The 184,240-nt window shown below is 67.5% G+C and carries 155 protein-coding genes, 3 tRNA genes, 1 pseudogene and 1 riboswitch; of the genes and pseudogenes, 80 read left to right on the top strand and 79 right to left on the bottom strand.

The window, feature by feature from the left end:
- Positions 1-438: 438 nt before the first annotated feature.
- Positions 439-3,714 (bottom strand): beta strand repeat-containing protein, encoded by a 3,276-nt coding sequence (locus tag HF203_RS05900; protein WP_168667592.1) that lies wholly within the window; start codon positions 3,712-3,714, stop codon positions 439-441.
- A gap of 1,071 nt (positions 3,715-4,785) precedes the next feature.
- On the opposite strand from HF203_RS05900, the gene purK reads away from it, so the two are divergent.
- The 6 genes from purK (at position 4,786) to HF203_RS05870 (ending at position 12,942) form a co-directional block, all read left to right on the top strand.
- Positions 4,786-5,940 carry a 5-(carboxyamino)imidazole ribonucleotide synthase gene (purK, locus tag HF203_RS05895; protein ID WP_168667590.1) on the top strand — a complete coding sequence of 385 codons (1,155 nt, stop codon included), beginning with the start codon at positions 4,786-4,788 and terminating at the stop codon, positions 5,938-5,940.
- On the top strand, positions 5,937-6,452 hold the full coding sequence (gene purE / locus HF203_RS05890) for a 5-(carboxyamino)imidazole ribonucleotide mutase (RefSeq protein ID WP_168667588.1): 516 nt from the start codon (positions 5,937-5,939) through the stop codon (positions 6,450-6,452). Before purK ends, purE begins: the two co-directional genes overlap by 4 nt.
- Before the next feature lie 104 nt (positions 6,453-6,556).
- Positions 6,557-8,497, top strand: coding sequence for an acyltransferase family protein (locus HF203_RS05885; protein ID WP_168667586.1), 1,941 nt, complete (start codon positions 6,557-6,559; stop codon positions 8,495-8,497).
- A gap of 312 nt (positions 8,498-8,809) precedes the next feature.
- Entirely contained in the window at positions 8,810-9,628 is an 819-nt protein-coding gene (locus HF203_RS05880) for an ABC transporter permease (protein ID WP_168667584.1), read from the top strand.
- Positions 9,618-11,012, top strand: a complete 1,395-nt coding sequence (locus HF203_RS05875; RefSeq protein WP_168667582.1) for an ABC transporter ATP-binding protein — start codon at positions 9,618-9,620, stop codon at positions 11,010-11,012. Before HF203_RS05880 ends, HF203_RS05875 begins: the two co-directional genes overlap by 11 nt.
- A gap of 19 nt (positions 11,013-11,031) precedes the next feature.
- Positions 11,032-12,942 carry a rhamnan synthesis F family protein gene (locus HF203_RS05870; RefSeq protein ID WP_168667580.1) on the top strand — a complete coding sequence of 637 codons (1,911 nt, stop codon included), beginning with the start codon at positions 11,032-11,034 and terminating at the stop codon, positions 12,940-12,942.
- A gap of 128 nt (positions 12,943-13,070) precedes the next feature.
- Here the strand turns inward: HF203_RS05870 and rsfS are convergent, their stop codons facing one another.
- The 7 genes from rsfS to leuS form a co-directional block, all read right to left on the bottom strand.
- Positions 13,071-13,430 carry a ribosome silencing factor gene (rsfS, locus tag HF203_RS05865; RefSeq protein WP_168667578.1) on the bottom strand — a complete coding sequence of 120 codons (360 nt, stop codon included), beginning with the start codon at positions 13,428-13,430 and terminating at the stop codon, positions 13,071-13,073.
- Between the two features lie 189 nt (positions 13,431-13,619).
- Positions 13,620-14,276: a nicotinate-nucleotide adenylyltransferase gene (nadD, locus tag HF203_RS05860; RefSeq protein WP_168667568.1), complete on the bottom strand. Its 657-nt coding sequence runs from the start codon at positions 14,274-14,276 to the stop codon at positions 13,620-13,622.
- A 297-nt stretch (positions 14,277-14,573) separates the two neighbouring features.
- Complete coding sequence (locus HF203_RS05855; RefSeq protein WP_210424649.1) at positions 14,574-16,637, bottom strand: glycosyltransferase family 2 protein; 2,064 nt, start codon at positions 16,635-16,637, stop codon at positions 14,574-14,576.
- Positions 16,638-16,964: 327 nt separating this feature from the next.
- On the bottom strand, positions 16,965-18,239 hold the full coding sequence (locus HF203_RS05850) for a glutamate-5-semialdehyde dehydrogenase (RefSeq protein WP_168667566.1): 1,275 nt from the start codon (positions 18,237-18,239) through the stop codon (positions 16,965-16,967).
- Positions 18,240-18,270: 31 nt separating this feature from the next.
- Positions 18,271-19,284 (bottom strand): DNA polymerase III subunit delta, encoded by a 1,014-nt coding sequence (gene holA / locus HF203_RS05845; protein WP_168667564.1) that lies wholly within the window; start codon positions 19,282-19,284, stop codon positions 18,271-18,273.
- 115 nt (positions 19,285-19,399) lie between these two features.
- The gene (locus tag HF203_RS05840) at positions 19,400-19,900 is read right to left on the bottom strand and encodes an LPS-assembly lipoprotein LptE (RefSeq protein WP_246221662.1); all 501 of its coding nucleotides are present in this window, start codon (positions 19,898-19,900) and stop codon (positions 19,400-19,402) included.
- Between the two features lie 80 nt (positions 19,901-19,980).
- Positions 19,981-22,533, bottom strand: coding sequence for a leucine--tRNA ligase (leuS, locus tag HF203_RS05835; RefSeq protein WP_168667560.1), 2,553 nt, complete (start codon positions 22,531-22,533; stop codon positions 19,981-19,983).
- A gap of 708 nt (positions 22,534-23,241) precedes the next feature.
- Here leuS and HF203_RS05830 point away from each other — a divergent pair.
- The 9 genes from HF203_RS05830 to moaD all read left to right on the top strand — a co-directional run bounded on the left by HF203_RS05830 (position 23,242) and on the right by moaD (position 31,960).
- Entirely contained in the window at positions 23,242-23,784 is a 543-nt protein-coding gene (locus HF203_RS05830; protein ID WP_168667558.1) for a zinc ribbon-containing protein, read from the top strand.
- 79 nt (positions 23,785-23,863) lie between these two features.
- A riboswitch (glycine riboswitch) is annotated at positions 23,864-23,954 on the top strand.
- A 188-nt stretch (positions 23,955-24,142) separates the two neighbouring features.
- The gene (gene gcvT / locus HF203_RS05825) at positions 24,143-25,237 is read left to right on the top strand and encodes a glycine cleavage system aminomethyltransferase GcvT (RefSeq protein ID WP_168667556.1); all 1,095 of its coding nucleotides are present in this window, start codon (positions 24,143-24,145) and stop codon (positions 25,235-25,237) included.
- Positions 25,238-25,327: 90 nt separating this feature from the next.
- Positions 25,328-25,720 (top strand): glycine cleavage system protein GcvH, encoded by a 393-nt coding sequence (gene gcvH / locus HF203_RS05820; RefSeq protein WP_168667554.1) that lies wholly within the window; start codon positions 25,328-25,330, stop codon positions 25,718-25,720.
- Positions 25,721-25,829: 109 nt separating this feature from the next.
- Positions 25,830-27,200, top strand: coding sequence for an aminomethyl-transferring glycine dehydrogenase subunit GcvPA (gene gcvPA / locus HF203_RS05815; RefSeq protein WP_168667552.1), 1,371 nt, complete (start codon positions 25,830-25,832; stop codon positions 27,198-27,200).
- A 105-nt stretch (positions 27,201-27,305) separates the two neighbouring features.
- A complete protein-coding gene (gene gcvPB, locus HF203_RS05810; RefSeq protein ID WP_168667550.1) occupies positions 27,306-28,781 on the top strand; it encodes an aminomethyl-transferring glycine dehydrogenase subunit GcvPB in 1,476 nt (491 codons plus the stop codon).
- Positions 28,771-29,142, top strand: coding sequence for a diacylglycerol kinase (locus tag HF203_RS05805; protein WP_168667548.1), 372 nt, complete (start codon positions 28,771-28,773; stop codon positions 29,140-29,142). The genes gcvPB and HF203_RS05805 overlap by 11 nt, the downstream gene beginning before the upstream one ends.
- Positions 29,143-29,920: 778 nt before the next feature.
- Positions 29,921-30,451, top strand: coding sequence for a molybdenum cofactor biosynthesis protein B (moaB, locus tag HF203_RS05800; RefSeq protein ID WP_168667546.1), 531 nt, complete (start codon positions 29,921-29,923; stop codon positions 30,449-30,451).
- Positions 30,452-30,459: 8 nt separating this feature from the next.
- Positions 30,460-31,698 (top strand): molybdopterin molybdotransferase MoeA, encoded by a 1,239-nt coding sequence (locus tag HF203_RS05795; protein ID WP_168667544.1) that lies wholly within the window; start codon positions 30,460-30,462, stop codon positions 31,696-31,698.
- A 7-nt stretch (positions 31,699-31,705) separates the two neighbouring features.
- The gene (moaD, locus tag HF203_RS05790; protein WP_168667542.1) at positions 31,706-31,960 is read left to right on the top strand and encodes a molybdopterin converting factor subunit 1; all 255 of its coding nucleotides are present in this window, start codon (positions 31,706-31,708) and stop codon (positions 31,958-31,960) included.
- A 401-nt stretch (positions 31,961-32,361) separates the two neighbouring features.
- Here moaD and HF203_RS05785 read toward each other — a convergent pair whose 3' ends face one another.
- Together HF203_RS05785 and HF203_RS05780 are read right to left on the bottom strand one after the other, a co-directional pair.
- Positions 32,362-35,619 (bottom strand): efflux RND transporter permease subunit, encoded by a 3,258-nt coding sequence (locus HF203_RS05785; RefSeq protein ID WP_168667540.1) that lies wholly within the window; start codon positions 35,617-35,619, stop codon positions 32,362-32,364.
- Positions 35,612-36,676, bottom strand: a complete 1,065-nt coding sequence (locus tag HF203_RS05780) for an efflux RND transporter periplasmic adaptor subunit (protein ID WP_168667538.1) — start codon at positions 36,674-36,676, stop codon at positions 35,612-35,614. Before HF203_RS05780 ends, HF203_RS05785 begins: the two co-directional genes overlap by 8 nt.
- 334 nt (positions 36,677-37,010) lie before the next feature.
- On the opposite strand from HF203_RS05780, the gene HF203_RS05775 reads away from it, so the two are divergent.
- The 6 genes from HF203_RS05775 (at position 37,011) to HF203_RS05750 (ending at position 40,855) form a co-directional block, all read left to right on the top strand.
- On the top strand, positions 37,011-38,834 hold the full coding sequence (locus HF203_RS05775; RefSeq protein ID WP_168667536.1) for an AMP-binding protein: 1,824 nt from the start codon (positions 37,011-37,013) through the stop codon (positions 38,832-38,834).
- A gap of 32 nt (positions 38,835-38,866) precedes the next feature.
- Positions 38,867-38,940 (top strand) — tRNA-Gly (locus HF203_RS05770).
- 14 nt (positions 38,941-38,954) lie between these two features.
- The gene (locus HF203_RS05765; RefSeq protein ID WP_168667534.1) at positions 38,955-39,272 is read left to right on the top strand and encodes a putative signal transducing protein; all 318 of its coding nucleotides are present in this window, start codon (positions 38,955-38,957) and stop codon (positions 39,270-39,272) included.
- Positions 39,269-40,351 (top strand): A/G-specific adenine glycosylase, encoded by a 1,083-nt coding sequence (gene mutY, locus HF203_RS05760; protein ID WP_168667532.1) that lies wholly within the window; start codon positions 39,269-39,271, stop codon positions 40,349-40,351. Before HF203_RS05765 ends, mutY begins: the two co-directional genes overlap by 4 nt.
- Positions 40,352-40,397: 46 nt before the next feature.
- Positions 40,398-40,670 carry an oxidative damage protection protein gene (locus HF203_RS05755; RefSeq protein WP_168667530.1) on the top strand — a complete coding sequence of 91 codons (273 nt, stop codon included), beginning with the start codon at positions 40,398-40,400 and terminating at the stop codon, positions 40,668-40,670.
- A gap of 109 nt (positions 40,671-40,779) precedes the next feature.
- Positions 40,780-40,855: transfer RNA gene (locus HF203_RS05750), tRNA-Phe, on the top strand.
- A 120-nt stretch (positions 40,856-40,975) separates the two neighbouring features.
- On the opposite strand, the gene rpoH is transcribed toward HF203_RS05750, so the two are convergent.
- Positions 40,976-41,815, bottom strand: a complete 840-nt coding sequence (gene rpoH, locus HF203_RS05745) for an RNA polymerase sigma factor RpoH (protein WP_168667527.1) — start codon at positions 41,813-41,815, stop codon at positions 40,976-40,978.
- An 800-nt stretch (positions 41,816-42,615) separates the two neighbouring features.
- Between rpoH and HF203_RS05740 the strand changes: the two genes are divergently transcribed.
- The 5 genes from HF203_RS05740 (at position 42,616) to HF203_RS05720 (ending at position 50,545) form a co-directional block, all read left to right on the top strand.
- Positions 42,616-43,623, top strand: coding sequence for an amino acid ABC transporter substrate-binding protein (locus HF203_RS05740; protein WP_168667525.1), 1,008 nt, complete (start codon positions 42,616-42,618; stop codon positions 43,621-43,623).
- A 60-nt stretch (positions 43,624-43,683) separates the two neighbouring features.
- The gene (locus HF203_RS05735; protein ID WP_168667523.1) at positions 43,684-44,919 is read left to right on the top strand and encodes a DUF1015 domain-containing protein; all 1,236 of its coding nucleotides are present in this window, start codon (positions 43,684-43,686) and stop codon (positions 44,917-44,919) included.
- 35 nt (positions 44,920-44,954) lie between these two features.
- Complete coding sequence (locus HF203_RS05730; protein WP_168667521.1) at positions 44,955-47,171, top strand: RelA/SpoT family protein; 2,217 nt, start codon at positions 44,955-44,957, stop codon at positions 47,169-47,171.
- Entirely contained in the window at positions 47,161-48,243 is a 1,083-nt protein-coding gene (locus HF203_RS05725) for a phosphotransferase (protein WP_168667519.1), read from the top strand. Before HF203_RS05730 ends, HF203_RS05725 begins: the two co-directional genes overlap by 11 nt.
- Before the next feature lie 124 nt (positions 48,244-48,367).
- Complete coding sequence (locus HF203_RS05720) at positions 48,368-50,545, top strand: diguanylate cyclase (protein ID WP_168667517.1); 2,178 nt, start codon at positions 48,368-48,370, stop codon at positions 50,543-50,545.
- A 1-nt stretch (position 50,546) separates the two neighbouring features.
- Here the strand turns inward: HF203_RS05720 and HF203_RS05715 are convergent, their stop codons facing one another.
- Entirely contained in the window at positions 50,547-51,617 is a 1,071-nt protein-coding gene (locus tag HF203_RS05715; protein ID WP_246221661.1) for an endonuclease, read from the bottom strand.
- A gap of 152 nt (positions 51,618-51,769) precedes the next feature.
- Between HF203_RS05715 and HF203_RS16245 the strand changes: the two genes are divergently transcribed.
- From HF203_RS16245 to sdhB, 4 genes are all read left to right on the top strand, one after another.
- Positions 51,770-51,901 (top strand): hypothetical protein, encoded by a 132-nt coding sequence (locus HF203_RS16245; protein ID WP_281349790.1) that lies wholly within the window; start codon positions 51,770-51,772, stop codon positions 51,899-51,901.
- Between the two features lie 114 nt (positions 51,902-52,015).
- The gene (locus HF203_RS05710; RefSeq protein ID WP_168667509.1) at positions 52,016-52,648 is read left to right on the top strand and encodes a succinate dehydrogenase/fumarate reductase transmembrane subunit; all 633 of its coding nucleotides are present in this window, start codon (positions 52,016-52,018) and stop codon (positions 52,646-52,648) included.
- On the top strand, positions 52,645-54,528 hold the full coding sequence (gene sdhA / locus HF203_RS05705) for a succinate dehydrogenase (quinone) flavoprotein subunit (protein ID WP_168667507.1): 1,884 nt from the start codon (positions 52,645-52,647) through the stop codon (positions 54,526-54,528). Before HF203_RS05710 ends, sdhA begins: the two co-directional genes overlap by 4 nt.
- A 10-nt stretch (positions 54,529-54,538) precedes the next feature.
- On the top strand, positions 54,539-55,300 hold the full coding sequence (gene sdhB / locus HF203_RS05700; protein ID WP_168667505.1) for a succinate dehydrogenase iron-sulfur subunit: 762 nt from the start codon (positions 54,539-54,541) through the stop codon (positions 55,298-55,300).
- A gap of 27 nt (positions 55,301-55,327) precedes the next feature.
- On the opposite strand, the gene HF203_RS05695 is transcribed toward sdhB, so the two are convergent.
- On the bottom strand, positions 55,328-55,804 hold the full coding sequence (locus tag HF203_RS05695) for a bacteriohemerythrin (RefSeq protein ID WP_168667503.1): 477 nt from the start codon (positions 55,802-55,804) through the stop codon (positions 55,328-55,330).
- Between the two features lie 433 nt (positions 55,805-56,237).
- Positions 56,238-56,540 (bottom strand): hypothetical protein, encoded by a 303-nt coding sequence (locus HF203_RS05690; RefSeq protein ID WP_168667501.1) that lies wholly within the window; start codon positions 56,538-56,540, stop codon positions 56,238-56,240.
- Positions 56,541-57,012: 472 nt separating this feature from the next.
- On the opposite strand from HF203_RS05690, the gene HF203_RS05685 reads away from it, so the two are divergent.
- The 3 genes from HF203_RS05685 to HF203_RS05675 all read left to right on the top strand — a co-directional run bounded on the left by HF203_RS05685 (position 57,013) and on the right by HF203_RS05675 (position 59,388).
- Complete coding sequence (locus HF203_RS05685) at positions 57,013-57,612, top strand: histidine phosphatase family protein (protein WP_168667499.1); 600 nt, start codon at positions 57,013-57,015, stop codon at positions 57,610-57,612.
- A 170-nt stretch (positions 57,613-57,782) separates the two neighbouring features.
- Positions 57,783-58,853 carry a 3-deoxy-7-phosphoheptulonate synthase gene (locus HF203_RS05680; protein WP_168667616.1) on the top strand — a complete coding sequence of 357 codons (1,071 nt, stop codon included), beginning with the start codon at positions 57,783-57,785 and terminating at the stop codon, positions 58,851-58,853.
- 97 nt (positions 58,854-58,950) lie between these two features.
- On the top strand, positions 58,951-59,388 hold the full coding sequence (locus HF203_RS05675) for a DUF4124 domain-containing protein (protein WP_168667497.1): 438 nt from the start codon (positions 58,951-58,953) through the stop codon (positions 59,386-59,388).
- 775 nt (positions 59,389-60,163) lie between these two features.
- Here HF203_RS05675 and mtgA read toward each other — a convergent pair.
- Both mtgA and uvrB read right to left on the bottom strand, forming a co-directional pair.
- Positions 60,164-60,988, bottom strand: coding sequence for a monofunctional biosynthetic peptidoglycan transglycosylase (gene mtgA, locus HF203_RS05670; protein ID WP_168667495.1), 825 nt, complete (start codon positions 60,986-60,988; stop codon positions 60,164-60,166).
- A 28-nt stretch (positions 60,989-61,016) separates the two neighbouring features.
- On the bottom strand, positions 61,017-63,026 hold the full coding sequence (gene uvrB / locus HF203_RS05665) for an excinuclease ABC subunit UvrB (protein WP_168667493.1): 2,010 nt from the start codon (positions 63,024-63,026) through the stop codon (positions 61,017-61,019).
- 151 nt (positions 63,027-63,177) lie between these two features.
- On the opposite strand from uvrB, the gene HF203_RS05660 reads away from it, so the two are divergent.
- Positions 63,178-64,365 carry a pyridoxal phosphate-dependent aminotransferase gene (locus tag HF203_RS05660; protein WP_168667491.1) on the top strand — a complete coding sequence of 396 codons (1,188 nt, stop codon included), beginning with the start codon at positions 63,178-63,180 and terminating at the stop codon, positions 64,363-64,365.
- 141 nt (positions 64,366-64,506) lie between these two features.
- Positions 64,507-64,582, top strand: a tRNA-Asn gene (locus tag HF203_RS05655).
- A 65-nt stretch (positions 64,583-64,647) separates the two neighbouring features.
- Here HF203_RS05655 and HF203_RS05650 read toward each other — a convergent pair.
- The 4 genes from HF203_RS05650 to HF203_RS05635 form a co-directional block, all read right to left on the bottom strand.
- Positions 64,648-65,649: a ligand-gated ion channel gene (locus HF203_RS05650; protein ID WP_168667489.1), complete on the bottom strand. Its 1,002-nt coding sequence runs from the start codon at positions 65,647-65,649 to the stop codon at positions 64,648-64,650.
- A gap of 257 nt (positions 65,650-65,906) precedes the next feature.
- A complete protein-coding gene (locus HF203_RS05645; protein ID WP_168667487.1) occupies positions 65,907-66,638 on the bottom strand; it encodes a 16S rRNA (uracil(1498)-N(3))-methyltransferase in 732 nt (243 codons plus the stop codon).
- A 3-nt stretch (positions 66,639-66,641) separates the two neighbouring features.
- Entirely contained in the window at positions 66,642-67,046 is a 405-nt protein-coding gene (locus tag HF203_RS05640; protein WP_425483201.1) for a DUF423 domain-containing protein, read from the bottom strand.
- Positions 67,047-67,071: 25 nt separating this feature from the next.
- Positions 67,072-68,928: a DEAD/DEAH box helicase gene (locus HF203_RS05635; protein ID WP_168667485.1), complete on the bottom strand. Its 1,857-nt coding sequence runs from the start codon at positions 68,926-68,928 to the stop codon at positions 67,072-67,074.
- Between the two features lie 231 nt (positions 68,929-69,159).
- On the opposite strand from HF203_RS05635, the gene HF203_RS05630 reads away from it, so the two are divergent.
- Positions 69,160-70,518 carry an ABC1 kinase family protein gene (locus HF203_RS05630; protein ID WP_168667483.1) on the top strand — a complete coding sequence of 453 codons (1,359 nt, stop codon included), beginning with the start codon at positions 69,160-69,162 and terminating at the stop codon, positions 70,516-70,518.
- Between the two features lie 11 nt (positions 70,519-70,529).
- Here the strand turns inward: HF203_RS05630 and HF203_RS05625 are convergent, their stop codons facing one another.
- Together HF203_RS05625 and HF203_RS05620 are read right to left on the bottom strand one after the other, a co-directional pair.
- A complete protein-coding gene (locus tag HF203_RS05625; protein ID WP_168667481.1) occupies positions 70,530-70,937 on the bottom strand; it encodes a response regulator in 408 nt (135 codons plus the stop codon).
- 32 nt (positions 70,938-70,969) lie between these two features.
- The gene (locus tag HF203_RS05620) at positions 70,970-72,382 is read right to left on the bottom strand and encodes an NAD(P)H-binding protein (protein ID WP_168667479.1); all 1,413 of its coding nucleotides are present in this window, start codon (positions 72,380-72,382) and stop codon (positions 70,970-70,972) included.
- Between the two features lie 145 nt (positions 72,383-72,527).
- Between HF203_RS05620 and HF203_RS05615 the strand changes: the two genes are divergently transcribed.
- The 11 genes from HF203_RS05615 (at position 72,528) to HF203_RS05565 (ending at position 84,353) form a co-directional block, all read left to right on the top strand.
- Positions 72,528-72,833: a PepSY domain-containing protein gene (locus HF203_RS05615; RefSeq protein ID WP_168667477.1), complete on the top strand. Its 306-nt coding sequence runs from the start codon at positions 72,528-72,530 to the stop codon at positions 72,831-72,833.
- Positions 72,830-73,492, top strand: coding sequence for a response regulator transcription factor (locus HF203_RS05610; RefSeq protein WP_168667475.1), 663 nt, complete (start codon positions 72,830-72,832; stop codon positions 73,490-73,492). The genes HF203_RS05615 and HF203_RS05610 overlap by 4 nt, the downstream gene beginning before the upstream one ends.
- Positions 73,489-74,847, top strand: coding sequence for a sensor histidine kinase (locus tag HF203_RS05605; RefSeq protein WP_168667472.1), 1,359 nt, complete (start codon positions 73,489-73,491; stop codon positions 74,845-74,847). Before HF203_RS05610 ends, HF203_RS05605 begins: the two co-directional genes overlap by 4 nt.
- Positions 74,848-74,875: 28 nt before the next feature.
- Complete coding sequence (locus tag HF203_RS05600) at positions 74,876-76,102, top strand: TolC family protein (protein WP_168667470.1); 1,227 nt, start codon at positions 74,876-74,878, stop codon at positions 76,100-76,102.
- Complete coding sequence (locus HF203_RS05595) at positions 76,099-77,184, top strand: efflux RND transporter periplasmic adaptor subunit (protein ID WP_168667468.1); 1,086 nt, start codon at positions 76,099-76,101, stop codon at positions 77,182-77,184. The genes HF203_RS05600 and HF203_RS05595 overlap by 4 nt, the downstream gene beginning before the upstream one ends.
- Positions 77,184-80,285 (top strand): efflux RND transporter permease subunit, encoded by a 3,102-nt coding sequence (locus tag HF203_RS05590; RefSeq protein WP_168667466.1) that lies wholly within the window; start codon positions 77,184-77,186, stop codon positions 80,283-80,285. Before HF203_RS05595 ends, HF203_RS05590 begins: the two co-directional genes overlap by 1 nt.
- Positions 80,282-80,584 (top strand): DUF3240 family protein, encoded by a 303-nt coding sequence (locus HF203_RS05585; RefSeq protein WP_168667464.1) that lies wholly within the window; start codon positions 80,282-80,284, stop codon positions 80,582-80,584. The genes HF203_RS05590 and HF203_RS05585 overlap by 4 nt, the downstream gene beginning before the upstream one ends.
- 78 nt (positions 80,585-80,662) lie before the next feature.
- Positions 80,663-81,055 carry a hypothetical protein gene (locus tag HF203_RS05580; RefSeq protein ID WP_168667462.1) on the top strand — a complete coding sequence of 131 codons (393 nt, stop codon included), beginning with the start codon at positions 80,663-80,665 and terminating at the stop codon, positions 81,053-81,055.
- Positions 81,056-81,161: 106 nt separating this feature from the next.
- Positions 81,162-82,862 carry a cation:proton antiporter domain-containing protein gene (locus HF203_RS05575; protein WP_168667460.1) on the top strand — a complete coding sequence of 567 codons (1,701 nt, stop codon included), beginning with the start codon at positions 81,162-81,164 and terminating at the stop codon, positions 82,860-82,862.
- 89 nt (positions 82,863-82,951) lie between these two features.
- The gene (locus HF203_RS05570; RefSeq protein ID WP_343043884.1) at positions 82,952-83,617 is read left to right on the top strand and encodes a protein-L-isoaspartate O-methyltransferase family protein; all 666 of its coding nucleotides are present in this window, start codon (positions 82,952-82,954) and stop codon (positions 83,615-83,617) included.
- Positions 83,618-83,771: 154 nt separating this feature from the next.
- The gene (locus HF203_RS05565; RefSeq protein WP_168667458.1) at positions 83,772-84,353 is read left to right on the top strand and encodes an isochorismatase family protein; all 582 of its coding nucleotides are present in this window, start codon (positions 83,772-83,774) and stop codon (positions 84,351-84,353) included.
- A 264-nt stretch (positions 84,354-84,617) separates the two neighbouring features.
- Here HF203_RS05565 and HF203_RS05560 read toward each other — a convergent pair whose 3' ends face one another.
- The 26 genes from HF203_RS05560 to HF203_RS05435 all read right to left on the bottom strand — a co-directional run bounded on the left by HF203_RS05560 (position 84,618) and on the right by HF203_RS05435 (position 120,724).
- Complete coding sequence (locus HF203_RS05560) at positions 84,618-84,884, bottom strand: type II toxin-antitoxin system RelE family toxin (protein ID WP_168667456.1); 267 nt, start codon at positions 84,882-84,884, stop codon at positions 84,618-84,620.
- A 38-nt stretch (positions 84,885-84,922) separates the two neighbouring features.
- Positions 84,923-86,236, bottom strand: a complete 1,314-nt coding sequence (gene waaA, locus HF203_RS05555; RefSeq protein ID WP_210424647.1) for a lipid IV(A) 3-deoxy-D-manno-octulosonic acid transferase — start codon at positions 86,234-86,236, stop codon at positions 84,923-84,925.
- On the bottom strand, positions 86,229-87,659 hold the full coding sequence (hldE, locus tag HF203_RS05550; protein WP_210424646.1) for a bifunctional D-glycero-beta-D-manno-heptose-7-phosphate kinase/D-glycero-beta-D-manno-heptose 1-phosphate adenylyltransferase HldE: 1,431 nt from the start codon (positions 87,657-87,659) through the stop codon (positions 86,229-86,231). Before hldE ends, waaA begins: the two co-directional genes overlap by 8 nt.
- Positions 87,660-87,690: 31 nt before the next feature.
- On the bottom strand, positions 87,691-90,192 hold the full coding sequence (locus tag HF203_RS05545; RefSeq protein ID WP_168667454.1) for an EAL domain-containing protein: 2,502 nt from the start codon (positions 90,190-90,192) through the stop codon (positions 87,691-87,693).
- Positions 90,193-90,210: 18 nt separating this feature from the next.
- Positions 90,211-92,259, bottom strand: a complete 2,049-nt coding sequence (locus HF203_RS05540) for an HDOD domain-containing protein (RefSeq protein ID WP_168667452.1) — start codon at positions 92,257-92,259, stop codon at positions 90,211-90,213.
- A 105-nt stretch (positions 92,260-92,364) separates the two neighbouring features.
- Positions 92,365-93,132 (bottom strand): polysaccharide deacetylase family protein, encoded by a 768-nt coding sequence (locus tag HF203_RS05535; RefSeq protein WP_168667450.1) that lies wholly within the window; start codon positions 93,130-93,132, stop codon positions 92,365-92,367.
- Between the two features lie 55 nt (positions 93,133-93,187).
- A complete protein-coding gene (locus HF203_RS05530; RefSeq protein WP_168667449.1) occupies positions 93,188-93,706 on the bottom strand; it encodes an NADH-quinone oxidoreductase subunit B family protein in 519 nt (172 codons plus the stop codon).
- A 39-nt stretch (positions 93,707-93,745) separates the two neighbouring features.
- Positions 93,746-95,335, bottom strand: a complete 1,590-nt coding sequence (locus tag HF203_RS05525; protein ID WP_168667447.1) for a hydrogenase large subunit — start codon at positions 95,333-95,335, stop codon at positions 93,746-93,748.
- Positions 95,332-96,804 (bottom strand): hydrogenase 4 subunit F, encoded by a 1,473-nt coding sequence (locus HF203_RS05520; RefSeq protein ID WP_168667445.1) that lies wholly within the window; start codon positions 96,802-96,804, stop codon positions 95,332-95,334. The genes HF203_RS05525 and HF203_RS05520 overlap by 4 nt, the downstream gene beginning before the upstream one ends.
- Positions 96,801-97,487: a formate hydrogenlyase gene (locus HF203_RS05515; protein WP_168667443.1), complete on the bottom strand. Its 687-nt coding sequence runs from the start codon at positions 97,485-97,487 to the stop codon at positions 96,801-96,803. Before HF203_RS05515 ends, HF203_RS05520 begins: the two co-directional genes overlap by 4 nt.
- Positions 97,484-98,449, bottom strand: coding sequence for a respiratory chain complex I subunit 1 family protein (locus HF203_RS05510; RefSeq protein ID WP_168667441.1), 966 nt, complete (start codon positions 98,447-98,449; stop codon positions 97,484-97,486). Before HF203_RS05510 ends, HF203_RS05515 begins: the two co-directional genes overlap by 4 nt.
- Before the next feature lie 82 nt (positions 98,450-98,531).
- The gene (gene hyfB, locus HF203_RS05505; RefSeq protein ID WP_168667439.1) at positions 98,532-100,544 is read right to left on the bottom strand and encodes a hydrogenase 4 subunit B; all 2,013 of its coding nucleotides are present in this window, start codon (positions 100,542-100,544) and stop codon (positions 98,532-98,534) included.
- Positions 100,541-100,810, bottom strand: coding sequence for a helix-turn-helix domain-containing protein (locus tag HF203_RS05500; protein WP_168667437.1), 270 nt, complete (start codon positions 100,808-100,810; stop codon positions 100,541-100,543). The genes hyfB and HF203_RS05500 overlap by 4 nt, the downstream gene beginning before the upstream one ends.
- Before the next feature lie 227 nt (positions 100,811-101,037).
- The gene (locus tag HF203_RS05495; RefSeq protein WP_168667435.1) at positions 101,038-102,351 is read right to left on the bottom strand and encodes a histone deacetylase family protein; all 1,314 of its coding nucleotides are present in this window, start codon (positions 102,349-102,351) and stop codon (positions 101,038-101,040) included.
- On the bottom strand, positions 102,345-104,021 hold the full coding sequence (locus tag HF203_RS05490; RefSeq protein WP_168667433.1) for a hydantoinase/oxoprolinase family protein: 1,677 nt from the start codon (positions 104,019-104,021) through the stop codon (positions 102,345-102,347). The genes HF203_RS05495 and HF203_RS05490 overlap by 7 nt, the downstream gene beginning before the upstream one ends.
- 129 nt (positions 104,022-104,150) lie before the next feature.
- Complete coding sequence (locus tag HF203_RS05485) at positions 104,151-105,206, bottom strand: PilT/PilU family type 4a pilus ATPase (RefSeq protein ID WP_168667606.1); 1,056 nt, start codon at positions 105,204-105,206, stop codon at positions 104,151-104,153.
- Positions 105,207-105,455: 249 nt separating this feature from the next.
- A complete protein-coding gene (locus tag HF203_RS05480; RefSeq protein WP_168667430.1) occupies positions 105,456-106,616 on the bottom strand; it encodes a PilT/PilU family type 4a pilus ATPase in 1,161 nt (386 codons plus the stop codon).
- Between the two features lie 166 nt (positions 106,617-106,782).
- Complete coding sequence (locus HF203_RS05475; protein ID WP_168667428.1) at positions 106,783-108,249, bottom strand: glutamate synthase subunit beta; 1,467 nt, start codon at positions 108,247-108,249, stop codon at positions 106,783-106,785.
- Positions 108,242-112,897 carry a glutamate synthase large subunit gene (gltB, locus tag HF203_RS05470; RefSeq protein WP_168667426.1) on the bottom strand — a complete coding sequence of 1,552 codons (4,656 nt, stop codon included), beginning with the start codon at positions 112,895-112,897 and terminating at the stop codon, positions 108,242-108,244. The genes HF203_RS05475 and gltB overlap by 8 nt, the downstream gene beginning before the upstream one ends.
- A gap of 366 nt (positions 112,898-113,263) precedes the next feature.
- A complete protein-coding gene (gene aroB / locus HF203_RS05465) occupies positions 113,264-114,346 on the bottom strand; it encodes a 3-dehydroquinate synthase (protein ID WP_168667424.1) in 1,083 nt (360 codons plus the stop codon).
- A 312-nt stretch (positions 114,347-114,658) separates the two neighbouring features.
- Complete coding sequence (aroK, locus tag HF203_RS05460; RefSeq protein ID WP_168667422.1) at positions 114,659-115,192, bottom strand: shikimate kinase AroK; 534 nt, start codon at positions 115,190-115,192, stop codon at positions 114,659-114,661.
- 478 nt (positions 115,193-115,670) lie between these two features.
- Entirely contained in the window at positions 115,671-117,887 is a 2,217-nt protein-coding gene (locus HF203_RS05455) for a type IV pilus secretin PilQ (protein WP_168667420.1), read from the bottom strand.
- A 19-nt stretch (positions 117,888-117,906) separates the two neighbouring features.
- Entirely contained in the window at positions 117,907-118,425 is a 519-nt protein-coding gene (locus HF203_RS05450; protein ID WP_168667418.1) for a pilus assembly protein PilP, read from the bottom strand.
- Complete coding sequence (locus HF203_RS05445; RefSeq protein WP_168667416.1) at positions 118,422-119,036, bottom strand: type IV pilus inner membrane component PilO; 615 nt, start codon at positions 119,034-119,036, stop codon at positions 118,422-118,424. The genes HF203_RS05450 and HF203_RS05445 overlap by 4 nt, the downstream gene beginning before the upstream one ends.
- A gap of 55 nt (positions 119,037-119,091) precedes the next feature.
- Positions 119,092-119,661 (bottom strand): PilN domain-containing protein, encoded by a 570-nt coding sequence (locus tag HF203_RS05440; protein ID WP_168667414.1) that lies wholly within the window; start codon positions 119,659-119,661, stop codon positions 119,092-119,094.
- 1 nt (position 119,662) lies between these two features.
- A complete protein-coding gene (locus HF203_RS05435; RefSeq protein ID WP_168667412.1) occupies positions 119,663-120,724 on the bottom strand; it encodes a pilus assembly protein PilM in 1,062 nt (353 codons plus the stop codon).
- 311 nt (positions 120,725-121,035) lie between these two features.
- Here HF203_RS05435 and HF203_RS05430 point away from each other — a divergent pair, with 311 nt between their 5' ends.
- Positions 121,036-121,647 carry a hypothetical protein gene (locus HF203_RS05430; protein ID WP_168667410.1) on the top strand — a complete coding sequence of 204 codons (612 nt, stop codon included), beginning with the start codon at positions 121,036-121,038 and terminating at the stop codon, positions 121,645-121,647.
- An 11-nt stretch (positions 121,648-121,658) separates the two neighbouring features.
- On the opposite strand, the gene HF203_RS05425 is transcribed toward HF203_RS05430, so the two are convergent.
- The 12 genes from HF203_RS05425 to HF203_RS05370 form a co-directional block, all read right to left on the bottom strand.
- Positions 121,659-122,498, bottom strand: coding sequence for a type II secretion system minor pseudopilin (locus HF203_RS05425; RefSeq protein ID WP_168667408.1), 840 nt, complete (start codon positions 122,496-122,498; stop codon positions 121,659-121,661).
- Positions 122,495-123,196 carry a prepilin-type N-terminal cleavage/methylation domain-containing protein gene (locus HF203_RS05420; protein ID WP_168667406.1) on the bottom strand — a complete coding sequence of 234 codons (702 nt, stop codon included), beginning with the start codon at positions 123,194-123,196 and terminating at the stop codon, positions 122,495-122,497. Before HF203_RS05420 ends, HF203_RS05425 begins: the two co-directional genes overlap by 4 nt.
- Positions 123,193-123,585, bottom strand: coding sequence for a prepilin-type N-terminal cleavage/methylation domain-containing protein (locus tag HF203_RS05415; RefSeq protein WP_168667404.1), 393 nt, complete (start codon positions 123,583-123,585; stop codon positions 123,193-123,195). The genes HF203_RS05420 and HF203_RS05415 overlap by 4 nt, the downstream gene beginning before the upstream one ends.
- The gene (locus HF203_RS05410) at positions 123,582-124,037 is read right to left on the bottom strand and encodes a GspH/FimT family pseudopilin (protein WP_168667402.1); all 456 of its coding nucleotides are present in this window, start codon (positions 124,035-124,037) and stop codon (positions 123,582-123,584) included. Before HF203_RS05410 ends, HF203_RS05415 begins: the two co-directional genes overlap by 4 nt.
- 4 nt (positions 124,038-124,041) lie before the next feature.
- A complete protein-coding gene (gene gspG, locus HF203_RS05405; protein ID WP_168667400.1) occupies positions 124,042-124,467 on the bottom strand; it encodes a type II secretion system major pseudopilin GspG in 426 nt (141 codons plus the stop codon).
- A 77-nt stretch (positions 124,468-124,544) separates the two neighbouring features.
- Positions 124,545-125,753 carry a type II secretion system F family protein gene (locus tag HF203_RS05400; RefSeq protein ID WP_168667398.1) on the bottom strand — a complete coding sequence of 403 codons (1,209 nt, stop codon included), beginning with the start codon at positions 125,751-125,753 and terminating at the stop codon, positions 124,545-124,547.
- Between the two features lie 5 nt (positions 125,754-125,758).
- Positions 125,759-127,441 carry a type II secretion system ATPase GspE gene (gene gspE / locus HF203_RS05395; RefSeq protein ID WP_168667396.1) on the bottom strand — a complete coding sequence of 561 codons (1,683 nt, stop codon included), beginning with the start codon at positions 127,439-127,441 and terminating at the stop codon, positions 125,759-125,761.
- Positions 127,420-129,294, bottom strand: a complete 1,875-nt coding sequence (locus tag HF203_RS05390) for a polysaccharide biosynthesis protein (protein ID WP_168667394.1) — start codon at positions 129,292-129,294, stop codon at positions 127,420-127,422. The genes gspE and HF203_RS05390 overlap by 22 nt, the downstream gene beginning before the upstream one ends.
- The gene (locus tag HF203_RS05385) at positions 129,291-130,337 is read right to left on the bottom strand and encodes an MraY family glycosyltransferase (protein WP_168667392.1); all 1,047 of its coding nucleotides are present in this window, start codon (positions 130,335-130,337) and stop codon (positions 129,291-129,293) included. The genes HF203_RS05390 and HF203_RS05385 overlap by 4 nt, the downstream gene beginning before the upstream one ends.
- A gap of 56 nt (positions 130,338-130,393) precedes the next feature.
- Positions 130,394-130,948 (bottom strand): DJ-1 family glyoxalase III, encoded by a 555-nt coding sequence (locus tag HF203_RS05380; RefSeq protein WP_168667390.1) that lies wholly within the window; start codon positions 130,946-130,948, stop codon positions 130,394-130,396.
- Positions 130,949-131,000: 52 nt separating this feature from the next.
- A complete protein-coding gene (locus tag HF203_RS05375; RefSeq protein WP_210424645.1) occupies positions 131,001-132,356 on the bottom strand; it encodes a S41 family peptidase in 1,356 nt (451 codons plus the stop codon).
- Positions 132,353-133,744: a murein hydrolase activator EnvC family protein gene (locus HF203_RS05370; protein WP_343043883.1), complete on the bottom strand. Its 1,392-nt coding sequence runs from the start codon at positions 133,742-133,744 to the stop codon at positions 132,353-132,355. The genes HF203_RS05375 and HF203_RS05370 overlap by 4 nt, the downstream gene beginning before the upstream one ends.
- A 175-nt stretch (positions 133,745-133,919) precedes the next feature.
- On the opposite strand from HF203_RS05370, the gene HF203_RS05365 reads away from it, so the two are divergent.
- From HF203_RS05365 to HF203_RS05350, 4 genes are all read left to right on the top strand, one after another.
- Positions 133,920-134,282, top strand: a complete 363-nt coding sequence (locus HF203_RS05365) for an ArsR/SmtB family transcription factor (RefSeq protein ID WP_168667388.1) — start codon at positions 133,920-133,922, stop codon at positions 134,280-134,282.
- A 156-nt stretch (positions 134,283-134,438) separates the two neighbouring features.
- Positions 134,439-134,876, top strand: a complete 438-nt coding sequence (locus tag HF203_RS05360) for a rhodanese-like domain-containing protein (RefSeq protein ID WP_168667386.1) — start codon at positions 134,439-134,441, stop codon at positions 134,874-134,876.
- Between the two features lie 146 nt (positions 134,877-135,022).
- Positions 135,023-135,514, top strand: coding sequence for a protein-export chaperone SecB (secB, locus tag HF203_RS05355; protein ID WP_168667384.1), 492 nt, complete (start codon positions 135,023-135,025; stop codon positions 135,512-135,514).
- On the top strand, positions 135,511-136,521 hold the full coding sequence (locus tag HF203_RS05350) for an NAD(P)H-dependent glycerol-3-phosphate dehydrogenase (protein WP_168667382.1): 1,011 nt from the start codon (positions 135,511-135,513) through the stop codon (positions 136,519-136,521). The genes secB and HF203_RS05350 overlap by 4 nt, the downstream gene beginning before the upstream one ends.
- Positions 136,522-136,562: 41 nt before the next feature.
- Here HF203_RS05350 and HF203_RS05345 read toward each other — a convergent pair whose 3' ends face one another.
- A complete protein-coding gene (locus HF203_RS05345; protein WP_168667380.1) occupies positions 136,563-137,033 on the bottom strand; it encodes a tRNA (cytidine(34)-2'-O)-methyltransferase in 471 nt (156 codons plus the stop codon).
- A 187-nt stretch (positions 137,034-137,220) separates the two neighbouring features.
- On the opposite strand from HF203_RS05345, the gene HF203_RS05340 reads away from it, so the two are divergent.
- Positions 137,221-137,445, top strand: coding sequence for a hypothetical protein (locus tag HF203_RS05340; RefSeq protein ID WP_168667378.1), 225 nt, complete (start codon positions 137,221-137,223; stop codon positions 137,443-137,445).
- Positions 137,446-137,495: 50 nt separating this feature from the next.
- On the opposite strand, the gene HF203_RS05335 is transcribed toward HF203_RS05340, so the two are convergent.
- The 6 genes from HF203_RS05335 to HF203_RS05310 form a co-directional block, all read right to left on the bottom strand.
- The gene (locus HF203_RS05335) at positions 137,496-137,903 is read right to left on the bottom strand and encodes a hypothetical protein (RefSeq protein WP_168667376.1); all 408 of its coding nucleotides are present in this window, start codon (positions 137,901-137,903) and stop codon (positions 137,496-137,498) included.
- Between the two features lie 91 nt (positions 137,904-137,994).
- Positions 137,995-139,434, bottom strand: coding sequence for a nitrogen regulation protein NR(I) (ntrC, locus tag HF203_RS05330; RefSeq protein ID WP_168667374.1), 1,440 nt, complete (start codon positions 139,432-139,434; stop codon positions 137,995-137,997).
- Positions 139,435-139,524: 90 nt separating this feature from the next.
- Positions 139,525-140,607, bottom strand: coding sequence for a nitrogen regulation protein NR(II) (glnL, locus tag HF203_RS05325; protein ID WP_168667372.1), 1,083 nt, complete (start codon positions 140,605-140,607; stop codon positions 139,525-139,527).
- Between the two features lie 118 nt (positions 140,608-140,725).
- Positions 140,726-141,247 (bottom strand): DUF4124 domain-containing protein, encoded by a 522-nt coding sequence (locus HF203_RS05320; protein ID WP_168667370.1) that lies wholly within the window; start codon positions 141,245-141,247, stop codon positions 140,726-140,728.
- 113 nt (positions 141,248-141,360) lie between these two features.
- Positions 141,361-142,767: a glutamate--ammonia ligase gene (gene glnA, locus HF203_RS05315; RefSeq protein WP_168667368.1), complete on the bottom strand. Its 1,407-nt coding sequence runs from the start codon at positions 142,765-142,767 to the stop codon at positions 141,361-141,363.
- Positions 142,768-143,306: 539 nt separating this feature from the next.
- The gene (locus HF203_RS05310) at positions 143,307-144,464 is read right to left on the bottom strand and encodes a cation diffusion facilitator family transporter (protein WP_168667366.1); all 1,158 of its coding nucleotides are present in this window, start codon (positions 144,462-144,464) and stop codon (positions 143,307-143,309) included.
- Positions 144,465-144,904: 440 nt separating this feature from the next.
- Between HF203_RS05310 and glyQ the strand changes: the two genes are divergently transcribed.
- From glyQ to HF203_RS05290, 4 genes and pseudogenes are all read left to right on the top strand, one after another.
- On the top strand, positions 144,905-145,810 hold the full coding sequence (glyQ, locus tag HF203_RS05305; protein ID WP_168667364.1) for a glycine--tRNA ligase subunit alpha: 906 nt from the start codon (positions 144,905-144,907) through the stop codon (positions 145,808-145,810).
- 11 nt (positions 145,811-145,821) lie between these two features.
- Positions 145,822-147,903, top strand: coding sequence for a glycine--tRNA ligase subunit beta (glyS, locus tag HF203_RS05300; protein ID WP_168667362.1), 2,082 nt, complete (start codon positions 145,822-145,824; stop codon positions 147,901-147,903).
- Positions 147,897-148,487, top strand: a pseudogene (gene gmhB, locus HF203_RS05295) (D-glycero-beta-D-manno-heptose 1,7-bisphosphate 7-phosphatase); the annotation flags it as partial. The gene glyS and the pseudogene gmhB, both read left to right, overlap by 7 nt.
- On the top strand, positions 148,484-149,224 hold the full coding sequence (locus tag HF203_RS05290; RefSeq protein WP_168667358.1) for a lysophospholipid acyltransferase family protein: 741 nt from the start codon (positions 148,484-148,486) through the stop codon (positions 149,222-149,224). The pseudogene gmhB and the gene HF203_RS05290, both read left to right, overlap by 4 nt.
- Before the next feature lie 63 nt (positions 149,225-149,287).
- Here HF203_RS05290 and gatA read toward each other — a convergent pair whose 3' ends face one another.
- On the bottom strand, positions 149,288-150,742 hold the full coding sequence (gatA, locus tag HF203_RS05285; protein WP_168667356.1) for an Asp-tRNA(Asn)/Glu-tRNA(Gln) amidotransferase subunit GatA: 1,455 nt from the start codon (positions 150,740-150,742) through the stop codon (positions 149,288-149,290).
- The gene (gene gatC / locus HF203_RS05280; RefSeq protein WP_168667600.1) at positions 150,742-151,029 is read right to left on the bottom strand and encodes an Asp-tRNA(Asn)/Glu-tRNA(Gln) amidotransferase subunit GatC; all 288 of its coding nucleotides are present in this window, start codon (positions 151,027-151,029) and stop codon (positions 150,742-150,744) included. The genes gatA and gatC overlap by 1 nt, the downstream gene beginning before the upstream one ends.
- Positions 151,030-151,463: 434 nt before the next feature.
- On the opposite strand from gatC, the gene HF203_RS05275 reads away from it, so the two are divergent.
- The 11 genes from HF203_RS05275 (at position 151,464) to lipB (ending at position 162,225) form a co-directional block, all read left to right on the top strand.
- Positions 151,464-152,510, top strand: coding sequence for a rod shape-determining protein (locus HF203_RS05275; protein ID WP_168667354.1), 1,047 nt, complete (start codon positions 151,464-151,466; stop codon positions 152,508-152,510).
- A 111-nt stretch (positions 152,511-152,621) separates the two neighbouring features.
- Positions 152,622-153,584 carry a rod shape-determining protein MreC gene (gene mreC, locus HF203_RS05270; protein WP_425483200.1) on the top strand — a complete coding sequence of 321 codons (963 nt, stop codon included), beginning with the start codon at positions 152,622-152,624 and terminating at the stop codon, positions 153,582-153,584.
- On the top strand, positions 153,581-154,069 hold the full coding sequence (mreD, locus tag HF203_RS05265; protein WP_168667353.1) for a rod shape-determining protein MreD: 489 nt from the start codon (positions 153,581-153,583) through the stop codon (positions 154,067-154,069). Before mreC ends, mreD begins: the two co-directional genes overlap by 4 nt.
- A 4-nt stretch (positions 154,070-154,073) precedes the next feature.
- Complete coding sequence (gene mrdA, locus HF203_RS05260; protein WP_168667351.1) at positions 154,074-155,957, top strand: penicillin-binding protein 2; 1,884 nt, start codon at positions 154,074-154,076, stop codon at positions 155,955-155,957.
- A complete protein-coding gene (rodA, locus tag HF203_RS05255; RefSeq protein WP_168667349.1) occupies positions 155,947-157,083 on the top strand; it encodes a rod shape-determining protein RodA in 1,137 nt (378 codons plus the stop codon). The genes mrdA and rodA overlap by 11 nt, the downstream gene beginning before the upstream one ends.
- A 124-nt stretch (positions 157,084-157,207) precedes the next feature.
- A complete protein-coding gene (mltB, locus tag HF203_RS05250) occupies positions 157,208-158,191 on the top strand; it encodes a lytic murein transglycosylase B (protein WP_168667347.1) in 984 nt (327 codons plus the stop codon).
- A 53-nt stretch (positions 158,192-158,244) separates the two neighbouring features.
- Positions 158,245-159,138 carry a septal ring lytic transglycosylase RlpA family protein gene (locus HF203_RS05245; protein ID WP_168667345.1) on the top strand — a complete coding sequence of 298 codons (894 nt, stop codon included), beginning with the start codon at positions 158,245-158,247 and terminating at the stop codon, positions 159,136-159,138.
- A gap of 140 nt (positions 159,139-159,278) precedes the next feature.
- The gene (locus HF203_RS05240; protein ID WP_168667343.1) at positions 159,279-160,418 is read left to right on the top strand and encodes a D-alanyl-D-alanine carboxypeptidase family protein; all 1,140 of its coding nucleotides are present in this window, start codon (positions 159,279-159,281) and stop codon (positions 160,416-160,418) included.
- A gap of 28 nt (positions 160,419-160,446) precedes the next feature.
- Entirely contained in the window at positions 160,447-161,313 is an 867-nt protein-coding gene (locus HF203_RS05235) for a D-amino acid aminotransferase (RefSeq protein WP_168667341.1), read from the top strand.
- A complete protein-coding gene (locus tag HF203_RS05230; protein WP_168667339.1) occupies positions 161,300-161,569 on the top strand; it encodes a YbeD family protein in 270 nt (89 codons plus the stop codon). Before HF203_RS05235 ends, HF203_RS05230 begins: the two co-directional genes overlap by 14 nt.
- Positions 161,557-162,225, top strand: coding sequence for a lipoyl(octanoyl) transferase LipB (gene lipB / locus HF203_RS05225; protein WP_425483202.1), 669 nt, complete (start codon positions 161,557-161,559; stop codon positions 162,223-162,225). The genes HF203_RS05230 and lipB overlap by 13 nt, the downstream gene beginning before the upstream one ends.
- Before the next feature lie 75 nt (positions 162,226-162,300).
- Here the strand turns inward: lipB and HF203_RS05220 are convergent, their stop codons facing one another.
- The 4 genes from HF203_RS05220 to pip form a co-directional block, all read right to left on the bottom strand.
- The gene (locus HF203_RS05220; protein WP_168667335.1) at positions 162,301-163,821 is read right to left on the bottom strand and encodes a hypothetical protein; all 1,521 of its coding nucleotides are present in this window, start codon (positions 163,819-163,821) and stop codon (positions 162,301-162,303) included.
- A 54-nt stretch (positions 163,822-163,875) separates the two neighbouring features.
- A complete protein-coding gene (locus HF203_RS05215; protein ID WP_168667333.1) occupies positions 163,876-165,180 on the bottom strand; it encodes a DUF58 domain-containing protein in 1,305 nt (434 codons plus the stop codon).
- 262 nt (positions 165,181-165,442) lie between these two features.
- Complete coding sequence (gene dtd, locus HF203_RS05210; protein ID WP_168667331.1) at positions 165,443-165,880, bottom strand: D-aminoacyl-tRNA deacylase; 438 nt, start codon at positions 165,878-165,880, stop codon at positions 165,443-165,445.
- Positions 165,877-166,848, bottom strand: coding sequence for a prolyl aminopeptidase (pip, locus tag HF203_RS05205; RefSeq protein ID WP_168667329.1), 972 nt, complete (start codon positions 166,846-166,848; stop codon positions 165,877-165,879). The genes dtd and pip overlap by 4 nt, the downstream gene beginning before the upstream one ends.
- 156 nt (positions 166,849-167,004) lie before the next feature.
- Here pip and HF203_RS05200 point away from each other — a divergent pair, with 156 nt between their 5' ends.
- Positions 167,005-167,565, top strand: coding sequence for a DUF2939 domain-containing protein (locus HF203_RS05200; RefSeq protein WP_168667327.1), 561 nt, complete (start codon positions 167,005-167,007; stop codon positions 167,563-167,565).
- Positions 167,566-167,600: 35 nt separating this feature from the next.
- Here the strand turns inward: HF203_RS05200 and typA are convergent, their stop codons facing one another.
- A complete protein-coding gene (gene typA / locus HF203_RS05195; RefSeq protein WP_210424644.1) occupies positions 167,601-169,427 on the bottom strand; it encodes a translational GTPase TypA in 1,827 nt (608 codons plus the stop codon).
- 743 nt (positions 169,428-170,170) lie between these two features.
- Between typA and nifB the strand changes: the two genes are divergently transcribed.
- From nifB to draG, 4 genes are all read left to right on the top strand, one after another.
- On the top strand, positions 170,171-171,655 hold the full coding sequence (gene nifB / locus HF203_RS05190) for a nitrogenase cofactor biosynthesis protein NifB (protein ID WP_168667325.1): 1,485 nt from the start codon (positions 170,171-170,173) through the stop codon (positions 171,653-171,655).
- An 18-nt stretch (positions 171,656-171,673) separates the two neighbouring features.
- A complete protein-coding gene (locus HF203_RS05185; RefSeq protein ID WP_168667323.1) occupies positions 171,674-171,952 on the top strand; it encodes a 4Fe-4S dicluster domain-containing protein in 279 nt (92 codons plus the stop codon).
- A gap of 75 nt (positions 171,953-172,027) precedes the next feature.
- On the top strand, positions 172,028-172,609 hold the full coding sequence (locus tag HF203_RS05180; protein ID WP_168667321.1) for a nitrogen fixation protein NifQ: 582 nt from the start codon (positions 172,028-172,030) through the stop codon (positions 172,607-172,609).
- The gene (gene draG / locus HF203_RS05175; protein ID WP_168667319.1) at positions 172,584-173,537 is read left to right on the top strand and encodes an ADP-ribosyl-[dinitrogen reductase] hydrolase; all 954 of its coding nucleotides are present in this window, start codon (positions 172,584-172,586) and stop codon (positions 173,535-173,537) included. Before HF203_RS05180 ends, draG begins: the two co-directional genes overlap by 26 nt.
- On the opposite strand, the gene HF203_RS05170 is transcribed toward draG, so the two are convergent.
- From HF203_RS05170 to HF203_RS05160, 3 genes are all read right to left on the bottom strand, one after another.
- Complete coding sequence (locus HF203_RS05170; protein ID WP_168667317.1) at positions 173,525-174,853, bottom strand: SLC13 family permease; 1,329 nt, start codon at positions 174,851-174,853, stop codon at positions 173,525-173,527. The two genes, draG and HF203_RS05170, sit on opposite strands and share 13 nt — an antisense overlap.
- The gene (locus tag HF203_RS05165; RefSeq protein WP_168667315.1) at positions 174,850-175,308 is read right to left on the bottom strand and encodes a CBS domain-containing protein; all 459 of its coding nucleotides are present in this window, start codon (positions 175,306-175,308) and stop codon (positions 174,850-174,852) included. The genes HF203_RS05170 and HF203_RS05165 overlap by 4 nt, the downstream gene beginning before the upstream one ends.
- 297 nt (positions 175,309-175,605) lie before the next feature.
- Positions 175,606-176,484 carry an SIR2 family protein gene (locus HF203_RS05160; protein ID WP_168667313.1) on the bottom strand — a complete coding sequence of 293 codons (879 nt, stop codon included), beginning with the start codon at positions 176,482-176,484 and terminating at the stop codon, positions 175,606-175,608.
- Between the two features lie 257 nt (positions 176,485-176,741).
- Here HF203_RS05160 and HF203_RS05155 point away from each other — a divergent pair, with 257 nt between their 5' ends.
- Entirely contained in the window at positions 176,742-177,356 is a 615-nt protein-coding gene (locus HF203_RS05155; RefSeq protein WP_168667311.1) for a D-sedoheptulose-7-phosphate isomerase, read from the top strand.
- Here HF203_RS05155 and HF203_RS05150 read toward each other — a convergent pair.
- Complete coding sequence (locus HF203_RS05150; protein ID WP_168667594.1) at positions 177,302-178,099, bottom strand: glutaminyl-peptide cyclotransferase; 798 nt, start codon at positions 178,097-178,099, stop codon at positions 177,302-177,304. The genes HF203_RS05155 and HF203_RS05150 overlap by 55 nt on opposite strands.
- Positions 178,100-178,133: 34 nt before the next feature.
- Positions 178,134-178,544, bottom strand: a complete 411-nt coding sequence (locus tag HF203_RS05145) for an antitoxin Xre/MbcA/ParS toxin-binding domain-containing protein (RefSeq protein WP_168667309.1) — start codon at positions 178,542-178,544, stop codon at positions 178,134-178,136.
- Between the two features lie 709 nt (positions 178,545-179,253).
- Between HF203_RS05145 and HF203_RS05140 the strand changes: the two genes are divergently transcribed.
- The 6 genes from HF203_RS05140 to HF203_RS05115 all read left to right on the top strand — a co-directional run.
- Positions 179,254-180,210 carry an AAA family ATPase gene (locus HF203_RS05140; RefSeq protein ID WP_168667308.1) on the top strand — a complete coding sequence of 319 codons (957 nt, stop codon included), beginning with the start codon at positions 179,254-179,256 and terminating at the stop codon, positions 180,208-180,210.
- 8 nt (positions 180,211-180,218) lie between these two features.
- Complete coding sequence (locus HF203_RS05135; RefSeq protein ID WP_168667306.1) at positions 180,219-181,130, top strand: DUF58 domain-containing protein; 912 nt, start codon at positions 180,219-180,221, stop codon at positions 181,128-181,130.
- A complete protein-coding gene (locus HF203_RS05130) occupies positions 181,127-181,645 on the top strand; it encodes a DUF4381 domain-containing protein (protein ID WP_168667304.1) in 519 nt (172 codons plus the stop codon). Before HF203_RS05135 ends, HF203_RS05130 begins: the two co-directional genes overlap by 4 nt.
- Positions 181,638-182,645 carry a VWA domain-containing protein gene (locus HF203_RS05125; protein WP_168667302.1) on the top strand — a complete coding sequence of 336 codons (1,008 nt, stop codon included), beginning with the start codon at positions 181,638-181,640 and terminating at the stop codon, positions 182,643-182,645. Before HF203_RS05130 ends, HF203_RS05125 begins: the two co-directional genes overlap by 8 nt.
- Positions 182,642-183,682: a vWA domain-containing protein gene (locus HF203_RS05120; RefSeq protein ID WP_168667300.1), complete on the top strand. Its 1,041-nt coding sequence runs from the start codon at positions 182,642-182,644 to the stop codon at positions 183,680-183,682. Before HF203_RS05125 ends, HF203_RS05120 begins: the two co-directional genes overlap by 4 nt.
- On the top strand, positions 183,679-184,240 hold a 562-nt coding region (locus tag HF203_RS05115), incomplete at its 3' end, for a tetratricopeptide repeat protein (protein WP_168667298.1). The genes HF203_RS05120 and HF203_RS05115, both read left to right, overlap by 4 nt.

Genomic DNA, 184,240 nt, shown 5'->3' with positions numbered 1-184,240 from the left:
AAGGGGGGATTCATCAAAAACAAAGAAATTCACCCAAAAGAAAAAGCCCCACCTAAAAGGCATTCATTCTTCACCAAAGACGGCATTATCTCAGCCGATTGAATCACCCCCGCCCCTCCGAGCACCCCACATCAAAAAAACCGCCCCCGGTTCCCCGAGAGCGGTTCGTTTCAATCATCAAGCGCTGGCGCAATGTTGGGTTGCCGCTGGCAACCCAACCTACGGCGCTCACATCAAAAAAACCGCCCCGGTTCCCCGAGAGCGGTTCGTTTCAATCAGTGAGCGCTGGCGCGAGTGTTGGGTTGCCGTTGGCAACCCAACCTACGCTGCTCACATCAAAAAACCGCCCCCGGCTCCCCGAGGGCGGCTCGTTTCAATCATCAAGCGCTGGCGCAATGTTGGGTTGCCGTTGGCAACCCAACCTACGGCCGCTGCTGCTTACGCGACTGTCAAATCACCATTGTCGATTACAGCATCTCTCGTCACGACACCAACAAGAGAAAGCTCATCAGCCTGAACAACGTCGGCATTTGTATTGTTGTCCCACTGATACACGTAAGTGGATGTCGACCCCGATGCTGTGTAGTTGATCACATACACGCCAGTGTCACCATCAGTAGTAGAGCTAACGCCAGTGAATTTCTCAGCAAGGAATGCTGCTACATCCGTTAAGGTTGCTGCCGTAAAATCAGCCGCATCAAGTGTTGCAGTACCTGCAGTCGTGACAGATGCCGCACTACCATCAGTATTGATAACCTGGACGAAATCTTTTCGGTCAATCGCAGTATCTGCAGCACCTGCGGATGTTATCTCCGTAGCAGCCGAACCAGTACCAGCTGTCATAGCAACAACATTTAACTTGTCACTATCCACAACAAAATCGGAGATAGAATCTTTCCCGTTATTTCCTGATGTAGAAAAGGTAAAGATATCAGCTCCAGCACCACCAACCAAAGTGTCATCGCCTTTACCACCAGTAATGGTGTCAGCCCCAGACGTCCCCGTAATGGTATCCGCCAGAGCACCACCAGTCACAGTGGTTGTGCCACTAGTTCCGACATCCAACCCTGAAAGGTTGATCGTGACGCCAGTGGTCGTTTCAGCGCCCGCATCGACAATAACCGAGTTCGTACCCAGCCCCAGATCACCGGTCAGGGTGATGGTTGCGGTTTCGTTGGCATCGACAGAGGTGATCTTGAACTGATCATTGCCGAGCCCGCCGGTGAGGCTAGCCGTCAGTGAGGTCCCGGTCGGCGTAATGCTTTTACCAGAGAGGTCGTTCGCATTCAGCGAAGAGCCCTTGAAGGTCAAGGTGTCCGCGACCGAAATAGCACCACCGTAGGTCATGGATCCCAATGCCCCAGAGGCATCAACCGTCACGCTCTTGCCGGTGATGGCGCCCAGTGTCGCGTTACCCCCGGTTCCATTGAGATTGACGGTGACATCACCGGCCGTGGTCGCACCGTTGGCCGCGCTGATCGCACCGAGCGTCACTGCACCGACAACGCCACTGGCATCGACAGTGATGGCGTGACCCTTGGTGTTGATGGTGCCAGTCGTCAGCGACGTGCTACTCGCGGCCTTGTCACTCGACAGCCCCGAGGCCGTCACGGTCAGACCATAATCGAGTGTCGTCGAGCCGAGGTTGTTGAGGTCGGCCGAACCGGTACCGGAGAGGTTGACCGCGGCAACCTTAGCAAGGTTGACGGTACCGAATTCCAGGAGCCCATCGGTATTCGCCGTCAACGATTCGACGGCATCCAACGTCGATCCAGTCAGAGTAAGGGCTGCCGCTGCAGTGATATTGAGGTCTGTCGCCTTCGAGGTGGTGAGCTTCAGCTGCGAGGCGTTGGCGACGGCATCGATCACGACACTGGTCGCCTTGGTCGCCTTGATGTCGGCACCCGTCGAGGTCTCACCGTTGATCGACAACTCCACAGAGGTCGCCGTCGTCGCGGTCACGACCCCCTGGTAGTCCATCTTTTCGGCGACATCCATATTCACCGAAGAGCTGTTCACCGCCGTGACGTTGAGCTTGTTTACCGAGGGCGTTGTCGTCGTCGCGGTCGAGGCCGGCGTATCCACCATCAAGATGGTGGACCCGCTGTGGTCCAGGGAGAGCGTACTGGTATTGGCGTTCGCCCCCTGCAGCTGCACCGTCAAATCGCTACTGCCCAGACTGGCGAAGGTCGTGTTCTGGTTCAGACCATCCTTGGCCAGGATGGTCTCGAGCCCGCTGGCATTGGCCGCAGAGAAGGTCATCACGCCGCTCAGCGCATCGACCGCCACCGTCTCGATCGCACTCATGGCGTACTGCACGGTACCGCTGCCACTGAGGGTCAGGGTGTCGTCGCCGGAGCCGCCCTGGAGGGTGGCGTTTTTGACCGCCTTGGAGGCATCGACGGCGAGGTCGAGGTCGCCGGTGAGGGCGGCGGCGTCGAAGGTGGCGAGGCTGGCGACGGTGTCGTTGACCTTGAGGTTACCGGCGCCGGAGACGGTGTACTTGGTGGCGCTGAGACCGGAGAGGTCGACGACGTTAGCGGTGCCGTTGCTGGTGAGCACGGCCTCTTCGATGCCGGCGGCGGTGATGCTGACGGCCTTCTCGGCGACGCTGTCGGTCTTGACGGTGCCGACGTCGTGGAGGGTGAGGGCCAGGGTGTCGTCGGTACCCTTGGTGACGTCGGTAGCGTACTTGGCCGAGAAGCTGCCGCTGCTCTGCCCGTTGAGGGTGATGGCGCCAACGCTCCCGAGGTCGGTGAGGTTGACGGTGGCGTCCTTGGCGTTAACGACATAGTTGACGTCGCCCTCAACGCCGGTGGCGTCGAAGGTGCGGGTGATCGTCCCGCTGTTGGTCAGCTCGATGGTCTCGACGTTGGTGACGCCACCGGCGGTGGTGAAGCCGCTGAAGTTGCCTTGCATGTCGACCTTGAGCAGGTCGTTACCCTTGGCCCCGTCGATGCTGTCCTCGGGGTTGAGGGTACGGGCCGAGGACAGCGCCGAGGAGACGCCCTCGATCATGTCGTCGCGATCGGTGGTGCGCTTGACCTCTTCTTCGGTGACGCCCTCGGGCAGCTCGGCCCCAGGGGCGAGCAGGATGTCGGTCCCTGCGGTGAGGGTGAAGTCGCCACCGGGGTTGACGGGGGTGTCGGGATCGACCTGCTCATCTTCGGGGACCGGGGTCACGGGTACGCCTTCGTCCTCGCCGAAATCGACATAGTGACCCAGCGGGGTCATGCCGATCGACTCGAAGTAGGCCTTCAGCTCGTCGACGGTCTGGTAGTCGGTGTTGCCTTTGCCCTGCAGCTCAGCGAGCTTGCTAGCGTAGTAGGCGGAGTTGTCGAAGTCGTTGGAGGGGTTGATGTCCTCCGCAGCACCATATTGCAGGTAGTGGTCGTAGACGTTGCCGTTCCAGGCGTCGGTGAAGGCCTTGGCCGCCGCTGCGAGATCCGGGTAGGCACCGGGGTTGGCGGCCATCAGCTGCATGCCCTTGGCCAGCTCGTACTCACGCGGCACGAAGAAGGCGTTGGGGGCCAGGCCCTCGGTATAGCCATATGTGGTGTAGTGCTGCTCGGCGGTGAGGTTGGCGGCCTGGAAGGCGGCCTCGACGTCAGCGGTGGTCTTGTCTGCCCATTCGTCAGCGGTTGGCGGGTTGCTCTGCAGCTGGGCGAGCTTGACGCCGAGGTAGTAGGTCTGGTCAAAGCCTTGAAGTGCCATCGATCTACTCTCCGTTACATATGCATGGGTGAAAACGCCGAATGGCGTTTACGTCGTGGCCAGCACCTCGACCCTAATGATGATCCCTCGCCGAGGTGTCAGGGCAGGACAGGCAATCCATCAGCCAACATGATCCTTGACTACGGCTTGGACAATAGCGTCTGACACGCTGTCAGTTCAATACCGTTCGATCATCAAATCCTTCCGACAATCGGCTGAATTGCCGCCGTAAGCACATAACAATGCCTTTTACAGGTTTTCACAAGTCCTGCATTTTAGCCCATGACTTTGCTGATTTTTCGTGTCGACATGATGACGATCATGAGAGAAATTGGAACCCTGCGCCCCATTAATTTTTTTAGGTATGCATGATTTATTTTTATAGGCACGAATCGTCAGCACCGCCGCAATACTCGTCAATGCGTTCCAGACACTATTGATCAACGCATCGCGGGTTATGCCCGGAGCGACCCCGACCCGGTTGACGGCGCGGTGTCTTGGCGTGGCACGCCTGAGCGCCGAGCAACCCCGACTCAGCACGCCAGCCCCGTCATCGGTACGGCCCCGCCACCTCGCGCCCAGGCGAACGGCGACACGCGCAGATGCCGGACGAGGGAGGTCGGCGACGGACTCGGTGTGTGTCACGCGCACACCTCGAGCGCTGCCAGCGGCGTGTGCGGCGCGGGCAGCTGTAGCAAGAAAAGAACAGTCGAGACTCGTCCCTGAAGGTGGCGCCGACATTTCCGTGATCCGTTTATCAGCAGTCGGGATGACAGGGCTTGATCAGGGATAGGGTTTAGATCAAAGCGTGAAACAATTCAAGATTTTTGCGCGTAACGGTCGGGCGTTTTTCGTGTCAACGCCAAATGTAGCTAAAAAGACACAAATAAGGCCATCACCCGGTTTCGTCACGCCCGAGACTGGAGACTCGGGGGCGCAGCCGATACCATGTCGTCTCAGCGTCCCCGTGACCGTCGCTCGCCCCAGCCGATACGTCTACACGCTGTCCTGACTAATCCCCTGTATTCTTTAGGGCTTTCCAATTTCTTCCACATCCCCGATCATTGCACTATGGATCGATTTTCCTTACCCATTGCCCGTATCGGCATCGTCGGCGGTGGTCAGCTCGGCCGTATGATGGCCAAGGCCGCCAAGCGGATCGGCTGCACCTGCGTGGTGCTCGACCCGCAGCCGAACTCGCCGGCGGCGCAGATCGCCGGTCAGCAGATCGTCGGTCACTACCATGATCCGGCCAAGCTGCGCGAGCTGGCCGAGGCCAGCGACGTGCTCACCTTCGATATCGAGGACATCGGCACCGAGACGCTGATCGAACTCGAGCAAGAGGGTCATGCGATCTATCCGGCGCCGGGGGTACTGGCGCTGATCCAGGACAAGCTCACCCAGAAGCAGGCGCTGGAGGCGGCGGGGATTCCGACCGCGGCCTTCGAGCCGATGCCCGAACCCACCGCCGAGGCCTTCGCCGCATTCGGCTACCCGCTGGTGCAGAAGGCGCGGCGCGGTGGTTACGACGGGCGCGGGGTGTCGATCCTCAAGGGCCCGGAGGACTTCGAGCGTCATCTGCCGGTGCCCTCGCTGGTCGAGCGTTTCGTGCCAGCGAGCAAGGAGGTGGCGGTGCTGGTGGCGCGCGGGCGCGACGGCGAGTGCCGTTGTTATCCACCGGTGGAGATGTGTTTCCGCGCCGGCGAGAACGTGCTCGACCTGCTGTTGGCGCCGGCGGCGATCAGCGAGACCGAGGCCGAGGCGGCACGCGCCCTGGCGGTGCGCACGGTCGAGGCGCTCGGCGGCATCGGGGTGTTCGGCGTGGAGATGTTCCTCACCGAGGACGGCTCGCTGCTGGTCAACGAGGTGGCACCGCGCACCCATAACTCGGGCCACCACACCATCGAGGCCTGCGTGACCGACCAGTTCGAGCAACACCTGCGCGCGGTGGTGGGACTACCGCTGGGCACCACCGATCAACTGGTGCCGGCGGCGATGATCAACCTGCTCGGCGCCCCCGGCTATCGCGGTCGGCCGGTGATCTCCGGGATGGCTGAGGCCCTGGCCATTCCGGGGGTGTGCGTGCACCTCTACGGCAAGGCGCATACCTCGCCGTTTCGCAAGATGGGCCATGTCACCGTGCTCGATACCGACATCGAACAGGCGCGTGAGAAGGCGCTGCGGGTACGCGAGCTGATCGAGATCACCGGGGAGGAACAGGCATGAGCCAGGTTCAGGCGCGTGCGCGCGTACAGGTTGGCATCATCATGGGCAGCGACTCGGACCTGCCGGTGATGCAGGAGGCGGCCAACAGCCTGGCCAGCCTCGGGATTGGTTACGAGATGACCATCGTCTCGGCGCACCGCACCCCGCGCCGTCTCTACGACTACGCCGAGCAGGCCGCCGCGCGCGGGCTGCAGGTGATCATCGCCGGGGCCGGCGGGGCGGCACACCTGCCGGGCATGGCCGCCTCACTGACGCCGCTGCCGGTGATCGGGGTGCCGGTGAAGACCTCGACGCTCTCGGGCGAGGACTCGCTGCTGTCGATCGTGCAGATGCCCGCCGGGGTGCCGGTGGCGACGGTGGCGATCAACGGGGCGAAGAACGCGGGCATCCTCGCGGCACAGATCCTCGGTGCCTCCGACCCCGAGATCCGCGAGCGGGTGGCGCAGTACAAGCGCGACCTGGAACAGCTGGTGATGAACAAGGTGGCGCAGCTCGAGGGGCGACAGGCCTAGGGCGTCCTCACCATCATGGCAGCGCGTGTCGTGACGACGACTCGCGCTCGCTGACGCACACGGCGGCCTTTCGCGTACGCCGAAAAGACCCAGCAGACCCCGTGATGCAGTATCGCCCCGAGATCGATGGACTGAGAGCGGTAGCCGTTATCGCCGTGATGCTCTTCCATGCCGGTTTCCCCGGTTTCAGCGGTGGTTTCGTCGGCGTCGATGTGTTCTTCGTGATCAGCGGTTATCTGATCACCGGCATCATTCTCAACGATCTCGCCAACGAGCGGTTCAGCCTAGCGCGTTTTTACGAGCGCCGGGCACGACGCATCCTGCCAGCGCTATTCGTCGTGCTGACGGTGACGTTGGCTTATGCATGGTGGTGGTTGCCTCCTGACGCCCTGGCGGAACTGGGCCGTGGCCTGGTCTCGACCACGACCTTTTGGTCGAACGTGTTGTTCTGGCTCGACAGCGGCTATTTCGACACCGCCGCTGAACTCAAGCCATTGCTCCACACTTGGAGCCTGGCGGTCGAGGAGCAGTATTACCTGCTATTTCCACTGTTGATGCTGGTGGTGTATCGCGCCGGGACGAGGCTGTGGCTAGTACTCGGCGTGTTATTGGCGCTGAGTCTGGGGTGGGCACAGTGGGCGGCCTATCGGGCACCGGCGGCGGCCTTTTTTCTGTTGCCGTCACGGGTCTGGGAGCTGGCAATCGGGGCACTGACGGCGCTGCTCCTTCACCGCGTGCCGGATTGGCCTGGGCGCACTCGCCTAGCCCCCCTCGCCGGATTGCTCGGACTCGGCCTGATCGTGTTCGCCGTCCACGTCTATGACGCCACCACACCGTTCCCCTCGCTGTATGCACTGGCGCCAACCTTGGGCACGGCGCTGATCATCCTCGCCGGACGCGACAGCAGCCTCGCCTGCCGACTGTTGGCGAGTCGCCCGCTGGTGACGATAGGGCTGGTCAGTTACAGCACGTATCTGTGGCATCAGCCGATCTTCGCACTGTTTCGGCACACGGCCCCGACCCCACCATCCCTGCCGGTCATGGCCGGGCTCTGTGTCCTGGCGATAGCCTTGGGGGGGCTGAGCTGGCGCTATGTCGAGCAGCCGTTTCGTTCGGCGCGACACACCCCCGGCCGCCCCGCCCTACTGCTGGCAGTGGCGGTCGGCAGCACACTCCTCAGCACAGGCCTGGTGATCAACCATCTGCAAGGCGTTCCCGCACGACTGCAAGAGATTGCGTTCGATTACCGTCAGTACGACCCAAACAACGAAGCACTGCAGCTAGAGAGCTGGGAGGTGCTGCGCACGCTGAGCCAGGACCCGGACTACGACGTCGCTGATAACGCCTATGACCAACAACTGTGGTTCGACACAACCGATCCCCGGCGCAAGGTGCTGATCGTTGGCAACTCACACGCCAAAGACTTGTTCAATATTTTCCATTTCAGTAAACGTATTAGCGCCAATTATCAGCTTGCACGTTATGGCGCACAGTTACACATGCTCGCCGACACATCAGATCGATTTTACCATAGCGCAAATTATCAGGCGGCTGATATCGTGGTCCTGGCAACGCGTTATGATCAAGACGATGTCGACACCCTGCCGAAGGTTATCAATAACCTACAGCAAAACGGCAAACGCGTAGTGGTGGTGAAGAATATCTTCGAGTTTCGCTTGTTCGGAACTCGAACCTTGATCGACACCGAAATGCAGCGCATTGCACACGACATCAATCTACGCCTGCTTTCCCCTGAAAAGGTCACCACACACATCAACAAGCGGTATTATCAGGAATTCGTTGAACACCATATTGCACGCACCGAACTGCCATCACTAAATAAGCGCATCACCGCAATCGCCAATGCAACCGGCGCAATTTTACTCGACCGCATGGATTACATTTGCGAAAGAGATAAAAGTCTTTGCCATGCGATCGACAGTGATTATCGCAAGTTCTTCTATGATTATGGCCATCACACCCTAGCCGGTAGCGCCTTTTTTGCTCAGCGCGTTGACGCGATCGACTGGTTCAGAACACCCTGAAACAGACAGCAAACAGAATTGAAAATCACAAGACATCAAGACGCTGAGCACACCATGGCTCCACCTTGAGTCTGACAAACTGTTGCGCTAAAAACGGCTAGGCAGCAACGCTGGTGACATGAGCCGATGGAAAGCAGGCGCCACACCTCACCGTAGACTTTAATTCAGGGCACAGATGAACAGCTATCGATCAACCCAGAGCGCCAGTGACGGCAGCAGGGATCGCGCCGCAACAGAGACTCGCTGCCATTACCGCCGCAATGGCCTGTGCGCAGCAAACAAGACCCGTAGCACTATCAAGGTGGTGAACTGATGCGGCAATTCCCGACACGCGCCACTGAAATGGTGGCAACACTGTGGAGACATCGTGAGCTGGTCACTACCGCTACGAAGCGCGAAATACTTGGGCGCTATCGCGGCTCTATGCTGGGGCTACTGTGGTCGTTCTTCAACCCCCTGCTGATGCTCGGTGTCTATACTTTTGTATTTAGCGAGATATTCAAGGCGCGCTGGGGTAGCGGCACGGGCTCAAAAAGCGAGTTTGCGCTCATTCTTTTTGCCGGATTGATTATCTTCAATCTGTTTACTGAGTGCATCAACCGCGCACCGTCGTTGATCACAGCCAATGTCAACTACGTCAAGAAAGTTGTCTTTCCTCTAGAGATCCTCCCAGCCGTCACGCTGATCTCCGCGCTGTTCCATGGCACGATCAGCCTAGCTGTCTGGCTACTGGCCTATTGGGCGCTATTCGGGACCCCTCACCTCACTGCTCTTTACTTCCCGTTGATCCTGTTTCCGCTGATGATGCTGACCATGGGGCTGAGCTGGCTACTTGCTGCAACCGGTGTATTCCTGCGAGACATCACACATGTCGTGACGATCATCACCAGTGTACTGATGTTCCTCAGCCCTATCTTCTATCCCCTGACTGCACTACCCGAGGCCTATCGTCCGATTCTTTACGCCAACCCGCTGACCATTGTCATCGAGCAGACACGCGCCGTTCTTTTCTTCGGTGAGACACCGGACCCGCTCATCCTCTGCGGTTATTGGTTGATGAGCTTCTTCATTGCCTGGGCCGGCTTTGCCTGGTTCCAAAAGACACGAAAAGGATTCGCGGATGTCCTCTGACAGCACACCAACGGTGATCAGCGCGAGCAACCTCAGCAAGTGCTTTCATATCTACGATAAGCCCCGAGACCGTCTCAAGCAGATGCTAGCGCCCGGAATGGCTCGGCTAGCGAGACGGCAAGCCCCGCAGTACTTCCGGGAGTTCTGGGCATTACGCGATGTCGATTTCGAGATCAAACAGGGCGAGACCGTTGGCATCGTCGGCAGCAATGGCAGTGGCAAGTCGACCCTACTGCAGCTGATCTGCGGCACACTCAGTCCGACGACAGGAACCCTGCAGACGCAGGGGCGCATCGCGGCCCTACTGGAGCTTGGATCCGGCTTCAACCTCGACTTCACCGGGCGCGAGAATGTTTATATGAACGGCATCGTGCTGGGGATGAGCAAGGAGGAGATTGCCGCGCGCTTCGACGATATCGCCGCCTTCGCCGATATCGGCCCATTCATCGACCAGCCGGTCAAGAGTTATTCCAGCGGAATGCTGGTACGGCTGGCCTTCGCCGTCGCGATCAACGTTGATCCACAGATCCTGGTGATCGACGAGGCGCTGTCCGTTGGCGACGAGCTGTTTCAGCGTAAGTGTTTCTCGCGCATCGAGGCTATCCGTGACTCCGGCACCACGATCCTGTTCGTCTCGCACTCGGGACACACCGTGATCGAGTTGTGCGATCGAGCTATTCTGCTCGATGCCGGTGAACGGCTGGCAAGCGGCGAGCCCAAACACATCATCGGCTACTACCAGAAGTTACTCTATGCGCCAGCGGACAAACGCACCCAGATTCGCGCGGCTATCCTCGAACACGACACCAGCAAAAGCGGCCAGCGCGAAGTCACACAAGAAGATGCGCAAACGCAACTAAACGAGCCACCTCCCACCCAAGAAACGACGCTCGAGAGCTACGACCCTGGGATGAAGCCGGACAGTACGATCTCTTATGAATCGCACGGCGCCATCATCAGCGAGGCACGGATCACGACCCCCGCAGGTGAGCGTGTGAACAATTTATGTAGCGGCGGGGTCTACTGCTATCAGTATCGAGTTTATTTCGATCGTCCCATCACGCATGCACGCTTCAGCATGTTGATCAAAACCACCTCCGGAGTGAACGTCGGCGGGAGCATTTCTGCGGCCAATATGCGTGAGGGTATCGATCATATCGCCGCGAACATTTGGGTCGATGTCGAATTCCAATTCGATTGCATGCTCAACCCTGGCACCTATTTTCTCAATGCGGGGGTACTAGGAATCAGTGATGGCGAGGAGACCTTTCTGCACCGTCTAGTCGATGCCGAGATGTTTCGCGTACTCCCGGATACACGGCGTACTGCTACCGGCATCGTGGACTTTTCTTGTCGTCCACGCATCCTGATCAATCATCAATAAAATTTAATCAACAACAGCCATGTCAACCGATGAAGTCAAGAAAATCGTTGTTGTGCTCGGCATGCATCGCAGCGGCACCAGCGCAATTACACGTGGTCTCGAAACCATGCGTGTGGCTTTGGGCGACAATCTGCTGCCGACAGCCGCAGACAACAGCAAAGGATTTTGGGAAGACCTCGATATCATTCAACTGAATGACGAGATGCTGCAAGCCATCGGCCAAGAATGGCACAGTCTCAGGCCACTGCAGACGAGTGACCTCGAACGCTTGCGCGAGCAGGGGTTCGTGACACGCGCTCGCCAGTTACTAATTTCAAAAACAGAGGCTTGCCAATGCTTCGGCTTCAAGGACCCGAGGACGGCCAAGCTACTGCCGATCTGGAGCGAGGTACTGGATACGCCGGCGTTCGAGGCGCGATATATCGTCGCACTACGTAACCCCATCAGTGTGGTGGCCTCACTGGTGCGACGCGACGGTTTCGATGAGGAAAAGAGCTATCTGCTGTGGGTGGTGCATGTATTGACCATCCTCGGCCATGCCAACCGATACCCTGCAATTGCGGTCGACTACGACAGCTTGCTCCAGGAGCCGCGTCAGCAGCTCGCCAGGGTCGCCGACTGGCTCGGTGAACCGATCGACACGCTGGAGTTGGAGCTATATTGCCAAGAGTTCCTCGAGACCGGGCTACGCCACTACCACGTCGATCAGTTCACCCCGCTACCGGAGACCGCATTACCGCTCGCCCAGGAGGTCCATGCCCGACTCAACGCCGTCATCACGGGAGAAGACACCCTCGATGAACTGATGAACTCCGCGGCACTGATGCAGTGGCAGACCAATCTCGACAAGCTCGACGACACCTTGCGACTGCTCGATCGGCTCTATCAGCGCATCCAAGACCAGCACGATGCCTGGCAACAGGCGGAGGCCAGGGCACAACAATTCAGCAAGACCCTGAAGGAGATCACCGACAAGCCCTCGGAACCATGTCGAGTGATACTAAAACGCTGTCTGGTAAAACGAGGACCGCAGCTGGTCAGTCAAGCACTGCTCAGACTCCACCAACTCAGGGCCTGGTGGCAAACACAAAGGACACAGCCAGCGGATAGTCCCGAGTGCGAGGGACACGCACGGAGACAAGAGGCAACGGCCGATCAGCTCGAGATCAGCCCGCATCACATCCCGCCCCGACTCCAAACTCCAGTGCCGGCGGCACAGGCGGGACAGCGCATTGCTTTACATCTACGCCTGTTGCAGGGAACAGGGGGCGACACCTTCATCGATCATGCACGCAACCTATCGGTACCCTTCGATCTCTATGTCGCAGTGAGTCAGGGTTTCGATCAAGAAGCGCTCAGTGAGCAGCTACGCGCAGCATTGCCCCATGCCGATCAGATCATCATCGAGACGGTGCCCGAGCGTGGGCGCGACCTGGCACCACTGATCATTCAGTTCGGGCAGCGGCTTGCCGAATACGACGTCATCGGTCATTTCCACACCGCCGCACCGCAGAAGGCCCTGTCGTTACTGCTCGGCACGCCTGATGCCGGGGGCGATCAGGTCGCTTATCTGCTCGGACTCCTGCAGACAGAGGCCAAGATCCTCTATCCGCAAGACCACGAGGGCACCAACACCGCTGACGACCGCAGGGAAGAAAGCCAGGCGCTTGTCGCCGACCTGCTACAACGCCATACCACACGAGTCGCTGCAACTTTTCCGCGTCTAGAGCATCCACAAGCCGGTATCTTCTGGGCACGCACGGCCTGTCTGCGCGAATGGCTACAGCTACCGCTCAAGTTCACCGACTTTCCCCTAGAACCCTCCCGGAATGCAGACACACTGGACGATGCGCTGCGCCGCATCATCCTGGTGATGGCAAGCGGCCATACCGGCCGTTGTCTGCGGCTGGATTACGAATCAACCGGATAGATAACCGCAGGGCGGTACATGACCCCTGATCGATTGCGCATCACTCAACGCTAGCGGCGGATTGAGGCCCTACCCATGCAAATCTCGCATGGGCGGGCAGACGCGGACGCACACGGGCGCGCACCCGCTCAGGCGTGCTGGGCGGTTGCGGTCTTGGGAACCACGGCGGGGGCCGACCACAGCCGTTCGAGGCTGTAGAAGTCACGGACCTTGGGCAGCATGACGTGGAGCACGATGCCGTTGAGGTCGACCAGGGCCCATTCGCCCTCGGCCAGGCCCTCGGTGCCGAGCGGCGCCTCGCCGGCGTCCTTGGCGCGGAAGGCGACGGTCTCGGCGATGGCCTTGACGTGGCGATCGGAGGTGCCGGAGGCGATGACCATGAAGTCGGTGACGGCGGTCTTGCCACGCACGTCGATGACCTCGATGTCGTTGGCCTTCATGTCGTTCAGGGTCTCTAGGACCAGTTCCCGAAGTTGCTCGAGCTGCATGCGATCTCCTCTGCTTTGAGAATGTTTGGGGTGCCTGTGCACCGGTCACGACAGGTCGCGATCATCGCGACGCCTGCCTTCCTGGCCCTGGCCGGTCGACGACGTTGCAAGCGTGATCGCCGGCGCCGCGCCATCCCTGGCGCGGCTTTGTCGGACGGGGAACGCCCCATCCCGCGGAAAAAGACTGACTCAGGCGGGCAGCTCACCCATGCCGCAGCCCTCGTAGAGCCGGGTGCGCGCGATATAGGCGCGCACCGGCTCGGGCAGCAGGTAGCGCGGACTCTGCCCGGCGGCGAGCAACCGGCGAATGCGGGTCGCCGAGATATCGATCTGGGTGACCTCTTGAAAGAGGATGCGCCCACCCGGCGCGCGCGCCAGCTCCGCACGCGCCTCGCTACCGTGACGTGCGTACAGCGCCTGGAGTTCGGGATCGACCAGCGCCTGATGACCGGGGCGACGCATCACCACCAGGTGCGCCAGCTCCAGGATCTGCCGTGGCCGATGCCAGCGCAGGAATCCGGCGAAGGCATCGGCACCGACGAGCAGACACAGGGGCCGCTGCGCACCGAGTTCGGCGCGCAGCGAGGCCAGGGTGTCGTAGGAATAGGAGCGGCCGGGCCGTTCGAGTTCGCGCGCATCGGCCATGAAGCGCGGCTCTCCGGCGATCGCCGCCTCCAGCATCGCCAGCCGCGCGAGCGGCGAGGCACAGGGTTGAGGGCGATGCACGGGGACCTTGAGCGGGATGAAACGTACCTGCTCCAGATCCAGCCCCTGCAGGCACTCCAACGCGGGGCGCAGATGGCCGAAGTGGATTGGGTCGAAGGTGCCGCCGAAGACGCCGATCATCGCTCGAAACAGCCTACCGCACGGTACGCAGCCAGGTTCTGCAAACGGCTGAATCCTCGCGGCGTGGGCGCCAACAGCAACACATGACGGCGGGCAACGAAGCGGGGTTGTCGCAAGGTCTCCTGTCCAAATCGGTCAACGTTCGAGAGATGTCCGAACGCTAGCAGAAAGCACGCAACTTGTCCCGCAATTCACTCGAGGCAGGGGCTGCAGATTGCAAGTTACCGCCCGCCCCGATCATCATCGACGTCGTGTATGCCATCGATCCACCTTGAGATCGGTCGACAGCCTCGCAGCTTAGCGTTGAGCCAGTTCCTCGACCGAGGTGTTCGAGGGCGCGGTCAACAGCTCGATACGCGGCGGCCAGGCCAAACTGAAGTCATCGTGCCACAGCGTTAGGTTCGGACTGTAAGCCGGGTCGTTTTGAAGCGCCTCTCCCCAACGGGCATGCATGATATCCACCTCCTTTTTGAAGCGCGCCCGCTTCACCGGATTATCATCAAGACCGCGTGAGGCCGACTCATGATGGATCATGTCGGCATAAGGGGTCCACAGGTTACGGTAACCAGCGTCGCGGACACGCAAGCAGAAATCGACATCGTTGAACGCCACAGCCAGCTCCTCGTCAAGACCACCAACCTGCTCGAACACCTGACGCCGAACCACGAGACAGGCAGCGGTCACTGCACTGTAGCTCTGATGCAAGACGGCGCGGCTGAAGTATCCAGCATGCCCCTTGTAATACCCTTTATGGGAATGCGAGGCAACACCACCGATACCGAGTACGACCCCTGCATGCTGAATGGTGCCATCGGGATACCACAGCCTGTTACCAACGCATCCGATCTCCTGACGAGCAGCAAATGCGACCATCTCCTCAAGCCATCCGCCCTCAATCACTTCCATGTCATTGTTCATCAAGCAGATGATTTCACCACGTGCTTCGCGTACCCCCAGGTTGTTGAGCCGGGAAAAATTAAACGGAAGTTCGTCGCGCAGAATCTTGACCTGATCCTTCGGTAATCCTTTTAAAAAATCAATGGTTTCCGACTCAACGCTGCCATTGTCTATGATGATGATTTCGAAATGCGGATAAGTTGATTTCCCAAGTATTGAGTTGACACATTTTGCCAGCAAATCCACGCGATCACGGGTTGGGATGATAATACTGACGATAGGCAATGGATCAGGGAGTGCAAAACGCACGCGATTATGGGATAAAACCTCTGGCGCTGGCATCACCTCAGCCGTCACTCCCTTGCTCTTCAGATACGCAGAAACAGCCTTGCGCCCAGCAACAGAGGCATAGCTTTTCTCACTATTCGCTAGTGCTGTACTGCCAGATATGGCACGCCAATGATAAAGCACTCGAGGAATATGAACGATCTGCTCTGGAGCAACCTTAGAAATCACGCGTAACGCTAAATCGTAATCCTGGGAGCCATTGAATTCCGATCGAAACCCACCAATTTCTTCGATGAGATCACGACGATAAACCCCAAGATGAGAAATCATATTCTGAGCCAAAAATAGCTCAGGATTAAATTCACATTTAAAGTAAGGCTCATAACGCTTACCGGTTTCTGTGATTTTATCTTCATCTGAATAAATCAGCGCAACGTTTGGGTATTTTTGAATTTCTTCAGCAACCCAAAACAGTGCATGTTCGGAAAGCAGATCATCATGATCCAGCAGAGCAACGTACTCGCCTGTCGCCAGGGCCAACGCAGAATTCGACGACTCCGAGATATGGCCATTGACTCGTCGATATTCAACCTTTATACGCTCGTCTTGACTGGCATGCTTTTCTAACAACGCCTTAACTTGCGGGTTTTTCGAAGCATCATCAGCAATGCACAGCTCCCATTCTGGGTAGAGCTGATTACGTACCGACCAGATTGCCTCATCGAGAAGCTCAAGCGGCGGCTCGTAGACCGGCATGATTACGGATATCTTCGGGAGCCGGGCTAATCCTGCGATGCGCTCACGAATACACTCACGCACATCGTCATCAATAGTGTCGTACTGTAAAATCCATTTTTGATAGTCATTTCTAAAAAACCCAGAGGCGCCATCAGACCTCGTCAACGACATAAAGAATGAAAATCGACGCTTAACCCCTGATAACCCAGAAACCCGATAGACATTCCAGACTTTCATCACCACGGATCGCACACCGCCACCAGCCTTCAACGCAGCATTGACAGTGTAAAAAAAATGTTTCACATGTTTCATTATATTGAACGAGAAACCTATTTTTTCGGAATGGGAGCACAAGCCTACCGCAAGAAACACGGACAAGCTGCCGGCCCCGCACTCTCTTTTAAGGTTTTTGATACCGAGACCATCGCTTTTACGCATTGCGAATGCGGCGATGACCGAATCACCACAAGTCGATCAAAACGGATGTCAAGGCCCATGAAAACACAGCACCACAGACCTAAAAACCCGCAGCCTGCTGCCATACGTGACCGCAACAACATTCACCAATGCGAATTCGCCGCAAGCGACATGCAATAGAAAAAACGCTCCGTCCCAGAAGACCACGCAACAGCCAGTCAACCGAGAAAATACGATCGGCTACTTGGCTGAACGCAAACCGACCTTTGCCCGAAAGGGATGTCGCGTATCGCTGTGGAGGGAGGCATCTTTCAGACAATCCCGCAGGCTACGCCAAAAAACACCCATTCAGCCCCGCACCTGACCATCACCGAGCACCACGAACTTGAGCGAGGTCAGCCCCTCGAGGCCGACCGGGCCACGGGCGTGGAACTTGTCGGTACTGATGCCGATCTCGGCGCCGAGTCCGTACTCGAAGCCGTCGGCGAAGCGCGTCGAGGCGTTGACCATCACCGAGCTGGAGTCGACCTCGCGGAGGAAGCGCCGCGCCCGGGCGTAGTCCTCGGTGACGATCGACTCGGTGTGTGCCGAGCTGTGCCGAGCGATGTGATCCATCGCCGCATCGAGACCGTCGACCACCCGGATCGAGAGGATCGGTGCCAGGTACTCGGTATCCCAATCGGCCTCGGCGGCGGGCAGCGCCTCGGGCAGGTGCTCGCGGGTGCGGGCGCAACCGCGCAGCTCCACCCCGCACTCGGCGAAGGCCACCCCGAGGCGCGGCAGGATGTCGCCGGCCACCGCCACGTCGACGAGCAGGGTCTCCATGGTGTTGCAGGTGCCATAGCGCTGGGTCTTGGCGTTGAGCGCGATGGCGAAGGCCTTGTCGAGATCGGCATGGGCGTCGATGTAGACGTGGCAGATGCCGTCGAGGTGCTTGATCACCGGCACCCGGGCCTCGCGACTGATGCGCTCGATCAACCCCCGCCCGCCACGCGGGATGATGACGTCGATCGACTCGGGCATGGTGATCATGGCCCCGACCGCGGCACGGTCGGTGGTGGCGATCACCTGCACCGCCTCGGCCGGCAGCCCGGCCACCTCGAGCCCGGCGTGGATGCAGCTGGCGATCGCCTGGTTGGAGGCGAAGGCCTCGGAGCCGCCGCGCAGCACCGTGGCGTTGCCGGATTTGAGACAGAGCGCGGCGGCATCGGCGGTGACGTTGGGACGCGACTCGTAGATGATGCCGACGACCCCGAGCGGCACCCGCATGCGCCCGACCTGGATGCCGGAGGGACGGTAGTCGAGGTCGCTGATGGCGCCAACCGGATCGGGCAGCGTGGCGATCTGGCGCAGCCCCTCGATCATCGCGTCGATCCGCGAAGGGGTCAGCTCCAGGCGGTCGAGCAAGGCGGCATCGAGCCCCTTGGCCGCACCGGCCTCGAGATCGTGACGGTTGGCGGCGGCGAGCTGATCGCGCGCGGCATCGAGGCGCGCGGCGATGGCGAGCAGGGCACGATTCTTCTCGGCGGTGGTGGCCCGCGCCAGGGCGCGGGCGGCGGCGCGCGCGTGCCGGCCGAGGTCGGTCATGTAGGCGTCGATGTCGGTGATGCTGGATTCGCTCATGTCGATGACCTTCGATGGATTGATAAGGCGTTCAGTGCGCGCCGCCGCGGGCGAGGTCGTCGGCGATCGCAGCCAGCCGTTGCCAGGGATCGCCGGGGGCCAGCCCTTTGATCGCCAGATCGGCCTCGGCGCAGCGGCGCAACAGGCCGTTGAACCGTCGCGGCGGGCGTCCGCGCAAGGCGCGTTCGACCATTGCCACACGCGGTCGCGGCACCCGGTGGGCGGCCAGTACCGGTGCCGGGGAGCGTTGGCGGGCGATGGCCTCGGCGGCCTCGGCGAGCATCCGCAGCTCGCGTGCGAGCACCCACAACACCAGGCTCTCGGCGCTACCCTCGGCGCGCAGTACGGCGAGGATACGCTGCACCCGGGCGCGATCGCCGGCGAGCGCGGCATCGGTGAGGGCGAAGAGGTCGAAGCGGGCGCTATCGGCGAGGGTGCCGAGCAGGTCGTCGAGCCCGAGCGGACCGGGCTCGCCGAGCAGACGCAGCTTCTCGATCTCCTGGGAGGCGGCCAACAGGTTACCCTCGGCGCGCTCGGCCAGCAGTGCCGCGACCCCCGAGCCAGGGGCGAAGCCGGCTGCGCGCAGCCGCTGCTCGACCCACTGCTCCAGCTCACGCCCCTTCAACGGCCACACCTGCAGCACCGCGCCGCACGCCTCGACCGCGCCGACCCAACGTGCCTTGAGTTCCTTGCGTTCGAGTCCGGGGGCGAGGATCAGCAGCAGGTTGTCGGCACAGGGTCGGGCGCAGTACTCACGCACCGCCGCGCCGCCCTCCTTGCCGATACGGGCGCTGTTCAGACGCAGCTCGATGAGCTTGCGCGAGGAGAACAGCGACAGCGCATCAGCGGTGGCACCGAGGCGGTGCCAGTCGAAGCCGCTGTCCTGGTCGAGCACCTCGCGCTCGGCGAAGCCGGCCCGGCGGGCCGCGGCACGGATCAGCCGCGCCGCCTCGTCGAGCTGGAAGGGCTCATCGCCGCCGAGCAGATAGACCGGGGCGAGGCCGCGCTCGAGCTGGGCCTGGAGTTGGTTGAAGCGCAGACGCATGATGTCGCAGGATCCGGAAAGATGGCGGCGCACTCGTTCGAGGCGCCACAGGAAAGCGCGGGCGCGCCGCGCGTGCCAATGGTGACGACGAGCGGCACGACGCGCGTCACGCCACTCAGCGCAGCGCCACCCGCAACCGCGTGAGGATACGATCGGCGGCGTCGGTGGCGAAGTCCTCGTAGATCAGCGCCTCTTCGAGCCGCTTGCCGAGGACCTCGACATCGGGGTTGTCGAAGGTGCGCACCAGATCCAGGCTCTGTGGCGCGACCAACCGCGTACCGGCATCACCGAGGGCATCGAACCGCACCATGTAGTGCAGCTCGTAGGCCAGGGTCTTGCCGTTGATGTCGACGGCGGCGACGCGCGAGGTCCGGGCCTCGGCGAGGATACGCAACACCATCTGCGCCTCGGCGACGTTGTCGGTGACCTCGACGCCACTGCCGGAGAGCAGGTCGAGCAGGGCGCGGCGTACCGGCGAGCCGGCATCGGCCTGGAGATAGACCGGGTTGAGTTCGGCGGGGATCTCGACGCTGCCGCGCAGCTGGAAGCCACAGCCGGCGAGCGCCAACAGCGCTGCTGCCAACAGCGTCCCCCACAGCCCCCGGGACCGGGGCATCGATCGGCTCATGCGTTCCTCACTCCCTCTCGTGCACCGCACGCGACCGTGACGCGCTGCGTCACGGTCGTGACCACGGCTCAGGCGACGATGTTGACCAGTTTCTTCGGCACCACGATCACCTTGCGCACGGCCTTCTCGCCGATGAACTTGCGCGCGTGTTCGTCGGCCAGCGCCGCGGCCTCGATCGCCGCCTTGTCGGCATCGGCCGCGACCTTGATCTTGGCGCGGACCTTGCCGTTGACCTGCACCACGTACTCGATGCTGTCCTGCACCAGCGCCGACTCGTCGACCTCCGGCCAGGGCGCCGAGAGGATGTCCTCGCCCAGCTCCAGCTCACGCCACAGGTGGTGGGTGACGTGCGGCGCGATCGGACCGAGCAGTCGCAGCACGATGCTCACGCCTTCGCGCAGCACCTGCGCGCGCGCCGCCGACTCCAGCCGGTAGAGGGTGTTGACCATGCTCATGCAGCCCGACACCACGGTGTTGAACTGGTTGCGCTGGTAGTCGAACAGGGCCTTCTTGAGCGCGCCGTGGATCTCCAGGCGCGCGGCCTTGGCCGCCTCGTCGAGGTCGGCCGGGGCGGCACCGGCGCGGATCGCCTCGGCCTCAGCGGTGGCCAGCGCCCACAGCCGCTTGATGAAGCGGAAGGCGCCCTCGACGCCCTCGTCGTTCCACTCCAGCGACTGGTCCGGCGGCGAGGTGAACATGGTGTAGAGGCGCACGGTGTCGGCGCCGTAGCGCTCGGTGAGCGCCTGCGGGTCGACACCATTGTTCTTCGACTTCGACATCTTCTCGATGCCGCCATAGGTCACCGGCTCGCCGTCGGCCTTGAGCACCGCCGAGACCACCCGGCCCTTGTCGTCGCGCACCGGTTCGACCTCGGTCGGGTTGAACCACTGCTTGCGCCCGTCGGCGTCCTCGCGATACCAGGTCTCGGCCACCACCATGCCCTGGGTGAGCAGCTTGGTGAAGGGCTCGTCGCAGTCGACCAGGCCCTCGTCGCGCATCAGCTTGTGGAAGAAGCGGGCGTAGAGCAGGTGCAGCACCGCGTGCTCGATGCCGCCGATGTACTGATCGACCGGCAGCCAGTACTTGGCGCGCTCGTCGAGCATGGCGGTATCGCAGTCCGGCGAGCAGTAACGGGCGTAGTACCAGCTCGACTCGAAGAAGGTGTCGAAGGTGTCGGTCTCGCGGGTCTCGCCGTTGCCCAGCTCGGAGAACTCGGGCATGCGCTTGAGCGGGGAGCCGGAGCCGTCGACCACCACGTCCTCGGGCAGACGCACCGGCAGCTCGGTCTCGGCGCGCGCCTCGCCGTCGGCGGTATTGACCACCGGCAGCGGACAGCCCCAGTAGCGCTGGCGCGATACGCCCCAGTCGCGCAGGCGGAAGTTGACGGTGCGCTCGCCCTTGCCCTGCTCGCTGAGCCAGGTGGCGATGGCGTCGAAGGCCTGCTCGGAGGTCAGACCGTCGAACTCGCCGGAGTTGAACAGCACGCCCTTGTCGGTGAAGGCCGCGGCGCTGATGTCGCAGCCCTCGGCATCGGCCGGGCGGATCACCGCGCGCTTGGCGATGCCGTAGCGCTCGGCGAACTCCCAGTCGCGCTGGTCGTGCGCGGGGACGGCCATCACCGCGCCGGTGCCGTAGCCGATGAGCACGAAGTTGGCGGCATAGATCGGCACCGGCTCGCCGGTGATCGGATGGATGGCGTCGATGCCGAGCGGGTGACCCTTCTTCTCCATGGTCTCGATCTCGGCCTCGGAGATCCCGCCCTGGCGGCACTCCTCGATGAAGGCGGCGAGCGCCGGATCGGTCTCGGCAGCACGCCGCGCCAGCGGGTGCTCGGCGGCGACGGCGACATAGGTCACGCCCATCACGGTGTCGGGGCGGGTGGTGTAGATGCCCAGCGTCTCGTCGCTGTCGGCCACACCGAAGGTCATGTGCACGCCCTCGGAGCGGCCGATCCAGTTGCGCTGCATGGTGCGCACCCGCTCCGGCCAGCCGTCGAGCCCGTCGAGCGCGTCGAGCAGCTCCTGGGCATAGTCGGTGATGCGCACGCACCACTGGGTGATCTCGCGCTTCTCGATCGGCGCGCCGGAGCGCCAACCACGCCCGTCGATGACCTGTTCGTTGGCGAGCACGGTCTGGTCGATCGGGTCCCAGTTGACCATCGCCTTGGCGCGATAGGCCAGGCCCTTCTCCATCAGCCGGGTGAACAGCCACTGCTCCCAGCGGTAGTAGTCGGGGTCGCAGGTGGCCAGCTCACGGTCCCAGTCGTAGCCGAAACCGAGCTTCTTGAGCTGGTCCTTCATGTAGGCGATGTTCGAGCGCGTCCACTGCGACGGCGGGATGCCGTGGGTGATCGCGGCGTTCTCCGCCGGCAGGCCGAAGGCGTCCCAGCCCATCGGCTGGAGCACGTTCTTGCCAAGCATGCGCTGATAGCGCGCGATCACGTCGCCGATGGTGTAGTTGCGCACATGCCCCATGTGCAGCCGCCCCGAGGGATAGGGGAACATGGACAGGCAGTAGAACTTCTCGCGCGAGGTGTCCTCGACGGCCTTGAAGGACTGGTGCTCTTCCCAATAGCGTTGGGCCGCGGCCTCGACGGCGCACGGATCGTAATCGGTCTGCATGGGTCTTCGGTCTTGTGACAACTGGGGTTGGAATGATGACGAAAGCATAACCCAGCTCGACGATGCACGGCGACCGGGGGGGAGGCAGCCGTCGGTGGCCGGCGATCGAGAGATTGAACCGCAAAGACACCGGGGTCTTGAACCGCAAAGGCGCCAAGAGCGCGAAGATGAAGAAAGGCTTCCAGCTGCCAGCCTCCAGTGAGGGGGCTGGCTTGTCTCGTCGCGTCGCGGTTGACCGCACACCGATACTGAAGGCTGTTTGCAGAAGGCTGTCGCTCCCTTCGCGTCCTTTGGGTCTTTGCGGCTCCATCCTCATTGAACCTCACAAAGACACCAAGCACACGAAGGGGAAAAGCCTTCATCAGCCAGCAGCCACATCGTCCCCTTTGCCCAACGGAGATCATGCGGGCACGAACCACCGCGCAGGATGGCCGTATCGGCAACCGCCAGGCCACGCTTCGGCAGTGCGGCCTGGAAGACCCTAAACGCAGCGATTGCCTTCAAAATCCTTTGTATTCTTTGTGTCTTTGCGGTTCAAGACCCCGGTGTCTTGGCGGTTCAAGATCCCGCCCGCCGAGTCCCGCTAGCACCCTTTTGCTATGCTGGAGTCGACGCGATCCAACACCGGGTATCGGCCGATGCCCGCTGTCTTCGCCCCGGGCCGATGCCGGCCCAAGATGGTCCGATGGACCACTGGAGAGACAGATCATGAGCGATCAAGACAAGACCCCGAAGGACGACCGGCTGGTACGCGCCTACGAACGCATGCTCGAGGACGCGCACGAGGCGATCGAGCAGGCGCAGAACGAGACGGCGCCGAGATTGCGCGAGGTGCTCGACAAGACCCGCGACAATCTCGTCGAACTCGGTGAACTCAGCCGCGAGGAGGCACAGCGTGTCGCCGACTACATCCGGCGAGATCTCGAAGAGGCCGCCGGCTTCGTCGCCGAGACCGGCCAGGACATCCGTGACTGGTGGCGCTTCGACCTCGAATTGATGGAGCAGCGACTGTTCGAGGCCTTCACCCAGGTCGCCGACCAGACCCGGCTGCAGCTCGCCCAGATCGCCGAGACGGCACGACGGATGAGCCTCTATCAGGCCGGCGAGATCACCGGCCCCGGCACCCTGGTGTGCGACAAGTGCGGCGCCGAGACCCACTTCGTCAAGGCCGGGCGCATCCCGCCCTGCGCCGAGTGCGGCGCCACCGCCTTCCGGCGCAACCCCACCGGACGCGACAAGCAACGGGCTTGAGCCGTTCGACGCGCGCGAGCGCATGCCCGCGCGCGGGGGTGGAAATCGGCTGGGTACACGCTTATAGTGGCCGCTCGTGTCATGTCCCGCGGGAGAGACCGGCAGCTTCGCCGGCGCCGAAGGCGCAACATCGCCCGGAATCGCTCAGGCAAAAGGACTGCGGGAACGAGGACCGACTCTGGAGAGCGGCCGCCACCAGCGCGGCCCACCGACGGGGCAGCGGCGGCGCAACCACCCGGTTACCGTCAGCAAACTCTCAGGTCTGAGACAGAGGGGCGATGCCGCACGGTCGCAACGACCGGCGGCATCGTTTCGTGGTCGCCCATACGGCGGCCCAATCAGCCTAGCGGAGAGTCGGATGGGATCACGTACCCCCCTGTTTGCAGAGCACGTGCGTCTGGGCGCGCGTATCGTTCCCTTCGGCGGCTGGGACATGCCGCTGCACTATGGCTCGCAGCTCGAGGAGCACCATGTGGTGCGCCGCGCCGCGGGCATGTTCGACGTCTCCCACATGCGTCCGGTCGATGTCCAGGGCGCGCAGGCGAGCGATTTCCTCCGTCACCTGCTCGCCAACGACGTCGCCCGCCTTACCCAGCCCGGCAAGGCGCTCTATAGCTGCATGCTCAACCCCGAGGGCGGGGTGATCGACGACCTCATCGTCTATCTGCGCGGCCCCGAGCACTATCGCCTGGTGGTCAATGCCGCCACCGCCGCCAAGGACCTCGACTGGATGGCGCAGCAACGCGCCGGCTTCGCGGTCGACATCCAACCGCGCGAGGACCTGGCGATGATCGCCGTGCAGGGCCCCGAGGCCCGCGCCCAGACCCTCCCGCTGCTCGCCGCGCCGCTGGCCGAACGGGCTGGGGGGCTCGCCCCCTTCTTCGCCACCGAGCACGACGACTGGTTCGTCGGGCGCACCGGCTACACCGGCGAGGACGGCTTCGAGATCATGCTCCCGGCCGTCGAGGCCCCGACGCTGTGGCAGGCGCTGGAGCAGGCCGGGGTGCAACCCTGCGGCCTGGGCGCGCGCGACACCCTGCGCCTCGAGGCCGGGATGAACCTCTACGGCCAGGACATGGACGAGGAGACCGGCCCGCTCGAGGCCGGGCTCGGCTGGACCGTCGCCTGGGAACCGGCCGAGCGCGACTTCATCGGTCGCGCCGCACTCACGGCACAGCGTGAACGCGGCGGGCTGCGCCGCTTCGTCGGCCTGGTGCTGGAGGGACGCGGCGTGCTGCGCGGCCACCAGCCGGTATTGATCGACGGCGAGGTCGCCGGCGAGGTCACCTCCGGCGGCTTCGCCCCTACCCTCGGCGGCTCGATCGCGCTGGCCCGCGTCGCCCCGACGATCGGTGAACACTGCACGGTACTGATCCGCGACAAGGCCGTCCCCGCGCGGGTGGTCAAGCCCCCCTTCGCACGCCACGGCAAGGCGCTGATCGAACTCGCCTGAGCCCCCCGAATCGAACCCGAAACCGCCACGGATCACCGTGGCGGCCATGACATCGAGCGTCTGCGCGCAGACCGCAACGGAGAACCCCCAATGAGCGACATCCCCGCCGATCTGAAATACACCAAGAGCCACGAGTGGGTGCGCGACAACGGTGACGGCAGCGTCACCGTCGGCATCACCGACCACGCCCAGGAGGCGCTGGGCGACATCGTCTTCGTCGAGGCCCCCGAGGTCGGGCGCCAGGTTGCCGCCGCCGAGGCCTGCGCCGTGGTCGAGTCGGTCAAGGCCGCCTCCGACATCTACGCCCCGCTCGCCGGCGAGGTGCTCGAGGCCAACGCGGCGCTCGGCGACGCCCCCGAGCTGATCAACTCCAGCGCGCACGCCGAGGGTTGGATCTTCCGTCTCGCGCCGAGTGATGCCAGCGCACTCGACGCCCTGCTCGACGCCGCGGCCTACACCAAGGTGCTCGAGCAAGAGGACTGAGCCCAGCCGCCGGTCCCGCCCGGGACCGGCACCCTCCTCCGGCGCGCGGCGCGCGCTGGTCCCGTACAACGGCAGACGCGCCCGCGCCGCGGGCCCCGGAATCCTGATCATGCCCTTCATCCCCCACACCGACGACGACATCGCCGCGATGCTCCAGACCATCGGGGCACCCTCGATCGAGGCCCTGTTCGACGAGATCCCCGCCGCGCTGCGCAGCGGCGAGCGCGACGAGATCCCGCCCGCCCTCTCGGAGCAGGCCATCACCCGCCTGATGCGGCTGCGCGCGCAAGGCGACGAGCAACCGAGCTGCTTCATCGGTGCCGGCGCCTACGATCACTACATCCCGGCGGCGGTGTGGCAGATCGCCACCCGTGGCGAGTACTACAGCGCCTATACCCCCTACCAGGCCGAGGCCAGCCAGGGCACGCTGCAGGTGCTCTACGAGTTCCAGTCGATGATGACCGCGCTGACCGCACTGGATGCCTCCAACACCTCGCTCTACGACGGCGCCACGGCACTGGCCGAGGCGCTGCTGATGGCGGTACGCGCCAACCGCCGCTGCAAGTCCAAGCGCGTGCTGATACCGCGTGCGCTGCACCCGTTCTATCGCCGTACCGTACGCACCATCGTCGAGCCCCAGGGGTTGGAGCTGATCGAGGTCGACTTCGACGCCGCCAGCGGCCAGACCCCGGTGGAGCGCTGCGCCGCGCTCGCCGGCGACCAGGGCCTGGCGGCAGTGGTGATCAACCAACCCAACTTCTTCGGCGTGCTCGAGGCGGTCGACGCCCTCACCGACTGGGCCCACGAGCAGGGTGCGCTGGCCGTAGCGGTGGTCAACCCACTGGCGCTGGCACTGCTCACGCCCCCCGGCGAGTGGGGCGCGGCCGGCGCCGACATCGCCTGCGGCGAGGCCCAGCCGTTCGGCATGCCGCTGTCCTCGGGCGGGCCCTACGCCGGCTTCCTCTGCAGCAAGCAGGCGCTGGTGCGGCAGATGCCGGGGCGCATCGTCGGGCGCACCCTCGATGCCGACGGCAAGCCCGGCTTCACCCTCACCCTGCAGGCGCGCGAACAGCACATCCGCCGCAGCAAGGCGACCTCCAACATCTGCACCAACCAGGGACTGATGGTGACCGCCGCGACCATCCACCTGGCGCTGCTCGGGACCGAGGGACTGGAGCAGGTCGCGCGCACCTGTCACGCCAATACCGCACGGCTCTGCGACCAGCTCTGCGCCCTGCCCGGGGTCGAGCGCGCGTTCAGCGGCGCGGTGTTCCACGAACAGGCGTTGCGTCTCCCCCAAGCGCCGAACACGGTGCTCGAGCGGCTGGCCAGCGAGGCCGACCTGCTCGGCGGCTGCGCCCTCGGCGAGCACTATCCCGAACTCGATGACATGCTGCTGGTGTGCGCCACCGAGCAGCGCACCGAGGAGGAGATGCAGCGCTACGCCACCGCGCTCGCCACCATCCTCAACGCTGCCTGAGCAGGCACCACCCGGAGCACATGCGGCGTCCACCGAGCGGGCGACGCATGTCCACAGACACCGGCCCGGCCGCGCCGGGCGCATCACTCGACGGACCCTATCGCCATGCTGATCCACGACCAATCCCGCCCCGGACGCCGCGCCAGCGCCCTGGCCCCGAGCCAAGCCCCCGAGCCGACCGGCATCCCGGCGCAACTGCGCCGGCGCGAACGCCCACGGCTGCCCGAGGTCTCCGAGCTGCAGGTGGTGCGTCACTACACCCGACTGTCGCAGCAGAACTTCTCCATCGACACCCACTTCTACCCGCTCGGCTCCTGCACCATGAAGTACAACCCGCGGGTGTGTAACAGCCTGGCGGCACTGCCCGGCTTCGCCGAGCGCCACCCGCTGGCGCCGGTCGAATACGGCCAGGGGGTGATGGCCTGTCTCCACGACCTGCAGGAGATCCTCAAGGCGGTGACCGGGATGAGCGCGGTGTCGCTGGCGCCCGCTGCCGGCGCCCAGGGCGAGCTGACCGGGGTGGCAATGATCCGCGCCTATCACCTCGCGCGCGGCGACCACGCCCGCACCGAGATGCTGATCCCCGACGCCGCCCACGGCACCAACCCGGCCTCGGCGGTGATGTGCGGCTACCAGGCGCGCGAGATCCCCACCGGGCCCGACGGCGACGTCGACGTCGAGGCGCTGAGGGCGGCGGTGGGCCCGCAGACGGCGGGCATCATGCTCACCAACCCGAGCACCGTCGGGGTGTTCGACCGCAACATCGAGGAGATCGCCGGCATCGTCCACGACGCCGGCGGCCTGCTCTACTACGATGGCGCCAACCTCAACGCCATCCTCGGCAAGGTGCGTCCGGGCGACATGGGCTTCGATGTCATCCACATGAACCTGCACAAGACCTTCTCCACCCCGCACGGCGGCGGTGGTCCGGGTGCCGGTCCGGTGGGCGTCTCGGCGCGGGTCGCGCCCTATCTGCCGGTGCCCATGGTCGAGCGTGAGGGCGAGGGCTATCGCTGGCTGACCGAGGCCGATCGCCCCGAGACCATCGGTCGTATGACCACCTTCGGCGGCAACATGGGCATCCTGCTGCGCGCCTATGTCTATGCGCGGATGCTCGGGCGCGAGGGCATGGCGCGGGCGGCCGACTTCGCTACCCTCAACGCCAACTACCTGATGGCACGGTTGCAACAAGCCGGCTTCGAGCTGGCCTATCCGCAGCGGCGCGCCAGCCATGAGTTCATCATCACCCTCAAGCACGAGGCCAAGGAGTACGGCGTCACCGCCATGGACTTCGCCAAGCGGCTGCTCGACCACGGCTTCCACGCCCCGACCACCTACTTCCCGCTGCTGGTGCCCGAGTGCCTGCTGATCGAACCGACCGAGACCGAGACCAAGGAATCGCTCGACGGCTTCGTCGAGGCGATGATCGCGATCCGTCGCGAGGCCCAGGAGGACCCGCAGCGGGTCAAGGACGCGCCCCACACCATGCCACGGCGGCGTCTCGACGAGGTACGTGCGGCACGTCATCTCGATCTCGCCTGGACCCCGCAGCAGGCCGACGAGGACGGCGATGGCCAATAACGGCAACCAGGGCTGGCGCCGGGTGGTGCGCGCCTTCGGTTATTCGATGAAGGGCTTCAGGGCCTGCTTCGAGCTGGAGGAGGCGTTCCGCCAGGAGCTGCTGTTGCTGATCCCCTTGGTCCCGCTCGGGCTGTGGCTCGGCGAGACCCCGGTCGAGCGCGCGCTGCTCGTCGCCAGCCTGCTGGTGGTGCCGATCGTCGAGCTGCTCAACTCGGCGATCGAGGCCAACGTCGACCGTATCGGCACGGAACGCCACGAACTCTCGGGACGCGCCAAGGACATCGCCTCGGCGGCGGTGTTCTCCAGCATCGCCCTGTGCGTGGTGGTCTGGGCGTTGCTGCTGGTGCCCAAGCTCTTCTGATCTGAGCCAGTCTCGTCGGTTGGGTTAACCGTCCGCCCGCCATGCCATCGACGAAACTGCCACGTTCGGCGACGGTTAACTCCACATCGCGGCGCGGCCGCCAAGCGTCGAGGTCGGCGTTGGGTTGCCGTTGGCAACCCAACCTACAGTCTCGTAGGTTGGGTTAACCGTCCGCCCGCCATGCCATCGACGAAGCTGCGGCGTTCGGCGACGGTTAACCCAACATCGCGGCGCGGCTACCAAGCATCGAGGTCGGCGTTGGGTTGCCGTTGGCAACCCAACCTACAGTCTCGTAGGTTGGGTTAACCGTCCGCCCGCCATGCCATCGACGAAACTGCCACGTTCGGCGACGGTTAACCCAACATCGCGGCGCGGCCGCCAAGCGTCGAGGTCGGCGTTGGGTTGCCGCTGGCAACCCAACCTACAGACTGAGCCAGTCTCGTAGGTCGGGTTAACCGTCCGCCCGCCATGCCATCGACGAAGCTGCGGCATTCGGCGACGGTTAACCCCCGAACATCGTGGCGCGGCCGCCAAGCATCGAGGTCGGCGTTGGGTTGCCGTTGGCAACCCAACCTACAGACTTGCTTCGCGCGCTTGGCGTCTTTGCGGTTCGAATCAGCGTTCAGCAACCAGCAACCAGCGCCCAGCCATCAGCCCCGGCGACTGGCGGCTGGGAGCTGCCCCCTTGCCAGCCCCGCAGCGGGCGGCGATGATGACCAGAACGCACGGCGTGTACACGCCCGTCTCGGATCACGGAGCCAGCAGGGAGTCTTGCCGCATGTCCCAGACGACCGAATCCCCCGAGTTCCTACCACTGCGCATCGCGTTGATGACCGTCTCCGACAGTCGCGACCTCGCCAGCGACACCTCGGGGGCGCTGCTCGAGGAGGCCGCGCGCACGGCCGGGCACCAGGTGGTGACGCGCTGTGTCGTCGCCGACGACATCTACCGACTGCGCGCCCAGGTCTCGCAGTGGATCGCCGACCCCGCCGTCGATGTCGTGATCAGCACCGGCGGCACCGGGGTGACCGGCCGCGACAGCACCCCGGAGGCGCTGCGCCCGCTGCTCGACAAGGAGATCGAGGGCTTCGGCGAGCTGTTCCGTCACTACTCGCTCGCCGAGATCGGCCCCTCGACACTGCAGTCGCGCGCCTTCGCCGGGCTGGCCAACGCCACCTTTCTGTTCTGCCTGCCGGGTTCGACCGGGGCCTGTCGCACCGCCTGGGAGCGCATCCTCGCCCCCCAGCTCGACCGCCGCACCCGCCCCTGCAACTTCGCCCAGCTGCTGCCCCGTCTCCACGAACGTTGAGGTCCGCGATGTCCGCCAGTTGTCCCGCCTCTCCCCGCGCCCTGTCACTCGAGGCCGCGCTCGCGCGGCTGCTCGAACAGGCGCCGACACCCAGCACCAGCGAACCGGTGGCGCTCGCCGCCGCGCTCGGTCGGGTGCTCGCCGCACCGCTGCGCAGCCCGCTGGCGGTCCCGCACTGGGACCACAGCGCGATGGACGGCTATGCACTGCGCCATGCCGACCTCGCCGCCGCCGACGGCTGGCTGCCGATCGGCCAGCGCATCACCGCCGGCACGGTCGGCGCGCCGCTCGCGCCGGGCAGCGCCGCGCGGATCTTCACCGGCGCCCCGGTGCCCGAGGGCGCCGACACCGTGGTGATGCAGGAGCAGTGCGAGCGCGACGGCGAACGGGTGCGCATCCCGCCCGAGAGCAAGGCGGGTGGCAACATCCGCCGCGCCGGCGAGGACTTCACCGCCGGCACCGAGGTGATCGCCGCCGGCACCCGGCTCGGCCCCCAGCACCTCGGGCTCGCCGCCAGCCTGGGGTTGGCCGAACTCATGGTGCGGCCCCGGCTGCGGGTGGCGATCGGCGCCAGCGGCGACGAGCTGGTCGCGCCCGGCGCACCACTCGGCCCCGGCCAGATCTACGACTCCAATCGTCTCACCCTGGGGGCGATGCTCAGCGCGCTCGGCTGCGAGGTGATCGATCTCGGGCGCATCCCCGATGACCTGGAGGCGACCTGCGAGACGCTCGCCCGCGGCGCCGACGCGGCCGATCTGGTGATCGCCAGCGGCGGGGTCTCGGTCGGCGAGGAGGATCATGTACGCCCGGCCGTCGAGCGCATCGGCACGCTCGCGCTGCACCAGGTGGCGATCCGCCCGGGCAAGCCGGTGGCCTTCGGGCGGATCGGCAACACCCCGTTTTTCGGCAGCCCCGGCAACCCGGTCTCGCTGTTCGTCACCTGCGCGCTGCTGGTGCGCCCGCTAGTGCTGCGGATGCAGGGCGTCGGCGGCGACCTCACACCGCGTCGCCGGCGCCTGCCCGCCGCCTTCGCCTGGCCGCGCCCGGACAAGCGCCGCGAGTTCCACCGCGCCCGGCTGGTCGAGGACGACAGCGGACAGCCACGGGTCGAGGTCTTCGCCAGCCGCTCCTCGGCCTCGCTGCGCTCGCTGGTGTGGGCCGACGGGCTGGTCGACCTCGCCCCCGGGGTGGCGATCGCCCTGGGCGACCCGGTCGAGTTCATCCCCTTCACCGAGCTGCTGCACTGAGACCGCGATGATCCACGTCCGCTACTTCGCCAGCCTGCGCGAGCGCATCGGTCGCGACGAGGAGCGCATCGAACTCCCCGTCGGGGTCGACACCCTGGGCGCGCTGGTCGCGCACCTGAGCGCGCGCGGCAGCCCCTGGCGCGAGGCCCTCGAGGCCACCCCACGGCTGATGATGGCGCGCAACCACACCCTCGCCCGCGCCGAGACCGAGATCAGCGACGGCGACGAGATCGGGCTCTTCCCGCCGGTGACGGGGGGCTAGCGTCGGGGAGAAGAACCACAAAGAGGCGAAGAACGCCAAGCACGTAGGTTGGGTTGCCAGCGGCAACCCAACGCCGACCTCGACGCTTGGCGGCGCGCACCGATGTTGGGTTAACCGTCGACGAACGCCGCAGCTTCGTCGATGGCATGGCGGGCGGACGGTTAACCCAACCTACGAGACTGGGAGCTGACAACTCAGGTCCGGACGTAGGTTGGGTTGCCATCGGCAACCCAACACCGGACAGCGATAGAGCAATAGACGCACGGGCAACCCAACCGGCAAAAACTTTGCGCGCTTGGCGCCTTTGCGGTTCAGTCTTTAGCTGTTCGGTCTTCTGCGCCGACGAGGGTTGGGTTGCCGCCCTGGCAACCCAACCGACGTACCGGCGATTGGCGGGACGATCAGCCGGTGGCGCGGCGGATCCACTCGACGCGCTTGTGCATCACGCCGTAGTAGACCACCGGGATCACCACCAGGGTGAGGGCGGTGGAGACGAACAGGCCGAACAGCAGCGACACCCCAAGCCCGGAGAAGATCGGGTCGTCGAGGATGAAGGCCGCGCCAGCCATGGCGGCAACCGCAGTGAGCGCGATCGGTCGGGCGCGGACCACGGCCGCGTCGACCACCGCCGTGGCGAACACCTTGCCCTCGCGCACCTGCTGGTTGATGAAGTCGACCAGCAGGATGGAGTTGCGCACGATGATGCCGGCCAGGGCGATCATGCCGATCATCGAGGTAGCGGTGAACTGGGCGCCGAGCAGGGCGTGCCCGGGCATGATCCCGATGATGGTCAGCGGAATCGGCGCCATGATCACCAGCGGCACCAGGTAGCTGCGGAACTGCGCCACCACCAACAGATAGATCAGGATCAGCCCGACACCATAGGCCGCGCCCATGTCGCGGAAGGTCTCGTAGGTGATCTGCCACTCGCCGTCCCACTTGAGACTGTTCTCATAGGGATTGCCCGGCTGCTGCAGGAACCACTGTTCGAGCCCGATGGTCTCGGCAAGCCGCGCGGAGATCGCGAACATACCGTAGAGCGGGCTGTCGGTGGCACCGGCGACGTCCGAGGTGACATAGACCACGGGCAGCAGATCCTTGTGGTAGATGCTGTACTCGCGCTCGGTCTCGACCACCTCGACGATCTCCGAGAGCGGCACCAGCGCCCCACCCTCGGCACGCACCCGCAGCGCCAACACCTGCTCGACGTCGGCCTTGTCGGCCTCGCTGTACTCGACACGGATCGGCACCGCGTACTTGACCCCGGCGCCGTGCAGATAGCTCATGTCCTCGCCATCGAGCACGCTGGCCAAGGCCTGGGCGATGCTCGACTGCGCCACCCCAAGCCGCGCGGCCTTGGCGCGATCGACCACCACCACCAGCTTGGTGGCCGGGTACTCGACCGAGTCGTCGACGTCGACGATGCCCGGGGTCGACTCGAACAGGGCGCGCACCGCGCGCGCGGTCTCGATCTGACCGGCGTAGTCGATCCCATAGACCTCGGCGACCAGCGGCGAGAGCACCGGCGGACCGGGCGGGATCTCAACGATCTTGGCCACCCCGCCGTGACGCTCGGCGACCTCCTGCAAGGGCGCGCGCAGCGCCAGCGCGATCTCGTGGCTCTGGCGATCGCGGTGGTGCAGATCGACGAGATTGACCTGTAGATCACCGAGATGTGCGCCCTCACGCAGGTAGTACTGACGCACCAGACCATTGAAGTTGATCGGTGCGGCGGTGCCGGCATAGGCCTGGAAGTCGGTGACCTCCTCAACCCCGGCGAGATAGTCGCCCATCTCAGCGAGCACCTGTGCGGTGTGTTCGAGGCTGGTGCCCTCGGGCATGTCGAGCACCACCTGGAACTCGCTCTTGTTGTCGAAGGGCAGCATCTTGAGGATCACGGTGCGGTTGACCGCAAGGCTCACCGAGGCGGCGATCAGCGCGAAGATACCGAACAACAGGAACCAACGATTGCGCCAGCCGCGCCGCCCCTCGAGGAAGGGGGTCATGATCGAGGCGAAGAAGCGCGCCAGTCGGCCGCCGCTCGACCCTTCGCCGTCGTGACCGGCGCTGGCCTGGGGGGCGGCATCGTAATGACGCGCGAGCATGACGTTGGTCATCCACGGGGTGAAGACGAAGGCCACCACCAGCGAGATCAGCATACCCATCGAGGCGTTGATCGGGATCGGGCTCATGTAGGGCCCCATCAGCCCGGTGACGAAGGCCATCGGCAGCAGCGCCGCGATCACCGTGAAGGTGGCGAGGATGGTCGGCCCGCCGACCTCGTCGACCGCGCCCGGGATCAGCTCGAGCAGGCGCCGGCGCGCGCCGCTGGCGTGCAGCGCCATGTGACGATGGATGTTCTCGACCACCACGATGGCGTCGTCGACGAGGATGCCGATCGAGAAGATCAGCGCGAACAGCGACACCCGGTTGAGGGTGAAGCCCCAGGCCAGCGAGGCGAACAAGGTCAACGCCAGGGTGACGATGACCGCCGCGCCGACGATCACCGCCTCGCGCCAACCGATGGTCAGCCACACCAGCAGGATCACCGAGCTGGTGGCGAAGATGAGCTTGGTGATCAGCTTCTTGGCCTTGTAGTCGGCGGTCTGGCCGTAATCACGGGTGATGGTGAACTCGACCCCGTCGGGGATGAAGATGCCGCGCAGTTGTTCGAGCCGCTCGGTCACCCGCGCGGCGACGTCGACGGCGTTGGTGCCGGGGAGCTTGGCCACGGCGATGGTCACCGCCGGGACGGTGCCGGCCAACTCCAGCCCGGTATGGGCCGCGCCGGGACCGGCGCCCATGCGTACCGAGGTGGTCGGCTGCTGCGGCCCGAGTTCGACCCGGGCGACGTCGCGCAGATAGACCGGACGCCCGGCGTGCAGCCCGACCACCAGGTCGGCGATCTCCTGCGGGCTGGTGAGGAAGGTACCGGCCTGCACCAGCAGCTCGCGGTTGTCGGCGGTCAGGGTGAGGTTGTCCTTGGTGGTGTTGCCGGCCTGCAACGAGCGGCGCAGATCGTCGAGATCGATGTCGTAACCGGCCAGCGCCTGGGGGTCGAGCAGTACCCGCACCACCTGATCGGCGGCACCGACGGTGTAGACGTCACGGGTACCGGGGACGCGCTTGATCTCCTGTTCGAGCGCATGGGCGACCTGACCAAGCTCGAAGGCACCGACGGCGGGATCGTCCGACCACAGGGTCGCAGTAAGGATGGGGACGTCGTCGATGCCCTTGGGCTTGACGATGGGGGCGCCGACGCCGAGGTTGCGCGGCAACCAGTCCTGCTTCGACAGCACCTTGCTGAACAGCCGCACCACGGCGTCGGTATTGTCCTCGCCGACCTCGTACTGGACGGTGAGCACCGCCATGCCGGGGCGAGAGACCGAATAGATGTGCTCGATACCCTGGATCTCGGAGAGCACCTGCTCGGCCGGCCCCGAGACTAGGTGCTCGATCTCGCTGGCCGAGGCCCCGGGATAGGGGATGAAGACGTCGGCGAAGGTGACGTCGATTTGCGGCTCCTCCTCGCGCGGGGTGACCAGGACCGCGAACAGCCCCAGCAGCAGCCCGAGCAGCGCCAGCAGCGGGGTGATCTCGCTGTTCTGGAAACGCGCGGCGATGGCGCCGGCGAGTCCCTGTCGCACCGGCTCAGTCATGTTCGGCCTCCACGGCCGCACGCCGCGCCTCGGCCTGGGCCTTGAGTGCGACTCCGGCGGCGATCGGGTCGAGGGCGATGCGCTCGCCGGCACTCAACCCGGCGAGCACCACCACCACCTCGTCGAGTTCGCGACCGAGGCGGATCTGACGCAGGATCAGGTGACCATCGTCACCGACCACATAGACGCCGGTGACCTCGGAGCGATGCACCACCGCCGCGCGCGGCACCACCAACTCGTCCTTGACCCCGACCACGAAGCCGGTCTTGACGAACATACCGGGGAACAGCGACGGCGTGCCCTCGGGCAGCTCGACACGCACCTTGAAGGTGTTGGAGCCGAGGTCGGCGAAGGGGAAGACGGTGATGCGATCGGTCTCGACCACCTCGTCGTCGGGGAGATAAACCCGAACACGCGGCTCGTGGCGCACCGAGGCGATGGCGCTCTGCGGCACGTCGACGATCACCCGCAGCTGGTCGAGCGAGATGCCGGTCATCACCGGCTGTCCCGGCGACAGGGTCTCGCCGATCTCGACATGACGGTGGGTGACGATGCCCGAATAGGGGGCACGGATCTGGGTGTAGTCGAGCTGCTCCTGGGCCTGCTCGAGCCGCGCGGTGGCCGAGTCGAGTTCGGCCTGGGCGGCGGCGAGATCGGCGGTGGCCTTGTCCATGGCCGAATCGGAGACGTTCTTGCGCGCATAGAGTCCCTCGATGCGCTCGAACTCCTCGCGCGCCTGCAGCAGCCGCGCCGAGGCCGACTTGAGGTCGGCGGCGGCCTGGGCGACCCGGGCGCGATGCTCGGTGTCCTTGATGCGGGCGACCACGGCGTTCTGCTCGACGTAGTCATCGACATCGAAGGTGATGACCTCGACCCGTCCCTGGGTCTGGGCCGAGACCGTGGTGCGGTTGATCGCCTCGACGATGCCGTCGAGACGGTACTCGCGCGGCAGGGTGCGGTATTCGGCGACCGCGGTCTCGAGGATGGGGGGCTCGGCGGCCTGGAGCAGGCCTGGGGTGAGAGCGGCGAGCGCCGCAATCAGGGGGATGGTACGCATGGGACTCGGAACCGTCAAAATATTAGAATTTAATTATATTTGCGGCGCCTTTGGCGTTTCAACAACCACCCACACACCCGTACGCCGCATCACCCGCCCCAGTATGGCGCAAACAACCGCTGAGGCGAGCCGCGGAGATGACGCACAAAGATTGCAAATCGGTGACGGCCTTTATACCGTAGCCCGGCTTGAGTCGAGCAGATCCGCCCCAAGGGGCGGGAGATGCCGGCCGCTCGCGCGCACCGATCGGTCCCCGGGCTCGAGCGCACCCAGACGGATGGTCCGCGCCAGATCGTCCGATCCAGACAAGCAACACGGCGGAGAGGGCAGTTTCGTGAGCCGATGGTCCGAGGATTTGATCCCGATCGACCGAGCAAGAACCCTGGACGGGCTCTTCCTGCAACGGGTGGCGCGCTCGCCACAGCGCATCGCCTACACCCATTTCGAGCGCGGCAGCGGTTGGAGGGACCTGACCTGGGCCGAGATCGGTGAGGCGACGGCGCGCTGGCGCCAAGCGCTCGCCGGCGAGCAGCTGGAGCCCGGCGACCGCGTTGCGGTGCTGCTGCGCAACTGCCCCGAGTGGGTGATGTTCGACCAGGCCGCACTCGGGCTCGGGTTGGTGACGGTGCCGCTCTATACCGACGACCGTGCCGACAACGCCGCCTACATCCTCGACGATGCTGCGGTGAAGGTGTTGCTAGTGCAGGATCTCGGGCGCTGGCGCCGTCTGGCCGAGGCCATCGGCGACTCGCCCTGGCCGCTGCGGGTGGTGCTGTTGGAAGCGAGCGAGGCCTCGCGCGCCTGTGCCGCGGCCGACCCCCGCGTAGTGGTCGCCGAGGACTGGCTGCCGGCCACGGCGCCGGCACCGACCCCACGCGACGGCGACCCCGACGCGTTGGCGACCATCGTCTACACCTCGGGCACCACGGGCCGCCCCAAGGGGGTGATGCTCAGCCATCGCAATATCCTCAGCAACGCCCACGGCGCACTGACCCAGATCGACGTCTACGGCGAAGACGTCTTCCTCTCCTTCCTACCGCTCTCGCACATGCTCGAACGCACCGGCAGCTACTACCTGCCGATGATGGCCGGCTCGCGGGTGGCCTATGCACGCTCGATCGGGCAGCTCGCCGAGGACCTGCAACTCATCCGTCCGACGGCGATGATTGCCGTCCCGCGCGTGTTCGAGCGCGTTTATCAGCGTATCGTCGATCAGCTCGACAAGCGCCCCAAGCCAGTGCGCTGGCTGTTCCGAGCGGCAGTGGCCGCCGGTTGGCGAGCCTTCGAGTACGAGCAGGGGCGGGCCGGCTGGCACCCCTGGTTGCTCGCCTGGCCACTGCTGCGACGCAAGGTCGCCGAGCCCATCCAGCAGCGTCTCGGTGGACGGCTGCGCGCCACCGTCAGTGGCGGCGCACCGCTCTCCAGCGACGTCGCCCGCACCTTCATCGGGCTCGGCGTGCCGCTGTTGCAGGGTTATGGACTCACCGAGACCAGCCCGGTGATCAGCTTCAACACCCTGCAGTCGAACATCCCCACGAGCGTCGGCGTGCCCCTGCGCGGACTGCAGGTACGCATCGGTCCGGAGAACGAGCTGCTGGTGCGTGGCGACAACACCATGCTCGGCTACTGGAACAACCACGCCGCCACCGCCAAGATGCTCGCCCAGGACGGTTGGCTGCACACCGGCGACCAGGCACGCATCGAGGACAACCACATCTATATCACCGGGCGCATCAAGGACATCCTGGTGCTCTCCAACGGCGAGAAGGTCCCGCCGGGCGACATGGAGCTGGCCATCGCGCTCGACCCGCTGTTCGATCAGGTGGTGGTGCTCGGCGAGGGGCAGTCCTATCTCAGCGCGCTGCTGGTACTCAACCCCGACCTCTGGCCGGGGCTGGCGCTCGAACTCGGGCTCGATCCTGAGGACCCGGCAAGCCTCGCCAACGCCAAGCTGCACAAGGAGGCGATCAAACGCATCCGCACGGCGCTGCGCGACTTCCCGGGCTACGCCAAGATCCGACGCGTCACCCTCACCCTGGAGCCCTGGACCATCGAGAACGGGTTGCTCACCCCGACCCTCAAGGTCAAGCGCAACAAGGTGATCGAGCGCTACGGCGAGGCCATCGCGCACATGTACAAGGATTCGGAGCTTGCCTGAACTCGGCTGAGCGCATACAATCGGGACCGAATGCGGGTGTAGTTCAATGGTAGAACCTCAGCTTCCCAAGCTGATGACGTGGGTTCGATTCCCATCACCCGCTCCATTCCCCAGCCCCGTATGCGAGCACTCTACCAAGCAGCCGACCGCATCGAGGCACAGCTCCTCCACGATCTGCTCGATCGTCACCTGATCCGTACCGTTATCCTTGGCGACGCCCTCAGTGGTGCCGCAGGCGAGCTGCCGCTCGATCTCTATCCGACCCTCTGGCTCATCGACGACGACGATCGCGAACGCGCCGAGGCCGTGCTCGCGCGCTTTCTGCGCGAGGGACTCGGCGGCCACCCGACCCCGGCCTGGACCTGCCCGCGTTGTGGTGAGCGGGTCGAGGCCGGCTTCGCCCTGTGCTGGAACTGCGCAACCCCTTATCCCGAATGAGCACACCCGACCTCTTCGCCAACGAACCGCCCGCCCCCTGGCCACCCGCCGATTTCGCCACCGCCGTACTCGACTGGTTCGATCATCACGGGCGCAAGGACCTCCCCTGGCAGCACGAGCCCACCCGCTACCGGGTGTGGGTCTCGGAGATCATGCTGCAGCAGACCCAGGTGACGGTGGTGATCCCCTACTTCACGCGCTTCATGGCGCGCTTTCCGGATCTGGCGAGCCTGGCCGCAGCACCGCTCGACGAGGTGCTGTCGCTGTGGTCAGGACTCGGCTATTACGCCCGCGCGCGCAACCTGCACCGCGCCGCGCGCACCATCGTCGAGACCCACGGCGGGCGCTTTCCCGACACCCTGGCGGCGGTCGAGGCGCTCCCCGGCATCGGCCGTTCCACCGCCGGGGCCATCCTCTCGCTCGCCGACGGCCAGCCCCTGCCAATCCTCGACGGCAACGTCAAGCGGGTGCTGGCGCGCTGTTTCGCCGTCGACGGCTGGCCGGGACAGAGCGCAGTGCTCAAGCGGCTGTGGCAGCTCAGCGAACGCTGCACCCCGCACCAGCGCACCGGCGCCTACAACCAGGCGATGATGGATCTCGGCGCCACCCTCTGTACCCGCGCCACCCCGGACTGCGCGCACTGTCCGCTCGCCGCGCGCTGCCAGGCCCTGCACCAGGGACGCCAGCGCGAGCTACCGGCCCCGCGCCCGAGGCGCACCCTGCCTGAGCGGCGCACCCGGATGCTGGTGGTGCGCAACGCCGCAGGCGCCGTACTGCTCCGGCGCCGTCCGGCGAGCGGTATCTGGGGCGGGTTGTGGAGCCTGCCCGAGATCGCCCCCGACAACGACCCGGCCGGCTGGTGCCTGGACCGTTTCAACCGTGCTCCGGATACGGTTGAAACCCTGCCCGGACGCCGTCACACCTTTACCCACTTCGTACTGGAGATCGAGGTCGTAGCGCTCGGGCTGATCGCCCCTGAGACCGACGTGGGCGAGGACGGCTGGCGCTGGAGCCCGCCCGAGGAGCGCACCGCGATCGGCCTGCCGGCGCCGGTGGCAGATATCCTCCAACGGCTCTGACCCCTCGATCCCCGAGACCGCCAGTCCGTCCAACAGGAGTCGGAGCATGAGCCGTACCGTGCACTGCGTGAGACTCGGCCAGGAGGCCGAGGGACTCGATCGCCAACCCTACCCAGGCCCACTGGGCGCACGCATCTTCGAACAGGTCTCGAAACAGGCCTGGCAGGAGTGGCTGCGTCACCAGACCATGCTGATCAATGAGAACCGACTGAGCCCGATGGACCCCAAGGCCCGCCGCTTCCTCGAGACCCAGATGGAAGGTTTTTTCTTCGGCGAGGGCGCCGACCTGCCCGAGGGCTATGTGCCGCCAGGCAGTTGAGCGGCCAGCGGCCAGCGGCTGAGAGCTTGAAGAAAGACTTGACGGACCAAGATTCCATTGGTTTAATACTGCGCTCAAGCCAAGCAGTATGCTTGCACGCGAACTACCTGCCCAGGTAGCTCAGTTGGTAGAGCAGGGGATTGAAAATCCCCGTGTCGGCAGTTCGATTCTGTCCCTGGGCACCATCTTCGAAAGGCCCCGTCGATGTCCGTCGACGGGGCCTTTTTCGTTGTCCCCACCACGAAAAAGGCCCGCACTCGGCGGGCCTCGGTGGCGACGGCGCGCATTCGGCGCGCTGGCGCTCATCATGCGTCCAACTGCAGACGCAGTTTCTTCATCGCATTCTTCTCGATCTGACGGATGCGCTCGGCCGAGACCCCGAACTGCTGGGCGAGTTCGTGCAGGGTCTGCTTGCGCTCGGAGAGCCAACGCTCGCGCAGGATGGTCTTGCTGCGCTCATCGAGCCCCTGCAGCGCGGCATAGAGACGCTCGCGCTGGTTACGATCGGTGTCCTCACGCTCGAGCAGCCGCGCCGGTTCCATGCTGTTGTCGGGCAGGTAGGTCGAGGGTGCCGAGGGCGCGTCATCGTCATCGTCGTCGAGACCGTCGAACGACAGGTCCTGATTGGCCAGGCGCGACTCCATCTGCAACACCGTCTCCGGCTTGACGCCGAGATCGGCGGCAACATCCTCGACCTCCTGACGGGTGAACCAGCCGAGGCGCTTTTTCGAGCTGCGCAGGTTGAAGAACAGCTTGCGCTGGGCCTTGGTGGTCGCCACCTTGACGATGCGCCAGTTACGCAGGATGTACTCATGGATCTCGGCACGAATCCAGTGCACCGCGAAGGAGACCAGCCGCACCCCCATGTCGGGCTCGAAGCGACGCACCGCCTTCATCAGGCCGACGGTGCCTTCCTGAATCAGGTCAGGCAGCGGCAGACCGTAGCCGAGATAACCGCGAGCGATGCGGATCACGAAGCGCAGGTGCGAGGTTACCAATCGCTTGGCGGCATGGGCGTCGCCGTGGTCGCGCAGCTGTACCGCCAGTGAGCGCTCCTCGTCCGCGGTGAGAACTGGAATCTGGTAAGCGGCGCTGATGTAGGCGTCGATGGTACCTGTCGGCACCAGGGTGAGATCCTTGGCCATAAGTCCGATACCTGAGTTGTTAACTTGGGTAATTATCCTAGCACCGCACTAAGGCATATGCCAGCACTTTTGTCGCGGATTTTGAGGTTGAAGCGCGACAAAAGTTCGATAAAGACTCTAGGCAAGCATCGGCATAGGAACAAGATCTAAGCGGTTAATTGGGGATCGTATCTTTCGATAACAACCATAGGCAGCGCTGATGATCAACAAAAATCTTTACAAAACAACTAATTAAAAATCAACCACAAAAACAGTAAAACAATTTACTGGGGGGCGATCGGGTTTGGGGCGAGGAGCATGCGACCTGTTCAAAGCCTGGACAAGGCGGCCGGGATCGCAGAGAGTGAGAGGCCGCTCGGGCGCCTCTGGGCATTGCACAGCGGGGGGGGATGCTGGAAAGATAGTCAGCCATGTCGCAGACACAGGCAGGGCGCAGGAGCCGAACGCGGGTCGATCCGGACCGGGGGCACCTGCCAACTGACGGCCGTCGGACGCGCCGAGAACAGTGCCCGAGCTGGGGAGAGACGACCCGGGTCTCGAGGCGCCCGAGGTGGCGGTCGCCGGCACGACGGTGCGCGACCGATGGGGCAGGCAGACGATGCCCGAGGCCCATCGCATCGACATCCACCACATGCACAAGATCATCACCACAGCCGACACACTTCATCATCGAACCAACGAAGATGGATCCACGGCCCGGCGCCGACACCCGCCCGTCCCCGGGACCACGCCGGCACCACACGGGCTGCCCGGATCCCAACCCGCACGGTGACGGTCACGTCACCCAATGGAGACATGCGATGCAGACTCGACGACGATGGCTCATCGGTCTGATCCTCGCCACCGCACTCGGCTCGGGACAGAGCGCCACCCTCGATGAGGTCCGCGACCGTGGCGAGTTGCGCTGCGGCGTCAACGGCGAGGTCCCGGGGCTCTCCCATCGCACCGCCGACGGCCACTGGGAAGGGCTCGACGTCGATTTCTGTCGTGCGGTCAGCGCCGCCGTGCTCGGCACCGCCGAGCGGGTACGCTTCGTCACTACCACACCCAACGACCGCCTGGCGCGGCTGCGCGCCGGCGACTTCGATATCCTGGCTCGCAACACCAGCTGGACCCTGGCGCGCGACACCGAATCCGGCGTCGCCTTCGTCGGCGTCCTCTATCACGACGGCCAGGGATTCATGGTGCGACGAGACAGCCACATCCACAGCGCCCTCGAACTCGATGGCCGACGCGTCTGCGTGATCACCGGCACCACCGGGCCGCACAACGCCCGCGCCTATTCCACTCGCCACCGCATGCACCTGCGGCTGGTCCCCAGCGCCGACATCCACAGCGCCACCCGCGCCTATTTGCGCGGTGAGTGCGACGCCCTCAGCTCCGACCAGTCTCAGCTGTTCGCGGTCCGCTCGACGCTGCGACAAGGCAGCGCCGAACACCGCATCCTCACCGAGGTGATCTCCAAGGAGCCACTCTCACCGGCAGTGCGTGATGACGATCCGCGCTGGTTCGACATCGTGCGCTGGACCCTGTTCGTGCTGATCGATGCCGAAGAGCAGGGCATCGACTCCCAACACCCGTCGGTGCCATACAATGGCCCGGCCGTCACCCTGTTCGACGACGACGCCCAGATCGGCGCGCGACTCGGACTGAGCCCCGGCTGGAGCCGACGCATCATCTCCCAGGTCGGCAACTATGCCGAACTGTTCGAGCGCAATCTCGGCATCCACTCGCCACTCCAGATCAAACGCGGCCTCAATGCACTCTGGCGCGATGGCGGCATCCTCTATGCCCCACCGAGCCATTGAGAGACGATGTGTCCCCGCGACCATCATCGCCCAGGACCGCCCAACAGCGAGACCGAACCCATGCCCTTGATCAAGCCCTTTGCCGGCCTGCGCCCGGCACCTGGCCGTGCCGACGCGGTCATCGCCCCGCCCTACGACGTCATCGACACCCACGAGGCCCGCGCCCTGGTCCGCGGACGCCCCTGGAGCTTCCTGCACATCTCGCGCGCCGAGGTCGACCTGCCGGAGGGCACCGATCCCCACGACCCGAGCGTCTATGCCCAGGCCCGCGCCAACCTCGAGCGCATGCTCGAGGCCGGGGTGCTGGTACGCGACCCCACCCCCAGTTATTACGTCTACCGGTTGACCATGGACGGACACCGCCAGACCGGTCTGGTCGCCGCCGCCTCGGTGGCGGCCTATGACAGCGGTCGGATCAAGCGCCACGAGTACACCCGCCCGGCCAAGGAGGACGATCGGGTGCGCCAGATCGAAGCGCTCGACGCCCAGACCGGCCCGGTGTTCCTCGCCTACCGCGCCCAGGCCACAGTCGACGACCTGCTCGCCGCGACCACCGAGCAGCCACCCGAGGTCGACGTCACCGCCGCCGACGGCGTACGCCACGAGCTGTGGCGGATCGGCGAGCCGGCACGGATCGCCGCGATCGACGCTGCTTTCGCCGCGATCGACGCGCTCTATGTCGCCGACGGCCATCACCGCTCGGCGGCCGCCTCGCGGGTGGCCGCCGCCCGGCGCGAGACCGGCGCTGCGTCAGGGGGCGCACACGAGTCCTTCCTCGCGGTGATCTTCCCCCACGATCAGCTGCGCATCCTCGACTACAACCGGGTGGTGCGCGACCTCAACGGCCACACCCCGGAGACGCTGCTCGCGGCGATCGCCGAGCGCTTCGCCATCGAGCCGGCGGACAGCCCGGTCGCGCCCGCGCGCCCCGGCGAGTTCGGACTCTATCTCGCCGGGCACTGGTACCGGCTGGGGCTCGACCCCAGGCGGATCCCTGCCAACGACCCGGTCGCCAGCCTCGATGTCAGCCTGCTCCAGCAGCACCTGATCGAGCCACTGCTCGGCATCGACGACCCGCGCCGCGATCCGCGCATCGACTTCGTCGGCGGCATCCGCGGGCTCGACGGACTGCAGCAGCGCGTCGACAGCGGCGAGATGGCCCTCGCCCTCGCCCTCCACCCCACTCCGATGGCATCACTGCTCGACGTCGCCGATGCCGGCGCGGTGATGCCGCCCAAGTCCACCTGGTTCGAACCCAAACTCGCCGACGGACTGGTGAGCCACGTCCTGGACTGACACTGCAAGACGACGGAAGACGACAACCGAAGACGATGGTCAGACCCACCTACAATCTGCCCGCCGACCGCGGCGACGACGAACACGCGATCCGCCACTGGCTCGACAACCTCGAGGGGCGCTATCAACCCACCGGCCTCGAGGCCATCGCCGGCGCCTGCGCAATGCTCATCCGCATCCACGGCGACCAGCGCATCGAGACCGGCGAGACCCGGGTGCGTCACCTGCTCTCCACCGCCGACATCCTGGTCGGCCTGGAGATGGACGACGAGACCGTGGTGGCGGCCCTGCTCAACGGCAGCCTCGAGGCTGACACGACCAGCCTCGCCGACATCGAGCAGCGCTTCGGCGCCAATGTCGCCCGTATGGTCGACGACCTGTCACGGATCGGGCAGCTGGCCAATGTCGAGGCCATCATCGCCGCCAAGGACCAGCCCGAGCACGAGGAGAATCTGCGCCGGTTGCTGCTCGGCATCGCCGAGGACGTGCGCGTGGTGCTGGTGGTGCTCGCCGAACGCGTGCACCTGATGCGCGCGATCAAGGACCTCGAGGAGCGCCGCCGCACCCGCATCGCCCGCGACACCGAGCGCGTCTATGCGCCCTTGGCCAATCGCCTCGGGGTGTGGCAGCTCAAGTGGGAGCTCGAGGACCTCAGCCTGCGTTATCTCAAGCCCGAGGAGTACAAGCGCATCGCCCGGCTGCTGGCCGAGCGGCGCGAGGAGCGCGAGCACTACATCGCCTCGGTAATGGAGATCCTGCACGAGAAATTCGCCAGCAGCGGCATCAGCGCCGAGATCACTGGTCGACCCAAGCACATCTACAGCATCTGGAAGAAGATGCGCCGCAAGCGCGTCGACATCGAGGAGATCTTCGACCTGCGCGCGGTGCGCATCATGGTCGAGACCGTCGCCGACTGTTATGCCGCGCTCGGCATCGTCCACGGACTGTGGCGCCACATCCCCAAGGAGTTCGACGACTACATCGCCACCCCCAAGGGCAACATGTACCAGTCGCTGCACACTGCGGTGATCGGCCCCGGCGACAAGTCGCTGGAGGTGCAGATCCGCACCTACGAGATGCACCGCCACGCCGAGTTCGGCGTCGCCGCGCACTGGGCCTACAAGGAGGCCAAGGGTCACGACGCGGCCTTCCAGCGCCGTCTGGTGTGGATGCGCAACTGGCTCGAACTCAAGGGCGAGCTGGAGGACCCCGGCGAGGTGCTCGAGCGCTTCCGCCAAGAGTTCGAGCCGGTGCACATCTATGTGCTCACCCCGCACGCCAAGGTCATCGAGCTGCCCAAGGGGGCAACGCCGCTCGACTTCGCCTACGCCATCCACTCCGAGGTTGGCAACCGCTGCCGGGGCGCGCGCGTCAACGGCCGCATCGTGCCACTGCACCAGCGCCTCGAGAGCGGCGACACCGTCGAGATCCTCACCCAGAAGAACGCCACCCCCAGCCGCGACTGGCTGAGTCCGCACCACGGCTACTTGACCACGTCTCGTGCCCGCAACCGGGTCCGCCAGTGGTTCAAGCAGCAGGACCTGGAGCAACACGCCCACGACGGTCGGGCCCTGCTCGAGCGCGAGATCACCCGCCTCGGGATCGTCGAGAAGCCCCAGTTCGAGACCCTGGCCGGGCGTTTCAATTTCAAGCGCGGCGAGGACTTGTTGGCCGCCATCGGGCGCGGCGACGTACCGGTCGGTCAGGTCGCGCGCCAAGTCGGCGAGCCCCGCGCCGAGCACCCCAAGGAGCCCGAGCACCGCCACCGTCAGCACACCCAGCGTCAGCGCAACGAGCCGAGCAACGCGGTGGTGGTCGAGGGTGTCGACGACCTGATGACGCAGATGGCACAGTGCTGCAAGCCGGTCCCACACGACCCGATCATCGGTTTCGTCACCCGTGGACGCGGCGTCACCATCCACCGTCGCGATTGCAACAACGTCCGCCATCTGCCCCCGGAGGAGACCGAGCGACTGATCTCGGTGCGCTGGGCCGACGCCCCGGTCGAGGCCAGCTACCCGGTCGACCTGTTGGTGATCGCCGCCGACCGCAAGGGGCTGTTACGCGACGTCTCCTCGGTGTTCGTCGACGACGACCTCGACGTACTCGGCGTCGAGACCCACTCCGAGCGCACCACCGACACCGCCTCGATGCGTTTCACCATCGAGGTCCGCGACCAGGAGCAGCTCGGCCGGGTGCTGGTCAAGCTGCGCCAGCTCCCCGAGGTGCTCGAGGTCCGACGTGCCGATTGAGCCGGCACGGCTGCGCGCACTGCTCGCACGCTTCGCGCTCGCCGACGCCCCCGAGCGCGCCGGGATCACCCCGCTCGGCGGCGGCCTGATCAACGACACCTTCGCGATCGGGTGCGGCGAGCAGCGTTATGTACTGCAGCGGATCAACCCCCGGGTCTTCCCCGACCCGGCGCGGGTGATCGCCAATCAGGTTGCGCTCGCTGCGGTCTGGGACGTCCCCGGGCTCGACATCCCTACCCCACTGCCAACCCGTGACGGCGGCTTCGCGTACCACGACGACGACGGCGCCTATTGGCGCCTGACCCGCTTCATCGCCCCCAGTCGCGGGCTCGCCCGACTCGATCAGCCCGCCCAGGCCGAGGCCGTGGGCGAGGCGCTCGGGCGCTTCCATCACACCCTCGCCCGTCACGCACCGACACTACAGACCGCCCTGCCTGGCTTCCACGACACCCCGGCCTATCTCGACGGATTGCGACGACTCGACACCCCGACGGCGCGGCGTGATCCGAGCGTCGCCAGCTGTCTCGACTTCGTCGCCCGCCGCGCCATACTCGCCACGGCGCTCGCCAGCGCCCATGCCGAGGGGCGGATCGGCACGCGCATCGTCCACGGCGACCCCAAACTCGACAACCTGCTGTTCTCGACCGACGCGAGCCGTGTGGTGGCGCTGATCGACCTCGACACCGTCCAGCCCGGGCTGATCCACCACGACCTCGGCGACTGCCTGCGTTCGTGCTGCAACCGTGCTGGCGAGCACGGCGACGACGCCCGCTTCGACCTCGACCTCGGTGCGGCCATCCTCGCCGGTTATGCCGCCGCGACCGGCGATCTGCTCGATGCCGAGGAGCGATCGCTGATCCCGGAGGCGTTGCGGTTGATCCCGCTCGAACTGGGCATCCGCTTTCTCACCGATCACCTCCAAGGTGATCGCTACTTCCGTGTACGCCAGCGCGGCGACAACCTGCACAAGGCGCGACGCCAGTTCGCCCTGGTCACCGACATCGAGCGCCAGGCCAGAGAGATCACGGCTGTGGTGGCACGCAGCTTCGACGCCGGACCCCGTGCCGCTTGAATCGACTCCGTGATCGACTACCCTAATGAAACGTCACGCAACGTGTCGGATCACGCGCGGCGCACCGCGACCGACCACCAGACGCGGCAAACCGCCGGTGTGGATCCTTGGCCAGGGGGTCGTCATGCGTCGTCGCCCAGACCACAGCCCCGCCGCCCCGAAACACCAACCCGGGGCCGAGCGCACTGACGCCCCCACGCCGACCACCCCCTCTCGGCACCCGACCCGCGACTGGCTCAGACGACACGCCAACACCGATGGCCAATGGCTACTGCGCGGCCTCAAGCCTCCCGGTACGGCGGCGGCCACCACCGCCACGGTGGATTGGACCATGGCGATCCTGGCCGAGGACTGCGCCACGCTACAGCAGTGCATCAACGAGGCCGAACGCACGCACACCCCTTGGCAGCACGACTGTCGCATTCGCGACCAGGCCGGGGCACTACGCTGGATCCGTCTCCAGGCCCACCCCGACAACAGCACCAGCGGCTGGAGCCTGGCGCTTTGCGAGATCACCGACCTCAAGGCACGCGAACAGCGGCTGCGGCTGAGCGAGACCCGCTATCGCGCCATCGTCGGCCTGCAGAGCGATCTGGTCTGCCGCTTCCTCCCGGACAACACCATCACCTTCGTCAACGACGCCTACAGCAGCTTCTTCGGGCGCAACCGTGGTGAGCTGATCGGCACCGACTTCATGGACCTGATCCCGGAGAGCGAGCTCGAGACCGTCGACACGCTGCTGAGTCAATGCGATGCCGAACAGCCGATGGTGGTCAGTGAACACTGGGTGGTCCGCGCCGACGGCGAGCGGCGCTGGGTGCAATGGGTCGATCAGGCCATCCTCGACCCAGAGGGGCGACTGCTCGAGATCCAGTCGGTGGGGCGCGACACCACCGAGCAGCGCCGGCTCGAATTCCGCGAGCGACTACGCAACCAGGTCCTCGAACGCCTCGTCTCCGGGGCACCACTCGCCGAGGTGCTCGAGATCATCGCCACCGGCTTCGAGCAGGAAGGCAAGGCCCACTGCAGCATCCTGCTGCTCGATCGCGACGGCGAGCGTCTCTACACCGCCGCTGCCCCGAGCCTGCCGGAGGACTACAACCAGGCCATCGACGGGCTCGCGATCGGCGCCGAGGCCGGCGCCTGTGGCCGGGCCGCCACCACCGGACAGCGGGTGGTGGTCGAGGACATCGCCACCCATCCGCTGTGCCGGTCCCTGCGCGAACCAGCCTACCAGGCCGGGCTCGCGGCCTGCTGGTCGGAGCCGATCCGGGCCTCGGACGGGCGGGTGCTCGGCACCTTCGCGATCTATCACGACCAGCCACAGGGGCCGACCGCGGCTGATCTCGAGCGCATCGAACTGGTCATCAACCTCGCCAGTATCGCTATCGAGCGTACCCAGGCAAGCGAGGCGCTGCGCGCCAGCGAGGAGCGGCTCTCACTGGTGCTGCGCGGCACCGAGGACGGTTGGTGGGACTGGGACCTGACCAGCGACCGGGTGTTCTACTCGCTGCGCTGGTGGGAGATGCTCGGTTATGACGAAGGGGCGCTCGAGGCCGATCGCTATCTGTGGCGGCTGCTGATCCACCCCGAGGATCAGGCGCGCGTCCAAGAGGTCTTCGATCAGGCCCTCGCCAGTACCTCCAGCGCCTACTCGATCGAATTCCGCCTGCTGCACCGCAACGGCCACTATGTACCGGTACTCTCGCGCGGCTTCATCCAGCGCGATCCCAGCGGCCGCCCGCTGCGGGTGGCCGGCGCCAACACCGACCTGACCGAACGCAAGCGTCTCGAACAGCGCTTGCGCGAGCTGGCCAACACCGATGATCTCACCGGGCTGACCAATCGCCGTCACTTCTTCACCAAGCTGCAGCACGCGCTCGACCGCACCCGCCGCCACCACACCGCCACGGCGGTGCTGATGCTCGACCTCGACCACTTCAAGCAGATCAATGACAGCTACGGCCATGGTGGCGGCGATGCGGTACTGCGCGCCTTCGCCGCAGTACTGCGTGCCGAGCTGCGCAGCACCGACTGCGCCGGGCGACTCGGCGGCGAGGAGTTCGCGGTGCTGGTCCCCGACAGCGACCTCGACGCGGCCCACCAGTTCGCCGAGCGGCTCCGGGGCCATATCGCAGCACTTCGGGTAGAGCACAAGGAGACCGTCATCGAGGTCACCGTCAGTATCGGTTGCACCCAGGTCGAGGCCGACGACCGCGACCCCGACAGCATCCTCGCGCGCGCCGACGAGGCGCTCTATCGCGCCAAGCGCAACGGCCGCGACCGCGTCGAACGCGCCTGACTCAGAGCCGCCGATAGCCGGTGATATAGGGGTTCTCGCGCCCCTGGATACGCGCGATCCGACGCGAGCGCTCGCGTTCCCAGGCATCCGGCGGGTCGGCATTGTTCCAGGCGGCATAGAGCTGCTCGTCCTGACGGCTCAGCCGCAACCCGTAGGTATCGCGCATGTAGAACATGGTGCGCGCGATGTCGCCGCGCACCCGCGCCGGCGGCTCCACCCGGCGGTGTTCGGCGTCGATACGGATCTCGCAGGTGCCATAGCCCTCCCCACCGGCGACCATCCCCCAGTTGAAGTCCGAACGCTCGCCATTGATCTGGCCCACGGCGGGGTAGAGGTTGTAGAGGTCGTTGTGCGCGGCCTCGAACACCGGATCGACACGCTCGCAGCAGGCCCGCCCGGAGAGCTGACGACCACTGCTGGTACGACACTCGGCGAAGCGCTCGGGCTCACGCCAGCACTGGCGGAAGTTACCGAACTGCGCGGCCGGGAAGACGTGCTCGGCCTCGACCCGACGCGCCCGGCGACTGCCGGCCAGGGCATCGAGCCCGCAACTGCCTAGCTCGACCTGGGCCTCGGCGTCGTAGCGACAGCCGCAGTAGAAGGTCTCGCGGTGATCGGCATAGACCCGTTCGTAGAGCCAGCGCTTGGCGGTCGAGAAGCTGCCGGCGACCCGCGGCAGGCTGTCGAGCGCCGGCGGCTCCGGCACCGCTGCCGACTCCGGCCACCACGCCGGCGGTTGCACCGGCACCTGATCGATGAGACCGAGCAGCTGATCGGCGCTCGAGTCGGCGACCACCGCCACCAGCCCACCGGCCCAGCTGCCGGTATCGGCGACCAGATCGACGACCAACTCACGGATATCGACGGTGATCGCCACCGCCTTGCGGGCGTGCTCCGGCAGCGGCTCGACCCACGACTGCGGTAGCAGTGACACCACCAGCACCAGGCCGATACCGAGCAGCAGGGCACGCGCACGCGTGCTCAGTCGGTTCAGCCAGGAGACGAGACGGGACCAGGGAGTCGAGGATCGGGAACGGCGGGTACGGGACTTGGATGCGCGACGACGAGACATGGTACAGCACAGCAGAAATGGGAACGGAACTGTAACAGATTGCCGTTGCCAACAGACACATCCCCAGGTGCTTGGCATCGCTCGCCGCTGTCACCATCTGCAACCCACCGATTCCGATCTTGCCCCACCCACCAAACTCAGGAGACATCCGGATGGAAGGCAGCTCACTCGCCGCGCTCGAACTGGCGCTGTTCCTCGGACTGGTCGGTTGGCTGGTCTATACCCAATACCGCAGTCGCAATCGCGACGACCGCGACGACCGCAACGACGACCGCGAGGACTGAGGATCCGGCGACGCATCCACCATGGTGCACGGCCTGCGACTGAGCCTGATCAACCCCAACTCCCGCACATCGCGTTATCTTCTTGGGACTCGGATGCCAACCACGGACCGCGCGATGACCGCCTCCATCGGAAACCGCCATTTCGTGCTGCGCCGGCTGCACTCGCTGCTGGGGCTGCTCCCGGTGGGCGCCTTTCTGATCTTCCATCTGTGGGAGAACTCGCAGTCACGCTTCGGCGCAGAGCACTACAACCGCGAAGTGGTCGAGGCGCTCCAGGGCCTGAATTACCTAGTACCGATCGAGCTGTTGGTGATCGCCCTGCCCCTGATCCTGCACGCGGTGATCGGTCTGGCGATCCTGCGTGACCAGCGCCCCGAACCCCTGCGCTACCGCTATGCCCGTAACTGGGCCTACTGGTTGCAACGTCTCTCCGGGATCGCGATCCTCGCCTTCCTCGTCCTCCATGTCGGCATGACCCGCATCCAGGGGCTGTGGACGCCGGCGATCCGTACCGATCTCTACGGCCATATGCAGACCCTGCTCAGCGATCCCTGGATCTTCACGCTCTATCTCGCCGGGCTGATCGCCTCGGTGTTCCACCTCGCCAACGGTCTGGCGACCATGGCCATCGTCTGGGGAGTGACCACCTCGGCGGCGGCACAGCGGCGCTTCGCCTGGGCCTGCACCGGGTTCGGGGTAGTGCTCGCCGCACTCGGGGTGCACGGCATGCTGGGGTTCCTGTCATGAGTGCGCCGGGGGCGATCGTCGTCGGCGGCGGGCTCGGCGGGCTGTGGGCGACCCTGCGCCTGGCCGAGGCCGGGTTCCCGGTGCGGCTGTTCTCGCTGTTCGAGGTCAAGCGCAGCCACTCGGTGTGCGCCCAGGGCGGGATCAACGCAGTACTCGACACCAAGGGCGAGCGCGACTCGATCGATCAACACATCCTCGACACCATCAAGGGCGGCGAGTACCTCGCCAACCAGCCGCCGATCAAGAGCCTGTGCGAACAGGCCCCGGGACTGATCCGCACCTTCGCGCGCATGGGCGTGACCTTCTCGCGCACCCCCGAGGGCGGGCTCGATCTGCGCCTGTTCGGCGGCGTCAAGCACCGTCGCACCTGCTTCGCCGGCGCCAGTACCGGCCAGCAACTGCTCTACGGCGTCGATCAACAGGTGCGCCGGCTCGAGAGCCTGGGGCGGGTGGAGAAGTTCGAGTGGTGGGAGTTCCTGTCGCTGCTCATCGACGCCGACGGACGCTGTCGCGGCATCCTCGCGATGGACCTGCGCAGCCTCGAGGTACGCCCCTTCCTCGCCGACACCGTGGTGCTCGCCAGCGGCGGCTTCGGCCAGCTCTACGCGCCCAAGACCACCACCTCGACCAACTCCACCGGCGCCGCCGCCAGCCGCGTCTATCAGCAGGGTGCCTGGTTCGCCAACGGCGAGTTCTTCCAGTTCCACCCGACGGCGATGCTCGGGCGCGACAAGACCCGGCTGATGAGCGAGGCGGCCCGCGGCGAGGGCGGTCGGGTGTGGGTGCCGCGCACCCCGGGTGATCGCCGCGACCCGCGCCGGATCCCCGAGCGCGAGCGCTTCTACTTCCTCGAGGAGTTCTTCCCCGCCTACGGCAACACCGTGGCCCGCGACGAGGCCTCGCGCGCGATCTGGCGCGTCACCCGCGAACTCGGGCTGGGCATCGGCGGTGGCGACCGGGTCTATCTCGACCTCACCCATCTCGATCGGCGCTTCGTCGCCACCCGGCTCGGCGCCATCCTCGAGATCTATCGCAAGTTCGCCGGCAGCGACCCGCTCGACACCCCGATGGAGATCTTCCCCGCCGCCCACTACGGCATGGGCGGGCTGTGGGTCGACTTCGAGCGCGACACCGACGGTGGCATGCGCCCGGGCAGCGCGCGCAACCATGCCACCAACATCCCCGGGCTCTATGCCTGCGGCGAGTGCGACTACGCCTATCACGGCGCCAACCGGCTCGGCGCCAACTCACTGCTCTCGGCGAGCTTCTCCGGGCGGGTCGCGGGCGAGGCGGCGGCCAACTATCTGCGCGGGCTCGACCCGGCCCGCCCGGCCCTGCCCGAGACGTTAATCACCGCCGAGCGCCGACGCCAGGAGGCGATCAACCAGCGCCTGTTGGACGCCGACGGCGAGGAGAACCCCTACACCCTGCACCAGGCGCTGGGGGCGTTGATGACCGAGCGGGTCGGGGTGGTGCGCGACAACGCCGGGCTGGAGCAGGCACTCGCCGAACTCGACCGACTCGAGGCGCGACTGGCGCGGATCGGTCTCGGCGAGGCCAACCGCTGGGCCAACCAGACCCTGGTCTTCACCCGCCAGCTCGCCGACATGATCGTGCTCGCCAAGGCGGTGACGGCCAGCGCCCTGGCCCGCGACGAGTGTCGCGGCGCCCATCACAAACCCGACTTCGAACTCCCCATCCCCGAGGGCAAGTTCCCCGGCGATCCCGAGTTCGAGGACTATCGCGCCCGCTGGCGCGAGAACAACACGCGTTGGCTCAAGACGACCCTGGCCGAGTATGCCGCGCCGCGCCCGCGCATCCACTACCAGGCGGTCGACCTCAGCGTCTGCCCGCCGAGCGAGCCGCGCGACTATCGCTGAGAGCCCCGTCATGCGCGAAACACCCTCCACCATCGAGCTACGCATCCGCCGTCAGGATGGCCCCGACACGCCGCCCTACTGGGAGACCTTCGTGCTGCCCTATGCGCCCGACCACAACGTGGTCTCGGTGTTGATGGCACTACGCGAGCACCCGCTCACCCACGATGGGCGGCGGGTCGACCCGGTGTGCTGGGATCACAATTGCATGGAGGAGGTGTGCGGTTCCTGCGCGATGCTGATCAACGGGGTACCGCGCCCGGCCTGCTCGGCGCTGATCGACCAGCTCGAACAGCCGATCGTGCTCGAACCACTACCCAAGTTCCCGGTGGTACGCGACCTGCTCGTCGACCGCAGCGCCATCGACGCCGGGCTACGCAAGGTCCACGCCTGGATCGAGATCGACGGCGCCTGGGACACCCACGAACCGCCGCCGCGCATCGCCCCGCAACAATGGGCGACCGACTATCTCTACAGCCGCTGCATGAGCTGCGGCTGCTGCATGGCCGCCTGTCCGCAGTTCGGCGCCGGCTCGGAGTTCGTCGGCCCGGCACCGCTGGCGCAGGTGCGGCTGATGAACGCTCACCCCACCGGGCGTCACGACAAGACCGAGCGACTGCACGCGATCATGGCCGAGGGCGGGTTGAGCGACTGCGGCAACGCCCAGAACTGCGTACGGGTCTGCCCCAAGGCGATTCCGCTGACCACCGCGATCGGTGAACTCGGACGCCAGACCTCGATCCAGGCACTGAAGGACCTGTTCGGGCCGTCCTGACCCAGGTCCGGCATCCGCCCCTAGCACTTACCCCAGATGGAGATCCCGCGACGGCCTGGGGACGAGACGGTCGTCACCGCCGCAGAGTTGAAAATAGGCGCGGGCGAACTCGCGATCGGTACCGAGGATGTGTGCCAGCAACCACTCACGCACGGTCTCCTGGATCACGGGCGTCAACACAGTCACCCCCTCGGCGCGCCACTCGCGCAGCAGCGCGGTGTATTCGGCCATCATCAGGGCGTGTTCGCGCTGATGCTCGGGCAGCTCCTCGAAGCCGATCGCACGCATGAACCGCTCCTCGTGCTGGAAGTGGGTGCGTGCCAGCTCGCCGAGCTCGGCGAGCGCATCGATCAAGGCATTGGCCCCGCCGCTACGTGTCGGCGTGGCCTCGGGGCAGAACCTCAGGCATAGGTCGGCGAGGCGTTCGATCAGCGCACGATGTTCCTGATCGATGACGTCGATGTTCAACGACCACTCCTCTCGCCACCTGGGTAACTTGGACATAAGGGCCTCTCGTCATGATTGCGGGCGCATCGCCGGCACCCGAGCGGCACTGCGCGGTCAGCCCACAGCCGGCATCGCCCCGAGACACGGTCAACGGGCGAGGTGCTCACGAGAACGATAGGGCTGCTCGAACATGGTCCCTGCACGAGACTCTTGATTGACATGAGGTCGCAGACACGGCAGCGCCGTGCCAACCGGCGCAGCACGGATCGAGGGGTTGGACAGAGACGCCTGCAAAGACCCACGTCCCCCGACCGACACCATCCGGTGCTACACCATGTCGTTGCAATGATAGATAATTTCCCAACCAACGGGGCTGGCGACGGGGCGTCATCGCACCGGCCGCCCGCCCCGATACCCGCTCGACGAGGAGAGGCCGCCGGGATGATCGACGCGCTGCGCCGCTGGACGCGGTCCTGGGGCAGCGGCCCGATCAGTCCTCCTCGAGCTGGTCCGGGTCCCAACCGGACGCCCGCGCCCGCTCCACTGCGGCGTCGTAGATCCGGGCGTGACGCGCGCGCAGCTCCGCGGGCAGGTTGGAGACCAGATGCCCATAGGGCGCCCAGGCCGCGCTGACCTTGTCATAGAGGGCGTCGATCCCCTGCACCGTCCAACCCGCGCAGGTCTCCTCCTCGGGGATCAGACCGAATACCCAGGCGTCACGGATGATATTGGCCGTCGGTGTCATTCCGCCCTGAAGCTCGTTGTCGATACCGGCGTAGCGTTTGGCAGTCATGGCGTCATCCCTCAATGATTGAGAATCGGTGATCAGCGACGATTGAACCGCAAAGGGGCACCAGCCGCCAGCCGCCAGCCGCCAGCCGCCAGAAAATTGAACCGCCAAGATACCGCCTTGCCCGTCAATCGCCGATCATGCACGCCAGCCTCGCCGACTGGAGGCTGGAAGCTGATCGCTGGAAGCTGATTCGAACCGCCAAGACGCCAAGAGCGCGAAGATGAAGCAAGGCCGTCAGCCTCCAGTGATGGAGCTGGGTTGTCTCGTCGCGCTGCGGTTGCCCGCGCTCCGGCACTGGAGGCTGTTTGCTGAAGGCTGGTCGCTTTCTTCGCGCTCTTGGTGCCTTAGCGGTTCAATGAGGATGGAACCTCACCCTGATGCCATCGCCATGGAGTCGAGCTAGAATTAATGGCTTTTCCCGCGCGCCCGTTCACCAGCGGCGCGCCCGTCCGTTCCCGAGGAATCCCCAAGCGTGTCCGCAACCCTCATCGACCTGATCCGCCACGGCGAGCCCGTGGGCGGACGGCGCTACCGTGGCCGTGGCGTCGACGACCCCCTGTCCGAAACCGGCTGGCAGCAGATGCGCCAGGCCATCGGCGACGCCGCACCCTGGACGCGTATCCTGAGTTCGCCGCTGCAACGCTGTCAGGCCTTCGCCCGCGAACTCGCCGCGCACCACCAACTCCCACTCGAGATCGTCCCCGAGTTCGCCGAGGTCGGCATGGGCGAGTGGGAAGGCCGCGCCCATACCGAGATCGCCCTCAGCGAGCCCGAGCGTCATCGCGCCTACCGCCGTGATCCGGTCGGTTGTCGCCCTGCCGGCGCCGAACCCCTGGAGGCGTTCCTCGACCGTGTCAGCACGGCCTATCGCGCGCAGATCGAGCGCCACGCCGGAGAACACCTGCTGATCGTCTGCCACTCGGGGACCACCCGCGCCATCCTCGGCGAGATACTCGGGCTCGGTCCACACCACTGGTATCGCACCAAGACCGATTACGCCGGGATCACGCGTATCCGTCACGGCGCCAACGGCCCGGTACTCGAATGCATGAATCGCCCCACCCTGCCCTGAGCCGACACCCGCCGCCGCACGAGTACCTGGGCACAGGCGGTGCCCAGGTCGCGCACCTGGTGACCGCCCCATCGTCGACAACCGCGCACTGGCGTCCCGAGGCGGAGCGCAGCCATCACATCGGTCTATAATGGGTCGCTTCCATTGACCATCCTGCAACGCCCATGCCCATGTATCAGACCGACGACCTGCGCATCCGCGACATCAAAGAAGTCCGCTCACCGAAGGCGTTGCACGAGGAGTTTCCGCTCTCCGAGGCCGCTTCGGAAAACGTTCACGGCACCCGACAGGCGATCCAGCGCATCCTCCACGGCGAGGACGATCGACTGCTGGTGGTGATCGGCCCCTGTTCGGTGCACGATCCCGATGCCGCGCTCGAATACGCCCACAAGCTCAAGCCACTGCGCGAGCGCTTCGCCGACCAACTCCTGGTGGTGATGCGGGTCTACTTCGAGAAACCACGCACCACCGTTGGCTGGAAGGGGCTGATCAACGACCCCAACCTCGACGGCAGCTTCGCCATCAATCAGGGGCTGGGGGTCGCGCGCAAGCTGCTGCTCGATCTCAACGACATGGGGATCCCCGCCGGCACCGAGTTCCTCGACCTGATCAGCCCCCAATACATCACCGACCTGATCAGCTGGGGCGCGATCGGCGCGCGCACCACCGAGAGCCAGGGGCACCGCGAACTGACCTCCGGGCTGTCCTGTCCCATCGGCTTCAAGAACGCCACCAACGGTGACGTTAAGGTGGCGATCGACGCCATCCACGCCGCCGCCCGCCCGCACGTGTTCATGTCGGTGACCAAGGAGGGACGCTCGGCGATCTTCAACACCACCGGCAATGTCGACACCCACATCATCCTGCGCGGCGGCCAACGCCCGAACTACGACACCGAGAGCGTGCACATCGCCGCCGACCAGATCGTCGAGTCGGGACTGACGCCGAAGATCATGATCGACTGCAGTCACGCCAACAGCCGCAAAAAACCGGAGAAGCAGATCCGCGTCTGCCAGGACGTGGCCGGTCAGGTCGCGCGTGGCGAACAAAGCATCATCGGCGCGATGATCGAGGGCAACCTGGTCGCCGGGCGTCAGAACCTCGGAGACGGCAAGGGATTGGTCTACGGTCAGAGCATCACCGATGCCTGTGTCGGCTGGGATGACACCGAGCCCATGCTCCAGGAGCTGGCCGACGCGGTCGAGCAACGCCGCGCCGCGCGCGCCCGCGGGCGCGACTGAGGTCGCCCGAACCTTACGCCGGGCAGCGATCCCGACTAAGCTCGGACATGGCGGGGCCTTGCCCTGCCGTGTCCATCCAGCGGAGGGAGGATCGAGCATGAAAGGCGCCATCGCGCTACTCTGCGCGGTCGCGGCCCTCGACGCCCAGGCCGAGCTCTATCGTTGCGTCGACGCCGCCGGCCGGATCAGCTATCAGCAAACCCCCTGTGGCAGCGCGGCCTCGGGAGGCAGCATCGAACTCGACACCCGCAGCCCCGACGGCAGCGCCCGCGCCGCCAACGACCCGCAGATGTCGGTCGGCAACCAACTCCAACGGCTCGCCCCGACACCGGCCGCGCGCGCCACCACCGACACCGCCCCCAGGCGCCCCTCCGCGTCCCCCTCGGATCGCGCCAAATGCGCCCGCCACCGCGCCCAGGTCGCGCGCTGGGAGCAGGCCGCCCGAGCCACCTACCGCGACCGCAGCGAACAGCGCTACCGCGAGCAGATGCTCGAACACCACCGCGCCCAGGTCGAGCGTTATTGCGAACCCTGAGGATGGGCTTTCAGCGGCCAGCGGCCAGCGGCCAGCGGCCAGCGGCCAGCTGGCCAGGAGATTGAACCGCAAAGACCCAAAGGACGCGAAGAAAGCGACCAGCCTTCAGCAAACAGCCTCCGGTGCCGGGGGGCGGCCAACCGCGACGCGACGCGACGAGACAACCCGGCCCCTCACCGGAGACTGACCGCTGGAAGCCTTTCTTCATCTTCGCGCTCTTGGCGTCTTCGCGGTTCAACCCGCTGGCGGCCGCCTGGTGGCGATGTTGGGTTGCCCGTCCTGGAGTCCAAAGGATTCGTCGATCGGTGGTGTATGGGCAACCCAACCTACGGGCTGGAGGCTGGTCGCTGAAGGCTTTTCTCCCCTTTGCGCGCTTCGTGTCTTCGCGGTTCAAACCAGCTTCCAGCCTCCAGTCGGGGACTGGCTGGTGTGCATGATCGGCGATTGACCGGCAAGACGGTATCTTGGCGGTTCAATGAGGATGGAACCGCAAAGACCCAAAGGACGCGAAGAAAGCGACCAGCCTTCAGCAAACAGCCTCCGGTGCCGGGGGGCGGCCAACCGCGACGCGACGCGACGAGACAACCCGGCCCCTCACCGGAGACTGACCGCTGGAAGCCTTTCTTCATCTTCGCGCTCTTGGCGTCTTCGCGGTTCAACCCGCTGGCGGCCGCCTGGTGGCGATGTTGGGTTGCCCGTCCTGGAGTCCCAAGGATTCGTCGATCGGTGGTGTATGGGCAACCCAACCTAGGGGCTGGAGGCTGATCACTGAACCTCAGAGCCGCTGCAGATAACGCTCGCCGCCGAGGCGCGAGGACTGGTCGATGATCCAGTCGGCGCGGCGGCGCAGCCGCTCCGAGGGGCGGTCGAGACGGTAGTGACCGGGCGCCGGCAGCACGCCGATGAGCAGCGCCGACTCCTCCAGCGTCAGGGTGCGCGCCGGGTGGCCGAAGTAGCGCACGCTGGCCGCCCCGGCGCCATAGGTGCTGGGGCTGAACTGGATGATGTTGAGATAGACCTCGAGGATGCGCTCCTTCGACCACAGCACCTCGAGCAGCAGGGTGAACCAGGCCTCGATCGCCTTGCGCACCCAGCCCTGCCCCGGCCACAGGAAGAGGTTCTTGGCCGTCTGCTGGGTGATGGTGCTGGCGCCGCGCAACGCGCCGCCCCGGCGATGGGCGGCGAGGGCGTGACGGATCTCGATCAGATCGAAGCCGAGATGGCTCGGGAAGCGCTGATCCTCGCCGCTGATCGCCGCCAGTCGCAGCGGCGGCGGGAGTTCGCTCCAGGGCACCCAGCAGTGGTGGTAGTAGGGCGGCGACTGGTCGAGTCGCCACAGGTTGTAGGCGTGCTGGAGCATGAAGGCCGAGGCCGGCGGATCGACCCAGCGCAGCGCCGCGACGAGCAGCGCCGAGCCGAGCACGCCGGTGGCGACCAGCACCAGCAACCCGCGACCGCAGCGGCGCAGCCAGCAGCGCGCGCGCCCGGGCACGCCCCCGAGCCGTGACGGCCTCGACCCAGGCGCCTCATGCGTGGCGCCCGCCATGCCCGGCCCGGGGGTGTCGACCGCGCCGGCCTCCTGCCGCTCCTGCTCGCTCATCGTCGCGGTGTCGCACCCATGCGCGCGCTCAGCCGGCCAGCCCCCGGGTCTGCAGCGCGCGGATCTGGTCGCGCACCGCCGCCGCCTGCTCGAACTCCAGGTCCTTGGCGTGCTGGTACATGGTCTTCTCCAGCGCCTTGATCCGCTTGGCCAGCTGCTGTGGGGTGAGCGCGGCGTACTCGGCCACCTCGTCGGCCACCGCGGCATAGTCACGCGCCGGCAGCGGCGCGCCCGGGGTGGCCGCCTCCATGATGTCGGCCACCGCCTTGCGGATGGTCTGCGGGGTAATGCCGTTGGCGGCATTGGCGGCGAGCTGCTTGGCGCGGCGGCGCTCGGTCTCGTCGATCGCCCGGCGCATCGAGCCGGTGAGGCTGTCGGCGTAGAGGATGGCCTTGCCGTTGGCGTTGCGCGCGGCGCGCCCGATGGTCTGGATCAGCGAATCGGTCGAACGCAGAAAGCCCTCCTTGTCGGCGTCGAGGACGGCGACCAGCGAGACCTCGGGCATGTCCAGCCCCTCGCGCAGCAGGTTGATCCCGACCAGCACGTCGAAGGCGCCGAGCCGCAGATCGCGGATGATCTCGACGCGCTCGACGGTATCGATGTCGGAGTGCAGATAGCGCACCCGCACCTCGTGCTCGGTGAGGTAATCGGTGAGGTCCTCGGCCATGCGCTTGGTGAGGGTGGTCACCAAGACGCGCTCGTCGACCGCGACCCGGGCGTGGATCTCGGAGAGCAGGTCGTCGACCTGGGTCAGCGCCGGGCGCACCTCGAGTTCGGGGTCGACCAGCCCGGTGGGACGCACCACCTGCTCGACCACCACGCCCGAGTGTTCCAGCTCGAAGGCGCGCGGGGTGGCCGAGACATAGATGGTCTGCGGCTGGCGCTCGCGGAACTCCTCGAAGCGCAGCGGCCGGTTGTCGAGCGCCGAGGGCAGGCGGAAGCCATAGTCGACCAGGTTTTCCTTGCGCGAGCGGTCACCGCGGTACATGCCGCCGAGCTGGGGCACGGTGACATGGCTCTCGTCGATCACCACCAGGGCGTCGTGCGGCAGATAGTCGTAGAGGGTCGGCGGCGGCTCGCCGGGGGCACGCCCGGAGAGATAGCGACTGTAGTTCTCGATGCCCTGGCAGTAGCCGACCTCGACCATCATCTCCAGGTCGAACTGGGTGCGCTGTTCGAGCCGCTGCGCCTCGACCAGCTTGCCCTGCTCGCGCAGCACCGTGAGGCGCTCGCGCAGCTCCGGCTTGATCTGCTCGACGGCCTGGAGGATGGTCTCGCGCGGGGTGGCGTAGTGGGTCTTGGGGTAGACGGTGTAGCGCGCCACCTGCTGGCGCACCACGCCGGTGAGCGGATCGAACAGCGACAGCGACTCGATCTCGTCGTCGAACAGCTCCACCCGCACCGCCTCGTCGTCGGACTCGGCCGGATAGATGTCGATCACGTCGCCGCGCACCCGGTAGCAGCCGCGCTGCAGCTCGACCTCGTTGCGCTGGTACTGCAGGTCGGCGAGCCGGCGCAGGATGGCGCGCTGGTCGACCAGGTCGCCACGCTTGAGCAGCAGCACCATCTTCAGATAGGCGTCCGGGTCGCCGAGCCCGTAGATCGAGGAGACGGTGGCGACGATCACCACATCGCGCCGCTCCAGCAGCGCCTTGGTCGCCGACAACCGCATCTGCTCGACGTGCTCGTTGATCGCCGCGTCCTTCTCGATATAGGTATCCGTGGCCGGGACATAGGCCTCGGGCTGGTAGTAGTCGTAGTAGGAGACGAAGTACTCGACGGCGTTGTGCGGGAAGAACTCACGCATCTCGCCGTAGAGTTGGGCGGCGAGGGTCTTGTTCGGCGCCAGTACCAGGGTCGGGCGCTGCACCCGGTCGATGACGTTGGCGATGGTGAAGGTCTTGCCCGAACCGGTCACCCCGAGCAAGGTCAGCCCGGCCTCACCGTCCTCCAGGCCGGCGACCAGACGGTCGATGGCCTCGGGCTGATCGCCCGCAGGTGCGAACTGGGCTTCGAGCTGAAAGGGTCTGGGGGACATGCAAGGGGCCTCGTCTGCTGATGATCGCCGCGCCCCGCGCCGAGCGCCATCCGTGGCCATCGCGCAAGATGCCGGGCGTTCGGCGTTTCGCTATTATTGGCAGTTGCAACAATCAAATCCAGCCACCCCAGGACCCCAGAGATCATCGCTGATGAGCACCAAACTCGCCGCCCGCGTCCAGGCCGTCAAGCCGTCTGCCACACTCGCCATCACCGCCCGCGCCAATGCGCTGCGCGCCGAGGGCAAGGACGTGATCGGACTCGGTGCCGGTGAACCCGACTTCGACACCCCCGAGCACATCAAGGCCGCCGCCATCGCCGCGATCGAGAACGGCTTCACCAAGTACACCGCCGTCGACGGCACCGCCGGGCTCAAGCAGGCGATCATCGACAAATTCAAGCGCGACAACGGGTTCGACTTCACCGCCGAGCAGATCCTGGTCTCCTGTGGCGGTAAACAGAGCTTCTTCAACCTCGCCCAGGCGCTGCTCGATCCGGGCGACGAGGTGGTGATCCCCGCCCCCTACTGGGTCTCCTACCCCGACATGTCGCTGCTCGCCGGTGCCGCCCCGGTGTTCATCCACGCCGCCGCCGACCAGTCGTTCAAGATCACCCCGGCGCAGCTGCGCGCGGCGATGACCGAGCAGACCCGGCTGGTGGTCATCAACAGCCCCTCCAACCCCACCGGCATGGCCTACAGCCGAGACGAGCTCGAGGCCCTCGGCGAGGTGCTGCGTGACTTCCCGCGCGCGGTGATCGCCAGCGACGACATGTACGAGCACATCCGCTGGGACGATGCACCCTTCGTCAACATCCTCAATGCCTGCCCCGACCTCGCCCCGCGCACCCTGGTGCTCAACGGCGTCTCCAAGGCCTACTCGATGACCGGCTGGCGCATCGGTTACGCCGCCGGTCCCGCCGACATCATCAAGGCGATGAAGAAGGTACAGTCGCAGAGCACCTCCAACCCGGCCTCGATCTCGCAGGCCGCCGCCCAGGCCGCGCTCGAAGGCCCGCAGGCGTGCATCGGCGAGATGCTCACCGCCTTCAAGGCGCGTCACGACCTGGTCGTCGAGCGGCTCAACACCATCGACGGCATCGAGTGCCTGCCCACCGACGGCACCTTCTACGTCTTCCCCAAGGTCCAGGGGCTGATCGAGCGCATGCCCAACATCAGCACCGACGTCGAACTGGCCGAGTACCTGATCGAGGAGGCCGGTGTCGCCCTGGTGCCCGGCACTGCCTTCGGCCTGCCCGGCTACGTCCGGCTGTCGATCGCCACCAGTCGCGAGAACCTGGAGCAGGCGCTCGAGCGCATCGCCAACGCCTGCGCCGGCTGAGGCCCGGATCCGGCGACCATCTCGTCAGGGCGCCGGATCATCGACAACACAAGAACAAAAAACGTCGGCAATCGAACACAGCGATCGAATACATGCTTGACGCACTGGGTCATCGCTACTAACATTATCGGCTCAAGACATTCCCTGGTAGCTCAGTCGGTAGAGCGGGTGACTGTTAATCACTAGGTCGGCGGTTCGAGCCCGTCCCAGGGAGCCAAATACGAAAAAGGGCTGATCCTCACGGATCGGCCCTTTTTTTTGCTCGTCCGTCGCTCGCCCCGCTCAGAGTAGCAGCAGGGCCGTCGACATCCCCACCAGATAGGCCGGCCAGTAGCCGATGCGGGCGAGCCGATCGAGCCGCTCGGCCTCGCGCTCGCGCTGCTGGTGCTGCCAGATCCGCAACTGCACGTTGACCAGGATCACCGCTCCGGTGATGACGAAGGTGCCGGCGATGAAGGCATCGACTGCGGTGAGGTAACCCAGCCTCGGCAGGTCGTTGCCCAGGGTGAAGTTGAAGGCGATCAGCAGCAACAACACGGTGATGCCGATGTCGATGCGCTTCATGTAGTCCTTGAGCCGAAAGGTGCTCCAGGACACCACCAGGATGATCAGCATCGGCACGAAGATGCGCACCACGTAATAGAGCAGATGACGGTTGGCCTGGAAGCCGAGCGAGAAGCGCGAATAACCGAGCCCGTCGGCGCCGGTGACGGTGTCGACCACCGCCGTCGAGCTGAACACCACCCACTCCTCCTCGCCGAGCTGGTCACCGATCCCGATGTACTCGGGCAGTGCTTCGAAGACGAACAGCGACTCGGGCAGCAGCGACTCCACCCGGATGTAGAACGACTGGGTGTCGAAGGGGAAGTCACGGAAATCGAAGTCCGGCGCCTGGAACACCGCCGTCGCGCGCTCGATGTAGTGCACCTCGCCGTCGGGGTAGAGGCGTATCCCCTGGCGGCTCAGATCATGTCGTCCCTGCTGATTGGCCGGGAACATCCCCGGCCACACTACCCCCTGCGCCTGTAACCTCTCCATCGCCTTGGCAAAGGTCAGCATGCGAAACGGCGGCGCCCCGGGCGTCGGCTCATAGGCCAGCGCCGGCTCGCGATACCGTACCCGCAGGGTGTAGACGGCGGAGAAGTTCTCGGCCTTCTGGTCGATCCCGACGATCTGGTCCAGCGTCACCCCGATGCGCACCACGGTCGGCCCGCCGGCCCCCTCCCCGGCCATGGCCCACCCCGACAGCGACAGCAGACACAGCAGCAGCAACAGGCGATGCATCGGCACGACCTCGGGCGGCGGGAGTCAACCTGGAGGATAGCGACTCGCCAGGAGCGTACACAAGAAGAACCACCAAGGTGGTTGGACCGCAAAGACGCGAAGAACGCCAAGCAAACACAGTTGATAGGGTTGCAGCGACCAGTACGGCCGAATGCAATGCCCACTGGAGGCCGGCTATTGGAAGCCGATCGTCTTCTTTGCGCGCTTCGCGTCTTTGCGGTTCAATCCGGCTGGCCGCTAACGGCCGACGCCTGGGATCAGTCCCCGAGGTCGCCCCACAGCCCCTGGATCAGCGCGATGGCGGCCAGGGGGGCTGTCTCGGTGCGGAGGATGCGGGGGCCGAGACGCACGCCGCTGAAGCCCTGGGCGCGGGCCTGGGCGATCTCGCGCTCGCTCAGACCGCCCTCGGGGCCGATCAGCAGGGTGACGCCAGTCTCGGGTGGGGCGAGCGCGGTGAGCGCGCGCTCGGCGCGAGGATCAAGGATGAGACCGCCGGGCCAGCCGGCAGCGAGCCAGTCGGGCAGCGCCTGCAGGTCGTCGAGCCGGGGCAGACGGCGGCGCCCGCTCTGCTCGCAGGCGCTGACGACCACCCCGCGCCAGTGATCGAGACGACGCGCCAGCCGCGCCCCGTCGAGACGTACCACGCTGCGCTCGGTGCACAGCGGGGTGATGCGGGTGACGCCCAACTCCACGGCCTTCTGCAGGGCGAAGTCCATGCGTTCGCCCTTGGAGACGCCGAGCGCGAGATGGATCTCGAGCCGGGGCGCGGGCTCGACAGGGCCGGGCGCGCCGAGACGCACCTCCACGCCGTCGCGCCCGCTGTGAGTGATGGTGGCGGGGAAGTCGTGACCGCTGCCGTCGAAGAGCACCACCTCGGCCCCGGGGCCGAGACGCAGCACCTGCGCCAGATGACGCGCGGGACCGCTGGGCAGGGTGCAATCGGCGCCGGCGGACAGTGGCTGGTCGGCATGGACGCGGGGGATGCGCACGGTTCAGCCCCCGTGATCACGCCCACCGGCCAGACGCCAGCCGGCGAAGGCCAGGGCCAACCAGCCGCCGAGCAGTAGCATGCCGCCGATCGGGGTGACCATGCCCAGCGCCCGCACCCCACTGAGCACCAGCGCGAACAGACTGCCGCTGAACAGGGCGATACCGGCGAGGAACAGCCAGGCGGCGAGAGCGATGCCAGCGGCGCGCGGGCGTGCCACCAGCAGTGCGCCACAGACCAGGATCGCCAGCGCATGGGTGGCGAGATAGTCGGCAGCGGTGTGCCAATTGGCCAGCATGGGCGGCTCGACTCGACCGTCGAGTCCGTGCGCGCCGAAGGCGCCGAGCGCCACGCTCGCCAGCCCGCAGAGCGCGCCGACGACCAGCCAGGGTCGTGCCGGATGCATCATCGATCCCCCTCGTTATCCACCGACCTCAATCGCGCGGCTTACGCCCCGAGCGCGGCCGCCACTCCTTCTCACCAGGCGCACCACGACGCACCCGCGGGCGATCGCTGCGCTGGCGCCCGGGCACGAACTTACCGGGACGCGGCTTACCCGGACGCCCCTCGCGCACCGGTGCAGCGCCACCGCGACGCGGGTCGCCATCGCCCTGATCGAGCGCCGAGATGCGCAGCGCCTGACCACGCACATAGACGCGCTTGAGGTGCTGGAAGACCTCACGCGGCATGCCCTTGGGCAGATCGACCACGGAGTGATCGTCCTGGATGTCGATGCGACCGATGAAACGCCCCTCCAGCCCGGCCTCGTTGGCGATGGCGCCGACGATCTCGCGCGGGGTGGCACCGTGCTGGTGACCGACCTCGATGCGATAGTGCTCGAGATCGCCCTGGGCCGGACGCCCACCGTCGTGGTCGCGCTCGCGCCGTGGGCGGCGCTCGGCACGGTCACCGCGCTCGTGACGGGCTCCTCGCTCGTGGCGCTCACGCTGCGGTCGCGGCCGCGGCAGCTCCTCTTGGATCTCCAGCGGACGCTCGCGCTGATTGAGATAGGCCAGCGCCGCGGCGAGGTCGTGCATCTCGACCTCCAGCTCGGTGTTGAGCCGCGACAGCAGGCGGTAGAAGAAATCGAGGTCCTGACCGAGCGCTTCCTTGATCTCGGCGGTGAAGCGGTCGATCCGCGACTCGCTGAGATCGGCCGCCGAGGGCGGCTCCATCGCCGGCACGCTGCGGCGGATGGTGCGCTCGATGGCGCGCAGCAGCCCGCGTTCACGCGGTTCGACCAGCAGCAGCGCGCGGCCGGTCCGCCCGGCGCGACCGGTCCGACCGATGCGGTGGACATAGGCCGAGGGGTCGGTGGGGATATCGAAGTTGATGACGTGGCTGATGCGCTCGACGTCGAGCCCGCGCGCGGCCACGTCGGTGGCGACCAGGATATCGAGCTGGCCCTGCTTGAGCCGGTCGATGGTGCGCTCGCGCATCTCCTGGTTCATGTCACCGTTGAGTGCCTCGGCGGCGAACCCATGGGCCTTGAGCTTGTCTGCCAGTTCGGTGGTGCCGTGCTTGGTACGCACGAAGATCACCATGCCATCGAACTCCTCGATCTCGAGGATACGGGTGAGCACGTCGAGCTTGTGGAAGCGGGTGACCACACAGTGGTGCTGATCGATGGTGTCGACCGTCTCGGAGTCGGCCGCCACCTGCACCAGCACCGGGTCTCGCAAGCGCTTCTCGGCGACATGCCGGATGGCACGCGGCATGGTCGCCGAGAACAGTGCCACCTGACGCTCGGCGGGCGCCTGGTCGAAGATCCAGTCGATGTCCTCGGCGAAGCCCATATTGAGCATCTCGTCGGCCTCGTCGAGCACCAGGGCGCGGATCCCGTCGAGCGACAGGGTGCCGCGGCGGATGTGATCCATCACCCGCCCTGGGGTACCGACGATCACCTGCGGCCGACGCTTGAGCTGGCTGATCTGCAGCCCGTAGCTCTGGCCACCATAGATCGGCAGCATCAGGAAGCCGGGCAGGTGTGCAGCGTATTCCTGAAAGGCCTCGGCGACCTGCAGCGCCAGCTCGCGGGTCGGTGCCAGCACCAGGATCTGCGGCCCCCCGGCCTCGAGATCGAGGCGGCTCAACAGCGGCAGGGCGAAGGCCGCGGTCTTGCCGGTACCGGTCTGGGCCTGGCCGAGCAGGTCGCGACCCTCGATCAGGTGAGGAATGCACTGGGTCTGGACCGGGGTGGGAGTCTCGTAGCCGAGATCGGCGACGGCCTGGGCGACGGCGGGGGCGAGACCGAGATCGGCGAAACCGGTGCTCGTGTCAGGGGTATCCATGGTGGGGCCTCGAAGGGGAGAGAGAAGGCGCGCTTGCAAAGAAGGCCGGGATGGCCTGCCGGAGATCGCGAGGAAACTGTTTATTATTGAACGATGTGTGCGCCACTGCAAGCAATTTTCCCCTTGTCAGACGACGCAACCCCTGTCACAGGGGTTGCGATTTTGCCTTGTCGCCACCCCTGACCATGCCTACATTGGGTTAAACCTTAATATTTCGATAAGGAATTCACCATGACTCGATCCACCAAGTCGCCGGGGACCGCCGTCCCCAGCCGCCGTCTCAGTCGTCTCTGGCACCTCGGGCGCGCCACCACCGATCTGGCCGCCGGTGTCGGCGTCAAGGGGATGTACGAGCTGGCGCGCAGCCGCAGCAGCGGCGAGCCGGCGCGCATCCAGCTCTCACCCGAGCACACCCGCCGCTTCACCGAACGGCTGGCGCGGATGCGCGGCGCGGTGATGAAGATGGGTCAGCTGATGTCGATGGAGGGCTCGGACATCTTCACCCCCGAGGCCGCCGAGATCATGAGCACGCTGCGCGAGCGCGCCGAACCGATGCCGATGAGCCAGCTCAGCCAGGTACTCGAACGCGAATACGGGGCGGACTGGGACAAGCGCTTTCGCCGCTTCGAGTTCAAGCCCATCGCCGCCGCCTCGATCGGTCAGGTGCACCGTGCCGAGACCCGCGACGGCCGCCGCCTGGCGCTGAAGATCCAGTTCCCTGGGGTGCGCGACAGCATCGACAGCGACATCGACAACCTCGCCCTGCTCGGCCAGACCTTCGGCATGGCCCCCAAGGGCATCGACATCAAGCCCTTCCTCGAGGAGGCCCGACGCCAGCTCCACCGCGAGGCCGACTACGACGCCGAGGCCGAGGCCCTGGAGCGCTACCGCGCGCGCATCGGCGACGACCCCGACTTCTTGGTCCCGGCGGTACATCGCGACCTCACCACCCGCAACGTGCTGGCGATGGACTTCGTCGACGGCGTCCCCGTCGACCGCCTCGCCGGCGCCGACCATCGTCGTGCCGCGCGTGACCGCGCCGCCACCGCGCTGATGCGCCTGACCCTGCGCGAGCTGTTCGAGTTCGGCCTGGTCCAGACCGACCCCAACTTCGGCAACTATCTCTACGACGCCGACAGTGGTCGCATCGCCCTGCTCGACTTCGGTGCCACCCACGGCGTCGCCCCCGAGCACGTCGCCGCCTTCCGGCAGCTGGCCCTGGCCACCGTCGACGGCGATCGCGACGGCATGCGCGAGGCCTCGATCGCGCTCGGCTACATGGGTGCCGACGACCCGATCGAGCACATCGACACCATGCTCGACCTGCTCCAACTCGCCGCCGAACCGCTGCGCACCGACGCACACTACGACTTCGGCACCTCCGACCTGTTCGAACGGGTCTACCGCCAGGGACGCGAGCTGTTCCACTCCGGCGCCTTCAGCACCGCACCAGCGCCGGAGACGATGTTCCTGCACCGCAAGTTCATGGGCTCGTTCATGCTCTCGCGCCGACTGCGCGCGCGGGTCGACCTCACCGCCATGGTCGAGGACGTGGTCCGACCGCCGGCACCTGCGGCCGCCGCAGCCTGAGCGCGACGGATTCAGTCGTCCGCGCCCGGCCAGCGGGCGTGGCGCAGCACCGCCGCCACCAGCGCATCGATGTCCGGCGGCTTCTCCAACAGCTCGACCATGCCGACCTCGTCGGCCTGAGCGCAGGTCTCGGGCAGACGCGCGACCGTCAGCCCCACCACCGGGATCCCGGGCAGACGATCGCGACAACAACGCGCCAACCCCAGACCATCGAGCACCGGCATCCGCAGATCGGTGAGTACCAGCTGATAGTCGCCGTCGGAGGTCAGCGCGAAGAGCGCCTGCTCGCCGTCGCCCACCCCGGTCACCAGCGCCCCCTCGCCCTCGAGGATCTCCTGGAGCACGCACAACGTGATCACATTGTCCTCGGCGACCAGCACGCGTAGGCCCTGTAGTGGAGGAAAGGATTGTGGCCCCATGATGCTGCACTCCTTGCACGGTCATCGTCGATTCAACGCGCCAGCCGCGCCAAGCGGCCCTGGTAGCGACGCATCACCCCCAGGTGGATCACCGCCTGGGTCCAGAGATAGAGGTACCAGGGCAACGCCGGGGCGTAATCGTGGATCGCGGCCATGGTGTAACGCCCCTCGAGCAGGGTATGGAACTCGAACCGCCCCCCCCCTTCGCGGCGAGCCAGCAGCCCGCCGACGATGTGATAGACCCGCCGCTGTGCCGTACTCGCCGCCCCCAGGCGCAACCGCAACAGCACCACCCGCGGCAGCCGCAACCCCACCTCCCAGCCACCATCGTCACAGGCGCGACTACTCACCAGCGGCCAGCAGCAGCGTCCCAGCCACGAGAAATAATTACCCGCCACCCAGGCCGCATCCTGCCCCGGCGGCAGGATGATGCGCTGGATCGAGCGCACCCGGCTGGCCTCGCGTAGCTGCGCCCGGTCCTCGCCCTGGATCGGCTGGCGTGGACTCGGCAACAGGTGTCGACCATCGGCGGTGAGCGACTGCACCAACGCCCGTCGGAACGCCAGGGCCTCGGGGGCGATCGCGCGCTGCAGCGGATTGTCACGCAGCCTGATCCGTTGCGGCAGGCTCTCGACCACCGGCCCGACCAGCGCCGCGCCGGCCCCGGAGACGCGCCGCGCCACCCAGGACACCAACCCCAGGGGCAGCCACGGCAGGGTCAACACCCAACGGCGCACCCCCATCACCTCGGCGCACTGGCTCACCATCTCGGTATAGCTCAACCACTCGGGACCGCCGAGATCGAATACCCCGCGATAGTCGGTAGGGCGCTCCAGACACAGCAGGATGGCGCGGACCAGGTCGTCGAGGGCGATCGGTCGGGTCGGCGCGCGCGCCTCCGGCGGCAGCGCCAGCAGCGGCAGGCGTCGCACCAGGTCGACCAGCAGCCCGAGCCCGGAGCCGCCCGGCCCCACCACCAGCCCGGCGCGCAGCGCGCTCACCGGGGTGCCGTGGGCGGCGAGCGTCAGCTCCACCTCGCGCCGGTTCCACAACAGGGGGGCGATCTCGAAGCCCTCCGGGATCAGCGCACTGACGAAGACGATCTGACGCACCCCGCAGGCGGCTGCGGCGCGGGCGAAGTTATCGGCAAGGATCAGATCCATGTCGCGCGCCGCGGCCTGGGTCAGCCGCGACGAGGGCGCGTTGGAGTGCACCAGATAGACGGCGTAGTCACAGCCCCGCAGCCCAGCGCTCACCGCATCGACATCGAACAGATCGCAACGCCGCCAGTGGAGGTGTGGCGCGGACGCGGCGAGCCGCGCCCGCGCCGGCGAGCGGGTCAGTGCGACCACCTCGTAGCGCGCGACCAGCGCGCGACACACCGCGGTACCGATGAAGCCGCTCGCACCGGCGACCGCCACCCGTCCTCGTCCCTGTTCACTCATCCAACCCCCTCGATCCCATCGATCCCGTACCCAACCCCAGCCCACCGCACCGCATTCAGTCTCGGTTCAGCAACCTCGTTTACACTCCTGCGGCATCGAACGGCACGAACCAAGCCCGCGCCGGGAGCCGCAACGGAATCCTTGCATGAAGATCACAGCCCCCCTGCTCGCGTTCGGCCTGCTGATGCTGGCCCTCAGCGCGCCAGCAGACGACGACCTCGATCACGACGAGGTACGGCGACTGCGCGAGCACGGCCAGATCCTGCCGATGGAGCAGTTGCTCGAGCACGCCACCCGACTGCGCCCCGGGCAGTTGATCGAGGCCGAACTCGAACATCGACATGGTGGATATCGCTACGAGATCAAGATCCTCGATGCCACTGGCCGGATCCACGAACTCGAACTCGATGCCACCACCGCCCACCCGCTGCACCACGAGGTCGAGCCATGAGACTGTTATTGGTGGAGGATGACCTGGCCCAGGTCGCGGCGCTGCTACCGGCGCTCAAGGCTGCCGGGTTCGCCGTCGATCACGCCGCCGACGGCATCGGCGGCGAGCAGCTCGGCGACACCGAACCCTATGACGTCGTCGTCCTCGATCTCGGGCTGCCACGCCGCCCCGGGCTCGAGGTGTTGCGTCACTGGCGCGCGCAGGGGCGCGACCTGCCGGTGCTGGTACTGACCGCGCGCGACGCCTGGCACGAGCGTGTCGACGGGCTCAAGGCCGGCGCCGACGACTATCTCGGCAAGCCCTTTCACGTTGAGGAACTGCTCGCCCGGCTCAACGCCCTGACCCGGCGCGCCGCCCCGGCTGCCGGACGCACCCTCGCCGTCGACGGACTCAGTCTCGACGAGGATGGTCAGCAGGTGGTACTCGAGGACGGTCGGGCACACCCGCTCACCGGCACCGAATTCCGGCTGCTGCGCTATCTGCTGCGCAACCCCGAACGCATCCTCTCCAAGACCCAGCTGATGGAGCACGTCTACGACCTCGACGCCGAACCCAGCAGCAACCTCATCGAGGTCTACATCCGCCGGCTGCGCGAGAAGATCGGTCGCGATCGCATCGAGACCCTGCGTGGCCAGGGCTACCGCCTCAAGCGCCGATGATCTCGCTCGAGACCCGACTGCACCTGGGGCTGGCACTGGCACTGACGGTGGTGATCGGCAGCGCCTGGTGGATCGGCCATCTCGCCCTCCACCACAGCTCCGAGACCTTCATTTACTCGCGTCTGGAGCACGATGCCGAGGGCCTGCTCGGTTCGCTGCGCAGCGGTCACGGCCACCTGCACGTCGCCGCGCGCCATCTCACCCCGGTCTACAACCAGCCGCTCTCGGGCCACTACTTTGTCGTCGAGGACGACCAGGGCAACCGACTGCGCTCACGCTCGCTGTGGGACGAGGACCTGGAGACGGTCGCGCTGCTCGCTGGCGAGTCCCGCGCCTGGCGCACCACCGGTCCCGATCAACAACCGCTGCTGGTCTGGGCCGGCGGCTACCAGCTCGGCGAGCGCCTGCTCACCCTCACCATCGCCGAGGACGTCAGCGACTTCGACACCGAACTCGATTTCTTCGAGCGCCTGTTCGCGTTGCTCGCGGTGTGCGGGTTGGCGCTGAGCCTGATCCTGCAGCGATTGATCGTACAGCGCGCCTTCACCAGCCTGCGCCCGCTCTATCGCGACATCGAACGACTCGGACAGGGCCGCACCGGCACCCTCACCGAACAGGTCCCACCCGAGATCCTGCCGCTGGTGCGCAAATTCAACCGGCTGCTCGAGCGCTTCGGCCAGCGTCTCGAACGCTCGCGCACCGCCGCCGGCAACCTCGCCCACGCCCTCAAGGGACCGCTGACCCTGCTGCGCCAACAACTCGCCGACGCGACCCTGGCGCTCGACGACGAGCAGCGCCAGGGGCTGCTCGATCAGGTCGAACGACTGCATCAGATCGCCGAGCGCCAGCTCAAGCGGGCCCGGCTCGCCGGTGCCGGCGGCGCGGCGCTGTACTTCGAACCCGAGGAGGAACTGCCGGTGCTGGCGCGGCTGCTCGAACGCATGCACGCCCCCAAGCAGCTCCACATCGCGTTCGACAGCACGGTCCGAGGACCGCTCGCGGTCGATCGCGAGGACATGCTCGAACTCCTCGGCAACCTCCTCGACAACGCCTGCAAGTGGGCCGAGGGCGAGGTTCGGGCGACGCTCTCGGTCGGCGACGGGGAGCTGCTGATCCGCGTCGACGACGACGGCCCCGGTTGCGCCGAACCAGCGCTGGCCACACTCACCGAGCGCGGGTTGCGGCTCGACGAGCAGGTCAGCGGTCACGGCCTGGGGCTAGCGATCGTGCGCGAGATCGTCGAGGGCTACGGTGGCCAACTGACACTCGCGCATGCCCCGCTCGGCGGCCTGCGCGCCGAGGCCCGACTCGCGCTCGAACACGCCACCAGCGATCGCGCCATGCGTTCAGCTTGATTTCAGCTCCGGGGTTCAAGATGGCCTCATGGACAAAAGACACCCCATCCCCACCACCCTCGGCGCGCTGCCGCTGGCGCTGCTGCTCGCCCTCACCGCCGCCCCGGCCGCCGCCGGGACCCTCGGTGAGGCAGTCGGCGCGGCGCTCGAACGCAGCGGCGAGCTGGCCCGGCCCCAGGCCATCGCTGGCGAGCGCGACGCCCTCGCCCGTCAGGCCGCCAGCCCCTTCGCCGCCGATCCCGCGCTGCGCCTGAGCTATCTCAGCGATCGCGCCACCGAGGACGCCGGCGCCTACGAGGTCGAGACCATGGTCGACATGCCGCTGTGGCTACCCGGCCAGCGCGACGCACGACGCCAGGTCGCCGCCGCCGTCGGCGGTCAGGCCGGCAGCCTCGATCGGCGGCTGCGCTGGGAGATCGCCGGCGAGGTACGCGAGAAGAGCTGGGCGGCGGCGATCGCCGCCGGGCGACTGCGTCAGACCGAGCAGGCGCTGAGCGACGCCCGCGCCCTGGAAGCGGCGATCGACAAGCGGGTTCGCGCCGGCGAGCTGGCGCGCGTCGATCTGCTGGTCGCCCGCCAGCAGACGCTCGAGCGCGAGGCCGAGCGGCGCGACGCGCAGCTCGAACACGATCGCGCACTCGCCGACTATCGCCAACTCACCGGCCTGCAGACGCTGCCCGAACCGCTGCGCGAGACACCCGCCAGCACCGACGCACTGCCCACCGACCACCCGCTGCTCGAGGACGCCGACAGCGCCCTGGCACTGGCCCGCGCCGAGCGCGAACAGGCCCAGCGCGAGCGACGCGGCAACCCGGTGCTCAGCGTCGGCGGCAAGCGCGCCCGCGAGGTCCGCGGCGCCGACACCGCCGACTCATTGCAGCTGGAGATCAGTCTGCCCTTCGGGCTCGCCAGCCAGTCGGCCCCGGCCCTGGCCCGCGCCGAGCGCGGTTATACCGAACGCGCCACCGACCTGCAGCGTGCCCGACTCGCCGCCGAGCGCACCCTGATCGCCGCCCAGCTCGCCCGCGAGGGCGCGGCCACCGCGCTCACCGTCGCCGAACGGCGCCACGCCCTCGCCCAGCAGGCGCTGCAGCTGGGACGACGCGCCTTCGACCTCGGCGAGCGCGACCTCACCGATCTGCTGCGCACCCAGGCCAGCGCCCGCGTCGCCAGCCTCGACCTGGCACTGCGCCGACTGGAGCTGGGGCGCGCCCAGGCCCGACTCAATCAGGCACTCGGAGTCATCCCCCAATGAATCGCTTCTTCCGCCATGTCCTGGCACCCCTGTTGCTGCTCCCGGTGCTGGTCCAGGCCGCCGCGCCGATCGCCCTCGACGCGGCGGCGCAGGCCGCCTTCGGGATCGAGCTGGTCGCCCCCGAGGCGGTCGAGCACAGCCTCGGGCGCCGCTATCCGGCCGAGGTCATCGTTCCCAACCCGCAACTGCGGGTGGTCGCCGCGCGCCAGGGCGGCGTGCTCGAGCGCCTGGCCGTGGCCGAGGGCGATCGAGTCGCCGCCGGCGACCTGCTCGCCGAGCTGCGCAGCCCCGCGCTGGTCGACATCCAACGTCAGTATCTCGAGGCGCTGATCCGTCTGGAGCTGGCCGAGGGCGAACTCGCCCGCGACCGCCAGCTCCATCGCGAGGGGGTGATCGCCGAGCGGCGGCTGCGCGAGCGCGAGGCCACCCAGCGCGAACTCGCCACCCAGGTCGAGCAGCAGCGCCAGTTGCTGCGGCTCGCCGGCTTTGCCGAGAGCGAACTCGCCGAACTCGACCGCGACCACACCCTCACCAGCACCCTCAGCGTGCGCGCCCCGATCGACGGGGTGGTGCTCGAACAGCTGGTCGAGACCGGTGAGTCGGTGGCCCAGGCCACCCCGCTCTATCGCATCGGCCAACTCGACCCCTTGTGGTTGGAGATCCACGTGCCGCTCGACGAACTCGACGGCATCGCTGCCGGCAGCCGCGTGCACCTACCGGCACTGGCGCGCGAGGCGGTGGTCACCACCGTCGGCCGCCAGGTCCACGAACTCGACCAGGGTGTGCTGATCCGCGCCGCGATCAGCGACCCCGGCACCGAGCTGCGCCCGGGACAGTTCATCGAGGTCCAGCTCTCCCGCGCCACCGGCGCCGGCTGGCGACTGCCGGCCACGGCGCTAGTGCGTGACGGTGACTCCACGCTGGTGTTCGTCGCCCGCGACGGCGGCTTCGCCCCGCTACCGGTGAGGCTGCTCGGGGCCACCGACGACCAGGTGGTTGTCGGCGGCGCGCTCGCCGCCGACGACCGCGTCGCCACGACCGGTGTGATCGCGATCAAGGCCGCCTGGCAGGGAGGCGAGTGATGCTCGCGCGCCTGATCCAGTTCGCGCTCACCCAGCGACTGCTGATGCTGCTGGCGATGCTGGCGTTGATCGGCGGCGGCTGGCAGGCCTTCCAGCAGACCCCGATCGACGCCTTCCCCGACGTCTCGACCACCCAGGTCAAGATCATCGTCAAGGCCCCGGGGATGACCCCCGAGGAGGTCGCCGAGCGCATCACCAGCCGTATCGAGGTGGAACTGCTCGGCATCCCCGACCAGACCATGCTGCGCTCGGTGGCCAAGTACGGGCTCACCGACATCACCATCGACTTCGCCGAGGGCACCGATATCTACTGGGCGCGCCAGCAGGTCGCCGAACGCCTCAACGGCGTCTGGGACGACCTCCCCGACGGGCTCTCCGGCGGCATCGCGCCGATGACCACGCCGCTGGGCGAGATGTTCATGTTCAGCATCGAGGGCGGCGACCTGTCGCTCGCCGAGCGGCGCGACCTGCTCGACTGGACCATCCGCCCGGCGCTGCGCTCGGTGCCCGGGGTGGCCGAGGTCAACGCCCTCGGCGGCTATGTCACCACCTTCGAGGTGGTCCCCGACAACGCCCGCATGGCCGCTCGTGGCATCCAGCTCGCCGACCTGCGCGCGGCGCTCGAACGCAACAACCGTAACGACGGCGCCGGACGGCTCGACGAGGGCGAGGAGACCCTGCTGGTACGCAGCGAGGGCGCGATCCAGACCCTCGCCGACCTCGCCGCCGTGGTGGTGGTCGCCGACGCCCGCGAGCCGGTGCGGATGGCCGATGTCGCCGAGGTCCGCCGTTCGGCGCTCACCCGCTATGGCGCGGTCACGCGCAACGGCGCCGGCGAGACCGTCGAGGGACTGGTGCTGGGGCTGCGCGGGGCCAACGCGCGCACCCTGATCGAGGGCGTCCAGGCCAAGCTCGATGCCCTTGCCCCGGGGTTGCCCGAGGGGGTGCGGATCGAGGTCTTCTACGATCGCGGCAAGCTCGTCGGGCGCGCGGTGCACACCGTCTCCAAGGCGCTGATCGAGGCCACGATACTGGTGGTGGTGCTGCTGGTGCTGTTCCTCGGCGACCTGCGCGCGGCGCTCACCGTCGCCCTGGTGCTGCCGCTGGCCGCGCTCGGCACCTTCATCCTGATGCGTCAGTTCGGGCTCTCGGCCAACCTGATGTCGCTCGGCGGCCTGGCGATCGCCATCGGCATGCTGGTCGACGCCGCGGTGGTGGTGGTCGAGAACGTGGTCACCCAGCTCGCTCGTGGCGGCGGCGGTGGCCGACTGCCGCGACTGCACCTGATCTATCGCGCGGTGCGCGAGGTCTCGGTGCCGGTCGCCTCGGGCATCCTCATCATCATCATCGTGTTCCTGCCGCTGCTCACCCTGCAGGGGCTCGAGGGCAAGCTGTTCGTGCCGGTGGCACTGACCATCGTCTTCGCGCTCGCCAGCTCGCTGCTGCTGGCGCTGACCGTCATCCCGGTGCTCTCCTCCTACCTGCTCGGCGCCGGTGCCCATCGCGACCCCTGGCTGCCGCGCCAGCTCGCCCGACTCTATGGCCCGCTGCTCGACTGGGCGTTGGGTCACGCCCGGGTGGTGGTGGGCGCGGCGCTGGCGCTGCTGCTCGCCGCCGGGGCGGTCTACACCCAGGTCGGCAAGTCGTTCATGCCGACGCTCGACGAGGGCGACCTGATCGTGCAGCTCGAGAAGCTGCCCTCGATCACCCTCGACGAGTCGATCGCCATCGACCAGCGGGTACAGCGTGCCATCCTCGACCAGGTCCCCGAGGTGCGGGCGATCGTCGCCCGCACCGGTTCCGACGAACTCGGGCTCGACCCCATGGGACTCAACCAGACCGACAGCTTCCTGGTGCTGGCGCCACGCGAGACGTGGCGCTTCGCCACCAAGGAGGCCCTGGTCGATGCCATCCGCGCGGTGCTCGACGGCTTCCCCGGCCTCAGCTACGCCTTCACCCAGCCGATCGAGATGCGTGTCTCGGAGATGCTCACCGGCGTGCGCGGCGACCTCGCGGTGAAGATCTTCGGCACCGATCAGGACGGGCTCAATGCCACCGCCGAGGCCGTGGTCGGCGTACTCGAATCGCTGCCCGGTGCCGAGGACGTCTACACCCCGCGCAACGAGGGCGCGCAATACCTCAACCTGGAGATCGATCGGCTCGAGGCCGGGCGACTCGGCATCGACGCCGACACCCTGGCGACCCTGCTGCGCGCCCAGATCGAGGGGCTGCGCGTCGGCACCATCTACCGCGACGCCAGGCGGTTGCCGTTGATGATCCGCGGCCCGGAGAGTGCGCGCACCGCGCCGACCCGACTGGCCGCACTACAGGTCAGCCTACCCGACGGACGGGCCGTGCCGCTGACCAACCTGGTGCACCTGGAACGCGTCGAGGGACCGGTGGCGATCTCGCGCGAACGCGGCAACCAGCTCGCGGTGGCCATCGCCAACGTCAGCGGGCGCGACCTGGTCGGCTTCGTCGAGGAGGCCAGGGCCGCGGTCGCCGAGCGCGTCGACCTGCCCGATGGCTACTGGCTGGAGTGGGGCGGCGAGTTCGAGAACCAGCAACGCGCCGCCGCGCGCCTGGCGCTGGTGGTGCCGGTGGCGCTGGGGCTGATCTTCCTGGTGCTGTTCTCCACCTTCGGTTCGGTGCGACAGGCGCTACTGGTGCTCTCCAACGTGCCCTTCGCGCTGATCGGCGGGGTGTTCGCACTGGCGCTCACCGGTGAGTACCTGTCGGTGCCGGCCTCGGTCGGTTTCATCGCCCTGCTCGGCATCGCGGTGCTCAACGGCGTGGTGATGGTCACCTACTTCAACCAGCTGCGTCACCTCGGCCACCCGCTCGAACAGGTGGTGGTGGAAGGCGCCCAACGCCGGCTGCGACCGGTGTTGATGACCGCCAGCATCGCCGCCTTCGGGCTGGTGCCACTGCTGTTCGCCACCGGACCCGGCTCCGAGATCCAGCGCCCGCTGGCGATCGTGGTGGTCGGCGGCCTGGTCTCGGCCACCGCGCTGACGTTGATCCTGCTGCCGATCCTCTATCGCCGCTTCGGCGCACCGGCGGCACCAAACAGCGCCATCGAGAAGAGGTCCAACCCATGAGAGACCACACCTTGCTCTATCTGATCGTCCCCCCGGCGGCGGCCGAGGCCCTCGCCGAGTGGCTGCTCGAACGCCCCGAGGTGCCGGGCTTCACCAGCGTGCCGGCGGCCGGGCACGGCGCCTCCGAGCACTCGCTCTCGCTCGCCGAACAGGTCGCCGGGCGTAGCAAGCGGGTGATGTACCTCATTCATCTCCCCCCCGAGGCCGCGCGTGAGCTGCTGGTGGCGCTACACGCCGACTTCGGCGGCAGCGGCATCCACCATTGGCTGGTGCCGGTGCTCGAGTACGGGCGTCTGTAGACCATCAACCGGGTCGTCACGGCCCATACCCGACGGTCGTCGACCGTCATCACAAGCCACACCAGGAGGTCAAGCCACATGCAACATCCACATCATCATCTCGCCCGACTGCTCGGCATCGCCCTGCTCGCCAGCTCCACCCTGGCACTGGCCGTCGAGCACCCGCAGGTCGACACCGTCGACTCGACACGGGTCGCCTTCGGCCTGGTCCAGGCCGAGACCGAGGCCAGCGGCATCCGTGTCCATGGCTCCGTCGCCCAGCGCATCCCGCACCGCGGCGCCATCCCCGGCGAGGTCCGCGTCCAGGTGCTCGACGCCGCCGGGCAGGTGCTGGCCGAGCGTGACGTCTCGCCGATGCGACGCAACCGCCAGGCGCTCTCGGCGCACTTCAACACCCACCTCGACGTGGTTCCCCCACGCGGCGGCAGCGTGCGGGTGATCCACCTGCCCGTCACCGCGCCGCTGGGCTGATCGTGCCCCGACCCCGCCGGCGCCCTGACCGGGGGTGGACGCCGGCGGCGCTGCGACACGCACGCAGCGTTAACCCTGGCGCGGCGGATCTTGATAAAGTTCTGCCATGGAACTCAACAGCTTCGTCATCTCCGCGATCGTGCTGCTCAGCGTGGCGGCAATCACCGTCACCCTGTTCAAGCACCTGGGACTGGGCTCGATCCTCGGCCTGCTGGTAGCCGGGATCGTGGTCGGACCGCACTCGCCCGGCCCCTATGTCACCAACCATGTCGAGGACGTGCGTCACTTCACCGAACTCGGCGTGGTACTGCTGTTGTTCCTGATCGGTCTGGAGATGAAGCCCAAGCGGTTGTGGTCACTGCGGCGCGAGGTCTTCGGGCTGGGCACCGCCCAGATCATCGTCAGCGGCCTGGTGATCGCCGTCTATACCGCCTTCTACATCCCATCCTGGCAGGCCAGCCTGCTGATCGGCCTGACCCTCGCGCTCTCCTCCACCGCACTGGTGATGCAACTGCTGCACGAACGCGGCGACATCGCCACCCGTCACGGCACCACCGCCTTCGCGGTGCTGCTGATGCAGGACCTGGCGGTGGTACCGCTGCTGGCGATCGTGCCGCTGCTCTCCGATCGCGGCACCCTGTCCTCCTCGGTACCCTTCGGCGAACAGCTGTTGATCATCCTCGGCATGGTCGGGCTGATCGTCGTCTTCGGTCGCTACGTGGTGCCCTTCGCGCTGGCGCGCCTGCTGCGCCAGGGCAACCGCGAGGCCTTCGCCCTGGTGGTGATGCTCGCCGTCTTCCTCGCCGCCGGGGCGATGCACGAGGCCGGGCTGTCGATGGCCCTCGGCGCCTTTCTGATGGGAATGCTGCTATCGACCTCGCGCTTCAGCTTCCAGATCCAGGCCCACATCGAGCCCTTCAAGGGGCTGCTGATGAGCCTGTTCTTCGTCGCCGTGGGGATGTCGATCGACCTACCAACGATCGCCGCCCAGCCCTTGCTGCTCGCCCAACACGTGGTGGTGATCGTCGTCATCAAGCTGCTGGTGCTGTTCCTGATCGCACTGGCCTTCGGGCTACCGCGCGGCGTGGCCACCCGGGTGGCCTTCATGTTGGCGCAGAGCGGCGAGTTCGGTTTCGTGCTCTTCGGCGCGGCCAAGGCGCTAGGGGTGATCGACGACACCACCTTCGCCGTCGCCGTCAGCGTGATCTCGGTGGGGATGCTGATCACCCCGCTGCTGGTGCGCCTCGGCGATGTACTGGCGCGCCGCGCCGAGCGGCGCGCGCCGGGTCAGGCGAGCTTCGACTATGCCGCCACCGGGGTCGCCCCCCAGGGACGGGTGGTGATTGCGGGCTACGGCCGGGTCGGTCACACCATCGCCACCATGCTCGAGGCCAACCAGATCCCCTTCATCTGCTTCGACACCAACCCCGTGCACGTCGAGCGCGGCGAGCGCGACCAGCGCCCGGTGTTCTATGGCGACATCGGCAACATCGAGCTGCTCACCGCCGCCCAGGTCGACCGGGCCGCGCTGGTGATCCTCACCATCGACCACGGTCCCTCGGCGCTGCGCGCCGTCTCGCACATCCGCACTGCCCATCCGCACGTCCCGGTGATCGCCCGTGCCCGTGACCTCGAGGCCTGCGGCAACCTGATCCGCGCCGGCGCCACCCACGCCTATCCCGAGGCCATCGAGAGCAGCCTGCGCCTCGGCGCCGAGGCGCTACAGATGCTCGGCATCCCCACCGACGACGTCGACGAGCTACTCCAGGGCGTGCGCAGCCAGGGCTATGCACCGATGGCCGAATGAGACGTACACGGCGCTCATTTGCCCTCGTCCGGGCCAGACGTTAATTTGTAGGGTCTAGCCAATCATTCATTCAGCGAGGTCCTCGTGCCGTGGAGAGCCCTAACGCGCTTGCGCGCTTCAACATGATCCAGCAACAGATCCGCCCCTGGAGTGTCCTGGACGAGCGGGTGCTGGGAGTGATGGCCGAGATCCAGCGCGAGCGCTTCGTGCCGGACGGCTACCAGGGGCTGGCCTACGCCGATATCGAGGTGCCGCTGGCCAGCGGTGGCCGCATGCTGCCGCCTCGGGTGACCGGGCGCATGCTCCAGGCGCTGGCGATCCAACCCGACGAGCGCGTACTCGAGATCGGCACCGGCAGTGGCTACGCCACCGCCTGCCTGGCCGCGCTCGGCGCCCAGGTGATCAGCCTGGAGATCGACCCCGATCAGGCCGAGAGCGCCCGCGCGCGCCTCGCCGAACTCGGCACCGAACGCGTCGAGATCCGTACCGCCGATGGACTCGCCGGCACCATCGCCGGCGGCCCCTTCGACGCCATCCTGCTCAACGGCTCCCTGCCGAGCGACGAGGCACTGGCCCCCCTGCAAACACAGCTCGCGCTCGGTGGCCGACTGTGCGCCATCCTCGGCGAGGCGCCGGTGATGGAAGCGGTGCTGATCACCCGCAACGGTGGCCAGGACTACCAGCACGAGGCACTGTTCGAGACCATCGCCGGGGCCCTGCGTAACGCCCCGAAACGCCCGCGCTTCGTCTTCTGACCCCACGGCGGACGCCCCACGGGCGTCCGCCGTGCCGCCTCCCCGCCGTAAAACCTTGGACAGCGCACGGCCATAGAGTGCACACTTCGTGATCGCCGTCCATGCAGACGGCCCTCGATCAGCATTCCACCAAGCGGTACGGAGGACGGACGAGATGAGCATCCATCGGGCGCAGATGCCACTGTGTCAGCGTGACCTCTCCCAGCTCCTGATCATCGACGCCCAGGAGCGGCTTGCCGCGGCGATGCCGGGCGACGAACTCGAGGGCGTCACCACCAATATCCAGCGGCTGATCAGCGCCGCCAAGACGCTCGACATCCCGGTGATCGCCACCCAGCACAACTCGCGCGGACTCGGGCCGATCATCGCACCGATCCGCGAGGCGCTGCCCGAGGCGGCCGAACCGACCGAGAAGACCGCCTTCTCCTGCTGCACCGCCCCCGGCTTCGAGCGCAACATCTCCGCCTCGCCGGAGCGGCGCCAACTGGTGGTGGTGGGCATGGAGGCGCACATCTGTATCGTGCAGACCGTCTCCGGGCTGCAGCGCTGGGGCTATCAGGTGTTCGTGCCCGCCGACGGCATCATCTCGCGCCACCCCGCCTACAAGCAGAACGTGCTCGAACGCATGCGCCACTGCGGCATCCAGGTGGTGTGCACCGAATCGGTCGGCTTCGAATGGCTAGGCGACTCGTCCGACGAACAATTCCGTGCCGTCTGGTCGTTGTTCAAGGAGTAGGGCGGGGGATAGGAACAGACGCAAGCCATCAACCATCGGTGGCTTGCGTCCGGACTCTGCCCTGGACTGTCGCAGCGCAACAGATACCGACGATCAATCGGACAGCCTCAAGGGTCGAGGATAGTGAGATGCCGGACCAGGGTGAGGCGTGTCGGACTTGGGCGACGCCCCCCGGCCGCAGACATCAGGGTGCCTGAGTGTCGCTGACCGATGAGGACGTTATCCAACAGGGTTTACTGATGCCTTGATGCGATAACCCTGCCGCTACCGGTACACCTTGCGACGGTGGCCAATTCGCACGACAAGAATAAGGATCTCATCATCCTCGATGCTGGCGATGAGGCGGTAGTCACCGACCCGGTATCGCCACAGCTCGCCAAGCTGCCCGGTCAGTGATTTGCCGAGCTGACGCGGATCTTCGAGGGGCTGGAGACGGCTACGCAGGTCGTCGCGGATGCGCTTGGCATCCGCATGACCGATCTTCTTGAGCTGCTTGGCCGCTTCATCCGTGAGTTCAATCCGCCAGGCCAAGGTCGCGCTCCACGTCGTCCAGGCCGTGGGTCACCATCTCACCCCTTCGGCAAATACCCCTCGACCAACCCGATCAACCGCGCCAGCGCGCCGCGATTGGCCTCGACGAAGGCGCGGCCGTTGGCGCCGACCGCGGCGCGGTGCTCAGGGGCGGCGAGCCAGTCGGTGAGGCGCGCGGCCAGGGCCTCGCTGTCGGCGACCCGGGCGCAGCCGTCGAGGCCGATCAGGCGGTTGGTGATCTCGGCGAAGTTGAAGGTGTGCGGACCGACCAGCGCCGGCACCCCGGCGACGGCGGCCTCGAGCAGGTTGTGACCGCCGACCGGCACCAGCGAGCCGCCGATGAAGGCGACGTCGACGGCGGCGATCAGCCCCGCCAGCTCGCCCATGGTGTCGCCGAGCAGGACCTGGGCCTCGCTCACTACGGCGTCGGGATCGGTGCGACGCGCCAGGCGGAAGCCGTGGGTCTCGACCAGCGCGGCGACCTGATCGAAGCGCTCGGGGTGGCGCGGCACCAGCACCAGCAGCGCCTCGGGCTGGTGTTCGAGGACGCGGCGGTGGGCGGCGAGCACCCGCGCCTCCTCGCCCTCGTGGGTACTGGCGGCGATCCACAGCGGACGGCCCTCGCCCCAGTGCGCGCGCAGCTCGGCGCTGCGGGTCTCGCGCTCGGGGTCGTCGGCGACGTCGAACTTGACCGAGCCGGTCACCCGCACTCGCTCGGGCTCGGCGCCGAGGGCACGGAAGCGCCGCGCGTCACCACGCCCCTGAGCGGCGATCAGCGCAAAGTGGCGCAGCGTCGGTGCGGCGAGCCGGCCGAGCCGGGCATAGCCACGCGCCGAGCGCGCCGAGAGCCGAGCGTTGACCAGCAAGGTGGGAATGCCGCGCTCGGCGCAGGCCTCGAGCATATTCGGCCAGATCTCGGTCTCGATGACGATCAGCAGTCGGGGGCGCGCCTGATCGAGAAAGCGCGCCTGCACCTCCGGCAAATCGTAGGGGGTGTAGCGGTGCGCCACCCGCTCGCCGAACAGCGCGCGCACCCGCTCGGCTCCGGTCGGAGTGGTGGTGGTGACCAGCACCCGACAAGTCGGGGTGCGCGCGAGCAGGTGGTTGATGAGCCCGCGCGCGGCCAGCACCTCGCCGACCGAGACGGCGTGCACCCAGACCTCGACCGGCGGCGCCGGCACGCCGCGCGCCAGCCGCTCGCCGATACCGAGTTCACGGGCCGGGCGCGACAACCCGCGCAGCACCAAGCGCAGCAGCACCAGCGGCAGGGTCAGGCGCAGTACCAGGGTGTAGAGCAGTTGCAACAATGTCCCCCCGAACGAGGGTTGGTCCTCGATCACCGACTCAGACATCGCGGATCGCCCCGATGATCCGACTGGTCGAGCGCCCGGGCAGGAAGTCGAGCACCCGCACCTCGCCGCCGCGCGCGTGCACACAATCGGCCCCGGCGATCTCCTCGACGCGGTAGTCCCCGCCCTTGACCAGCACATCCGGGCCGACGGCGCAAATCAGCGCCTCCGGGGTGTCCTCGGAGAAGGGACAGACCCAGTCGACCGAGGCCAGCCCGGCGAGCACCGCCATGCGCTGCTCGACACCGTTGATCGGTCGCCCCTCGCCCTTGAGCCGGCGCACCGAGTCGTCGTCGTTGACCGCCACCACCAGCCGATCGCCGAGCGCGCGGGCCTGCTGCAGATAGGCGACATGGCCCTCGTGGAGGATGTCGAAGCAGCCGTTGGTCATCACCACCCGCTCGCCACGCGCGCGCGCCTCGGCCACGGTGTGCACCAGGGTGTCGCGATCGAGCAGGGTGCGCCACTCGCCGCCGCGATAGGCGCGCGCCAGCTCGTGCACGCCGACGCTGGCGGTGCCGAGCTTGGCCACCGCCAGTCCGGCGGCGCAGTTGGCCAGGGCGCAGGCGGCGGGCAGCGGCATGCCGGCGGCGAGCGCGGCGGCGAGCGCGGCGATCACGGTATCGCCCGCGCCGGTGACGTCGAACACCTCGCGTGCCTGGGTCGGCAGGTGCAGCGCCGGGACGCCGGCCTCGAGCAGCAGCATGCCGCGCTCGCCCAGGGTCACCAGCAGCGCCTCCAGCGCCAGCTCGTCGCGCAGCCGCTCGGCGCGCGCGATCAGGGTGGCGTCGTCGGCGCAGGGGCCGACCACCGCCTCCAGCTCGCCGCGATTGGGGGTGAGCAGGGTGGCGCCGCGATAGCGCGCGAAGTCCGTCCCCTTGGGGTCGACCAGCACCGGCAGACCACGGGCGCGGGCGCACTCGATCAGCCGCTGCGGATCGGCCAGGGTGCCCTTACCGTAGTCCGAGAGCAGCAACAGCTGATGGCCCGGCAGCGCGGCCTCGACCAGCGCCGGCAGCGGATCCTCGGCCGGCGGCGCGAGCGGCTCCTCGAAGTCGAGACGGATGAGCTGCTGGTGATGGCTGAGCACCCGCAGCTTGGTGATGGTCGGCACGTCATCGCGGTGCTGCAGGTGCAGCCCGATCCCAGCGGTACGCAGCGGCGCGATCAGGCACTCGGCGGCCTCGTCGCGACCGGTGACCCCGGCCAGCGCGGTGTGCACGCCGAGTGCGGCGAGGTTGAGCGCGACGTTGGCTGCACCACCGGGACGGTCCTCGCGTCCATCGATGCGCACCACCGGCACCGGGGCCTCGGGCGAGATGCGGCGAGTGCTGCCGCTCCAGTAGCGGTCGAGCATCAGGTCGCCGGCCACGAGGATGCTGGCACGGCTGAAATCGGGCAGGTCGGGAAGGGGGATCGGGCTCAAGCTGGACTCCGCAATCGCACGGGACAGATCGCTAATATGATCGCACGAGTTCCGCGATCGGGCGCGGTCGGCCGATGCCGTACCCCTGGGCGTAGTCGACGCCGAGATCGCGCAGCACCGCCAGGGTCTCGTCGCCCTCGACGAACTCGGCGACGGTGCGCATCCCCATCGCCTGACCGACCTCGTTGATCGAGCGCACCATGGTGCGGGTGATGGGGTTGACGGCGATATCCTTGATGAACATGCCGTCGATCTTGAGGAAGTCGACCGGCAGGTTCTTGAGATAGGCGAAGGAGGACAGCCCGCTGCCGAAGTCGTCGAGGGCGAAGCGGCAGCCGAGCGTACGCAGCGAGGCGATGAACTCCACGGCATTGGTCATGTTGGAGATGGCCGCCGTCTCGGTGATCTCGAAACAGAGCTTGGCGGCGATGCCCTGATGACCCCGCAGCCGCGCACCGAGGCGCTCGAGCAACGGTGTATCGCCGAGCGAGTGCCCCGAGAGATTGATCGAGCACAGCTCGAGCCCCTCGACATGGCCGGGGTGTTCGGTCAACCAGGCCAGTGCCGTCTCCACCACCCATTCGTCGAGTCGACCGATCAGGTGATAGCGCTCGGCGGCGGGCAGGAAGGCACCGGGCATCACCGTCGCACCCTCGGCATCGTACATCCGCAACAGCAGCTCATAGTGCGCGCCGGCGCCGCCACCGTTGACCGGCACGATCGGCTGGAAGGCGAGCCCGAAGCGCGCCTGCTCGAACGCCAGGTTGATCTGTGACACCCACTGCATCTCGCCGTGGCGCCTCGCCAACTCGGTATCATCGGCGGTATAGAGATGGATGCGATTGCGCCCGGCGTCCTTGGCCGCGTAGCAGGCGCTGTCGGCGGCGCTGAGCAGGGCATCGAGACCGGCGTTGTCGGCATCGATACCCACCAGCCCGATACTCACCCCGAGCCGAAAACGCTTGTCGTCCCAGATAAAGTGAAAGTCGCCCACGGCCTTGCACAGCGCCTCGGCGACACGGATCGCACCAGCGCGATCGCAGCGCTCCATCAACACCCCGAACTCGTCGCCACCGAGCCGCGCCAGGGTGTCCTGCTTGCGGATACAGGCACTGAGCACGTGCACCAACTGGCGCAGTACCGCATCGCCGGCGACATGCCCACAGGTATCGTTGATCAGCTTGAACTGATCGAGATCGAGATAGCAGAGCGCGTGCTCATGGCCCTCGCTGCACGCCTCCTCGATCGCCCGCTGCAGCCGTCGCTCGAAGGCGTGACGGTTGGGCAGTCCGGTCAGTGCGTCGCGGCTGGCCTGGCGACGCAGCTCCTCGGCCAGACGGTGGGCCTCGGTATTGTCGAGCCAGGAGCCGACCAGCTCCACAGCCCGGCCGCTACCGTCGCACAACAACCGCACGCTGTCGCGGATCCAGCGCCAGTCACCGTCACGGTGGCGCATCCGGTATTCGCTGTTGGCCGCCCGTTGCGGACCGTCACAGGCCAGGTCGTCGTCACCGACGTGATCGTCAGGGTGTACCAACCCCTCCCAGGAGATCGACCCGCTCAACAGCTGTTCGGGCTCATGACCGAGGAGCTGACGCAGATTGTCGCTGATGAAGCTGAACCGCACCGGGCGTCCGGGCGAGCGGGCATAGACCACCGCCGGGCTGGCGGCGATGACATGGTGGAGCAGGTCAAAGGAGCGGCGCATCGCCTCCTCGGCACGGCGATGCGCGGTGAGATCGCGCGCGACCGCGAACACCTCACCACCGGCCAGGGGCTCGGCGCCGGCACCGAGCGCCAGCAGCTTGATCTCCACCGGCAGCAACGTTGCCACCCCGACCAACTCCAGCTCGATGACCCGTACCTGCCCCGCGACATCGCCGCCCAGCGTCTCGAGCAGCGTACAGGCCCGCCCTTGGTGGTCGGCGGCGATCAGCTCCAGCAACGGGCGTTCGAGCACCTCCTCGGGGCGGCGCTGCAACAGCTCGATGATGCGTTGGTTGACGAAGCGCACCCGCCCCGCCCCGTCGAGCAGGAAGATCAGATCCGGCGAGGACTGCACCAAGAAGCGATAGAGCCGTTCGGAGTCGCGCAGCCGTGCCTGCATGGTCGCCTGGGCGCGCCGCAGCGCGCTGCGCTCGCAGGCGCCGGTGATGGCCTTCAGCAGGGTCTCGAGCCGATAGGGCTTGGCAACGAAGTCACAGGCGCCGTGCCGCAACGCCCGGGTCGCCTCGACCACCGAGCGGGTGGCCGAGACCACCACCACCGCGGTCTTGGCGTCGCGGGCCACCAACCGATCAAGGATCTGCACCCCATCACCGACCGGCAGGATCAGGTCGAGCAGCACCAGATCGAAGTGTTGGCGCTCGAGCAGCGCCAGCGCCTCCTCGACCCCGGCGGCACTGTGCACGCAGAAACCACGCGCCCCGAGCAGGCGTTCGAGGCTGGCGCGACTGCGCGGCTCGTCATCGACCACCAACAGCTGACGAGCGTTGCCGCCGGGCGAGAGACGGGGGACGGGGACTGCGGGCATGGCCACCTGGCCGACGGCTCAGCGCCGCGCCAACGGCAGCAGGAGCTGGAAACGGCAGCCGGCATTCACCCGGCTACGACAGCTCACCACGCCCCCGGCCGTCTCGACCAGGTTGCGCACCACGCTCAACCCCACCCCGGCATGCCCGGGCTTGGTGCTCTGTTGCGACTCGAACAGCGATGCCAGGCGTGCGGCCGGGATGCCGGGGCCATCGTCCTCGACCCGCAGCTCGACATGGGGTCGACCCCGCGCCTGCACCCCGTCCTCGAGCACCACCGTGATCCGCCCACCTTCGTCCAGCGACTCGGCGGCATTACGCACCAGATTGACCAGTACCTGACGCAAGGCATCCCCCTCCAGGGTCAGTGGCGGCAGGCTCTGTGGCCCGGTGTAGCTGAAGTCGATGCCACGCGGCCGACACAGCGCATGATCGAGCACCCCGGCGAGCCGTCGCAGCGTCATCGCCACATCGCTCTCGGTCTCGGTCTCGGCCGCCTCGGCGTCGACCAGCCGTACCAGGATGGCACCGACCCGATCGAGTTCCTCGCGCAGCACGACCAGATCGGCATTGGCCTCGGTGTCGTCGACAAGGCGCTCGGCGAGCAGTTCGAGGTAGTTCTGGGCGATGCTCAGCGGGTTGCCCGCCTCGTGCACCAGCTGGCGCAGCCGCGCCTGTTCGAGCTGCGCGCGCTGCCGCTCGGCGTGATGAGCGCGGTCGAGCCGCGCGCGCAAACGCGCTAACGCCCAACCGCAGACCTCACCGAAACCCCGCAGCACGCCCTCGCGTGCGCGTAACCGCCCCAGCTGTGGCGCACTCACCGCCAGCACCAGCACCGCCATGCACGCGCCGGCGGCGCGCAACGGCAGGCAGTAAAGGGCCTCGGCATCGGCGGCGAGCTGATGCTCGAGCACGCCGAGGGCCTCATCGGACAACAGCCCGGAGCAGGGCTCACCGGCGGCGGCTCGCCCGGGCAGGTGCAGGCCCGCGGCGGCGCAGTCGATGGCGGCGCACGCGGGGTCGTCGCCACAAGGCGCGTGGCCACGCAGCCGCCCTGCCCCCGTGGGCAACAGGAAACGGACGCGATCGACCCCGAACAAGAGGGTCACGCACTCGGCAATGGTCGCGAGCAGGACCTGCTCGTCCTCGGCGCGGGCGAGCTGACCGTCGAGTCGATCGACCAACACCCGGTCTCGCAATACCCCCGCCAAGGGCGTCGCTGGCGCCAACGCGGCATCGAACCCCAGCGCCGCGCACAGCGGTTCGACCCGCTGTTGGGTCTCGCGGTGCAACCGTCGCACGACCCCCGGGGTCAGGCCGAACAGCGCATCGGCCAGCATATCGGTCTCGGCCGGGCTCCAGTACGGGCTGTCGAGGGCGTTGGCCAGGTGCACCAGGCGTAGCGCCAGTGGCGCATCCTCGAGTGCAGCGAGCCCGGCATGATGATGGCGCGCCACCATGGCCAGCGGTTCCGGCAGCCGCCAGGCACGCAACAGTGCCGCGCCCACGGTGCAATGATCGACGCCGATGCGGTCGTGTTCGAATGCCGGTAGCCGCGTGGCCTCGGTCGTACCGGGGACGCCCTCGGGCGGCCACTCGCCGAGCTGACTAGCAATCACCAAACGACCGATGTCGTGCAGCAGCCCAGCGAGATAGAGCTGCTCGGCCTCGGCCACGGAGAGGGTGCGGGCCAGGGCACGGGCAAGCTCGGCGGTCACCAGGGCGTGTCGCCAGAAGGCGGCGAACGGCGCTGCCGGCAGCGACTGCTTCGGGGTCAGGGTCTGCAGCAACGCGGAGGTCAGGGCCAGGGTCTTGACCGTGTCCAGACCGAGGCTGACCAGCACGCGTTCGAGCGAGGTGCAGGCGGCCACGCGACGGCGGAAGGCGGCGGAGTTGGCGAGCGCCAGGATGCGCGCGGTCAGCGCCGCGTCGCGCGCGCAGATCCGCGCCAGGGTGGCGAACTCGACATCGTCGTCGACACAGGCCTCGAGCAGCTCGAGGAGCACACTCGGTGGCGAGGGTAAGGCCTCGAGCGCGGTCGGATCGATGGCGTAAGAGGCTGAACTCATGGGCACGGCACCGCAGATCGATCGTCTAGGACTCGCTCCAGGTCGGCGATCCATGCGGTGCCCGTCGCGCAGTATTCCGCGCAAAGTGTAATGAATTTCCTCGCCTCATTCATCCGCCAATCGGCGTCTCCACGCCTCCAGGGCGGGTTTGGGGGCATGCTTGAGCGCGACCTTCCACCAGAAACCGAGCAGGTCGTCACCGAAGGAGATGGCCTTGCGCGGCAGCGCCAGCGGGTGATCGGCACGGGTCACGGCACCGCGCAGGCAGGTCGTCGCCGAGCGATAACCGGCGGCGGCGGCGAGCCCCGGGGTGTGGTGGTCGAAGCTGCCGAAGGGATAGCAGAGATGGTGCACCGAGGCGCCGAGCAGGTCCTCGAGCCGTGCACGACTGGCGCCTAGCTCCTCGGCCTGACGCGCAGGTGAGCACTCGCCGAGCTTGACGTGATTGGCGGTATGCGAGCCGATGGTGATGCCAGCGGCGTGGATCTCGCGCAGCGCGGCGGCGTCCATCAACTCGGGGACCGGGCGACCGGGATCCTTGGCGAACCACTCGGCGCGACGCCCGACCCAGTCACTGATGACATAGACGGTGGCCGGGAAGCCGTGACGCGCGAGCACCGGCAGGGCGTGGTCGACGAAGTTGCGATAACCGTCGTCGAAGGTCAGCACCACCGAGCGCGGCGCCAGCGCGCGCTCGCCACGCAGCCCGGCGAGCGCCTCGTCGAGCCCGATCACCCGATAGCCGAGCCGCGCGAGCAACGCCATCTGCGCGGCGAAGCGACGACGATCGCAGTAATTGGCGCGATGCTCGCGCATCGGCGCGAAATCACCGACCTGGTGATACATCAGGATCGAGAGACGGGGCTCGGTCATGGCGACACTCGTGACGGGACAAAGGCCCCAAGCATACCGCCCCGGGCGCGCGGGATCAGTCGGCCGCGCGCGCCAGCGCCGCCAGCAGGCCCTCGATCAGACAGAGCGGGGTGGGCGGACAACCAGGGATGCGGACGTCGACCGGGATCACCCGATCGACGGCGCCACAGCAGGCATAACTCTCACCGAACTCACCGCCGTCACAGGCGCAGTCGCCGGCGGCGATGACGAACTTGGGTGCAGGCATGGCGCGCCAGGTGCGACGCAACGCCTGCTCCATGTGGCGCGATACCGGGCCGGTGACCAACAGCGCGTCGGCATGACGCGGCGAGGCGCAGAAGCGGATACCGAAGCGCTCGAGGTCGTAGTAGGCGTTGGCGAGGGCGTGGATCTCGATCTCGCAGCCACCGCAGGAGCCGGCATCGACCTCGCGGATCATCAGGCTGTGACCGAAGCGGGCATCGACCTGACGGCGCAGCTCGATGCCGAGCCGTTCGAGCCGGGCGTCGTCGGGGCGCTCCACCGACTCGGTGAGCATACCGGTACGGGCGACCTGGTTGAGGATGCGGAACATGGTGTCAGTGCCTGTCGATGAGGTGGCGTGGGACGAGGGTCACAGGTCCACCCCGGAGTAGGACCCGTTGACCGACTTGTTGCACACCGGGAAGTCAGGAACGATGTTGCCGAGAATCAGGTGTTCGAGCGCCGGCCAGTTGAACCAGCTCGGATCGCGCGGGAAGTAACGCGCCACCCGAGCCTCGGCGTCGAGCCGCACCAGCGCCACCAGCTCGCCGCGCCAGCCCTCGACCAGGCCCAGCCCACAACCCTCGGGGCGCGGCATCAAGGACGTGGCGATCGCGCCCTCGGGGAGGGTGGCGAGGAGCTGATCGAGCAGCTCCAGGCTGGCATGGACCTCACGCATCCGCACCCGCATCCGCGCCGCGACGTCGCCCTCCTGCTCGACCACGGGCGCGGCCAGCTGGAGTCGGTCGTAGGGCGCATAAGGGGCATGATGGCGCAGGTCGTGGGCCAGCCCGCTGCCCTTACCGACATAGCCGGTGCAGCCGAGCAGGCGCGCGGTGTCGTGCTTGAGGATGCCGGTGGTGAGCAGACGATCGTTGAGCGGCGGGTGGTCGTCGAGGATGTCGAACAGCCCGCGCAGCACCCGTCTGAGTTCGGCATGGGCGTGGATCAGCCGCTCCGGCGCAGTGGCCGCGAGATCCTGCGCCACGCCCCCCGGGACCAGGGTGTCCATCAACAGTCGATGCCCGAAATAGGTGGCGTTGTCGCGTTGCCAGCGCTCGCGCAGCAAGGTGCACTGACTCTGCCCGAAGCTGAAGCCGACATCGTTACAGATCCCGCCGATGTCGCCGAGATGGTTGGCCACCCGCTCGCGCTCGGCGAGCAGTGCGCGCAGGTGCAGTGCGCGGGCCGGCACCTCGGTGCCACAGGCACGTTCGAGTGCCTGGGCGGCCGCCCAGGCGTGGGCCACGCTGCTGTCGGCGGCGACCCGCGCGGCGAGCCGCACCAGCCCCGCCGCATCACGGCCGACGGCGTGCTTCTCGATCCCCTTGTGGACATAGCCGAGGCGCTCCTCGAGCCGCAGCACGTCCTCGCCCATCACCTGGAAGCGAAAATGGCCCGGGGCGATCACCCCGGCGTGCACCGGACCGACCGGGACCTCAAAGACCCCATTGCCCTGCAGCCGCACGATCGGGTAGTCCGCATCGGCCGGGGTGCGGCCAGGGGCCTTGCCGGCGAGCGGGAACCCCGGACGCAGCGGATGGACCGTCTCCGGCCAGGCCTGGTGGCGGGTCCAGCGCACCGTACCACGCGGATGACCAACGAAGCGCACCCCGAGGAGGTCCTGGGCATGGCGCTCGAGACGATCGACACCGGGGAAGCAAGGGGTGTGCGAGGCCAGCTCCGGGTGGGCGCTGGTCACCTCGGTCTGCGCCAGCAGGTAGCCGTCGGGGGCGGCGAACAGCGCCTGCACGCGAAGACGATCGGCATCGAGCGCATCGGCCCAGACCCCGGCGTGACGCAGCCCGGCATCGGCGGCGAGTTCGGCGAGCAGGCCCCAGTGCGCCGCCGGCAGCGCCAGACAGGGCTCAACCCCGGCGACGCCGGCGCATGCAGTGGCGCCGATACCCGGGGCGGTGAGCAGCCCCTGCAGGTCGGCGAGCGAATCGGTGACGTTCATAACAGATGACTCCCCGCGATCAGTCCGGTTGCCCGGTCGAGCCAGCCGGCGAGCAGCGCCGGGATCGCCAGCCCCAGCCACAGCACCAGCCCGAGATGGACCATCACCGGCAGCATATTGGCCTCCACCGGCTGCTGACCCTCGGGCGGTGTGCCGTAGACCATCGGCTGGACATGCCGGAACAGCCCGGCACAGGCCACCGCCAACCCGCCGAGCAGCGCCGCGCTCAGCCACGGCTGGGTCTGGATGGTGGCGGTGAGTAGCAGGAACTCACTGGCGAAGACCCCGAACGGCGGGAAACCGGCGATCGCCACCACCCCCAGCAACAACGACCAACCGACCGCCGGCTGGGTGCGAATCAGGCCGCGGATGCGATCGATCGACTGGGTGCCGGCGATGTGCGCGGCGTGCCCCACGGTGACGAAGATCGCCGACTTGGTCAGCGAGTGCACCAGCATGTGCAACAATGCGCCGAAGGTGGCCAGCGGCCCACCGAGCCCGAAGGCGAAGGTCATCAGCCCCATGTGCTCGATCGAGGAGTAGCTGAACATCCGCTTGATATCGCGCTGGCGATGCAGGAACAGCCCGGCGACGAGGAAGGAGATCAACCCGAAGCCCATCAGCAGCGCACCGGCCAAGTGCGGGGTGTCGGTCGCCGCCAGCGAACCGTCGACCAGCATCTTCAGCCGTACCACGGCATAGAGGGCGACGTTGAGCAGCAGCCCGGAGAGCACCGCCGACATCGGCGTCGGCCCCTCGGAGTGGGCATCGGGCAGCCACTGGTGCATCGGCACCAGTCCGACCTTGGTGCCATAACCGACCAGCAGGAAGACGAAGGCGATACGCATCACCGTGGGGTCGAGCGCCGCGGCATGGGCGTGGAGCACGCTCCAGGTCAGTCCCTCGGTGGGATCGGCGAGCACCTGCTGGGCGGCGAAGTAGGTCAACACGGTGCCGAACAGCGCCAGGGCGATACCGACGCCGCAGAGGATGAAGTACTTCCATGCCGCCTCGACCGCCTCCGGGGTGCGGTAGAGCGAGACCAGCAGCACCGTGGCCAGGGTCGCACCCTCGACCGCCACCCACAGCACGCCGAGGTTGTCGGTGGTGAGCGCCACCAGCATGGTCAGCATGAAGGTCTGGTACATGCTGTGATAGATGCGCATACCCGCCGGGGTCACCCGGGCATTGGCACAGACATGACGCATGTAGGGACGCGAGAAGATCGCCGTGGTCAGACCGACGAAGGCGGTGAGCACCACCAGATAGACGTTGAAGGCATCGACACGGAAATGCAGCCCGGCGATCACCTCGTGCTCGGCGACCTCCCAGCCCAGCCACAGCGCAGTGGTTAGGGTCAGGACCGCGATACCGAGATTGAGCCAACCGGCCCAGCGCACCGAGGTGACAAAGGCCAGCAGCAGGGCGCCGACGAGCGGTAGCAGCAGGGTCAGGATCAGCGCGCTCATGCCGTCTCCTCCTCGGTCTCGGTGAGTCGGTTGAGCCGGTCGACATCGAGCGAGTCGATGCTGTCACGGATCTGGAAGAAGAACACCCCAAACAGCACCATCGCCACCAGCACATCGAAGGCCACGCCCAGCTCGACCACCAGCGGCATGCCGGCGGTGGCGGAGACCGCAGCCAAGAACAGCCCGTTCTCCATCGACATGAAGCCGAGCACCTGGGCCACCGCCTGCTGGCGCGCCACCAGCATCAGCAGCCCGATCAGCACCACCGCCAGGCTCACCGCGACGATGTTGCGGGTGAAGGTCAGCTCCTCGGCGACGATCGGCACCACCACCCAATAGCTGAAGATCACCAGCGCCACCGCCACCATGCTCACCAGCGCCGGGTGGCTGAGGGTCTCGGTGTGGCGCTCCAGCGCGAGCCGGCGCACCAGCCGGTGCAGCATCCAGGGGATCAACATCGCCTTCAGCACCAGGGTCAGCAGTGCTGAGAAATAGAGATGGTGCGAGTGACCGGCGATGGCCACGGTGAGGGTCACCGCCGCGATCAGCGCCCCCTGCCAGGCGAAGGCATGGATCGCCGCCAGCAGTCGGGTCTGCGACAGCAGGCCGAAGGACAGGAACAGCACCAGCGCCGCCTGTAGCAGCAGGAACTGCTCGAGCAGTGGCAGTTGGGCAAGGCTCATGCACCCACCTCCAGGATCACGTGACTGAGCAACCCAAGCAGGGCCAGCAGCAGCGCCAGGTTGAGGAAGGCCGGGGCGCGGAACAGCCGCATCTTGGCCACCACCGTCTCACCGACGGCGAGCGCCGCGCCAAGCACCGCGAGCTTGAGCAGGATCGCCCCCAGGCCCAGCGCCAGCGCTGCCGGCGCGAACGCCTGGCCGATCCCCCAGGGCACGAAGACGTTGGCGATCAACACCCCGTAGAGCAACAGCTTGAGGTGTGCGGCCAACTCCATCAGCGCCAGGTGGCGACCGGTGTATTCGAGCAACATGCCCTCGTGGATCATCGTCAGTTCGAGGTGGGTGCTGGGGTTGTCGACCGGGATGCGCCCGCTCTCGGCGAGCGCCACCAGCACCAGGGCACCGAAGGCGAAGAGATAGGAGGGACGGAGCACGAAGCCCTCGGCCAGGTGATAACCGATCACGCTCGACAGACTGGTGCTGTGCGCGCTCATCGCCAGGGTGAAGACCGCGACCAACATCGCCGGTTCGGCAAGGCTGGAGATCATCATCTCGCGTGAAGAGCCCATGCCACCAAAGGCGGTGCCGACGTCCATCCCCGCCAGGGCGAGGAAGAATCGCGCCAGGCCGAGCATGCCGACCAACACGATGATGTCGGCGATCTGCGCCGTCGGCAGATCACGCGCCACCAGCGGCACCGTGGCCGCGGCCAGCCAGGTGGCGACGAACACCACGTAGGGCGCCAGACGAAACAACGGCGAGGCGGTGTGCGCCACCCGCGTCTCCTTGGCCAAGAGCTTGCGCAGATCGCGATAGGGCTGGAACACCGAGGCGCCGCGGCGGTTGTGCAGCCGCGCCTTGACCTTGCGCACCCAGCCGATCAGCAGGGGGGCCAGGGCGGGATAGAGCAACGCTTGTAACAGCGCCATCCCCCAGGCCGAGAGCATCACTGGTTCATCCATCGGGCATGGTTCCGGACAGCAGAGGGTGCGCCGCGACTGGGCGCGACGGCACCGGGTTCAGCAGGGACGCGCGCCACCATGATCAGGAGATGATCCACAGTAGCACCAGCAATGTCGCCAGGGTCCAGCCCAGATAGACCCGTACGTTTCCGGACTGCAGCAGCACCACCCGGCGCGCAGCCGACTCCACCGCCTGTGCCAGCGGCATATAGAGCAGCGACCAGGCACGGTCGGCAATGCGCAGCCGATAGCGTGGCCGGGTGTCGGTGGCCGTCGGCTTGCGCTCATCGAGCACGAAGGCGAGCGCGAACACGCGGCGGATCGGCTGGGCGAAGGACGCGGCGCTGTACTGCATCCGCGGCGTCGGCGGGGTCAGGCCACAGTCCCAGGGGTCGCAGCGGCGCACCCGCCGTACCCGACCACGCCGCGCCCACAGGATCGCCACCCCGGCGATCAGCGCCAGCAGCAGGATCGACAGCGGCGCGCTGTAGCTGGCGGTCTCGGCCGAGACCGGGGTCAGCCACAACCAACCGCCGGCGGCGGCCTGCGGCAATCCGGTGCCGAAGACGGCCTCGGCGACCGGGTCGAGCAGCGCGATCACCTGCGTCGGCAGTACCCCGAGCAGCACGCAGAAGACGGCCAGCAAGCCCTGGCCCAAACGCATCCCCATCGGCACCACCCGCGCCCGGCGGACATGACGCGAGCGCGCCTGACCGAGGAAAGCGACGCCATAGACCTTGACGAAGGTGGCCGCCACCAGCGCGCCAGTGAGTGCGAGCACCGCCGAGACGATCGGGATCAGACTACGCAGCACACCGCTGTCGAGCTGCCAGGCCTGGAGCGCGGCTTGGAAGGTCAGCCACTCGGAGACGAAGCCGTTGAGCGGCGGCAGCGCCGAGATCGCGACACAGCCGACGAGGAAGAACAGCCCGGTCCAGGGCATGCGCCGCAGCAACCCGCCCATCTGCTCGAGATCGCGCTCGTGGGTGCTGTGCAGCACCGCACCGGCGCCGAGAAACAGCAGCCCCTTGAACAGCGCGTGGTTGATGGCGTGATAGAGCGCGGCGACGAAGGCCAGCGCGGCCAGCGTCGGATGCCCGGTGCTCATGAACAACAGCGCCAGACCGAGGGCGATGAAGATGATGCCGAGGTTCTCCACCGAGGAGTAGGCGAGCAGGCGCTTGAGGTCGCTCTGCATCATCGCGAACAACACCCCGGTGAGCGCCGAGAGGCTACCGGCCACCAGCACCACCACGCCCCACTGCCAGTGGAACTGGCCGATGAGGTCGAAGACCACGCGCACGAAGCCGTAGACGGCGACCTTGAGCATCGCCCCGGACATCAGCGCCGAGATGTGCGAAGGCGCCACCGGGTGCGCCTCGGGCAACCAGGCGTGCAGCGGCACCAGCCCCGCCTTCATGCCGAAGCCGAGCAGCACCAGGGCGAAGCACAGACTCGCCCACAGCGTCGACAGCTCCGCGCCACGCAGCAGCTCGAACTCGAAGCCGCCGGCGAAGGCGGCGAGCACGCCGAAGCCGAGCAGGATCGCCAGCCCGCCGACATGGGCCATTAACAGATAGAGGAAGGCGGCGCGACGATTGGCCGGGTTGTCGTGGTGGAAGGCGACGAGGAAGTAGGAGGCCAGCGACATCAGCTCCCAGGCCACCATGAACAGGAAGGCGTCGGCGGCGAGCACCACCAGCAGCATGCCGGTGACGAACAGCCCGCTGAAGCCGCCGAGCGCGGCCAGTGATTCGCGCCCGTTCTCCAGCCCGCGCACATAGGCCGGGCCATAGATACCGGCGGCGGTGACGAGGATACCGATCAGCGCGAGAAAGAAGCCGGCCAGGGCGTCGAGCTGGAGGTGCCAGGGCAACCAGGGCAGGCCCAGGGGCAAGGTGAGACCGAGGTCGAGCCCCTCGATCAGGGCCCAGAGCCCGGCGCCGCTCGCCGCCACCCCGGAGAGGGCGAGCAGCGGCAGTGACGCCCAACGCAGCGCCCGCGGCCAGCGTGCGGCTGGCAACGCGACCAGCGAGGAGGCCAGCGCCAGGGTCAGCGCCAGCAGGGCCAGGAGAAAGGCTGGATGTATGTTCATGGACGATCGTCGTCGGGTGGCATGATCTTGAGACGGACCCCGCGCCCGCCGCCGGCACTGACCGCGCCCTCGCCGATCAGCTCGATACCGGCGCGGTCGAGCGCCTCGACTACCTTGACCAGGGATTCGACATTGCCACGCACCTGGCCGTCGCTGGCCTCCATGCGCTGGATGGTCGGCAGCGACAGACCCGCGGCCTCGGCCAGGCGGCGTTGATCGAGGCCCAGCAGGGCGCGGGCGGCACGAAGTTGCGCGGCTGTAATCATGTTTTAAACATCACTAATAACAGTCTATGCATTAGCTTAGTAGTACCAACTAGCTTTATGCAAGGCTTTGACTTTAAAAATCATGATCCATCCTTCACTTTGGCGAGATGGATCGGTTCGGGTCACAGAGGCACGCGGGCACGCCCGAACTGCGGGCTGCAGGCCGGGGGTACCAATGCGTGCGAGGAGAAGATGATAGCCCGCCACGGCGCGCGCGGCGGCGCCGATCAGCGCATCAGATAGCGATCGGCGGGACGGTCCTGGAGGAAGGCGGCGGTGAAGCCCTCGTCGGGCGCCTGCTCGAACCAGCGCAGCGCGGTGCGGCGGCAGTCATCGCAGGCATAGAGCGGGACGTGCACGGCGAGCGTCTGCGGACCGTCGCCGATGCGGGTGGCGATGCGCAGCGCACCACCACAATGCCGGCACAGCCGCACCGCCTCGTGCTGCTGTTCGAACACATCGATGGTGTCGTAGTAGATCTCACGGGTGCGGTGGGCGCACTCGTCGCTGACCGCGTGGAGCTGCGCCTGGCGTTGGGCGCGCTTGGCCCAGGCGGCGCGGGTCCGGGCACCGATACGCCGCACCGTCTCGGTGATCTCCTCGGGTTGCACCCCCCCCGAGGGCCGGCGATAGGGCTCGACGACGTGGTCGCTCTCCAACCCGGTCATCGCCAGCAAGATGCCCATGTTGATGTAGGGCAGCGCGCTCTCGATCGAGTACCCCCCCTCGAGCACCGCTAGGTCCGGGGCGAGCAGCCGGGTCAGCTCGGCATAGCCACGGGCGCTGAAATCCATGTCGGTGAGCGGATCGGCGAAGTGGTTGTCCTGACCAGCGGAGTTGATCACCAGCTCGGGCTCGAAGTCCTCGAGGATCGGCAACACGGTGTCGCGCGCGATCTCCAGATAACCGGCGTCCGAGGTACGCGGCGGCAGTGGGATGTTGACCGTGGCGCCGACCGCGTTGGGACCGCCCTGCTCGTCCATGAAGCCGGTGCCGGGGTAGAGGGTGCGCCCGTCCTGGTGAATGGAGATGAAGAGCACGTCGGGGTCGTGCCAGTAGATGTCCTGGGTGCCGTCGCCGTGATGGCAGTCGGTATCGATGATGGCGACGCGGCGGATGCCGTGACGCTGACGCAGCGCCTCGATCATGATCGCCTCGTTGTTGATCGCGCAGAAACCGCGCCCACCGTGCATCACCCGCTGGGCGTGATGACCCGGCGGGCGCACCAAGGCGAAGCCGCGCTCGATCTCACCGGCATGCCAGGCACTCGCCAGGGTCAGGGCACCGCCGGCGGCGATGCGATGCGACTCACCGGCAACCGCATCGACCCCCGGCAAACAGAAGTGCACCCGCTGCACGTCGGCCTCGGAGACCGGCTCGGGGCGATATTCGCGCACACCCTCGAGGTCGAGCAGCCCCTCCTCGCAGATCTGATCGCGGGTGTAGAGCAGGCGCTCCTCACGCTCGGGATGGGTGGCCTCGATCGCCCAGTCGAAGGCCGGGAAGAGGACCAGCCCGGTCTGGTGTCTGGCACTCAACATGCCATGCTCCTGATATGTTGCGGGGTGAAGGGCTCGAGCAGTCCGGGCTTGACCTGCAGGGTCAGACGGATGTTGCGCCCGACGGTGGAGAAGCCCCGGACGATGTTGAACTCGAGGTCCTCGACCACCTCCAGCTCGGGGGTACCGGCCTCGGGACCAAGACGCTCGAAGAGCAATGCCCGGGCCTGTTCCAGCGCCTGCTCGCGCCGATAGCCGCGATCGCAGCGCCACTGCCGGTCGCTCCCGGAGCAGCTCACCCAGCCCTGTTCAGTGTCGGCGATCAGGCTCAGGGCATCGGTCGGGCGCGCCATCGCCGCGCCGATGGCGTTGGCCACCCCCGAATCGGGCACCAGATCGACCGGCAGTTGACTGCGCCGCGCCAGGTGCGGGGCCAGCGACTCGGCCGGGCCGCCGAGCACCAGGATCCGCGCCGGGCGGATACGGTGCCCGTCGAGCAGCTCGTGAATGGTGTCGACATGCGCGCCGTTGACCTTGTCGACCAGGGCGTCGATGGCGGCCATGATCCGCCGACAGGCATGATCGATCACCGCACGCGCGGCCATCTCCGGCTCACAGCCGAGCGCGGCGGCGAGTTCGGCCACCCCGGCGGCGGCCACCGCCGGGTCACCGCGTTCGCTCTCACCGAGGGCGATCAGCGCGTCGGTCGGGGTGAGCGCCGGACCGCCGCGCGCCAGCGGCGCGCCGAGCCGACGCGGCCCGATGCTGATCTTGCCCTCGACACCGCGCACCTCGCTGTCGCCACCGACCCCGATCGAACGACTGAGCAGGGCACGAATCAGGGTCCGGGTGTTGCCGATGGTGATGCCGAGCGGCTCGAGCAACGGCGAACCTCCACTGAGCAGGGCGATCTCGGTGGTGGTACCGCCGATGTCGAGCACCACCACGTCCTCGTCGGCAGGCGCCACCGGGATGGCCCCCATCACGCTCGCCGCCGGCCCCGAGAGCACGGTCTCGGCCGGGGTGTCGAGCGAGGCGGCCAACGACAGGGTGCCGCCATCGGCCTTGAGCAGGTGCACCGGGGCGCTCACCCCACGGGTGCGCAGCGCCTCGGCGATGGCCTCGTAGAAGTTGCGGTGCAGCGGATAGACCGAGGCGGCGAGATGGGTGGTGGCGATGCGCCGCGGAAAGTTGAGCTGCCCGGAGACCCGGTGCCCGGTGAACACCCGCTCGAAACGCTCGGCAATACACTCGGCGATACCGAGTTCGTGACTCGGGTTACGGGTGGAGAACTTGCCCACCACGCCGACATAGCGGATCCCGGCGGCGGCGAAACGCTCGGCGCAGGCATCGATCTGCGCGGGATCGAGCGGCGTGATCTCACGGCCACGGTGATCGATCGCACCCTGGACCACGGCATAGTGCTCACCGGTGCGATAGAGCTCGGGATCGACCCCGGGACCGGCGCACACCAGCATGCCCACCGGGGCAAGACCGGCACCGACGACCGCGTTGGTGGTCAGGGTGGTGCTGAGCACCACCCGACGCACCGCGCTCGGCTCGGTGGCGTGCAGCACCCGATCGAGGGCCTCGAGCAGGGTCACGCCCAGGTCGTCGGGATCGGTATCGACCTTGGCGCGCGCGCGCACCCCGTCGGGACCGAGCAAGACGATGTCGGCGTGGGTGCCGCCGACGTCCAGTCCGATGATCATCCATTCCTCCGCGAGAGAGCCCGGTCTGTGTCCCCAGGGCTGGATAGCGGGCGACGCCAGCGCCGCCAGTTGATCGTTGAGGTGCGGGATGGGCCCGTCACCGCTGTGGTCGCCCCGAGTCCATCCGGGTCAGCCGAAGTGGATCCTCGCCTCCAGGTTGGCGGCGGAATCGGCGTTGTCGAGTGCTTCCTGCAGCGAGATGGTGCCGTCGCGATAGAGCGTGAGCAGCGCATCATCGAAGGTGCGGATGCCCTCCTCGTTGCTCTGCTGCATCGCCTGTCCAAGGGCGTCGACCTGCCCGTCGCGGATCAGGTCGGCGATGTGCGGGGTATTGACCATGACCTCGATCGCGGCACAGCGCGACCCGGCCTGGGTCCGCACCAGACGCTGCGAGATGATCGCGCGCAGATAGACCGAGAGGTCCATCTGCAGCGTCTTGTGTTGTGCCTGGGGGAACAGGTTGACGACCCGTTCCATCGCCTGATAGGCGTTGTTGGCGTGCAGCGTGGCGACGGCCAGGTGGCCGGTGCCGGCCAGCTCGAGTGCCGCCTCCATGGTCTCGCGGGTACGGATCTCGCCGATCAGCACCACGTCCGGGGCCTCGCGCAGCGCACTCTTGAGCGCCTTAGCGTAGCTCTTGGTATCGAGCCCTAGCTCACGCTGGCTGACGATGCACTGCTTGTGCGGGTGGACGAACTCGATCGGGTCCTCGATGGTGATGATGTGGCCCGGGGCGCTGGCGTTGCGGTGATCGAGCATCGCAGCGAGGGTGGTCGACTTACCCGAGCCGGTGGCACCGACCATGAGGATGATGCCGCGTCGATGCATGATCAGCTTCGGCAGCACCGGCGGCAGGCCGAGTTCGTCGCAGGTGGGGATGGCGGTACGGATGTAGCGCAGCACCATCGAGGGATAGCCGCGCTGGTGATAGGCGTTGACGCGGAAGCGGGCACGATTGTCGAGTGCGACGGCAAAATCGACCTCCAGCTCCTCCTCGAACTCGCGTGCCTTGGCCGGATCGAGCAGCGAGGCCAGCGCCTCGCGACACACCGTCGGGGTGAGTGGGGTCTCACCGATCGAGCGGATGACGCCCTCGATCTTGATCTTCACAGGCATGCCCGGGGTGAAGAAGAGATCGGAGGCGTTGTGCCGGATCATCATCTCGAGGTAGGGGGTGATATCCATCGCCATGTCGGGCTCCGGGTCTCAGCGCGGGCGCGCCGTAAAGACAGAATAATTGCAGGGTTAACTTATAAAGGAATTCTTATATCCTTATGCATTTATCTTCGTTCCGCGTCAATGGGTTTTGCCCGACGGCGCCGACGCACACGCCGCGCGAACCGCGGCCCACTCCCAAAAACCGCCCCTCGATCAACCCCCTAGCGGCCACGCCCACGCCCCCAGCCAGACACCAGGGATGAGGCATGCCCGCACCTATCGAAACGGAGGCTCGTCGCCCTCGTCGAGGATCGACAGCCGATCGACCGGCTCAAAGTGGTCCTTGCTACGTGCCTCCTGCCCCTGGAGCTTAATCATCAGCCGCAGCTCGTTCATCGAGTCGGCGTTGCGCAGCGCGTCCTCGTAGCTGATCTTGCGCGCCTCGTAGAGATCGAACAGCGACATGTCGAAGGTCTGCATGCCCTGCTCGCGCGAGCGCTTCATCACCTCCTTGATGCCGCTGACGTCGCCCTTGAAGATCAGGTCCTGGATTAACGGCGAGTTGATCAGCACCTCGACGGCGGGGATGCGTCCGCCATCGGTGCAGGGCAGCAACCGTTGCGAGATCACCGCCTTGAGGTTGAGCGAGAGATCCATCAACAGCTGCGCGCGCCGCTCCTCGGGGAACAGGTTGATGATGCGATCGAGCGCCTGGTTGGCGCTGTTGGCGTGCAACGTCGAGAGGCAGAGATGGCCGGTCTCGGCGAAGTTGATCGCGTGCTCCATGGTCTCGCGATTGCGGATCTCGCCGATGAGGATGACGTCCGGGGCCTGGCGCAGGGTGTTGACCAGCGCCGCCTCCCAGCTCTCGGTGTCGACCCCGACCTCGCGTTGGGTGATCAGACAGTTGCCGTGGGGATGGACGTACTCGACCGGATCCTCGATGGTGACGATATGACCATAGGTCTCCTGGTTGCGGTGTCCGACCATCGCCGCTAGCGAGGTCGACTTACCCGAGCCGGTGCCGCCGACGAGCAACACCATGCCGCGCTTGGCCATGACGATGTCGAGCAGCACCGGTGGTAGCTTGAGTTCGTCGACCGAGGGGATGCGCGCGTTGATGGTCCGCAGCACCGCCCCACCCTTGCCCTGCTGGACGAAGGCGTTGACGCGAAAACGACCGATGTCCTGGGGGTGGATCGCGAAGTTGCACTCCTTGTGGGTGTCGTAGTCGCGGATCTGTCGATCGTTCATGATCGAGCGCACGAGGATGTTGGTCTGGGCGGCAGTCAGCGGTTGATCACCGATCGGGGTGAGACGACCGTCGATCTTGCAGGCGGGGGGGAAACCGGCGGTGATGAAGAGGTCCGAGCCTTTCTTGGCGACCATCTTGCGTAGACAGTCGAGCATGAAACGCGCGGCCTGTTGGCGATCCATGGCGATACCTCGTTGGTACGGAGGCATCGAGTTTATCACCTCGGCGGTGCGGACAAGACCCTGCCCGTGACCGGGATGTGGACAACGAAAAAGCGGCCCTCACGGGCCGCTTCTCCTGGGGGAGCGATCCGCCTCGCCCCGGACACACCGGGAGAGGCGGCGACACTCAGCGCGGCAGGTCCGAGCAGCCCATCAGCCACTCGTCGACGGCGCGGGCGCACTGTCGACCCTCGCGGATCGCCCACACCACCAGCGACTGGCCGCGACGCATGTCGCCGGCGGCGAACACACCGTCGACACTGGTGCGGTAAGCCTCGGGCCCCTCGGTGGTGCCCTTGACGTTACCGCGGGCATCGAGTTCGAGCCCGGCCGCGTCGCGCAGCTCGGCGAGCATGCCCTCGTGCACCGGGTGGACGAAGCCCATCGCCAGCAGCACCAGGTCGGCCTTGAGTTCGCCCTCGGTGCCGGGCACGTCGTGCATCTGCCAGCGACCGTCGGCATCACGCTCCCAGCGCACCAGGTTGTAGCGCACCCCGGTCACCTGACCGTTGGCGTCGCCGACGAAGCCCTTGGTGGCGACGTTCCACATCCGCTCGCAACCCTCTTCCTGGGAGGAGGAGGTGCGCATGCGGTTGGGCCAGTTGGGCCAGGTCAGGGACTTGTCCTCGCACTCCGGCGGACGATCGAGGATCTCGACCTGGGTGACCGACTTGGCGCCGTGACGGTTGGAGGTGCCGATACAGTCAGAACCGGTGTCACCACCACCGATCACCACCACGTGCTTGCCCTCGGCGCTGATGAAGTCGTCGTCGGGGACGTGGGAGCCCTGCACCCGCTTGCTGTTGCGGGCGAGGAAGTCCATGGCGAAGTGGATACCGGCGAAGCTGCGCCCGGGGACGTCGAGGTCGCGCGGCTTCTCCGAGCCGCCGGCCAGCACCACCGCGTCGTATTGCTCGCGCAACTCGGCCACCGAGATGTCGACACCGATGTGGGCGTTGGTGTGGAACTCCACGCCCTCGGTACGCATCTGCGCCATGCGCCGGTCGATCAGGCGCTTGTCGAGCTTGAAGTCGGGGATACCGTAGCGCAGCAGGCCGCCGATGCGGTCCTGCTTCTCGTAGAGCGAGACCTTGTGACCGGCACGGGCGAGCTGCTGCGCGGCGGCCAGACCGGCCGGTCCGGAGCCGACCACGGCGACCCGCTTGCCGGTGCGCCGCTCGGGCACCTGGGGCTTGATCCACCCCTCCTCCCAGGCCTTGTCGACGATCGCACACTCGATGGTCTTGATCGCCACCGGGGTGTCCTGGAGGTTGAGCGTGCACGCGGCCTCGCAGGGTGCGGGACAGATCCGACCGGTGAACTCGGGGAAGTTGTTGGTCGAGTGCAGCACCTCGATCGCCGCCTGCCAGTCACCCCGGTACACCAGATCGTTCCAGTCCGGGATGATGTTGTTGACCGGGCACCCTTGGTGACAGAAGGGGATACCACAGTCCATGCAGCGCGCACCCTGCTCGCGGACCTCGGTCTCGGTCAGCGGGATGACGAACTCGTTGTAGTGGACGACACGATCGCCGGCCGGCTCGTAGCGCCGGTCGCGACGGTCGAATTCCATGAAACCGGTCGGCTTACCCATGGTCGACGATCCCCTTGAGCTGCTTGTTCGACTGCGGCGGACGGCTCTGGCTAGCGCGCATGCGCTCCAGTGCCTGACGGTAGTCCACCGGCATCACCTTGACGAACTTCGGCAGCCAGACCGCCCAGTCGTCGAGGATGCGCTGTGCCACCGCAGAGTTGGTGTAGTGCAGGTGTTTCTCGATCAGCTGCTTGAGACGTAACGCGTCGTGACACGTCATGTCGCGGCTGAGGTCCACCCGTCCATGGGTCTCGAGGTCGCCACCCTGGTGGTCGCGAGCCTCGAGTGCGTCGTCCTCGGCGGTGATCGGCTCGAGTTCGACCATCGCCAGGTTGCAACGATCGGCGAAGCTGCCGTCCTCATCGAGCACGTAGGCGACACCGCCGGACATGCCCGCGGCGAAGTTGCGCCCGGTCGGACCGAGCACCACGGTGACACCACCGGTCATGTACTCGCAGCCGTGATCGCCCACGCCCTCGACCACCGCCACGGCGCCGGAGTTGCGCACGCAGAAGCGCTCGCCGGCGACACCGCGGAAGAAGCACTCGCCGTTGATCGCACCGTAGAGCACGGTGTTGCCGACGATGATGTTCTCCTCGGCCTTGCCGATGGCCGACTCGGCCGGCGGGTAGATGACGATGCGTCCACCCGAGAGCCCCTTGCCGACGTAGTCGTTGCCCTCCCCCTCGAGTTCCACGGTGATGCCGTGGGCGACCCAGGCGCCGAAGGACTGGCCAGCGGTTCCCTTGGCCTTGATGTGGATGGTGCCGTCGGGCAACCCGGCGTGACCATAGCGCTCGGCGACGCGGCCTGAGAGCATGGCGCCGAAGGAACGGTTGAAGTTCTTCACCGGGGTCTCGATGCGCACCGGCTCGCCGCGCTCGAGCGCGGGTGCGGCCTGGGCGATCAAGGTGTTGTCGAGCGCCTGGTCGAGCCCGTGGTCCTGGCGCTCGGTGTTGTAGATCGCGACCTCCGGACCGACCTCGGGCTTGGCCAGCAGGCGCGAGAAGTCGAGCCCCTGTGCCTTCCAGTGATCGATGGCGCGACGCATCTCGAGACGATCGGAGCGACCGATCATCTCGTCGATGGTGCGGAAGCCGAGCTGGGCCATCAGCTGACGCACTTCCTCGGCGACGAAGAAGAAGTAGCGGATGACGTGCTCGGGCTTGCCGGTGAAGCGCTTGCGCAGCTCCGGATCCTGGGTGGCGACACCGACCGGGCAGGTGTTGAGGTGACACTTGCGCATCATCAGACAGCCCTCGACGATCAGCGGCGCGGTGGCAAAGCCGAACTCGTCGGCACCGAGCAACGCGCCGACGACCACGTCGCGACCGGTGCGCATGCCGCCGTCGACCTGCACCGAGATACGCCCGCGCAGGCGGTTGAGGACCAGCGTCTGGTGGGTCTCGGCGAGGCCGATCTCCCAGGGCGAGCCGGCGTGCTTGATCGAGGTCAGCGGGCTGGCGCCGGTACCGCCGTCATAGCCGGAGACGGTGACATGATCGGCATGGGCCTTGGACACGCCCGCGGCCACGGTACCGACACCGACCTCGGAGACCAGCTTGACCGAGATGCGCGCCTTGGGGTTGACGTTCTTCAGGTCGTGGATCAGCTGGGCGAGATCCTCGATCGAGTAGATGTCGTGGTGCGGCGGCGGCGAGATCAGGCCGACACCCGGGGTCGAGTGGCGCACCCGCGCGATCTGCGCGTTGACCTTGTGACCGGGCAGCTGACCACCCTCGCCGGGCTTGGCGCCCTGGGCGATCTTGATCTGGATGTCGTCGGCGTTGACCAGGTACTCGGTGGTGACACCGAAACGCCCCGAGGCGACCTGCTTGATCGCCGAGCGCTCGGGGTTGGTCGAGCCATCGGGCAGCGGGTTGAAGCGCTCGGGTTCCTCGCCACCCTCACCGGTATTCGACTTGCCGCCGATGGCATTCATCGCCTTGGCCAGGGTCGAGTGCGCCTCATAGCTGATCGAGCCGAAGGACATGGCGCCGGTGACGAAGCGCTTGACGATCTCCTTGGCCGGCTCGACCTCGTCGAGCGGCACCGGGGTCTCGGCGAACTTGAAGTCCATCAACCCACGGAAGGTGAGCAACCGCTCGCTCTGCTCGTCGATCAGGCGCGAGAACTCGGCGAAGGTGTTGGCATCATTGGCGCGGGTGGCGTGCTGCAGCTTGGCGATGCTGTCCGGGGTCCAGATGTGCTCCTCGCCACGCAGCCGGAAGGCGTAGTCGCCGCCAACATCGAGGTGCTTGCGATAGATCTGCTCGTCGCCGAAGGCCTGGGCGTGCCAGCGCACCGCCTCCTCGGCGACTTCGGCCAGCCCCACGCCCTCGACCGTGGTCGGGGTGCCGGTGAAGTAGGCCTCGACGAAACCGCTGTTGAGCCCGACGGCATCGAAGATCTGTGCACCGCAATAGGACTGGAAGGTGGAGATGCCCATCTTCGACATCACCTTCTTCAGCCCCTTGCCGACGGCCTTGATGTAGCGCGACTGCGCCTCCTCGAAGCTCGGCGCGTCAGTCTGCCCGGCGAGCATCGACTCGATGGTGTCGAAGGCCAGATAGGGGTTGATCGCCTCGGCGCCGTAACCGGCGAGGGTGGCGAAGTGGTGCACCTCGAGCGCCGCTCCGGTCTCGACCACCAGACCGGAGCTGGTGCGCAGCCCGCGACGGATCAGGTGGTGATGCACCGCCGAGGTCGCCAACAACGCCGGGATGGCGATGTAGTCACGATTGATGTTGCGGTCGGAGAGGATAAGGATGTTGTAGCCGGCGAGCACCGCATCCTCGGCCTCCTTGCACAACCGCTCGAGCGCGCTGTCCATACCCGCAGCGCCCTCGCCCGAGGCATAGACCATGTGCAGGGTGGTGGTGCGGAAGGCGCCGCCGCAGTTATCCTCAATGTGACGCACCCGCTCCAGGTCCTGGTTGGTCAGCACCGGTTGGTTGACCTCCAGGCGCCAGTGCTTGCCCATCTCGGTGAGACCGAGCAGGTTGGGGCGCGGACCGATCAGCGACACCAGCGACATCACCAGCTCCTCGCGGATCGGGTCGATCGGCGGGTTGGTGACCTGGGCAAAGTTCTGCTTGAAGTAGGTCGAGAGGTGCTTGGGACGGCTCGACAGCACCGAGGGCGGGTTGTCCGCGCCCATCGAGCCGATCGCCTCCTGACCACTGGTGACCATCGGCGCAAGCAGGAACTTGAGGTCCTCCTGGGTGTAGCCGAAGGCCTGTTGGGCGTCGAGCAGGGTGGCCGCGTCGGGGGCCATCGGGGCGACGTCGGTGGGCAGCTCGTCGAGGTGGATCTGGGTCTTACCCAGCCACTCGCCGTAGGGCTGCGCGCCGGCCAGCTCGGCCTTGATCTCGGCATCGTCGATGATGCGCCCCTGCTCGAGATCGATCAGGAACATCTTGCCCGGCTGCAACCGCCATTTCTTGACGATGCGCTCCTCGGCGATGTCGAGCACGCCCATCTCCGAGCCCATGATCACCATGTCGTCGTTGGTGACCAGGTAGCGCGCCGGACGCAGGCCGTTGCGGTCGAGGGTAGCGCCGATCTGGCGACCGTCGGTGAAGGCCACCGCCGCCGGACCGTCCCAGGGCTCCATCAGCGCCGCGTGGTACTCGTAGAAGGCGCGCCGCTCGGCGTCCATCTGCTTGTTACCCGACCACGCCTCGGGGATCAGGATCATCATCGCGTGGGCCAGCGAGTAGCCGCCCATCACCAGTAGCTCGAGAGCGTTGTCGAAGCAGGCCGAGTCGGACTGTCCCTCGGGGATCAGCGGCCAGATGCTGTCGAGGTCGTCGCCGAGGATCTCCGAGCGCATGGTGTGACGACGCGCGGCCATCCAGTTGACGTTGCCGCGCACGGTGTTGATCTCGCCGTTGTGGCAGATCATGCGGAACGGCTGCGCCAGGTCCCAGGTCGGGAAGGTATTGGTCGAGAAGCGCTGATGCACCAGGGCCAGGGCCGAGGCGAAACGCTCGTCGCCGAGATCGAGGTAGTACTTGCCGACCTGGTCGGCGAGCAACATGCCCTTGTAGTTGATGGTGCGCGAGGACAGCGAGACCACGTAGTAGGCGGTCTTGTCGAAGCCGGCGCTGCGGATCTCGTTGTCCATCCGCTTGCGGATGACGAACAACCGACGCTCGAAGGCATCCTGGTCGGGACAGTTGTCACCGCAGCCGACGAACACCTGACGGACCACCGGCTCGCTCGGTAGCACACTCTCACCGAGCGAGCTGTTGTCGACCGGGACATCACGCCAACCGAGCACGTGCTGACCACCCTCACGGAGATGACGGGTGACGGTCTCCTCCATGCGCGCGCGTGCAGCAGCGTCCTGGGGCAGGAACACCATACCGACACCATAGGCACCGACCGGCGGCAGCTCGAAATCGACCACGGCGCGGAAGAAGTCGTCGGGGATCTGCACCAGGATACCGGCACCGTCGCCGGCCTTGGGATCAGCGCCGACGGCACCACGATGAGTCAGTCGCTCGAGGATCTCGAGTCCCTGTTGAACGATCGCGTGACGCTTCTCGTTCTTGATGTTGCAGACGAAGCCGACGCCGCAGGCGTCGTGCTCATTGGCTGGGTCATAGAGACCCTGTGCAGGAGGCAAGGCACGAAGGCTCATCGCTGACCTCGTTGATACCTGGGGTAAATGATTCCGACTGTCGACGCGACCGCGGACGGGAAGGCCCTGGCATCGAGCACCAGGGCGCGTACCAACCGCTGTACGGGTGGCGCCACAATCCTGTGTCCTGGATCCAGAGAGCAGGTCCGCTCGTTAACGAGTACGCTCGGCGCGCGATCTCCAGGGTGTCCGGAGCGCGTCGACACGGGCCGCCGGTGCCAGTGTTCGGCGAGCGGGGTTCGAGGCATGCGAACCCCAGCGACCAGGCCGGGTTGAAATCGCGAACCCCTAATAATAACCGCGAACCCCGCTACACGCTACTGTTGATCCCACCCCGGGGATCACGCCACGTGGGCGATGGGCGTGTCAGGGGCGTCGCGCCGAGAGGGTGGCCAGCAGCGGTTCGTCATCGATCGTATCGCTGATCACCGCCTCGCCAAGCGCGGTCAGCAACACCAAGCGTAGCCGCCCGTCGAGCACCTTCTTGTCGACGGCCATCAGTGCGCGGAAGCGCTCGGCATCGAGTTCGGCAGGCGGCTCGGTCGGCAGCCCGGCACAGACCACCAGCCGGCGCACCCGCTCGACATCGGCCTCGGCCAACCAGCCGAGGCGTGCCGAGAGGTCGGCGGCCATGCACATGCCGGCACCGACGGCCTCGCCATGGAGCCAGTTGCCATAGCCTGCGGCCGTCTCGATCGCGTGTCCGAAGGTATGGCCGAGATTGAGCAGGGCACGCTGCCCCGACTCGAGTTCGTCCTCGGCAACGAGCTGTGCCTTGATCTCGCAGGAGCGACGAATGGCGTGGGCGAGCGCTTCGCGATCACGCGAGAGCAGCTCGGCCATGTGCGACTCCAGCCAGTCGAGGAAGGCGCAATCGCGGATCAGGCCGTATTTGAGCACCTCGGCCAGACCGGCCGAGAGCTCGCGTTGGGGCAGGGTGTCGAGGGTCTCGGTGTCGGCGATCACCGCCAGCGGCTGATGGAAGGCGCCGATCATATTCTTGCCGGCGGGGTGGTTGATCCCGGTCTTGCCGCCGACCGAGGAGTCGACCTGGGAGAGCAGCGTGGTGGGCACCTGGATAAAGGCGACGCCGCGCTGGTAGCAGGCGGCGGCGAAACCGGCCATGTCACCGACCACCCCGCCACCGAGCGCCACCAGGGTGCAGTCGCGGGCGAAGCGGGCATCGAGCAGGGCATCGAAGATGCGGTTCCACACCTCCAGGGTCTTGTACTGCTCACCATCGGGCAGCACCACCTCGCGCACATCGAGGCCAGCGAGTGCCTCGTGCAGCGGGGCCAGATAGAGCGGAGCCACCGTCTCATTGGTGACGATCATCACCTGCCGGCCACGGATGTGGGGGCGGTAGAGCACGGGGTCATTGAGCAGTCCGGGACCGATGTGGATCGGGTAGCTTCTGTCCCCAAGATCGACTTCGAGGGTTCTGGTCATAAGGCAGCTCTCGGCGGGTTGGCTCACACCCCGGCGCCGGCTCGTCGTCCCCGCCACCGCAGGCGCCGGCGCGAGACACAGCGGGGCGGTGACGGGATGGCGTGAGGCGTCAGCGACCGGGGCCTCCCCGGTCCTGGGAACGGCTGGCGCGAGAGATGCGCGCGCACGGGTTGATGATCGGTCTCATTGGCATCTTAGCGGTCTGGCGCCGACTTGCAATCGTCTGCGCCTACCCTCCACCGCGGCAGCGGCTGTCACGACGGACATCCGAGACCGACGATTCGATAGGGTTCGACCCCAAGTATGGAGGAATCAGAGGACGCCGGTCGCACCCTCCTCGAGCCGCCGCACGATCTCCTTGACCACCGAGCCGGTGCCGCGCTTCTCGGTGGTCACCACCATGTCGGCGACCTGGCGGTAGAGCGGCTCACGCTCCTCCATCAGCTCGCGCAGCCGCTGCAGCGGCTCCTCGGTATCGAGCAGCGGGCGATTGCGGTCGCGAGCAGTCCGCGCGTGCTGCTGCTCGGCGCTGCAGTGGAGATAGATGACCACACCACGGGCGGCCAGGTCCTGACGGTTCTCGGGGTCGAGGACCACTCCCCCGCCAGTGGCCAGTACCATCCGCTCACCGGCGATCAGGTCGATGATGACCTGACGCTCGCGGGCACGGAAGCCCGACTCGCCCTCGAACTCGAAGATGGTGGGGATATCGACCCCGGTACGGCGCTGGATCTCCTGATCACTGTCCTTGAAGGTATAGGAGAGTGCCTCGGCGAGCTGCCGTCCGACGGTACTTTTTCCGGCCCCCATCGGGCCGACGATGAAGATGTTCTGTGCACGGATCATAACGAAAGATATGCCAGGTTGTCTGTACGACGCGGGCGGGTTCGCGTCCCCCTCTCGCATCGATTGGATGAGCGCGCAGCGCGAACCGACGGCGGACGACGGTGGATCACATGGCGAACCGGACGCACCAGCGGACAGCGCGCCAGCGCCTGCTCGAGCTGCAGAAACATAGGAACGAGGACCGCGGCGACAGCTCGGTGCGGGCGGTGACGACGACGGCTCGCCGTGCCCCGTCCCTGGCACGAGACCGGCACCCCGGGCAGACCTCGGATGACATGGAGGACCAACCAGCCGCCCTGGCGCGCACGCGCTCCCGGGCACGGCAGGACGGGCCGAGCGCCTCCATCAGCGGGGCGGGACAACGCCCAGCTCGCGCGACATTCTAGCCCCATGGGATAAGTTGCGTCCCGGATGCGCGAAAAAAACGCCCGCGCCCCCGGGAAAGATGGGGGATGTAGCGACCCCGGCAGAGGCGCCGTCAACGCCGCGCGAGATCGCCACGCAGGATCTTGGGGGTCACAAAGATCAGCAGCTCGTTGTTCTTGTCCTCGCGCAACTCCTGCTTGAACAGTCGCCCCACCACCGGGATGTCACCGAACCAAGGCACCTGCTCCTTGCTGAAGCCGCGGGTGCGCTCGTAGACACCACCGAGCACCACGGTCTCGCCGTTGTCGACCAGCACCGAGGTCTCCACCGAGCGGGTGTCGATGGCGATACCATCCGGGGTCTCGTTGGTGTAGTTGGGTGCGTCCTTGTTGACCATCAGGTCCATGATCACCCGATCGTCCGGGGTGATGTGCGGGGTGACGTCGAGTTGCAGCACCGCGTCCTTGAACTCGGTCTGGGTACCGTTCTGCGACACCGTCTGATAGGGGATCTGCTGACCGACCTTGATCGTCGCCTGGTGCTGATCGGAGGTGATCACCCGCGGGCTGGAGATGATCTCGCCACGCCCCTCCTGCTGCATCGCCGAGAGCTCGAGCTGGAGCAGATAGGAGCCGACCTTGCCGATCAGGAAGTTGACCGCGCCCGAGGGGTTGGGGGCGGCGAGGTCGACCATCAGGGTCTGGTGGTCGTCCTCGTCGATGATGCCCGAGTTGTAGGGCTGACCGGTCTCGACGTTGAGCCCGAATGGCCCCTTGTCGAAACCGCCGATCTCCAAGGTACCGGGCCGGTTGCCCGCAATCATCAGCTCATGATTGCCCGAGGCGCCCATCGAGGTCGACAGCCCAAAGCGCACGCCGAGGTCGCGGGCGAAGTTGCTCTCGGCGATCACCACCCGCGACTCGATCATCACCTGGCGCACCGGTACATCGAGCCGGGTGACGATGCTGCGGATGTCCTCGAGCCGCGCGGCGGTGTCCTGCACCAGCAGGGTGTTGGTGCGCTCGTCGACGGTGACGTTGCCGCGATCCTTGGTCAGCAGCTGGTTCTCCTCGCTCTTGAGCAAGCGCGCGAGATCAGCGGCCTTGGCGTAGTTGACCTGGATGAACTCCGAGCGCAGCGGTGCCAACTCCTCGATCTTCTGCATCGAGCGCATCTCCAGCTCTTCCTGGCTGGCCAGCTCCTCGGTCGGCGCAACCATGATGACGTTGCCGGTGCGACGCATCGACAGCCCCTTGGTCTTGAGGATGATGTCGAGCGCCTGATCCCAGGGCACATTCTTCAGGCGCAGGGTGATGTTGCCGGCGACGGTATCGCTGGCCACCAGGTTGAGGTCGGTGAAGTCGGCCAGCACCTGCAGCACCGCGCGCACCTCGATGTCCTGGAAATTCAGCGACAACCGCTCGCCCTCGTAGACGACCTTGCTGCGCAGCTGCTGCTCCTTCTCCGCCGGGGTCAACGGGCGGAAATCGAGGGTGAAGAGGTCGTCGGTCTGATAGGCCATGTAGTCGTAGTCGCTGCCGGTCTCCACCGCGACCTCGACATTGCGCCCGCGCGGGCGTGACTCGACGGCCACCACCGGGGTGGCGAAATCGACCACATCGAGCCGTCGGAACAAACGCCGCGGCAATGAGCTGTCGTGCAGCTCGACCAGCACCCGCTGCCCCTGCTCGCGCACCGTCACTCGGGTCGCAGCACTGGGCAGGCGGATCATCACCCGCCCCTCACCGTCGCCACCACGCCTGAAGTCGATGTCACGCACCGCCCCGCCACTGGCCACCATCGGGCGTGGCGCCGGGCGTGAAACGGTCTGCGGGGCAGCCGGTGGCGGCGTCCGGGTCGTGGCGCTGAGCGGTTGTGGATCGACGGCTCCGGACTGGGTCTCGATGGTGATCCGCACCCGGTTGCCCTCGCTACTGACCTGATAGGGCACCGGATCGCTGAGATTGACCACCACCCGGGTGCGATTGCTCGCCTCCACCGCCACCAGGCTGTGCACGGCGCCGACACCGATCGGCAGCGAGCGCTCGCTGAGTTCGTTGGTCACCCCGGGGAAATCGAGCGCGATACGCGCCGGGGCATCGGTGGCGAAGGCCTCCGGCGGGTTCACCGGCGCCGAGAGTTCGAGCTGGATCTCGACCCGGTTGCCGGGCTGGGCAGCGAACTGTACGTCGCGCAGCGCCGCCCCCAGCGCCGAGCCAGTCCACCCGACCAGCAGCAAGACGAGAAGACACAGCGCCACGACCGGCCGGCACACGCCAAGCGCCAGCGGCCACCCGGGGCGTGTGTCGGATTGAGTTGGTGCGTTCATGCCGGCTCCCCTCCAAGGATCATTCGGAAAGCTCCAGGGCCGCGCTGCGTTCGCGCCACTGTCCCGGGGCGTCGGAGACGACCTCGATGAGTTCGATCGCGTCGTCGCCGATACTGACGATCTGTCCGTTGTTCAGTCCCATATAGTTACCCACCCGGACCCGGTGCAGGATGCCATCCTGACTCCGCACCAGCCCCCAGCGGGCCGCATCCTGCTCCAGCGTACCGACCATACGCAGGGCGTCGAGGGCATAGCTCTCGAGCACCTCCTTGCGACGATTGGGGTCGGGCGCCAGCTGATTGTCCATCTCGTCGCTGGTCAGCGGATCGAGCCCGGCGTCGGGCACGAAGGGGTCACGCCGCTCAGCAGGCTCGAACACGAAGCTGTCGATCGGCTGGATCTCGGGCAACGGCTCGACCGGACGGGGTGGACGCGACTTGACCTCACCGACATAACGTTCGAGATCGGACATCCCACCACCACAGCCACCCAGCAACAGCAGCATGGCACCAGGGAGCGCAATACGCCTCCAGCTCATTGCACGGCCCCCTCGTCGAGATAGCGATAGGTCTTGACGGTGGCGTCGAGCGAGAGCTTCTGGCGCGGTTCGCCGCGCCGACGCTCGACGCCGCCGGGCTGCTCGATCTCGATGTCATGGATGGTGACGATCCGCGGCAACGCCGCCAACCCACTGATGAAACGCCCGAAATCATGATAGCTGCCGTTGACGCGGATACGGATCGGCAACTCGGCATAGAAGTCGCGTTTGTTCTCGGCCTCGGGCTCGAAACGCTCGAACTCCAGCCCATTGGCCAGCCCGGTCTGGGAGACGTCGATCAGCAACGAGGCGACCTCGGTCTTGTTCGGCAATTGGCGCAACATGGCCCCGAACGACTCCTCCATCTCGGCGAGCTGCTGACGATAACCGGCGAGATTGGCGGCCTTGCGCTGCTTGGCCTCGAAGTCGGAACGCAGCTGCTGCTCCTGGCGCTCGGCGGTCTCGAGCAGCAGCCGCTGGTTCTTGATATCGAAGTAATAGGCCGCGGCGCCGACCAGCAGACAACCAAGGGCGATCACCACCGCCTTGGCCGGCAGCGGCCAGTCACCGATGGTACTGAGGTCGAGTTCGTTGAGTTGATTCAGATCCATGGCGATCTCCGCCGTTGGCCGACGGGCACTTGGCCCCGAGGGGTCGGCTGGAGACTCATGCCGGCTGCTCCTCGTCGTCCGCCGCCGGGCGGACCTGATCGAAGGAGAGTCGGAAGTGGCTCAATCCAGTGCCGGTCTTGTCCTTGTTCTCGATCAGCATCAGCCGCGGATTCCCGATCCAGGCCGATGCCTCGATATTGCGCATGAAGGCCGAGACCCGGGCATTGGACTGGGCCCGCCCCTCGACCACCACCGCGCGCCCCTTCTGCTCGAGCCGATTGAGATAGACCCCCTCGGGGATGGTCGCCACCAACTCCTCGAACAGGTGCACGATCTCGGGCCGACTCTGCTGCAGGTTCTGGATGACCTCCATGCGCGCGAGCAGATCGGCCTTGGTCTCCTCGAGCGCATCGATCTCACGGATCTTGCGCCTGAGCTGAGCGATCTCCTGCTGCAACAGCTGGTTGCGACTCTCCTGGTGGGCGATACGCGCGTCGTAGTGCAGATGCACCAGTACCGCCAGTACCAGGGTCGCACCGAGCGCCGCGCCGGCGGCGATCGCCAATTCCTTCTTACGTCGCTGCCGCGCCTCCTCGCGCCAGGGCAGCAGGTTGATCCGTGGCATCTTAGTCCACTCCCCGTAGGGCCAGACCGAGCGCGAGCATCATCCCCGGGGCCTCGCGCATCAACGCCTGGGCGTCGAGCGTCGGCGCCAGGACCATGCGCGCGAAGGGGTTGGCTATGGTGGTCGGGATGCGCAGGCGCTCGCCGACGAGCTGATCGAGCCGTGGCAACGAGGCCGCGCCACCGGAGATCACCAGCCGATCGACCTTGCTGTAGCTGGTCCCCGAATAGAAGAACTGCAGCGCCCGGCCGATCTGCTGTGCCAACGCCTCCTTGAAGGGGGCGAGCACGTCCATGTCGTAGCCCTCGGCGACGTCGCCGTCGAGGATCTTCTGCGCCGCCTGTTCACGCGAGAAGCCGTAGCGTCGTTGCACCTCGTCGCGCAGCTGCTGCCCCCCGAAATTCTGCTCGCGGGTGTAGACGATACGCCCCTCGTGGAGCACGTGCAGGGTGGTGGTGGCGCTGCCGACATCGGCCAGGGCGACGGTCGCCCCCCCGCCCTCGTCAAGCAACAGGGCGCAGGCGTTCTCCATGGCATAGGCCTCGACATCGACGATCGCCGGCACCAGCCCGGCGGTCTCGAGGGCATTGACCCGGTCATCGACGTTCTCCGTGCGCGAGGCGGCGAGCAGCACCTCGACCATCCCCGGATCGCTCTGCGCGGGGCCGATGACCTCGAAGTCGAGATTGACCTCCTCGAGCGGATAGGGAATGTACTGGTCGGCCTCGAGTGCGATCTGGCTCTCCAGCTCGGCGTCATCGAGCCCCGCCGGCATCATGATCGTCTTGGTGATCACCGCCGAGCCGGCCACCGCCACCGCCGCATGCTTGGTGTTGGTACCCGAGCGGCGTACCGCGCGGGCAATGGCCTCGCCCACCGCCTCGGATTCGACGATCTTCTTCTCGGCAACGGCATTAGCCGGCAACGGCTCGAGCGCACAGTGCTCGACCCGCAGGCCACTCGGCGCGTCGGCGTGACCGTGCGAGAGCTCGATGAGCTTCACCGAGGTTGAGCCGATATCGATACCGATCAGTGTACGGTTCTTGCGAATAAGGCCGAACATTCAGGGATCTCGTCAACGCCATCGGCCCCGATATGGGTAAACCGATTTCTACGATAATGGCCTTAAAGATATCAAAATTTTGCCCTTTCGGGAGCAATCATCCGCCCAGCAGCGATTGTGGCCGATCAATTAGGGGCTTAGCGCCGCCGCAACCGGAGCGGCGTCACGAATGGTGCCCTCGGCGCAACACTTCCGCCACCGGCAGCGGCCATGCTAGGGTCGACGCAGCCCGGGGCGGGATGCCCCGCTCCCGGTGATCGTCCACAACCCCGCCACCACGGGATCGGCGAACGAGCCAGAGAGGTTGAGCGATGACCGCACGAGCGCGTAGCGACGCCCTGCGCGCGCGGATGGCCTACGAGACCGCGCGCATCATGATCGAGCAGGGAGGATCCGACTTCGACCGGGCCAGACGCAAGGCCGCCACCCGCACCGGCATCCACAACCGTCGCCACTGGCCGGACAACGAGACCGTGCAGGCAGCGCTGCTGACCCAGCGCCGGCTGTTCCTGGGCGAGGCCGACGCCCAGCGACTGCAGCGGATGCGCGAGGCCGCCGCCGGGGCGATGCGCAACCTCGCCGACTTCTCACCACGGCTGGTCGGCGCGGCGCTGCAGGGCGTCGGCGATCCCAACCTCGGCATCGAGCTGCTGCTCTATGCCGAGCGCCCCGAGGACGTGCTCTTCCGTCTCCACGATCAGGGCATCCCCTGGGACGAGGGCGAACGCACCCTGCGCTACCCCGGCGGCACCCGCACCGCGCACCCCGCCTTCCGCTTCGTCGCCGGCGACCAACCCTTCGAGCTGATCGTGCTACCACCACAGGCGCGGCGCCAGCCGCCGCTCGACCCGGTCGACGAGCGCCCGCTGCGCGGTGCCGACCTCCCGGCCCTGGAGCAACTGCTCACCGCCCCCTGCACCTGAGGCGCCCGGCATCAGTGGCCGGGATAGGCATAGCGTCGCCAACGCACGCGGTAAGGACGTGACGGATCGACCCCGAGTTCGAGCAGCGCCCGCAATCGCCAACCGCCATCGCGCGCCCGCACCTCGACGCGGTAGCTCGGCCCACCGCGCAGCCTGGGATCGATCTCGCGCGCCGCTCGCAGTGCTTGCGCCTGCTCCAGCCCGATACCGTCAAGCGCGGCGAGCACCGCCGCCGGGGCGAAGGCGCGCGTAATCCCGCCAGCGTCACCCGTCACCCGCGTCAGCGGCGCCAGCGCCGCGACCAGCTCGGGCGTCATCCCCGGCAGCAGCGCCAGCTCGTCGACCAGCAGCAGGTCGCCATCACGGGCCCCGAAGGCGCGACCCAGGGCGCGGTAATCGACGTCCTCGGCGCCCCCCGCGCGGGTCAGGGCATCGCCATCGCGCCAGTCGACGATCACCGCCGCCAGCCGTCCGGCCCGCCCCGGCTCGACCCCGAGCACCCGCAACAGGTCGGTGAGCCGCGCCGGGTCGGCGCGGTTGAGATCGATCAGCCCGCCGAGATCCTGGATGCAGACCTCCAGCCGCTCGCTGCCGAAGGTCCAGGGATGGGGCGTGGCGTCGACCCGCCACAGCGGCCCGTCGAGCCGTCCCGGCGGCAGCGTCAGGCGCAGCGCCACCTCGGCGAGCGCGGCATCGGCGGCGGCGCGGAAGCGCGCGGCGGCGAGCGCGTTGTCGACCAGCGCCAGCTCGCTGCGCCCGGTAGCGGTCAACCCGGCGGCCATCACCGTCAGCAGCGCCAGCACCCAGAGCACCAACAGCAGCGCCACCCCGCGCTGACGCGGCGCGCTCATCGTGCCCCCTCATCGGCGAGCGCCACCACCAGCTCGGGCCAGTCGAGCGCCGGGGTGCGCAGCCGCATCCGCACCAATCGCGGCGGGCGCGGCTGCGCCAGCCAGTCGCGATGCCAGGCCGGACCCGACTCGCCCTCGCGGGTGCCGTAATAGGCCAGCTCGAAGCGCATCGGCCCCTCCAGCAGCAGGGTCCGGCCGAAGGCGCCCTCACCCAGGTCCAGCGCCTCGCCCGGCGCGCCGGGTGCGGGCGGTCCATCGGCCAACGCCACCCAGGGCAGCGTGCCGGACGCGCCGGCGAGCACCTCGGGGTGGAACAGCCAGTGGGTGAGCATCAGCGCCTCGCCGCGCGGACCCCGCTCGCGGGTCAGACGCAGCAGATGCAGACCGGGCAGGCCGACATGGGTCGACAAGGGCGCGACCCACTCCAGACGCTCGGCGTCGCCAGCGAACACCGGGTGCACGCCGTCCTCGGAAGTCAACGACAACGCCCGCCCCTGGCGCAGCGCGCGACCGACGAAGCCGTGCACCGCGCGCAGCTCAGCGAGCGCCTCGACACGCGCGTCAACCGTCTCCCAGGTGCGCGCGCCGAGGCGCAGCCCGGCGAACACCAGGGTCGCGATCAGCCCGAGCAGCGCCAGCGCCACCAACAGTTCGAGCAGGGTGAAGCCGCGCACGCGGCGGCGCGAGACCAGGCTCATGGCCGCGGCGCACCGAGACGCTGAGTGGGCAGTACCAGCCGACGCTCGCGCCCGGCCTCGTCCCAGCGCACCCGCGCCTCGACCCGGTAGGGCTGGGGATCGCCGGCGGCGAGCCCGGCGCGCGCCAGCGGGATCACCGCCAGGCTCCAGCGCATCCCCCCCGCCTCGCCGCCCTCGATCTCCCCGGGGACGAGGTCGACGGCGCCGCCGTCGACCAGCGCCAGGCGCGACTCGGCGAGGGCCGAGGCGCGTGCCAACATGGCCGCGCGCTGACTGGCGAGCGAGGCACGCGAGAAGATCTCCAACAGCACCCCGAGGGCAAGGGCGAGGATAGCGAAGGCGACCACCGCCTCGAGCAGCGAGAAACCGCGCTCGCGCGCCCGGCTCACGGCGCGCTCCAGGGGGCCATGCGCACCTGCCCGGTGAGCCAGTGCACCCCCACCTGATAACCACGCCCCTCGGCGCTCAGCACGATGCGCCCGCCGCTCGAACTACCGTCAGGGAAGAAGCGGATGGCACCGGCACGCGCACCGACCAGCTCGCCGCGGGCCGTCTCCAGACGCAGCGCCAGACGCCGCGGCAACTGCACCGGCGCCGCACCCGGCGGCTCCAGCCGGTGCGCGGCGGGGCGCACCAGCAGCGCCTCGGCGCGGGCCTCGCGGATCGCCCGCTCGCGGGTCAGGCGCAACGCCGCCACCGTGCGCCGCGCCGCGGCCTTGGCCTCGACCCCGGGCAGCGCGGCGGTGAAGGCGCCGGGGAGCGCGGCAAGCACCAGCCCGAGGATCGCCAGCACCACCAGGAGTTCGACCAGGGTGAAGCCGGGCGCGCGAGCGGCGCGCACGCGCTCAGTCCCAGCTGTGGAGGTCGGCGCCCTCGCCCTCGCCGCCCTCGCGGTTGTCGGCGCCGAAGGTCCACAGGTCGAAACCGCCGTGCTCGCCGGGGAAACGGTAGTGATAGGGGTTGCCCCAGGGGTCGGTGGGCACTCCCCCCTGGGTGAGGTAGGGGCCGTTCCAGCTGTCGAGACCGGCGGTGTTGCGCACCAGCGCCTCGAGCCCCTCACTGGTGCTCGGATAGCGCCCGACCTCGAGCCGATAGAGATCAAGGGTGGCGGCAAGGTTGTCGATCTGCAGCTTGGCGGTCTTGCTCTTGGAGCTGTCGAGGAACTTCATCACCTGAGGGCCGACCACGCCAGCGAGCAGCCCGAGGATGGCGAGCACCACCAGCAGTTCGATCAGGGTGAAGCCGTCAGTGTGCGAACGCTGAGAATCCATGGCAATGCCGATACGCGAATGAAGGGGAGGCCATTCTAGAGGGGCGGGGAAAGCACGGGCAAACGCCCGCGTCGACCTCACGCCACCAGGGCGTTGGCGCCGAGGATGGCACCGAGGATCGAGAGGATGATCCCGGCGACCACTACCCCGAGCCCAAGGATCAGCGCCGGTTCGAGCAACGCGAGCAGACGCTGCACCGCGGCGCGGGCCTCGCGATCGTAGATCGCCGCGACCTTCGCCAGCACCGACTCCAGCCCGCCCGACTCCTCGCCGACCCGGACCATCTGCAGCGCCAGCGGCGGCAGCGCCCGGTGGCGTGCCAACGGACCGGCCAGACCACGCCCGCGACGCAGCTCGTCGCCGGCGGCCTCGAGCCGTTCGGCGAGCGCGCGGTTGGTCACCACCTCGCGGGCCAAGTCGAGCGCGCCGGCCAGCGGCAGGCCATTGCCGAGCAGGGTGGCGAGGGTGTGACAGAGCCGCGCCGTCTCCAGCCGCCACAGCAGCGTACCGGCCAGCGGCAGTCCGAGCAGGCGACGGTCGAACCGCACCCGCCGCGCCGGATCCTCCAGCCAGCGTTCGAGCACCAGGGCGATCGGCGCGGGCAGACAGAGCAGCACCCACCAGTGGTCGCGCAGCAGCTCGCCGAGGCCGATGAGGATGCGGGTCGAGCGCGGCAGGGTTGCCCCCATGTCGGCGAACAGCCCGGCGAACTGCGGGACAACGAAGATCAGCAGCAGGGCCACCGTCAGGAGCGCCACCGCAACCAGGATCGCCGGGTAGACCAGCGCCGAGATCACCGCCTGGCGCAGCTCGGCGACGCGTTCGAGATAGTCGGCCAGGCTCCCCAGCACGCGATCGAGTGCACCGCCGGCCTCGCCGGCGCGCACCATGCTGACATAGAGCCTGGAGAACTGACCGTCCTGCTCGGCGAGCGCTGCCGAGAAGCTCGCGCCACCGCGCACCCGTTGTTGCAGGTCGCCGAGCACCCGGGTGGTCGGCCCCTCGGCGGCCAGTTCGATGAGGACCTGCAGCGCGCGGTCGAGGGCCATGCCCGACTCCAGCAGGGTGGCGAGCTGACGGGTCAGCGCGGTGACCTCGGCGCGCCCGAGCCGACGGCGGCGACGCGCGCGCAACCGCGCCCGCAGCCCGCCGGCCGGGCGCAGCTCCAGCACCAGCAGACCCTCGCGCTGCAGCTGCGCGCGCAGCGCCGCCAGGTCAGGTGCCTCGCGCTCGCCGTCGAGCGTCTCGCCGTCGATCCTGACCGCGCGGAACTGGAAGCGCGCCATCGCGCTCAGTCCTCGGCCACCCGCAGCACCTCCTCGATGCTGGTCAGCCCGGCGCGCGCCTTCGCCACCCCGTCCTCGAACAAGGTAGTCATGCCCTCGGCGCGGGCGATGCGACGGATCTCGGTGGCCCCGGCGTGATCGAGCACGGCGGCACGGATCGTCTCGGAGAGGCACAGCAGCTCACCGATCACCAGCCGGCCGTGATAGCCGGTGCCGCGACAGGCGTCGCAGCCGACGGCGCGATGGAGGTCGAGCGCGTCCGGCGCGAGGCCGAGCCGCGCGGCCAGCTCGGTGTCGGCGCGATAGCGCGCGCGACAGTGGGGACAGAGCCGGCGCACCAGCCGCTGGGCGAGGATGCCGTTGACGGTGGAGGTCAGCAGATAGTCCTCGATCCCCATCTCCAGCAGCCGGGTGGCGCCGCTGGCGGCATCGTTGGTGTGCAGGGTGGAGAGCACCAGATGGCCGGTCAACGCCGACTGCACCGCGATGCGCGCCGTCTCCAGGTCGCGCATCTCACCGACCATGATCACATCCGGGTCCTGACGCACGATCGCCCGCAGTGCACTGGCGAAGGTCATGCCGATGGCCGGGCGCACCGGGATCTGGTTGATCCCGGCGAGCTGGTACTCGACCGGGTCCTCGACGGTGATGATCTTGCGCGACTCGGTGTTGAGCCGCGCGAGCAGGGTGTAGAGGGTGGTGCTCTTGCCCGAGCCGGTCGGCCCGGTGACCAGGAGGATGCCGTAGGGGCGCTCGAGCACCCGATCGAGCCGCGCGCGCAGCGCACCGTCAAAGCCGAGGGCATCGAGGTCGAAGCGCACCCGCTCCTTGTCGAGCAGCCGGATCACCAGGCTCTCGCCGAACAGGGTCGGCACCGTGGAGACGCGCAGGTCGAGTTCACGCCCCTGCACCCGCAGCGGGATGCGACCGTCCTGCGGCAGACGGCGCTCGGCGATGTTGAGGCGCGCCATGATCTTGACCCGCGAGATCACCGCCGCGCTCGAACGTAGCGGTGGCGCCTCGACCGCCTGCAGCACGCCGTCGACGCGAAAGCGCACCCGCAGGTGGTCGGCGAAGGGCTCAAGATGGATGTCCGAAGCGCGCGCCTCGACGGCGCGCTGCAGCAGCAGGTTGACCATGCGGATCACCGGGGCCTCGCTGGCCAGATCCTTGAGCTGCTCGACGTCGGTGGCATCAATCTCGCCGCTCGCTTCCAGTGCCGAGGCTGGCTCCGAGGGGGCCTCGTAGAGCCGCTCGAAGGCCTGTTCGAGCACGCTCGCCCGCGCCACGGCCAGACGCACCGGGCCGGCGGCGGCGAGACGCACCGCCTGGACGACGAAGGGGTCGGCGGGGTTGGCGAGGGCGACCTCCAGCACGCCATCGCGCTCGGCCAGCGGTAGCACCCGGGCATCCTTGAGAAAGCGCGGGGTGAAGCGCTCCTCGGCCACCGGCGCCACCGGCAGGCGCTCGGGCTCGACCAGCTCGAGCCCGAGCTCGGCGGCCAGCGCCTCGGCGAGCGCGCGCTCGGCCACCAGCCCGAGACGCAACAGCATTGGCAGCAGCGCCTCGCCACCCTCCTCGGCCAGGCGCCTGGCGCGCGCCAGATCGGGCTCGGTGAGCCGGCCGGCGCGCGCCAGGCGCGTCAGCACCGCGGACTCGGCCGCGCTCAGCTCGGCGGCGGCGGACATGCGCGGGCGTCCTCCGGCGCGATCACCGGGCTCTGCCACTCCGGCAACAGCCCCTGCAGCAGCGCGCGGGCGGCGCGCTCGTCGCCCGCGGCGGCGCTGCGACACAGCGCGTCGAGGCGCCGCGGGTCGAGCGCGACCTCGGCGCCGCGCGCGGCGCGGATCTTCGGGTGCGCGGTCTCGACCAGGTCCTCGCCGTCGTAGAACAGCTCCTCGTAGAGCTTCTCGCCGGGGCGCAGGCCGACGTACTCGATGGCCACGTCGACCCCGGGTTCGCGCCCGGCGAGCCGGATCATCTGTTCGGCGAGATAGGCGATGCGGATCGGCTCGCCCATGTCGAGGACGAAGATCTCGCCGCCGGCGCCGATCGTCGCCGCCTGCATGATCAACTGGCAGGCCTCGGGGATGGTCATGAAGAAGCGTTCGATCTCGGGGTGGGTGACGGTGAGCGGACCACCCCGCTCGAGCTGGCGACGGAACAGCGGCACCACGCTGCCGGCCGAGCCGAGCACGTTGCCGAAGCGCACGGTGATGAAGCGACACCCCTCGACGCGGTCGAGGCGCTGGCACAGCCCCTCGGCCAGGCGCTTGGTCGCCCCCATCACGTTGGCCGGGTGCACCGCCTTGTCGGTGGAGATCAGCACGAAGCGCTCGCAGGCATGGGCGACGGCCGCCTCGGCCACCACCCGGGTGCCGCCGACGTTATTGCGCACCGCCACCCCGACCTGGTCCTCGAGCATCGGCACGTGCTTGTAGGCGGCGGCGTGGAAGACGATCGCCGGGCGCTCGACGGCGAACAGGGCATCGATCGCGGTGGCGTCGGTGACGTCGAGCAGGTGACGCGAGAAGGCGAGCCCGGGGTGGCGCTCACGCAACTCCAGCTCGATGCGGTAGAGGTTGTACTCACAGTTGTCGACCAGGATCAGCCGCTCGGGGACAGCGCCGGCGAGCTGGCGCACCAGCTCCGAGCCGATCGAACCGCCGGCACCGGTGATCAGGATCGCCCGCCCCGAGAGCCCGGCGCAGATCCCGTCCCAATCGAGCCGCACCGGGTCGCGACCGAGCAGATCCTCGATCGACACCGGGCGCAGCTGACCGATGCTGACCTCGCCACGCATCAGACTGGCCAGCTCGGGGACGGTGCGGAAGGCCACCCCGGCGCGCTCGCACAGCGCCACCAGCCGGCGCATCTGCCGCGCCCCGGCGCTCGGCACCGCCAGCAGCACCAGGGCGATGTCATGGTGCGCGGCCAACGCCGGCAACGCCGAGGTCGCCCCCAGTACCGGCACACCGTGGACCTCGCTGCCCTGGCGGCGCAGCTTGTCGTCGAGGAAGCCGATCGGGACATAGGCGCGGCGCGGGTCGCGCAGCATGTCGCGCACCAGCATCTCGCCGGCGCGCCCGGCACCGACGATCAGCACCCGCTGACCACCGGAGAGGTCGAGCTTGCGATCCTTGAGCCAGCGATAGAGCAACCGCGGCCCGGCCAGCAGCGCCAGCTGCAGGCCGAGATAGATCACTGGCACCGAGCGCGGCAGCGCCAGCGAGCGGTTGACGATGAAGAGCACCGCGATCACCAGCAACGAGCCGACCACCACCGCCTTGAGGATACGGATCAGGTCCGGCAGCGAGGCGAAGCGCCACACCCCGCGATAGAGCCCGAAGGCCCAATAGACGCTGCCCTGCACCAGCATCACCCAGGGCAGCGCCTGCAGCGCCCCGGCGAGGAACTCGGGGGGGATCTCGCCGAGGTTGAAGCGCAGCCAGTAGGCCAGCAGCCAGGCCGCGGGGATGGTGACGAGATCGTGGGCGAAGGCGGCGGTGCGCGAGCGCAGCCGGTCGAGCACCGGGTTCATGCGCGCGCCCCCGCAGCGGCGCGCTCGACCAGCCCGACCTTGAGGTGCACCAGCAGATAGATCGCGCACCAGGCACCGATCACCAGCCACTGATCGCGCGCCACCAGCCCCGGCGCGGCGACCGCGCAGGCGCTGGCGGCGGCCATCAGCAGCTGGGCGCGCAGCAGGGTGCGGCGGTGCGACCAGCCGGCGAGCACCAGGCGCTGGTAGTGGTGCGAGCGATGCGCCTGCCACACCCGCTCGCCGCGCGCGAGCCGTGCGAGCAGGGTCCAGGTGGCATCGACCACGAAGGGCGAGAAGGCGAGCAGCGCCACCCACAGCGGGAACAGCCCGAGCTGTGCCCCCCACAGCGCCAGGGCCGCCGCCAGCAGCCCCAGCGAGGCCGAGCCGACGTCACCGAGGAAGATCCGCGCCGGCGGGAAGTTGCCGCTGAGGAAACCGGCGCCGGCGCCGGCCACGCAACCGGCGACGGCGGCATAGCCCGGCTCGCCGCCGTTCCAGCCGAGCAGCGCCAGGGCGCCGAAGCCGAACAGGGTCATGCTCGCCGCCAGCCCGTCCATGCCGTCCATGAAGTTGTAGAGATTGGTCATCCACACCACCGCCAGCAGGGTCAGCGGCAGGCTCGCGACCAGCGGCAGCGCCCACGCCACCCCGGGCAGCTCGACCACGCCCCAGCGCAGCCCGGCGGCGATCAGCACCAGCGCGCCGAGCACCTGGGCGAGCAGCCGCCAGCGCGGCGCGACCTCGCCGAGGTCGTCGACGAAGGCGACCACCGCCACCGGCACCAGCGCCAGCGCGATCCAGCCGAGCGTGCCCGGCACCTGCCCCAGCACGGCGAGCGCGAGCAGCGGCAACGCCAGCCCCAGCAGCACCGCCAGGCCGCCGGTACGGGGCACCGGCGCGCTGTGCAGCGAGCGGGCGTTGGGGACGTCGAGCGCGCCGAACCGGGTACCGGCGCGCGCAGACAGCCAGCGCGTGGCGAGCGCGCTGAGGAGCGGGGCGACGAGCACCGCCGCGGCGAGGATCGAGGTCTGTGGGATCATCACGGGGTCGTTCGGGATCGGCGCCCGGCGCGCCGGGCGCGGTTAGGGTCGGGGGTTTAGCCGGCGCGCGCCAGCCCGGTCTCGACCTGGGTGCGCCGCTCGCTGCCCTGCAGCAGCTCGAGCAGTTCCAGGGCGAAGTCCATCGCGGTTCCGGGGCCACGGCCGGTGACCACGGTGCCGTCGATCACCACCGGGGCGTCGACCAGCTCGGCACGGGGGAAGTCGGCGGCATTGAGCGCGCCCGGATAGTGGGTGGCACGCCGCTCGTCGAGCAACCCGAGGCTGGCCAGCGCCTTGGGCGCGGCGCAGATCGCGGCGGTATAGGCGCCGGCGGCGTGGTGACGCTCGAGCAGGGCGCGTACCCGTGGGTCCTGGTCGAGATGATCGGCGCCGGGCAGGCCACCGGGCAGCACCACCATGTCGAACGACTCATCGGCAACCGCATCGAGGGTGGTGTCGGCCACCAGCACGGTACCGTGGCTGGCGGTGACCTCGCGGGCGCCGAGTGCGGCCGTCACCACCTCGACCTCACCGCGGCGCAGCAGATCGATGATGGTCACCGCCTCGAGCTCCTCGAGGCCTTCGGCGAGCGGGACGAGTACCCTGGGCATGGCTTGACTCCTGTGGGCTGTAGTGGGTGGAACGATAGGGACGTAAACACACTCAGTCGGGGTGTGTCCGTCGGAGGATGTTGACCCCCTTGAGCACGTTGAGCGCCTCGAGCAGCTGGTAGTCGTCGCGGGCGCGCAGCGGCACGACCTGCTCCTCGAGCGCCTCGCCCTCGACGTCGGCCTCCTCCTCGACGGGCACCGCGTCACCGTCCCCCTGGTCATCGAGGTGGCGCACCAGGTCGGCCTCCTTGAGCGGCGCCACCGAGGCACCGGCGAGGGGGCGGAACTCGCCGCGTTCGAGCAGGATGTCGGGGCTGATCCCCTGGGCCTGGATCGAGCGCCCCGAGGGGGTGTAGTAGCGTGCCGTGGTGAGCTTGAGCGCGGTCTCGTCGTCGACCGGGACGATGGTCTGCACCGAGCCCTTGCCGAAGGTCTGGGCACCCATGACGATGGCACGGCGCTGATCCTGCAGCGCCCCGGCGACGATCTCCGAGGCCGAGGCACTGCCCCCGTTGACCAGCACCACCAGGGGCGCGCCCTCGAGGACGTCGTCGGGACCGGCGTTGAAGTCGAGCCGGCTGCTCGGGTCGCGCCCCTGGGTATAGACGATCAGCCCACCGGTGAGAAAGGCGTCGCTCACCCCGACAGCGCTGTTGAGCACCCCGCCGGGGTTGTTGCGCAGGTCGAGCACCAGCCCCGCGAGCGGGGTCTCGGCCGCCTTCAGTGTCTCGATCGCCGCGATCATGTCCTCGGCGGTGCGCGACTGGAAGTGAGCGATACGGACATAGCCGTAACCAGGCTCGAGCACCCGGCTCCTGACGCTCTCGACCTGGATGATGGCGCGCTCCAGGGTCAGCTCCAGCGGCGCCTCCTCACCCTCGCGCATCAGCGTCAGCTCGATCTCGGTGCCGGGCTCACCGCGCATCAGCTCGACGGCATCGTTGAGGGTCATCCCCTTCACCGGCTTGTGATCGATGCGCACGATCAGGTCGCCGGCACGCAACCCGGCGCGCTGTGCCGGGGTGTCGTCGATCGGCGCGATCACCTTGACGAAGCCGTCCTCCATACCGACCTCGATGCCGAGGCCGCCGAACTCACCGCTGGTGCCGACCCGCAGGTCGCGATACTCCTCGGCATCGAGATAGGCCGAGTGCGGATCGAGCCCGGCGAGCATGCCGCGGATGGCGCTCTCGAGCAGCTCGCCATCGGCGACCGATTCGACATAGTCGCTCTTGATGCGACCGAAGACCTCGGCGAAGGTGCGCAGCTCGTCAAGCGGTAGCGCCTCGCCCTCCTCGGCCCCGGCAACATCGGTGACGGCAGCGGGCGGCACGGCGACGGACGGGCTGGAAACGGCGACGAGCAACAGCCCCAGGGTCAGGGCGAGCGGGCGAGACATGATCATCATGAGGTGGGAATCTCTCGAGCGATGGATTCGGCGACGCGGCGGCCGACCGGCGCACCGCGGACATCCCTGATGGCGTAAGGATCGCATGTTTCCGCACCCATCAACAGCGGCTCGCGACAGCCGCGCGCCGGGCACGACGCCATCGCCCGCTTGGACGACACCGACACGGCCATGTTCCCGGCCAGCGGCGCAGACGGAGTGGCCAGATGCGCGCCGCTGCGCCCTGCCGGTCGCCGACACCATTGCAGCGGGTCCTGCGGCTTGCCGTCATGCCGGATGGCGAAGTAGAGCGCCGGACGGGCGCGACCACCGCTGGTGCCGCTGAGCGCGACCACCTCGCCGGCCCCCACCCACTCGCCGACCTCCTTGGTCAGGGCCTGGTTGTGGCCATAGAGGCTCATGAAGCCATCACCGTGCTCGATCACCAGCAGCAGCCCGAAGCCTCGCAGCCAGTCGGCATAGACCACCCGCCCATCGTAGACCACGCGCACCTCCTCGCCGGCCTCGGCGGCGAGCAGCACGCCGTCCCAGCGCAGTTCGGAGTCGGCCTTGCGACTGCCGAAGCGCGCCAGCACCCGTCCCTCGAGCAGCGGCCAGATCAGCCGGCCCTTGCGCGCGGCAAAGGGGTCGCGACGGATCTCAAGCTCGGCCTGGATGGCAGCGCGTTGGCGCAGGTGCTCGATGAGCCGGCGCAGCGCCTCGGCATCGGCGCGACGCGCGGCGATATCGTCACGCCGCGCGGCGATCGCCGTCTCCAGCGCGCCGAGGACGGCCTCGCGCTCGGTCTGAACGGTCTCGAGTTGGGCACGGGTCTCGCGCTGCGCGGCGACGAGTTCGGCCAGGCGCGCGGCCTGCTCAGCGGCGGCGGTGGCGAGGGCGGCAAGGCGCGCGATCTCGCCGCGAACCGCCTCGATACGTCGCACCCGATCACGATTGAGATAGGCGAAGTAGGACAGCACCCGCCCGGCGCGCACCGGGTCCTCCTGATTGAGCAGCAGTCGCAACCGATCGGCACGCCCGACGACGTGGGCGGTACGCACCAGCTCGGCGAGATCGCCGAGTTCGGCATCGAGCCCGGCGCGGGCCTGGGCACGGCGCTCGGCCAGCGCCGCCGCACGTTCACGCTGCAGCGCCAGCTGGCGCGCGAGTTCACGCTCGGCAAGGACGAGCTCGGCGATCTCGCGCTCGTGACGCTCGAGGGCGGTGATCAGCTCGCGGCGATCGCGCTGCTGGTCGGCCAACGCCTCACCAAGGCGCTCGACCTCGCGCTCGATCTCGACCAGATCACGCTGACGGGCATCGAGCACGGGGTCGGGGTCGGCCATGGCCGCGGGCGCGAACAGCAGCACCGAGCACAGACCCAGCCACGACAGGCACGAATGGCGCACGCAGGACACGGCATTCAACACTCGATCAGACCCCTTGGTGCCGACATCAGCGGTGGCACCGCCACCCCACGCCCATCGTCCATCAGCGGCGGCGGGCACGCGAGCCTACCGCGTCGCGCTTGGCCGGCAAAGCGTTTATCATCTTATGGTGAAACATTGATTAGACACGATCACGATGGTGAGCAAGCTGAGCCAGTCTCCTTCCCCGATCCTCAACGCCGCCGGCTCCGAGCCACTCGACCTGTTCGCCGACGATGCGGATATCGAACGCGCTTCGCGTTCACTCAAGGCGATGTCGCACCCGCTGCGGCTGAAGATCCTGTGCACACTCGGCGAGCAGGAGGTGAGCGTGCAGGAGATCGTCGATCAGGTCGGCACCTCGCAGAGCAACATCTCCCAGCACCTGGCGATCCTGCGCGACAAGGGTATCCTGGCCTCGCGCAAGGATGCCAACCGTGTCTACTATCGTGTCAGCGACGGCCGCACCCTGCAGCTGATCGGGATGATGCGCGAGGTCTTCTGCCAGCACGTGCGCTGACCCCCATGGGGTGACGCCCGCCGCCACGGCTCCTTATACTCGGGGCCCCTTTGCACCAGCGCCTGTTCGCGCGACCTCGCCGCCGCACCCCGACCAGGTCGGCGCGGCGGACAGCACGCGAGCGGCGCGCCAACATTCATGTGAGACTGCATCGCGATGTCGCTAGACCAGCTCGTCCAGTTCGTGGGCAACCATTGGCTCCTGTTCCTGGCGCTCGTCGTCATCCTCGGGTTGCTCATCCACAACCTGATCGTCGGCAGCAAGGGCAGCGTCGAGCCGCTCGCCGCCACCGAGATGATCAACCGCCGAGACGCGGTGGTGATCGACGTGCGTCCCGCGGCCGATTTCGCCAAGGGCCACATCCTCAACGCCATCAATATCCCCATGAACGGCTTCAAGAATCAGCTCGCCAGCATTGCCAAGCACAAGGGCAAGCCGATCATCGTCAACTGCCGCTCCGGCTCGCAATCGCTGATGGCCTGCACCCAGCTGCGCAAGGACGGCTTCGAGGAGGTCTACAACCTCCGCGGCGGCATCATGGCCTGGGAGGCGGCGAGCCTGCCGCTGGCCCGCGGCAACAAGAAGAAGCGCTGAGCCCCGCCGCGCGGCGGGCCCGGTCGGCCCGCACCCGCGCGGGCGCCGTCACCCGAGTCCAGTGCAGCCGCGCTGGCCCCGATCCGCTCCCGTTGCCCGCTGCCGACAGCGGCGCCGGGCACACCACCAGACACAGGAAACGCGGCATGGCCGACAATCAACAGCAGCCCCCCGAGCGTCACTTCTCCGTCCAGCGCGTCTATGTCAAGGACGTCTCCTTCGAGTCCCCCAACGCCCCCGAAATCTTCCGCAACCAGGGCACCCCGAAGCACCAGCTCAACCTCAACACCAAGATCAACGACCTCGGTGAACACTTCTACGAGGTCGTGCTCGAGGTCACGGTCACCGTCAAGATCGAGGACAAGACCGTCTTCATCGTCGAGGTGCAGCAGGCCGGTATCTTCAACATCGCCGGCTTCCCCGAGCAGGAGCTCGGTCCGATGCTCGGCGCCTACTGCCCCAGCCTGCTCTTCCCCTACGCTCGTGAGGTGGTCTCCGACCTGGTGGTCAAGGGCAGCTTCCCGCAGCTGGTGCTGCAGCACGTCAACTTCGACATGCTCTTCGCCCAGCACCAGCAGCGCGCCCAACAGGAGGCCCAGCAGGACGGCACCGAGCCGGCCGAGGCGGTCCAGCATTGAACGCCCCTGCCAGCGCCCGGATTGCGGTCATCGGCGCCGGCTCCTGGGGCACGGCGCTGGCGCTGCAGCTGGTGGCCAATGGTCACCAGGTGCGGCTCTGGAGCCATGAGCCGGAACAGATCGCGGCCCTGGAACGCGACCGCGAGAACCGTCAGTTCCTCCCCGGCGTAGCACTGCCTACGGGACTGATCCCCACCGCCTCACTCACCGACGCCCTGGCCGATGCCAGCGACTGCCTGGTGGTGGTACCGAGCCACGCCTTCCGCACCGTCGCCGGTCAGCTCGCCGCCCACCTGCCCACCGGTTTCGGTGTCGCCTGGGCGACCAAGGGGCTGGACCCAGGTAGCAACCTGTTGCTCCATCAGGTCGCGCAGGAGCTGCTCGGCGAGCGTCCCCTGGCGGTGGTCTCGGGACCGAGCTTCGCACGAGAGGTCGGCGACGGCCTGCCGACGGCGGTCACCGTCGCCGCCGAGCGCGAGCCCTTCGCCCAGCACGTCGCCGGTCTGCTCCACGGCGGGCGCTTTCGCGCCTATACCAGCAGCGACATGGTCGGGGTCGAGATCTGCGGCGCGGCGAAGAACGTGCTGGCGATCGCCACCGGCATCGCCGACGGACTCGGCTTCGGCGCCAACACCCGCGCGGCGCTGATCACCCGCGGACTGGCCGAGTTGATCCGGCTCGGCCAGGCGCTCGGCGGGCGCCCCGAGACCTTCATGGGGCTGGCGGGGATGGGCGATCTGGTGCTCACCTGCACCGACGACCAATCACGCAACCGGCGCATGGGACTGGCGCTAGCCGCAGGCGAGAGCATCGAGGCGGCGCGGACGCGCATCGGCCAGGAGGTCGAGGGCGTGCTCACCGCCAAGGCGATCCACGGCCTGGCCCAGCGCCTCGGCATCGACATGCCGATCAGCGAACAGGTCTATCTGGTACTCCACGCCGGGGTCTCGCCGGCACAGGCGACCCAGGCCTTGCTCGAGCGCGAGCCCAAGCCCGAGTTCCACTGACCCTCTCCCCCCGGACCGCATGCGCGCTCCGGGGGCCTGCCTCAGCGTGGTGCGGCGCCGGCGAACCCCTGCTGGCGCCAGGCCTCGAACACCACCACCGCAACCGCGTTGGAGAGATTGAGACTGCGATTGCCCGGTCGCATCGGGATGTAGAGCCGCTGCGACTCGGGCAGCGCCTCGATGCGCGCGCGCGGTAGCCCCCGGGTCTCCGGGCCGAAGAGCAGCGCGTCGCCCGGCTGGTAGTCGGGCTCGGTATAGGGCACCTGACCATGACTGGTGAGGGCGAACAGCCGGCGCGGGGCGAGCTGTTCGAGACAGGCCTCCAGCGTCGCGTGTACGCGCACCTCGGCCCACTCGTGATAATCGAGCCCGGCGCGGCGCAGCTTGCTGTCCTCCAGGGTGAAGCCCAGCGGTTCGATCAGGTGCAGCCGGGCGCCGGCATTGGCACTCAGTCGAATCGCATTACCGGTGTTGGGCGGGATCTCGGGCTCATAGAGGATGATATCGAACATTGCGGGCGGGACTCGTTGCAGGAGGGGGTGGAGCGACGCGGAAAACCCTTCATGGACGGGCGCATATCCACGCGACATCGCGGGGTTTCGTGCCACGTCCAAGGGCGCGGGGCATGATATATTAAGATTTCGGCATTTGCTAAATTCGCCGTCGGAGACGGCTCACGCCATAGTGGGGGACAGGTCCATGAGTGACATCGCCGCGCTGAAAGCAGAGAAGCAAGCGCTGATCGAGAAGATGGCAGAGATGCAGCAGCAGTTCATCGACTACGAACACGAACACGGTGTCTCAGGCAAGGACTACTGGGGTGCCAAGGAAGGACTGCTAGCCAATTATCGCGACGCCTACATGACGATGGCCAACCGCGTCGTCGACCTCGCCCACGAGATCGTCGGCTCCTCCCGACTCTGACCCGAACGGCCCCGGCATCGACCGGGGCCATCGCCCCGGCGCGATCGCGCTCAGCCCGTCTCCGGGCGCAGGTGCTCGATGTAGCGCGCAACCCCCTCGAGTTCAAGCTGCACCGCCTCGCCCCGGACCACCAGCGGCGTATCCAGCCCCTCGAACTCCAGACGGCACCCCACCCGCCCGCGGCTCTCGAAGGGCACCGGGATCATGTCGCGATAGACATAGAGATTGTCCTCCAGCTCGCCACCACAGCAGCACAGCTCCCCCCGGGGCGGTACTACGACCTCGGAGCCCACCCCTGAGAACACCAGGGCGCCGGCCTGCCACCAGCGCGTCCGCTCGCGCGAACCGGTCATGGTCTTGAGCTGATAGGTGCGCGAGAAATGAATCCGCAGTTGCCCCCCGCGCTGCTCGACGGCATCGACCGTCGTACCCTTGAGATCGATACTGATACTGTCCACCCGACGCCCTCCATCGTCATGCCCGGTCGATGAGCCCAGGTCTCCTCGACCAGAGTGTCGCGACACCCGCCACGCAAGCCAAACCCGGGGCTCAGTCCAGCCCGCTCCCGGACTCGCTCTCGAGCCCGAGTTCCTTGATCTTGCGGGTCAGGGTGTTACGCCCCCACCCGAGCAGCCGAGCCGCCTCCTGGCGGCGGCCCCCGGTGTGTTCGAGGGCGCACTGGATGAGGACCTGCTCGAAGGCCGGCAGCGCCTCGTCGAGCAGCCCGTGCTCACCCTGCTGTAACCGTTGCCGGGCCCAGCGGCAGAGTACCGCCTCCCAGGAACGTTCACGCGGTTCCTGGGCCAGTGAGGCGCTGAGTTCTGCGGGCAGGTCCTCGGCATGGATGTGCTTGCCCGAGGCCATCACCGTGAGCCAGCGCGCGGTGTTCTCGAGCTGGCGCACGTTGCCCGGCCAGTCGAGCTGCTCGAGCCGATCGATCGCCCCCTGCATCAGCACCTTGGGTTCGCAGCTCAGCTCACGCGCCGCCTGCGCGAGGAAGTGGCGCATCAGCAGGCCGATGTCCTCGCGTCGATCGCGCAACGCCGGCAGGTGGATACGGATGACGTTGAGCCGATGGAACAGATCCTCACGAAAGCGGCCTTCGCGCACCAGCGACTCGAGGTCCTGGTGGGTGGCGGCGATGATGCGCACGTCGACCTTGATCGGCGCCACCCCGCCAACGCGATAGAACTCGCCATCGGCGAGCACCCGCAGCAGCCGGGTCTGCAGCTCGGCGGGCATGTCGCCGATCTCGTCGAGGAACAGGGTACCGCCGTCGGCCTGCTCGAAGCGCCCCTCGCGCCGCGCCTGGGCACCGGTGAAGGCACCGCGCTCGTGACCGAAGAGCTCGGATTCGAGCAGATCACGAGGGATCGCGGCCATGTTGAGGGCGATGAACGGACGCTCGCTACGCGGGCTGTGGCGGTGCAGGGCGTGGGCCACTAGCTCCTTGCCGGTCCCCGATTCGCCATTGATCAACACCGTGATGTTGGAGCGCGCCAACCGACCGATGGCACGAAAGACCTCCTGCATCGCCGGTGCCTCGCCGATGATGTCGGGTCCCTCCGGACGCGGGACCTCTTCCTGGCGCTCCTCGCGGCCGCGCCGACAGGCACGGCTGACCTGCGCCACCGCCTCGTCGAGATCGAAGGGCTTGGGCAGGTACTCGAAGGCACCACCATGGAAGGCGGAAACGGCGCTGTCGAGATCCGAGTGCGCGGTCATGATGATCACCGGCAACCCGGGATAACGTCCCGAGACCTGCTCGAGCAGATCGAGCCCGTCGATCCCCGGCATGCGGATGTCGGAGAGGATGACATCGGGCTGATCGCGCGCCAGCGCCTCCATCACCCCAACCCCGTTGGAGAAGCAGGTGACGTGCATCTGCGCCTTGCGGAGCGCCCGTTCGAGTACCCAGCGAATCGAGCGATCGTCGTCGATCACCCAGACCCGGGGCTCGCGCTTGCCGCGCTCGAGGCCGTTCACCATCACCGCTCCCCCCGCATGCCGACGGCATGCCACGGGCAGTACCGGCGTCTACCGGCAGCGGTGGGTGACGGGGGGGATGACTGCAGGTTCCTATGCATGCTCCGACTCCAGCGGCAGATAGACGAAGAACACCGTCTCGCCCGGCCGGCTCTCGCACTCGATGAGTCCGCCGTGCTGGTTGATGAGTTCCTGTGCGATGGGTAGCCCCAGCCCGGTCCCACCCTGCTTGCCCGAGACCATGGGGAAGAAGATCTTGTCGCGGATGTCCTCGGCGATACCGGGGCCATCGTCGCGCACCTGGGCCTGCAGCACCAAGCGATAGCGGCGATTGCCGATGGTGAACTGGCGCAGCACCCGGGTACGCAGCTCGACCCGGCCCTCACCACCGGTGGCGGTGGCGGCATTGCGCGCGAGGTTGAGGAAGGCCTGGATCAGGCGATCGCCGTCGGCCATCAGGTCGGGGATGCTGGGGTCGTAGTCGCGCACCACCTCGGGACCACGCGGGAACTCGGCGAGGATCAGCCCGCGCACGTGCTCGAGCACGTCGTGGATGTTGAGCGCCTCACGCTGGGGCAGGCGATTGGGACCGAGCATGCGATCGACCAGTGACTGCAGCCGGTCGGCCTCATCGATGATGATGCGGGTGTATTCGCACAACGCCGGGTCGGGCAGCTCCTGCTCGAGTAGCTGGGCCGCGCCGCGCAGCCCGCCGAGCGGGTTCTTGATCTCGTGAGCGAGGCCGCGGATCAGCGCCTGGGTGGCACGATGCTGGGTGAGCAGGTGCTCCTCGCGAGTGATGCGCAACTGACGATCGACCTGATAAAGCTCGACCAGCACCCCCTCGTCCGCACCACAATGATGCATCGGTTGGACGGTGCAGTTCACCGTTTTGGTGCGTCCGTCGGCCACGGTGACGTTGATCTCACGCTCGGTGAAGGGGTGGCGTGAGCACAGCGCCGCCACCAGCCGGGCCTCGACTCGGCCTTCCGGGCAGGGCAGCAGGTCGGCGGCGGTCTGGCCGAGCAGGTGTCGGGCACTGGCCTCGAAGAGGATCTCGGCGGCGGGATTGAGGTACTCGAGCCGCAGGTCCTGATCGAACAGCAGCACCGCCATGTTGACGTGATCGAGGATCGTCCGCTCCAGCGAGCGCGTGTCGATGGTTTGAGCTGTCATGTGGATCCATCTGCCGACTGAGTGAGGTCATCCGCGACCATGGGCGGGAGCGGGTCCCGAGAGCCGACGATAGATTAGCAAAAGCCAGGCCAGAGCAGTGGCAGGAGCAGGGACGAGGTCAGAGTTCGCCAGGCGGGACCTGGCGCTGCAACATGAAGGCGTGTGTCGGGGTGCGTGCCACCAGGGCGCCCTCGGCATCACGGATCAACACCTCCAAGCGGTGCGCGCCGAAGGACACGCCCTCGAGGGCGAAGCGCGTGGCCCCGGCCTCGATCACCGTCTCCAGACCATCGAGCACCATCACCAACCGGTGACCGGGCGCCAATCCGGGCTCGAGTTCGAGCACCACGGCGAGACCGGCACGGGCACGTTCCAGGCGTGCATCGGCGGCGGGCGAACGGATCTCGAAACGTGAGTAGGGACCAGTGAAGGGGAACGCTGGCGCGGCAGGTGCGGGGGCATTATCAGCAGGATCCGTGGCGACCGAGCGCGCCACACCGAGATCGAGCGCCTGGACATCGGCGCCCGGGCGATCGGAGAAGTGTACCCGACCCTCGGCATCGACCCAGCGGTAGACACCGGCCTGGGCGAGCAGGCAGGGCGACAGCGCAAGCAGGAGCAACAGTGTCGACCGGATCATGGCCGAAGCATAATCCAGCGTCGGGGGGCGCTCAAGCGAGGCGCGACGACGCCGGTGGACGCATCCCTGCGCCACGTGCGATCGCGCGGGCCCCGCGCGATCGCGACAGCCGATCAGAGGCTGTAGTACATGTCGAACTCGACCGGGTGGGTGGTCATGCGCAGACGCGTGACCTCATCCATCTTGAGGTTGATGTAGCTGTCGATGAGGTCATCGGTGAACACGCCGCCAACGGTGAGGAACTCACGGTCACGGTCGAGGTTCTCGAGCGCCATCGCCAGCGAGGAGCTGACGGTCGGGATCGACTTGGCCTCTTCACGCGGCAGGTCGTAGAGATCCTTGTCCATGGCATCGCCGGGGTGGATCTTGTTCATGATGCCGTCGAGGCCGGCGAGCATCATTGCCGAGAACGACAGATAGGGGTTGCCGGTGGCGTCGGGGAAGCGCACCTCGACACGACGGCCCTTGGGGCTGGGGCAATGCGGGATGCGAATCGAGGCCGAGCGGTTGCGCGCCGAGTAGGCAAGCATCACCGGCGCCTCGAAACCCGGGACCAGGCGCTTGTAGGAATTGGTCGAGGCGTTGGTCAGGGCGTTGAGCGCACGCGCGTGCTTGATGATGCCGCCGATGTAGTAGAGGGCCATGTCGGACAGGCCGCCGTACTTGTCGCCGGCGAACAGGTTCTGCCCGTCCTTGGCCAGCGACTGGTGGACATGCATGCCACTGCCGTTGTCACCAACCAGCGGCTTGGGCATGAAGGTCGCGGTCTTGCCGTAGGCATGGGCGACATTCTGCACCACGTACTTGAGGATCTGGTTGGCGTCGGCACGCTTGACCAGGGTGTCGAACTTGGTGCCGATCTCGCACTGGCCGGCGGTGGCGACCTCGTGGTGGTGAACCTCGACGCCGACGCCCATCTCCTCGAGGGTCAGACACATGGCCACGCGCAGGTCGTTGAGCGCATCGACCGGGGGCACCGGGAAGTAACCGCCCTTGACCTTGGGACGATGGCCCATGTTGCCGTCGCTGAACACCCGCTCGGAGTTCCAGCCGGCCTCCTCGGAGTCGATCTTGTAGAAGGCGCCGCTCATGTCCGAGCCCCAACGCACGTCGTCGAGCACGAAGAACTCGGGCTCGGGACCGAAGAAGGCGGTGTCGGCGATGCCGGTGGACTTCAGATAGGCCTCGGCACGCTTGGCCACCGAACGCGGATCACGCTCGTAGCCGATCATGGTATCGGGCTCGAGGATGTCACAGCGGATGATGAGGGTGCTCTCCTCGGTGAAGGGGTCCATCACCGCGGTCGTGGGATCGGGCATCAGCACCATGTCCGAGGCCTCGATGCCCTTCCAGCCGGCGATCGAGGAACCGTCGAACATCTTGCCTTCCTTGAAGGCGTCCTCGTCGATCATATTCGCCGGCATGGAGACGTGCTGCTCCTTGCCGCGGGTATCGGTAAAGCGCAGATCGACGAAGGTGACTTCGTTCTCTTTCATCATCTTCATGACATCGGTTGTCATTCGAACGTCTCCAGTGCTGAGTGCTGTGATCTAGATACGGATAAGGCGTGGTCGGCCGAGCGATGCACGGGCTTGCGCTGGCGAGGGTCAGCGCGCGCCATCCGGCGCTGCAGCCTAACAGGTCACCGCTCGCGCCGCACGGCTTGGCGGCAGCGCCACCAAGCTGTGCAGAATTCTGAGCGACCCGGTTCACGCGCCCTCTCTCGAGGTACGCAGCGGGTCGTCACCGCGACCGTTCCGACAGGCGACGGGCCGTACCACGCCGCCCGATATGACAAAGCATGCAATGAGCAAGCCAGGATTCAGGGCAGTCGCCATGGACCACCCTGCGACACCCCCGAACGAGGCGCGAACAGATCATGGTGCGTTACCACAAGCACTTGGCCGGACGGGGATTGCAAGGCGACAGGCGCACGGTGCGATGCCCCAACCGCCAACACCCGCGCCACCCACACATCCTCGGCCGGCACATCACCACCGAGAAGGGAACGCACCAAAAAGAAACAAGCCGATCATAAATTGCACCAAAAAAGCGCAGATCAGTCACCAAAGAAGATCCGCACCCGCCGAAACAACGGGTCATCGGCCAGCGCCTCGGTCAAGCGCCTCCGCAACCGTTCGGGATCGGCCCCCTGGCGCAGACCGGCAACGAGCGGGAAGTACACCTCCACCTCGATCGCCCCATCGAGGTAGTGCAGCAGTACGCGCTGACGAGCGGTGGCCTCGGGGATCGCCGACCAGGCCGAGGCCAGGCGCGCCAGCGCCTCGGCACGCAGCGGCAACAGATAGCAGGCGGAGACGTGCTCGTCGTCCTCGGGGTCGATGTGCACGGTGACATCGGCGACCTCGTCGATCTCGCGCTTGAGGCGCCGCTCGACCAGGACACTGATCATGTGGCCCTCGGAGACACTGACGTAGGGGTCGACCAGGACATGTACATCGACCGAGGCCTGGCCACCGGAGCGACGGGTGCGCAGCATGTGGATGTCTCGCACCCCGCCGACCGAGCGGATGGTCTGCTTGACCGCCGTGAGCTGTTCCCCCTGCAAACCGGTATCGACCAGCTCGCTGACCGCCTCCCAACCAAGCTCCCACGCGATCTTGGCGATCATCAACGCCACCACCACCGCGGCAATGGCATCGAGATAGGGTAACCCGGCCATGGTGCCGGCGATCCCCACCAGCACCACCACCGAGGAGACCGAGTCCGAGCGATGGTGCCAGGCGTTGGCACGCAACAGGTCGGAGCGCACCCGCTTGGCATGGGCCAGGGTCCACCAGTAGAGCCACTCCTTGACCAGGATCGAGACCAGGGTGGCACCGAGCGCGAGCAGATCGGGACGCAGCAGCTCCTCGGGGCTGAACAGCCGCTCGACCGCGTCCCAGCCGATGCCGATGGCCACCGCCAGCAACAGAAAGCCGAGCACGAGGGTGGCGACCGTCTCGTAGCGCGCATGGCCGTAAGGGTGCTCCTGGTCCGGCCCCTGATGGGCCTGACGCCCGGCGACCAGCACCAGGGCATCGGAGAGCAGATCGGAGAGCGAGTGCAGACCGTCGGCGACCAGCGCCTGCGAGTGCCCGAACCAACCGGCGGCGATCTTCACCGCTGCCAGCACCAGATTGAGCACGGCCCCGACTACGGCGGTCCGGGTCACGGCCTCGCGACGGGCATCGGCACTGTGTTGATCAAGGGTCACGACTAGGGGCTTCCGCAGATTGCGCCGACCGGGTCCAGGCCGACGGCGCCCCAGTATAAGCGACAGCGGCGGGTCGCATCAGCCGCCAGAAGGTTGAACCGCCAAGATACCGTCTTGCCCGTCAATCGCCGATCATGCACACCAGCCTCGCCGACTGGAGGCTGGAAGCTGATCGCTGGAAGCTAATTCGAACCGCCAAGACGCCAAGGACACAAAGCGGGAAAGCGCTTACAGCGATTGCTCTCCAGCCGCCCGTGGCAGCATGTCTGCGGCAGCTGGAGGCTGACGGCTGGCGACTCACACATCTTTGCGTCCTTGGCGTCTTGGCGGTTCAGTCTCCTAAACCGGCGGCTGGCCGATCAACCCCATTGGCGCGCCAGCGACCCGAGCCGATATAATTCCGCGTTTACGTCAACCGCCCCGATCCCAAGGAGCCCGCCTTGTCACTCCAATCCGAGGACCTCTCGACCTTCCAGGGCCTGATCTTCGCGCTCGAACGCTACTGGGCCGATCTCGGGTGCGTCGTCGTCCAACCCTATGACATGGAAGTGGGCGCGGGGACCTTCCACCCCGCCACCTTCCTGCGCTCGATCGGCCCCGAGCCGTGGCGCAGCGCCTATGTCCAGCCCTCGCGCCGTCCCACCGATGGGCGCTACGGCGAGAACCCCAACCGGCTGCAGCACTACTACCAGTTTCAGGTCGCGCTCAAGCCCTCGCCGGAGAACATCCAGGAACTCTATCTCGACTCGCTGCGCCGGCTCGGCATCGACCCGCTGGAGCACGACATCCGCTTCGTCGAGGACAACTGGGAGTCGCCCACGCTCGGCGCCTGGGGGCTCGGCTGGGAGGTCTGGCTCAACGGCATGGAGGTGACCCAGTTCACCTACTTCCAGCAGGTCGGCGGCATCGACTGTCGCCCGGTCACCGGCGAGATCACCTACGGGCTCGAGCGCATCGCCATGTACCTGCAGGGCGTCGAGAGCGTCTACGACCTGGTGTGGAGTCGCACCCCGGCGGGCATCGTCACCTATGGCGACGTCTTCCACCAGAACGAGGTCGAGCAGTCGACCTACAACTTCGAGATCGCCGACACCGACGCGCTGTTCGCCCAGTTCGACACCTGCGAACGGGTCAGCAACCAGCTCATCGAGCGCGGCCTGCCGTTGCCGGCCTACGAGCAAATGCTCAAGGCCTCGCACACCTTCAACCTGCTCGACGCCCGCGGGGCGATCTCGGTGACCGAGCGCCAGCGCTTCATCCTGCGAGTACGGGCGCTGTCGCGCGCGGTCGCCAAGACCTATTACGAGAGCCGGGAGGCGCTTGGCTTCCCGATGCTGGCACAGTGAGGGAGAGAACATTGGACGCATCCACTGATCTGCTGATCGAGATCGGCACCGAGGAACTCCCCCCGCTGGCGCTACCACGTCTGTCACAGGCCTTCGTCGAGGGTGTGGTGCGCGAGTTGCGCGAGCGCGGCATCGACTTCGCCACCATCGAGCCCTTCGCCGCACCGCGCCGTCTGGCGATGCTGGTGCGCGGCATCGCCACCCGCCAGCCCGACCAGCAGCAGGTGCGCCGCGGCCCGGCGCTCCGGGCCGCCTTCGACGACGCCGGCGCGCCGACCAAGGCCGCGCAGGGCTTCGCCCGCTCTTGTGGCGTCGAAGTCGAGGCGCTCGAGCGCGAGGAGACGCCCAAGGGCACCTGGCTGATCCATCGCTCGACCCTCGTCGGCCAGGCCACCGCCGAGCTGGTCCCCGAGATCGTCGAGGCCGCGCTCGCCACCCTGCCGATCCCGCGACGGATGCGTTGGGGCGCGGGCGAGGCCGAGTTCGTGCGCCCGGTGCACTGGGTCTGCCTGCTGCTCGGTGAGCAGCCGGTCGCCGGCCGGGTGCTCGGCATCGAGGCCGGCACCAGCACCCGCGGCCACCGCTTCCACCACCCCGAGCCGATCGCCCTCGCACGCGCCGACGATTACGCCGAGCAGCTGCGCACCACCGGCCGGGTCGAGCCCGACTTCGCCCGGCGCCGCGAACAGGTACGCGCCGGCGTCACCGCCCTGGCCGAGGCCGAGGGGCTGCGCGCGCGCATCGACCCCGAGTTGCTCGACGAGGTCTGCGCCCTGGTCGAGTGGCCGCAGCCGGTGCTCGGTCGTTTCGAGGAACGCTTCCTGGAGATCCCCCCGGAGGTGCTGATCGAGACCATGCAGAGCAACCAGAAGTACTTCCCGGTGGAGGACGCCGAGGGCCGGTTGCAGGCCTGCTTCATCACCGTCGCCAACATCGTCAGCCGCACCCCCGAGAAGGTACGTGCCGGTAACGAGCGGGTGATCCGCCCGCGCTTCGCCGACGCCGCCTTCTTCTGGGAGCAGGACCTCAAGCAGCCGCTCGAGGCCTTTGCCGGCAAGCTCGAACGGGTGGTGTTCCAGGACAAGCTCGGCACCCTGGCCGAGAAGAGCGCGCGCGTGGCGCGGCTCGGGCGCACCCTGGCCGCACCGCTCGGCGGCGACCCGGCACTGATCGAGCGCGCCGCGCGGTTGGCCAAGTGCGACCTGGTCACCAGCATGGTCTACGAGTTCACCAGCCTGCAGGGCACGATGGGCCGTTACTATGCCGAGCGCGCCGGCGAGGACGCCTGCGTCAGCGCCGCCATCGAGCAGCAGTACCTGCCGCGCTTTGCCGGCGACGCCCTGCCCGAGGGGCTGTGCGGCCGCGCCCTGGCGCTCGCCGACCGCCTCGATACCCTGGTCGGCATCTTCGGCATCGGACTGCGCCCGACCGGCACCAAGGACCCCTACGCGCTGCGCCGGGCCTCGATCGCGGTGCTGCGCATCCTCATCGAGACCCCGCTCGATCTCGACCTGGAGGCACTGCTCGAACAGGCCGCCGCAGGCTATCCCGAGGGGTTGCTCGGCGCCGAGGTGGTCGGCGAGGTGCGCGACTACATGCTCGAGCGGCTGCGTGGCTACTACGAGGAGCAGGGCGTCGGCGCCGACGTCGTCGAGGCGGTGCTCGGTGCCGGTGGCGCCAACCCCTGGGAACTCGACCGCCGCATCGCCGCGGTCGCGGCCTTCCGCGAACTGCCCCAGGCCGCCTCGCTGGCCGCGGCCAACAAACGCATCCACAACATCCTGGCCAAGAACGCCGAGGTCGTCGGTGAGGCCGGCGCGGTCGACTCCGCCTTGCTCAAGGACCCCGCCGAGCAACGTCTCGCCGAACGCGTCGTCGCACTCGGCGAGACGGTCGCGCCACTGGTCGCCAGCCGCGACTATGGTCGCGTGCTCGCCACCCTGGCCGAACTCGGCGGCGACGTCGATGCCTTCTTCGATCAGGTGATGGTAATGGCCGAGGACCCGGCGGTACGGACCAACCGCGTCCGTCTGCTGCAGTCGCTCGGCGCACTGTTCATGCAGGTCGCCGATATCTCGCGGCTACAGCACTGAGCATTGCCACCATGACCGAGCGGCTGGTCATCCTCGACCGCGACGGGGTCATCAACCATGACTCCGACGCCTACATCAAGTCGGTCGAGGAGTGGCGGCCGATCCCCGGCAGTCTCGAGGCGATGGCCCGGCTCCACCACGCCGGCTGGCGGCTGGCCATCGCCACCAACCAGTCCGGCATCGCCCGGGGACTGTTCGACCCGAGCACCCTCGACGCCATCCACCAGCGCCTGCGCGAACAACTCGCCGACCATGGCGCACGGGTCGAGATGATCGCCTTCTGTCCCCATGGCCCGGACGCCGGCTGTCGCTGCCGCAAGCCGCTGCCCGGTCTGCTCGAGCAGATCGCCCGACGACTCGGTGCCGATCTCCGCGGGGTGCCGGTGATCGGCGACTCGCTGCGCGATCTGGAAGCCGCGCGTAGCGCCGGCGCCGCGCCCTGGCTGGTGCGCACCGGAAAGGGCGAGCGCACCCTAGCGGCCTGTGCCGACCATCCGGGCCCCGACCCTCTGGCCGACGTCCCGATCTTCCCCGACCTCAGCGCGGCGGCCGACGCCCTACTCGCATCCGACACACGCCCATGATCCTGATCCGCTCGTTCTGCTATCAAGCCTTCATGTACATCACCATCGTGCTGTACGCCTCGCTGATCCTCGTCACCCCCAAACGGGTCGGCCCCTGGATGGCGCGCGCCTGGGCGCGGCTCAACCTCCGCGCGCTCGGTTGGATCTGCGGACTGCGCTATCGCATCCAGGGCCTCGAACACCTGCCCGAGGGGGCGGCGATCGTGCTCGCCAAGCACCAGTCCACCTGGGAGACGATCGCGCTGCGCGCCATCCTGCCGCTGGAGCAGACCTGGGTGCTCAAGCGCGAGCTAATGCGCATTCCCTTCTTCGGCTGGGCGCTCAAGCGCTTCCAGCCGATCGCCATCGATCGCTCGGCCGGACGCCGCGCAGTCGCGCAGCTATTGCGCGAGGGGTTGGCGCTACTCAAGGCCGGACGTTGGGTGGTGGTGTTCCCGGAGGGGACCCGGGTAGCGGCGGGGACACGCCAACCCTACGCCATCGGCGGGGCACTGCTGGCCGAACGCAGTGGCCGACCGGTGGTCCCAGTGGCACACAACGCCGGCGAGTTCTGGGGGCGGCGCAGCCTGCGCAAGCGCCCCGGCACCATCGATCTGGTGATCGGGCCACTGATGGAGACCCAGGGCCGCAAGGCCGCCGAGATCAATACTGCGGTCGAGCAGTGGATCGAGGACACGGTGGCAGCACTACCGCGACCAGGCTCGGGCCAGCTCGGCCTCGGCGTCCGGCAAGGGTAGACGCCCGCCACCGATGCAGTGACGGGCATCCGCGTCAGCCCCCCATTCCGGGGGGCGACGCGATCACTCGAAGCCGGCGGGCGCGGCCTGGTGCCAGTGGGTGAGGTGCTGGTAGCGGTGCGCGATATTGAGCAACCGCGCCTCATCGAAGTAGTTACCGATGAGCTGCAGCCCGACCGGCATGCCCTCGACCGGCTCGACCGGAATCGACATCCCCGGCAGCCCGGCGAGGTTGGTGGCGATGGTGTAGATGTCGTTGAGATACATCGCCACCGGATCGTCCATCTTGTCGCCGAGGGCGAAGGCGGTGCTCGGGGTGGTCGGCCCCATGATCACATCGACCTCCTCGAAGGCACGCTTGAAGTCATCAGCGATGAGCTGACGGATCTTCTGCGCCTTGAGGTAGTAGGCGTCGTAGTAGCCGGCCGAGAGCACATAGGTCCCGATCATCACCCGGCGCTGCACCTCGGCGCCGAAGCCCTCGGCACGGCTGCGGGTGTAGAGGTCCTCGAGGTCGGCGGGATCGGCACAGCGGTGGCCATAACGCACCCCGTCGAAACGGGCGAGGTTCGACGAGCACTCCGCCGGCGCCACCACGTAGTAGACCGGCACCGAGAGCGGGCTGTTGGGCAGGCTGATCTCGCGGATCTCGGCGCCGAGCTTCTCGTACTCGCGGATCGCCGCCTCGATCGCGGCGCCGACACGCGGGTCGAGTCCTTCACCGAAGAACTCCTTGGGCAGGCCGATACGCAGACCGCTGATGTCGTTGTCGAGGGCGTCGACATAGTCCGGCACCGGCACCTCGGCGCTGGTCGAGTCGCGCTCGTCGAAGCCGGCCATCTCGTCGAGCAGGAAGGCGGCATCGGCGGCCGAACGGGCCATCACCCCGGCCTGGTCAAGCGAGGAGGCGAAGGCGATCATCCCCCAGCGCGAGCAGCGCCCATAGGTCGGCTTGATGCCGGTGATGCCGCACAGCGCCGCCGGCTGACGGATCGAGCCACCGGTGTCGGTACCGGTGGCCGCCGCGCACAACCGCGCGGCCACCGCCGCGGCCGAGCCGCCGGAGGAGCCGCCCGGCACCCGCGAGGTGTCCCAAGGGTTGGCGACGGGGCCGTAGTAGCTGGTCTCGTTGCTCGAGCCCATGGCGAACTCGTCCATGTTGGTCTTGCCGAGCATCACTGCGCCGGCGGCGGCCAGGCGCTCGACCACGGTCGCGTCATAGGGGGCGACGAAGTCGTCGAGCATGCGCGAGGCGCAGCTGGTACGAACCCCCTTGGTGCAGAAGATGTCCTTGTGCGCGATGGGGATGCCGGTGAGAGGACGGCCCTCGTCTCGCGCCAGCGCCTCGTCGGCGCGCGCGGCGGCGGCGAGCGCGGCCTCGGCATCGACGGTGATGAAACTGTTGAGCCGTGGGTCGAGTCGCGCGATGCGATCGAGATAGTGGCGGGTCAGCTCGGTGCTGGAATACTTGCGCAGCCGCAGATCGGCGGCCAATTCTGCGATCGACTTGTTCTGCATTATTCGATGACCTTCGGAACCAGATAGAGGCCGCCTTCGGTCAATGGCGCGCCGGCCTGGTACTCGGCACGACGATCCGGCTCGGTGGCCTGATCGGGCCGCAGCCGTTGGACCATGTGCAGCGGGTGTGCCATGGGCTCGACGTCGTCGGTATTCACCGAGTCCATCTGCGCCACGAGATCGAGGATATTGGAGAGTTCAGCGGCATAGCGCTCGGTCTGATCCGGGCTGATCGCCAGGCGCGCGAGATGCGCGATCTTTTCGACGTCGGAACGATCCAGTGACATGTCCGTCCTGCTGGGCCTACAAAAATGAAGGCTCAAAATAGCATAGCGGCCATGGACGGTGGAACCAGCCACCAGCCACCAGCCACCAGCCACCAGCCACCAGCCACCAGCCACCAGCCACCAGCCACCAGCCACCAGCCACCAGGATTGAACCGCAAAGCCGCGAAGCACGCAAAGTGAATGGAGGGTGATGTTGGCGTGAGGCCACAGGCGGCGCAAGCCGCACCCACTGGCGGCTGATCGCAGGCGGCTGGCGGCTTATTCCCCTTCGCGCCTTCGCGGCTCAATCCCCTGGTCGCTGGCCCGCTGCCTTGCCCATCCCTGATTGCATTGCTAGATTAGCCGTCCTGTTTCTCAAGGATTCCCTCAGCGGACATCGATACCGGACGCCTGCGGGACCCGGCGCTCCTCTATTCCTCCAAGGTAAGTATCTGATGGTATTCAGACGCATTCGCGGGATGTTCTCCAACGATCTGTCGATCGATCTGGGAACCGCCAACACCCTCATCTATGCCCGCGGACGTGGCATCGTGCTCGACGAACCCTCGGTGGTTGCGATCCGTCACGACCGCGCGACCGGCGGTAAATCAGTCGCCGCCGTGGGTGAGGAGGCGAAGCTGATGCTCGGACGGACCCCACAAAGCATCACCGCGGTGCGACCGATGAAGGACGGTGTCATCGCCGACTTCACCGTCACCGAGAAGATGCTGCAGTACTTCATCCACAAGGTGCACGAGTCGCGCTTGATCAGCCCCAGCCCCCGGGTACTGATCTGCGTGCCCTGCGGTTCGACCCAGGTGGAGCGACGCGCGATCCGCGAGTCGGCCGCCGGCGCCGGCGCGCGTGAGGTCTATCTGATCGAAGAGCCGATGTCGGCGGCGATCGGCGCCGGACTGCCGGTGCACGAACCTCACGGCTGCATGGTCATCGACATCGGTGGCGGCACCTCCGAGGTGGCGGTGATCTCGCTCAACGGCATCGTCTACTCGGCCTCGGTGCGCATCGGTGGCGACACCTTCGACGACGCCATCGTCAACTACGTCCGTCGCAACTACGGCACCCTGATCGGCGAGACCACCGCCGAGCGCATCAAGCACACCATCGGCTCGGCCTATCCGGGCAGCGAGATGTTGGAGATGGAGGTCAAGGGCCGCAACCTCGCCGAGGGCGTGCCGCGCAGCTTCACCCTCAACAGCAACGAGATCCTCGAGGCGCTCCAAGAGCCGATCTCGGGCATCGTCGGCGCCGTCAAGATGGCCCTGGAGCAGACCCCGCCGGAACTCGGCGCCGATGTCGCCGAGCGCGGTATCGTGCTGACCGGCGGGGGCTCGATGCTGCGCGGCTTCGATCGTCTGATCGAGGACGAGACCGGACTGCCGGTGGTGATGGCCGACGACCCCCTGACCTGCGTGGCGCGCGGCGGTGGCAAGGCGCTGGAGCTGATCGACGAGCGCGCCACCGGACTGTTCTCGGTCGAGTGATCCGGCGCCACTACGGCACAACCCCAGTACGCTTGGACTAGTCGCGCTCGGCGCAATATCGGAAAATGCCCCGGGCGCGGCACCCGATCCCAGGAAGGGAGGGACGTCGGCTTGTCCCAGGGGCCGGAGGCGGCCTCATGGCGCGCGGCGGATACGGCCCGCCCCAATCCAGTCATTGCCGAGGAGCCGACCATCAAACCCCTGTTCGTCCGCGGCCCATCCCCACTGCTCAGGATGATCGTGGCGGTGATCCTGTCCCTGGGGCTGATCATCGCCGACCACCACTACGATCATCTCGGCGCGGTGCGCTCGACGCTCACCCTGGCCGCCTACCCGCTGCACTATGTCGTCGACCTGCCGGCGCACATGGTCCGCGATACCCAGGGACGCCTCACCAGCGCCGCCGAGCTGCGCGCGCGCAACGCCGCACTGCACCGCGAGAACCTGACCCTCAAGGCCAGGTTGCAGCAGTTCGAGGCACTGGAGGCAGAGAACATGCGGCTGCGCGACCTCCTCGGCTCCTCGTTCAACGTCGGCGAGCGGGTGCTGATCGCCGAGATCATGTCGCTCGAGATCGCCCCCTATCGTCAACAGGTGATGATCAACAAGGGCTCGCGCTCGGGGCTGTTCGTCGGGCAACCGGTGCTCGACGCCAACGCGGTGATGGGACAGGTGATCCAGACCAATGCCTTCACCTCCACCGTGCTGCTGATCACCGATGCCGAACACACCCTGCCGGTGGAGATCAACCGCAACGGCCTGCGCTCGGTGGCCGCCGGCACCGGCCTGAGCCAGCAACTGCAGCTGTTGCACATCCCCAAGAACGCCGATGTCCGCGTCGGCGATCTGTTGGTGACCTCAGGGATGGGCGAACGCTTCCCCCCCGGCTACCCGGTGGCCCGCATCAAGACCGTGCGCCACGACCCCGACAACCCCTTCACCACCGTGATCGCCGAGCCCACTGCAGCGCTCGACCGCAGCCGTGAGGTGCTCCTGGTCTGGACCATGGATCCAGCGTTGCAGCAACGGGCCATCACCGAGACCCAGCCCGAGGAGACCGCGCCCCGACCATGAGCGAGAGCCGCCCGCGCGGCAGCTGGCTGATCGGCCTGAGCCTGCTGACCGCCTTCTGTCTGACCATCCTACCAATGCCCGTCGAATTCGAGGCGCTGCGCCCGCAGTGGGTCGCGCTGGTGGTGGTGTTCTGGTCACTGCACACCCCGGAGCGGGCCGGCGTCTTCTCCGCCTTCGGGGCCGGCCTGGCACTCGACGTGGTCTCGGGCACATTGCTCGGCCAACACGCCCTCACCTTGTCATTACTCGCCTATCTGGTCGTCGAGCTACACCAGCGCATCCGCATCTTCCCGATGTGGCAACAGACCCTGTTCGTCTGGGTGCTGTTGCTCGCCGAGCGACTACTCACCCTGTGGGTGCTGGGCGCCACCGGGCAGCCGATGCCGGGGCTGAGCTACTGGCTCCCGACCTTCCTCGGGCTGATTCTCTGGCCTTGGCTGAGTGCACTACTCGGCGACCTCGGTCGACGCGCCGGGACGCTCTGAGACGATGCTCGAATCGGGATTCCAGGACCGCAAGCGCGAACAGCGGATGATCGCCACCCGCGCGACCATCGCCGCGCTGCTGGTGATACTGGCGCTCGGGGTTCTGGTGGCGCGGCTGCTGCACCTGCAGGTCGAGCGTCACGAGCACTTCTCGGTGCTGTCACAGGACAACCGGGTCAAGATCCAACCGATCCCACCCACCCGCGGCCTGATCTACGACGCCAACGGCGTGCTGCTGGCCGAGAACCATCCCTCGTTCTCGCTCGAGATCACCATTGAGAAGGTCCCCGATCTCGACGCCACCATCGCGGCGCTCTCCCACATCATCCCGATCGACGCCAAGGATCGCGCCCGCTTCACTCGACTCAAACGCCAGCGGATGCGCTTCCAGGGGGTGCCGATCCGGCTCAACCTGACCCCGGCGGAGGTCGCGCGCTTCTCGGTCAACGGCCACCGCTTCCCCGGGGTCGACGTGCGCGCCGAGCTGGTGCGTGCCTATCCGCTCGGCCCCTATACCGCGCACGTACTCGGCTATGTCGGGCGCATCAACGAGCGCGAACTCAAGCGCATCGACGCACGCAACTATGCCGGCACCCACTTCATCGGCAAGGGCGGGATCGAGAAGGCCCACGAGGACCTGCTCCACGGTCAGGTCGGTCACCAGCAGGTCGAGGTCAACGCCCGCGGCCGGGTGCTGCGCACCCTCGAGAGCCAGCCGCCGGTGCCAGGACGCGACCTCAGTCTCTATCTCGACATCAACCTGCAGCGTGCCACCACCGACATCCTCGGCGAGCGCCGCGGGGCCATCGTCGCCATCGACCCACGCAACGGCGGGGTACTGGCGTTGGTCAGCCAGCCGAGCTTCGACCCCAACCTGTTCGTCGAGGGCATCAGCCAGAAGGATTATCACGCACTGCTCTACTCGCCCGACAAGCCGCTGTTCAACCGCGCCATCCGTGGCCAGTACCCGCCGGGGTCGACGGTCAAACCATTCGTCGGTCTCGCCGGCCTGCTCGAGGGCACGGTGAACGCGCAGAGCAAGAGCTACTGTCCTGGCTACTTCACCCTCCCCGGCCACTCGCATCGCTTCCGCTGCTGGCGCCGCGGCGGCCACGGTCAGGTCGACCTGCATGCGGCGATGGCCGAGTCCTGCGACGTCTATTTCTACGATCTCGCCCACAAGCTCGGTATCGACCGACTGCACGCGCGCCTCGCCGAGTTCGGCTTCGGTACCCCCACCGGGGTCGACCTCGCCGGCGAACTCGGTGGGCTGCTGCCCTCGCGCGAGTGGAAGCAGCGGGTCCGTAACCAGCCTTGGTTCCCGGGTGAGACGCTGATCATCGGTATCGGCCAGGGCGCCTATCTCGCCACCCCACTGCAGCTGGCGGCGGCCACCGCCACCCTGGCCAACCACGGCCACTTCATCGCCCCCCGGGTGGTGCGTGCCAGCCGTGCCTCGGAGACCCCACAGCGCACCCCGGAAGAGCCACTGCCGCTCGTCGACCACCAGATCCAGGTCGAGGACCAGGCGCACTGGGACACGGTGATCGACTCCATGGTGGCGGTGATCGAGGACCGCCGCGGCACCGCGCGCAAGATCCGCTCGCCCGACTACCGCATCGCCGGCAAGACCGGCACCGCACAGGTCTTCAGCATCGGTCAGGGCGAGCGCTACGACGCCGACACCGTCCCCGAGCGACTCAAGGACCACGCCCTGTTCGTCGCCTTCGCGCCGGTCGAGGATCCGCGCATCGCCGTCGCCGTGGTGATCGAGAACGGCGGCAGTGGCAGCGCCACCGCCGCCCCCATCGCTCGGCGGGTGATCGACGCCTATCTCGGCGGTGAACCACTGCCACCGGAGGAGGAAGAGCGTCGCGATGGCAACTAACGCCCGTTCCGCGCAACTCGATCGCGGGGTCGACGAACCCTTGCCCGGACCGCTGCGCCGGCTGCACATCGACGCGCCCCTGCTGGTCGCGCTGCTCGGGCTGTGCGGCTTCGGACTGATGGTGCTCTACAGCGCCAGCGATCAGAGCCCGGCGGCGGTCGAACGCCAGCTGCTGCGACTCGGCATCGCCTTCGGGCTGATGCTGGCGATAGCGCAGATCACACCGAACCGGCTGCGCCACTGGTCCCCGGCGCTGTTCGTGGCCGGCTGCATCATGCTGATCGCGGTGCTGGTGGTCGGCGAGGTCGGCAAGGGTGCGCAACGCTGGCTCGACCTCGGCTTCATCCGCTTCCAGCCCTCGGAACTACTCAAGCTCGCGGTGCCCATGGCGGTCGCCTGGATCCTCGCCGCGCGACCGCTGCCGCCCTCACACGGCCGTATCCTGATGGCCGCGATCATCACCATGATCCCGGTGGTACTGATCGCCAAGCAACCCGATCTCGGCACCTCGCTGCTGGTGGCCAGCGCCGGGGTGATGGTGCTGTTCATCGCCGGGCTGAGCTGGCGGATGATCGGCGCCCTGGTGATCGTCGCCGCCGCCGCCGCACCCCTGCTGTGGTTCGGCATGCACGACTACCAGCGCGAACGCGTGCTGACCTTCCTCAATCCACAGTCCGACCCGCTCGGCTCGGGCTATCACATCATCCAGTCACAGATCGCCATCGGCTCCGGTGGCATCTCCGGCAAGGGCTGGCTCAACGGCACCCAATCACACCTGGAGTTCCTGCCCGAGCGCAACACCGACTTCATCTTCGCGGTAATCGGCGAGGAGTTCGGCTTTGCCGGTATCCTCGCCCTGCTCGCCATCTACCTGTTCATCATCCTGCGCGGCCTGGTGATCGCCAGCCGCGCCCAGGACAACTACGGTCGACTGCTCGCCGGCGGGCTGACCATGGTGTTCTTCGTCTATGTCTTCGTGAACACAGGGATGGTCACCGGGCTACTACCGGTGGTCGGGGTGCCGCTGCCACTGATCAGCTACGGGGGCACCTCGATGGTCACGCTGATGATCGGTTTCGGGATGATCATGAGTATCGAGACACATCGAAAAAGGGTTCGGATTTAAGCGCTTTGCGCATATACTGGAGGTCGAGTATCAAGGAATGCCCGAGCCGTCGCGGGCGATGCCACCGTCGTGCCCGGCCCCTCCCCGGCCGGCGCCGAGACCAGGACCGACCGATCGAGCGCCGATGCGAACCCTGTTCCTCCTGCTGAGCACGCTGCTGCTGATCGCCACCGCCGAGGCCGCGCCCAGTAGTTATCGAAACGCCGCCGTCGCCTTCGTCACCGAGACGGCCACACGCCATGGCCTCGATGCCGAGGCGCTCGCGACCCTGATCGCCGCTGCCGAGTACCGCCAGGAGATCATCGACGCCATGGAGCAGCCCTACGAGGGCAAGCCCTGGCATCGCTATCGCGCGCTCTTTCTCACCTCCGAGCGCATCACCGGCGGACGCGCCTTCCACGCCGCCCATGCCGAACAGCTCACGCGGGCCCAGGCGCGCTACGGCGTGCCCGCGCCAGTGATCGTCGCCATCATCGGCATCGAGACGCGCTACGGCGAGGTACTGGGGCGTCATCGCGCACTCGACGCGCTGACCACGCTCGGCTTCTCCTATCCCAGACGCGCCGCCTTCTTCCGCCGTGAACTCGAGCAGTTGATCCTGCTCGGCGCCGAGGAGGAGATCGATCTGCGCGCCGTGCGCGGCTCCTATGCCGGCGCGCTCGGCATGCCCCAGTTCATCCCCTCGAGCTACCGCGCCTATGCCGTCGACTTCGACGGCGACGGCCGGCGCGACCTGTGGCACAGCAGCGCCGATGTCATCGGCAGCGTCGCCAACTACCTCGCGCGTCACGGCTGGCGTGCAGGCAGCCCGGTGGCGATCCCCTTGGAGCGACCGCCAACGACCATACCGGCAGTGGTACGCAAGGCACCGCGCGCGCCCGCAACCACCCTCGGCGCGCTACGCGCCGCCGGCATCGACCCGGCTGCCGCGACCGGGTTCGCACCCGAGACGCCGGCCAACCTGATGTGTCTAGATGGCGGCGCAGTGGGCGAGCGCTGCTGGATCACCTTCGCCAACTTCTATGCCATCACCCGCTACAACCACAGCAACCTCTACGCCATGGCCGTGCACCAGTTGAGCGAGGCGATCGGGGAGCCGCCGCCATGAGCGCGCCCCGCATCGCGGTCGATCAACAGGCGCGGTTGCAGGGGAGGACCCGCATGTCCATACCGTCCGCTCGTCCATCGCCGCTGCCGCTGCTGACCGCACTGGCAATCGGTGCGGCCACACTCGGCGGCTGCGCCAGCCAGCCAGGCCAGCACCAGCTCGACGCCTTCGACGACGTCCCGCCGGAGATCGCCAGCATCCCCGACGCCGTCCCCAAGGTCGAGCCCAGATCCAGATACGGCAACCCCAAGTCCTACGAGGTCTTCGGCAAACGCTACTACACCAAGGCGAGCAGCCGCGGACACGTCGAGCGGGGCCTGGCCTCCTGGTACGGCAAGGACTTCCACGGTCGCCGCACCAGCTCGGGCGAGCCCTATGACATGCACGCCATGACAGCAGCCCATAAGACCCTGCCGCTGCCGACCTATGCCCGGGTGACCAATCTCGAGAACGGCCGCAGCGTGGTGGTGCGGATCAACGATCGCGGCCCCTTCCACGGCTCACGTGTCATCGACCTGTCCTACACCGCAGCGGCCAAGCTCGGCATGGTGCGCAAGGGCACCGCCATGGTCGAAGTCCGTGCCATCGATCCGCGACGTCCCGATACCGCCCCCGGTACCATGATGGCGCGCAATGAGCCGGCGCCACGACCACCGACGACCACGCCGCGCACGACCGCGCCGGCCGCCTCGCCTCCCACCAGCACCGCCGCGGGCAGGCTCTACGTCCAGGTCGGCGCCTTCGGCGATCCGCGCAACGCCGAGCGCCTGCGCTCTCGGCTGACCCCGGAACTCGGCGACCCGATCCTGGTCGAGAACACCCGCAGCGCCGGCAGCGCGCTCTATCGGGTGCGCATCGGCCCACTGGCCTCGCACACCGAGGCCAGCGCCCTGACCGAGCGCCTGGCCAACCTCGGCATCGGCGAGACCCGCCTGATCCAGAACTGATGGCCCCTCTCCTCCCCCGGGCGACGCCCACCGGCACGCCCGGGGCGCCCCCGATCAACGCCGGGACGATCCCCAAGACACCGCCAGGAAGGTTAGAATAGCCTGTGATGACACGCCCCCACGCCGAACCCGGACAACCCATGAAGTCACTCCTCCAGCCCCTCGTCCTGATCGCCCTGCTGTCGCTGCAGCCCCTCCTGGCACTCGCCGCCCCACAGATCCCGGCACCGCCGCAACTCGACGCCAAGGGCTATCTGCTGATCGACTTCAACACCGGCATGGCACTCGCCGACGTCAACGCCGACGAGCGTCTGGAACCGGCGAGTCTGACCAAGATCATGACCGGCTACGTGGTCTTTCGTGAGCTCGCCGAGGGCAACATCCGTCTCGACGACCAGGTGCTGGTCAGCGAGAAGGCATGGCGCACCGGCGGGTCACGGATGTTCATCGAGGTCGGCACCCAGGTCAGTGTCGAGGAACTGCTCAAGGGCATGATCATCCAGTCGGGCAACGACGCCAGCGTCGCCCTCGCCGAACACGTCGCCGGCAGTGTCGAGGCCTTCGCCAACCTGATGAACGCCCACGCGCGGCGGCTGGGGATGACCAACAGCCACTTCACCAACCCCAACGGTCTGCCCGACCCCGATCTCTACACCACCGCCCGCGACATCGCTCGTGTCACCATGGCGATCATCCGCGAGTTCCCGCAGTACTACGCCTGGTACAGCAGCCGCGACTTCACCTACAACGACATCACCCAGCCCAACCGCAACCCGCTGCTACGCCGCGACCCCTCGGCCGACGGCGTCAAGACCGGCTACACCCGTGCCGCCGGCTATTGTCTGGTCGGCTCGGCCAAGCGCGGCGACCAGCGGCTGGTCTCGGTGCTGATGGGCGCGCCCAGCCCCAATGCCCGCGCCACCTCCAGCCTGGCGCTGCTCAACTACGGCTTCCGCTTCTACGAGAGCCACCACCTCTACCCGGCCGGTCAGCCGGTCGAACACCTGCGGGTGTGGTACGGCGAGCAGGAGGTGTTGTCGGTGGGACCGGCGACGGATGTGTTTGCGACCATCCCTCGCGGTGACTATGGTCAACTCAGCGCCCGTATCGAGCGTACCGCCGAGCTCACCGCCCCGATCAGCGCCGGCGCACGCATCGGTGACCTGGTGGTCGACAACGCCGGCCACGAGCTAACCCGGGTGCCGCTGGTCGCGCTCGAGGCCGTCCCCGAGGGCGGCCTGGTCCGCAAGGCCAAGGATCATCTACTGCGCATGTTCTGATGCCGGCCCGAGCCGGCGGGTCGAGCGCTTGAAAGAGATCTATCTCAACGGTCGTTTCCTACCGCCCGAGGCGGCGCAGGTCTCCGTGCTCGATCGCGGATTCCTGTTCGGCGATGGCGTCTACGAGGTCGTGCCCAGCTACGGCGGCCATTTCCTGGGTCTCGATCGACACCTGTCCAGGCTCGAACACAGCCTCGCCGCCATCGGCCTCGGCGATCCGCTCGGGCGCGAGGGCTGGCAACGGGTGGCTCGCCGGCTGGCTGGCGAACCGCCGGCACCGGACCAGAGTCTCTATCTGCAGATCACCCGTGGGGTGGCGCCGACCCGCGATCATCGCTGTCCGGCCGTGCCCTCCCCGACGGTGCTGGCGATGAGCACACCGCTCGCGCCGCGTGACCCGGCGATCGCCCGCGATGGCATCCGCTGCATCACCCGGCCCGACATCCGCTGGCAGCGCTGCGACATCAAGTCGACCTCGCTGCTCGGGGCGGTACTGATGCGTCAGGCGGCCGCCGATGCCGGTGCCGACGAGACCATCATGGTACGCGACGGGCGGGTCACCGAGGCGGCCGCGGCCAACGTCTTCGTGGTCCAGGGCCAGCGACTGCTGACCCCGCCCTGCGACCACCACCTGCTCGCCGGCATCACCCGCGAGCTGGTGCTGCAACTCGCCGCGCACGGCGCGATCGCCTACTCCGAACAACCGATCGAGGACACCCAGCTGCGCACGGCCGACGAGATCTGGCTCGGCAGCTCCACCCGTGAACTGCTGCCGGTCACCCGGCTCGACGGCCTGCCGGTCGGCAGCGGCCGCCCAGGGCCACTCTGGCAACGTATGGACGCCCTCTATCAAGACTACAAGTCACAGGTACGCAACGGTCATGTCCAATTCTGAAGAAACCCTGCTCGAATTCCCCTGCCGTTTCCCGGTCAAGGCGATGGGACGCGCCAGCGACGACTTTCAGACCCTGGTCGTCGACATCGTCGAACGCCATGCCCCCGGCGTCGACGCCGCCGCGATCTCCGTGCGCCCGAGCAATGGCGGCAAGTGGCTGGCGGTGACGGTCACCATCGAAGCACACAGCAAGGCACAGCTCGATGCCATCTATGCCGAATTGACGGCCCATGAGCGCGTGGTCTGGGCATTGTGAGCGAGACCACGGAGACGACACCCCCACAGCAGCTACTGATCCGGCGCCTGCCGGGACTGCAGGACTATGCCGAGACCCTGACGGCGATGCGCCGCTTCACCGACGCCCGCGACCCGCACTCACTCGACGAGCTGTGGCTGCTCGAACACCCGCCGGTGTTCACCCTCGGCCAGGCCGGGCGCCACGAACACCTGCTCGCCACCGGCGACATCCCGGTGGTACAGGTCGACCGCGGCGGTCAGGTCACCTATCACGGTCCCGGTCAGCTGGTCGCCTATCTACTGTTCGATCTGAGACGCGCCGGGATCGGCGTCAAACGGCTGGTCAACATGCTCGAACAGACGGTGATCGAGTTGCTGAACGACTACGGGGTGGATGCCGAGCGCCGTGACAACGCCCCCGGCGTCTATGTCGATGGGGCCAAGATCGCCTCGCTCGGACTACGGGTGCGCAACGCCCGCAGCTATCACGGACTGGCGCTCAATGTCGCCATGGAGCTCGAGCCCTTCACCCGGATCAACCCCTGCGGCTATGCCGGGCTGGCGATGACCCAGCTCTCCGAGTACGTCGCCGGGATCGGGGTCAATGACGTCGCCAATCGGCTGGTCGACACCCTCGCTCGGGTGTTCGAGCTGGAGCCGCGCTGGGCGCGTTGAGCGCCAGCGGGCGATGTCGTCGGGCCCCCGGCCCCAGCTGCATCGAGACGGGCCCCATCGGCCCCTCTCGTCTTCTCAACGCACGCCACTGACCGGGTGCATCTCACGATCGCAGACACCGCCGACCCGGGCGGTGACACTGCGTCCGCGCCGCTCGCAGTCGCTCCCCGAGTCGATCACCCGGCAGCGAATCTCCAGCGACTCGCCGGCATCGACCCAGTGCGGGATCTTGCGATAGCGCCCGATCTCGTCATCGAACCGACAACCGGCCGGAAGTCCATAAGGACGGCAATCACTCGGGCGCCGCAGACTGACCTTGCGCCCGTCGACGACGAAACCGGGATAGCTGTCCTCGACCCAGGTGCGATCGCGTGTCTCCAGCTCGTCGAAGCGAAACTGTTTGAAGCGATAACCGTCGCCGACCGTCTCACCGACCTCGATACGAGTGTTGGCGATCAGCGCGAAGTCGTCGCCATGGCGGGCAATCGCCCCCGACATGTACTCGACACGGGGATGCTCGGGGAAGCACTTGCCCATCGCCGGGGCGTGATAGTAGTGACGCACCTGCTTGAGCTTGGCCAGATCGGTATCGGGGAAGACCGCGCGCAGATCATCGTCGTCGCCATAGAGGATGCGTTCGATGTCCCCCACGCTCTGCGCGTACATCGCCTGCAGCTTGGCGAAGCGCGGCTCGTCGGCCAGGTCCGGGCGCAGATAGCAGGCGGTCAGGCCGGAGATCTGGGTGAGGAACTCGTCCCAGATGTTGTACTGCGAGACCTTGGACGAGACCCCCTGGAAGTCGCCGGGGAAGGTACAACCGATGTGTCGCGGACACTGGCCGACGGCGCGGTTACGGATGGTCAGCGCGACGATGTTGCGCTCGCAGGCGCCATAGGCGTTGCAGCCGCGCGCATGATGGCCCTCGAACAGCGCGGTGCGCAGGGTGTAGTCGAGGTGCTTGGCGCGCGCCAGGGTGGTCAGCGGCAGCTCGCCGCGGCGGCGGGCCAGATAATCCTCCCAGGCCCGCTCCAACGCGCCACGCCGCCCATTCAAGCGCGCGTTGGCGCGGGCACACTCGGAGGAGGCATGGAAGTCACGGATGATGCGGTCGAGCTGGCTCGCACCGGCCGGGACCGCGGCATCCGCTCGACCTGCCGACGGCGGGGTGAAGAAGGGCGCCTTTTCCATGGCATAGAGCTGACGGACATCGATCACCCCGCGCACCCCAGCCTCACAGTGATGGTTCTCCACCTCCAGCCCCTTGCGTCGCTCGATCGCGGCGAGGAAGCGCGCACGCGCCTCGGGACCGGCGCGACGCGGGTCGACCACCACCTCGAAGCCGACATAGGGCGTGCCCGAGGCGTCGGTGAGCGGTGCCCCGTCACGGACCACCAGGCAGGGGATCAGCGAGGTGCCCTGGGCGAGGGTGCCGATCGGCGCCCCGGGGTCACCGGGGCGGAAGCGCTCGGCGCTGTAATAGGGCACCTCGACAGGGCCATTGAAGGCATAGAGGGTCATCACCGGGGTGGCGGGGATCCCGGCCCGCACCTGGACCGAGACGACGAGCAACGCGAGCGCGCCGAGCAGTGTACGCATGGGGTCGATTCCTGACAGAGGGTTCACCGGCCAAGCCTCACGGCCGATCGGGAATTACAGCATACCGGCCCGCTTGATGGCCAAGTAGCGATCGGAGAGCGCCACCGGCAACTGCTCCGGGAGCAGGTCGAGCACCTGGACCCCGCGTCGACGCAGCCGCGCGCAGCGCACCCGCCGCCGCTCGCGCCAATCGCGCAGGGCATGGAAGCGCAGTGCATCCGACAGATCACGCACCGGCTGGTTCAGCGCCCCCTCCAGCGAGCGCTCGCGCAGGTCGGCGAGCAACAGCAGATGATCGCGACCGAGCAGTCGCGCCGCCTGCTCCAGTCCCTCCTGGTCCTCGTCGCGCCCGCAGGTAATCAGCACCACCAGGGCACGGCGCCGCAGCCGCTGCTGCAGCGTGGCGGCGGCGACCAAGGGATCGGCCGCCTCCAGCGTCGGCTGCAGGTCGTAGCAGTCATCGAGCAAGCGGCGCAACGCCGGCTGCCCCTGGCGCGGCGGACACCAGCGACTCGTCCCGCCATAGCTCATCAGCCCCACCGCATCGCCCTGGCGCACCGCCAGAGCGGCTACCAACAGCAAGGCGGCGAGCGCCGCATCAAGGTGGCCGACACCATCACCGAGATGGCGCATCTGCCGACCGCAGTCGAGCAGGAACACCAACTGCTGATCGCGCGCCTCGCGATACTCGCGCGAGATCGGACGACGCGCCCGCGCACTCGCCTTCCAGTCGATCTGGCGCAACAGGTCGCCGGCGCGGTAGTCGCGCAACTGATGGAAATCGCCGTCGCTGCCACGCCGTTGGTGCGGGTGCACCCCGGCGCCGAGTCGCGCATCCTGCGCCGCCAGCGCGACCCCGCGACGCAGCGCCGCGAGCGGCGGCACCACCCGCACCCGCCCTGGCACCAGCAACCGCCGCCGACACCACCACAGACCAAAGGGCGAGGAGAGCGCCAGATCAAGGCCAGCGAAGGTGAAGTCACCGCGTGTCGCCGACCGTAGTCGATAGTCGACTCGCGCCTCGCCCCGCGGGGACAGGACCAGGGCGGCGGGCAGACCCGCAACTGCGAACTCACCCGGGTGCAGATCATGCACCAGCAGTCGCAATCGCCGCTGGGCCGCCGAGCGCAACACCAAGCCGACCGTGCACCACTGACCCTGAGACAGGGTCTGCGGCAGGGCCCGCTCACCCCGCGGCGACGGCGTTCGCCACAGCGCCAGCGCATCGCCCAGTGCGACCCCCGCGAGCAGCCCGCCGTACCAACGCCACCCGTACCCAGCCGCCGACACCCAGACGGCCACCAACCCGATCAGCGTCCAACCGACGAGCAACCAGCACAGCACAAGGGTCGGACGCATCCGTGACTCCAATAGGCCCCGAACAGGGCAGTGGACCAGGGGTTGAGGAGACGGTGAGCAGCGGCGATCGAACCGCCAAGAGACCAAGCCCGCAAAAGGGAAAGAAGTGACCAGCCGCCAGTGGGAAGCAGCGCCGCCACTCGGGCCCTGAACCGCGAATCACCTCGCGAGCTTCGTGTCCTCGCGGTTCAACCTCTCCAACTGGAGGCCGGTGGCTGGTGGCTATGGCTGGCGGCTGATCGCTGGCAGCCGCCAAGCCGCCTCATGTCTCCAGCCAGAAGGTCACCGGGCCATCGTTGACCAACTCGACCTGCATATCGGCGCCGAAGCGCCCGCTCTGCACGGCGGCGCACTCGGCGCGGGCGCGTTCGAGCAGCAGCTCGAACAACCGGCGACCCTCGTCGGGCGGTGCGGCACTGCTGAAGCCGGGACGGGTGCCCTTGCGGGTGTCTGCGGCGAGGGTGAACTGGGGCACCAGCAGCAGACCGCCATCGATGTCGCGCAGGCTGAGGTTCATCCGCTCAGAGGCATCGGGGAAGACACGATAGCCGAGCAGACGCTCAAGCAAGCGCTCGGCGCGCGCCTCGGTATCGCCACGCTGCACCCCCACCAACACCAACAACCCGCGATCGATGGCGCCAATCGTCTCGCCCGCGACCGCCACCCGGGCTCGGCTCACCCGTTGCAACAGCCCGATCATGCCGCCCCCCCGAGCTCACTGGCGAAGCGGTCGGTAGCGGTCACCAGGGCGTGCTGGATACCCGGCTCGAAGGCCGAGTGGCCAGCGTCGGGGATGACCTCGAAGCGGGCCTCGGGCCAGGCCTGATGCAGCTCCCAGGCCGAGCGCATCGGACAGATCAGATCATAGCGCCCCTGCACGATCACCCCAGGGATCCCGGCCAGTCGGCCGGCGTCACGCAACAGTTGCTCGGGGGCGAGGAAGGCGTGGTTGACGAAGTAGTGGCACTCGATCCGCGCCAGGCTCAGCGCCAGGTGGGGATCGGCGAAGTGATCGCTGACCACGTCATTGGGGCGCAGGGTCGAGCAGCGGCCCTCCCAGATCGACCAGGCCTTGGCCGCGGCCATGCGCGCGACCTCGTCGTCGCCGGTGAGACGACGATGATAGGCGTGCAGCAGATCATCGCGTTCGGCCTCGGGGATGGGGGCGATGAAGTCGGCCCAGTGATCCGGAAAGATCCAGCTCGCGCCCTGTTGGTAGAACCACTGGATCTCGGCATCACGACAGAGAAAGATGCCTCGTACCACCAAGGCCGAGACCCGCTCGGGGTGGGTCTCGGCATAGGCCAGCGCCAGGGTCGATCCCCAAGAGCCACCGAACACCAACCAGCGCTCGATGCCGAGGTGCTCGCGGATGCGCTCGATGTCCTCGACCAGATCCCAGGTGGTGTTAGCGCCGAGCGCCGCGTGCGGCCGCGAACGCCCGCAACCGCGCTGATCGAACAGCACCAGGTGATAACGTTCGGGATCGAAGAAACCGCGATGCGCCGGCTCGCAACCGGCACCGGGACCGCCGTGGAGGAAGAGCGCGGGCACGCCGTCGCGCCGCCCGCACTCCTCGACATAGAGCTGATGCCCGTCACCCACGTCCAACCGGTGGACGGCGAAGGGGTCGGTGATGGGGTGGAGGATTGGATCTGTGCGCTGCATGAATTGCTCAGGATTGCCATGGACACGGCCTGCGGCCCGAATGATTCGATGGTACGCAACCCTGAACGATCACGCACCCGCCGCCCCGACCGGCGCCCATGCTAGCCTTGAGCGCACGGCAGACCGCCGCGAACAGTGGATGTCAGGACGTTAGCCATGAAGATCCTCCCCCTGCTACTCGCCGTTGCCCTGTTGCTCGGGCTCGGTTATGTCGCCGCAGGTCCCTATCTGACCGTGGTTCAGATCCGTACCGGGATCATCGAGCGAGACTCGGTCATGCTCGAGCGCCACATCGACTTTCCACGCCTGCGCGAAGGTCTCAAGGCTCAGCTCAATGCCAAGGCACTCGAACAGAGCGGCGCGACCGACGCGGCCAACCCACTGACCCTGGCGCTGGCGGGGTTGGCCTCGCAGATCGTCGACGGCATGGTCGATGCTTTCGTCACCCCGGCGGGACTGGCCCAGATAATGGCCGGCGAGACCCCGGAACCACATCCGGAGACCACCCCGCCCTCACCGCCCGCGACCACCTCGCCCTCACGCGACGAGCAGCCGCGCCACGAGCCGCTACCCTTCGCCGACGCCCGGTACGTCTACGACGATCTCGCCACCTTCTCGGTGTGGGTACCGGACGAGGATGGGCGCGAGACCCGCTTCGTGCTCGAACGCGACGGACTGCGCTGGCGGCTGGTCAACATCGTGCTGCCAACGGACTGAGCCCGCGCCGCGCGGCGCGTACCTAGTCCGCCGGATCAAGCGCCGCGATTGGCGCGCTTGCGCTCCTGCTCGGTGAGATGACGCTTGCGCACGCGGATGGCGGCGGGGGTGATCTCGACCAGCTCGTCGTCCTCGATGAACTCCAGCGCCTGCTCCAGGGTGAAGCGCACCGGCGGAGTCAGCAGGATGTTCTCGTCCGAGCCGGCGGCGCGGATGTTGGTCAACTGCTTGGCCTTGAGCGGGTTGACGGTGAGGTCGTTGTCGCGCGAGTGGATACCGACCACCTGGCCTTCGTAGACCTCGTCGCCCGGCGAGACCAGCATCCGCCCCCGCTCCTGGAGATTGAACAGGGCGTAGCCGAGCGCCTTACCGGTGGCGTTGGCGATCATCGCGCCATTGCGCCGCTCGGCGATACCACCGGTGGCAGCCGGACGGTAGCGCTCGAAGACGTGATACTTGAGCCCGGTGCCCGAGGTCAGCGACATGAACTCGGTCTGGAAGCCGATCAGCCCGCGCGAGGGGATCTCGTAGTCGAGTCGCACCCGACCCTTGCCGTCGGGGACCATGTCCTTGAGCTCGGCGCGACGCTCGCCGAGCGCCTGCATGATCGCGCCCTGGCACTCCTCGTCGACGTCGACGGTGAGCTGCTCGTAGGGCTCGCAGATCTGGCCGTCGACCTCGCGGAAGATGACCTCCGGACGCGAGACGGCCAGCTCGTAGCCCTCGCGGCGCATGTTCTCGAGCAGGATCGAGAGGTGCAGTTCGCCACGCCCGGAGACGCGGAACTTCTCCGGGTCGTTGCCCTCCTCGACGCGCAGCGCGACGTTGTGGATCAGCTCGCGCTGGAGCCGGTCCTTGAGCTGACGCGAGGTCAGGTACTTGCCCTCGCGCCCGGCGAAGGGCGAGGTATTGACCTGGAAGGTCATGGTCACGGTCGGCTCGTCGACGGTCAGCGGCGTCATCGGCACGACATGATCGGGATCACAGAGGGTGTCGGAGACGTTCGGCGCCTCGATCCCGGTGAGCGCGACGATGTCACCGGCGCTGGCCGACTCGACCTCGTGACGGTCGAGCCCAAGATAACCGTAGACCAGGCCGATCTTGACGCGCTGGCGGGTGCCGTCGCGCTTGACCACAGTCACCTGCTGGTTGGGGCGCACGCTGCCCTGACGGATACGCCCGACCGCGATGGCGCCGACAAAGGCGTTGTAGTCGAGGGTCGAGACCTGCATCTGGAAGGGCGCCTCGGGATCGACCTCGGGGGCCGGACAGTGCTCGACGATGGCCTGGAACAGCGGACTCATGTCGCCCTCGCGCACATCGTCCTCGAGCCCGGCATAACCGTTGAGTGCCGAGGCGTAGACGATGGGGAAGTCGAGCTGTTCATCGGTGGCGCCGAGACGATCGAAGAGATCGAAGACCTGGTCGATGACCCAGTCGGGGCGGGCGCCCTGCCGATCGATCTTGTTGACCACCACGATCGGGCGCAGGCCATGGGCGAAGGCCTTGCTGGTGACGAAGCGGGTCTGCGGCATCGGCCCCTCGCGGGCATCGACGAGCAGCAGCACCGAGTCGACCATCGACAGCACACGTTCGACCTCACCGCCGAAATCGGCGTGCCCGGGGGTGTCGACGATGTTGATGCGATAGTCGTTCCAACGAATCGCGGTGTTCTTGGAGAGGATGGTGATGCCCCGCTCCTTCTCCAGCGCGTTGGAATCCATCACCCGCTCCACCGGCCCGAAACGCTCGCCGAGCGTACCCGACTGCTGCAACAGCTGGTCGACCAGGGTGGTCTTACCGTGGTCGACGTGGGCGATGATGGCGATATTGCGGAGTTTCTCGATTTGCTTGCTTGACAATGCCTTATCACTCGTTGGCGAGGCGCGACGCGCCTCTGGGTGTTCGCTGGGCCCGGAGATATGGGGCGGTTTCCGCACGATCCGGGACGGGCGCATCACCGCCAGGGATGCGTCCGGACAGGTCCGATCTCGTCGCATGTGGACGCGCAGGGTGGTCTCTTCACAGACGCGTGATCACGACCAAAGGGGTAATCGACGGGCACCCGGACGCGCGCGGCCGGCGGGGCGTCGGTTCGCGGCTCGACGATGGAACGGGTGATCACCAGGCGTGCCAGGATTGGGAGCAGGTAATTATACACCGAGCGAGAGTCCAGCTAGGGCGATCGGCGAAAAAAAACCTGTTCAACGCGCTCATGCCAGTGATTCGGCGGCCTTCCTCCAGGTCACACCCGAGGCCAAACCACCTCGCGAATGGCCTGGCGAAGACCGCTGCACCAGCAATCGAGGGCACCGAGCGCGTCTCGTCGAGTGGGCGATAGAGATCCTGCTCGGCTCATCACACCGATGACTCGCGAGCCCCGCGAGGGGGACAGCGAGCGTCGTCTTCACTGTCCCGATTCCCACAAAGCACCCCGACGCGGGCTGTTGCGATCCCCACAAAACCACGCCACCCCTTCCATTACAAACAGACAAAACAATCACTTAAGCCATCGTTCATCACTAGGCACGGGGTTTGCTGAGACCACCACGGCACACTTACAAACCCGCGGGGTCGACGCCCCGTCAGTCGTGGAGGCCAGACGATGGAGTCAAAGCAAGCAGGGCCGGAGCGGATATCCCCCTCGAACTGCGCCGGGCGGGGGTGCGGCGGTGGCGACACGCTCGACCGGCTCCCTGCCGCGATCCGCGAGCGGGTGCACAACCACCCCTGCTTCTCCGCCGACGCCCATCACCACTATGCCCGCATGCACGTGGCCGTAGCACCGGCCTGCAACATCCAGTGCCACTACTGCAACCGCAAGTACGACTGCGCCAACGAGTCACGTCCCGGCGTGGTCTCCGAGCTGCTCGAACCACAGCAGGCGGCGGCCAAGGTGGCAGCGGTGGCCGCCCACATCCCCCAGCTCGCGGTGGTCGGCATCGCCGGACCGGGCGATCCACTGGCCAACCCCGAGCGCACCTTTGCGACCTTCCGACTGATCGCCGAGCGCACCCCGGACCTCAGGCTGTGCGTCTCGACCAACGGCCTGGCGTTGCCCGAGACGGTCGACACCCTGTGTCGCTACAACATCGAGCACGTCACCGTCACCATCAACTGTCTCGACCCCGACATCGGCGCCGAGATCTATCCCTGGGTGTTCTGGAACAACCGCCGCGTGCGCGGTCGCAAGGGCGCCGAGATCCTCATCGAGCAGCAGCAGCTCGGGCTCGAGCGGCTGGTCGAGCGCGGCATGCTGGTCAAGGTCAACTCGGTACTGATCCCTGGGGTCAACGATCAACACCTCACCGAGGTCAGCCGCGCGGTCAAGGCCAAGGGGGCCTTCCTCCACAACCTGATGCCGCTGATCGCCGCGCCCGAGCACGGCACCTTCTACGGCCTGATGGGCCAGCGCGCGCCACGCGCCAGCGAGCTACGCGCGCTGCAGACCGCGTGCGCCGGTGAGATGGCGATCATGCGTCACTGCAAGCAGTGTCGCGCCGACGCCGTCGGCATGCTCGGCGACGACCGCAGCGCCGAGTTCACGCGCGAGCGCATCGCCACCCTGGAGATCGACGATGACGCCGCGCTGGCGCGCCGCGCCGCCACGCGCGAGGCGATCGAGCGACGCCGTCAGGCAGCCACCCCGGCCCTGGTTCCCGTAGCCACGCTGAGTCCCCCTCGCCCCACCACCCGCGCGGCACGCATCGCGGTGGCCAGCAGCGACGGTCGGCGGGTCGACCAACACTTCGGTCAGGCCGAGCGCTTCCTCGTCTACGAGGTCGACGAGCAGGGCGAACGGCTGCTCGACGACCGCCCACTCGCGCGCTACTGCAACGGCGCCGAGCACTGCGACGAGGACGACGACGCCCTGGCCCCGGCACTGGCCGCGCTCGCCGACTGCGCCATGGTGCTGTGCGCGCGCATCGGGCTCACCCCCTGGGAGGGACTCGAGGCGGCGGGCATTCGCCCCAACGGCGAACTGGCGATGTCACCGATCGAGCAGGCGCTGCACGCGGCCCATCGCGAACTCGCCGACCTGGGCGCCCTGAGCGTCGACGAACCCCAGTGCGCCACCCTGAGCGCCTAAGCCACGGAGGTCCCCGAGATGGCCCTGAAGATCACCGCCGGATGTGTCAACTGCTGGGCCTGCGAGCCACTCTGCCCGAGCGCGGCGATCGAGCCGGCCAGTCCGCACTTCTACATCGACCCGGTCGCCTGCTGCGAGTGCGCGGGCACCTATGCCGAGCCGCAGTGCGCAAGCATCTGCCCGATCGAGGGCGCGATCGTCGACGCCTGCGGCGGCGCGCTCAACCCACCCGGCTCGCTCACCGGCATCCCACCGGACCTGCTCGAGCAGGCCCGCGCGCGCATTCGGGCCCGCTGACCCCGACCCCCGGGTCCGGCACCAGGGATGCCCGCGGGCCCGGCACCATCACCAGGAGACGATGGAGGCGAGACCATGGCCACGCCCTGCCCCGAACGCACCCGCGAGATCCAGCGGATCTTCGTCCGGTTGATGACCCGGGCGGTCGGCGCAGGCAACGACCATGCCTTCGCCTGTATGATCGCCAGCCGTGCCTGTGGACTCGGTGCCCTGCCACCCTGGCTCGGGCTCGCCCCCGAGGCATTCACCGCGCTGATGGGCTATCACTTCCCCGGGGTCTCACCGGAGGTGCTCTCCAGCCTCGACGGGGTGGCGTCCAACCCCGCGCGCGAGGACGAACGCGCCGAGTTGGTGATACTGCTCGGTGCCCAGCGAGCCGGGCACACGCACTCGGAGCTGTGGATGGCCGAGGTCGTCGCCGCCGGCTGCATGGCCGCTGATCACCTGTGGCAGGACCTCGGACTGTGGAACCGCCGCGCGCTGACCGCGCTGATGCGACGCAACTTCCCGCGCCTGGCCATGGCCAATCGCGGGGACATGAAGTGGAAGCGCTTTCTCTACAAACAGTTGTGTGAGCGCGAGGGCGTCTATCTGTGCCGGGCACCATCATGCGAGGAGTGTGCCGACTACCATGTTTGTTTTGGACCTGAGGAATGACCTCGCCACCGGCGAGACCACCGCCAACGCCATCCAAACCCGTGCCCAGGGGGCCTATCTGGGGCTGGCCATCGGGGATGCCCTCGGCGCCACCGTGGAGTTCATGACCCCGGCCGAGATCCGCGCCCGCCACGGCATCCACCGCGATCTGATCGGCGGTGGCTGGCTCAGACTGCGCCGCGGTCAGGTTACCGACGACACCGGGATGTCGCTGGCACTCGGGCGCGCCCTGCTCGCCCGGGGCCGGGTCGAGGCCGGCGCCATCGCCGAGGCCTTCAGCGGCTGGATGCGCACCAAACCGGTCGATATCGGTCACACCGTGCGTCGGGGCATCGCCCGCTACCGTCGCACCGGCGCCACCGAGGTCCCGGAGAACACCTATGACGCCGGCAACGGCGCCTGCATGCGTACCCTGCCGGTCGCGCTCTTCACCCTCGGCGCGGAGACCGAGGACGTCGCTGCAGCCTGCCGCACCCAGGCCCACGTCACCCATCACAACCCGCTCTCGGACGCCGCCACCCTGACCGTGGTACGCATGGTACAGAGCGCCATCCTCGGCGCCACCCGCGAGCACCTGCGCGAACTGGCCGACGCCCTGGTGGCCGAGGATGCCCGCTTCGCCTTCGACCGTGGCCGCGCCGAGAACCCGGGCGGCTATATCGTCGAGACGATGCGCGCGGTGCTGCAGGCGCTGTTCGCCACCGACGGTCTCGAGACGGCGCTGATCGACGTGGTCAACCGTGGTGGTGACGCCGACACCACCGGCGCCATCCTCGGCATGATCGTCGGCGCGCTGCACGGCCCCGAGGCCATCCCGCGGCGCTGGTTCGACGGACTCGAACGCACCAGCGCACGCGCCTGCCTGGTGCAGGCGCAGGCGCTGGTGAACGCCTCGACGCTGTGTCGCGGGCGCGCTCAGCCGCGATAGAAGTCGAACAGCAGTACGAACACCGCGCTCGCCACGGTGAGCCCGACGAGCATCACCGGGATGCCGACGCGCAACCAGCCGAGCGGGGTGATGCGGGCCTCGGGGATGCCGCTGCGCTCGGACTCGGCCACGCAGATGACGTTGGCGGTGGCGCCGATGTGCGAGCCGTTGCCGCCGAGCCCGACGCCGATCGCCAGCGCCCACCACAGCGGGGTGATGTTCACCCCCTGCTGTTCGAGTCCGAGCACGATCGGGATCATGGTGACGGTGAAGGGGATGTTGTCGACCACCGCGCTGAGCAGCGCCGCCACCCACATCAGCGCCAGACAGGTGAGCAGCAGCGTCTGCGGATCCTGCGCCAGGCGTGCCAGCCGGAACCCGACCCAATCGAGCAGCCCCGAGGCCTCGACCCCGCCGACGATCACGAACAACCCGGCGAAGAACACCAGCACCGACCACTCGAGCTTGCCGAACAACGCCTCCGGGTCGGGACGCAGCAGCACCAGTGCCAGCGCCACCGCGATGAAGGCGACATAGGCCGGGAACAGATGCAGGCGGTGATGGACGAAGAACAGCACGATCGCCAGACCAAGCGCGATCAGCCCGCGCCGCAGCCGGATCGGGTGCTTGATCGCACGGCGCTCGTCGAGGTCGATCACCGAGCCCTCACCGTGCGGCGTCAATTCGCGTCGGAACAGCAGCAGGATCAGCACCACCGTGACCGCCCAGGAGACGACGACCAGCGGCCCCATGTGCACCAGGAAGCGGGTGAACTCGATCCCACCGGCGCTACCGATCATGATGTTGGGCGGGTCACCGACCAGGGTCGCCGCCCCACCGATGTTCGAGAGCATCGCCTCGGCCATCAGGAAGGGCAGCGGATTGAGCGAGAGGATGCGGGTAATCAGCACCGTCAGCGGCGCAAAGATCAGCACCGTGGTGACATTGTCGAGGAACATGCTGATCAGGCTCACCGCCAACGCCAGATAGACCAGCAGCAGCCGCGGGTTGCCGCGCGACCACTTGGCAATACGGATAGCCAGGTAGTCGAAACCGCCAGTGGGCCGCAGCAGCACCACCAGCATCATCATCCCGGCGAGCAGGAACAGGGTATTGGCGTCGATCGCCATCACCGCCTCGGCCTGGTCGTAGAAACCACCGAGCATCCCCACCCCGATCATCGCAACCGCGCCGATGATCGCCGCACTGGTGCGGTGGATCACCTCGCCGAAGATCAGCACATAGGCGGCAATCATGGTCAGCCCCGCGGCCACCATCTGGCCGTTGAAATGGGGTACCGTCGCAAGCTCGTTCACACGCCCTCCTCGTCTCTGGCCAGCATGCAACCGACGATCGCCATCCGCGTCACCACGCCGCGGTACTCACCACCGTCGACCAGGAACAGATAGGAACTGTTGTAACGCTCCATGATCGCCAGCCCCTTGATCAGCGGCGACTCGGCACTGATCGTGGCGCGGGTCTCGAGCACGTAGGCGCTCGCGTCCTCGGCGAGGATGGCACCGCGTCTCGCCTCGGGCAGATCGACATTGTCGATGTGGTCGCCCAGATAGTCGGCCGCACCGACCAGGAAGTCGGGGATGCAGGTGTGCTTGACGATGTGACGCAGCGACACCCGGCCGCAGACCCGCCCCTCGGCATCGGCATAGGGCAGCCCGCCGACGTTGCAACGCACGCACTCGCGAAACACCTCGCGCAGGGTCATGCCAGGCCTGACCACCAGGGTCGGGACGGCAAGTTCGATCAGCTTCATGGAGATAGCCTTCCGCTCTAGGACGACCGCAGATCGCGCGCCGATCTCGGTCTGGACGCGCCCCGCAGGCCCTTGATCGGGATCCGTGTCGCGGGGCGCCGCAGCACGAACCGCGCGGCGGAGGCAGGGACGGAACTGGGCTCACGCCCGTGTCAGCGCCGTGACAACATCGCCCGTCGCCGCAGGTCATGACCGAACCTGCCCGTCACGCGGCGCGTTCGGGCCGGGACAGGGGGGTAGCGGGTTCGGATCGGATCGCGCGATCGCGCATGCGGGTCGAGATGTTGCGCGATCAGTCTAGCATCCGAGTGCACCACCCGTCGCACACGCCTCGTGACCCAGGTAGGCGAGCCCAGCGCGCAACTCCTCCACCCCGGCCTCGACGATGGCGAGCCCCTGGCGCGCGCAGAAGCGACGCGCCTTGGGGCTGGGCTCGGGGATCAGTGCCCAGCCCGCGGGCGAGGCGGCGCCATGGATCAGCTCGGTGACCAGCATCCGCTCGGTGTCACGGTCGAGGTTGAGCCCCAGCAGTAGATAGCGCAGCCCGCGACGACGGGCCTTGACGAACGCGGGGATCGCGAAACCGCCCATCAGCTCGGTGAGATAGTCGACGAAGTCGGCGTCCGAGGCGATATAGGTCGCCCCCGGCTCGGGGCTGCCGAGCGGCTTGAACAGCACTGGCAACGCCGGATCGACCGCCGCCTGCTCGACCTCACGATACCCCGAACCGTCGTGGACATGGATGCGGAAGCGGTAGTCCGTCCCCCCCACCCGGGCGATGCCGCGCACCAGCACGTGCGGGCGCTCGGCATAGAGGTGCTGGAGCTGGAGGTCGCGATTGAGGTCGATGACATAACCTGGTGAGGTGCCGGCCAGCCAGGCGTGTAACGGTGCCTGCGTCCACGCCTGTCCCGCGTAGGTGGCATCGAGGAAGCGCTGCACCGCCCCGCGCCCACGCTTGAGTTCGACGCTCATCGCCGCGCGCGAGAACTCCCACATCAGCCGCCGCGACATCGGCCGCCCGCCGTTGAGCGCGAGGATCAGCGAATCGCTGTCGGCCGGGATCGGCTCGCCACGTTCGCGATCGACCACCCCGGCGAGCGCGCCGGGCCCCAGACAGGGCACCAGCTCGCCCCGCGCAAGGGCATCAACGAGAGATTCCAACAGGCTCGACATCCGGACCTCCGTGGCTGCGACGCTGTATTCAGGTGCAAACCACCGCAAACTCCGGACCATGGCAGGCCAGACACCCGCGATCGGCGCCAGAGCGCGGGCGGCGGGCGTGATCGCCATCCCACCATGCCCACCCGGCGACGTCCGTGATCCGACGAACCCCGACACAGCGTCGCAAACCCCACAGCCGTCGCTGGCTGGTGTGCGCCGGTTTCGGCTAGCATGCCGCCATCGCCCGACAGCCCTGGACAGCCCGACCGATGACGCCCTCCCCATCCGACCTCGCCGACCTGCTCGCCGAGCGTCTCACCGCCACCGCCGACCTGCTCGAGCGCACCCGTGCCGATCGCGCACTGCTCGAGGGCTGCGTGCGCGCGGCGACGCGCACCGCCGCGGCGATCGCCGCCGGCGGCACCCTGTTCATCTGCGGCAACGGCGGCAGCGCCGGCGAGGCCACCCATCTCAGCGGCGAGCTGATCGGCCCCTTCGCCGACAAGACCCGCCCGGCGCTGCCGGCGATCGCGCTCGGCTTCGATCCCAGCGCCGCCACCGCGGTGGCCAACGACTTCTCCTTCAACGAGGTCTTCGCCCGCCAGCTCGCCGGACTCGCCCGACCCGGCGACGTGCTCTGGGCGCTGACCACCAGCGGGCGCTCACCCAATGTGCTGCGCGCCCTCGAGGTCGCCGCCGAGCGCGGGCTCTACGGGGTGCTGCTCACCGGCGCGCTACCCGCCGAGGCCACCCCGCGCGGCGCCGACCAGGTGCTCGCGGTGCCCTCGACCGAGACCCCACGGGTGCAGGAGCTGCACCTGATGCTCGGTCACTTCCTCTGCGAGGCGGTCGAGGCGCTCGCCGCAACCAGCTCTAGGGCATAGAGCCAGGGCCAGCGCTTGCCGGTGACATAGAGCAGGTCCTGCTCGGGGGCGTAGGCGATGCCGTTGAGCACGTCGGCCTCGGGGGGACGTTGCGCGCGCGGCCACAGCGCGCTCAGGTCCAGGGTCGCGGTCACCGCCCCGCTGGCCGGGTCGATGCGCACCAACCGGTCGCTGCGCCAGACATTGGCCCAGATCCCCGTCGGGGTGTACTCCAGCTCGTTGAGCCAGCGCAGCGGACGGCCCCGCTCGCGCACCAACACACGGCGCCGGATCACGCGCCGCTCGGGATCCATGACGCTCAGATAGGCGCTGCCGTCGCTGATGATCCAGTCGCGCCCGTCATGGGTGATACCCCAGCCCTCGCCGGGGAGGGTGAAGCGATCGACCGGGGTGAGGGTCGCGCGGTCGTAGATCAGCCCGACCCGGGCACGCCAGGTGAGCTGTACGATCCGATCCCCCCAGGGGGTGATGCCCTCGCCGAAGAGGCGCTCGGGCAGGTCGTGACGCTGCAGCACCCGGCCAGTGGCAAGCGCGACCCGGCGCAGCGACGAGCCGCCATACTCGCCGGTGCCCTCGAACAGCGCGCCGTCGGCGAAGGCCAGTCCCTGGGTGAAGGCCCCGGGGTCGTGAGCAAAGCGCGCCACCACCCGATAGTCGAACGCGACCACCGGCGGCGCGTCACCGCGCCCCGCCTCGCAGCCACCCACGACCAACGCCAACACCAACCACCAGCCCCGAGTCATCACGCCCCCCGTCGTCACCGCGCCTCGGGCGCACTCACCCGCCCTTGCCGTCATCGCCGCGCTGGTAGTCGCTGCGCGAGCCGGTCAAATCCCAGGCGAAGGTACAGTCGAGATGCGAGAGTACCGCGATCAAGCCGGGCTCGCCGTCCTCGAGCATCACCTGCAGCGGCGAGCGCAGGGCGAACTGGCGGCAGGCGCGACGCACCCACTGCCGGCGCATCTCCGGGCTGCGTGGAAAGCTGGTGCGCAGCGCCGCCTCGATGCGCAGTAGGTAGTCGACGCGACGGGAGGTCTCGGGGTGATCGGGTAGCGGCACATGACCGAGCTGGCGGGGCCGTATCCCGACCGGTAGCTGCAGCAGGGCACGGACCTCGTCGGCACCTAGTTGCCAGGAACCGAGCAGGGCGACGAGCGCGTGAGAGTGATCGAGGCGGGGATCGGACATCGGCGTCTCCAGTGAGGCCCGAACACGGCGGGCCGCATTTGACGGAACGTGTACTGAGGCCATCAGGCTATCCGGCAAAGGCTACGGACGTGGAGATGGCGGTCGCAGCCGATCAGGGCAAGGTGAGTCAATCACCGTGACCAATCGATGCTCAGTTAGCCGTCACTCTTCGGACGTCTTCTCGTCACTCGCGCGCAACCTCTCGTCCACACTGAGCATTTCCACATCCGTCGGACTTGTGGATAACTTTGTGCACAAAACTGAGGCAGACGTCGCGGGAAAGGCCGACAGGGATCGTCTCGGCCCCTTTCAATGCGCCTGGAGCAGAAAAAATAAACCAATAAAAACAAAGCGATAAAAACTACCCGCAGGCATCAACGCGTCTGCATAAAGGCCCTTCGAAACAGCCGTGAATAGGGCTTGACAGATGTGAACAACCCAGCAAAGTCGGTCTGAACTGGGCCACCAACGCCCCCATCCGAGACCCCACCGACGCTCCCCGCGAATGTCGCGACGCCAGCGGCCCGCCCCCGTCGACAAGAACGCCACCAGGCGCCGTCACCACCGCCCAGCCCTCGGACTTGGAACGACAGGTCACGATCCGTATATCCTTTGCACCACCAGCATGCCCGCGCCCGCAGTCCGCCCGCCGATGTCCCAGACACCGCCCGGCGATCCATCCACGCCACCGGACAGGACGTAGACCAGCATGACAGCCAACGACCTCGCCCCCCTGCGCACCCATATCAGCGCCCGCATCGTCGGTCAGCACGCCTTCGTCGACAGCATGTTGGTGTGCCTGCTCAGCGACGGGCACCTGCTGGTCGAGGGCATGCCAGGGTTGGCCAAGACCACCGCGGTCAAGGCACTCGCCGAGGGGCTCGAGGGCGACTTCCACCGCATCCAGTTCACCCCCGACCTGCTGCCCTCGGACCTGATCGGCACCGACATCTACCGTCACGAGCGCGGCGAGTTCGAGTTCCGACAGGGACCGCTGTTCCACAACGTGCTGCTCGCCGACGAGATCAACCGCGCCCCGGCCAAGGTGCAGTCGGCGCTGCTCGAGGCGATGGCCGAGCGCCAGATCACCGTCGGCCAGCGCACCTATCCGCTGCCCGGGCTGTTCATGGTGCTGGCGACCCAGAACCCGGTCGAGCAGGAGGGCACCTATCACCTCCCCGAGGCCCAGCTCGACCGCTTCCTGATGCAGGCGGTGGTCGACTACCCCAGCCGCGACGAGGAGCTGGCCATCCTCGCCCTCGACCAGCGCCGCCACACCGAACCCAGCCCACCACCGCAGCACCGGCTCAGCCAGGCCGAGCTACAGCGCGCCCGCGCCGAGGTCGCCGCACTGCACCTCGACCCCCGCCTCGAGGGCTATGTCGTCGACCTGGTGCAGGCCACCCGCGACCCCGGTCGCTATCACCCCGAACTGGCGCGCTGGTGCCGCTTCGGCGCCTCGCCGCGGGCGAGCATCGCCCTGGCCCGCTGCGCCCGCGCCCGTGCCTGGCTCGACGGCGAACGCTTCGTCGCCCCGCACCACATCCAGGCGGTGGCCCCGGAGATCCTCCGCCACCGTATCCTGCTCAGCTTCGAGGCCGAGGCCGAGGGCGTCACCACCGACACCTTGGTCGAACGCCTGCTGGCCCTGGTCGCCATCCCCTGAGCGCCGCCATGCAGCAGCCCGGCGTCCGCCTCGACGACCTGCTCGAACTGCGTCACCAGGCCCGCGCCCTGGGTCTGCCCGCGCACCACCTGGTCAACTCGCCCTTTGCCGGGCTCTACGCCTCGGTATTCCGGGGCGCCGGCATCCACTTCGAGGAGGTGCGCGAGTACCGCGCCGGTGACGATATCCGCTACATGGACTGGAAGGTCACCGCGCGCACCGACGCCCCACACCTCAAGCTGTTCCGCGAGGAGCGCGAGCGCGCGGTGCTGCTCTGCGTCGAGCGTGGCGCGCACCTCGAGTTCGGTACCCGCAACACCTTCAAATCGGTACAGGCGGCGCGCGCCGCGGCACTGATCGGCTGGGCCGCGAGCCGACTCCACGATCGCGTCGGCGGATTGGTGTTCGGCCCCCGGCACGCCCGGATGATCCGCCCGGCGCGGGGGCGACGTGCGCTCTGGCAGCTGCTGCGCGCGCTCGCCGAGCCACTCGACGAGGTCGCCATCACCCCGCTAGCCGTGCCGCTGCGCCGTGCCGCCGCCGGGTTGCCACCGGGTTCGCTGCTGTTCCTGATCGCCGATCTCGACCAGGACCAGCCCGGGCTCGAGACCCTGCTCGGTGAGCTACGCCAGCGCCACACCCTGGTGCTGCTCGCGCTCGACGACCCGGCCGATCGCGAGATCCCGGCGATGGGCCGGGTCGACTTCGTCGGGCCCGACGCTCGCCGCTACCAGCTCGACACCGACGACCCCGCCGCCCGCAATGCCTATCGCACGGCCTGGGAGGCACGCCGCGCGCGACTGCGTGCCAGCGCCCACCGTCTCGGGGTGATGCTGATCCCGATCGCCACCGACACCGAGATCCATCTGGCGCTGGTCCACGGGCTGGCTCGTCACGCCCGAGCGAGGGCACGCCGATGATCGATCACGGCGGGCTGCGCGACATCCACGACATCGGCGCCGTCCCCTGGTGGCCGCCGGCCCCCGGTTGGTGGCTGCTCGCGTTCGCCCTCGGGCTCGGCGGCTGGCTGCTGTGGCGCAGCCGTACCGTGCTCGGGCACGGCCTGCTACGACTGATACGCGCCCGCAGCGGCTGGCGCACCGACGCCCGCAGACAATTGCATGCACTAGCGCACCGTGAACGCACCGGCGAGGACCCCGCCCGGTTGCTCGCCGAGTTCTCCGAGCTGCTACGCCGCATCGCCATCGCCCGCTGCGGACGAGATGGCGTCGCCGGACGCTGCGGCGAGTCCTGGCTGGCCTGGCTCGAACGCGCCGACCCGACGGGCTTCCCCTGGCGTGCACACGGCCAGGCGCTGATCGGCGCGCGCTATGCGCCCCCGGCGGAGGTCACCGAGACCGCGCTCGCACCACTGATCATGGCGACCCTCGCCTGGACCCGGGCCGCGCCCTACCGGGAGGGCGGCGATGCTTGAACTCCACTGGCCCTGGGCCGCGCTCGCCCTTCCCCTACCCTGGTTGCTGACACTGCGACGCCGTCGCGCCGGATCACGCCCGACGGCATCGCCATCGACCACCCCGGGGCTGCGCCACCCCCACCCCGAGCGGCTAAGCGCGGTCTTTGCCACCGGCGCCGGCGCGACCGGCGATGCGCGCCTCACCCGCCTGCTGTGGCTGCTGCTGTGGCTGGCGCTGGTCGCCGCGCTCACCCGGCCACAGTGGCTCACCCCGCACACCGAGATCAGCACCCCGGGCTACGACCTGATGCTCGCCGTCGACGCCTCGCACTCGATGGCCGCGCTCGACCTCGGCGACGGACGCCAGCTCGATCGCATGCAGGTGGTGCGCACGGTGATGGACCGCTTCGTCGCCGGGCGCCGCGGCGACCGCGTGGGGTTGATCCTGTTCGGCGCCCAGGCCTTCGTGCTCACGCCGCTGACCCTCGATCGCGCCGCAGTACGCCAACAGCTCGCCGACCTGGTCCCCGGGGTCGCGGGCGCGGCCACCGCGCTGGGCGACGCCATCGCCCTCGGCACGCTCAAGCTGCGCGAGCGTCCCGCCGGCTCACGGGTGCTGCTGCTGATCGCCGACGGCGACAACAACGCTGGCAGCTTCGACCCGCGCGAGGCGGCACGACTGGCCGCGCAGTACGGCATCCGCATCCATGTCATCGGCGTCGGCAGCCAACAGCAGCGCATCCCGATCCGCGAGGAGGGACGCATCCGCTATCGCGACGATCTCACCATGGACGAGGAGACGCTGCGCGCGATCGCCGCCCTCACCGGCGGCGACTACTTCCGTGCCACCGACGGCGACGCCCTGGCGCGCATCTCGGCGCAGATCGACGGGCTCGAGAAGACCGCGAGCGAGGCGCGCACCCTCTACCTGCCCCAGCCGCTCTACCGCTGGCCGCTGCTGCTCGCGCTGGCGGCGTTGCTCGCGCTGGGGATCCGGGATCGCGGGGTGGCGTCATGAGCGCCGGCGGACCGCACCTGGCCGAACCGCTGTGGCTGCTCGGGCTGCTGGCGATCCCGGCGCTGTGGTGGTGGCGGCGACGCCGCGCGCCGTTGGCACGTGCGCCGAAGGCGTTGCGCGCCTACGCCGATGCCCACCTGCTGCCGCACCTACTGGTCGCGCCACCGACGCCGGGGCGGCGGGGTCATCCACTGCGCCGCTGGGCGCTGCTCTGGACCCTACTGGTGCTCACCCTCGCCGGGCCGCGCTGGGGTTATCAGGAGGTGCGGCTGTTGCAGCCCGGCAATCATCTGCTGGTGCTGCTCGACGTGTCGCGCTCGATGCGTTGCACCGACCTCGCCCCCGACCGGCTCGGGCGCGCCCGTCAGGAACTCGAGGACCTGATCCGTGCCAATCGCCATCACCGTCTCGGGCTGATCGCCTTCGCCTCGGTCCCGCACGTGCTCGCCCCGATCACCGAGGACAACGACACCCTGCTCTCGCGCCTGCCCGTGCTCGCCACCGACCTGGCCAGTCCGCAGCTCCAAGGCAGCAACCTCGAGGCCGCGCTCGAGCGCGCAGCGACGCTGCTCGACCCGCGATCGACCGACACCGGGCGCGCCATCCTGTTGATCTCCGACGGCGACTTCACCACCCCGCTGCCACTCGAACAGGTACGCACGCTCGCCGCACGCGGCATCCGTCTGCACGTCCTCGGCATCGGCATCGAGCAAGGCACCTTGGTGCCCGCGCCCCAGGGCGGCTGGATACATGACCCCATGGACCCGACCCGCCAACCAGTGCGCTCGGCACTCGAACCCGAGCGGCTCGAGGCGCTCGCCGAGGCCGGTGACGGGCGCTATCGCGTGGCCACCCAAGACCAGTCCGACACCCGCGCACTGCTCGCCGCCAGTGCCGAGCAGGCGCGATCGGCCGAGGTCGGCGAGGAACGGGCGCGGATCTGGAACGAGCGCTTCTGGATCCCCTTGATCGTCCTCGCATTACTGGTCCTGTCCGAGTTCCGCCATCCCTGGCGGCGCCCCTGGGGGGGATCATGAGCGCGCGCCTGACACTCGCGCTGCTGCTCTGTCTCGGCACTGCGCCAGCCACCGCCGATTGGTTCAAGAACCGCGCCCAGCGCGCCTATGGTGACTATCTCGCCGGCGATTACGCCGCCGCCGCCGAGGGCTTCAGCAACCCCTACCGACGCGGTGTCGCACTCTATCGCGCCGAGCGCTACCAGGAGGCCGAACGCGCCTTCGCCGAGGCCGCCGAGACCGGCGAACACGGCGGCGCGGCGCACTACAACCAGGGCAACGCCCGCTTCCAGCTCGGCGACTACGCCGGTGCCGTCACCGCCTATGGCGAGGCCCTGCGGCGCGACCCCGAGGACGCCGACGCCGCGCACAACCTCGCCCTCACCCGCGCCCTGCTCGCCCGGCTCGAACCCGAGCAGGAGGACGAGGACGAAGAGGAGAATCAGGAACAGCAGGAACAGCAGGAACAGCAGGAACAGCAGGAACAGCAGGAACAGCAGGAACAGCAGGAACAGCAACAGGAGTCTGAACCATCGGAGCAGTCGGAGCAGTCGGAGCAGTCGGAGCAGTCGGAGCAGT

Origin of the sequence: Marichromatium bheemlicum (assembly GCF_012276755.1) — a bacterium.
In the GTDB taxonomy this organism is placed as follows: Bacteria; Pseudomonadota; Gammaproteobacteria; order Chromatiales; family Chromatiaceae; genus Marichromatium; species Marichromatium bheemlicum.
The sequence above is the reverse complement of the archived record's forward strand: the minus strand, read 5'-3'. Positions and strand labels throughout refer to the sequence as shown.

What these genes read in the sequence shown, in the direction of transcription:
- HF203_RS05900 (WP_168667592.1), bottom strand. Translation starts at nt 3,714, where the DNA reads ATGGCACTTCAAGGCTTTGACCAGACCTACTACCTCGGCGTCAAGCTC.
- purK (WP_168667590.1), top strand. Translation starts at nt 4,786, where the DNA reads ATGGATCGATTTTCCTTACCCATTGCCCGTATCGGCATCGTCGGCGGT.
- purE (WP_168667588.1), top strand. Translation starts at nt 5,937, where the DNA reads ATGAGCCAGGTTCAGGCGCGTGCGCGCGTACAGGTTGGCATCATCATG.
- HF203_RS05885 (WP_168667586.1), top strand. Translation starts at nt 6,557, where the DNA reads ATGCAGTATCGCCCCGAGATCGATGGACTGAGAGCGGTAGCCGTTATC.
- HF203_RS05880 (WP_168667584.1), top strand. Translation starts at nt 8,810, where the DNA reads ATGCGGCAATTCCCGACACGCGCCACTGAAATGGTGGCAACACTGTGG.
- HF203_RS05875 (WP_168667582.1), top strand. Translation starts at nt 9,618, where the DNA reads ATGTCCTCTGACAGCACACCAACGGTGATCAGCGCGAGCAACCTCAGC.
- HF203_RS05870 (WP_168667580.1), top strand. Translation starts at nt 11,032, where the DNA reads ATGTCAACCGATGAAGTCAAGAAAATCGTTGTTGTGCTCGGCATGCAT.
- rsfS (WP_168667578.1), bottom strand. Translation starts at nt 13,430, where the DNA reads ATGCAGCTCGAGCAACTTCGGGAACTGGTCCTAGAGACCCTGAACGAC.
- nadD (WP_168667568.1), bottom strand. Translation starts at nt 14,276, where the DNA reads ATGATCGGCGTCTTCGGCGGCACCTTCGACCCAATCCACTTCGGCCAT.
- HF203_RS05855 (WP_210424649.1), bottom strand. Translation starts at nt 16,637, where the DNA reads ATGCGTAAAAGCGATGGTCTCGGTATCAAAAACCTTAAAAGAGAGTGC.
- HF203_RS05850 (WP_168667566.1), bottom strand. Translation starts at nt 18,239, where the DNA reads ATGAGCGAATCCAGCATCACCGACATCGACGCCTACATGACCGACCTC.
- holA (WP_168667564.1), bottom strand. Translation starts at nt 19,284, where the DNA reads ATGCGTCTGCGCTTCAACCAACTCCAGGCCCAGCTCGAGCGCGGCCTC.
- HF203_RS05840 (WP_246221662.1), bottom strand. Translation starts at nt 19,900, where the DNA reads ATGCCCCGGTCCCGGGGGCTGTGGGGGACGCTGTTGGCAGCAGCGCTG.
- leuS (WP_168667560.1), bottom strand. Translation starts at nt 22,533, where the DNA reads ATGCAGACCGATTACGATCCGTGCGCCGTCGAGGCCGCGGCCCAACGC.
- HF203_RS05830 (WP_168667558.1), top strand. Translation starts at nt 23,242, where the DNA reads ATGAGCGATCAAGACAAGACCCCGAAGGACGACCGGCTGGTACGCGCC.
- gcvT (WP_168667556.1), top strand. Translation starts at nt 24,143, where the DNA reads ATGGGATCACGTACCCCCCTGTTTGCAGAGCACGTGCGTCTGGGCGCG.
- gcvH (WP_168667554.1), top strand. Translation starts at nt 25,328, where the DNA reads ATGAGCGACATCCCCGCCGATCTGAAATACACCAAGAGCCACGAGTGG.
- gcvPA (WP_168667552.1), top strand. Translation starts at nt 25,830, where the DNA reads ATGCCCTTCATCCCCCACACCGACGACGACATCGCCGCGATGCTCCAG.
- gcvPB (WP_168667550.1), top strand. Translation starts at nt 27,306, where the DNA reads ATGCTGATCCACGACCAATCCCGCCCCGGACGCCGCGCCAGCGCCCTG.
- HF203_RS05805 (WP_168667548.1), top strand. Translation starts at nt 28,771, where the DNA reads ATGGCCAATAACGGCAACCAGGGCTGGCGCCGGGTGGTGCGCGCCTTC.
- moaB (WP_168667546.1), top strand. Translation starts at nt 29,921, where the DNA reads ATGTCCCAGACGACCGAATCCCCCGAGTTCCTACCACTGCGCATCGCG.
- HF203_RS05795 (WP_168667544.1), top strand. Translation starts at nt 30,460, where the DNA reads ATGTCCGCCAGTTGTCCCGCCTCTCCCCGCGCCCTGTCACTCGAGGCC.
- moaD (WP_168667542.1), top strand. Translation starts at nt 31,706, where the DNA reads ATGATCCACGTCCGCTACTTCGCCAGCCTGCGCGAGCGCATCGGTCGC.
- HF203_RS05785 (WP_168667540.1), bottom strand. Translation starts at nt 35,619, where the DNA reads ATGACTGAGCCGGTGCGACAGGGACTCGCCGGCGCCATCGCCGCGCGT.
- HF203_RS05780 (WP_168667538.1), bottom strand. Translation starts at nt 36,676, where the DNA reads ATGCGTACCATCCCCCTGATTGCGGCGCTCGCCGCTCTCACCCCAGGC.
- HF203_RS05765 (WP_168667534.1), top strand. Translation starts at nt 38,955, where the DNA reads ATGCGAGCACTCTACCAAGCAGCCGACCGCATCGAGGCACAGCTCCTC.
- mutY (WP_168667532.1), top strand. Translation starts at nt 39,269, where the DNA reads ATGAGCACACCCGACCTCTTCGCCAACGAACCGCCCGCCCCCTGGCCA.
- HF203_RS05755 (WP_168667530.1), top strand. Translation starts at nt 40,398, where the DNA reads ATGAGCCGTACCGTGCACTGCGTGAGACTCGGCCAGGAGGCCGAGGGA.
- rpoH (WP_168667527.1), bottom strand. Translation starts at nt 41,815, where the DNA reads ATGGCCAAGGATCTCACCCTGGTGCCGACAGGTACCATCGACGCCTAC.
- HF203_RS05740 (WP_168667525.1), top strand. Translation starts at nt 42,616, where the DNA reads ATGCAGACTCGACGACGATGGCTCATCGGTCTGATCCTCGCCACCGCA.
- HF203_RS05735 (WP_168667523.1), top strand. Translation starts at nt 43,684, where the DNA reads ATGCCCTTGATCAAGCCCTTTGCCGGCCTGCGCCCGGCACCTGGCCGT.
- HF203_RS05730 (WP_168667521.1), top strand. Translation starts at nt 44,955, where the DNA reads ATGGTCAGACCCACCTACAATCTGCCCGCCGACCGCGGCGACGACGAA.
- HF203_RS05720 (WP_168667517.1), top strand. Translation starts at nt 48,368, where the DNA reads ATGCGTCGTCGCCCAGACCACAGCCCCGCCGCCCCGAAACACCAACCC.
- HF203_RS05715 (WP_246221661.1), bottom strand. Translation starts at nt 51,617, where the DNA reads ATGTCTCGTCGTCGCGCATCCAAGTCCCGTACCCGCCGTTCCCGATCC.
- HF203_RS16245 (WP_281349790.1), top strand. Translation starts at nt 51,770, where the DNA reads ATGGAAGGCAGCTCACTCGCCGCGCTCGAACTGGCGCTGTTCCTCGGA.
- HF203_RS05710 (WP_168667509.1), top strand. Translation starts at nt 52,016, where the DNA reads ATGACCGCCTCCATCGGAAACCGCCATTTCGTGCTGCGCCGGCTGCAC.
- sdhA (WP_168667507.1), top strand. Translation starts at nt 52,645, where the DNA reads ATGAGTGCGCCGGGGGCGATCGTCGTCGGCGGCGGGCTCGGCGGGCTG.
- sdhB (WP_168667505.1), top strand. Translation starts at nt 54,539, where the DNA reads ATGCGCGAAACACCCTCCACCATCGAGCTACGCATCCGCCGTCAGGAT.
- HF203_RS05695 (WP_168667503.1), bottom strand. Translation starts at nt 55,804, where the DNA reads ATGTCCAAGTTACCCAGGTGGCGAGAGGAGTGGTCGTTGAACATCGAC.
- HF203_RS05690 (WP_168667501.1), bottom strand. Translation starts at nt 56,540, where the DNA reads ATGACTGCCAAACGCTACGCCGGTATCGACAACGAGCTTCAGGGCGGA.
- HF203_RS05680 (WP_168667616.1), top strand. Translation starts at nt 57,783, where the DNA reads ATGTATCAGACCGACGACCTGCGCATCCGCGACATCAAAGAAGTCCGC.
- HF203_RS05675 (WP_168667497.1), top strand. Translation starts at nt 58,951, where the DNA reads ATGAAAGGCGCCATCGCGCTACTCTGCGCGGTCGCGGCCCTCGACGCC.
- mtgA (WP_168667495.1), bottom strand. Translation starts at nt 60,988, where the DNA reads ATGAGCGAGCAGGAGCGGCAGGAGGCCGGCGCGGTCGACACCCCCGGG.
- uvrB (WP_168667493.1), bottom strand. Translation starts at nt 63,026, where the DNA reads ATGTCCCCCAGACCCTTTCAGCTCGAAGCCCAGTTCGCACCTGCGGGC.
- HF203_RS05660 (WP_168667491.1), top strand. Translation starts at nt 63,178, where the DNA reads ATGAGCACCAAACTCGCCGCCCGCGTCCAGGCCGTCAAGCCGTCTGCC.
- HF203_RS05650 (WP_168667489.1), bottom strand. Translation starts at nt 65,649, where the DNA reads ATGCATCGCCTGTTGCTGCTGCTGTGTCTGCTGTCGCTGTCGGGGTGG.
- HF203_RS05640 (WP_425483201.1), bottom strand. Translation starts at nt 67,046, where the DNA reads ATGATGCATCCGGCACGACCCTGGCTGGTCGTCGGCGCGCTCTGCGGG.
- HF203_RS05635 (WP_168667485.1), bottom strand. Translation starts at nt 68,928, where the DNA reads ATGGATACCCCTGACACGAGCACCGGTTTCGCCGATCTCGGTCTCGCC.
- HF203_RS05630 (WP_168667483.1), top strand. Translation starts at nt 69,160, where the DNA reads ATGACTCGATCCACCAAGTCGCCGGGGACCGCCGTCCCCAGCCGCCGT.
- HF203_RS05625 (WP_168667481.1), bottom strand. Translation starts at nt 70,937, where the DNA reads ATGGGGCCACAATCCTTTCCTCCACTACAGGGCCTACGCGTGCTGGTC.
- HF203_RS05620 (WP_168667479.1), bottom strand. Translation starts at nt 72,382, where the DNA reads ATGAGTGAACAGGGACGAGGACGGGTGGCGGTCGCCGGTGCGAGCGGC.
- HF203_RS05615 (WP_168667477.1), top strand. Translation starts at nt 72,528, where the DNA reads ATGAAGATCACAGCCCCCCTGCTCGCGTTCGGCCTGCTGATGCTGGCC.
- HF203_RS05610 (WP_168667475.1), top strand. Translation starts at nt 72,830, where the DNA reads ATGAGACTGTTATTGGTGGAGGATGACCTGGCCCAGGTCGCGGCGCTG.
- HF203_RS05605 (WP_168667472.1), top strand. Translation starts at nt 73,489, where the DNA reads ATGATCTCGCTCGAGACCCGACTGCACCTGGGGCTGGCACTGGCACTG.
- HF203_RS05600 (WP_168667470.1), top strand. Translation starts at nt 74,876, where the DNA reads ATGGACAAAAGACACCCCATCCCCACCACCCTCGGCGCGCTGCCGCTG.
- HF203_RS05595 (WP_168667468.1), top strand. Translation starts at nt 76,099, where the DNA reads ATGAATCGCTTCTTCCGCCATGTCCTGGCACCCCTGTTGCTGCTCCCG.
- HF203_RS05590 (WP_168667466.1), top strand. Translation starts at nt 77,184, where the DNA reads ATGCTCGCGCGCCTGATCCAGTTCGCGCTCACCCAGCGACTGCTGATG.
- HF203_RS05585 (WP_168667464.1), top strand. Translation starts at nt 80,282, where the DNA reads ATGAGAGACCACACCTTGCTCTATCTGATCGTCCCCCCGGCGGCGGCC.
- HF203_RS05580 (WP_168667462.1), top strand. Translation starts at nt 80,663, where the DNA reads ATGCAACATCCACATCATCATCTCGCCCGACTGCTCGGCATCGCCCTG.
- HF203_RS05575 (WP_168667460.1), top strand. Translation starts at nt 81,162, where the DNA reads ATGGAACTCAACAGCTTCGTCATCTCCGCGATCGTGCTGCTCAGCGTG.
- HF203_RS05565 (WP_168667458.1), top strand. Translation starts at nt 83,772, where the DNA reads ATGAGCATCCATCGGGCGCAGATGCCACTGTGTCAGCGTGACCTCTCC.
- waaA (WP_210424647.1), bottom strand. Translation starts at nt 86,236, where the DNA reads ATGTCTGAGTCGGTGATCGAGGACCAACCCTCGTTCGGGGGGACATTG.
- HF203_RS05545 (WP_168667454.1), bottom strand. Translation starts at nt 90,192, where the DNA reads ATGCCCGCAGTCCCCGTCCCCCGTCTCTCGCCCGGCGGCAACGCTCGT.
- HF203_RS05540 (WP_168667452.1), bottom strand. Translation starts at nt 92,259, where the DNA reads ATGAGTTCAGCCTCTTACGCCATCGATCCGACCGCGCTCGAGGCCTTA.
- HF203_RS05535 (WP_168667450.1), bottom strand. Translation starts at nt 93,132, where the DNA reads ATGACCGAGCCCCGTCTCTCGATCCTGATGTATCACCAGGTCGGTGAT.
- HF203_RS05530 (WP_168667449.1), bottom strand. Translation starts at nt 93,706, where the DNA reads ATGTTCCGCATCCTCAACCAGGTCGCCCGTACCGGTATGCTCACCGAG.
- HF203_RS05525 (WP_168667447.1), bottom strand. Translation starts at nt 95,335, where the DNA reads ATGAACGTCACCGATTCGCTCGCCGACCTGCAGGGGCTGCTCACCGCC.
- HF203_RS05520 (WP_168667445.1), bottom strand. Translation starts at nt 96,804, where the DNA reads ATGAGCGCGCTGATCCTGACCCTGCTGCTACCGCTCGTCGGCGCCCTG.
- HF203_RS05515 (WP_168667443.1), bottom strand. Translation starts at nt 97,487, where the DNA reads ATGAGCCTTGCCCAACTGCCACTGCTCGAGCAGTTCCTGCTGCTACAG.
- HF203_RS05510 (WP_168667441.1), bottom strand. Translation starts at nt 98,449, where the DNA reads ATGGATGAACCAGTGATGCTCTCGGCCTGGGGGATGGCGCTGTTACAA.
- hyfB (WP_168667439.1), bottom strand. Translation starts at nt 100,544, where the DNA reads ATGAACATACATCCAGCCTTTCTCCTGGCCCTGCTGGCGCTGACCCTG.
- HF203_RS05500 (WP_168667437.1), bottom strand. Translation starts at nt 100,810, where the DNA reads ATGATTACAGCCGCGCAACTTCGTGCCGCCCGCGCCCTGCTGGGCCTC.
- HF203_RS05495 (WP_168667435.1), bottom strand. Translation starts at nt 102,351, where the DNA reads ATGTTGAGTGCCAGACACCAGACCGGGCTGGTCCTCTTCCCGGCCTTC.
- HF203_RS05490 (WP_168667433.1), bottom strand. Translation starts at nt 104,021, where the DNA reads ATGATCATCGGACTGGACGTCGGCGGCACCCACGCCGACATCGTCTTG.
- HF203_RS05485 (WP_168667606.1), bottom strand. Translation starts at nt 105,206, where the DNA reads ATGGATATCACCCCCTACCTCGAGATGATGATCCGGCACAACGCCTCC.
- HF203_RS05480 (WP_168667430.1), bottom strand. Translation starts at nt 106,616, where the DNA reads ATGGATCGCCAACAGGCCGCGCGTTTCATGCTCGACTGTCTACGCAAG.
- HF203_RS05475 (WP_168667428.1), bottom strand. Translation starts at nt 108,249, where the DNA reads ATGGGTAAGCCGACCGGTTTCATGGAATTCGACCGTCGCGACCGGCGC.
- gltB (WP_168667426.1), bottom strand. Translation starts at nt 112,897, where the DNA reads ATGAGCCTTCGTGCCTTGCCTCCTGCACAGGGTCTCTATGACCCAGCC.
- aroB (WP_168667424.1), bottom strand. Translation starts at nt 114,346, where the DNA reads ATGACCAGAACCCTCGAAGTCGATCTTGGGGACAGAAGCTACCCGATC.
- aroK (WP_168667422.1), bottom strand. Translation starts at nt 115,192, where the DNA reads ATGATCCGTGCACAGAACATCTTCATCGTCGGCCCGATGGGGGCCGGA.
- HF203_RS05455 (WP_168667420.1), bottom strand. Translation starts at nt 117,887, where the DNA reads ATGAACGCACCAACTCAATCCGACACACGCCCCGGGTGGCCGCTGGCG.
- HF203_RS05450 (WP_168667418.1), bottom strand. Translation starts at nt 118,425, where the DNA reads ATGAGCTGGAGGCGTATTGCGCTCCCTGGTGCCATGCTGCTGTTGCTG.
- HF203_RS05445 (WP_168667416.1), bottom strand. Translation starts at nt 119,036, where the DNA reads ATGGATCTGAATCAACTCAACGAACTCGACCTCAGTACCATCGGTGAC.
- HF203_RS05440 (WP_168667414.1), bottom strand. Translation starts at nt 119,661, where the DNA reads ATGCCACGGATCAACCTGCTGCCCTGGCGCGAGGAGGCGCGGCAGCGA.
- HF203_RS05435 (WP_168667412.1), bottom strand. Translation starts at nt 120,724, where the DNA reads ATGTTCGGCCTTATTCGCAAGAACCGTACACTGATCGGTATCGATATC.
- HF203_RS05430 (WP_168667410.1), top strand. Translation starts at nt 121,036, where the DNA reads ATGACCGCACGAGCGCGTAGCGACGCCCTGCGCGCGCGGATGGCCTAC.
- HF203_RS05425 (WP_168667408.1), bottom strand. Translation starts at nt 122,498, where the DNA reads ATGAGCGCGCCGCGTCAGCGCGGGGTGGCGCTGCTGTTGGTGCTCTGG.
- HF203_RS05420 (WP_168667406.1), bottom strand. Translation starts at nt 123,196, where the DNA reads ATGAGCCTGGTCTCGCGCCGCCGCGTGCGCGGCTTCACCCTGCTCGAA.
- gspG (WP_168667400.1), bottom strand. Translation starts at nt 124,467, where the DNA reads ATGGATTCTCAGCGTTCGCACACTGACGGCTTCACCCTGATCGAACTG.
- HF203_RS05400 (WP_168667398.1), bottom strand. Translation starts at nt 125,753, where the DNA reads ATGGCGCGCTTCCAGTTCCGCGCGGTCAGGATCGACGGCGAGACGCTC.
- gspE (WP_168667396.1), bottom strand. Translation starts at nt 127,441, where the DNA reads ATGTCCGCCGCCGCCGAGCTGAGCGCGGCCGAGTCCGCGGTGCTGACG.
- HF203_RS05390 (WP_168667394.1), bottom strand. Translation starts at nt 129,294, where the DNA reads ATGAACCCGGTGCTCGACCGGCTGCGCTCGCGCACCGCCGCCTTCGCC.
- HF203_RS05385 (WP_168667392.1), bottom strand. Translation starts at nt 130,337, where the DNA reads ATGATCCCACAGACCTCGATCCTCGCCGCGGCGGTGCTCGTCGCCCCG.
- HF203_RS05380 (WP_168667390.1), bottom strand. Translation starts at nt 130,948, where the DNA reads ATGCCCAGGGTACTCGTCCCGCTCGCCGAAGGCCTCGAGGAGCTCGAG.
- HF203_RS05375 (WP_210424645.1), bottom strand. Translation starts at nt 132,356, where the DNA reads ATGATGATCATGTCTCGCCCGCTCGCCCTGACCCTGGGGCTGTTGCTC.
- HF203_RS05365 (WP_168667388.1), top strand. Translation starts at nt 133,920, where the DNA reads ATGGTGAGCAAGCTGAGCCAGTCTCCTTCCCCGATCCTCAACGCCGCC.
- HF203_RS05360 (WP_168667386.1), top strand. Translation starts at nt 134,439, where the DNA reads ATGTCGCTAGACCAGCTCGTCCAGTTCGTGGGCAACCATTGGCTCCTG.
- secB (WP_168667384.1), top strand. Translation starts at nt 135,023, where the DNA reads ATGGCCGACAATCAACAGCAGCCCCCCGAGCGTCACTTCTCCGTCCAG.
- HF203_RS05345 (WP_168667380.1), bottom strand. Translation starts at nt 137,033, where the DNA reads ATGTTCGATATCATCCTCTATGAGCCCGAGATCCCGCCCAACACCGGT.
- HF203_RS05340 (WP_168667378.1), top strand. Translation starts at nt 137,221, where the DNA reads ATGAGTGACATCGCCGCGCTGAAAGCAGAGAAGCAAGCGCTGATCGAG.
- ntrC (WP_168667374.1), bottom strand. Translation starts at nt 139,434, where the DNA reads ATGGTGAACGGCCTCGAGCGCGGCAAGCGCGAGCCCCGGGTCTGGGTG.
- glnL (WP_168667372.1), bottom strand. Translation starts at nt 140,607, where the DNA reads ATGACAGCTCAAACCATCGACACGCGCTCGCTGGAGCGGACGATCCTC.
- HF203_RS05320 (WP_168667370.1), bottom strand. Translation starts at nt 141,247, where the DNA reads ATGATCCGGTCGACACTGTTGCTCCTGCTTGCGCTGTCGCCCTGCCTG.
- glnA (WP_168667368.1), bottom strand. Translation starts at nt 142,767, where the DNA reads ATGACAACCGATGTCATGAAGATGATGAAAGAGAACGAAGTCACCTTC.
- HF203_RS05290 (WP_168667358.1), top strand. Translation starts at nt 148,484, where the DNA reads ATGATCCTGATCCGCTCGTTCTGCTATCAAGCCTTCATGTACATCACC.
- gatA (WP_168667356.1), bottom strand. Translation starts at nt 150,742, where the DNA reads ATGCAGAACAAGTCGATCGCAGAATTGGCCGCCGATCTGCGGCTGCGC.
- gatC (WP_168667600.1), bottom strand. Translation starts at nt 151,029, where the DNA reads ATGTCACTGGATCGTTCCGACGTCGAAAAGATCGCGCATCTCGCGCGC.
- HF203_RS05275 (WP_168667354.1), top strand. Translation starts at nt 151,464, where the DNA reads ATGGTATTCAGACGCATTCGCGGGATGTTCTCCAACGATCTGTCGATC.
- mreD (WP_168667353.1), top strand. Translation starts at nt 153,581, where the DNA reads ATGAGCGAGAGCCGCCCGCGCGGCAGCTGGCTGATCGGCCTGAGCCTG.
- mrdA (WP_168667351.1), top strand. Translation starts at nt 154,074, where the DNA reads ATGCTCGAATCGGGATTCCAGGACCGCAAGCGCGAACAGCGGATGATC.
- rodA (WP_168667349.1), top strand. Translation starts at nt 155,947, where the DNA reads ATGGCAACTAACGCCCGTTCCGCGCAACTCGATCGCGGGGTCGACGAA.
- mltB (WP_168667347.1), top strand. Translation starts at nt 157,208, where the DNA reads ATGCGAACCCTGTTCCTCCTGCTGAGCACGCTGCTGCTGATCGCCACC.
- HF203_RS05245 (WP_168667345.1), top strand. Translation starts at nt 158,245, where the DNA reads ATGTCCATACCGTCCGCTCGTCCATCGCCGCTGCCGCTGCTGACCGCA.
- HF203_RS05240 (WP_168667343.1), top strand. Translation starts at nt 159,279, where the DNA reads ATGAAGTCACTCCTCCAGCCCCTCGTCCTGATCGCCCTGCTGTCGCTG.
- HF203_RS05230 (WP_168667339.1), top strand. Translation starts at nt 161,300, where the DNA reads ATGTCCAATTCTGAAGAAACCCTGCTCGAATTCCCCTGCCGTTTCCCG.
- HF203_RS05220 (WP_168667335.1), bottom strand. Translation starts at nt 163,821, where the DNA reads ATGCGTACACTGCTCGGCGCGCTCGCGTTGCTCGTCGTCTCGGTCCAG.
- HF203_RS05215 (WP_168667333.1), bottom strand. Translation starts at nt 165,180, where the DNA reads ATGCGTCCGACCCTTGTGCTGTGCTGGTTGCTCGTCGGTTGGACGCTG.
- dtd (WP_168667331.1), bottom strand. Translation starts at nt 165,880, where the DNA reads ATGATCGGGCTGTTGCAACGGGTGAGCCGAGCCCGGGTGGCGGTCGCG.
- pip (WP_168667329.1), bottom strand. Translation starts at nt 166,848, where the DNA reads ATGCAGCGCACAGATCCAATCCTCCACCCCATCACCGACCCCTTCGCC.
- HF203_RS05200 (WP_168667327.1), top strand. Translation starts at nt 167,005, where the DNA reads ATGAAGATCCTCCCCCTGCTACTCGCCGTTGCCCTGTTGCTCGGGCTC.
- nifB (WP_168667325.1), top strand. Translation starts at nt 170,171, where the DNA reads ATGGAGTCAAAGCAAGCAGGGCCGGAGCGGATATCCCCCTCGAACTGC.
- HF203_RS05185 (WP_168667323.1), top strand. Translation starts at nt 171,674, where the DNA reads ATGGCCCTGAAGATCACCGCCGGATGTGTCAACTGCTGGGCCTGCGAG.
- HF203_RS05180 (WP_168667321.1), top strand. Translation starts at nt 172,028, where the DNA reads ATGGCCACGCCCTGCCCCGAACGCACCCGCGAGATCCAGCGGATCTTC.
- draG (WP_168667319.1), top strand. Translation starts at nt 172,584, where the DNA reads ATGTTTGTTTTGGACCTGAGGAATGACCTCGCCACCGGCGAGACCACC.
- HF203_RS05165 (WP_168667315.1), bottom strand. Translation starts at nt 175,308, where the DNA reads ATGAAGCTGATCGAACTTGCCGTCCCGACCCTGGTGGTCAGGCCTGGC.
- HF203_RS05160 (WP_168667313.1), bottom strand. Translation starts at nt 176,484, where the DNA reads ATGTCGAGCCTGTTGGAATCTCTCGTTGATGCCCTTGCGCGGGGCGAG.
- HF203_RS05155 (WP_168667311.1), top strand. Translation starts at nt 176,742, where the DNA reads ATGACGCCCTCCCCATCCGACCTCGCCGACCTGCTCGCCGAGCGTCTC.
- HF203_RS05150 (WP_168667594.1), bottom strand. Translation starts at nt 178,099, where the DNA reads ATGACTCGGGGCTGGTGGTTGGTGTTGGCGTTGGTCGTGGGTGGCTGC.
- HF203_RS05145 (WP_168667309.1), bottom strand. Translation starts at nt 178,544, where the DNA reads ATGTCCGATCCCCGCCTCGATCACTCTCACGCGCTCGTCGCCCTGCTC.
- HF203_RS05140 (WP_168667308.1), top strand. Translation starts at nt 179,254, where the DNA reads ATGACAGCCAACGACCTCGCCCCCCTGCGCACCCATATCAGCGCCCGC.
- HF203_RS05135 (WP_168667306.1), top strand. Translation starts at nt 180,219, where the DNA reads ATGCAGCAGCCCGGCGTCCGCCTCGACGACCTGCTCGAACTGCGTCAC.
- HF203_RS05130 (WP_168667304.1), top strand. Translation starts at nt 181,127, where the DNA reads ATGATCGATCACGGCGGGCTGCGCGACATCCACGACATCGGCGCCGTC.
- HF203_RS05125 (WP_168667302.1), top strand. Translation starts at nt 181,638, where the DNA reads ATGCTTGAACTCCACTGGCCCTGGGCCGCGCTCGCCCTTCCCCTACCC.
- HF203_RS05120 (WP_168667300.1), top strand. Translation starts at nt 182,642, where the DNA reads ATGAGCGCCGGCGGACCGCACCTGGCCGAACCGCTGTGGCTGCTCGGG.